This is a genomic window from Pseudomonas sp. TE21394 (assembly GCF_054057835.1).
Genome location: NZ_JBSRZR010000001.1, coordinates 2,620,056 through 2,848,360, shown reverse-complemented (window position 1 = coordinate 2,848,360; position 228,305 = coordinate 2,620,056). Strand labels below are relative to the sequence as shown.

The 228,305-nt window shown below is 62.8% G+C and carries 201 protein-coding genes, 2 tRNA genes, 3 rRNA genes and 1 other RNA gene (2 of these 207 cut by a window edge); 92 read left to right on the top strand and 115 right to left on the bottom strand.

Translation table 11 applies throughout. From position 1 onward, the window contains the following. The 14 genes from ACVWZT_RS13115 to ACVWZT_RS13050 form a co-directional block, all read left to right on the top strand. Positions 1 to 1,119, top strand: the 3' portion of a protein-coding gene (locus ACVWZT_RS13115) for a nucleotide sugar dehydrogenase (protein ID WP_296230571.1). Its footprint begins 198 nt before the window's first position; the window shows 1,119 of its 1,317 coding nt (coding positions 199-1,317); the start codon falls outside the window, past its left edge; the stop codon is at positions 1,117 to 1,119. An 85-nt stretch (positions 1,120 to 1,204) separates the two neighbouring features. Next, entirely contained in the window at positions 1,205 to 2,686 is a 1,482-nt protein-coding gene (locus ACVWZT_RS13110) for a glycosyltransferase family 2 protein (RefSeq protein ID WP_296230570.1), read from the top strand. Positions 2,687 to 2,722: 36 nt separating this feature from the next. After that, complete coding sequence (locus ACVWZT_RS13105) at positions 2,723 to 3,889, top strand: alginate biosynthesis protein Alg44 (RefSeq protein WP_296230569.1); 1,167 nt, start codon at positions 2,723 to 2,725, stop codon at positions 3,887 to 3,889. A gap of 12 nt (positions 3,890 to 3,901) precedes the next feature. After that, entirely contained in the window at positions 3,902 to 5,329 is a 1,428-nt protein-coding gene (gene algK, locus ACVWZT_RS13100) for an alginate biosynthesis TPR repeat lipoprotein AlgK (protein ID WP_457469672.1), read from the top strand. Beyond that, positions 5,326 to 6,804 (top strand): alginate export family protein, encoded by a 1,479-nt coding sequence (locus ACVWZT_RS13095; RefSeq protein ID WP_457469670.1) that lies wholly within the window; start codon positions 5,326 to 5,328, stop codon positions 6,802 to 6,804. Before algK ends, ACVWZT_RS13095 begins: the two co-directional genes overlap by 4 nt. A gap of 22 nt (positions 6,805 to 6,826) precedes the next feature. After that, positions 6,827 to 8,386: a mannuronan 5-epimerase AlgG gene (gene algG / locus ACVWZT_RS13090; protein ID WP_457469668.1), complete on the top strand. Its 1,560-nt coding sequence runs from the start codon at positions 6,827 to 6,829 to the stop codon at positions 8,384 to 8,386. Between the two features lie 13 nt (positions 8,387 to 8,399). Continuing rightward, positions 8,400 to 9,842, top strand: a complete 1,443-nt coding sequence (locus ACVWZT_RS13085; protein ID WP_225779194.1) for an alginate O-acetyltransferase — start codon at positions 8,400 to 8,402, stop codon at positions 9,840 to 9,842. A gap of 7 nt (positions 9,843 to 9,849) precedes the next feature. Further along, a complete protein-coding gene (locus ACVWZT_RS13080) occupies positions 9,850 to 10,953 on the top strand; it encodes a mannuronate-specific alginate lyase (RefSeq protein ID WP_457469666.1) in 1,104 nt (367 codons plus the stop codon). Positions 10,954 to 11,074: 121 nt separating this feature from the next. Continuing rightward, entirely contained in the window at positions 11,075 to 12,532 is a 1,458-nt protein-coding gene (locus tag ACVWZT_RS13075; protein ID WP_457469664.1) for an MBOAT family O-acyltransferase, read from the top strand. 10 nt (positions 12,533 to 12,542) lie between these two features. After that, positions 12,543 to 13,700: an alginate O-acetyltransferase gene (locus ACVWZT_RS13070; RefSeq protein WP_296230559.1), complete on the top strand. Its 1,158-nt coding sequence runs from the start codon at positions 12,543 to 12,545 to the stop codon at positions 13,698 to 13,700. Between the two features lie 17 nt (positions 13,701 to 13,717). Next, entirely contained in the window at positions 13,718 to 14,365 is a 648-nt protein-coding gene (locus ACVWZT_RS13065) for an alginate O-acetyltransferase AlgF (RefSeq protein ID WP_296230558.1), read from the top strand. A gap of 35 nt (positions 14,366 to 14,400) precedes the next feature. Then, positions 14,401 to 15,855: a mannose-1-phosphate guanylyltransferase/mannose-6-phosphate isomerase gene (locus tag ACVWZT_RS13060; RefSeq protein WP_296230599.1), complete on the top strand. Its 1,455-nt coding sequence runs from the start codon at positions 14,401 to 14,403 to the stop codon at positions 15,853 to 15,855. 141 nt (positions 15,856 to 15,996) lie between these two features. Continuing rightward, entirely contained in the window at positions 15,997 to 16,461 is a 465-nt protein-coding gene (locus ACVWZT_RS13055; protein WP_296230557.1) for a multidrug transporter, read from the top strand. Between the two features lie 26 nt (positions 16,462 to 16,487). Next, positions 16,488 to 17,300: an SDR family oxidoreductase gene (locus ACVWZT_RS13050; RefSeq protein ID WP_457469662.1), complete on the top strand. Its 813-nt coding sequence runs from the start codon at positions 16,488 to 16,490 to the stop codon at positions 17,298 to 17,300. A 47-nt stretch (positions 17,301 to 17,347) separates the two neighbouring features. Here the strand turns inward: ACVWZT_RS13050 and ACVWZT_RS13045 are convergent, their stop codons facing one another. The 4 genes from ACVWZT_RS13045 to ACVWZT_RS13030 all read right to left on the bottom strand — a co-directional run bounded on the left by ACVWZT_RS13045 (position 17,348) and on the right by ACVWZT_RS13030 (position 22,495). Continuing rightward, positions 17,348 to 18,799, bottom strand: a complete 1,452-nt coding sequence (locus ACVWZT_RS13045) for an efflux transporter outer membrane subunit (protein ID WP_457469660.1) — start codon at positions 18,797 to 18,799, stop codon at positions 17,348 to 17,350. Next, a complete protein-coding gene (locus ACVWZT_RS13040; RefSeq protein ID WP_296230553.1) occupies positions 18,796 to 19,857 on the bottom strand; it encodes an HlyD family secretion protein in 1,062 nt (353 codons plus the stop codon). The genes ACVWZT_RS13045 and ACVWZT_RS13040 overlap by 4 nt, the downstream gene beginning before the upstream one ends. A 27-nt stretch (positions 19,858 to 19,884) precedes the next feature. Then, entirely contained in the window at positions 19,885 to 21,423 is a 1,539-nt protein-coding gene (locus ACVWZT_RS13035; protein ID WP_457469658.1) for an MFS transporter, read from the bottom strand. Between the two features lie 163 nt (positions 21,424 to 21,586). After that, positions 21,587 to 22,495, bottom strand: coding sequence for a LysR family transcriptional regulator (locus ACVWZT_RS13030; RefSeq protein WP_296230550.1), 909 nt, complete (start codon positions 22,493 to 22,495; stop codon positions 21,587 to 21,589). A gap of 274 nt (positions 22,496 to 22,769) precedes the next feature. Between ACVWZT_RS13030 and ACVWZT_RS13025 the strand changes: the two genes are divergently transcribed. Beyond that, positions 22,770 to 23,222 (top strand): universal stress protein, encoded by a 453-nt coding sequence (locus ACVWZT_RS13025; RefSeq protein ID WP_457469656.1) that lies wholly within the window; start codon positions 22,770 to 22,772, stop codon positions 23,220 to 23,222. Between the two features lie 71 nt (positions 23,223 to 23,293). Here the strand turns inward: ACVWZT_RS13025 and ACVWZT_RS13020 are convergent, their stop codons facing one another. From ACVWZT_RS13020 to ACVWZT_RS13005, 4 genes are read right to left on the bottom strand one after another with little or no spacing between them, the layout of a single operon-like run. Beyond that, a complete protein-coding gene (locus ACVWZT_RS13020) occupies positions 23,294 to 24,154 on the bottom strand; it encodes an efflux RND transporter periplasmic adaptor subunit (protein ID WP_296230548.1) in 861 nt (286 codons plus the stop codon). 10 nt (positions 24,155 to 24,164) lie between these two features. Next, positions 24,165 to 24,365: a DUF1656 domain-containing protein gene (locus ACVWZT_RS13015; RefSeq protein ID WP_008097766.1), complete on the bottom strand. Its 201-nt coding sequence runs from the start codon at positions 24,363 to 24,365 to the stop codon at positions 24,165 to 24,167. A 4-nt stretch (positions 24,366 to 24,369) separates the two neighbouring features. Further along, a complete protein-coding gene (locus ACVWZT_RS13010; protein ID WP_457469655.1) occupies positions 24,370 to 26,547 on the bottom strand; it encodes an FUSC family protein in 2,178 nt (725 codons plus the stop codon). Continuing rightward, on the bottom strand, positions 26,544 to 28,073 hold the full coding sequence (locus ACVWZT_RS13005) for an efflux transporter outer membrane subunit (protein WP_457469654.1): 1,530 nt from the start codon (positions 28,071 to 28,073) through the stop codon (positions 26,544 to 26,546). Before ACVWZT_RS13005 ends, ACVWZT_RS13010 begins: the two co-directional genes overlap by 4 nt. A gap of 191 nt (positions 28,074 to 28,264) precedes the next feature. Here ACVWZT_RS13005 and ACVWZT_RS13000 point away from each other — a divergent pair, with 191 nt between their 5' ends. Both ACVWZT_RS13000 and ACVWZT_RS12995 read left to right on the top strand, forming a co-directional pair. Beyond that, complete coding sequence (locus tag ACVWZT_RS13000) at positions 28,265 to 29,212, top strand: LysR family transcriptional regulator (RefSeq protein WP_457469653.1); 948 nt, start codon at positions 28,265 to 28,267, stop codon at positions 29,210 to 29,212. A 178-nt stretch (positions 29,213 to 29,390) separates the two neighbouring features. Next, positions 29,391 to 30,365 carry a 2-hydroxyacid dehydrogenase gene (locus ACVWZT_RS12995; RefSeq protein ID WP_457469652.1) on the top strand — a complete coding sequence of 325 codons (975 nt, stop codon included), beginning with the start codon at positions 29,391 to 29,393 and terminating at the stop codon, positions 30,363 to 30,365. Between the two features lie 24 nt (positions 30,366 to 30,389). Here the strand turns inward: ACVWZT_RS12995 and ACVWZT_RS12990 are convergent, their stop codons facing one another. Beyond that, positions 30,390 to 31,292 carry a DMT family transporter gene (locus ACVWZT_RS12990; RefSeq protein WP_457469650.1) on the bottom strand — a complete coding sequence of 301 codons (903 nt, stop codon included), beginning with the start codon at positions 31,290 to 31,292 and terminating at the stop codon, positions 30,390 to 30,392. Positions 31,293 to 31,556: 264 nt separating this feature from the next. Between ACVWZT_RS12990 and ACVWZT_RS12985 the strand changes: the two genes are divergently transcribed. Beyond that, positions 31,557 to 32,432: a helix-turn-helix domain-containing protein gene (locus tag ACVWZT_RS12985; RefSeq protein ID WP_296230542.1), complete on the top strand. Its 876-nt coding sequence runs from the start codon at positions 31,557 to 31,559 to the stop codon at positions 32,430 to 32,432. 28 nt (positions 32,433 to 32,460) lie between these two features. Here ACVWZT_RS12985 and ACVWZT_RS12980 read toward each other — a convergent pair whose 3' ends face one another. The 6 genes from ACVWZT_RS12980 to ACVWZT_RS12955 form a co-directional block, all read right to left on the bottom strand. Next, complete coding sequence (locus ACVWZT_RS12980; protein WP_457469649.1) at positions 32,461 to 34,851, bottom strand: TonB-dependent siderophore receptor; 2,391 nt, start codon at positions 34,849 to 34,851, stop codon at positions 32,461 to 32,463. 136 nt (positions 34,852 to 34,987) lie between these two features. After that, positions 34,988 to 35,965 carry a FecR family protein gene (locus ACVWZT_RS12975; protein WP_457469647.1) on the bottom strand — a complete coding sequence of 326 codons (978 nt, stop codon included), beginning with the start codon at positions 35,963 to 35,965 and terminating at the stop codon, positions 34,988 to 34,990. Next, on the bottom strand, positions 35,962 to 36,528 hold the full coding sequence (locus ACVWZT_RS12970) for an RNA polymerase sigma factor (RefSeq protein ID WP_296230539.1): 567 nt from the start codon (positions 36,526 to 36,528) through the stop codon (positions 35,962 to 35,964). The genes ACVWZT_RS12975 and ACVWZT_RS12970 overlap by 4 nt, the downstream gene beginning before the upstream one ends. A 4-nt stretch (positions 36,529 to 36,532) precedes the next feature. Further along, the gene (locus ACVWZT_RS12965; RefSeq protein WP_296230538.1) at positions 36,533 to 36,859 is read right to left on the bottom strand and encodes a DUF3325 domain-containing protein; all 327 of its coding nucleotides are present in this window, start codon (positions 36,857 to 36,859) and stop codon (positions 36,533 to 36,535) included. Beyond that, positions 36,859 to 38,436, bottom strand: coding sequence for a PepSY-associated TM helix domain-containing protein (locus ACVWZT_RS12960; protein ID WP_457469645.1), 1,578 nt, complete (start codon positions 38,434 to 38,436; stop codon positions 36,859 to 36,861). The genes ACVWZT_RS12965 and ACVWZT_RS12960 overlap by 1 nt, the downstream gene beginning before the upstream one ends. Beyond that, positions 38,433 to 38,738, bottom strand: a complete 306-nt coding sequence (locus ACVWZT_RS12955) for a DUF3649 domain-containing protein (protein WP_296230536.1) — start codon at positions 38,736 to 38,738, stop codon at positions 38,433 to 38,435. The genes ACVWZT_RS12960 and ACVWZT_RS12955 overlap by 4 nt, the downstream gene beginning before the upstream one ends. Positions 38,739 to 38,973: 235 nt before the next feature. Between ACVWZT_RS12955 and ACVWZT_RS12950 the strand changes: the two genes are divergently transcribed. Both ACVWZT_RS12950 and ACVWZT_RS12945 read left to right on the top strand, forming a co-directional pair. After that, positions 38,974 to 39,321 carry an HPF/RaiA family ribosome-associated protein gene (locus ACVWZT_RS12950; RefSeq protein ID WP_170032556.1) on the top strand — a complete coding sequence of 116 codons (348 nt, stop codon included), beginning with the start codon at positions 38,974 to 38,976 and terminating at the stop codon, positions 39,319 to 39,321. Positions 39,322 to 39,444: 123 nt separating this feature from the next. After that, on the top strand, positions 39,445 to 39,735 hold the full coding sequence (locus ACVWZT_RS12945; protein ID WP_225779223.1) for a DUF3509 domain-containing protein: 291 nt from the start codon (positions 39,445 to 39,447) through the stop codon (positions 39,733 to 39,735). 3 nt (positions 39,736 to 39,738) lie between these two features. Here ACVWZT_RS12945 and ACVWZT_RS12940 read toward each other — a convergent pair whose 3' ends face one another. Then, the gene (locus ACVWZT_RS12940) at positions 39,739 to 40,209 is read right to left on the bottom strand and encodes a phosphate-starvation-inducible protein PsiE (RefSeq protein ID WP_225779224.1); all 471 of its coding nucleotides are present in this window, start codon (positions 40,207 to 40,209) and stop codon (positions 39,739 to 39,741) included. Between the two features lie 222 nt (positions 40,210 to 40,431). Here ACVWZT_RS12940 and ACVWZT_RS12935 point away from each other — a divergent pair, with 222 nt between their 5' ends. After that, complete coding sequence (locus ACVWZT_RS12935; RefSeq protein ID WP_063913370.1) at positions 40,432 to 40,695, top strand: YebG family protein; 264 nt, start codon at positions 40,432 to 40,434, stop codon at positions 40,693 to 40,695. Between the two features lie 30 nt (positions 40,696 to 40,725). Here ACVWZT_RS12935 and ACVWZT_RS12930 read toward each other — a convergent pair whose 3' ends face one another. Further along, entirely contained in the window at positions 40,726 to 41,745 is a 1,020-nt protein-coding gene (locus ACVWZT_RS12930; RefSeq protein WP_296230531.1) for a Leu/Phe/Val dehydrogenase, read from the bottom strand. Positions 41,746 to 41,869: 124 nt separating this feature from the next. On the opposite strand from ACVWZT_RS12930, the gene ACVWZT_RS12925 reads away from it, so the two are divergent. Next, a complete protein-coding gene (locus tag ACVWZT_RS12925; protein WP_296230529.1) occupies positions 41,870 to 42,676 on the top strand; it encodes a SirB1 family protein in 807 nt (268 codons plus the stop codon). On the opposite strand, the gene maiA is transcribed toward ACVWZT_RS12925, so the two are convergent. Genes maiA through hmgA form a run of 3 tightly spaced genes read right to left on the bottom strand, consistent with a single transcriptional unit; the run spans position 42,670 to position 45,911 of the window. After that, entirely contained in the window at positions 42,670 to 43,302 is a 633-nt protein-coding gene (gene maiA / locus ACVWZT_RS12920; RefSeq protein ID WP_296230528.1) for a maleylacetoacetate isomerase, read from the bottom strand. The two genes, ACVWZT_RS12925 and maiA, sit on opposite strands and share 7 nt — an antisense overlap. A gap of 12 nt (positions 43,303 to 43,314) precedes the next feature. Beyond that, a complete protein-coding gene (gene fahA, locus ACVWZT_RS12915) occupies positions 43,315 to 44,607 on the bottom strand; it encodes a fumarylacetoacetase (RefSeq protein WP_296230526.1) in 1,293 nt (430 codons plus the stop codon). Positions 44,608 to 44,609: 2 nt separating this feature from the next. Beyond that, complete coding sequence (gene hmgA / locus ACVWZT_RS12910) at positions 44,610 to 45,911, bottom strand: homogentisate 1,2-dioxygenase (protein WP_457469640.1); 1,302 nt, start codon at positions 45,909 to 45,911, stop codon at positions 44,610 to 44,612. 174 nt (positions 45,912 to 46,085) lie between these two features. On the opposite strand from hmgA, the gene ACVWZT_RS12905 reads away from it, so the two are divergent. Further along, positions 46,086 to 46,883 (top strand): IclR family transcriptional regulator, encoded by a 798-nt coding sequence (locus ACVWZT_RS12905; protein ID WP_457469638.1) that lies wholly within the window; start codon positions 46,086 to 46,088, stop codon positions 46,881 to 46,883. 217 nt (positions 46,884 to 47,100) lie between these two features. Here the strand turns inward: ACVWZT_RS12905 and ACVWZT_RS12900 are convergent, their stop codons facing one another. From ACVWZT_RS12900 to ACVWZT_RS12885, 4 genes are all read right to left on the bottom strand, one after another. Next, positions 47,101 to 48,015, bottom strand: coding sequence for an SDR family oxidoreductase (locus ACVWZT_RS12900; RefSeq protein WP_457469636.1), 915 nt, complete (start codon positions 48,013 to 48,015; stop codon positions 47,101 to 47,103). Between the two features lie 120 nt (positions 48,016 to 48,135). Further along, positions 48,136 to 49,041, bottom strand: a complete 906-nt coding sequence (locus tag ACVWZT_RS12895) for an alpha/beta fold hydrolase (protein ID WP_296230521.1) — start codon at positions 49,039 to 49,041, stop codon at positions 48,136 to 48,138. A 176-nt stretch (positions 49,042 to 49,217) separates the two neighbouring features. Beyond that, on the bottom strand, positions 49,218 to 49,904 hold the full coding sequence (locus tag ACVWZT_RS12890; RefSeq protein ID WP_296230520.1) for an LrgB family protein: 687 nt from the start codon (positions 49,902 to 49,904) through the stop codon (positions 49,218 to 49,220). Next, positions 49,894 to 50,280, bottom strand: a complete 387-nt coding sequence (locus ACVWZT_RS12885) for a CidA/LrgA family protein (protein ID WP_457469634.1) — start codon at positions 50,278 to 50,280, stop codon at positions 49,894 to 49,896. The genes ACVWZT_RS12890 and ACVWZT_RS12885 overlap by 11 nt, the downstream gene beginning before the upstream one ends. A gap of 96 nt (positions 50,281 to 50,376) precedes the next feature. On the opposite strand from ACVWZT_RS12885, the gene ACVWZT_RS12880 reads away from it, so the two are divergent. Further along, entirely contained in the window at positions 50,377 to 51,273 is an 897-nt protein-coding gene (locus ACVWZT_RS12880) for a LysR family transcriptional regulator (protein WP_457469632.1), read from the top strand. 64 nt (positions 51,274 to 51,337) lie between these two features. Here ACVWZT_RS12880 and ACVWZT_RS12875 read toward each other — a convergent pair whose 3' ends face one another. After that, positions 51,338 to 51,793: a flavodoxin gene (locus ACVWZT_RS12875; RefSeq protein WP_457469630.1), complete on the bottom strand. Its 456-nt coding sequence runs from the start codon at positions 51,791 to 51,793 to the stop codon at positions 51,338 to 51,340. Between the two features lie 116 nt (positions 51,794 to 51,909). On the opposite strand from ACVWZT_RS12875, the gene ACVWZT_RS12870 reads away from it, so the two are divergent. Both ACVWZT_RS12870 and ACVWZT_RS12865 read left to right on the top strand, forming a co-directional pair. Then, positions 51,910 to 52,338: a PAS domain S-box protein gene (locus tag ACVWZT_RS12870; protein WP_296230516.1), complete on the top strand. Its 429-nt coding sequence runs from the start codon at positions 51,910 to 51,912 to the stop codon at positions 52,336 to 52,338. A 59-nt stretch (positions 52,339 to 52,397) separates the two neighbouring features. After that, the gene (locus ACVWZT_RS12865; RefSeq protein ID WP_457469628.1) at positions 52,398 to 53,015 is read left to right on the top strand and encodes a hypothetical protein; all 618 of its coding nucleotides are present in this window, start codon (positions 52,398 to 52,400) and stop codon (positions 53,013 to 53,015) included. Here the strand turns inward: ACVWZT_RS12865 and ACVWZT_RS12860 are convergent. Continuing rightward, positions 53,000 to 53,935 carry a MerR family transcriptional regulator gene (locus tag ACVWZT_RS12860; protein WP_457472068.1) on the bottom strand — a complete coding sequence of 312 codons (936 nt, stop codon included), beginning with the start codon at positions 53,933 to 53,935 and terminating at the stop codon, positions 53,000 to 53,002. The two genes, ACVWZT_RS12865 and ACVWZT_RS12860, sit on opposite strands and share 16 nt — an antisense overlap. Positions 53,936 to 54,149: 214 nt before the next feature. On the opposite strand from ACVWZT_RS12860, the gene ACVWZT_RS12855 reads away from it, so the two are divergent. The 4 genes from ACVWZT_RS12855 to ACVWZT_RS12840 all read left to right on the top strand — a co-directional run bounded on the left by ACVWZT_RS12855 (position 54,150) and on the right by ACVWZT_RS12840 (position 56,119). After that, positions 54,150 to 54,710, top strand: coding sequence for an antibiotic biosynthesis monooxygenase (locus ACVWZT_RS12855; protein ID WP_457469626.1), 561 nt, complete (start codon positions 54,150 to 54,152; stop codon positions 54,708 to 54,710). Between the two features lie 76 nt (positions 54,711 to 54,786). Then, positions 54,787 to 55,479 carry a dihydromonapterin reductase gene (gene folM, locus ACVWZT_RS12850; protein WP_296230513.1) on the top strand — a complete coding sequence of 231 codons (693 nt, stop codon included), beginning with the start codon at positions 54,787 to 54,789 and terminating at the stop codon, positions 55,477 to 55,479. 9 nt (positions 55,480 to 55,488) lie between these two features. Beyond that, positions 55,489 to 55,785 carry a DUF1244 domain-containing protein gene (locus ACVWZT_RS12845; RefSeq protein WP_225779241.1) on the top strand — a complete coding sequence of 99 codons (297 nt, stop codon included), beginning with the start codon at positions 55,489 to 55,491 and terminating at the stop codon, positions 55,783 to 55,785. Beyond that, a complete protein-coding gene (locus ACVWZT_RS12840) occupies positions 55,778 to 56,119 on the top strand; it encodes a HopJ type III effector protein (RefSeq protein ID WP_296230512.1) in 342 nt (113 codons plus the stop codon). Before ACVWZT_RS12845 ends, ACVWZT_RS12840 begins: the two co-directional genes overlap by 8 nt. Positions 56,120 to 56,160: 41 nt before the next feature. On the opposite strand, the gene ACVWZT_RS12835 is transcribed toward ACVWZT_RS12840, so the two are convergent. From ACVWZT_RS12835 to ACVWZT_RS12820, 4 genes are all read right to left on the bottom strand, one after another. Then, the gene (locus tag ACVWZT_RS12835) at positions 56,161 to 57,069 is read right to left on the bottom strand and encodes an alpha/beta hydrolase family protein (RefSeq protein ID WP_296230511.1); all 909 of its coding nucleotides are present in this window, start codon (positions 57,067 to 57,069) and stop codon (positions 56,161 to 56,163) included. Between the two features lie 129 nt (positions 57,070 to 57,198). Beyond that, positions 57,199 to 58,410, bottom strand: coding sequence for an enoyl-ACP reductase FabV (gene fabV / locus ACVWZT_RS12830; RefSeq protein WP_296230509.1), 1,212 nt, complete (start codon positions 58,408 to 58,410; stop codon positions 57,199 to 57,201). Positions 58,411 to 58,655: 245 nt separating this feature from the next. After that, complete coding sequence (locus ACVWZT_RS12825; protein ID WP_457469623.1) at positions 58,656 to 59,189, bottom strand: cytochrome b/b6 domain-containing protein; 534 nt, start codon at positions 59,187 to 59,189, stop codon at positions 58,656 to 58,658. Then, positions 59,189 to 59,458, bottom strand: a complete 270-nt coding sequence (locus ACVWZT_RS12820) for a PepSY domain-containing protein (RefSeq protein ID WP_457469621.1) — start codon at positions 59,456 to 59,458, stop codon at positions 59,189 to 59,191. The genes ACVWZT_RS12825 and ACVWZT_RS12820 overlap by 1 nt, the downstream gene beginning before the upstream one ends. 171 nt (positions 59,459 to 59,629) lie before the next feature. Here ACVWZT_RS12820 and ACVWZT_RS12815 point away from each other — a divergent pair, with 171 nt between their 5' ends. Beyond that, positions 59,630 to 60,808: an acetyl-CoA C-acetyltransferase gene (locus ACVWZT_RS12815; protein WP_457469619.1), complete on the top strand. Its 1,179-nt coding sequence runs from the start codon at positions 59,630 to 59,632 to the stop codon at positions 60,806 to 60,808. 113 nt (positions 60,809 to 60,921) lie between these two features. On the opposite strand, the gene metE is transcribed toward ACVWZT_RS12815, so the two are convergent. Continuing rightward, a complete protein-coding gene (gene metE / locus ACVWZT_RS12810; protein ID WP_457469617.1) occupies positions 60,922 to 63,213 on the bottom strand; it encodes a 5-methyltetrahydropteroyltriglutamate--homocysteine S-methyltransferase in 2,292 nt (763 codons plus the stop codon). A 242-nt stretch (positions 63,214 to 63,455) separates the two neighbouring features. Here metE and ACVWZT_RS12805 point away from each other — a divergent pair, with 242 nt between their 5' ends. Continuing rightward, positions 63,456 to 64,943: a methylenetetrahydrofolate reductase C-terminal domain-containing protein gene (locus tag ACVWZT_RS12805; protein WP_457469615.1), complete on the top strand. Its 1,488-nt coding sequence runs from the start codon at positions 63,456 to 63,458 to the stop codon at positions 64,941 to 64,943. Here the strand turns inward: ACVWZT_RS12805 and yjiA are convergent. The 3 genes from yjiA to ACVWZT_RS12790 all read right to left on the bottom strand — a co-directional run bounded on the left by yjiA (position 64,903) and on the right by ACVWZT_RS12790 (position 68,343). Continuing rightward, positions 64,903 to 65,880, bottom strand: a complete 978-nt coding sequence (gene yjiA / locus ACVWZT_RS12800; RefSeq protein ID WP_296233217.1) for a GTPase — start codon at positions 65,878 to 65,880, stop codon at positions 64,903 to 64,905. The two genes, ACVWZT_RS12805 and yjiA, sit on opposite strands and share 41 nt — an antisense overlap. A gap of 185 nt (positions 65,881 to 66,065) precedes the next feature. After that, entirely contained in the window at positions 66,066 to 66,263 is a 198-nt protein-coding gene (locus ACVWZT_RS12795) for a YbdD/YjiX family protein (RefSeq protein ID WP_029614786.1), read from the bottom strand. Between the two features lie 13 nt (positions 66,264 to 66,276). Next, on the bottom strand, positions 66,277 to 68,343 hold the full coding sequence (locus ACVWZT_RS12790; protein ID WP_457469613.1) for a carbon starvation CstA family protein: 2,067 nt from the start codon (positions 68,341 to 68,343) through the stop codon (positions 66,277 to 66,279). Positions 68,344 to 68,508: 165 nt separating this feature from the next. Here ACVWZT_RS12790 and ACVWZT_RS12785 point away from each other — a divergent pair, with 165 nt between their 5' ends. Both ACVWZT_RS12785 and ACVWZT_RS12780 read left to right on the top strand, forming a co-directional pair. Further along, positions 68,509 to 68,871, top strand: a complete 363-nt coding sequence (locus ACVWZT_RS12785) for a PilZ domain-containing protein (RefSeq protein WP_170032616.1) — start codon at positions 68,509 to 68,511, stop codon at positions 68,869 to 68,871. A 263-nt stretch (positions 68,872 to 69,134) separates the two neighbouring features. Then, the gene (locus ACVWZT_RS12780; RefSeq protein ID WP_457469612.1) at positions 69,135 to 70,652 is read left to right on the top strand and encodes a nucleobase:cation symporter-2 family protein; all 1,518 of its coding nucleotides are present in this window, start codon (positions 69,135 to 69,137) and stop codon (positions 70,650 to 70,652) included. Between the two features lie 94 nt (positions 70,653 to 70,746). Here the strand turns inward: ACVWZT_RS12780 and radA are convergent, their stop codons facing one another. Then, complete coding sequence (radA, locus tag ACVWZT_RS12775) at positions 70,747 to 72,117, bottom strand: DNA repair protein RadA (RefSeq protein WP_186675249.1); 1,371 nt, start codon at positions 72,115 to 72,117, stop codon at positions 70,747 to 70,749. A 176-nt stretch (positions 72,118 to 72,293) separates the two neighbouring features. On the opposite strand from radA, the gene mscL reads away from it, so the two are divergent. Then, on the top strand, positions 72,294 to 72,713 hold the full coding sequence (gene mscL / locus ACVWZT_RS12770) for a large-conductance mechanosensitive channel protein MscL (RefSeq protein WP_296229840.1): 420 nt from the start codon (positions 72,294 to 72,296) through the stop codon (positions 72,711 to 72,713). A gap of 33 nt (positions 72,714 to 72,746) precedes the next feature. Here mscL and ACVWZT_RS12765 read toward each other — a convergent pair whose 3' ends face one another. Then, positions 72,747 to 73,523: a ferredoxin--NADP reductase gene (locus tag ACVWZT_RS12765; RefSeq protein WP_457469609.1), complete on the bottom strand. Its 777-nt coding sequence runs from the start codon at positions 73,521 to 73,523 to the stop codon at positions 72,747 to 72,749. A 213-nt stretch (positions 73,524 to 73,736) separates the two neighbouring features. On the opposite strand from ACVWZT_RS12765, the gene ACVWZT_RS12760 reads away from it, so the two are divergent. Together ACVWZT_RS12760 and ACVWZT_RS12755 are read left to right on the top strand one after the other, a co-directional pair. Further along, the gene (locus ACVWZT_RS12760; RefSeq protein WP_296229843.1) at positions 73,737 to 74,444 is read left to right on the top strand and encodes an autoinducer binding domain-containing protein; all 708 of its coding nucleotides are present in this window, start codon (positions 73,737 to 73,739) and stop codon (positions 74,442 to 74,444) included. 96 nt (positions 74,445 to 74,540) lie between these two features. Continuing rightward, positions 74,541 to 75,665 (top strand): methyltransferase, encoded by a 1,125-nt coding sequence (locus tag ACVWZT_RS12755; RefSeq protein ID WP_457469607.1) that lies wholly within the window; start codon positions 74,541 to 74,543, stop codon positions 75,663 to 75,665. Between the two features lie 127 nt (positions 75,666 to 75,792). Here the strand turns inward: ACVWZT_RS12755 and ACVWZT_RS12750 are convergent, their stop codons facing one another. The 3 genes from ACVWZT_RS12750 to ACVWZT_RS12740 are packed head-to-tail and all read right to left on the bottom strand — an operon-like array spanning position 75,793 to position 78,405. Then, positions 75,793 to 75,948 carry a DUF2474 domain-containing protein gene (locus ACVWZT_RS12750; protein ID WP_016713451.1) on the bottom strand — a complete coding sequence of 52 codons (156 nt, stop codon included), beginning with the start codon at positions 75,946 to 75,948 and terminating at the stop codon, positions 75,793 to 75,795. 9 nt (positions 75,949 to 75,957) lie between these two features. Then, the gene (gene cydB / locus ACVWZT_RS12745; protein WP_225779259.1) at positions 75,958 to 76,965 is read right to left on the bottom strand and encodes a cytochrome d ubiquinol oxidase subunit II; all 1,008 of its coding nucleotides are present in this window, start codon (positions 76,963 to 76,965) and stop codon (positions 75,958 to 75,960) included. Between the two features lie 3 nt (positions 76,966 to 76,968). Next, positions 76,969 to 78,405 carry a cytochrome ubiquinol oxidase subunit I gene (locus tag ACVWZT_RS12740; RefSeq protein WP_296229850.1) on the bottom strand — a complete coding sequence of 479 codons (1,437 nt, stop codon included), beginning with the start codon at positions 78,403 to 78,405 and terminating at the stop codon, positions 76,969 to 76,971. Positions 78,406 to 78,761: 356 nt separating this feature from the next. On the opposite strand from ACVWZT_RS12740, the gene ACVWZT_RS12735 reads away from it, so the two are divergent. The 3 genes from ACVWZT_RS12735 to trmA all read left to right on the top strand — a co-directional run bounded on the left by ACVWZT_RS12735 (position 78,762) and on the right by trmA (position 82,559). Beyond that, entirely contained in the window at positions 78,762 to 79,982 is a 1,221-nt protein-coding gene (locus tag ACVWZT_RS12735; protein ID WP_296229851.1) for an MFS transporter, read from the top strand. A gap of 199 nt (positions 79,983 to 80,181) precedes the next feature. Continuing rightward, a complete protein-coding gene (locus tag ACVWZT_RS12730; RefSeq protein WP_457469604.1) occupies positions 80,182 to 81,477 on the top strand; it encodes an NCS2 family permease in 1,296 nt (431 codons plus the stop codon). Beyond that, complete coding sequence (trmA, locus tag ACVWZT_RS12725; RefSeq protein ID WP_457469603.1) at positions 81,474 to 82,559, top strand: tRNA (uridine(54)-C5)-methyltransferase TrmA; 1,086 nt, start codon at positions 81,474 to 81,476, stop codon at positions 82,557 to 82,559. Before ACVWZT_RS12730 ends, trmA begins: the two co-directional genes overlap by 4 nt. Positions 82,560 to 82,601: 42 nt before the next feature. On the opposite strand, the gene ACVWZT_RS12720 is transcribed toward trmA, so the two are convergent. Genes ACVWZT_RS12720 through pcaH form a run of 3 tightly spaced genes read right to left on the bottom strand, consistent with a single transcriptional unit; the run spans position 82,602 to position 83,938 of the window. Further along, positions 82,602 to 82,736: a hypothetical protein gene (locus ACVWZT_RS12720; RefSeq protein ID WP_457469601.1), complete on the bottom strand. Its 135-nt coding sequence runs from the start codon at positions 82,734 to 82,736 to the stop codon at positions 82,602 to 82,604. Between the two features lie 28 nt (positions 82,737 to 82,764). Further along, the gene (locus ACVWZT_RS12715; RefSeq protein WP_457469599.1) at positions 82,765 to 83,208 is read right to left on the bottom strand and encodes a dioxygenase family protein; all 444 of its coding nucleotides are present in this window, start codon (positions 83,206 to 83,208) and stop codon (positions 82,765 to 82,767) included. A gap of 10 nt (positions 83,209 to 83,218) precedes the next feature. Then, on the bottom strand, positions 83,219 to 83,938 hold the full coding sequence (gene pcaH, locus ACVWZT_RS12710; RefSeq protein WP_186685470.1) for a protocatechuate 3,4-dioxygenase subunit beta: 720 nt from the start codon (positions 83,936 to 83,938) through the stop codon (positions 83,219 to 83,221). A 200-nt stretch (positions 83,939 to 84,138) separates the two neighbouring features. Between pcaH and ypfJ the strand changes: the two genes are divergently transcribed. Beyond that, positions 84,139 to 85,029, top strand: a complete 891-nt coding sequence (gene ypfJ / locus ACVWZT_RS12705) for a KPN_02809 family neutral zinc metallopeptidase (protein ID WP_457469597.1) — start codon at positions 84,139 to 84,141, stop codon at positions 85,027 to 85,029. A 303-nt stretch (positions 85,030 to 85,332) separates the two neighbouring features. Further along, entirely contained in the window at positions 85,333 to 87,252 is a 1,920-nt protein-coding gene (locus ACVWZT_RS12700) for a HAMP domain-containing methyl-accepting chemotaxis protein (RefSeq protein WP_457469596.1), read from the top strand. A 127-nt stretch (positions 87,253 to 87,379) separates the two neighbouring features. Here ACVWZT_RS12700 and ggt read toward each other — a convergent pair whose 3' ends face one another. The 3 genes from ggt to ACVWZT_RS12685 form a co-directional block, all read right to left on the bottom strand. Beyond that, positions 87,380 to 89,047: a gamma-glutamyltransferase gene (gene ggt / locus ACVWZT_RS12695; protein WP_457469595.1), complete on the bottom strand. Its 1,668-nt coding sequence runs from the start codon at positions 89,045 to 89,047 to the stop codon at positions 87,380 to 87,382. Positions 89,048 to 89,164: 117 nt separating this feature from the next. After that, positions 89,165 to 90,061, bottom strand: a complete 897-nt coding sequence (locus ACVWZT_RS12690) for a LysR family transcriptional regulator (RefSeq protein ID WP_296229862.1) — start codon at positions 90,059 to 90,061, stop codon at positions 89,165 to 89,167. 120 nt (positions 90,062 to 90,181) lie between these two features. Beyond that, positions 90,182 to 90,772 (bottom strand): NAD(P)H-dependent oxidoreductase, encoded by a 591-nt coding sequence (locus ACVWZT_RS12685; RefSeq protein ID WP_296229864.1) that lies wholly within the window; start codon positions 90,770 to 90,772, stop codon positions 90,182 to 90,184. Positions 90,773 to 90,926: 154 nt separating this feature from the next. Here ACVWZT_RS12685 and ACVWZT_RS12680 point away from each other — a divergent pair, with 154 nt between their 5' ends. Beyond that, positions 90,927 to 91,241 carry a putative quinol monooxygenase gene (locus ACVWZT_RS12680; protein WP_225779269.1) on the top strand — a complete coding sequence of 105 codons (315 nt, stop codon included), beginning with the start codon at positions 90,927 to 90,929 and terminating at the stop codon, positions 91,239 to 91,241. Here the strand turns inward: ACVWZT_RS12680 and ACVWZT_RS12675 are convergent. Further along, complete coding sequence (locus tag ACVWZT_RS12675) at positions 91,231 to 91,995, bottom strand: sulfite exporter TauE/SafE family protein (RefSeq protein WP_457472067.1); 765 nt, start codon at positions 91,993 to 91,995, stop codon at positions 91,231 to 91,233. The two genes, ACVWZT_RS12680 and ACVWZT_RS12675, sit on opposite strands and share 11 nt — an antisense overlap. A gap of 77 nt (positions 91,996 to 92,072) precedes the next feature. Between ACVWZT_RS12675 and ACVWZT_RS12670 the strand changes: the two genes are divergently transcribed. Then, positions 92,073 to 92,966, top strand: a complete 894-nt coding sequence (locus ACVWZT_RS12670; RefSeq protein ID WP_457469593.1) for a LysR substrate-binding domain-containing protein — start codon at positions 92,073 to 92,075, stop codon at positions 92,964 to 92,966. A 235-nt stretch (positions 92,967 to 93,201) separates the two neighbouring features. Here ACVWZT_RS12670 and ACVWZT_RS12665 read toward each other — a convergent pair whose 3' ends face one another. Together ACVWZT_RS12665 and ACVWZT_RS12660 are read right to left on the bottom strand one after the other, a co-directional pair. Further along, the gene (locus tag ACVWZT_RS12665) at positions 93,202 to 93,603 is read right to left on the bottom strand and encodes a hypothetical protein (RefSeq protein WP_457469591.1); all 402 of its coding nucleotides are present in this window, start codon (positions 93,601 to 93,603) and stop codon (positions 93,202 to 93,204) included. Continuing rightward, complete coding sequence (locus tag ACVWZT_RS12660) at positions 93,590 to 94,996, bottom strand: PAAR domain-containing protein (protein ID WP_457469589.1); 1,407 nt, start codon at positions 94,994 to 94,996, stop codon at positions 93,590 to 93,592. The genes ACVWZT_RS12665 and ACVWZT_RS12660 overlap by 14 nt, the downstream gene beginning before the upstream one ends. A 183-nt stretch (positions 94,997 to 95,179) precedes the next feature. Between ACVWZT_RS12660 and ACVWZT_RS12655 the strand changes: the two genes are divergently transcribed. From ACVWZT_RS12655 to ACVWZT_RS12630, 6 genes are read left to right on the top strand one after another with little or no spacing between them, the layout of a single operon-like run. Further along, positions 95,180 to 95,785, top strand: coding sequence for a CDP-alcohol phosphatidyltransferase family protein (locus ACVWZT_RS12655; protein WP_296229894.1), 606 nt, complete (start codon positions 95,180 to 95,182; stop codon positions 95,783 to 95,785). Positions 95,786 to 95,815: 30 nt separating this feature from the next. Continuing rightward, positions 95,816 to 97,570, top strand: a complete 1,755-nt coding sequence (locus ACVWZT_RS12650) for a bifunctional alpha/beta hydrolase/class I SAM-dependent methyltransferase (protein ID WP_457469587.1) — start codon at positions 95,816 to 95,818, stop codon at positions 97,568 to 97,570. Continuing rightward, positions 97,571 to 98,878, top strand: a complete 1,308-nt coding sequence (locus ACVWZT_RS12645) for a phosphatase PAP2/dual specificity phosphatase family protein (RefSeq protein WP_457469585.1) — start codon at positions 97,571 to 97,573, stop codon at positions 98,876 to 98,878. Next, positions 98,875 to 99,306, top strand: a complete 432-nt coding sequence (locus ACVWZT_RS12640; RefSeq protein WP_457469584.1) for a hypothetical protein — start codon at positions 98,875 to 98,877, stop codon at positions 99,304 to 99,306. Before ACVWZT_RS12645 ends, ACVWZT_RS12640 begins: the two co-directional genes overlap by 4 nt. A gap of 10 nt (positions 99,307 to 99,316) precedes the next feature. Then, complete coding sequence (locus ACVWZT_RS12635; RefSeq protein ID WP_457469582.1) at positions 99,317 to 99,940, top strand: lysophospholipid acyltransferase family protein; 624 nt, start codon at positions 99,317 to 99,319, stop codon at positions 99,938 to 99,940. Position 99,941: 1 nt separating this feature from the next. Further along, the gene (locus tag ACVWZT_RS12630) at positions 99,942 to 100,874 is read left to right on the top strand and encodes a phosphatidate cytidylyltransferase (protein ID WP_457469580.1); all 933 of its coding nucleotides are present in this window, start codon (positions 99,942 to 99,944) and stop codon (positions 100,872 to 100,874) included. A gap of 203 nt (positions 100,875 to 101,077) precedes the next feature. On the opposite strand, the gene ACVWZT_RS12625 is transcribed toward ACVWZT_RS12630, so the two are convergent. Further along, positions 101,078 to 101,353, bottom strand: coding sequence for a metal/formaldehyde-sensitive transcriptional repressor (locus ACVWZT_RS12625; protein WP_225779277.1), 276 nt, complete (start codon positions 101,351 to 101,353; stop codon positions 101,078 to 101,080). 70 nt (positions 101,354 to 101,423) lie between these two features. On the opposite strand from ACVWZT_RS12625, the gene dmeF reads away from it, so the two are divergent. Further along, entirely contained in the window at positions 101,424 to 102,359 is a 936-nt protein-coding gene (gene dmeF, locus ACVWZT_RS12620; protein WP_457469578.1) for a CDF family Co(II)/Ni(II) efflux transporter DmeF, read from the top strand. Positions 102,360 to 102,455: 96 nt separating this feature from the next. Continuing rightward, the gene (locus tag ACVWZT_RS12615; protein ID WP_003258412.1) at positions 102,456 to 102,800 is read left to right on the top strand and encodes a cupin domain-containing protein; all 345 of its coding nucleotides are present in this window, start codon (positions 102,456 to 102,458) and stop codon (positions 102,798 to 102,800) included. Positions 102,801 to 103,013: 213 nt separating this feature from the next. Here ACVWZT_RS12615 and mmsB read toward each other — a convergent pair whose 3' ends face one another. Both mmsB and ACVWZT_RS12605 read right to left on the bottom strand, forming a co-directional pair. Beyond that, on the bottom strand, positions 103,014 to 103,901 hold the full coding sequence (mmsB, locus tag ACVWZT_RS12610; protein ID WP_457469576.1) for a 3-hydroxyisobutyrate dehydrogenase: 888 nt from the start codon (positions 103,899 to 103,901) through the stop codon (positions 103,014 to 103,016). 28 nt (positions 103,902 to 103,929) lie between these two features. After that, on the bottom strand, positions 103,930 to 105,456 hold the full coding sequence (locus ACVWZT_RS12605) for a CoA-acylating methylmalonate-semialdehyde dehydrogenase (RefSeq protein WP_457469574.1): 1,527 nt from the start codon (positions 105,454 to 105,456) through the stop codon (positions 103,930 to 103,932). Positions 105,457 to 105,588: 132 nt separating this feature from the next. On the opposite strand from ACVWZT_RS12605, the gene ACVWZT_RS12600 reads away from it, so the two are divergent. Continuing rightward, complete coding sequence (locus tag ACVWZT_RS12600) at positions 105,589 to 106,539, top strand: LysR family transcriptional regulator (protein WP_457469572.1); 951 nt, start codon at positions 105,589 to 105,591, stop codon at positions 106,537 to 106,539. A gap of 47 nt (positions 106,540 to 106,586) precedes the next feature. Here ACVWZT_RS12600 and ACVWZT_RS12595 read toward each other — a convergent pair whose 3' ends face one another. The 18 genes from ACVWZT_RS12595 to mrcB form a co-directional block, all read right to left on the bottom strand. Then, complete coding sequence (locus tag ACVWZT_RS12595) at positions 106,587 to 107,078, bottom strand: OmpA family protein (protein ID WP_296229883.1); 492 nt, start codon at positions 107,076 to 107,078, stop codon at positions 106,587 to 106,589. Further along, positions 107,075 to 108,340, bottom strand: coding sequence for a diguanylate cyclase domain-containing protein (locus tag ACVWZT_RS12590; RefSeq protein ID WP_457469571.1), 1,266 nt, complete (start codon positions 108,338 to 108,340; stop codon positions 107,075 to 107,077). Before ACVWZT_RS12590 ends, ACVWZT_RS12595 begins: the two co-directional genes overlap by 4 nt. Then, positions 108,337 to 108,903, bottom strand: coding sequence for a YfiR family protein (locus ACVWZT_RS12585; protein WP_296229886.1), 567 nt, complete (start codon positions 108,901 to 108,903; stop codon positions 108,337 to 108,339). Before ACVWZT_RS12585 ends, ACVWZT_RS12590 begins: the two co-directional genes overlap by 4 nt. A gap of 77 nt (positions 108,904 to 108,980) precedes the next feature. After that, positions 108,981 to 111,056: an exodeoxyribonuclease V subunit alpha gene (gene recD / locus ACVWZT_RS12580; RefSeq protein WP_457469568.1), complete on the bottom strand. Its 2,076-nt coding sequence runs from the start codon at positions 111,054 to 111,056 to the stop codon at positions 108,981 to 108,983. Then, positions 111,053 to 114,730 carry an exodeoxyribonuclease V subunit beta gene (recB, locus tag ACVWZT_RS12575; protein WP_457469566.1) on the bottom strand — a complete coding sequence of 1,226 codons (3,678 nt, stop codon included), beginning with the start codon at positions 114,728 to 114,730 and terminating at the stop codon, positions 111,053 to 111,055. The genes recD and recB overlap by 4 nt, the downstream gene beginning before the upstream one ends. Then, on the bottom strand, positions 114,727 to 118,209 hold the full coding sequence (gene recC / locus ACVWZT_RS12570; protein WP_457469564.1) for an exodeoxyribonuclease V subunit gamma: 3,483 nt from the start codon (positions 118,207 to 118,209) through the stop codon (positions 114,727 to 114,729). Before recC ends, recB begins: the two co-directional genes overlap by 4 nt. Positions 118,210 to 118,402: 193 nt before the next feature. Further along, a 5S ribosomal RNA gene (rrf, locus tag ACVWZT_RS12565) occupies positions 118,403 to 118,518 on the bottom strand. A 134-nt stretch (positions 118,519 to 118,652) separates the two neighbouring features. Further along, positions 118,653 to 121,544, bottom strand: a 23S ribosomal RNA gene (locus ACVWZT_RS12560). Between the two features lie 313 nt (positions 121,545 to 121,857). Next, positions 121,858 to 123,394, bottom strand: a 16S ribosomal RNA gene (locus ACVWZT_RS12555). Together the 16S, 23S and 5S rRNA genes form the textbook arrangement of a ribosomal RNA operon. A gap of 499 nt (positions 123,395 to 123,893) precedes the next feature. Then, positions 123,894 to 124,499 (bottom strand): protein-methionine-sulfoxide reductase heme-binding subunit MsrQ, encoded by a 606-nt coding sequence (gene msrQ / locus ACVWZT_RS12550; protein ID WP_457469562.1) that lies wholly within the window; start codon positions 124,497 to 124,499, stop codon positions 123,894 to 123,896. Then, a complete protein-coding gene (msrP, locus tag ACVWZT_RS12545; RefSeq protein WP_457469560.1) occupies positions 124,499 to 125,512 on the bottom strand; it encodes a protein-methionine-sulfoxide reductase catalytic subunit MsrP in 1,014 nt (337 codons plus the stop codon). Before msrP ends, msrQ begins: the two co-directional genes overlap by 1 nt. A gap of 79 nt (positions 125,513 to 125,591) precedes the next feature. Beyond that, positions 125,592 to 126,443: a CDP-diacylglycerol--serine O-phosphatidyltransferase gene (gene pssA / locus ACVWZT_RS12540; RefSeq protein WP_170032690.1), complete on the bottom strand. Its 852-nt coding sequence runs from the start codon at positions 126,441 to 126,443 to the stop codon at positions 125,592 to 125,594. Between the two features lie 149 nt (positions 126,444 to 126,592). Further along, positions 126,593 to 127,609 carry a ketol-acid reductoisomerase gene (gene ilvC / locus ACVWZT_RS12535; RefSeq protein ID WP_013974255.1) on the bottom strand — a complete coding sequence of 339 codons (1,017 nt, stop codon included), beginning with the start codon at positions 127,607 to 127,609 and terminating at the stop codon, positions 126,593 to 126,595. A gap of 56 nt (positions 127,610 to 127,665) precedes the next feature. Further along, positions 127,666 to 128,157: an acetolactate synthase small subunit gene (gene ilvN / locus ACVWZT_RS12530; protein WP_003250040.1), complete on the bottom strand. Its 492-nt coding sequence runs from the start codon at positions 128,155 to 128,157 to the stop codon at positions 127,666 to 127,668. Position 128,158: 1 nt separating this feature from the next. After that, positions 128,159 to 129,883, bottom strand: a complete 1,725-nt coding sequence (locus ACVWZT_RS12525) for an acetolactate synthase 3 large subunit (protein WP_457469558.1) — start codon at positions 129,881 to 129,883, stop codon at positions 128,159 to 128,161. Positions 129,884 to 130,291: 408 nt separating this feature from the next. Further along, positions 130,292 to 130,624, bottom strand: coding sequence for a YqcC family protein (locus ACVWZT_RS12520; RefSeq protein ID WP_457469556.1), 333 nt, complete (start codon positions 130,622 to 130,624; stop codon positions 130,292 to 130,294). Next, on the bottom strand, positions 130,624 to 131,427 hold the full coding sequence (locus ACVWZT_RS12515) for a tetratricopeptide repeat protein (RefSeq protein WP_296231393.1): 804 nt from the start codon (positions 131,425 to 131,427) through the stop codon (positions 130,624 to 130,626). The genes ACVWZT_RS12520 and ACVWZT_RS12515 overlap by 1 nt, the downstream gene beginning before the upstream one ends. Positions 131,428 to 131,442: 15 nt before the next feature. Beyond that, on the bottom strand, positions 131,443 to 133,764 hold the full coding sequence (mrcB, locus tag ACVWZT_RS12510) for a penicillin-binding protein 1B (protein WP_296231391.1): 2,322 nt from the start codon (positions 133,762 to 133,764) through the stop codon (positions 131,443 to 131,445). Between the two features lie 114 nt (positions 133,765 to 133,878). Here mrcB and ACVWZT_RS12505 point away from each other — a divergent pair, with 114 nt between their 5' ends. Continuing rightward, positions 133,879 to 135,441: a bifunctional aminoglycoside phosphotransferase/ATP-binding protein gene (locus ACVWZT_RS12505; RefSeq protein ID WP_457469554.1), complete on the top strand. Its 1,563-nt coding sequence runs from the start codon at positions 133,879 to 133,881 to the stop codon at positions 135,439 to 135,441. A 193-nt stretch (positions 135,442 to 135,634) separates the two neighbouring features. Continuing rightward, positions 135,635 to 135,913 carry a TfoX/Sxy family protein gene (locus ACVWZT_RS12500; RefSeq protein WP_296231388.1) on the top strand — a complete coding sequence of 93 codons (279 nt, stop codon included), beginning with the start codon at positions 135,635 to 135,637 and terminating at the stop codon, positions 135,911 to 135,913. A gap of 178 nt (positions 135,914 to 136,091) precedes the next feature. Here the strand turns inward: ACVWZT_RS12500 and ACVWZT_RS12495 are convergent, their stop codons facing one another. Beyond that, positions 136,092 to 136,976, bottom strand: a complete 885-nt coding sequence (locus ACVWZT_RS12495) for a ChaN family lipoprotein (protein WP_457469552.1) — start codon at positions 136,974 to 136,976, stop codon at positions 136,092 to 136,094. Between the two features lie 176 nt (positions 136,977 to 137,152). Here ACVWZT_RS12495 and ACVWZT_RS12490 point away from each other — a divergent pair, with 176 nt between their 5' ends. Then, positions 137,153 to 137,470, top strand: coding sequence for a Rieske (2Fe-2S) protein (locus ACVWZT_RS12490; RefSeq protein ID WP_296231386.1), 318 nt, complete (start codon positions 137,153 to 137,155; stop codon positions 137,468 to 137,470). Here the strand turns inward: ACVWZT_RS12490 and sfsA are convergent. Both sfsA and ACVWZT_RS12480 read right to left on the bottom strand, forming a co-directional pair. Beyond that, a complete protein-coding gene (gene sfsA, locus ACVWZT_RS12485) occupies positions 137,460 to 138,173 on the bottom strand; it encodes a DNA/RNA nuclease SfsA (RefSeq protein ID WP_296231385.1) in 714 nt (237 codons plus the stop codon). The genes ACVWZT_RS12490 and sfsA overlap by 11 nt on opposite strands. Continuing rightward, the gene (locus ACVWZT_RS12480) at positions 138,173 to 139,345 is read right to left on the bottom strand and encodes a pyridoxal phosphate-dependent aminotransferase (RefSeq protein WP_296231384.1); all 1,173 of its coding nucleotides are present in this window, start codon (positions 139,343 to 139,345) and stop codon (positions 138,173 to 138,175) included. The genes sfsA and ACVWZT_RS12480 overlap by 1 nt, the downstream gene beginning before the upstream one ends. A gap of 210 nt (positions 139,346 to 139,555) precedes the next feature. On the opposite strand from ACVWZT_RS12480, the gene dksA reads away from it, so the two are divergent. From dksA to ACVWZT_RS12415, 13 genes are all read left to right on the top strand, one after another. After that, positions 139,556 to 139,999 carry an RNA polymerase-binding protein DksA gene (dksA, locus tag ACVWZT_RS12475; protein WP_046613112.1) on the top strand — a complete coding sequence of 148 codons (444 nt, stop codon included), beginning with the start codon at positions 139,556 to 139,558 and terminating at the stop codon, positions 139,997 to 139,999. A 63-nt stretch (positions 140,000 to 140,062) separates the two neighbouring features. Further along, positions 140,063 to 140,950 (top strand): tRNA glutamyl-Q(34) synthetase GluQRS, encoded by an 888-nt coding sequence (gluQRS, locus tag ACVWZT_RS12470; protein ID WP_296231405.1) that lies wholly within the window; start codon positions 140,063 to 140,065, stop codon positions 140,948 to 140,950. Positions 140,951 to 141,129: 179 nt separating this feature from the next. Further along, complete coding sequence (locus ACVWZT_RS12465; RefSeq protein ID WP_003250005.1) at positions 141,130 to 141,306, top strand: hypothetical protein; 177 nt, start codon at positions 141,130 to 141,132, stop codon at positions 141,304 to 141,306. Beyond that, positions 141,290 to 144,265, top strand: coding sequence for a sensor histidine kinase (locus tag ACVWZT_RS12460; protein WP_457469549.1), 2,976 nt, complete (start codon positions 141,290 to 141,292; stop codon positions 144,263 to 144,265). Before ACVWZT_RS12465 ends, ACVWZT_RS12460 begins: the two co-directional genes overlap by 17 nt. A 4-nt stretch (positions 144,266 to 144,269) precedes the next feature. Then, complete coding sequence (locus ACVWZT_RS12455; RefSeq protein WP_296231382.1) at positions 144,270 to 145,712, top strand: sigma-54-dependent transcriptional regulator; 1,443 nt, start codon at positions 144,270 to 144,272, stop codon at positions 145,710 to 145,712. A 764-nt stretch (positions 145,713 to 146,476) separates the two neighbouring features. After that, a complete protein-coding gene (locus ACVWZT_RS12450) occupies positions 146,477 to 147,865 on the top strand; it encodes a polynucleotide adenylyltransferase PcnB (RefSeq protein ID WP_296231381.1) in 1,389 nt (462 codons plus the stop codon). Then, on the top strand, positions 147,862 to 148,341 hold the full coding sequence (gene folK, locus ACVWZT_RS12445) for a 2-amino-4-hydroxy-6-hydroxymethyldihydropteridine diphosphokinase (RefSeq protein ID WP_296231380.1): 480 nt from the start codon (positions 147,862 to 147,864) through the stop codon (positions 148,339 to 148,341). Before ACVWZT_RS12450 ends, folK begins: the two co-directional genes overlap by 4 nt. Before the next feature lie 259 nt (positions 148,342 to 148,600). Further along, on the top strand, positions 148,601 to 149,401 hold the full coding sequence (panB, locus tag ACVWZT_RS12440; protein WP_296231379.1) for a 3-methyl-2-oxobutanoate hydroxymethyltransferase: 801 nt from the start codon (positions 148,601 to 148,603) through the stop codon (positions 149,399 to 149,401). Next, on the top strand, positions 149,398 to 150,261 hold the full coding sequence (panC, locus tag ACVWZT_RS12435) for a pantoate--beta-alanine ligase (protein ID WP_457469547.1): 864 nt from the start codon (positions 149,398 to 149,400) through the stop codon (positions 150,259 to 150,261). The genes panB and panC overlap by 4 nt, the downstream gene beginning before the upstream one ends. 186 nt (positions 150,262 to 150,447) lie before the next feature. Further along, positions 150,448 to 152,112 carry a glucose-6-phosphate isomerase gene (gene pgi, locus ACVWZT_RS12430; RefSeq protein WP_296231377.1) on the top strand — a complete coding sequence of 555 codons (1,665 nt, stop codon included), beginning with the start codon at positions 150,448 to 150,450 and terminating at the stop codon, positions 152,110 to 152,112. A 198-nt stretch (positions 152,113 to 152,310) separates the two neighbouring features. After that, the gene (gene acs, locus ACVWZT_RS12425; protein WP_457469545.1) at positions 152,311 to 154,245 is read left to right on the top strand and encodes an acetate--CoA ligase; all 1,935 of its coding nucleotides are present in this window, start codon (positions 152,311 to 152,313) and stop codon (positions 154,243 to 154,245) included. Between the two features lie 41 nt (positions 154,246 to 154,286). Beyond that, the gene (locus ACVWZT_RS12420; protein ID WP_457469543.1) at positions 154,287 to 155,156 is read left to right on the top strand and encodes an oxygenase MpaB family protein; all 870 of its coding nucleotides are present in this window, start codon (positions 154,287 to 154,289) and stop codon (positions 155,154 to 155,156) included. A 78-nt stretch (positions 155,157 to 155,234) separates the two neighbouring features. Continuing rightward, positions 155,235 to 158,171 carry a DUF748 domain-containing protein gene (locus tag ACVWZT_RS12415; protein WP_457469541.1) on the top strand — a complete coding sequence of 979 codons (2,937 nt, stop codon included), beginning with the start codon at positions 155,235 to 155,237 and terminating at the stop codon, positions 158,169 to 158,171. 92 nt (positions 158,172 to 158,263) lie between these two features. Here the strand turns inward: ACVWZT_RS12415 and ACVWZT_RS12410 are convergent, their stop codons facing one another. After that, positions 158,264 to 158,677: a VOC family protein gene (locus ACVWZT_RS12410; RefSeq protein WP_296231372.1), complete on the bottom strand. Its 414-nt coding sequence runs from the start codon at positions 158,675 to 158,677 to the stop codon at positions 158,264 to 158,266. A gap of 60 nt (positions 158,678 to 158,737) precedes the next feature. Here ACVWZT_RS12410 and ACVWZT_RS12405 point away from each other — a divergent pair, with 60 nt between their 5' ends. Continuing rightward, positions 158,738 to 159,040, top strand: a complete 303-nt coding sequence (locus ACVWZT_RS12405) for a putative quinol monooxygenase (protein WP_457469539.1) — start codon at positions 158,738 to 158,740, stop codon at positions 159,038 to 159,040. Between the two features lie 79 nt (positions 159,041 to 159,119). Here ACVWZT_RS12405 and ACVWZT_RS12400 read toward each other — a convergent pair whose 3' ends face one another. From ACVWZT_RS12400 to rlmE, 16 genes are all read right to left on the bottom strand, one after another. After that, positions 159,120 to 159,470 carry a BON domain-containing protein gene (locus ACVWZT_RS12400; RefSeq protein WP_289131214.1) on the bottom strand — a complete coding sequence of 117 codons (351 nt, stop codon included), beginning with the start codon at positions 159,468 to 159,470 and terminating at the stop codon, positions 159,120 to 159,122. Positions 159,471 to 159,731: 261 nt separating this feature from the next. After that, a complete protein-coding gene (pnp, locus tag ACVWZT_RS12395) occupies positions 159,732 to 161,837 on the bottom strand; it encodes a polyribonucleotide nucleotidyltransferase (protein ID WP_296231370.1) in 2,106 nt (701 codons plus the stop codon). Between the two features lie 250 nt (positions 161,838 to 162,087). Then, positions 162,088 to 162,357: a 30S ribosomal protein S15 gene (gene rpsO / locus ACVWZT_RS12390; protein ID WP_003249971.1), complete on the bottom strand. Its 270-nt coding sequence runs from the start codon at positions 162,355 to 162,357 to the stop codon at positions 162,088 to 162,090. Positions 162,358 to 162,504: 147 nt separating this feature from the next. Continuing rightward, positions 162,505 to 163,422, bottom strand: coding sequence for a tRNA pseudouridine(55) synthase TruB (gene truB, locus ACVWZT_RS12385; protein ID WP_170032740.1), 918 nt, complete (start codon positions 163,420 to 163,422; stop codon positions 162,505 to 162,507). A 3-nt stretch (positions 163,423 to 163,425) separates the two neighbouring features. Continuing rightward, positions 163,426 to 163,824 (bottom strand): 30S ribosome-binding factor RbfA, encoded by a 399-nt coding sequence (rbfA, locus tag ACVWZT_RS12380; RefSeq protein ID WP_225779313.1) that lies wholly within the window; start codon positions 163,822 to 163,824, stop codon positions 163,426 to 163,428. A 117-nt stretch (positions 163,825 to 163,941) separates the two neighbouring features. Beyond that, positions 163,942 to 166,476, bottom strand: coding sequence for a translation initiation factor IF-2 (infB, locus tag ACVWZT_RS12375; protein WP_457469536.1), 2,535 nt, complete (start codon positions 166,474 to 166,476; stop codon positions 163,942 to 163,944). 27 nt (positions 166,477 to 166,503) lie between these two features. Then, positions 166,504 to 167,985: a transcription termination factor NusA gene (nusA, locus tag ACVWZT_RS12370; RefSeq protein ID WP_009685349.1), complete on the bottom strand. Its 1,482-nt coding sequence runs from the start codon at positions 167,983 to 167,985 to the stop codon at positions 166,504 to 166,506. Between the two features lie 59 nt (positions 167,986 to 168,044). Further along, positions 168,045 to 168,503 (bottom strand): ribosome maturation factor RimP, encoded by a 459-nt coding sequence (gene rimP / locus ACVWZT_RS12365; protein WP_003249960.1) that lies wholly within the window; start codon positions 168,501 to 168,503, stop codon positions 168,045 to 168,047. A gap of 130 nt (positions 168,504 to 168,633) precedes the next feature. Beyond that, a tRNA-Met gene (locus ACVWZT_RS12360) sits at positions 168,634 to 168,710 on the bottom strand. 100 nt (positions 168,711 to 168,810) lie between these two features. After that, a tRNA-Leu gene (locus ACVWZT_RS12355) sits at positions 168,811 to 168,896 on the bottom strand. A gap of 21 nt (positions 168,897 to 168,917) precedes the next feature. Continuing rightward, positions 168,918 to 169,316, bottom strand: a complete 399-nt coding sequence (gene secG, locus ACVWZT_RS12350; RefSeq protein WP_296231366.1) for a preprotein translocase subunit SecG — start codon at positions 169,314 to 169,316, stop codon at positions 168,918 to 168,920. Positions 169,317 to 169,320: 4 nt separating this feature from the next. Beyond that, positions 169,321 to 170,076, bottom strand: coding sequence for a triose-phosphate isomerase (gene tpiA / locus ACVWZT_RS12345; protein WP_457469533.1), 756 nt, complete (start codon positions 170,074 to 170,076; stop codon positions 169,321 to 169,323). A gap of 65 nt (positions 170,077 to 170,141) precedes the next feature. Beyond that, positions 170,142 to 171,482, bottom strand: coding sequence for a phosphoglucosamine mutase (gene glmM, locus ACVWZT_RS12340; RefSeq protein ID WP_225779316.1), 1,341 nt, complete (start codon positions 171,480 to 171,482; stop codon positions 170,142 to 170,144). 16 nt (positions 171,483 to 171,498) lie between these two features. Continuing rightward, positions 171,499 to 172,350: a dihydropteroate synthase gene (gene folP / locus ACVWZT_RS12335; RefSeq protein ID WP_296231362.1), complete on the bottom strand. Its 852-nt coding sequence runs from the start codon at positions 172,348 to 172,350 to the stop codon at positions 171,499 to 171,501. A gap of 8 nt (positions 172,351 to 172,358) precedes the next feature. Continuing rightward, a complete protein-coding gene (ftsH, locus tag ACVWZT_RS12330) occupies positions 172,359 to 174,263 on the bottom strand; it encodes an ATP-dependent zinc metalloprotease FtsH (protein WP_015271861.1) in 1,905 nt (634 codons plus the stop codon). Positions 174,264 to 174,466: 203 nt separating this feature from the next. Continuing rightward, entirely contained in the window at positions 174,467 to 175,093 is a 627-nt protein-coding gene (gene rlmE / locus ACVWZT_RS12325; RefSeq protein WP_025340705.1) for a 23S rRNA (uridine(2552)-2'-O)-methyltransferase RlmE, read from the bottom strand. A gap of 102 nt (positions 175,094 to 175,195) precedes the next feature. Here rlmE and yhbY point away from each other — a divergent pair, with 102 nt between their 5' ends. Beyond that, positions 175,196 to 175,504, top strand: a complete 309-nt coding sequence (gene yhbY / locus ACVWZT_RS12320; protein WP_003249945.1) for a ribosome assembly RNA-binding protein YhbY — start codon at positions 175,196 to 175,198, stop codon at positions 175,502 to 175,504. 51 nt (positions 175,505 to 175,555) lie between these two features. On the opposite strand, the gene ACVWZT_RS12315 is transcribed toward yhbY, so the two are convergent. The 8 genes from ACVWZT_RS12315 to grpE form a co-directional block, all read right to left on the bottom strand. Then, on the bottom strand, positions 175,556 to 175,996 hold the full coding sequence (locus tag ACVWZT_RS12315) for an MFS transporter (RefSeq protein ID WP_296231354.1): 441 nt from the start codon (positions 175,994 to 175,996) through the stop codon (positions 175,556 to 175,558). Beyond that, positions 175,974 to 176,456 carry a transcription elongation factor GreA gene (greA, locus tag ACVWZT_RS12310; RefSeq protein ID WP_046613135.1) on the bottom strand — a complete coding sequence of 161 codons (483 nt, stop codon included), beginning with the start codon at positions 176,454 to 176,456 and terminating at the stop codon, positions 175,974 to 175,976. The genes ACVWZT_RS12315 and greA overlap by 23 nt, the downstream gene beginning before the upstream one ends. Next, positions 176,453 to 179,674 carry a carbamoyl-phosphate synthase large subunit gene (gene carB / locus ACVWZT_RS12305; protein ID WP_296231353.1) on the bottom strand — a complete coding sequence of 1,074 codons (3,222 nt, stop codon included), beginning with the start codon at positions 179,672 to 179,674 and terminating at the stop codon, positions 176,453 to 176,455. The genes greA and carB overlap by 4 nt, the downstream gene beginning before the upstream one ends. A 105-nt stretch (positions 179,675 to 179,779) precedes the next feature. Continuing rightward, positions 179,780 to 180,916 carry a glutamine-hydrolyzing carbamoyl-phosphate synthase small subunit gene (gene carA, locus ACVWZT_RS12300; RefSeq protein WP_013974294.1) on the bottom strand — a complete coding sequence of 379 codons (1,137 nt, stop codon included), beginning with the start codon at positions 180,914 to 180,916 and terminating at the stop codon, positions 179,780 to 179,782. A 323-nt stretch (positions 180,917 to 181,239) separates the two neighbouring features. After that, complete coding sequence (gene dapB / locus ACVWZT_RS12295; RefSeq protein WP_016712092.1) at positions 181,240 to 182,043, bottom strand: 4-hydroxy-tetrahydrodipicolinate reductase; 804 nt, start codon at positions 182,041 to 182,043, stop codon at positions 181,240 to 181,242. Positions 182,044 to 182,056: 13 nt separating this feature from the next. Continuing rightward, on the bottom strand, positions 182,057 to 183,181 hold the full coding sequence (dnaJ, locus tag ACVWZT_RS12290; RefSeq protein ID WP_170032762.1) for a molecular chaperone DnaJ: 1,125 nt from the start codon (positions 183,179 to 183,181) through the stop codon (positions 182,057 to 182,059). Between the two features lie 197 nt (positions 183,182 to 183,378). Further along, positions 183,379 to 185,304, bottom strand: coding sequence for a molecular chaperone DnaK (dnaK, locus tag ACVWZT_RS12285; RefSeq protein ID WP_170032764.1), 1,926 nt, complete (start codon positions 185,302 to 185,304; stop codon positions 183,379 to 183,381). A gap of 101 nt (positions 185,305 to 185,405) precedes the next feature. Next, entirely contained in the window at positions 185,406 to 185,963 is a 558-nt protein-coding gene (gene grpE, locus ACVWZT_RS12280) for a nucleotide exchange factor GrpE (protein WP_296231349.1), read from the bottom strand. A gap of 193 nt (positions 185,964 to 186,156) precedes the next feature. Here grpE and recN point away from each other — a divergent pair, with 193 nt between their 5' ends. Continuing rightward, positions 186,157 to 187,830 carry a DNA repair protein RecN gene (recN, locus tag ACVWZT_RS12275; protein ID WP_457469530.1) on the top strand — a complete coding sequence of 558 codons (1,674 nt, stop codon included), beginning with the start codon at positions 186,157 to 186,159 and terminating at the stop codon, positions 187,828 to 187,830. A gap of 191 nt (positions 187,831 to 188,021) precedes the next feature. Here the strand turns inward: recN and fur are convergent, their stop codons facing one another. Continuing rightward, positions 188,022 to 188,426, bottom strand: coding sequence for a ferric iron uptake transcriptional regulator (gene fur / locus ACVWZT_RS12270; RefSeq protein WP_012274258.1), 405 nt, complete (start codon positions 188,424 to 188,426; stop codon positions 188,022 to 188,024). 97 nt (positions 188,427 to 188,523) lie between these two features. On the opposite strand from fur, the gene ACVWZT_RS12265 reads away from it, so the two are divergent. Further along, the gene (locus tag ACVWZT_RS12265; protein WP_457469527.1) at positions 188,524 to 189,057 is read left to right on the top strand and encodes an outer membrane protein assembly factor BamE; all 534 of its coding nucleotides are present in this window, start codon (positions 188,524 to 188,526) and stop codon (positions 189,055 to 189,057) included. A gap of 61 nt (positions 189,058 to 189,118) precedes the next feature. On the opposite strand, the gene ACVWZT_RS12260 is transcribed toward ACVWZT_RS12265, so the two are convergent. After that, on the bottom strand, positions 189,119 to 189,553 hold the full coding sequence (locus tag ACVWZT_RS12260) for a type II toxin-antitoxin system RatA family toxin (RefSeq protein WP_186672852.1): 435 nt from the start codon (positions 189,551 to 189,553) through the stop codon (positions 189,119 to 189,121). A 163-nt stretch (positions 189,554 to 189,716) separates the two neighbouring features. Between ACVWZT_RS12260 and smpB the strand changes: the two genes are divergently transcribed. Further along, on the top strand, positions 189,717 to 190,199 hold the full coding sequence (smpB, locus tag ACVWZT_RS12255; RefSeq protein ID WP_289131206.1) for an SsrA-binding protein SmpB: 483 nt from the start codon (positions 189,717 to 189,719) through the stop codon (positions 190,197 to 190,199). A 123-nt stretch (positions 190,200 to 190,322) separates the two neighbouring features. On the opposite strand, the gene ACVWZT_RS12250 is transcribed toward smpB, so the two are convergent. Then, positions 190,323 to 191,090, bottom strand: a complete 768-nt coding sequence (locus tag ACVWZT_RS12250; RefSeq protein ID WP_296231340.1) for an FCD domain-containing protein — start codon at positions 191,088 to 191,090, stop codon at positions 190,323 to 190,325. Between the two features lie 255 nt (positions 191,091 to 191,345). Between ACVWZT_RS12250 and ACVWZT_RS12245 the strand changes: the two genes are divergently transcribed. From ACVWZT_RS12245 to ACVWZT_RS12215, 7 genes are all read left to right on the top strand, one after another. Then, positions 191,346 to 193,016 (top strand): lactate permease LctP family transporter, encoded by a 1,671-nt coding sequence (locus tag ACVWZT_RS12245; RefSeq protein WP_457469525.1) that lies wholly within the window; start codon positions 191,346 to 191,348, stop codon positions 193,014 to 193,016. Between the two features lie 63 nt (positions 193,017 to 193,079). Continuing rightward, a complete protein-coding gene (gene lldD / locus ACVWZT_RS12240; RefSeq protein WP_296231335.1) occupies positions 193,080 to 194,225 on the top strand; it encodes an FMN-dependent L-lactate dehydrogenase LldD in 1,146 nt (381 codons plus the stop codon). A gap of 74 nt (positions 194,226 to 194,299) precedes the next feature. Further along, complete coding sequence (locus ACVWZT_RS12235; protein WP_457469523.1) at positions 194,300 to 197,110, top strand: FAD-binding and (Fe-S)-binding domain-containing protein; 2,811 nt, start codon at positions 194,300 to 194,302, stop codon at positions 197,108 to 197,110. A gap of 255 nt (positions 197,111 to 197,365) precedes the next feature. Next, positions 197,366 to 197,659 (top strand): hypothetical protein, encoded by a 294-nt coding sequence (locus tag ACVWZT_RS12230; protein ID WP_457469521.1) that lies wholly within the window; start codon positions 197,366 to 197,368, stop codon positions 197,657 to 197,659. 99 nt (positions 197,660 to 197,758) lie between these two features. Further along, positions 197,759 to 198,150: a transfer-messenger RNA gene (ssrA, locus tag ACVWZT_RS12225) on the top strand. 387 nt (positions 198,151 to 198,537) lie between these two features. After that, a complete protein-coding gene (locus ACVWZT_RS12220; protein ID WP_457469520.1) occupies positions 198,538 to 198,780 on the top strand; it encodes a hypothetical protein in 243 nt (80 codons plus the stop codon). A gap of 22 nt (positions 198,781 to 198,802) precedes the next feature. After that, positions 198,803 to 199,066, top strand: a complete 264-nt coding sequence (locus ACVWZT_RS12215) for a DUF3077 domain-containing protein (RefSeq protein WP_457469518.1) — start codon at positions 198,803 to 198,805, stop codon at positions 199,064 to 199,066. A gap of 109 nt (positions 199,067 to 199,175) precedes the next feature. On the opposite strand, the gene ACVWZT_RS12210 is transcribed toward ACVWZT_RS12215, so the two are convergent. After that, entirely contained in the window at positions 199,176 to 201,569 is a 2,394-nt protein-coding gene (locus ACVWZT_RS12210) for a TonB-dependent siderophore receptor (RefSeq protein ID WP_457469516.1), read from the bottom strand. A 194-nt stretch (positions 201,570 to 201,763) separates the two neighbouring features. Further along, positions 201,764 to 203,155 carry a GABA permease gene (gene gabP, locus ACVWZT_RS12205; RefSeq protein WP_457469514.1) on the bottom strand — a complete coding sequence of 464 codons (1,392 nt, stop codon included), beginning with the start codon at positions 203,153 to 203,155 and terminating at the stop codon, positions 201,764 to 201,766. A 410-nt stretch (positions 203,156 to 203,565) separates the two neighbouring features. On the opposite strand from gabP, the gene ACVWZT_RS12200 reads away from it, so the two are divergent. After that, positions 203,566 to 206,280 (top strand): hypothetical protein, encoded by a 2,715-nt coding sequence (locus tag ACVWZT_RS12200; RefSeq protein ID WP_457469513.1) that lies wholly within the window; start codon positions 203,566 to 203,568, stop codon positions 206,278 to 206,280. 103 nt (positions 206,281 to 206,383) lie between these two features. On the opposite strand, the gene gudD is transcribed toward ACVWZT_RS12200, so the two are convergent. Further along, positions 206,384 to 207,739 carry a glucarate dehydratase gene (gene gudD / locus ACVWZT_RS12195; RefSeq protein WP_457469511.1) on the bottom strand — a complete coding sequence of 452 codons (1,356 nt, stop codon included), beginning with the start codon at positions 207,737 to 207,739 and terminating at the stop codon, positions 206,384 to 206,386. A 19-nt stretch (positions 207,740 to 207,758) separates the two neighbouring features. Next, positions 207,759 to 209,111 carry an MFS transporter gene (locus ACVWZT_RS12190; RefSeq protein WP_457469509.1) on the bottom strand — a complete coding sequence of 451 codons (1,353 nt, stop codon included), beginning with the start codon at positions 209,109 to 209,111 and terminating at the stop codon, positions 207,759 to 207,761. Positions 209,112 to 209,372: 261 nt separating this feature from the next. Between ACVWZT_RS12190 and ACVWZT_RS12185 the strand changes: the two genes are divergently transcribed. Continuing rightward, complete coding sequence (locus ACVWZT_RS12185) at positions 209,373 to 210,080, top strand: FadR/GntR family transcriptional regulator (protein ID WP_457469507.1); 708 nt, start codon at positions 209,373 to 209,375, stop codon at positions 210,078 to 210,080. Positions 210,081 to 210,220: 140 nt separating this feature from the next. Here ACVWZT_RS12185 and ACVWZT_RS12180 read toward each other — a convergent pair whose 3' ends face one another. From ACVWZT_RS12180 to ACVWZT_RS12165, 4 genes are all read right to left on the bottom strand, one after another. Beyond that, positions 210,221 to 211,231 carry a zinc-dependent alcohol dehydrogenase family protein gene (locus tag ACVWZT_RS12180; RefSeq protein WP_296231320.1) on the bottom strand — a complete coding sequence of 337 codons (1,011 nt, stop codon included), beginning with the start codon at positions 211,229 to 211,231 and terminating at the stop codon, positions 210,221 to 210,223. Between the two features lie 165 nt (positions 211,232 to 211,396). After that, positions 211,397 to 211,987, bottom strand: coding sequence for an HAD family hydrolase (locus tag ACVWZT_RS12175; protein WP_457469505.1), 591 nt, complete (start codon positions 211,985 to 211,987; stop codon positions 211,397 to 211,399). Further along, positions 211,984 to 212,853, bottom strand: coding sequence for an acyl-CoA thioesterase II (gene tesB / locus ACVWZT_RS12170; RefSeq protein WP_225779336.1), 870 nt, complete (start codon positions 212,851 to 212,853; stop codon positions 211,984 to 211,986). Before tesB ends, ACVWZT_RS12175 begins: the two co-directional genes overlap by 4 nt. Positions 212,854 to 212,948: 95 nt before the next feature. Further along, positions 212,949 to 213,518 (bottom strand): GNAT family N-acetyltransferase, encoded by a 570-nt coding sequence (locus ACVWZT_RS12165; protein ID WP_457469503.1) that lies wholly within the window; start codon positions 213,516 to 213,518, stop codon positions 212,949 to 212,951. 443 nt (positions 213,519 to 213,961) lie between these two features. Between ACVWZT_RS12165 and ACVWZT_RS12160 the strand changes: the two genes are divergently transcribed. Together ACVWZT_RS12160 and ACVWZT_RS12155 are read left to right on the top strand one after the other, a co-directional pair. Then, complete coding sequence (locus tag ACVWZT_RS12160; RefSeq protein WP_457469501.1) at positions 213,962 to 214,876, top strand: histone deacetylase family protein; 915 nt, start codon at positions 213,962 to 213,964, stop codon at positions 214,874 to 214,876. 148 nt (positions 214,877 to 215,024) lie between these two features. Continuing rightward, the gene (locus tag ACVWZT_RS12155) at positions 215,025 to 216,266 is read left to right on the top strand and encodes a TIGR03862 family flavoprotein (RefSeq protein WP_457469499.1); all 1,242 of its coding nucleotides are present in this window, start codon (positions 215,025 to 215,027) and stop codon (positions 216,264 to 216,266) included. Between the two features lie 59 nt (positions 216,267 to 216,325). Here ACVWZT_RS12155 and ACVWZT_RS12150 read toward each other — a convergent pair whose 3' ends face one another. Further along, entirely contained in the window at positions 216,326 to 217,657 is a 1,332-nt protein-coding gene (locus tag ACVWZT_RS12150; RefSeq protein WP_457469497.1) for a DEAD/DEAH box helicase, read from the bottom strand. A 55-nt stretch (positions 217,658 to 217,712) separates the two neighbouring features. After that, complete coding sequence (gene yedA / locus ACVWZT_RS12145; RefSeq protein ID WP_296231311.1) at positions 217,713 to 218,633, bottom strand: drug/metabolite exporter YedA; 921 nt, start codon at positions 218,631 to 218,633, stop codon at positions 217,713 to 217,715. A gap of 154 nt (positions 218,634 to 218,787) precedes the next feature. Here yedA and ACVWZT_RS12140 point away from each other — a divergent pair, with 154 nt between their 5' ends. Next, entirely contained in the window at positions 218,788 to 219,237 is a 450-nt protein-coding gene (locus tag ACVWZT_RS12140) for an Lrp/AsnC family transcriptional regulator (RefSeq protein ID WP_085625727.1), read from the top strand. Here the strand turns inward: ACVWZT_RS12140 and ACVWZT_RS12135 are convergent. The 3 genes from ACVWZT_RS12135 to ACVWZT_RS12125 form a co-directional block, all read right to left on the bottom strand. After that, on the bottom strand, positions 219,234 to 219,839 hold the full coding sequence (locus ACVWZT_RS12135) for a 3'-5' exonuclease (RefSeq protein ID WP_296231307.1): 606 nt from the start codon (positions 219,837 to 219,839) through the stop codon (positions 219,234 to 219,236). The two genes, ACVWZT_RS12140 and ACVWZT_RS12135, sit on opposite strands and share 4 nt — an antisense overlap. Before the next feature lie 10 nt (positions 219,840 to 219,849). Then, complete coding sequence (locus ACVWZT_RS12130) at positions 219,850 to 220,329, bottom strand: NYN domain-containing protein (protein ID WP_457469494.1); 480 nt, start codon at positions 220,327 to 220,329, stop codon at positions 219,850 to 219,852. Between the two features lie 76 nt (positions 220,330 to 220,405). Beyond that, a complete protein-coding gene (locus ACVWZT_RS12125) occupies positions 220,406 to 221,161 on the bottom strand; it encodes a DUF2076 domain-containing protein (protein WP_296231303.1) in 756 nt (251 codons plus the stop codon). Between the two features lie 166 nt (positions 221,162 to 221,327). On the opposite strand from ACVWZT_RS12125, the gene ACVWZT_RS12120 reads away from it, so the two are divergent. Both ACVWZT_RS12120 and ACVWZT_RS12115 read left to right on the top strand, forming a co-directional pair. Beyond that, complete coding sequence (locus ACVWZT_RS12120; RefSeq protein ID WP_296231302.1) at positions 221,328 to 221,984, top strand: YciC family protein; 657 nt, start codon at positions 221,328 to 221,330, stop codon at positions 221,982 to 221,984. An 85-nt stretch (positions 221,985 to 222,069) separates the two neighbouring features. Then, complete coding sequence (locus ACVWZT_RS12115) at positions 222,070 to 222,561, top strand: hypothetical protein (RefSeq protein WP_457469492.1); 492 nt, start codon at positions 222,070 to 222,072, stop codon at positions 222,559 to 222,561. A gap of 18 nt (positions 222,562 to 222,579) precedes the next feature. Here the strand turns inward: ACVWZT_RS12115 and hrpB are convergent, their stop codons facing one another. Continuing rightward, positions 222,580 to 225,108, bottom strand: a complete 2,529-nt coding sequence (gene hrpB / locus ACVWZT_RS12110; protein ID WP_457469490.1) for an ATP-dependent helicase HrpB — start codon at positions 225,106 to 225,108, stop codon at positions 222,580 to 222,582. A 116-nt stretch (positions 225,109 to 225,224) separates the two neighbouring features. Between hrpB and ACVWZT_RS12105 the strand changes: the two genes are divergently transcribed. Together ACVWZT_RS12105 and ACVWZT_RS12100 are read left to right on the top strand one after the other, a co-directional pair. Then, positions 225,225 to 225,644, top strand: coding sequence for a polyribonucleotide nucleotidyltransferase (locus ACVWZT_RS12105; protein WP_296231298.1), 420 nt, complete (start codon positions 225,225 to 225,227; stop codon positions 225,642 to 225,644). 22 nt (positions 225,645 to 225,666) lie between these two features. Further along, positions 225,667 to 226,539 (top strand): cation diffusion facilitator family transporter, encoded by an 873-nt coding sequence (locus ACVWZT_RS12100; protein WP_457469488.1) that lies wholly within the window; start codon positions 225,667 to 225,669, stop codon positions 226,537 to 226,539. A gap of 38 nt (positions 226,540 to 226,577) precedes the next feature. Here the strand turns inward: ACVWZT_RS12100 and ACVWZT_RS12095 are convergent, their stop codons facing one another. Then, complete coding sequence (locus tag ACVWZT_RS12095) at positions 226,578 to 227,357, bottom strand: DUF6515 family protein (RefSeq protein ID WP_457469487.1); 780 nt, start codon at positions 227,355 to 227,357, stop codon at positions 226,578 to 226,580. 396 nt (positions 227,358 to 227,753) lie between these two features. Between ACVWZT_RS12095 and ACVWZT_RS12090 the strand changes: the two genes are divergently transcribed. Then, positions 227,754 to 228,230 (top strand): Lrp/AsnC family transcriptional regulator, encoded by a 477-nt coding sequence (locus tag ACVWZT_RS12090; RefSeq protein ID WP_003249795.1) that lies wholly within the window; start codon positions 227,754 to 227,756, stop codon positions 228,228 to 228,230. Positions 228,231 to 228,284: 54 nt separating this feature from the next. Then, positions 228,285 to 228,305, top strand: partial view of a DUF2788 domain-containing protein gene (locus tag ACVWZT_RS12085; RefSeq protein WP_013974331.1) — the 5' portion only. 183 nt of this gene lie beyond the right edge of the window; 21 of the gene's 204 nt are visible here — the first part of the coding sequence; the start codon lies at positions 228,285 to 228,287; its stop codon lies off the right edge, out of view.

Genomic DNA, 228,305 nt, shown 5'->3' with positions numbered 1-228,305 from the left:
ACAACCGACTTCGCCGAAGCCATCCGTGCCAGTGACGTGTCGATGATCTGCGTGGGTACCCCGAGCAAGAAGAATGGCGACCTGGGCCTCGAGTACATCGAGTCGGTCTGCCGCGAAATCGGCTACGTGCTGCGTGACAGCGACCGCCGCCACACCATCGTGGTCCGCAGCACCGTGCTGCCAGGTACCGTGAAGAACGTGGTGATCCCGATCCTCGAAGACTGCTCGGGCAAGAAGGCCGGTGTTGACTTCGGCGTTGCAGTGAACCCGGAGTTCCTCCGCGAAAGCACCGCGATCAAGGACTACGACCACCCGCCAATGACCGTCATCGGTGAACTGGACAGCGCCAGCGGCGACATCCTGCAAGCGCTGTACGAAGAACTCGATGCACCGATCATCCGCAAGCCGATCGAAGTGGCCGAGATGATCAAGTACACCTGCAACGTGTGGCACGCCACCAAGGTCACCTTCGCCAACGAGATCGGCAACATCGCCAAGGCTGTAGGCGTGGATGGCCGTGAAGTGATGGACGTGGTGTGCCAGGACAAGGTGCTCAACCTGTCCCAGTACTACATGCGCCCTGGCTTCGCCTTTGGCGGCTCGTGCCTGCCGAAGGACGTGCGCGCCCTCACCTACCGCGCCGCCAGCCTCGATGTCCGCGCACCGCTGCTCGACTCGCTGATGCGCAGTAACGAATCGCAGGTGCAGAACGCCTTCGAGCTGATCGAAGCACACGACAAGCGCAAGGTTGCCCTGCTTGGCCTGAGCTTCAAGGCCGGCACCGACGACCTGCGCGAAAGCCCGCTGGTGGAGCTGGCCGAGCGCCTGATCGGCAAGGGCTACCAACTGGATATCTACGACGAGAACGTCCAGTACGCCCGTGTCCACGGCGCCAACAAGGACTACATCGAGTCGAAGATCCCGCACGTGTCGTCGCTGCTCAACGCCGACTTCGAGAAGGTCATCGACAACGCCGACATCATCGTCCTGGGCAACCGCGACGAGCAGTTCCGCGCTCTTGCCGAGCAAGCGCCGGCCGGCAAGCACGTGATCGACCTGGTCGGCTTCATGAGCAAGCCAACCTGCGCTACCAGCCGTACCGAAGGCATCTGCTGGTAACAGCTGGACCGGCGGCGCAGCTGCTGGCCACCACGGTGGCAGCTGCGTCGCCCACCCTTTCCCGAATTCTCGACGGATGCTGAACATGCAAAGGCTCCAGACAGTGCTGTTGCAGTGCGCCGGGTGGCTGCTCTACATGAGCCTGCTCATGCTGATCGCCCTGGCCCTGCCAGCCGATATCTTCGACTCGCAGTCGAAGCACTTCATCTTCCTGGTCGGCGCAGTCGGCATCTGGCGCTATTCCATGGGCGCCACCCATTTCATTCGCGGCATGATCTTCCTCTACGGCGTGTACCCGTACCTGCGTCGCAAGGTGCAGAAAATGGGCAGTGCCGCCGACCCGTCGCACGTGTACCTGATGGTGACCAGCTTCCGTATCGAAGCCCTGACCACCGCCCAGGTGTACAGCTCGGTGATCCGCGAGGCGATCAACTGTGGCTTCCCCACTACCGTGGTCTGCTCGCTGGTGGAGATGTCGGACGAACTGCTGGTGAAAAGCCTGTGGGCCAAATACAACCCGCCAGCTCACGTCAAACTGGACATCGTGCGCATCGCCGGCACCGGCAAGCGTGACGGCCTGGCCTATGGCTTCCGTGCCATCTCGCGCATGCTGCCGGATGAAAACGCAGTGGTAGCGGTGATCGACGGTGACACCGTGCTGGGCGACGGCGTGGTCCGCAAGACCGTGCCGTGGTTCAAGCTGTTCCCCAACGTCGGCGGCCTGACCACCAACGAGTTCTGCGAAGTGCGTGGCGGCTACATCATGAGCGAGTGGCACAAGCTGCGCTTCGCCCAGCGTCATATCAACATGTGCTCGATGGCCCTGTCCAAGCGCGTGCTGACCATGACCGGACGCATGTCGATGTTCCGCGCCAGCGTGGTGACCAACCCGGAATTCATCGCCGATGTCGAAAGCGACTCGCTGATGCACTGGCGCCTGGGCCGCTTCAAGTTCCTCACCGGTGACGACAAGTCCAGCTGGTTCAGCCTGATGCGCCTGGGTTACGACACTTTCTACGTGCCGGATGCCGCCATCAACACGGTCGAGCACCCGCCGGAGAAGAGCTTCCTCAAGGCCAGCCGCAAGCTGATGTACCGCTGGTACGGCAACAACCTGCGGCAGAACTCCCGGGCGCTGGGCCTGGGCCTGCAGCGCCTGGGGCTGTTCACCAGCATCGTGCTGTTCGACCAGCGCGTGTCGATGTGGACCAGCCTGCTGGGCCTGACCGTGGCGGTAATCGCCAGCCTCAAGTTCGGCATGGGCTACCTGCTGGTGTACCTGCTGTGGATCGGCATCACCCGCCTGATCCTTACCATCATGCTGCTGTGCTCCGGCCACAATGTCGGCCCGGCCTACCCGCTGATTCTCTATTACAACCAGATCGTCGGCGCGCTGATGAAGATCTACGTGTTCTTCCGCCTCGACAAGCAGTCCTGGACGCGTCAGCCCACTGCCCTCAAGCGTGACCTCGCCAGTTTTCAACAATGGTTCAACACCTGGTCCTCGCGGACCATGACCTTCTCGGCTGCCAGCATCTTCGTTGCTGTGCTGTTCATGGTCGTGTGAGCCCAACCCGGATCGGAACTAACAGGAACAAACCACATGAATACCGCCGTGAACGTCAACGTCGTGCATGAGTCCGAAGCCCAGCGTCAGCATGCCCGGGTTCGCATCCCCGCCAAGCTGCGTTTCCTCGACGCCCAGCGCCAGGCCCACGATGTGAAGGTCGACGACCTCTCCGCTGGTGGCCTGAGCTTCCACACCAAGCAACCACTGTCGGTCGGTGACGTGCTGCGCGGACGGCTGCAGTTCACGGTCGACAACCTCGGTCTGTCGATGGATATCGAATTCCAGGTGCGCTCCTACCACCCGGACAGCGGCCGTACCGGCGCGCAGTTCCAGAACCTCGAACCACGCGACATCGCCACGTTGCGGCACATCATCACCACGCACCTGTCGGGTGAGCTGATCAGCGTCGGCGACGTGCTCAGCACCCTGCAACGCGACAACTTCACCAAGGCCCGCAAACAGAAGGACGGCGGCAGCGGCCTGAGCGCCTTCGGCCGCCTCAAGGCAGTCACCGTCACCCTCGGTGTGTTCGTGGTCGGCGTCGCCGCCTTCGGCTTTATCGCCAAGTCGCTGTATGGCATGTACTTCGTCAGCCACGCCGAAGCCGGCGTGGTGGCGGTGCCTACCACCAACATCACCATGCCACGCGACGGTACCGTGAGCAGTCTGGTCGACAACGGCGGGATGATCGGCAAAGGTGCGCCACTGGCCACCTTCACCACCAGCATGCTGGACATGCTCAAGGGCAACCTGGAAGACGCACAGCTGGAGCCGGCCAAGATCGAGGAACTGTTCGGCAAGCAGCTGTCCGGCACCCTCACCAGCCCCTGTGATTGCGTGGTCGCCCGCCAGCTGGTGGACAACGGCCAGTACGCGGCCAAGGGCCAGCCGATTTTCCAGCTGATCCCGCGCACCACCAACCCAATGGTCGAGGCGCGTTTCAGCTATCGCCAGTTCGACGAGGTCAAGCCAGGTACCCGGGTCAACTTCCAGGTGGCCGGCGAAGACGAAGTGCGCACCGGCCAGATCGTCAGCAGCGCCAGCCTCAACAGCGACGACCTGGCCTCCGACATCCGTGTGCAGATCAAGCCCGACAGCACCCTGCCCGCCGAGCTCGCCGGGCGTCCGGCCTCGGTCAACAGCGACCGCGGTCCTTCGCTGAACTGGCTGATCGACAAAGCCATGGCCCGTGGGCTGTAAGAGGATCGCCGTATGATTCCCCACAAGAAAAGCGCCAGCCTGGGCCTGTGTGCCCTGGCTGCAGCCATCACCCTGGCCGGCTGTGCCGGCCTGCCTGACCAGCGCCTGGCCAACGAAGCCATGAAGCGCGGTGACACGGCATTGGCCGAGCGCAACTACAAGGCATTGGCCGACCTGGGCTACAGCGAAGCGCAAGTGGGCCTGGCTGACATCAAGGTCGCCACCCGCGACCCGGCGAAAATCAAGGAAGCCGAGGCCACTTACCGCGCCGCGGCAGCGACCTCGCCGCGGGCCCAGGCGCGCCTTGGCCGCCTTCTGGTGGCCAAGCCCGACAGCACCCAGGCCGAGCGCGAGGAAGCCGAGACCCTGCTCAAGCAAGCCGCCGCGCAGGGCGAAGGCAACACCCTGATCCCGCTGGCGATGCTCTACCTGAGCTACCCGCAGAGCTTCCCCAGGGTCAATGCGCAGCAGCAGATCGACCAGTGGCGTGCCGCCGGCAACCCGGAAGCGGGGCTGGCCCAGATTCTGCTGTACCGCACCCAGGGCACCTATGACCAGCGCCTGGGCGACGTGGAAAGAATCTGCAAGGCCGCGCTCGCCGCCACCGACATCTGCTACGTCGAACTGGCCACCGTGTACCAGAAGCGTGGCCAGGCCGACCAGCAGGCTGCCCTGCTCGGCCAGCTCAAGGCTGCCTACGCCCGCGGCGCGGTACCGGCCACCCGGGTCGACAGCGTCGCCCGTGTCCTGGCCGACCGCAGCCTGGGCCAGACCGACGAGAAAACCGCCAAGGACCTGCTCGAGCAGGTAGCCCCGGCCAACCCGGCGTCCTGGGTCAGCCTGGCGCAGCTGGTGTACGACTTCCCCGAGCTGGGCGATACCGACCAGCTGATGGCCTACATCGACAAGGGCCGCGAAGCCGAGCAGCCTCGCGCCGAACTGTTGCTTGGCCGCCTCTACTACGAAGGCAAGACCCTGCCTGCAGATGCGCAAAAAGCCGAGCAACACCTGCAGGCCGCCGCCGACGCTGGCGAAGTCAGCGCTCATTACTACCTGGGGCAGCTGTACCGCCGTGGCTACCTCGGCAACGTCGAGCCACAGAAGGCCGTCGACCACCTGCTGGCCGCCGCCCGTGGCGGCCAGAACAGCGCCGACTATGCCTTGGCCCAACTGTTCAGCGAAGGCCACGGTATTCGCCCGCAACCGGGCAATGCCTGGGTATTCGCCCAGTTGGCCCAGGCCAACCCGACGCCGCAGTCCGCTGAACTGTTGCAGCAACTCGACCAGCAACTCACGCCTGACCAGCGCAGCCAGGCGCAGACCCTGCTGGCGCAAGAGAAGCAGGCCCGCGGCAGCATGAACCTGGGCGCCAACAGCACCCTGGCCATCGAAGCCTTGCAAGACGACGAAAAAGAAGTAACCGGTGAGGACTCGCTATGACGCTCAATCCCTTCGTGAAAGCTGGCATCGGCCTGAGCTTCGCCCTGCTGTGGTCCTGCCCGACCCTGGCGGAAATGACCGCTGAAAAGAACTTCGGCCTTGATGTGAAAATCACCGGCCAGTCGGAAGACGACCGCGACCTGGGTACCCGCTCTGGCGGCGACGTCAGTGGCCTGGGCCTCGACCTGCGCCCTTGGGTATACGGCGAGCGCGGCAACTGGAGCGCCTATGCCATGGGCCAGGCCGTCACTGCCACCGACACCATCGAAACCGATACCCTGCGCCAGAACGACGACGGCACCACCACCGACACCGCCGCCGACGGCCGCGAGCAGGACAAGAGCTACCTGGCCATGCGCGAATTCTGGGTCGGCTACAGCGGCCTCACCGCCTACCCCGGCGAGCAGCTGCGCTTTGGTCGCCAGCGTCTGCGCAGCGACGACGGCATGTGGCGTGACACCAATATCGAGGCGCTGAACTGGACCTTCGACACCACCCTGCTCAAGGCCGACCTGGGCGTGGCCCAGCGCTTCAGCGAATACCGTACCGACCTCACCGAGCTGGCTCCGGAAGACAAGGACCGCACGCACGTCTATGGCAACGTCGCCACGCAATGGACCCCTGGCCACTGGGTCGGCGTACGTGCCCACCACACCCATGACGGCGGCAGCCTGAAGAACCCGGGCGAAACCGTCGATGCGCTGGACAAGACCCGCACCGGCGACCTGACCTGGCTGGGCCTGGAAGCCAACAGCGATGCCTACAACTGGCGCAACGACCACACCGTCAACTACTGGGGCAGTGTCACCTGGCTGACCGGTGACCGCGACACCCTCAGCAGCCAGGTGGTGGGCGACCAGAGCGTGGCCACCGGCAAGCAGAGCGGCGACGTCAACGCCTGGGCCACCGACCTCGGCATCCGCGTTCGCCTCGACCCGCAGTGGCAGGTCGGTGCGGCCTACGCCCGCGGCAGCGGCGGCGGCGGCGACGACGGTTCGAGCAACTACGAGCAGACCGGCCTGGAGAGCAACCGCTCCAACTACACCGGTACCCGTTCGCGCGTGCACCGCTTCGGTGAAGCCTTCCGTGGCGAGCTGGGCAACCTGCAGGCGGCCACCCTGTTCGCCTCCTGGCAGCTGCGCGATGACTACGACGCCAGCTTCATCTACCACAAGTTCTGGCGTGTCGATGACAGCCAGAACATCGGCTCCAGCGGCATCAATGCGGTGGTCAACGACAACGGCGTGAATCGCCCGCTGGTCGATGGCGAAAAAGACCTGGGCCAGGAAATGGACGTGGTCGTGACCAAGTACTTCAAGCAAGGCCTGCTGCCGGCTTCGATGAGCCAGGCCATCGACGAACCATCCGCCCTGGTGCGCCTGCGTGCCGGCGTGTTCAAGCCGGGCGACGCCTACGGCAAGGAAGCGGACTCGTACATGCACCGCGCCTTTGTCGACGTGATCTGGCGCTTCTGAGGCCGGTAGGGGACTTACCGTTATGAACCTTCACCCGCACCTACGTCACAGCCTGCTGGCCAGCGCCTTGCTGCTGGCCGCAGGCCTGGCCGTCGCCAGCGAGCCGACGACGACGGCCAAAGGCTTGCAGCAGGCCAAGACCTACACGGTTTCCAGTGCCCCGGTCGAACCACTGCACATGGACCCGCCAAAGCTGCCCGACCTGACCGGCTACACCGCCGAGGCGGTACAGAAGAAGATCGACCGCCGTCACAAGGGCAAGGTCAGCCTGCGCCGCATGTTCCAGGAGGACACCCTCAAGGAGTTCGTCGGTGGCGACAACAAGGCGGCCGAGTGGGTCCAGCGCCAGCATGGCATTCCGCAGGCGATCTTCGTCGATGACGGGCATGTCGACCTGGTCGAGCTGAGCAAGAAGGTACCCAGGCAGTATCTCAGCGAAGTCGAGCCGGGCATTTACCTGGCGCGCCTGCCGATCGTGGTCGGGCAGAAGGGCATCCTCGAGATCGACGGCAAGGTCAAGCAACTGCGCCTGTCCCAGGAGGGCGGTTCGTTCCTGGTCAACGACGGCAAGCTGTTCGTCACCGACACCCAGGTGACTGGCTGGCGCGAAAAGGACAACGGCCCGGCGACCTTCCGCTCGCCCACGGAATTCCGCCCGTTCCTGCTGTCGTGGGGTGGCACCGAGACCTACATCGTCAACAGCAAGATGGCCAGCTTCGGCTATGCCAAGTCCAAGTCGTACGGCGTGAGTATCTCGCAGTACACGCCGAACATGGCCAAGCGCATGGGCCGCCCGGAACCCACCGGCTGGATCATCGGTTCGGAATTCAGCGACATGTGGTACGGCTTCTACTGCTACGAGACCCAGGACTTCGTGATCAAGGACAACACCTACCGCGACAACATCGTCTACGGCATCGACCCGCACGACCGCTCGCACCGCCTGATCATCGCCGGCAACACCGTGTACGGCACCAAGAAGAAGCACGGCATCATCATTTCGCGTGAGGTCAACGACAGCTGGATCATCAACAACAAGAGCTACGACAACAAGCTCTCCGGCGTGGTGATCGACCGTAACAGCGTCAACAACCTGATTGCCTACAACGAGATCTACCGCAACCACACCGACGGCATCACCCTGTACGAAAGCGGCGACAACCTGATCTGGGGCAACAAGCTGGTCAACAACCGCCGCCACGGCATCCGTGTGCGTAACAGCGTGAACATCCGCCTGTACGAGAACATCGCCATGGCCAACGGCCTGGTGGGTGTGTACGGCCACATCAAGGACCTGTCCGACACCGACCGTGACATTGCCCTCGACCCGTTCGACACCAAGGTGTCGCTGATCCTGGTCGGTGGCGAACTGGCTGCCAACGGCTCCGGCCCGCTGTCGATCGACTCGCCGCTGTCGGTCGAGCTGTACAAGGTGTCCATGCTCGCCCCGCGCAAGGCCAGCGGCATCAGCCTCAACGGCGTGCTGGGTGAGCGCCAGGACGAAATCCTCGACCTGCTGGTCCGCCAGAAAAAGGCTGTGCTGATCGACCCGGTCGAACGCCAGACCGAAATGATCGAATAAGGAAGCCCAGACCATGACTCCACACCTGATGAAACTGCTGGGCCTGTCCACTGCCCTCCTGGCCATCAGCCAGGGCGTGAGCGCCGACGAAGTGAAGGCCCCGACTTTCACCGCCGAGCCTTGCTGCCAGCTGTGCCCGGAAGCGCACGACCCCAGCCGCTACACCACCCGCTATCAGCAGAACTTCACCACGCTGGTGCAGGCTCAGGGTGACTGGCTGTTCCGTACCCGCGAAGACCTGCGCACCGAGTTCACCACCACCCCGGCTGGCTACAAGCGCCTGCAGCAAGTGCATGACGCGTTCAAGAAGCGCGGCGTGGAACTGGTGGTGGTGTATCAGCCGACCCGTGGCCTGGTGAACCGCAACATGCTCAACCCGGCGGAAAAAGCCGCCTTCGACTACCAGAAGGCGCTGGGCAACTACCAGGCCATGCTCAAGCGCTTCGCCAGCATGGGCTACAACGTGCCCGACCTGTCGCCGCTGACCAACGAACAGCTGGCCGCCGCCGACCAGGGCAAGGACTTCTACTTCCGTGGCGACCAGCACTGGACGCCGTACGGCGCCGAGCGCGCGGCGAAGATCGTGGCCGAAACCGTGCACAAGATGCCAGCTTTCGAAGGCATCCCGCGCAAGGAATTCGAGACGAAGAAGTCCGGCCGCATGGGCAAGACCGGCACCCTGCATAACGTTGCCGGCCAGCTTTGCGGCACCAGCTATGCAGTGCAGTACATGGACCAGTTCGCCACCGAGCCGAAGGGCTCCGACGGTGGCGGTGACGACCTGTTCGGTGACGCCGGCAACGCCCAGATCACCTTGGTCGGTACCAGCCATAGTGGCAAGAACTACAACTTCGCCGGCTTCCTGCAACAGTACATCGGTGCCGATGTGCTCAACGTCGCCTTCCCCGGCGGTGGCCTGGAAGGGTCGATGATCCAGTACCTGGGCAGCGAAGAGTTCAAGAAGAACCCGCCGAAGATCCTGATCTGGGAATTCTCCCCGTTGTACCGCCTGGACCAGGAGACCATCTGGCGGCAGATCCTCGGCCTGCTCGATGACGGCTGCGATAACCGCCCGGCGCTGATGAGTGCCAGCACCACCCTCAAGCCCGGCAAGAACGAGTTGATGGTGAACGGCAAGGGCGGCGTGATCAAGGATCTGGTCAACCGCAACATCCAGATGGACGTGAAGTTCGAGGACCCGTCGGTGAAAGTCCTGCAGGCCACCCTGTGGTACCTCAACGGCCGCCACGAGGACATCAAGCTGGAAAAACCGGAAACCGCCGAGACCGATGGCCGCTTCGTCTTCCAGATGCGCGAAGACGAGGACTGGGCCAGCCAGAGCCTGCTGGCCTTCGAGGTACAGGGCCCGGAAAGCGGTACTCAGAAGGTCGAGGCCAAGCTCTGCAAACGCAACAACTTCGCCGTGCCCGCGCAGACCGCGCAGGCCGGCCAGTGAGGCGACCATGACTGCATTCAAGCGAATTTTCCGCCCTGCCCTGCTCGGCCTGGCCTTGTGCGGCAGTGCCGCGCACGCCGCACTGGTACCGCCGCAGGGGTACTACGAAGGGATCGAAAAGCTCAAGACCGGCGACGGTAACTTCCGCTGTGAGGCTGTGCCCCAGCCGTACACCGGGGCCCTGCAGTTCCGCAGCAAGTACGAAGGTTCGGACAAGGCGCGGGCCACCCTGAACGCCAGCTCGGAAAAGGCCTTTCGCAAGTCCACCGAAGACATCACCACGCTTGAGAAAGGCGTGAGCAAGATGATCGGCCAGTACATGCGTGACGGTCGCCCGGCGCAGCTCGAGTGCGCCCTGGCCTGGCTGGGCAGCTGGGCACGTGCCGATGCGTTGATGTCTACCGACTACAACCACACCGGCAAGTCGATGCGCAAATGGGCGCTGGGCAGCATGAGCGGTTCGTGGCTGCGCCTGAAGTTCTCCAACTCGCAGCCGCTGGCCGCGCACCAGGCCGAGGCCGAGCTGATCGAGAAATGGTTCGCCCGCCTCGCCGAGCAGACCGTGCGCGACTGGAGCGACCTGCCGCTGGAGAAGATCAACAACCACAGCTACTGGGCAGCCTGGGCAGTGATGGCCACCGCCGTGGCCACCGACCGGCGCGACCTCTTTGACTGGGCCGTGAAGGAATACCGGATTGGCGCCAACCAGGTCGATGCGCAGGGTTTCCTGCCCAACGAGCTGAAGCGCAAGCAACGTGCCCTGGCCTACCACAACTACGCCCTGCCGCCGCTGGCGATGATTGCCAGTTTTGCCCAGGTCAACGGCGTGGATGTGCGCAGCGAGAACGACAACGCCCTGCAGCGCCTGGCGCAGCGGGTGCTGGCCGGCGTCGAGGACCCGAGCACATTCAAGGCGCGCAATGGCGAGAAGCAGGACATGCAAGACCTGAAGATCGACAGCAAGTACTCGTGGATGGAGCCCTATTGCAGCCTGTATGCGTGCAGCGCCGACACCCTGCAACGCAAGCGCGGGATGCAGCCATTCAACAGCTTCCGGCTGGGCGGCGACCTGACCCGGGTCTACGACCCGAGCGCGGAAGCCAGAAAGTAACGCAATTCCTGTAGGCGCGGATTTATCCGCGCCTACAGGGGGACTAGGTATCTCCCACATTGGTGTGGGGGGTTTGGGGGGCGCTTTGCCCCGGATGCTGTGAACAAAAAGGAGAACCGGGATGGTCTTCTCGTCCAACGTGTTCCTGTTCCTGTTCTTGCCGATCTTCCTCGGCTTGTACTACCTGAGCGGGCAACGTTATCGCAACCTGTTGCTGCTGGTCGCCAGCTACATCTTCTACGCCTGGTGGCGAGTGGACTTCCTGGCATTGTTCGCCGGGGTCACCCTGTGGAACTACTGGATCGGCCTGAAAGTCGGCGCCGCCGGTGTCCGCACCAAGCCCGCCCAGCGCTGGCTGCTGCTCGGCGTGGGTGTCGACCTGGCGATCCTCGGCTACTTCAAGTACGCCAACTTCGGCGTCGACAGCCTGAACGCGATCATCACCTCGTTCGGCCTGGAGCCGTTCATCCTCACCCACGTGCTGCTGCCGATCGGTATCTCGTTCTACATCTTCGAGTCGATCAGCTACATCATCGACGTGTACCGCGGCGACACCCCGGCCACGCGCAACCTGATCGACTTCGCCGCGTTCGTGGCGATCTTCCCGCACCTGATCGCCGGCCCCGTGCTGCGCTTCAAGGACCTGGTCGACCAGTTCAACAACCGCACCCACACCCTGGACAAGTTCTCCGAAGGCTGCACCCGCTTCATGCAGGGCTTCATCAAGAAAGTGTTCATCGCCGACACCCTGGCCGTCGTCGCCGACCACTGCTTCGCCCTGGAGAACCCGACTACCGGCGATGCCTGGCTAGGTGCCCTGGCCTACACCGCGCAGCTGTATTTCGACTTCAGCGGTTACAGCGACATGGCCATCGGCCTGGGCCTGATGATGGGCTTCCGCTTCATGGAGAACTTCAAGCAGCCATACATCAGCCAGTCGATCACCGAGTTCTGGCGGCGCTGGCACATCAGCCTGTCGACCTGGCTACGCGACTACCTGTACATCACCCTGGGCGGTAACCGCAAAGGCACCTTCAACACCTACCGCAACCTGTTCCTGACCATGTTGCTGGGCGGCCTGTGGCATGGCGCCAACTTCACCTACATCATCTGGGGTGCATGGCACGGCATGTGGCTGGCCATCGAGCGCGCACTGGGCATCGACACCAACCCGCAGCGCTTCAACCCGGTGAAGTGGGCCTTCACTTTCCTGCTGGTGGTGGTCGGCTGGGTGATCTTCCGCGCCGAAAACCTCGAAGTGGCCGGCCGCATGTACGGCGCCATGTTCAGCTTCGGCGACTGGCAGCTGTCGGAACTCAACCGCGCCCAGCTGACCGGCCTGCAGGTCGCCACCTTGGTGGTCGCCTACATCACCCTGGCGTTCTTCGGCCTGCGTGACTTCTATCGCAATGCCAGGCCGACGCCCAAGGCCACCCCGGTGGCGGTCAACGCCGACGGTTCGATCGGCCTTGACTGGACCCGCGTGATGACCCGCGCCCTGGTGCTGCTGCTGTTCGTGGCCTCGATCCTCAAGCTTTCGGCGCAGAGCTACTCGCCGTTCCTCTACTTCCAGTTCTGAGGTGGATGACATGACCCGCACCTTACGCATCACCTATTCACTGTCGTTCCTCGGCCTGCTGGTAGGCATGGGCGTGTGGTCGACCGGTGGCCTGCAAAGCTTCCAGCGCACCGAGCAGATGACCCTGCTCAACGGCAAGCTGGCCAAGGCCGCCGAGACCCACTACGACGAACACTTCCCGATCAAGCGCCTGGGCACCAACTTGTGGGCGGCGATGGATTTCAAGCTGTTCAATGAAGGCCGCCCCGGTGTGGTACTGGGCCGCGACCAGTGGCTGTTCAGCGACGAAGAATTCAAGCCCACCCCCGGGGCCGAGCAGCTGATGGCGGAAAACCTGGCGCTGATCCGTGGCGTACGCGACACCTTGCAGCAGCACGGCAGCCAGCTGGTGCTGGCGATCGTGCCGGCCAAGGCAAGGGTATACGCCGAATACCTGGGCAAGGAACTGCCGACCAGCCTGCATGGCGACCTGTACAACCAGTTCCACGCCCAGGCCCGCCAGGCCAACGTGTTCGCCCCAGACCTGATGGCCCCGCTTGAACAGGCCAAGGCCCGCGGCCAGGTGTTCCTGCGCACCGACACCCACTGGACGCCGATGGGCGCCGAAGTGGCAGCGCAGGCACTGGCCGAAGCGGTCAGCCGGCAAAGCCTGCTCAACGGCGAGCCACAGACGTTCGTCACCGAAGCCGGCAGCACCACGCCGTACAAGGGCGACCTGACCAACTTCCTGCCACTGGACCCACTGTTCAGCAACCTGTTGCCGGCTCCGGACAACCTGCAGAAGCGCACCACCCGCCCGGTCGAGGCCGAGGGTGAAGCCGGTGACGCGCTGTTCGCCGACAAGCAGATCCCGGTTGCCCTGGTAGGCACCAGCTACAGCGCCAACCCGCACTGGAATTTCCTCGGCGCGCTGCAGCAGGCCCTGCGCAGCGACGTGGCCAACTACGCCGAAGACGGCCACGGCCCGCTGCTGCCAATGCTCAAGTACCTGCAAAGCGATGCCTTCAAGAGCGCTGCACCGCAAGTGGTGGTGTGGGAATTCCCCGAACGTTATCTGCCAATGAAGAACGACCTCAGCAGCTTCGACCCGCAGTGGATCGCGCAGCTGAAGAACTCCCGTAAATCCGAAGAAAACCTGGCCTTGTCGTCCACCCGGACGAACCACTGATAGAGAGGAACACGCCAATGACTACCAAAACTTCCATTGCCAAAGCCCTCACCCTCGCGGCCGGCCTGTCCCTGGCCTCGATGCAGGCATTCGCCGGTGCCGACGCCGCGCTGTACGGCCCGAGTGCACCGAAAGGTTCGACCTTCGTGCGCCTGTACAACGCTACCAGCACCCCGACCGCAGCCTCGGTCGGCAACACCCAGATCAAACAGGTCGGCGCCCAGGCCAGCAGCGATTTCAGCTTCCTGCCAGGCGGTGACTACACCGCCCAGGTCGGCGGCAAGAGCGTGCCGGTCAAGCTGGCCTCGGACAAGTACTACACCCTGGTCAACAGCGCCAATGGCAACCCGAAGCTGATCGAAGAGCCACCGTTCAAGAACAAGCAGAAAGCCCTGGTTCGCGTGCAGAACCTGAGCGACCAGCAACTGACCCTGAAGACTGCCGACGGCAAGACCGAAGTGGTCAAGCCGGTTGCCGCCAATGGTCGTGGCGAGCGTGAGATCAACCCGGTCAAGGTCAACCTGGCACTGTACCAAGGAGACAAGAAAGTGGGTGACCTGAAACCGGTCGCCCTGGAACGCGGCGAAGCCGCAGTGCTGTATGTAACGGGTTCCGGCAACGCCTTGTCGCCGGTGTGGGTAACTCGCCCCGTGGCTAGCAACTGATTCCACTGCCTCTCAACGACTATTGGAGAAACATGATGATCCCGGTAATTCTTTCTGGTGGTAGCGGTTCCCGTCTGTGGCCTCTGTCGCGCAAGCAGTTCCCCAAGCAGTTCCTGGCCCTGACCGGTGAACACACCCTGTTCCAGCAAACCTTGGAACGCCTGGTCTTCGAAGGCATGGACACGCCGATCGTGGTCTGCAACAAGGACCACAAGTTCATCGTCCAGGAACAACTGGCCGCGCTGAAGCTGGAAACCCAGGGCATCCTGATGGAGCCGTTCGGTCGCAATACCGCCCCGGCGGTGGCCATGGCGGCGATGAAACTGGTCAACGAAGGCCGCGACGAGCTGATGCTGGTGCTGCCGGCCGACCATGTGATCGACGACCAGAAGGCCCTGCAACGTGCCCTGGCCCTGGCCACCGTGGCCGCCGAGCGTGGCGAGATGGTGCTGTTCGGCGTACCGGCGACCAAACCGGAAACCGGCTATGGCTACATTCGCTCCAGCCAGGACGCCCTGCTGCCTGAAGGCGTGGCCCGTGTTGCCCAGTTCGTCGAAAAGCCCGACGAGAAACGCGCCGCCGAATTCGTCCAGGCCGGTGGCTACTTCTGGAACAGCGGTATGTTCCTGTTCCGTGCCAGCCGCTTCCTCGAAGAGCTGAAAAAGCACGACGGCGACATCTACGATACCTGCGTGCTGGCCCTGGAGCGTAGCCGTGAAGACGGCGATGTACTGACCATCGACGAAGCCACCTTCGCCTGCTGCCCCGACAACTCCATCGACTACGCGGTGATGGAAAAGACCCAGCGCGCCTGCGTGGTGCCGATGTCGGCCGGCTGGAGCGACGTGGGCTGCTGGTCGTCGCTGTGGGAAGTGCACGAGAAGGACGACAACGGCAACGTCACCAAGGGCGACGTGGTGGTGCAGGACAGCCGCAACTGCATGATCCACGGCAACGGCAAGCTGGTGTCGGTGATCGGCCTGGAAAACATCGTGGTGGTCGAGACCAAGGACGCCATGATGATTGCCCACAAGGACAAGGTCCAGGGCGTCAAGCAGATGGTCAAGACCCTCGACGAGCAGGGCCGCAGCGAAACCCAGAACCACCTGGAAGTGTACCGCCCATGGGGTTCGTACGACTCGGTGGACATGGGCGGCCGCTTCCAGGTCAAGCACATTACCGTCAAGCCGGGCGCCAGCCTGTCGCTGCAGATGCACCACCACCGTGCCGAACACTGGATCGTGGTATCCGGCACCGCCGAGGTGACCTGTGACGAGAACGTGTTCCTGCTGACCGAGAACCAGTCGACCTACATCCCGATCGCCTCGGTGCACCGCCTGCGCAACCCGGGCAAGATCCCGCTGGAGATCATCGAGGTGCAATCCGGCAGCTACCTGGGCGAGGACGACATCGAGCGCTTCGAGGACGTGTATGGCCGTACTTCCACGCCGATCGAGCGTGGTGTTTCGGTGAAGACCATCGCGCAGTAAAACTGCCAGCTGCAGGAAAAAAGCGGGACGGAGGTGAATCTGCAAGCGCGGGTTCACCACCGCCCCGCTTTTTTCTTGTGCCTTGCAGCTTGCCGCATGGCGCTCCAAGATGTCCGAGTCTCTGTTCGGAATCAGCCCATCATGATCATCGGTGCCTTTCTCATTCTTACCTGGCTGGTGCTGCTGTTGCGCTACCCGGCCAAGGCCCTGCCGATCTCGCTGGCGGCCGTGTGCGGCCTGGGCCTGGTGGCCTTGTTCGTCGTCTGGCAGGACGCTCGCGAAACCTCGCGGCTGGCCCGCCTGGACCTGCGCCTGGCCTACGCCCCCGAACACTGCCCGGCCGACCGTCCCCTGCAGGTGCGCATGAAGAACGGCAACGACGTGCCGCTGACCGAACTGCGCTGGCGGGTGGCAGCATATGCACCGGGCGATACCGTGAACCTGGCCGAGAACACCTACAACGCCCCGCGCTATCGCGGGCCGGGCGAGCTGCAACCGGGGACCGAATGGCAAGACTGCCTGCCGCTGCCACCACTGCGTTCCGGGTACCGGCCGCAGACCCTGGAGTTTCGGGCAGAGCGCCTGCAAGGTACATTCGCCAATTGATCGCCTCCGGAATACAGGTCCCAACCATGCCCACCGTACTGATCACCGGTTGTTCCAGCGGCATCGGCCGCGCCTTGGCCGACGCCTTCCGCGATGCCGGTCACCATGTCTGGGCCACCGCGCGCAAGGCGGAAGATGTTGAGCAACTGCACGCAGCCGGTTTTACTGCCCGGCAACTGGACGTGAATGACAGCGCTGCTTTGGCCCGCCTTGCCGAAGAGCTGGAGACCCTCGACATCCTCATCAACAACGCCGGTTACGGGGCCATGGGCCCGTTGCTCGATGGCGGCGTGGACGCCCTGCGCCAGCAGTTCGAAACCAACGTCTTCGCCGTGGTCGGCGTCACCCGCGCGCTGTTCCCGCTGCTGCGCCGTACGCGTGGTCTGGTGGTGAATATCGGCAGCGTTTCCGGCGTGCTGGTCACCCCCTTCGCCGGTGCCTACTGCGCCTCGAAAGCCGCCGTGCATGCGCTGAGCGATGCCTTGCGCCTGGAGCTGGCACCGTTCGGCGTGCGGGTGATGGAAGTGCAGCCGGGGGCGATTGCCTCGCAGTTCGCCAGCAATGCCCAGCGCCAGGCCGAGCAGGTGCTGGCGGCGGATTCAGCGTGGTGGCCGTTGCGTGAGCAGGTGCAGGCTCGGGCACGTGCGTCGCAGGACAAACCGACTTCGGCGGCGGTGTTTGCCCAAGGCGTATTGGCAGCAGTCGGCAAGTCGCCGGTGCCAGCAATGGTGCGCCTGGGCAATGGCAGCACGGCCTTGCCGCTGATGGCCCGGCTGCTGCCGCGGCGGTTGCTGGACTGGGCGCTGCGCAAGCGCTTTGGCCTGTTGCGCCCGCTCTGAGTGTTCGGCCACCTGTGCCGGCGATGGGCCGCACAGCGGCCCGGCTTTCATGCTTTCTTCAGCGGTTGTTCGTCGAATGCCTGCCAGCCACCACCCAAAGCCTTGTACAGCCCCACCAGCGCCTGCGACACCGCCGCCGAGCTGTCGATCCACTGCTCCTCACTGGCCAGCAATGCGCCCTGCACCGTCAGCACATTGAGAAAGTCAACCGCCCCTTCCACATACTGGCGCTGGGCAGTTTCCAGGGCGATGCGGTTCTGCCGCACCGCCTCTGCCAGGTGGTCGCGGCGCAACTGGCTGGCGTTGTACAGGCGTAGCACATCGTCGATTTCATGCCAGGCGCCCAGCACCACCTTGCGATAGTTCAGCGCCGCTTCCTGCTGCTGTGCCTCGCGCAGTTCCAAGGTGCCCTTGAGCCGGCCTCCCTCGAAGATCGGCAACGACAGTTGAGGGCCGAAGGCGAAGCGTCGTGAGTCCCAACCACCCAGGTCGGACAGCTGCAGGGCCTGGAAACCGACGCTGCCCGACAACCGGATACTCGGGTAGAAGTCGGCCTTGGCCACGCCAATGCTGGCAGTCGCAGCATGCAGGCGAGCTTCGGCCTGGCGAATGTCCGGACGGCGCTCGGCCAGTTCGGACGGCAGGCCGATGGCAAACTTCTGCTGCGGCGTAGGCAGTTCGCCACCCTTGAGCAGTTCGGCCTGCAAGCTGCGCGGCGGTTCGGCGGCGAGCAGGCTGAGGGCGTTGACCAAGTCGTCGCGGCGGGCCTCGAGGCTTGGCAGGCGCGACTCGATCGAAGCAACCTGGGCACTGGCCTGGGCCACGTCAAGCCGGGTGGCAACGCCTTCGGCCTGGCGGTCCTCAGACAATTTCAGGCTGTGCCGGGCAACCTTGAGGTTGTCCTGGGTCACATCGATGGTGTGCTGCACGGCGCGCAACTGGATGTAGTTGCCGGCGGTTTCCGCAAGCAGTGCCAGGAGCACGCCACGACGGTCGTTTTCGGCCACTTCGACGGTAGCATCGGCCGCTTCGACCTGGCGCCGCACACGGCCCCACAGGTCCAGTTCCCAGCCGGCCACCAGGTCGCCCTGCCAGAGGTTGAAGGCTGCCTTGCCCGCCTTGCCGGACGGGTCGCTCAGGCCATCGGCACTGTTGCGCGCGCGGCTGTAGCCGGCGTTCACATCCACCGACGGCACCTCATCGGCAGCCACGCTGCTGCGCAGGGCACGGCTTTGCAGCAGACGCGCGCTGGCCATCTGCAGGTCCAGGTTGCGCTCGGCAACGCGCTGGATCAAGGCACTCAGCCGGGCGTCGTGAAAGCTGTCCCACCAGCGCAGTTCCAGCGGTTCGGCCTGTGGCTGGCTGGCCGCCGCCTCGCCTTGCAGCGGCGCCCACTGTTGCGGTGCCTGACTGTCGGGGCGCTGGAAGTCGGGGCCCAACGTGCAGCCGGTCAACCACACCGCCAGCAGTAACGGGCTCAAGCGTAATACCGGTTTCATCGCGCACTCACCTGTTTGCTTTGCAGCGTGTCGCCACGGGTATCGATGGTCGCCTCCACCGACATGCCCACGCGCAGGCGGGCAAGCAGCGGCTGGCCGTCATCGAAGACGATCTTCACTGGAATGCGCTGCACCACCTTGGTGAAGTTGCCGGTGGCGTTGTCCGGCTTGACTGCGGCGAACGTCACCCCGGTGGCCGGGGCGATGCTTGCCACATGGCCGTGCAGCTCTTCGCCAGCAAAGGTGTCGACACTGATGCTCACCGCCTGGCCAGGCTGCACGTGAGTCAGCTGGGTTTCCTGGAAGTTGCCGACCACGTAGGCCTGCTGCAACGGCACTACCGACAGCAGGCGGGCGCCCGGGTTGACGTAGGCGCCGACGCGCAGGGCGCGCTCGCCGACCATGCCGTCCACCGGCGCGGTGATACGGGTGTAGGACAGGTCGAGCTGGGCCTTCTCCAGCCCCGCCTCGGCACGCTTGAGCTGGCCATCGGCACTGGCCACCTGGGCGCTGAGGATATCCACCTGTTTGCGCGCCGCCACCAACGCCGCCTGGGCATTGGCCAGGCGTGCGCGCGCCTGGTCGACCCTGCTGCGCGCCTGCTGGGCATTCTGCACGGTACCGGCGCCCTGCTCGGCCAGGCGGCTGTAGCGGTTCACTTCATGGTCGGCGAATGCGGCTTCGGCCTGGGCCGCTTTCACCTCGGCCTCGGCCTGGGCAATCAGTGCGGCCTGACGCTCCAGAGTGGCCCTGGCGTCGGCGCTCTGCGCCTTGGCCACCAGCAGTTGCGCCTGTGCGGCATCCAGTGCGGCCTGGTAGTCGCGGGCATCGATGGTCGCCAGCAACTGGCCGGCCTTGACCTGCTGGTTGTCTTCCACCAGCACCTCCTTGATGAACCCGGCGACCTTCGGTGCGACCACGGTGTAGTCGGCGACCACATAGGCATCATTGGTGCTCTGGCGGTGGTCGCTGCCGAACAGCCAGGGGCCGACGATGCCGGCCAGGACGGCCACGGCAAGCACCGAGCCGATGAACAGGGTTTTGCGGTTGTTGGTCATTTCAGCGGTTCTCGAATTCATCCGGGGTCAGGCTACTGCGCGTGGCGGGTAGACCCGGGTCGGCACGAAAGGAATCAGGCAGATCAGGACTACGGCAATGCCGGCCATGACCAGGTAGAGGTCGGCCGAGGTCAGCACCAGCGCCTGCTCGTGGATACGCCTGGCCAGGCCCACGGCGTTGTCGTCGACCAGCGGTGCGTTGCCCAGGCTGTCCACCAGGTGGTTGGAGTGAAAGTGCCGGCGCACGGTGCCAAAGGCGTCCAGCAGGCCACCGGCAATCACCGCTGCCAGGCCTTTCACGGTGTTGAACCAGCTGGAAGCGAACGGGCCTTCCTGCGGGGTCATGCCGTTGGTGGACAACATCAGCAGCGGCAGCACGGCCATCGGTTGGCCGAATACCTGCAGCAGGTAGAACGGATAGAAGTCGCCACGGATCCATTCGGCGGTCAGCAGGCTGCTGCCGAGGCAGGACACCGCCAGCAACGCCAGGCCGACGCCCAGCACCCAGCGGCAGTCCACAGCGCGGATGTTGCACAGCGCCGCTGTCAATGGCAGGGCAATCAACTGTGGCATCGCCACCAGCAGCATCAGCGGGCTGGTCTGCGCCGGCCGATAGCCCTGCAGCTGTGCGAGGTAGGCCGAGGGGATGCTGCCCACACCGGAGAGCACGACCAGCACCCCGGCCAGGGTAACCAGGGCAAAGCTAAGGTTGCGCCGCGACAGCATACGCAACTGGAAGAACGGCAGCGGCTCGGACCATTCGTTGTACATGAACAGCACCAGCAACAGCAGGCCACCGCCAAGCAGCCAGCAGATCAGCGGCGAATCGAACCAGCCCCAGCGGTCGCCCAGCGACAGGCCCAGCACGATACAGCTGATGGCAGGCAGGCCGAGCAGCACGCCCCGCCAGTCGAACTGCCTGAAACGCTCCAAGCGTAGCGGGTCCTGCGGCAGGCCCCAGCCGACACAGACCATGGCCAGGGCCGAGGGCAGGATGATCTGCCAGAACGCCCATCGCCAGCCGACGTATTCGGTCCACAGCCCCGCCAGCGGGGTGCCGAGGTTGGGCCCGAAGGTGGCGGTGAGCGCGTAGCAGGCCAGGCCATAGACCTTGATGCCCGGTGGCAGAAAGCGCAGGGCCACGCTCATCAGCATGGGCGGCAGCGCGCCCGAGGCGAAGCCCTGGAGCACGCGCAGCAGCATCAGGCTGTGCAGGTTGGGGGCGAACGGTTGCAGCAGGCCGAACAGCGCGAACAAGCCGATGGCGCACAGGGTGAAGCGCCGCAATGAAAAGGTGGTGGCCAGCCAGGGCGCGAACGCCATGGCCGAGACCGAGGCCGCGCTATATACCGCCAGCAGCCACGCGCCTTCGTCAGCACCGATGCCCATGGCGCCACGGATATCGGCCAGGGAAATCTTGGTCACCGATTCGTTGAGCCCCGCGCATAGTACCGCCAGCAATACACCGAACAGCCCGACCACGACCTGCAGGCCGAACGCCGTCTGCGCAGACGCAGCCGGCGCAGGGGCGGCAAGCGCGGCAGACGGGGCGGACAGGGAACTCATGGGTGGACATCTCCAGCAACAAATTTGCGACCGGAGCAAGTCTAAGAAGGTCGAATACTGACGAAAACTGACTTATCGGTAAGTTTATGTTGCGTCAGACGCAATCCATGTCAAAACCGGGGCTGCCTGCTCGCGGACATGCAGCGGCGTAACCAACCTGGTATCAAGGGTCGACACTGCAGCAAGCCTTCAAGATCTGCCGCAACCAGCGATGCGCCGGATCATTGTGCAAGCGTGGGTGCCATGCCTGCAGAACGGTCACCCGCTCCAGCGGCACCGGGATTTCGAACGAGCGCAGCGGCAGCCCTAGCTTGTGCACGCTGTTGAGAATATTCGCCGGCATCGGCAGGATCAGGTCGGAATCCGGCAGCGAGAACAGCGCCGAATGAAAGCTCGGAGTAATCAGCGCCACCCGCCGCTGTACCTTGCAGTTGGCCAGCTCGACATCGATCGGGCCGTTGGCCCGCCCACGGCGTGACACGCTGATCTGTGGATAACTGGCGAAACTGGCAGGCGTGATCGGCTGTTCGAAGATCGGGTGGTCGCGCCTGGCCAGGCCTACGTAATAAGTCTGGAACAGGCTCTGCACCTTGATCTCCGGGCCCAGCTCCATGGTCGAGCTGATGATCAGGTCCGTACGCCCGTCACGCAGCACGCTGTCATCATCACCGCCAGGGCTTTCCGGCACGAAACGCAGCACCGTGCGTGGCGCCTGCACGTGCATGCGTCTCAACAGCTGGGCGCCGTACAGGGCAATGAACAGGTCGTTGGTGCGGATGTTGAAAGCCCGGTCGAGCTTGGGCAGGTCGACCTCACCGGCACTGCGGAACACCTCACCGGCCTGCTCCACCAGCGCAGCCACCTGCTCACGCAGGGCCAACGCTCGTGGCGTCGGCACCAGGCCGCGGCCGGCGCGCACCAGGATCGGATCGCCCAGGGCATCGCGGATCCGTCCCAGGGTCCGGCTCATCGCCGCCGGGCTCAGGTTCATGCGCTGTGCTGCGCCAACCACACTGCCTTCGTCGAGCAGGACATCGAGGGCGACGAGCAGGTTCATGTCGGGGAGTTGCATGGCCGTTTTCCGTGACAACTGTGGAATCTGGCGATGGTAGCAGGTTGGCGGATTGCACCAGACGCAATGCGCTCGTACGCGGCGGGGCATTTATCCACCGGCCGTGTTCGGCCATAAATGAGGCATTGGCAGGCCCGGCCCTTTCGCGGGGCAAGCCCGCTCCCACAGGAATCCCACAATACTCGAGTAATGTGCAGTACCTGTGGGAGCGGGCTTGCCCCGCGAAAGGGCCGAGCCTGCAAGCACATCAGCCAGCCTCAACTTAGGATTCCGCATGCCCAGCCCCGTCCTGATCGCCATCGATGCCTCCCCCGCTTCCGCCGCCCTGCTCACCCTTGCCCGTCGCTATTGCCACCCCGGCGATCATGAATTGCACGTGCTGCTGGCCATCGACTCGACCTTCGCCGTGCACGACAAACCCGCGCCTTACACCACCGAGGAGCTGGAGGAATACCCCGCCGCCTGCGAGGAACAACGCCTGGGTGACCGCGCCGTGGCCGAAGCGGTGGAGCTATTGCAGCAGGCCGGTTTCGACAGCCAGGGCTGCATGGTTGCCGGTCAGCCGGCCGAGGCAATTGTCAGCAAGGCACAGGAACTGAACTGCGAGCTGATCATCATGGGCCACCGCCACCTGTCGCGGCTGGGGCGGCTGCTGGATCCGTCGATCAGCGCGAAGGTGATTGACCGGGTTGAGGTACCGGTATTGGTCGGGGCTGCGGGTGGATGACTTGAGAGGTTCATCGCTTGTGGGATCGAGCGCCGCGCGGGCGCTGATCGATCCCACAGGCGCCACACCACTCAAGGCGACCCCGGCTTCACCACCACCGTACAGGTCGTCCCCGCCGCCAGCAGAAAACCGTCCGGCACTTCATCGATGTGAATACGCACCGGCACCCGTTGCGCCAGGCGCACCCAGTTGAAAGTCGGGTTCACATCGGCGATCAGTTCGCGGCTTTGCGGGTTGTCGCGGTCGTAGATGCCACGGGCGATGCTCTCCACATGGCCCTTGATACGTTCGCCGCTCATCATCTGCAGTTCGGCCTGGTCACCCACCTTCACATGCGGCAGCTTGGTCTCTTCGAAGAACCCGTATACCCAGAACGAGTGCTCGTCGACCACCGCCATCACCGCTTCACCGGTGCGCGCGTAGTCACCTTTGTGGATATTCAGGTTGGTCACGTAGCCGTCAACCGTGGCCACGATCTGCGTGCGCTTCAGGTTCAGCTCGGCCGCCGCCAGCTCGGCAAGGGCTTGCTGGTAATCGGCCTGGGCCGCATTGGCGATGTTGCTGGCGTCGTCGCGGTTCTCTTTGGAAATTACCAGGTTGTCCATGTCGGCACGGCGCTTGGCGTTGACCTTGCGCATTTCCCAGGTGGCCTTGCGCGAAGCGACCAGGGCCTTGGCCTGGTCGACCGCGAGCTGGTAGTGCTCAGGGTCGATCTGGATCAGCAGGTCGCCCTTCCTCACCCGCTGGTTGTCCTTGACCGGCACGTTCACCACATAGCCGGGAACGTCGGCGGCGACATTGATGATATCGGCGCGCACGCGGCCGTCACGGGTCCATGGCGTGGTCATGTAGTGCAGCCACAACTGGCGACCGATCACCACGGCAGCGGTCAGCACCAGCAGGGTGGCGATCAGGCTGAAGAACTTTTTCATTGAAGGATTCTCACCAGTAGAGCGACAGCGCCAAGGCGCCGAACAGGCAGACGAACAGGCTCAGGCGCAGCAGCGCCGGGTGCCAGAAGAAGCGGTAGCCATCATGGCTGGCGATGAACCGGTCCAGGCCCCAGGCCAGGCCCAGGGCGAACAGGAACATCAAGGTCATGGTCGGCATGTACACGCCATGGAAGGCGATTTCGCGGGGCATGATTTCACGAAGCACGGTGCAGTCCTTTCGCCGGTGCCAATGGCGACTGTGGGTCGAGCAGGGATGAACGGATGAAGTGCAGGTAGCTTTGCGCGCGGCGCAGTACCGAGGTGTCGAAGTGCCGGGCGAACGGCTCGTCGGTGGCCTGTACGCGGGCAATGGCGTGGTCCACCGCTACCAGGGCGCGTTCGTGGTTGCTGGCGCTGGGCTGCAGGAACAGCCGAGCCAGGGCGCGGCCCATGACGCGGATGGCCTGGCGCCAGGGCTGCGACTCGGCGTAGGCCGGGTGCACCGGCGCACGGGCCTGCTCCTTGCGCAGCTCGATGACTGCGTGGCCGATCTCCAGCACCGTGAACATCCAGCCCATCAGTTGGCTCTGTACCTGCGGCTTGCCAGCAGCCAGGCCATAAGCCTGGTGCAGCAGGTCGCGGGTGCGGCTTTCGAAGGCCGAGCCCAGGCCGCGCAGGCGACCGCTGATGGCGAACAGCACCTGCTCGCGCAATTCCTGCTCCAGGCGGCTCCACAGCCAGCGGCTGTTGGGCGGCAGGATGATTGCCCCGGCCGCAGCACAGACGAACATGCCGATGACCATGCCGATGTAGTCGTTGATGAAGCTGTACGGGTCATACACGGTCAGGTTGTTCGGCACCGAGCCGATGGCGAAGAACACCAGCAGGCCGATGCCATAGCCGGCATAGGCCGGGCGTGACGAAAGGAAGGCGCCCAGCACCAATACCGGCGCCAGCACCATGCACAACAGCGGGAATCCGTCGATCCAGGGGAACACGAAGAAGGTTTCGAAGAAGCCGACGAAGGCGCCAATCGCCGTACCACAGGCCATCTGGAACGACATGCGCTTGGGGTTGGGCGAAGCCGCCGACAGGCCGACGGTAACCGTGGCGATCAGGGTCATCATGGCGCCGCTGGGCCAGTCGCTGAGCAGCCAGTAACTGCCCAGCAGCAATAGCACCGCCGAGGCACGCAGGCCGGCGGCCAGCGATACCAGCCAGCTGGTCTGCGCCACATAGGGCTCGTCCCACTGTTCACGTTCGTGCTGGTGCGCAGCCAGCGAGGCGTGCGTCTCGGCGTAGCTGTACATCTCGTCGACGAAGCGGTAGAGCAGCTCGAAGGCCGTGTGGAAATCGAGCAGGTCGGCCTCGCTCGGCTCGGTCGCCAGGTAGTCGGCGCGCAAGCTGCGCACCTGCGCCTGCAGGCCTTCCTTGTAGGCCGCCAGTTCCAGCGTCAGGCGCAACGCGTCGGCATCGGTCAGCGCCCGGCCGACATAGGGTTGCAGCAACTCCACCAAGGTGTTCAGGCCCGGCTCGATGGCGCTGACGATCTGCCGTGGACCCCGCGCACGCAGGCGCTCCAGCAACCGGTGCAGGGCATTGAAGCGGGTGGTGATGGCCATGAACTCGCTGTTCATGCGCACCAGCCGGCCAGAACGTCGGCGCATGTGCGGGTCTTCGAACGCAGTGACGTTGCGCAGGCTCTCAAGGCCCACTGCCTCGGCGACGAAACGCACGTTGCTGCTCTCGAAGCGGTCGCGCTGGCTGTCGCCGCGCAAGGCCTCGACCACTACCCCGGCGAATACGCCAAAACGCTGGTACAGGGCGTTGCGCATGGCGGCACTGGCGGACTGCGGCAGGATCGCCGCGCTGACGAAAGTCGACACCAGGATGCCCAGGGCGATTTCCAACACCCGCCACACTGCTGCCATGAATGCCTGGTCAGGGTGTTGCAGCACCGGCAGGCCGATCATCGCTGCGGTGTAGCCGGCCAGCACGAAGCCATAGGCGCGGAAGGTGCGGTAGCGCATGGCACCAGCCGAGCACAGGCCTACCCACACGGCCAGGCTGGGCAGGAACAGCTCGGTGTTCTGCGGAAAGATGGCGATCAGCGCCACCATCATCGCCGAGCCGGCCAAGGTGCCCAGTACCCGGTAGAAGCTCTTGGCAAACACATGCCCGCTTTGCGGCTGCATCACGATGAACACGGTGATCATCGCCGTGCGCGGTTGTGGCAGTTCCAGACGCATGGCCAGCCACAGGGTGATGAACGCAGCGGTCAGCACCTTGAAGATGTACACCCAGGTCACACCGTCGGTGCGCGCCCAGGCAAAGAAGCCCCGGCGCCATTCCAGGCTCTGCAGCCAGCGCATGGGCAAACTGAAGGTGCTCATTCGGCGCTGTCCGGCTGCTTGTCGAAAATGGCCAGGCTGGCCGGGGTTTTCGGTGCCGCCTGGCGCTGCTCCGGGGGCACGTCATGGCCAGCCTGCAAGCCACCACCCAGGGCGGTGACCAGCCCGGCATGGGCAATCAGGCGCGCGGCCTGCACCTGCTGCTGCACCTGCTGCTGGCGGAACAGCAAGGTTTGCGCGTTGAGCACGTTGAGGTAGTCGGTGAGCCCGCGCTGGAAGGCGACCATGGCAATGTCGTAGGTCTTTTGCGCAGCAGCGACCGACTCGGCGGCAAAGTGCGACTGCTGCTGCATCGACTCGCGGCGGATCAGCTGGTCGGAGATGTCTTTCAGCGCACCGACCACGGTCTGGTTATAGCGCGCCACAGCCACGTCGTAGCCTGCCGAGGCCACACCCAGCTGCGAGCGCAGGCGGCCACCGTCGAAGATCGGCAGGCTGATGGCCGGGCCGACGTTGTAGTTGAATTTGCGCCCGGTGAGGAACTCCAGCGGACCACCGCCTGTGGCCATGAAGCCCAGGCTGCCGACCAAATCGACGTTGGGGAAGAAGCCGGCGTGGGCGACATCGATGCCACGCGCCTGGGCGGCCACCTGCCAGCGGCTGGCGACCACGTCGGGACGCTGGCCGACCAGCTCGGCCGGCAGGTTCGACGGCAGTTTCAGCGGCGCCGCCAAGGCCAGGGTCGGGCGCTGCAATTGCGCACCCTCCCCCGGGCCCTTGCCGGCCAGGGCGGCCAGCTGGTTACGGGTCAGGGCAATCTGTTCATTGAGGCTGTCGAGCTGGCGGTGGGTTTCCGGCAGTGGCGCTTCGGCCTGGCTGACTTCGAAATGGGTGCCGATGCCAGCATCCAGGCGGCGCTTGGCCAGGGCCAGAATCTGCTCCTGCTGGTGCAGTTCGGCCTTGACGATATCGCGCTCGGCGAAGTGCAGGCTCAGCTGGATATAGGCGCGTACCACGTTGCTCTGCAACTCCAGCTGCGCCTGGCGGGCTTCGGCCACGCTCACGTGCGCCTGGTCCACGGCCTGCTCGCTGGCATTGCGTTCGCGGCCCCATAGGTCGAGGGCGTAGCTGAAGCCAATGGCAGCGTTGTTGTCCCAGGTGTTGGCGCCGGACAGCGCGCCAGGGCCATAGAACTGGTCCTCAGGCCAGTTGTGGCGCTTGAGCGTGGCCTGGCCATTGGCCTGGAGCTTCTCGGCCGACTCGACCACGCCGGCCATGGCCTTGGCTTCCCGCACCCGCGCCGCCGCCATGGCCAGGCTCGGGCTGCCGGCCACGGCCAAGTCAATCCAGCGGTCCAATTGAGGGTCGCCATAGGCCTGCCACCATTGCTGGTCGGGCCAGTGGGCGTCGCTCGCGGCTTCGCGTATGGCCGCGTCGGTGGTCAGGGTATTGGCTTGCAGCGTCTTGCTTTGCGGGGCTATGCCCCAGGTTCCGATACAGCCGCTCAAGGTGAGGGCAAGGGCACAGGCACTGAACGCACTGAGCGTTCTGATGATGCGACGCGGCACAGCTGCGAATTCCCGAGGAAGAGGTGATAGGGCCGGGCAATTCTAGGGGGCGGCAGCACTGGCGATAAGCGTGGATTCCTGCGAATCTTTGTTACCGAAACAGCGATAATCCGCCTTTGGTCGAAGGCAACTTTTCATCTTTTTTTCGTTACTTCGTGACACAATTTTGTCCTCTACATCGAGAGTGACCCATGGACACCCTGCAAAACATGCGTGCTTTCAGTTGCGTCGCCCAACTGGGCAGCTTTACCGCTGCCGCCGGGCAGCTGGATACGACCACCGCGAACGTGTCGCGGGCGGTTTCCAACCTGGAAGCCCATCTGCAAACCAGGCTGCTAAACCGTACGACCCGTCGCATTGCGCTGACCGAAGCCGGCAAGCGCTACCTGATGCGTTGCGAACAGATTCTTACCTACGTGGAAGAAGCCGAGGCCGAGGCCAGTGACGCTCATGCGCGCCCCGCCGGGCAACTGAAGGTGCACTCGATGACCGGGGTCGGCCAGCACTTCGTGGTCGATGCCATCGCCCGCTACCGCGAATCGCATCCGGACGTGACCTTCGACCTGACCATGGCCAACCGCGTGCCCGACCTGCTCGACGAGGGCTATGACGTGTCCATCGTGCTGGCCACCGAACTGCCCGACTCAGGGTTCGTGTCGCAGCGCCTGGGCATCACCTACAGCATCGTCTGCGCCTCGCCCACCTACATTGCCCGCCACGGCATACCGCACAAGCCCGCCGACCTGCTCAAGCATGCCTGCCTGCGCATGGTCAGCCCGGTGATCCCGCTGGAAAAGTGGCTGTTCGACGGCCCGGAAGGCCAAGAGATGGTCAACATCACCAGCTCGCCGTTCATGGTCAATACCGCCGATGCCATGAAAACCGCGATTCGCAGCGGCATGGGGGTGGGCGTACTGCCGATCTATTCGGCCATCGACGGCCTGCGTGACGGCAGCCTGGTACGGGTGCTGCCTGAGTACCGCCTACAGGAGTTGAACCTGTATGCGATCTACCCGTCACGGCAGTACCTGGACGCCAAGATCAAGACCTGGGTCGAGTACCTGCGCAATTCGCTGCCAGAAATCCTCGCGGCGCACGAGGCCGACCTGAAAACGCATCAGGTGCTGATCGCCAATTAAAAAGCTGCTGCATTGCAGGGGTGGACAATGGTAGGTTGCTAACCATTCCTGGCCTCTTCGCGGGTAAACCCGCTCCCACAGGTACACCACCGCCTTCCAGGCCTGTGCAATACCTGGTGGGAGCGTCCACCCGCGAAGAAACCACCACCGCCCCACCGCCTTGCAGAGAAGTTGCCCGATGAAAAAGACCGTCCTGGCCTTCAGCCGTATTACCCCGGCCATGGCCGAGCGCCTGCAGCAAGATTTCAACGTGATCCTGCCCAACCCCAAGCTGGGCGACATCAACGCCCAGTTCAACGAGGCCCTGCCCGAGGCCCACGGCCTGATCGGTGTCGGCCGCAAGCTGGGGCGGGCACAGCTTGAAGGCGCGGCCAGGCTGGAAGTGGTGTCCAGCGTTTCGGTCGGCTACGACAACTATGACCTGGACTACCTCAACGAACGCGGCATCGCCCTGACCAACACCCCGGATGTGCTGACCGAAAGCACCGCCGACCTGGGCTTCTCGCTGATCATGGGCTGCGCCCGCCGCACGGCCGAACTGGATGCCTGGACCAAGGCCGGCAACTGGCAGGCCACCGTGGGCCCGGCGCACTTCGGCAGCGACGTGCATGGCAAGACCCTGGGCATCGTCGGCCTGGGCAACATTGGCGCAGCCGTGGCGCGCCGGGGCCACTTCGGTTTCAACATGCCGATCCTGTACAGCGGCAACCGCCGCAAGGCCGCGCTGGAACAAGAGCTGGGCGCACAGTTCCGCAGCCTGGAGCAACTGCTGGCCGAAGCAGACTTCGTGTGCATCGTGGTGCCGCTGTCCGATGCCACGCACAAGCTGATCGGTGCCCGCGAGCTGCAACTGATGAAGCCCAGCGCGTTCCTGATCAACATCGCCCGCGGGCCGGTGGTGGACGAGGCGGCGCTGATCGAGGCGCTGCAGAGCGGCACGATTCGCGGTGCGGGCCTGGACGTGTATGAGAAAGAGCCGCTAAGCGATTCGCCGCTGTTCAAGCTGCCCAATGCACTGACCTTGCCGCACATCGGTTCGGCCACTGCCGAAACCCGCGAGGCCATGGCCAACCGGGCAATCGACAACCTGCGCGCGGCGCTGCTGGGTGAACGGCCACGAGACCTGGTGAACCCGCAGGTGTGGAAAGGCTGATGCCTGCCTGACACGGCGCCGCTCCTACACAGTTCTCGACAGCCCAGTGGCGAACTTGGCCCTGGGCTTGCGAAACACCAGTACATTCCCCGCCATCACCGCCACCAGCCCCAACAAGGCAGGCGCCGTCCACTGATACCCCTCGGCCACCGCCGACACGTTCAACGCCACCAGCGGGAACAGCACCGTGCAGTACGCCGCCCGCTCCGGGCCCATGCGCCCGACCAGGGTCAGGTAGGCGGTGAAGGCGATCACCGAACCGGGTATTACCAGGTACAGCAACGAGCCGATATAGCGCGCATTCCACTCCATGCTGAACGGCACGCCGCTGATCACACAGAACAGCGCCAGCATCGCTGCGCCGTAGACCATGCCCCAGGCATTGGTGGTCAGCGGCTTGAGCCCAGCCTTCTGCTGCATGCTCGAGAGCATGTTGCCCGCCGAGAAACACAAGGTGCCGAGCAAAGCCAGGCCAAGACCATACAGGGTCTCGCGGCTGGCCGTGTGGTGGGACAGCTCCGGCCAGAACAACAGGCCCAGGCCGAACAAGCCCAAGGCGCCGCCGGCAAGCACATTGCTGGCAATCTTCTGGGCAAAGAAGATCCGTGCGTTGAGTGCGTTCCACAACGTGGCGGTGGAAAACACCACGGCAATCAGGCCGCTGGCGATCCACTGGCTGGCACTGAGGAAGCAGATGAAGTTGACGCAAAAAAGGCACAGGCCCTGGGCCAGGCAGATGTGGTGACCACGCCGGTTCATCGGCTGCAGGCGGCGGGTGAGCAAAAGGAAGGCGAACAGGATCAGCCCGGCCAAGGCGAAGCGGTAGACGATCGAAACCGGGATGGCGACCACGCCCAGCTGAAGTTTGAGGGCGATCCAGGTAGTACCCCAGATCAGCACGGTAAGCAGATAGAGCGACAAGTTCATGGCGGCGGTTCCTTGGGCCTTCAAGATCGGTGCCCGGCGCTTCGCGGCTAAAGCCGCTCCCGCAGGGACCGCGCTGCTCTCGAGGCTGGCGCGGTCCCTGTGGGAGCGGGTTCACCCGCGAATCGAGGGCGCAGCCCTCGCCGAGGCATCTCCAGTGTTCTCCTGTCGAACACCCACGCGCTTGCACAAACTTGCGCATTTGTCCCACGGGTAGCTGTAAGCCTGCCCAAGGCGCAGTAGGATGGCTGGCAAGAGGAACAACCCATGACGCCATTCAGCCAACTGCAAGTGTTCAACGCCATGCACGCCTCGCCCAACGCCCGGCTGGAGCTGAGCGCACAGCTGGGCGACGGGCTGGCGGCGGCGTTGTGGAGCAACCGTGACGATGCCCGCGACTACCAGGCACCCAGCCACCACACCCTGTCGTGCTACATCGCCGACGGCACCGGCACCTTCCGCCGCCAGCGCCCGGCCGACAAGGGGGCGCCGAACAAGCTGTGCGTGATGCCGGCCGGGCAGGAATCGAACTGGGTGGTCAATGGCGCTATCCGTTTGGCCCACCTGTACATCAGCGAGACGCAGTTCGCCCTGGGCTGCGTGCGCCTGCTCGACCGCGAACCGCGTGAGCTGCAACTGCAGGAAGCGACCTTTCTCGACGACCCGCAGCAGGCCGCGCGCTTTCGCCAGCTGACCACCCTGGACTGGGACGAACCTGGCGAGCGCTTGCTGGCCAGCAGCCTGGCGCACGAAATCGTCGACCATGCGCTGCTCAACCAGGTCGGGCTGCGCCATGGCCTGCGCATGAAAGGCGGGCTGGCACCGAACCTGCGCCGGCAGATGATCGATTACATCGAAGCACACCTTGACCAGCCCATTACCCTGGGTGAACTGGCCGTGCGCTGCAACCTGTCCGAATACCATTTTGCGCGCATGTTCCGCGCCAGCTTCGGGCTGCCGCCGCACCAGTACCTGCTGGCCCGGCGCCTGCACCGGGCCTGCCAGCTGCTGCGGCTGGGGATGATGCCGCTGGGCGAAATTGCCTTGCTATGCGGGTTTGCCAGTGCCAGCCATTTCAGCAACCGCTTCCGCCAGGCGATCGGTGCGACACCCGGTGAATACCGTTCGGCCATTCGCGGCTAAAGCCACGAAGACGCCGGCACAGGCTGGTCTAGAACTCGAAGGTGCTGGACAGGCTTACCTGCCGCGGATCGCCGATAGCCACGAAATACTGGTTCACTGCCGAGCTGTAGTACACCTTGTCGAACAGGTTCTTCACATTCAATTGCACGAGCACCTTGTGCTCGTCGAGCCGGGTTTCATAGCTGGCAAAGGCATCGGCCACTGTATAGGAAGGCAGATCGAAGGTATTGGTCGAGTCACCCGCCCGCTCGCCCACGTACCGCGCCCCGGCACCCAGGCGCAAGCGGTCGCCGCCAAACAGGCTGCCGTAATCGTACACCGCCGACAGCGAACCACTGTGCCGGGCCACGTTCTGCAGGCGGTTGCCCTTGAGTTCCGGGTCCTTGGTCACTTCAGCATCGGTGAACGCGTAGCTGCCGATCAGGCTCCAGCGCTCGCTGAGCTGGCCGGTCAGGTCCAGTTCGATACCCCGCGAACCCACTTCACCGGCATTGCTGTACACCGTCTCGCCCGTGCCTTGGTCGAGGCTGGAAACCAGCACGTTGCGCTTGGTGATGTCGAACAGCGCGAGGGTGCCGGTGAGGCGCCCCGGCATATCGAGCTTGGCCCCCAATTCCCAGGACTTGCCCTCCTCCGGCGCCACCGAGCCGTCCAGCACCACGTTGCCGACCAGCGGCGCGATAGTCGAGTTGGGCTTGAACGATTCGCTGTAGCTGGCATAGAACGACAGCTGCTCATCGACCTTGTACACCACACCCGCGTGCGGTACCCAGGTCTGGCCGTTGCTGTCGGTGTTGACCTGGAACGGGCGCCCGCGACCGGCGTACTGGTCGTATTGCTGAAAGCGCGCACCGGCCACCAGGATCCAGTGCTCATCCAGGTGCAGCGCGTCCTGTACGAACAGCGCGTCGGTGCGCAGCTTGTCGGTCTGGTCGCTTTCCTTGGCACCGACCGTAGTGCCCTCCACTTCCTGGCCATAGACCGGATTGACATAGCTGAAGGTCGATTGGGCTTTCTGCCGGATCAGGTCACCGCGGAAGATCTTGCGGTCCTCATGGTCGATGCCGAACAGCAGGTCGTTCTGCATGCCGGCCAGTTGCACGTTGCCGGCCAGGCTCAGGGTGGCGAACTGGTCACGGCTCATGGCGTCATGCGTGCCGTCGATGCTGCGCGCCAGCGTGCCGCTTGTTTCATTGACTTTGGTCACCCGCACCTGACTGGCATCGTAGGTCTCGCGGTTGAAGCTGTAGCCGAAATGCAGCTTCCAGTCATCGGCCAGCTGGTGGTCTAGCTCCAGCCGGTACAGGTCGGAACGCCCCTCCATGTCGTTGAATGGCTCATCCAGGCGCCGCGTGGCCGGGATGTCCAGCGGGTGGCCGTTGTTGCCAAATGCAGTGCCCCGATCGAACGGTGAGAGAAACTCGCGGTGCTCGTAGGCCAGTACCACCTGGGTGTCCTCACCCAGCCAAGCCAGCGACGGCGCCACCAGCGATTCGCGGTGCACGCCGTAGTTGCGCCAGTAGTCCTCGTCCTCGTGGTCGACGATCAGGCGGTAGGCAAAGTTGCTGTCGCCCAGCGCGCCGGTACTGTCGAAGCCGCCGCCGCTGCCGTTCTTGCCACTGCCGTAGGTCGAGCCGCGCACGTTGAGGGCGTTGTACTGCTGCAGCTGCGGCCGCTTGCTGACCACGTTGATTACCCCGCCCGGGTCCTGGATGCCGTACAGCAGCGACGCCGGGCCCTTGAGCACTTCGACCCGCTCGGTGCTGGCATTGAGGTTGCGGCCCTGTACCACCGGCATGCCGTCGCGCATGATCGATCCATCACGGTTATCACCGAAACCACGCTTCATCACCGTGTCGGCGGTGCCGCCAAAGTTGTTGCCCTGGGTGATGCCGCTGACGTTGGCCAGGGCGTCGTCGAGGTTGCGCGGGGCCTGGTCGCGAATGACTTGGGCCGGCACCACGTTGATCGCCTGGGGAATGTCCTGGCTCGGACCCTGCCCGCGCATGATCGAGGCGCTGGCCGGAGGCTGGTAGCTGTAGTCGTCCAGTTCCGAGGTGACCGTGGTGGCCTGCAGGCTGAGGGCGCCGGAGGTATCCAGCGTTTCCAGGGTAAAGGTGCGCGCGTCGACGCGACGCCAGGCCAACCCACTGCTGCCCAGCAGTTGCTGCAGGGCCTGCTCGGCGCTGTACCGGCCGTTCAGCGCCGGGGCCTGCCCGCCGGGCAGCTCCAAGGTGTAGACCACGCCCTGGCCAGTGGTGCGACTGAACGCATTGAGCGCTTGTGCCAAGGGTTGCGCGGGCAGGGCGAAGGCGTACGTCTGCTGTAGCTCGGCAGCACAGGCCAGGGGAGCGAAAACGAGGGCCGGCAGCGCGGACAGGCTGAGCCAGAGAGGGACGCAACGCGGGGTGAACTTCATGGACGCTGACCTGTGAGAGGGTTATGACTGCGAATGAATCGCACTTCCACTCATTACACGGATGTCACGACCTGTTACCTCACCTGCTATTTGAAAATATTTTTACCTGTGCCCGCGAAGAGGCCGGCACAGGCGATTATCGGATGACCGTCAACCGTCCCAGCACAGTCTGCCGCGAAAAGCCCATCACCTTGCCCAGCGAATCCAGCGCCGGCAACGGTTCTGCCGCGGGAAAACTGCCACTGACCTTGCGCTGCCCCAGTTCGCCGTCGAGCAGCAGGATGCGCCCCGGGTAATAGCGCCCCAGGTCTTCGACCACCTGCGCCAGCGGGACCTGGTAGTAATTCAGCCAACCCTGGCGCCAGGCCAGGCGGGTGTCGCTATCCACTGTCACAAGGTCACCCAGCCGGCCTGTAGCGTAGGTCACCTGCTGGTTGGCCGTCAGTTCGCGCTTTGCGGCTCCCGGTGCCGGGCTTACTGCCACCCGCCCGCTACGCACCGTGACCTGGACGCCTTCGCCCTGCTCACGCACTTCGAACTGCGTACCGAGTACCCGCACCTCGCCCCCCGCTGCTTCGACCAGGAATGGCTCACCGGTATGCGTGACCTGGAAGAATGCCGCGCCATACAACAAGCGCACGCGGCGCTCACCTCGGACAAAATCGACTGCAATCGCGCTCTGCGCATCCAGCGTCACTTGCGACTGGTCAGCCAGAATTACCTGCCGCACCTGCCCGGCGCTGCTGTAGTCAGCCTGCAGGTCCTGCAACCACAGGCCAGGCTGCCAACCCCCGGCAATGCCCACGGCCAGCACCAGGCAGGCCGCCAGTGCGGCGAGGCGCTGCCGCCATGGCGACCTGGCCACTGGCCGGGCCATTGCATCCAGATAGCGCTGCAGGCCTTGCTGTTCTTCGTCAGCCAGGCGCGCCGCAGCGGTGCCGCTGGCCTGCCACAGCGCCTGCGCCTGGGCGAAGGCTGCACGGTGCGCGGGGTGGCTCAGCAGCCAGCGTTTGAACGCGGCCCCATCGGCGTGGGCGGGCTGCTCGTTGATGCGGCTGAGCCATTGCAGTGCAGCCTTGGACTGCGCCTCGGTAATCGGCGGTAGATGGCTCATCGACGGGCGCTCCCTGGCCGGCGTGGAATGGACGCGGGCTCGGCCACACTCGCCTTGCACGCCTCGAGGGCGCGCATCATATGCTTTTCCACTGCACTCTGGGACAGTTGCATGGCCTTGGCGATCTCGCCGTACTTGCACCCGTGAATGCGATTGAGCAAGAAGATCTGCCGGGTGCGCTCGGGCAAGGCGCGCAAGGCGGCTTCGATGCGCTGCAGGTCATGGTCGACCTGCACGGCCTGCTCCGGCGCCTGGGCTTCATCTACCGGCAACGCAGCTTCGACGACACGTTCGCGGCTGCCCTCACTGCGCAAGTGGTCGATGGCCAGGTTGCCGGCGCAACGCAGCAGATAGGTATCCAGTGCCTCGACCTTGACCACCGGGCGGCGCCAGAAACGCAGAAACAGCTCCTGGACCAGGTCCGATGCCGTGGCCCGGCAACCGACCCGACGACTGACCAATGCCTCCATACGCGCGCGCTGGGCCTGGAACACCTCGACGAAACGCGCACGCCCACCGCCGTTGTCGGTGTCCGGCTCGAACATGTTGCCCTGTTCACTCATCAGGTCACCCGGCGTACACGACAAGCAACGGCCCCAGCACCATGCTGGCGGCGGCCAGGCCCAGCAGCAGCCGGGGCAGGTATGGCAGGCCGAATACCCACACGGTCGCCCCGGCCATCAGCACCGCGACCCATTGCACCAGGCCATGGGCCCAGCCACGCAGGTGCACGCTCAGTACCAGTGCAGCCAGCAACAGCAACCAGCCGGCGCTACGCAACAGGCGCAGCTGGCCTGGGCGCGGCTTGCGCCCGAACAAGTCGGCGAAATGTTTTTGCATGGCCAGGCACAGGGCAACCAAGCCTGCGAATGTGATCAGCGCAATGCCCGCCATCAGCTTGCCCCCGCCGTTTCGGCAGGTGGCGTTCTGGCTGCGTGCCGGGCGCGTCTGGCAGCCACCCCGGGCTTGCGCGACAGCTTGCCGGCAAGCCAGGCGAGGAACAGGCCGGTCGCCAGCGCCGTCAGGTCGAAGCCGGCCATGGCCCAGTCGCCTGCCGGCAGCGAATGGTTCAGGCCTTGGCCGGTGGTCAGGGCGTTGAGCAGCGGCAGCAGGGCAAAAGCCAGCGCGCCCAGTGCCAGTTGCTCGGCCCAGGCCCGGTACCCACTGCGCAGCATGGCATGCACCAGCGTCACCCCCCAGGTGATGAAGAAGGTATCGACCTCCCAGTCGGCCCGGCCTTGCACCCCCAGCGGGATCAGGCGGTTGGCCCAGAAGAAACCGGCAACGGCCAGCAGCAGCCCGCTCATGCTGGCGATGTTGAGTACCTCGACCAGGCGCAGCTCGCCCGGCAGGCGTTCGGTCCCGGCATGCTTTAGCTGACGCTTGCCCAGCCACATCACCAGCCCGGTGCCGATCACCGCGGTACCCGCCAGGCCAAACAAGAAATACAGCCAGCGCAACCAGGGCCCTGCGAAATTGCCCATGTGCAGGCCGGCAAAACTGAACGCGGTCATCATCACCCCACTCTCCGGCTTGCCCTGGCTCAGCAGGGCACCCGTGGAGCCATCGAATGTCCAGTTGGCGCTGCGCCGGTAGGCGACGTGGTCGGCCGAGGATTGAGTGAAAGTTACGCGGGCATTGCGGTCGCCCGGATTCTGCACCTGGATATCGCCGATACGCGCGCCCGGCTGCAGCGCCTGCACCCTGGCGTACAGGCCTGCCAACGGCACCAGCGGTGCGGCGACATGGGCTGGCGCAGGCGCTTCGTTGCGGCCGAACAGATCGTTGAAGTACTTGCCGGTGTCATTGCCGTAGCTGGCCATGATGCCCGCCGGCATGACCATGTACATGAACAGCACCAGGCTGCTGTAGCTGATCATCAGGTGGAACGGCAGCACCAACACGCCGATGGCGTTGTGCCCATCCAGCCAGGAGCGCTGGCCCTTGCCGGGGCGGAAGGTGAAGAACTCCTTGAAGAACTTCTTGTGGGTGATGATGCCGGTCACCAGCCCCAGCAACATGATGAATGCACAGAACGTCGACAGCCAGCGGCCATAGGGGTGCGGCATCTGCAACTGGAAATGGAAGCGGTAGAAGAATTCGCCACCGCGGCTGTCACGGGCCTGCAGCGGCTCACCGGCCTGGGTATCGAGGGTCTGGCTGACAAAGCCACGCGGCCCGCCATTGGTGTCGCGATAGCCCACATTCAGGCCCGCCTCACGTGCATTGGGCATGCGGATGAACCACGTTCCCGAATGACCTGCGTGGTCCAGCAGGTAACGCTGGGCCACCTCCAGGGCATGGGTCGGATCCAGTGTCTGACTACGCACTTCCGGCCTGGACCAGTGGGTGATCTCTTCCTTGAAGTACGACAGCGTGCCGGTGAGGAATATGGCAAACAACAGCCAGCCGAAGATCAGGCCGGTCCAGGTGTGCAGCCAGGCCATGGCCTGACGGAAGCCTTCTTTCATGCGCTTGTCATCCAGTAGGCCAACCCGCTGATCACGCCCAGCAGTACAGTTGGCGCCAGCACACCCAGCCAGGCGCGCAAAGCGCTACGGCAGGCGAAGCACCAGATGAACGCCAGCAGGTAGAAGACGAATGACAGCAACAGGCCTGTGAGTGTGGCATCGACCTGCGGCAACGGCGCCACCAGAGCAATGCAGACGCTGGCCATCGACGCCAGCAGGTAGCCGCCCAGCAGGGCGGCCAGGCTGCGTGAAGTCACGGCCAGGCGATAGCTGATCGGGAGACTGGCGGTTTTACGCGTCATGGCGAACGGTTGGGCGTTATCGGGCGTTCAATAATAATGATTTCAATTCTCATAAGCAAAGCCTAAGCGCTGCGTGGTCAGCTGTGGCCCCATATGCAACAGGAAATTTATTTTCAAAAAAGGCTTGAATTCGTTTCGCCGTTGCCTGACCTTAGAGTCAAGAGACGCAGAAATTCCAAGGGTCTCAAAGGCCTAGGCGCGTCTCCATGCGAGCAAGCTGAATAAGGATTGAATCATGCAAATCCAGGTCAACAGCAGCAACCATTTCGAAGGCAACGCCCGGCTCGACCAGTGGGTCCGCAGTACCCTGCAGAATTCACTGGAACGTTACGAAGACGACCTCACCCGCATCGAGGTGCACCTGCGCGACGAGAACGGCGCCAAGCCCGGACCGCATGACAAACGCTGCCAGATGGAGGCTCGCCCCAAAGGCCATCAACCGATCTCGGTGACCCACACTGCCACTTCGCTGGACCAGGCAGTCGATGGTGCCGCGACCAAGCTGAACCACGCGCTGGAACACTTCTACGGCAAGCTGCGCAGCAAGCGCGGCGCCCTGGAACTGAATGACCCGGACGCCTGATCGGTAACGCAAGCAACGCCCGGCCTCGTGCCGGGCGTTTTCGTTGGTGTCGATCAACGGCGCTGAACCAACTGCCGAAGGCGTCGGTCAACCCCTGCAGTCATTCATTGCAGAAGCACCACCATGAACAACCCATTCGAACGAATCAGTGCTGCATTCGCCCACGAATACCGGGTCAACCTGAGCATCGCCAACCTTGACGGCAGCATCATGCTGACCCTGTCCGACGACAGCGGCGTAGTCGCCAAGCGTCTCATCACCCAGGCCCAGCGCAATGACCCGGTGCGCCTGCAACGGGTGATCGACAGCATCCGCCTGGGCCTGGCCATCGAACACAACCAGAACCCCTTGCAAGTACTGGCCGCACTGACCCGCGACGCTCAGCGCGAGCCACGCCATTTCATGGCCAACTGAGGGCTACTTGCCCTCCTCCACTTCCTTGCCATTGGCATCCAGCACCTTGGTCGAGGGGTAGCGGTACGAGGCGTAGCGCACCACCAGGATCGAGAACGCCAGCAGCAGGATGCCACCGCACAGGTACAGCAGCCCGGCGTCCGGCGCCTTGTGGTGCGAGACATCGCCGATCAGCAGGCGGGTCAGTGCAGTGATGGCGACGTACAGCAGGAAGCGGATCGGCATGTGGTTGGTCTTGAAGTAGATCCCCACCATCGCCCCCAACTCCAGGTAGATGAACAGCAGCAGAATGTCATCGACGCTGACTCCGCCCTTGCCGAGCATGTCCAGGAAGGTCATCACCGCGGCATAGGCGGTAATCGCGCCAATGCCGAACAGCGCCAGGTAATGGAATGCCTCGACACACAGGTTGCCCAGCGAGTCGGCCGAGCCGTGCAGGCCCTTGCGCAGCTTTTCTGCCCATTTGATGTTCACGATGTTCCATTCCCCGATACGTCTTGAAGGATGATGCGCCACCGGTGTGACGCTTGTGCCATGCAGTTAAAGGGCCAGGCCCTTGCCTTGGAAGGCGACCGATTGCCACAAGGCACGCGCCCACGGGCTGAAGAATCGGCTTGCGTGACGGTGGCAAATGCCATTACTGTATATGGATACAGTAGATCGTAACCTAACCAGCAAAAGGCATAGAGGTGATGAATGGCCGTCGAAGTGGTATACCGCAGCAGCCGCGATCCGGAGCGCTTGTTCATGGATAAGGCCGAAGCAGACCGTCACGACAAGATGCTCGAACTGGCCGAGCGCCTGGCCGAAGTGCTGCACAAGGCCGTGCCCTCGCTGACCGAGCAGCAGGTTGAGGAAGCCGGCATCTACATGGCCAGGAACCGCGATGTGTTCGCCCGCGCATTCAAGAGCCAGCCGGATGCGTTGGCCGAGTTGCTCGAGGCGCCAGCAGCCGAGTAATACCTGCGCTGGCCTTTGCAGGAGCAGCCGTCAACCGTAGAGCAGCCGCTCCGCCAGCATCTGTGCCACCCGCGCCGGCGAGCGTTTCTGGGCCTGCGCATGGCCGAACACTTCGGTCAGCCGCGAAGGTATCCGCGCCAGGTGCGCGGTGATGGTACCCAGGTCCTCGCCACGGTGGGTAAGCGCCACGTAGATCAGCCCACCGGCATTGATCACGTAGTCCGGCGCATACAAAATCCCGCGCGATTCCAGCTGGTCGGCCACCTGCAAGGTGGTCAACTGGTTGTTCGCCGCCCCCGCCACCGCCGCGCAACGTAACTGCATCACGCTCTGCCCGTTCAGCACCGGCCCCACGCCACAGGGCGCGAAGATGTCGCAAGGGGTGCTGAGCAATGCATCGTTGGTGACCGGCTTGGCATCGAACTGCTCCACTGCCAGCCGCACCCGCCCGGGGTCCAGGTCGCTCACCAGCAAGTCCGCCCCCGCCGCATGCAGTTGCTCGGCCAGCGCATAACCGACATTGCCCAGCCCTTGCACCGCAACCCGCAGCCCCTGCAGGTCATCACTGCCAAGCCGGAACGAAGTGGTTGCACATATGCCGGCAAAAACCCCCATCGCCGCGTGCGGTGAAGGATCGCCGCAGGCCGTGGTGCTGGTCACATGCGGAGTACTCTGGGCAATGCAATCCATATCCAGGGTAGAGGTGCCGCTGTCCACGGCAATGATGAAGCGCCCCTGCAAGGTATCGATGAAGCGGCCAAAGGCCTCGAACAGCGCGGCACGGTTTTCCACATGCGGGTTGCGCATGATCACTGCCTTGCCGCCACCCAATGGCAGGCCGGCCAGCGCTGCCTTGTAGCTCATGCCCTGGGCCAGGCGAATGGCGTCGGTCATGGCGCTTTCGTCGTCGGCATACGGCAGGTAGCGACAACCGCCCATGGCCGGCCCCAACTGTTCACTGTGAATCGCCACCACGGCCTTGAGGCCGGTGGGCGGGTCGGTGAACAGGTGCAGCGACTGGGTACGGGTGCTTTGCATCAGTGCGAACATCGACAGGCTCCCCTGAGAGGTGCTCATTCCAGTATAGGCTTGGCCCTTGGGCCTAAGCCGCCGCCGGACCACTGGACGAAACCGTGTAGCGAGGCTAATACTCAAGCGTGTGTGGAGAAGCCCCATGAAGCCACGTCAAGCCTGCCTGGCCTGCCTGGAACGCGAGCCCGTCGCCCTGCTGGAAGCCGCATTGTGGATTGCCGCCGAGCATGACCGCAGCATCGAGCCCGCGGCCAGCCTGGCCACGCTGCATGACCTGCAACGCGAGATCAGTGCCAGCCTGCCGCTGCTGCCGCTGTGCGAACTGGCCCAGCCACTGTTGCGCCAGCTCAATGCCCTGGGTTTCCAGCAGGATGAGTATCACCCCCTGCGCCCGCATGCCGCGATGATGGACAAGGTGCTGCAGCGCCGCCGTGGCCAGCCGTTGGCCCTGGCCATCCTCGCCCTGGAGCTGGCCCGACGCCTGTCCATACCCCTGGAGGGCGTGGGCTTTCCTGGCCATTTCCTGCTGCGCGTGCCGGGTGCCGACCACCTCCTCGACCCCTGCGGCGGCCGACGCCTGTACCCCAACGACTGTCGCGAACTGCTGGCGCGCCAGTTCGGCCCGCAGGTCGCGCTGACCGCCGAGCACATGCGCAGTGCCAGCCCCGCGCAGATCCTGCAACGTCTGTCACGCAACCTGCGCCAGTTGCACATCAGCAACGACAACCACCTGGCGGCACTGATCGATGCCGAACGGGTCATGCAACTGGGGCCGGTACAAGTCAGCGACTATGTGACCCGCGCCTCGCTCTACCAGCATCTGGATTGCCCGCAGGCCGAGCGCTTCGACCTGGAGCATGCCTTGCTGCTGACGGAAGACCCGGTCCAGCGCCTGAAGCTGTCCGAGCGTATCGGCAAGCTTCCGGCGGCGAACCGTTCCATTCACTGAGCCGGGCAGTCCGGCTGTTGGGCGGGGTGTGCCTTGGCGAACGCCGGATGCCCGGCCGCCAGGGCGGCAACCCGCTGGATGCGCGGGAAGCCGTCGAGGTCGATGTTGAAACGTTCGGCTGCATACAACTGCGGTATCAGGTAGACGTCCGCCAGGCCTGGCTTGTCGCCAAAACAGAAGCCGTGGTCGCCGATCAGTTGTTCCACCGCCGCCAGCCCCTGACTGATCCAGTGGCCGATCCACTGGTTGACCTGGGTCTCATCATGCCCGGCCTGGCGCAGCCGGTTGAGCACACTGACATTGTGCAAGGGGTGGATATCGCAGCCGATGATCGCAGCCACACCGCGCACCTTGGCACGCGCCTCCGCAGTGGCAGGCAGCAACGCGGGTTGTGGATAAACCTCTTCCAGGTACTCGATGATAGCCGGTGACTGCACCAGCAGCTCAGCGCCGTCAGTGCGCAAGGCCGGCACACGGCCCTGCGGGTTGACGGCGACGTAGCCTGCACTGCGTTGCTCACCCTGCAGCAGGTTGACCGGCAGGGACTGGTAGGCCAGCCCCTTCAGCGCCAAGGCAATGCGCACCCGATAGGACGAGGTGGAACGGTAATAGGTGTACAGCTCCATGCCCCTGCCTCCTCAGTTGGCCGCGATGACCGTACCACGGCATTCGCCGAAGCCGATGCTGGCCACGCCTTCACGCACGCAGCGGCCACGCAGGATGATCTCGTCGCCGTCCTCGAGAAACTTGCGTACCTCGCCACTGGCCAGCTCCACCGGGTGTTTCCCGCCTTCGGTGATCTCGAGCAGACTGCCGAACGAACCAGGCGTGGCACCCGACAGCGTGCCCGAACCGAACAGGTCGCCCGGCTGCAACTGGCAGCCATTGACACTGTGGTGGGTCACCAGCTGCGCCACGGTCCAGTACATGCTGCGGGTGCTGCTCAAGGTCAGGCGGTGCGGGGCCATGCCCTGCTCGCGCATGCGCTCGGTCAGCAGCAGCACCTCGAGTTCGATATCGAACGCACCGGCGGCCTGGTCGCGCTTGTCCAGCAGGTACGACAGTGGCTGCGGATCGCCTTGCGGGCGTGGCGGCTGGGCGCAACGGAACGGCTCCAGCGCTTCGGCAGTGACGACCCATGGCGAGATGGTGGTAACGAAACTCTTCGACAGGAACGGGCCCAGTGGCTGGTATTCCCAGGCCTGGATGTCTCGTGCCGACCAGTCGTTGAGCAGGCACAGGCCGGCCACGTGTTCGGCGGCATCGCCGATCGGGATCGCCTGGCCGATTTCATTACCCTGGCCGATCCAGATACCCAGTTCCAGCTCGTAGTCCAGGCGCGCACAGGGGCCGAAGCTTGGCTCGCTGTGCCCGGCCGGCAGGGTCTGGCCCTTGGGGCGGCGCACGTCGGTGCCGGACGGGCGAATGGTCGAGGCGCGGCCGTGATAACCGATCGGCACGTACTTGTAGTTGGGCAGCAGCGGGTTGTCGGGGCGGAACAGTTTGCCGACGTTCCTGGCGTGTTCGATGCCTACGTAGAAATCGGTGTAGTCACCGATCTGCGCCGGGACATGCAGCTGGCAGGTGCTGGCCGGATACAACGCAGGCTGCAGCGCCGCCTGGTGCTCGCTATGCTCGCCCAGCAACACCAGCAGACGTTCGCGCAAAGCCACGCGGGCGCCGCGACCGAGGGCAAAGAATGCGTTCAGAGCGCCACCGCGGGTGGCTTCCACAGCGGCCTTGGCGGCGCCGTCGAACAGGCCGGCGGCCAGCACTGCCTCGAGATCGAGGATCGCGTCGCCGATGGCCACGCCACAGCGCCTGGCTTCCCCGGGCCGGCTGAAAATGCCCAACGGCAGGTTCTGCAGTGGGAAGTCGCTGTGCCCGTTGGCGTGCTCCACCCAGCTACGGGCAATGGCGGTCTGGTTCATGGTTATCTCCGGTTCGGGTTGAAGGTGCTCGGCAAGGTGGCCCAGCAACTATCGTAGTCGGCCTGCAATTGCGGGCATTCGAGGGCCTGCTGGCTCGGGCGCAGCACCTGGCTGGTCTCGAACATGAAGGCCATGGTGTTGTCGATCTTGTGCGGCGCCAGGTCGGCGGCAATGGCCTTCTCGCAGGTTTCGGCATCGGGACCGTGTGCGCTCATAACGCCGTGCAGCGAGGCACCGCCGGGCAGGAAACCTTCGGCCTTGGCGTCGTAGGCACCGTTGATCAGGCCCATGAACTCGTTCATCAGGTTGCGGTGGAACCATGGTGGACGGAAGGTGTTCTCGGCCACCATCCAGCGTGGCGGGAAGATCACGAAGTCCATGTTGGCCATGCCATGCACGCTGGTCGGCGAAGTCAATACCGTGAAGATCGAAGGGTCCGGGTGGTCGAAGCTGACCGTGCCGATGGTGTTGAAGCGCCGCAGGTCGTACTTGTACGGTACGTTGCTGCCGTGCCAGGCGACCACGTCCAGCGGCGAGTGCTGCAATTCGCAGGCCCAGTGTTCGCCAAGGAACTTCTGCACCAGCTGCACCGGGCCTGCGCCCTCCTCGTAATGCGCCACCGGGGTGAGGAAGTCACGCGGGTTGGCCAGGCCGTTGCTGCCGATCGGGCCCAGGTCGGGGAGACGCAGCGGTGCGCCGTGGTTTTCGGCAATGTAGCCACGCGCCTGGCCGTCGAGCAGCTCGACGCGGAACTTCATGCCGCGCGGGATCACTGCGATTTCCAGCGGCTCAACCTGCATGACCCCCAGTTCGGTGGCGATGCGCAGGCGGCCTTGTTCCGGCACCAGCAGCAGCTCACCGTCGGCGTTGAAGAACACCCGTTCCATCGAACGGTTGGCGCGGTAGATGTAGATGCTGACGCCAGCCGGTTTGTCTGCTGCCGAATTGGCCACCATGGGTAGCCAGCCTTCGACGAAGTCGGTCGGTTCGCTGGGGATCGGCTGGGGGCTCCAGCGCAGGCGGTTTGGGGTAATGGTGCCCAGCGGGGCGGTCAGTGGCTGGCGCGCCAGACGCTCGAAACGTGGGTGCAGCGCGGACGGGCGAATACGATACAGCCAGGTCCGGCGCAGCTCGCTGCGGGCCATGGTGAACGCCGTGCCCGAGAGCAGCTCGGCATACAGCCCGTACGGCGCCTTTTGCGGCGAGTTCTGCCCGACCGGCAGGGCACCCGGCAGGGCTTCGCTGGCAAATTCGTTGCCAAAGCCGCTGAGGTAGTGAAGGTCGGGTGTCGTATCGCGATTCATCGATGCCTCCGGGCTCTGGCCGAGCCGTTGCTGACAGCTGGCTACCGATCCCGATCGGGTTGGCAGCGCATCTGCGTTGTTTTTATCGTAATCAGATTACGAATAACGTAATTTGCTCCGGGCAATGCGTCAAGCTATAAAGGCGCGACGCGAAAATTCCGGAAACAGATGTCCATGACCAAAGCCAGCTCCTCCGCCGACAACGGCAAGCAGAAAGTCCGCTCGGCAGAGGTCGGCACCGATATCCTCAAGGCCCTTGCGGAACTTTCCCCCTCCACCTCGCTGTCGCGCCTGGCTGAGCATGTGCAGATGCCGGCGAGCAAGGTGCACCGTTATTTGCAGGCGTTGATCGCCAGCGGCTTTGCCGAACAGGACGCCGCCACCAACCATTACGGCCTGGGGCGCGAGGCCCTGCGGGTAGGGTTGGCGGCGCTGGGCAGCATCGATGTGCTGAAAATCGCTGCGCTGCCGTTGTCGCAGCTGCGCGATGAACTGAACGAGAGCTGCTTCATTGCCGTCTGGGGTAACCAGGGCGCGACTGTGGTCAGCATCGAGCCGGCAGTCCGCGCAGTCACCGTGGTCACCCAGATCGGCTCGGTACTGCCGCTGCTCAGTTCATCCACCGGGCTGGTGTTCGCCGCCTACCTGCCCGAACGCGAGACCGTGGAGTTGCGTGACCGGGAACTGGCGGCCCTGCAGCACAGTGTTGCCGATTACCAGGCAGTACTGGCCGGCATCCGTGAACGTGGCCTGCACCATGTACACGGGCTGCTGATGCCCGGCGTGGATGCGCTGTCGGCCCCGGTGTTCAATGCCATGGGGCAGATCGCTGCGGTGATGACCGTGGTCGGGCCAACATCGATCTTCCACGCCGACGAGCATGGCCCGGCGGCGCGACGGCTGCTGGCGGCAGCACGGGAAACCAGCTGGCGGATGGGCTATACACCTGCGGCACTATTGCCCGAGGCGTAAAGGTGAATGTCATAAGCCGCTATTTTTCCTATAGGATCAAGCGCTTATTCTTAACTCACTGGCCGGCATGAAGGGCTCCCCCCCGCCTTTCAGGCCTGCGAGGTTCACCGACGTAGATTTTGAAGCTCCTTGATCTGACGTCTCGATTGGCCGCTGCGGTTTGCAGCGGCCTTTTTTATCTGCACTGCAGATAATCTTCGCCTGTGCGGCAAAGGTTTCAGCCCAACGGGTACTTCTGCAGGTTCGCCATCATCTGCTGCAAGGCCTGCAGGCTGTCCTGCGGGTGCACCGCCCCTTCGAAGTCATCGATGCGCGCCCAGTTCTCAGCCACCTGCTCTGGGGTAAAGCCCTCACGCGGATCGAAACCCACGCCCAGGCTACGCTCCCAACGCACCTTGCCCACCCAGCCGCCGCCCACTTCGAACAGCTCCCCGCTGGCCTCGCACTGTTCGCTGCCCAGGTACACCACCAGCGGGCTGACCAGTTCGGGCTTGAGCCGCTCGAACACCTGGGGCGGGATCAGCCCTTCGGTCATGCGTGTCCCGCCGGTCGGGGCGATGGCGTTGACCAGGATGCCATGCTTGCGCCCCTCGATCGCCAGGGTGCGGGTCAAGCCATACAGGCCCAACTTGGCCATGCCGTAGTTGGCCTGGCCAAAGTTACCGTAGATGCCCGACGTGGATGCGGTGAAAATTACCCGCCCCCAGTTCTGCTCGCGCAGGTGCGGCCAGGCGGCGCGGGTGACCTTGTAGGCCCCTTCGACATGTACCCGGTAGACCTGCTCCCAGTCGCTGTCCTCCATCTTGTGGAAGCTCTTGTCACGCAGGATGCCGGCGTTGTTCACCAGCACATCGACCCGGCCGAAGCTGTCCAGGGCCTGTTCGACGATGCGCGCGCCATGGCTGACCGAATCATGGCTGGCGATGGCGTTGCCACCTGCGGCGCGAATCTCCTCGACAACCCGGTCAGCGGCCGAAGCGCTGGCACCCTCGCCATGGGTGGAGCCACCGAGGTCGTTGACCACCACCCGGGCGCCACGCGCAGCGAACAGCAACGCATGGGCACGGCCCAGGCCACCGCCGGCTCCGGTGACGATCACCACGCGATCTTGCAGACGGACAGGCTCGCTCATGTACAGGGCTCCAGGCAGGTTCAGGTCTGCCGAGTGTCTGCCGTCGAAGGCGAATGGACAATCAAGCGCATGCTGGCTGAATGCCTGGCAATAACACAACGCGATGGTCGGCAAGCCTGGTCAGGACCACGCCATCTTCTGTGGCAGATAGCTCAGCGGCCGCTCGCGAAAGGCCAGGTAATGGCGTAATACCTGAACCGGCGCTTCGGTATGCGGATAGTGGCCGATACCTTGCAGTTGTACCGTGTCCGGTGCCGGCACCAGTTGCAGGTAGCGCTCGACCATGTGCGCACCCGACAGCGGGTCGACCATGCCGTTGATCAGGCGCAACGGCACGCCTTCACGCTGCATGGCGCCAACCCAGCGGTCACGGTGCAGCCTGCGCTCCGGCATGTAGCCAACCAGCTTGTGCAACACGCGGGTGCCGTTGTTGGCGGTGATCAGGCTCCAGAGGTCATCCAGTGCGCTTTCACTGGGATGGGTGCAAGGCCCGTAGACCTGGGTCACGTTGCGCACCAGGTCGTCGCGCCCGAACGAGCGCCCTATCAGCCAGCCCACACGGCTGAGCAGCAGTTTCTGGATCAGCAGCAAGCGACAACTTTCCGGAAACAACCCGCTGTTGAGGAACACGCAGCTGCCGATGCTGGCGCGCTGTTCGTGATGCCGCGCCAGCAGTTCCTGGGCCACGCTGCCACCGTAGTCGTGGGCCAGCAGGTGCACCGGCTGCCCGACCTGCAGTTCGGCGAGCAAGGCCTGCTGGAGATCGGCCTGCTCCATCAGACTGTAGGCATGATCGACCGGTTTGGCGGAATCGCCAAAGCCGAGCATGTCGCAGGCGATTACCCGGAAGCGCTGGGCCAAAGGCCCCCACAGGTAGTGCCAATCCCAGCTGGCCGTGGGAAAACCGTGCAACAGCAGCAGGGGCTCTCCTTGCCCTGCAATCCAGTAACGGATGCTCTGGCCCCGGAAGTTGAAATTCTGTCCACGGGTACGCCAGACGCACAATGGAATTTCGGCCAGAGGCATCAGCAGGGTCCCGGTGAAGTGGTATTGGTTGAACAGGGCAAGGCTGCGCTCATTGCATGTCACCTCGGCACTTACATGTGCTCTCTGAGTCGAGGCTGAGTCTAGCCAGCAGCCCGGGGCCTTGAACTTGCGTTGCCAGCCAGCTTGATGACTGAGCGAGTCAGTGGCACGAACGGTCAGAGCAGCATGGTCAGCAGCGGTGCCGCGAACAGGTTCAGCAGCCCGGTCAGGACCATCACCAGGCCCGCCACCGATCCTTCCTCGCGGCCCACCTCCTGTGCCCGGCTGACCCCCGCGCCATGGGCACCGACGCCAAACAGCGCACCGCGTGCCAGCGGCGTACGCAACGGCAGCCAGCGCAGCAGCACGCCGCCGAACATGGCCCCAAGTACCCCGGTGAACATCACGAATACCGCAGTCAGCTCCGGTACACCCCCCAGGTCATGCGCCAGCGGCATGGCAAAGGGGGTAGTGATCGAACGTGGCACCAGCGACAGGCTGGTCGCACTGTCCAATGCGAACAGATGGGCCAGCCCCCAGGAACTGGCAATCGAGGCACTGCTGCCGGCCACCATGCCCACCATCAGCGCCGGCCAATGGCGTGCGAGCATGGCCCGCTGCTGCCAGATCGGCACCGCGAATGCCACGGTCACCGGGCCGAGCACACTCATCAGCCAGTGGGTATTGCGGGCGTACTCGGCATAGGCGGTGTGCAGCGGTACTGCCACCGCCAGCAACAAGACCGGCACCAGGATCAGCGGCGACAGCAGGTAGCGCCCACTGCGTCGGTACAACCAGCGGCTGCCCAGATAGGCCAGCAGCGTCAGGGCGAGCCAGAACAGCGGCATCGGTTCAAGGCTCATGGCGCAAGCTCCAGCGACACACCAGTTCAACGGTCAATGCGGTCACCACCATCACCATCAAGGTGCTCACGGCAATCACCAACAAGATGCGCCAGCCTTCGTCACGGATCAGGGCGCCATAATCGAGCAGGCTCATCAACGCCGGAATGAAGAACAGCAGCATCTCGGCCATCAGCCAGCCTGCCCCCAGTTGCAGCATGGCCGGCTTGAGCACACCTGCAGCGAACAGCAACAGCAGCATGGCCAAGCCCATCACCCCACCCGGAATCGGCCAGCCCAGCCAGGCAGCAAGCTGACCGCCAAGCAGGAACAGGGCACAGAGGGTTGCCAGCTCGGCCAGCAGGCGCAGGGCTTTTTTCAGTAACGCGGGTTTCATGGGGGTTCCTCGAACAGGCCCTCATTTTAAGTTTCGGCTGCCTAGGCCAGAAGCGAATTGTTAGACTGCACACCATTCCAGAATGGAATTGCACTCATGGAATTCAAACAACTGCGCAGCTTTATCGAAGTGGTTCACCGCGGTGGCTTCACCCAGGCGGCGCAAACCCTGCACGTCAGCCAGTCGGCCGTGAGCAAACAGGTCGCCCAGTTGGAGCAAGATGTGGGCCAGCCGCTACTGGAACGCCAGGCTTCACAGCTGCACCTGACTGCGGCCGGGCGCATCGTGCTGGAGCGTGGCGAAGCCCTGCTGCGCCAGCGCCAGGCGCTGCTGAGTGAACTGGACGACCTCAGCCAGATGGGCCGCGGCGAGTTGCGTCTGGGTTTGCCGATGCTGGGCAGCGACGCGCTGTTCGCCGGGTTGTTCGCCGAGTACCGGCGGCGCCACCCGAACATTACCGTGCAATTGCTCGAAGGTGGCAGCCGCAGCGTAGAACAGGCAGTAAGAAGTGGCGAACTGGAGCTGGGCGGCAGCCTGACACCCACTGACGAAGCTTTCGCCTATCAGCCATTCTGCAACGAGCCACTGGATGCCCTGTTACCGGCCGGCCACAGCCTGGCGGGCCAGGACGGGGTGGACCTGCAGCAGCTGGCCGATACCCCGTTTCTGCTTTACCAGCGCAGCTTCGTGCTCAATGACCGGCTACTGAAGGCATGCCTGCAGCAAGGCTTTACCCCGAAGGAAGGCGGGCGCAGTGGCCAGGCCGACTTTCTCGCGGCGCTGGTGGCGGCGGGCCAGGGCGTGGTGTTGCTGCCCCGTGTGGTGGCAAGGGCACTGGAACGCCCCGGGGTAGTGCGTTTGCCGCTGCGCTCGCCGGAGGACCTGCGTTGGGACATCGCCTTCATCTGGCGGCGCGGGGCGTATCTGTCACGAGCCGCGCAGGCCTGGTTGGCGTTGGTGAGCGAGCGGTCAGTGCCCGACAGCAAGGCATGAGTGGCCCTTGCTGGCCTTTTCGCGGGTTTAACCGCGAAAAGGCCGGTGCTGGCGACACAGCTCGTCAGGCTTTCAATGCTGCAGCCAACTCGGCCAGCCAAGGCTCGGCATCTGCTTCCGGGGTTACCGTCTCACTGGCATCCAGGCGCAGCATCGGCTGCACTTCCCGCACGCCCAGTTCGGCAAACAGCTCGCGCAGTTGCTCGCCCCCACCGCAGTAGGTGTCGCCATAGCTGGAATCGCCCAGCCCGATCACCGCGCCCGGCAGGCCACGCCAGGCCGCAGGCAGCGTATCGCGGATACTGCTGTACAGCGGCATGAGGCTGTCCGGCAGCTCGCCCATGCCGGTGGTAGAGGTGACGGCCAGCAGGGCATCAGGGGCAAAACCTTCAAGGTCCTGCAAGGTGGCGCGCGCCGCATGCCAGGCTTCCAGGCCCGCTGCCTTGAGCAGCGTTTCAGCGTGACGGGCGACTTCTTCGGCGGTGCCGTAGACCGATCCGGAAATAATGGCGACTTTCATCAAGTAGAGGATTCCGAAACTGAGTGAAATCGTAGGATACTACCACCCAGCGCTGGCAAAAGGCCCCCTCTATCAAAGTCGCCATCTTCAGCCCTTCTTCGTTCAATGGCCCGAACATGATCAACGCCCAATTGCTGCAATCCATGGTCGACGCATCCAACGACGGGATCGTGGTCGCCGAACAGGAAGGCGACGACACCATCCTGATTTATGTGAATGCCGCCTTCGAACGCCTGACCGGCTATAGCCGTGACGAGATCCTCTATCAGGATTGTCGCTTCCTGCAGGCCAGCGACCGTGACCAGCTTGGCCGTGCGCGCATTCGCAAGGCGCTGGCCGAAGGCCGCCCGTGCCGCGAAGTGCTGCGCAACTATCGCAAGGATGGCAGCGCTTTCTGGAACGAGCTGTCGATCACCCCGGTCAGGCACGATGCCGAACAACGCACCTACTTCATCGGGATCCAGAAAGACGTGAGCCGCCAGGTCGAACTGGAACGCGAGCTGGCGGAGCTGCACGCTCGTCCGAAACCCGACGAACGCACCTGAACCAAGTACACCGGTGACGGTCAATCCCGTTGAAGAAAACGCCACCCTTGAGTTCGATCATGCAAGCAGAAGCGCTCCTCACCCAGGACGAACTGGACTTCATACAGAACATGCAGCATTCGCCGCAACTGAACCTGGCCGACCCCATGTCGAGCCTGCTGGTCAATGGCGACCGTCGAATCCAGAGCTTGCTTACCCGTCTGGTGGCCAATGAGCAAGTCACCTTGCAGGCCCAGTTCAACAACCAGCAGATCAGCTTCCCGCTGCAACTGGTGGAAGACGAATTCCACGCCCTGCACTTGCAACTGGGCTCGCCAGAGATCTACGAAGACGGCCCCATGCTGCGCCCCTGGCGCCTGTCGATGGAGCAGCCGAGCGCGTTGCTCGATGCCGATGGGCAGGACAGCGGCCTGCGGGTTCGTGATATATCGTTCAAGGGTACGCTAGTTGAAGTCCGTGGCCTGCCGGCAGCGCCAGCGCGCTTCGAGCTGCGCTTCGCGCCTGGCGGCATCAGTCCCATCAAACTGCATGGCGTGTTGAGCCGACGCATCGGCCCGGACCTGGCCGCCTACGACCTCAGCCAAAGCTCGGCCGAAGAAACCGAACGCCTGCGCGATTACATTCTTCAGGCCCATCGCCGGGCCCACCCTGAACTGCACACTCAGGTATCGAGCTGACCGGCCAGAAACTGCCGCAAACGCTGACGCATCACACTACCCTGAGCACCCAGGCAGGCAATCGGGCTGCCAGCCAGGCTCTCTTGTGCCAGTTCCGCCGCCTCACCGGCCAGTAGCAACGGGCACTCCAACCCGGCCACCAGGCGTGCCAGGCGCCGGTTGATTTCGACGGTGGGGGACTGGTGGGAGAACAGCACCAAGGCATCCGGTTTCAGGCGCTCGCAAACCAGCGCCAGTTCCGCCAGCGGCTGCCCGTTCGCCAACAGGGTCACGCCCACTTCGTCGCTGCCCAGAGCCAGGCTGGCAACCAGCAATTCCAGCTCATGGCAATGCCCCGGAAGTGGCGCCAGCACTACCGTGCGCCCGCGCGGCGCACGGGCAAGCCGCAAGCGGGCGAACACCCGGCCACGCAGGAACTGGTCCAGGAACAGCCACTCGCTGGCCTGCCCATAACCGCCGTGCCCGACGGCAAGGTCATGCCAAACCGGCATGAACACTTCACTGAATACCTGGTCCACTGCGCTTGCCGCAAACACCTCGTCGAACAGGCGGTCCAGGCTTGCCGCATCAAAACCTTGCACTGCCTGGCGAATCTGCTGCTGCCAACGTGCCCAGGCATCCATCGCCCCGCCTGCCTGCCCGGCCAGGGCATGGTCGCGCGCTAGGATGCTGCCGACCTTGCTGACCGCCACACCGCGCTCCAGCCAGCCAAGGATGCGGCGCACGTCATCGATATCGGCCTGCGAGTAGAGGCGGTGACCACTGTCGGTGCGGGTTGGCTGGATCAGACCATAGCGGCGCTCCCAGGCGCGCAAGGTCACGGCATTGACGCCGGTCAGGCGGGAAACTTCGCGGATCGGAAACAGGTCCTGCTGCATCAGACCGGCGTCGATCACTGGCTTACGCCCCTGTTCGTTCATGTGCACGGGTTACCCTGTGGTAGGTCGAGCAATAGTCTACTACGACCGTAACGGGCACAGGGATTGACCGTTTGCCGGATGCCATTTGCCGAAGAATGCCGATACGCGATAATCCGCGCCCGATTCTTGCATGCACGCCTGCGTCGCCCACCACCCCGGGCGACTCAGCCAGAAGGGCCAGCTACCCGCCAGCCCTGTCGCCAGGAGATACACGATGTCTACCCCACCCGTCACCCTGATGGTGTCGCGCCGCGCCGCCCATGGCCGCTACCAGGACCTGCTGGCCTGGCTGCATGAAGGCGAGCAGTTGGCCACCGATTTCCCCGGCTACCTCGGTTCGGGCATCCTCGCCCCACCCCGCGATGGCGATGAGTTCCAGATCATCTTCCGCTTCAGCGACGAACCCACCTTGCATGCCTGGGAGCACTCCGCTTCGCGTCGGGCCTGGTTGCAACGCGGCAATGGCCTGTTCGAACGCCCCAGGGAGGCGCGCGTAAGCGGCATTGATGACTGGTTCGGCACCCACATGGTGCAAAAACCACCGCGCTGGAAACAGGCCGTGGCCATCTGGCTGGCCTTCTTCCCGGTCTCGCTGGTGTTCAACCTGGTGTTCGGCCATTGGCTGGCGGCGCTGGAACTGTCGCCCAGGGTGCTGCTCAGCACCCTGGCCCTGACGCCCATGATGGTCTACCTATTCATCCCGTTGTCCACCCGCCTGCTGGCCGGCTGGCTGCACACATCACCACCCGCCACGGGTGCCCTGCGCAGCCGCTGAGGCCAGCGGTACACGCATTGAACAGTTCGGGTATGCTGGGCGGCAACCCAAGGACAGACAGTTGACCGCCCCGAACATGAACAGCCCAATTCTCGTTACCGGAGCCAGCCAGCGCGTCGGGCTGGCTCTGGCCCTTGAACTTGCCCAGGCCGGCCATAAGGTGGTCAGTGCCAGCCGCAGCGCCCAGCCACAGGCGGCCCACCCGAACATCGTGCAGTTCCAGGCCGACCTGTGCCAGGCGGCCGACCGCCAGGCCCTGATCGACTACCTGCATGGCCATTACGACGGCCTGCGCGCGATCATCCATAACGCTTCGCTGTGGCTCGACGATGGTCTCGACAACCTCGAGACCATGTTCCGCCTGCACGTCGAAGCGCCCTACCACCTCAACCTGGCGCTGGGCGAGCTGCTGGCGCGGGTGGACAAGGCCGACATCATCCATATTTGCGACGAAACCTCTTCGCGCGGCAGCAAGAGCCATATCGGTTATGCCGCAACCAAGGCCGCGTTGCAGAACATGGTGCTGTCGTTCGCTGAAAAATATGCGCCCAAGGTGCGTGTGAACGGTATCCTGCCCGGGCTGCTGATCCTCAAGGAAGGCGCTGACGAAGCCTATCGGCAGCAGACCCTGAAAAAGGCCTTGCTGGAGTTCGAACCCGGCGCCGGCCCGTTGATCGAGACGGTCAAGTACCTGCTCGCCAGCCAGTACAGCACCGGCAGCCAGGTGGTCATCAACGGTGGCCGCCACCTGAAGAATCGCATGACCTGAGAGAAGCCCATGACCCCACAGCAACAGCTCGAACTCGAGGCCGCCGCGTTCCGGCGCCTGGTCGAACACCTGCAAAAGCGCAGCGACGTGCAGAACATCGACCTGATGAACCTGTCCGGCTTTTGCCGCAACTGCCTGTCCAAGTGGTACAAGGCGGCGGCTGACGAGCGCCAGCTCGACGTAAGCCTGGACGATGCCCGCGAAGCGGTGTACGGCATGCCGTACGCCGAGTGGAAAGCCCAATACCAGAAAGAAGCCAGCGCCGAGCAACAAGCGGCGTTCGAAAAAGGAAAACCTCGTGACTGACCTCGACACCCTGCGCGCCAGCCTCGCCAGCGGCAAACATGTCTTTGCCGACACCCTGGCGTTCGTTGCCGACCATTACAGCTACCAGCCACAGGCCTTCGACAACGGCGGCCTGGCGAATGCGGCCGGGCAGAACGAAGGCTCATGCAAGACCCTGGGCCTGGCGCTGCTGGAAGGTCTGAGCGACCAGGAAGCGCTGCAGGCCTTTGGCGAGCACTACCGGGATGTGCTGGCTACGCCGGACGGCAGCGACCATGGCAACATCCGCGCGCTGATCAAGCATGGCCTGGCCGGTGTGAAGTTTGCCGGGCAGCCACTTTCGCGCAAGGCGTGAGATTGCCGGGGCTGCTTTGCGGCCCCGAAATCTGTATTACTTCAACTGATGATTGTCCCCGGCACACCAGCTGCCAACCCGCCCCGCTGCAACCACTGCACCGCCAACGGCCACAAATTGTCGCGGAACCGATCATGAAAGAACGCGAAATGGCCGATTTCCCCTACCGAGATATCCTCAGGCGCGATGCGCAAATGACAGCGCTCAGCCTTCTGCAGGTAGCCCAGCAGACGCTCTGTCGCCGCCACGGTACCAAAGGGGTCATCGCTCAGGCTGACCGCCAGCGTCGCCGCCTGTACCTGGGCGAACGGTAGCATCGCCAGTGCCCGGCCGCTGGGGCGCTGCTCATAACGCGGCGTACATGTGGCCCAGTCATGCACCACGCCGGATGGCGTGTCCTCCAGCCAGCCCAGGCGCTTGCCGGGGAAATAACCGAACGCCCGCGTGAGCAATGGCATCACCAGGTGCCACTTGCCGAACAGTTGCCAGCGCTGGTTGGCCGCGTAATCGCGCCAGTAGGCGAATTGCGCCCCCACCATTACCAGCCGGCGTACCTGACCCGCAGACGGCGCCAAACCCACCGCACAGCCGCCGAAGCTGTGCCCCACCACATCCACCGGCTGGCCTGGGAAGTGTTCTGCGGCGTATGCAAGCATGGCTTCGAAATCCAGCCGGCCCCAGTCGCTCCAGGTGGCCTGGAAGCCGCGCAGCGATGACGGGCGGGACTCGCCGATACCGCGGTAATCATAGGTCAGCACATCACAGCCTTGGGCAAACAGGTAGTCGGCGAACCTCGAGTAGTAGCGGCAGCGTACCGAAGTGGCAGCATTGATGATCACCAGCGGGCGCTGGGTGTCAGGTTGGGCGTGGCGCCAGCGAAAGCCGCCGAGGCTGTAGCCGTCGGCTGCGGTGTGGCGAAAGGCGGTGGCAGGTTGGTCAAGGCTGCTCATGGCACATTCCCTGTTGTCGTGCGCCAAAGCTAGCAAAGATTCATAGCCTGTACCGGCCTCTTCGCAGGTAAACCCATTCCTGCAGGCGGTGAGGGCCCGCAGAAGCGGGCCGGTACCAGTCAGCAGCGATTACAGCTCGATGCAGTCGAACTTCACATCGGTCGCCACGTCTTCGTCGTAATTGACGTCAGCGCGCTCGAAGCCGAACAGGTTGAGGAACTGTTTCTTGTAACCGGCATAGTCGGTCAGCTCGAACAGGTTCTCGGTGGTTACCTGTGGCCACATGGCCTTGCAGGCGTCCTGCACGTCGTCACGCAGCTCCCAGTCGTCCAGGCGCAGGCGGCCCTTTTCGTCGACCTCGGCCGGCGCGCCGTCGGCGCGGTACATGCGCTCGCGGAACATGCGGTCCAGCTGGTCCTGGGTACCTTCGTGAACACCCTTCTCCTGCATGATCTTGAACACCATCGACAGGTACAGCGGCATCACCGGAATGGCCGAGCTGGCCTGGGTAACCACCGACTTGAGTACCGCCACGTTGGCGCCGCCCTTGATTTCACCAGCCAGTTTCTTGTCCAGGCGCAGGGCGGTTTCGTCGAGATCCTGCTTGGCCTGGCCCAGCGCACCGTGCCAGTAGATCGGCCAGGTGATTTCGGTGCCGATGTAGCTGAAGGCCACGGTGCGGGCGCCTTCGGCCAGCACGTTGGCGCCGGCCAGGGCGTCGATCCACAGCTGCCAGTCCTGGCCACCCATGACGGTGACGGTATCCTTGATTTCCTGCTCGGTGGCCGGCTCGATGCTGGCCTCGATGATGGTGTCCTTGTTGGTGTCGATGGCAGTCGACTTGTAGGGCTGGCCGATCGGTTTCAGCGCCGAACGCACCAGTTCACCGGTCTGCGGCAGCTTGCGCACAGGCGAGGCCAGCGAGTAGATGACCAGATCGACCTTGCCACCCATTTCGTTCCTGATCAGCTCGATGACCTTGGCGCGGGCTTCGTCGGAGAAGGCGTCACCGTTGATCGACTTGCTGTACAGGCCCTCGGCCTTGGCAAACTTGTCGAAGGCAGCAGCGTTGTACCAGCCGGCGGTACCGGCCTTGGTCTCGGTGCCAGGCTTTTCGAAGAACACACCCAGTGTATCGGCCTTGAAGCCGAACGCCGCGGTGATACGGGCCGCCAGGCCGTAGCCGCTGGAAGCGCCGATGACCAGGACCTTCTTCGGGCCATCCTCGCGCACGCCCAGCTTGCGGGTGGCTTCGATCTGGTCACGGACGTTGAGCTCGCAGCCCTTCGGATGAGTCGTGGTGCAGATGAAACCGCGAACCTTAGGATGAATGATGGCCAATGTCTGTACCTCGTCAGGTTTATGCCGGAGGAAGCGCCGTCATGGGCGATTCCGATTGATCAGAGGGTGAGACTACCCTCGCAGGTTATCCGACACATATTACGGGGTGAACATAGGGATGCAAAACGGTGGTTGGCCTGTTCCGGCCAGCTTCGCGGGTGAACCCGCCCCTCAGCGACAGCGCAAATCCTGACGGCTGCGCAATACCTGTGGGAGCGGGCAAGCCCGCGAAGAGACCGGCACAGTCAGTCGCGACGCCGACGGCGGCCGGTGATCATCGACCACGGCAGGTTTTCGCGTAGGCGCACGCTCTCGTAGATGGCGCCCAGCACATGCACGCAAACCAGCACCAGCACCGCGTCGGCCAGCCAGCTGTGCAGGTCTATAGGCCAGTCGACACCAAACAGCGCATCCACTTCCTGCGAGGCCCACCCGGTCAGGCCCAGGCCGGCGATGCCGGTGAGCATCAGTACCATCACCAGGGCACCTATCGGCGAATGCCCCATGTGATGGTCAAGCTCCCCATGCAGCAGTGCCCGGGCATGCTCGACCAGGCTTGCCGGAGTTGGCCAGAAGTCGGCCCAGCGCGCACTGCGTGGCCCGACAAAGCCCCAGACCATACGCACCACGACAACGGCCAGGGCGTAGTAGCCCAGCCACTGGTGCCAGTCGTCACCCTCCTCGTTGAAGAAATAGTTGGCGAAGAACACCACGGCGATCGACAAGTGGCACAGGCGCAGCAGAGGGTCCCACAGCTGTATCGTGCCGTCACTGCCCATTAGTGGTACTCGGTCTTGACTGCCTTGCCCGTCACGGGGTCATGGTAGATCTCGACCTTCTTGCCATCCTTGTCGAAACCGTAGATTTCGTAGCAGTTGCCCTTGGTGACCTTGAACTTGTTGATCTTGTAGCCCTGCTCCTTGAGCTGGGCCTGGAACTTTTCCTGGTCTTGCCAGGTGCTCTTGTCGGCGGTGGTGCATTCGGGGGCAGCGAAGACAGTGCTGCTGGCGAGCAGCAGGGACAAGGCTATCAGTACGCGCGTGCGCATGAGCATTACCTCCATCGAAATTGAAGTACGACTCATCAAGTCTAGATCTGCAGGGTGCTTTGCGCCCATTCATTGGCTTTCCGGATCAATCGCAAAGAAAAACAAACTTAACAAATGAGCCAAAGCCACCGATGCTTGCAGCATTACGTCCACCGCACGGAGAACAACAACATGAACGACGTGGTCATCGTCGCCGCAACCCGCACCGCCATCGGCAGCTTCCAGGGCGCCCTCGCCACCGTACCTGCGGTAGACCTCGGTGCCGCCGTGATCAGGCGCCTGCTGGAGCAGACCGGGCTGGAGCCGGCGCAGGTCGATGAGGTCATCCTCGGCCAGGTGCTGACCGCAGGCGCCGGGCAGAACCCGGCACGCCAGGCGGTGATCAACGCCGGCCTGCCCTACAGCGTACCGGCGCTGACCCTGAACAAAGTCTGCGGCTCGGGCCTCAAGGCCCTGCACCTGGCGGCCCAGGCGATCCGTTGTGGTGACGCCGAAGTGGTCATCGCCGGTGGCCAGGAGAACATGAGCCTCGCCCCCTACGTGATGCCCTCGGCCCGTACCGGCCAGCGCATGGGCCATGGCCAACTGATCGACAGCATGATCAGCGACGGCCTGTGGGATGCGTTCAACGACTATCACATGGGTATCACCGCGGAAAACCTGGTGGACAAATACGGCCTCAGCCGTGAACAGCAGGACGCCTTTGCCGCCGAGTCTCAGCGCAAGGCAGTGGCGGCAATCGAGGCCGGGCGCTTCGCTGACGAGATCACGCCGATCGTGATGCCACAGAAAAAGGGTGAGCCCAAAGTGTTCGCGCAGGACGAACAACCACGCCAGGACACTACCGTCGAGTCCCTGGGCAAACTGCGCCCGGCGTTCAAGAAGGACGGCAGCGTCACTGCCGGCAATGCCTCCAGCCTGAACGATGGCGCCGCCGCCGTGATGTTGATGAGTGCCGCCAAGGCCAAGGCCCTCGGCTTGCCGGTGCTGGCACGGATCGCAGCCTATGCCAGTGCCGGAGTCGACCCGGCGATCATGGGTATCGGTCCGGTTTCCGCGACCCAGCGTTGCCTGGACAAAGCCGGTTGGCAACTGGCCGAACTGGACCTGATCGAAGCCAACGAAGCCTTCGCCGCGCAGGCGCTGGCGGTGGGCAAGGCGCTGGAGTGGGATGCTGCGCGGGTCAACGTGAATGGTGGGGCCATTGCCCTCGGCCACCCGATCGGCGCGTCCGGGTGCCGGGTGCTGGTGACCCTGCTGCACGAAATGATCAAGCGCGATGCCAAAAAAGGCCTGGCTACCCTGTGCATCGGTGGTGGGCAAGGCGTGGCGTTGGCGATCGAGCGCTGATTACGCCGCCGTATCTGCAGTGCCTGTGAGACCGAGCGCCGCGCGGGCGGCGCTCGGTCTCACAGGCACTGCCGTTATCACGGCAAACACCTCGCCCCCCTCAGACCACCCACCTAGGCCAAGGCGCGCAGCTCGCGGGCAGCGGCAACCATATTGATCAACGCCGCCTCGGTCTCCGGCCAGCCACGGGTCTTCAGCCCGCAATCCGGGTTGACCCACAGGCGCTCGGCGGGAATGCGCCGGGCGGCCTTGCGCAACAGCTTGACCATTTCCTCGCGGCTCGGCACCCGTGGCGAGTGAATGTCGTATACCCCCGGTCCGATCTCGTTGGGGTAGGCAAACCGCTCGAACGCCGCCAGCAATTCCATGTCCGAACGCGAAGTCTCGATGGTAATCACGTCGGCATCCATCGCTGCAATCGACTCGATTACATCATTGAACTCGCTGTAGCACATGTGGGTATGAATCTGGGTTTCGTCGCGCACCCCCGAAGCACACAGGCGGAAGGCCTCGGTGGCCCACTCCAGGTAGTGGGCCCAGGCAGCGTGGCGCAGCGGCAGGCCTTCGCGGAAGGCCGCTTCGTCGATCTGCACGATTCTGGTCCCCGCCGCTTCCAGGTCGAGCACCTCGTCGCGGATCGCCAGTGCCAGCTGACGCGCCTGCACTTCACGGCTCACGTCCTCGCGCGGGAACGACCACATCAGCATGGTCACCGGGCCGGTCAGCATGCCCTTCATCACCTTGCCGGTCAGGCTCTGGGCATACTTGATCCATTCCACGGTCATGGCCTTCGGCCGGCTCAGGTCACCGACGATCACTGCCGGCTTCACGCAGCGCGAGCCGTAGCTCTGCACCCAGCCGAAGCGGGTGAACGCATAGCCGTCGAGCTGCTCGGCGAAGTACTCGACCATGTCGTTGCGCTCGGCCTCGCCGTGTACCAGCACATCCAGGCCCAGATCCTCCTGGATCTTCACCGCATGGCGGATCTCGCTGTGCATGGCCTCGACATAATCGGCCTCGGTCAGCTTGCCCTGCTTGTAGGCCTGGCGCGCCAGACGGATGGCCGGAGTCTGCGGAAACGAACCAATGGTGGTGGTCGGGAACGCTGGCAGGCCGAGCTGCGCACGCTGCTTGACGATACGCTGGGCAAACGCCGACTGGCGCTGGCTGTCGGCGGGCTTGATGGCGGCCAGGCGGGCTTGTACGGCGGGCTTGTGGATGCGCGGCGAGGCAGCGCGGCTGGCCTGCACGGCCCGGCTATGCGCCAGGGCTGCAGCGACATCAGCGGCCTGCGGGTCGTCAATGGCCCTGGCCAGCAGCGCCACTTCCTGGCATTTCTGCACGGCAAAGGCCAGCCAGCTTTGCAGCTCGGCATCCAGCTGGTCTTCACGGGCCAGATCCACCGGGCTGTGCAGCAGCGAGCAGGACGGTGCCACCCACAGCCGCTCACCCAGGCGTTCATGGGCATGGCGCAACACCTCCAGCGCCTTCTCCAGGTCGCAGCGCCAGACATTGCGGCCATTGACCAGGCCCAGTGACAGCACCTTGTAGGCCGGCAGGCGGTCGAGGATGGTGGGGTACTGCTCGGGCGCCCGCACCAGGTCTATGTGCAGGCCATCGACCGGCAGGTTGGCGGCCAGGCCAAGGTTGTCTTCCAGGCCGCCGAAATAGGTGGCGATCAGCTTCTTCAGCGGCGCGCGCTGAATGATGTTGTAGACGCGCTCATAGGCGTTCTTCCAGTCCTGGGGCAAGTCCAGGGCCAGGATCGGCTCGTCCAGCTGCACCCACTCCACGCCTTGGGCAGCCAGGCGGTTGAGGATCTGGTCATACAGCGGCAACAGGCGGTCGAGCAGCTCCAGTTTGTCGAAATCGCCGCCCTTGGCCTTGCCCAGCCACAAATAGGTCAGCGGGCCGATCACCACTGGTTTGACCACATGGCCCAGGGCCTGGGCTTCTTCCACTTCTTCGAACAGCTGTTCCCAGCTGAGGACGAATTGCTGGTCAGCGGTGAACTCGGGGACCAGATAGTGGTAGTTGGTATCGAACCACTTGGTCATTTCCTGGGCATGGGCGCCGCCACAGCAGCTGTCCCCGACGGCACCCCGGGCCATGGCGAACAGGGTCTGCAGGGTGGGCCCGGCAGGATCGTTGCTGGCAAAGCGTTGGGGGATCACGCCAAAGGTCAGCGAGTGGGTCAGCACCTGATCGTACCAGGCGAAGTCGCCGACCGGCAGCAATTCGATGCCGGCGTCTTTCTGTACCTGCCAATGCCGGGCACGCAGCTCGCGGCCCACGGCGCGCAGGCCGGCTTCGTCGAGTTCGCCCTTCCAGAAGGCTTCCTGGGCCTTTTTCAGCTCGCGGTCGTGGCCGATACGTGGAAAGCCCAGGTTGTGTGCCAGTGCCATGTTTTGTCCCTCAGCATGCAAAATGAATGAGGGGATTGTCCGGGCGCAGCCTTCTTGAAACAAACTCATTAAATTTGAGATGAACTCAAGATTTCCTCATGATCAGCGCCCTGTGGTGCCGACGACAGGCCGCAGCAGAAACAACCCATGTCTCATTCAGAGCAGCACCCTGCGCATCCGGACATGACCCCAACCGGCATCTGCCGCACAATGCCACCCTGACCACACAGGTGCCCGGCCCCATGAGCCTGCTGAAAACCGCGCTGCGCGAAAACACCTTCGTCTGCGTCATGGAATTCGTCCCCAAACCGTCCGCAGAACGTTTCGCTGCCATGGAGGCAATCCTGACGCGCGCGCACCTGTGCGGCTGGCCAATGACCGTGGCCATCGGCGACCGCGTCGGCAGCCCGCTGGACATGTCACCGCTGGACGCCCTCGCTTCCTTCAGCACTCCGGTACCCGCCCTGCCGCATTTCTCCGGCAAGGATCGCGAACGCCATCACTTGCTCGCCCAACTGCAACGCATGGATGCGGCCGGCCTCGACCAGCTGTTGCTGCTGACTGGCGACCGCCTGCCCGGTCACCAGCCTGGCCAGCGCCCGGTGCGCTACCTGGAGTCGGTCGCTGCCTTGCAGATTGCCCGCCAGGCCTGCCCGCACTGGCTGCTCGGCGCGGCCCTCAACCCGTTCAAGTACTGTGAGGAAGAAGGCGGCGCCCAGTACTTCAAGGCCGAGAAAAAGCTGGCGGCGGGTGCCGACTTTTTCACCCTGCAACTGGGCTTCGATGCCAGCAAACATCAGGAAGCCATGCACTGGATGAGCCGCCAGGCCACGCCCAGGCCGATGCTGGCCTGCCTCATGAGTCTGACCCACGGGCGGGCGGCGATGCTCGACCATGTCGCCGGGGTGACCGTCACGCCGTCCATGCGCGACCTGCTCGAAGCTGAAGCGGCCCAGTCCAAGGCTTTTGCCCTGGCCCGTAGCGTCGACCGCCTGGCGTTGCAGATAATCGGCGTCAAACTGATGGGCTATGCCGGTGTGCATCTGTCAGGGATTCACGATCTCAAGCAACTGCTGGCGCTGGAAGCACGCATCGAGCATTGGCAAGCGCAAATCGAAACGCTGGAACACTGGGCACCGGCCTGGCACGCCAGTTGGCAGATGCCTGGCCTGTCGGCGGTCAGTTTCCACCCGCCACAGGCAGCCTGGCGCCAGGGTGAGTCACGGGTCGCCGCCTCGCTCACGGAGAAAACGCGCTACCACCTGATGCATGGCATGCACGCGCTGCTGTTCAGCCGCCGCAACGGCTTGAGCAAGGCATTCGGCTGGGCCGTGCGTCAGCCGTTGTGGACCACGCGCCTTGGCGCACAGGTACTGCATACGGTGGAACGCGCGGTGAAGCAGCCGCTGGTAGGCTGTGACACCTGCGGCCGTTGCCGCTTGGAAGACACCCTATACATCTGCCCCGAAACCTGCCCCAAGGGCCTGGCCAACGGCCCTTGCGGCGGTACCGCGCTGAACCGTTGCGAGTTTGGCGATCGCGAGTGCATTCACAGCGTCAAGTACCGCACGGCCAAAGCGGTACGGCAGACGGCGCTACTGAGCGAGCGCCTGATCCCGTGCATCGAGGTCGAGACCCGCCACCGCAGCTCCTGGCCGCAATGGTTTCAGGCGCAGACGGCGCGCCAGCTCAGCGCGCAGCCAGCGCCTCGAACCCAGCCCGAATCGTAGCTTCCGGCAGATCGTCGGCGATGAATACCATTACGCTTTCGCGGGTTTCATCCTCGGCCCATTCGGCATCCCAATCGAAGCCGTAGAGCTTGAGCACGCCCTGGAACACCAGCTTGCGCGCCTCACCGGCAATGTTCAGCACCCCCTTGTAGCGCAACAGCTGCTTGCCGTGGGTTTCCAGCAACGCGTTCATGAAGTCGCTGAGGCGGTCGATGTCCAAAGCGGTTTGCGTGCGCAGTACCAAGGTGGAGATGCGGTCCGGGGTAGCGGGTTTGAGCAGCGGGCGTAGCGTTGGCTTCAGGTTTGTGCCCAGATCAGGGTTGAGGTTGAACCCCCGCACATCCAGCAGTTCCGCCAGGTCAATGCGGCCATGCTCGACCACACGGATCTGGGCCCGGCCATTGATGCGAGCCAGGCGCTCGCCCAGCGCCTCGACCGCATCCGGCTCGACCAGGTCGGTCTTGCTCAGCAGCAGGCGATCGGCAAAGCCGACCTGAGCCTGGGCGATGGTCTGGGTCAGGTGCAACCCGGCATGGGCGGCGTCGACCAGGGTGATGATGCCGTCGAGGATATAGCGCTCACGCAGCGCTTCATCGATGAAGAAGGTTTGCGCCACTGGCGCCGGGTCGGCCAGGCCGGTGCATTCGATCACCAGGCGGTCGAAGGTGATTTCGCCTGTATCCAGGCGTTCGAGCAGCAGGTAGAGGGCGCGGGTGAGGTCGCCATGGATGCTGCAGCACACGCAGCCATTGGCCAAGGTCATCACCTGCACCGGCTCGTCGCCGAGCAGTTGGCTGTCGATGCCGGCCTCGCTGAATTCGTTCTCGATCACGGCGATCTTCAGGCCATGCTCGGCCTTGAGCATGTACTTGAGCAGGGTGGTCTTGCCGGCGCCGAGGAAGCCGGTGAGTACGGTTACGGGAATAGGTGTCTGCACGCAGAACATCTCCTGTGCATGGAATGGGCGGGGAGAACGCGATCCCTGTAGGAGCGGCCTTGTGCCGCGATCGGGCCGCAACGCGGCCCCGGATTTTCAGCTTCGCAGCCAAAATTGCCGGGGCCGCGTTGCGCGCCCGATCGCGGCACGAGGCCGCTCCTACACAGTACTGCGCTAGCCTGGACTTAGCAGCACTTGGGCCCGGACTTGCCACCGTAACGAGCTTCCTGGCGTTCACGGAAGAACGCCTCGTAGCTCATCACCGGCTGGTCCGGGTGCGTCTTCTGCATGTGCTCGACATAGTTGTCGTAGTCGGGCATGCCGACCATCAGGCGGGCTGCCTGCCCCAGGTACTTACCCAGTCGACCCAGGTCGTTGAACATCGCAGCAGTCCTCTCAAGCGTCAGGCAGAGCCTGGAACGGGGTTTCCTTGTCGCTACGCTCCTTGCGGCCGAGGGCGGCGAAACCGACCTTGACGGCGAAGAACAGCACACTGAACACCACCACCAGGAACAGCACGGTCAGGCCGGCGTTGGTGTAGGCGTTGAAGATCACGTGCTGCATCTGCCCGATGTCCTTGGCCGGGGCCAGGACCTGGCCGGCGTCCAGCGCAGTACTGTACTTCTTGGCCAAGGCCAGGAAGCCGACTGCCGGGTTCGGATCGAACAGCTTGATCAGGCCCGCGGTGGTGGTGCAGATCAGCAGCCACACGGCCGGCAGCAAGGTGACCCAGACATAGCGCTGGCGCTTCATCTTGATCAGCACCACGGTGCCGAGCATCAGGGCAATGCCGGCCAGCATCTGGTTGGAGATACCGAACAGCGGCCACAGCGTGTTGATGCCACCCAGCGGGTCGATTACGCCCTGGTACAACAGGTAGCCCCACAGTGCCACGCAGCCGGCGGTGCCGATCAGGTTGGCAGTCCACGACTCGGTGCGCTTGAGCGCCGGCACGAAGCTGCCCAGCAGATCCTGCAGCATGAAGCGCCCGGCACGGGTACCGGCGTCTACCGCGGTAAGGATGAACAGCGCTTCGAACAGGATCGCAAAGTGGTACCAGAAGGCCATGGTGTTCTCACCCGGCAGCACCTGGTGCAGGATCTGCGCGATACCCACCGCCAGCGTCGGTGCACCACCGGCACGCGCCAGGATGGTGTGCTCGCCAATGTCGCGGGCTGTGGCCTCGAGCTGTTCAGGGGTGATCAGGAAGCCCCAGCTGCTGACCGTTTGCGCCACCGAAGCCACGTCGGCACCGACCACGGGGGCCGGGCTGTTCATGGCGAAATACACGCCTGGCTCGATCACCGAGGCCGCAACCATGGCCATGATGGCGACGAACGATTCCATCAGCATGCCGCCGTAGCCGATGTAGCGGGCGTTGGTTTCGTTGTCCAGCAGCTTGGGCGTGGTTCCCGAGGAGATCAGCGCGTGGAAGCCGGACACCGCACCACAGGCGATGGTGATGAACAGGAACGGGAACAGGGTGCCCTTCCACACCGGGCCGGTGCCGTCGGTGAACTGCGTCAGCGCCGGCATTTTCAGCTCGGGCGCGATGATCAGGATACCGATGGCCAGGCCAACGATGGTGCCGATCTTGAGGAAGGTCGACAGGTAGTCACGCGGCGCCAGTACCAGCCATACCGGCAGCACGGCGGCGACGAAACCGTAGCCCACCAGCATCCAGGTAATCTGCACGCCAGTGAAGGTGAACGCCGGCCCCCACACCGGATCCGCGGCGATCTGGCCCCCCAGCCAGATCGAGACCAGCAGCAGGACCACGCCCACGACCGAGATCTCGCCGATACGGCCCGGGCGGATATAGCGCATGTAGATGCCCATGAACATCGCGATCGGGATGGTAGCCATCACCGTGAACATGCCCCACGGGCTCTCGGCGAGGGCCTTGACCACGATCAGCGCCAGCACCGCGAGGATGATGATCATGATCAGGAAGCAGCCGAACAGGGCGATGGTCCCAGGGATGCGGCCCATCTCCTCGCGCACCATGTCGCCCAGCGAGCGGCCGTTGCGGCGGGTAGACAGGAACAGGACCATGAAGTCCTGCACCGCACCGGCCAGCACCACGCCGGCGATCAGCCACAGCGTGCCGGGCAGGTAACCCATCTGCGCGGCGAGTACCGGCCCGACCAACGGGCCTGCACCGGCGATAGCAGCGAAGTGGTGACCGAAGAGGATGTGTTTGTTGGTCGGAACGTAGTCCAGGCCGTCGTTGTTGAGCACCGCCGGGGTGGCACGGCGCGGGTCGAGTTGCATCACCTTGGTGGCGATGAACAGGCTGTAGTAACGATAGGCGACCAGGTAGATGGCCACTGCCGCGACCACGATCCACAAGGCATTGATCGCCTCGCCGCGACGCAGGGCGACCACACCCAGCGCGCAGGCTCCTATGACTGCCAGCGCCAGCCACGGAATGTGGCGTAGCAGGCTATTATTGTTGTTCATGGTTTGCTTCCAGCTGGTGGATTGGAAAAGACCGCCCATCGAGTCTAGGGCGTGTCATCGCGCATTGCCACACTTGCTTTGGCCTAGAGCCTCTGCGGCCAGATTGCGGTACCTGATGCACAGATCAAACTAACTATAGTCAGGATGTCATCCGAGGGCCTTCCCATGAGCGATCACGACGAGCGTCGGCGCTTCCGCCGCATCGACTTCGATGCCCCCACCGAACTGCGCCAGGGCGACCGCCGCTGGCCGGTAAAACTGCTGGATGTGTCGCTGAAGGGCCTGCTGGTCAAGCGCCCCGAGCCGTGGGATGCCGACCTTACCCAGGACTTCGATGCAGTCATCCACCTGGACCGCGATGTGCGCGTGCAGATGCAGGTTGAACTGCGCCATGAGGAGCCCACCCGCCTGGGCTTCATCTGCCTGTACATCGACGTCGAGTCGATGTCCCACTTGCACCGTCTTGTGGAACTGAACCTGGCCGACAGCACCGAAATGATGCGCGAACTGCGTGAACTGATCGAATAATGGGATCTCTTAGCTAGCTAAGAAAATCCGCACCTCGTGTTTCCTGTCTACCCAGACAGCTTTAAGCCTGGGTCGCGACGTATTGTACACACCCCTCTAACCCAGCCTTTTCCAACATGGTACGCCTCCTGCATTGGGCTCTGATGCCTAGCGCCAGCGCCCGTGTGCGCGCTCGGATCAAAAAATTGTATACAATTCTTGTGGCATTCATTTGTCGGAAATGTCTACAGTAGCGACACAACAATAAACAGAGAGCCTGCTCCATGACTACGTCCCCTAGCACGTCTCCCGCCAAGCGCCCCGAGGACGAAAACCTCGGCCTTGGGGCCAACCTGGCTTATGGTCTGCAGCATGTGCTGACCATGTATGGGGGGATCGTCGCGGTACCCCTGATCCTGGGGCAGGCCGCGGGCCTGAACGGCGCCGAAATCGGCATGCTGATCGCCGCTTCGCTGTTTGCCGGTGGCCTGGCCACCCTGCTGCAGACACTGGGCCTGCCATTCTTCGGTTGCCAGCTACCGCTGGTGCAGGGCGTGTCGTTCGCTGGCGTGGCGACCATGGGGGCCATTCTCAGCAGCGAGGGTGGCGGTGGCCTGCCGGGCGTACTGGGTGCAGTCATGGCCGCATCGTTGATCGGTTTTCTCATCACCCCGGTGTTCTCGCGCATTACCAAGTTCTTCCCGCCGCTGGTGACCGGTATCGTCATCACCACCATCGGCCTGACCCTGATGCCCGTCGCAGCCCGCTGGGTGATGGGTGGCAACAGTGCCTCGCCGGAGTTCGGCAGCATGGCCAACATCGGCCTGGCAGGCCTGACCTTCGCCATCGTGCTGCTGTTGAGCAAGCTGGGCAGTGCGACCATCTCGCGCCTGTCGATCCTGTTGGCGATGGTGGTCGGCACCCTGATCGCCTGGGCGCTGGGCATGACCGACTTCAGCAAGGTCACCGAAGGCCCGGTGTTCGCCTTCCCAACGCCCTTCCACTTCGGCATGCCGGAATTCCACATCGCCGCGATCCTGTCGATGTGCATCGTGATCATGGTGACCCTGGTAGAAACCTCGGCCGATATCCTCGCCGTGGGTGAGATCATCGATACCAAGGTCGACTCCAAGCGCCTGGGCAACGGCCTGCGCGCCGACATGGCGTCGAGCATCCTGGCGCCGATCTTCGGTTCGTTCACCCAGAGTGCATTCGCCCAGAACGTGGGCCTGGTGGCGGTGACCGGGGTCAAGAGCCGCTACGTGGTGGCCACCGGCGGGGTGATCCTGGTGGTGCTCGGCCTGCTGCCGATCATGGGCCGGGTGATCGCTGCCGTGCCGACGCCGGTACTGGGTGGCGCGGGCATCGTGCTGTTCGGCACCGTAGCCGCCAGCGGTATCCGCACCCTGTCCAAGGTCAACTACAAGAACAACGTCAACCTGATCATTGTCGCCGCGTCGCTGGGCTTCGGCATGATCCCGATTGCCGCTCCGACCTTCTACCATCACTTCCCGAACTGGTTCGAGACCATTTTCCACTCGGGCATCAGCTCGGCGGCAATCATGGCCATCCTGCTGAACCTGATCTTCAACCACTTCACCGCCGGCAACTCGGAAAACCAGTCGGTGTTCGCTGCCGCCTATGAGCGCACCATCCAGTACTCGGACATTTCTGCGCTGCGTGATGGCGACTACTTCAAGGATGGCAAGCTGTTCGATGCCGAGGGTATTGAAGTGCCGATGCTGGAGCTGGACGAGCATGGCAATGAGACGGTCAGACGCACGCCGGTCGCCGAACATTGACCGCTGACTGAGCGGTGAGGTGGGGGGGCCGATGCGCATCGTCGGCCCCTTTTTTGTTGGCCTGTACCGACGATCGGGCCGGTAAGGTCAGGCGCTACTCGAACAGCGCATCCAGCGCCTGCTCCAGCCGGGTAACGGCAATCACCTGCAGCCCTGCCGGGGCCTCTTTCGGCGCGTTGCCCTTGGGCACGATGGCCCGCTTGAAACCATGTTTGGCCGCTTCCTTCAAGCGTTCCTGGCCACTGGGCACCGGTCGTACCTCGCCGGACAGGCCGATTTCGCCAAACACCAGCAAGCCATGGGCCAGTGGCCGGTTGCGTAGGCTCGACATCACCGCCGCCAGCAGCGCCAGGTCCGACGCAGTTTCCAGCACCTTCACCCCGCCTACCACGTTGAGGAACACGTCCTGGTCATGGGTTGGAATGCCACCATGCCGGTGCAGTACCGCCAGCAACATGGCCAGGCGGTTCTGGTCCAGGCCCAGGGTCACCCGACGCGGGTTGGCCAGGTGGCTGTCGTCGACCAGCGCCTGCACCTCCACCAGCATCGGCCGGGTGCCCTCCCAGGTCGCCATCACCACGCTACCTGGCACTTCCTCCTGGGCGCGGTTGAGAAAAATCGCCGACGGGTTGGACACTTCTTTCAGGCCGCGGTCGGTCATGCCGAACACGCCCAGTTCGTTGACGGCACCGAAGCGGTTCTTCACCGCCCGCAGCAGGCGCAAGCGACCATCGGACTCGCCTTCGAAATACAGCACGGTGTCGACCATGTGCTCGAGAACCCGTGGGCCAGCCAGCGAACCTTCCTTGGTCACATGGCCCACCAGGAAGATCGCCGTGCCACTCTGCTTGGCGTAGCGCACCAGCAAAGCCGTGCTCTCGCGCACCTGGGCCACGCCGCCTGGTGCCGATTGCAGCTGCTCGGTGAAAATGGTCTGGATCGAGTCGATCACCATCACCCGCGGCTTCTCCTGACGGGCCGTGGCGATGATGGTTTCGATGCAGGTTTCGGTCATGACCTTGAGCTGGTCCTGCGGCAGACCCAGGCGCCGCGAGCGCATCGCCACCTGCTGCTGCGATTCCTCGCCGGTCACGTACAGTGCCGGCATGCCGACAGCGATGTTGCACAGCGTCTGCAGCAGGATGGTCGACTTGCCGATACCGGGGTCGCCACCGATCAGCACCACCGAGCCATCCACCAGGCCGCCGCCCAGCACGCGGTCCAGTTCCGTGCTGCTGGTGGTGAATCGTGGGATTTCCTCGACGCTGACTTCGGCCAGGGTCTTGATCTGCGCCTGCTGCCCGGCCCAGCCGGTGCGGCCGTTGCCGGGCGCGGCGGCAGCGCCGCTTTCGATCATGGTTTCGACCAGGGTGTTCCACGCCCCGCATTCGCCACACTGGCCGGCCCATTTGGGAAAAGTCGCACCACACTCGGTGCAGCCGTACAAGCGCTTGGCCTTGGCCATGGCTGGGGTCTCCTGGGAAAAATCGCCATGATAGCCGAGCTGGACGTGTCCCGAACGCCTCCAGGTGCGACAAAACTATTCGTTCTAACCGCAGTCGGAAGCGCTGGACATAACGCATGAAGCGTTTAAGTGGCTTACACTGCGTAAACCTTACCTTTTGTTACAAGGAACCAAACATGGGCATGATCAGTGAGTTCAAGGCCTTCGCGGTCAAAGGCAATGTCGTCGACATGGCAGTCGGTATCATCATCGGCGCAGCCTTCGGCAAGATCGTCTCGTCCTTCGTTGGTGACGTGGTCATGCCTCCGCTGGGCCTGTTGATCGGTGGTGTCGACTTCAGCGATCTGGCCATCACCCTGAAGGCGGCCGAAGGTGATGCACCGGCGGTGGTACTGGCCTATGGCAAGTTCATCCAGACCGTGATCGATTTCCTGATCGTGGCGTTTGCCATCTTCATGGGGGTAAAAGCCATCAACCGGCTCAAGCGCGAGGAGGCCGTGGCGCCGACTGCACCACCAGTGCCGAGCGCTGAAGAAACCTTGCTGACCGAGATTCGCGACCTGCTCAGGGCACAAAACCAGAACCGCCTGCCTTGATATCGCCGGGGCTGCCTTGCAGCCCCAATCACCTTACCAGTAGGCTTCCACTGCCACCTGCCCCGGACGCTTGCTCAGGCTCAGCTGCAAGTCCCGCGCCTTCAGCACCTTGCGCGTCTCGTCGACCATCTCCGGGTTACCACACAGCATCACCCGCGAATGTTCCGCCGACAGCTCCAGCCCCGCTGCCTTTTCCAACTCGCCATTCTCGATCAGGCTGGTAATCCGTGCATTCAGGGCCCCCAGATGCTGCTCGCGAGTGACCACTGGAATGAACTGCAACTTGCCGGCAAATTCGGCCAGGTAGTCGCGCTGCTCCAGCCCGGCGATTTCATCCACATAAGCCAGCTCTTTCGCTTCACGCACCGAGTACACCAGCTTGATGTTGTCGAAACGCTCCCAGGCTTCGAAGTCCTGCAGAATCGACATGAACGGCGCAATGCCGGTACCGGTTGCCAGCAGCCAAAGGTCGCGACCACCGACGAAGCGGTCGAGGGTGAGGAAGCCGAAGGCCTGGCGGTCGATCAGCAAGGTATCGCCCGCTTCCAGCCGACTCAGCTCGCCGGTGAATTCGCCACCTGGCACCACGATGGAGAAAAAATCCAGGTACTCGTCATGGGGGGCGCTGACCATCGAATAGGCGCGCCAGACCACGCTGCCATCAGCCTTGGTCACGCCCAGGCGGGCGAACTGGCCCGAACGGAAGCGGAACCCCGCATCGCGCGTAACCCGCAGGCTGAAGAGGTTCGCCGTCAGCGGCTGAACATCGAGCAGGGTCTGGCGGGTGAACTTTTCGGCGCTAGCGGTCATGTCGGGCTCCAGGTTTGGCGTGTGCACAGTGTCGCGCAAAGTGGCGCGGATAAAAACCACTGCTTTGTAAGGCCTCGTCAAAGCTGAAGGTGCCAGAATCGTAGAAAACTGTCCCGCTATAACAAAAAATTCCCAACGCTTTGGCAGGTCTTTTCCTACAATGAATCGGGTGCCCAAACGGATTGAGTACGGCACCAACAGGGAGTATTTCAGATGCACCACTGGAAACCCGAACATCTTCAAGCATTTGTCAGTGAGCGCAGCCCCAAGAAACTATTCGATATCGCTGTGCACCTGGCTCAGAACCTGGGCATGGAATACCTCGGGTTGAACATTCGCATCCAGGTCGCCACACAAACGCCGCGGCTGTACCTTTACAGCAACTATCCGAACAAGTGGATCGAGCGGTACCAGCGCGACGAGCTCTACATGCAGGACCCGGTTGCCAACGCATGCCACAACTCGACAATGCCCGTGCTCTGGACCGACGACCTGTACCGCGAGGCCCCGCAGTTTCGTGAAATGGCCTGCCAGTGCGGCTTGCGCCATGGCTGGACCCAGTCACTGCACGATTTGCAGCACAACGAAAGCCAGATCAGCGTGGCCAGGCCCACCGGGCGCATCGACGAAGAGGAATTTTATCTCAAGGCCGGCAGTGTCCAGTGGCTGTGCCACATCCTGCATGCAGTGCTTGGCGAACACCACCTGAATGCACTGTGCCCGCATCAGCCGAGGATGAGCGAGCGGGAACTGGAAGTACTGAAATGGTCAGCCGCCGGCAAGACCGCTGCCGACGTGGCCTCCATCCTGTCACTGTCGCAAAGCACGGTGAATTTCCATATCCGCAGCGTGATCACCAAGACCAATGCCGCCAACAAGACCGGCGCCATTGCCATTGCCGCCCTGCGCGGCTGGATCTGAGCGGCAAATCTGCGACCTTGGGCAAAGCCCTGTAGAATCGCCCGGCAAAGCCCGCGGCGAACCGCAACGGGCAGATTCGTTGCCGAGCCTGACGCCATGCCCCTGTTGACCACCCCGTACGCCGAACTCGACCTGATCCGCCAGCCAGAACAGGCCAACGACCCCTTGCAGGCTTTCGATGCAGCCGACGAGTACCTGCTTGCGCAGTTGCACGAACAGGCCCCGGCGACCGATTGCCGGGTACTGGTGCTCAATGACAGCTTCGGCGCCCTGGCGGCCAGCCTGGCGGGCAAGCTGCAGGTCGTGAGTAGTGGCGACTCGCACCTGGCGCATCTGGCCCTGGAAAAAAACCTGACACGCAATGGCCTGCCGTTCGACAGCGTGCCTTTCGTACCGGCCAGCGAAACCTGGCAAGGCCCGTTCGACCGCGTGCTGGTGCGCGTACCCAAGACCCTGGCCCTGCTCGAAGAGCAACTGATCCGCCTGCAAGGCCACCTGGCGCCCGATGCCCAGGTGATTGCCGCGGCGATGATCAAGCACCTGCCTCGGGCCGCCGGTGACCTGTTGGAGAAATACATCGGCCCGGTGCAGGCCTCGCTGGCGCAGAAAAAAGCCCGCTTGCTCACCGCGACAGTGGCCACACGGCCTGCCGCGCGTTCGCCCTACCCCAGCCGCTATCGCCTGGACACGCCAGCGCTGGAGCTGGTCAACCACGCCAACGTGTTCTGCCGTGAAGGCCTGGACATCGGCACCCGCGCCTTCCTGCCGCACCTGCCACGCGAACTCGGCCGAGCCCGGGTGGCGGACCTGGGCTGCGGCAACGGTGTGCTGGCCATTGCCAGCGCCATGGCCAACCCGGATGCGCAATACACCTTGGTCGATGAGTCGTACATGGCTGTGCAATCGGCGCGGGAAAACTGGCAGGCCGCACTGGGCGAACGCCCGGCGGTGTTCGAGGCAGCCGATGGGTTGGCCGGGGTAGAAAAACAGTCGCTGGAGGTGGTGCTGTGCAACCCGCCGTTCCACCAGCAACAGGTCGTGGGCGACTTCCTCGCCTGGCGCATGTTCCAGCAGGCGCGCGAGGCGCTGGTGGTGGGTGGGGCGCTGTATATCGTGGGTAACCGGCACCTGGGTTATCACAGCAAGCTGGCGCGGTTGTTCCGTGGCGTCGAGCAGGTGGCGGCTACGCCCAAGTTCGTCATTCTGAAAGCCCGCAAGTAGGCTTTCGGGCTGCTTTGTAACCTGTCGCGACACAAGGCCGCCCCTACGGGGAGACGCGACTATCCGAATGATCGCGATCCCTCCAGGAACGGCCTCGTGTCGCGAAAGGGGCGCAAGGCGCCCCAGTTCAATGGGTGGTCAACCCCGCCGCCCCCATGAACAGGCGCATCACCCAGGCCGCCACGCCCAGCGCTGCCACGCTCATGGCCCAGATCAGCAGCAGCCAGCCCAGCCGCTGCCACAGGGGCTTTTTCTCTTCCAAACCATGCTTGCCGGTCATCATGCGGCCCTCCTAGTGATAGCCGTCTTCGTGGGTAACCTTGCCGCGGAACACGTAGTAGCTCCAGAAGGTGTACATGAGAATGAACGGCAGGATGAACAGCGTGCCGACCAGCATGAAGCCCTGACTCTGCGGTGGCGCCGCGGCATCCCAGATCGAGATCGACGGTGGGATGATGTTCGGCCACAGGCTGATACCGAGGCCGCTGTAGCCGAGGAAGATCAGCACCAGGGTGAGCAGGAACGGGGTGTAGTGGGCATTGCGCGCCACCGCCTTGAGCAAGCCGTAGAAGGTCACCAGCACCAGGATCGGTACCGGCATGAACCACACCAGGTTAGGCATGCTGAACCAGCGGTCGGCGATCTGCGGGTAGGCGATCGGCGTCCACAGGCTGACAATACCGATCACCACCAGCAACACCAGCGCCAGCGGGCGGGCAATGTCGTGCATTTTCTGCTGCAGCGCCCCTTCGGTCTTCATGATCAGCCAGGTGCAGCCCAACAGGGTGTAGGCAACGATCAGCCCCAGGCCGCAGAACAGGCTGAACGGGGTGAGCCAGTCGAGCGTGCCACCGGCGAAATGCCGGTCGACGACCTTGAAACCCTCCAGGAACGCGCCCAGGGCCACGCCCTGGAAAAAGGTGGCCACCAGCGAACCGCCGATGAACGCCTTGTCCCAGATATGGCGCTTGTCGTCCTTGGCCTTGAAACGGAACTCGAAGGCCACGCCGCGGAAGATCAGCCCGATCAGCATCAGGATCAACGGCAGGTACAGCGCCTCGAGGACAACCGAGTAGGCCATCGGGAACGCGCCGAACAGCCCGGCACCACCCAGTACCAGCCAGGTTTCGTTACCGTCCCACACGGGGGCGACGGTGTTCATCATCACATCGCGGTCACGCTCGCCCTTGACGAACGGGAAGAGCATGCCGATTCCCAGGTCGAAACCATCCATCACCACGTACATCATCACGCCGAAGATGATGATCACGGCCCAGATCAGCGAAAGGTCGATACCCATGGCTCAGTTTTCCTTGCTCAGGCTGGCGGAGTTGGCCTCACGGCCATCATCGGCGGCGGACAGCGGCCGCGCCGGGGTGCGTTTGGTGCCTGGGCCACCACTGCTGTGCTGGTCTCCTTCGCCGGTCTGCGGGCCCTTGCGCACCAGGCGCATCATGTAGCCAAGGCCGGTACCGAACAGGGCGAAGTACACCACCACGAAGGCCACCAGGGTGAAGCCGAGCTGGGCGTAGCTGTGGTTGGACACACCGTCTGCCGTGCGCATCAGGCCGTACACCACCCACGGCTGGCGGCCGATTTCGGTAGTAAACCAACCAGCCAGCAAGGCGATCAGCCCCGACGGGCCCATCCACAAGGCCAGATGCAGGAACGGGCGCGAGGTATAGAGCGTGCCGCGCTTGCGCAGCCAGAGGCTCCACAGGCCAACGAAAATCATCAGCAACCCCAGCCCGACCATGATCCGGAACGACCAGAACACGATGGTCGAGTTGGGCCGGTCTTGCGCCGGGAATTCCTTCATCGCCGGCACCTGCTTGTCCAGGCTGTGGGTCAGGATCAGGCTGCCGAGCGCCGGGATTTCCAGCTTGAAGCGGGTGGTCTCGGCCTGCATGTCAGGAATGCCGAACAGGATCAGCGGGGTCGGCTCACCGGGCACGTTCTCCCAGTGGCCTTCGATCGCGGCGATCTTCACCGGCTGGTGCTTGAGTGTGTTGAGGCCGTGGAAATCACCGATCACCGCCTGGATCGGCGCCACGATCAGGGCCATCCACATGGCCATCGACAGCATCTTGCGCACCGCCGGATTGTCACGCCCGCGCAGCAGGTGCCAGGCCGCCGATGCACCGACGAAGAACGCCGTGGCAACGAACGCGGCGGTGGCCATATGCATCAGGCGGTAGGGGAACGAAGGGTTGAACACCACTGCCAGCCAGTCCACCGGCACCACCCGGCCATCGATGATTTCGTGGCCTTGCGGGGTTTGCATCCAGCTGTTGGAGGCGAGGATCCAGAACGTCGAGACCAGCGTGCCGAGCGCTACCATCACCGTGGAGAAGAAATGCAGGCCGCGGCCGACACGGTTCCAGCCGAACAGCATGACGCCGAGGAAGCCCGCCTCGAGGAAGAACGCGGTCAGCACCTCGTAGGTAAGCAAGGGGCCGGTGATGGCACCGGCAAAGTCGGAGAAGCGGCTCCAGTTGGTGCCGAACTGGTAGGCCATGACCAGGCCGGAGACCACGCCCATGCCGAAGTTGACGGCAAAGATCTTCGACCAGAAATGATACAGGTCACGGTAGACCTGTTTGTCGGTCCGCAACCAGAGGCCTTCGAGAACTGCCAGGTAGCTGGCCAGGCCGATGGTGATGGCCGGGAACAGGATGTGGAACGAAACGGTAAAGGCAAACTGCATTCGGGCGAGCTCTAGGGCCTCTATTCCGAACATGGTGCTTCCTCTTCAGATAATCCGGCGTCCGGGCCGCTGGCCCCGTCGCCCACTGCCCCCACGGTTATCGAGTGTGGCGTGTTGGAATTGTTCTGTTCGATCGCAGGGATTCCGGCCCGGAGGGCCACGTCGTTGGCCAGCCGTTGCAAAAGCAACGATTGATCCAGATCAACGAATGCTAGGAAGCATAGTCCTGAATGGCGCGCCGGGCCGTGCGGTTGATTGCCGCGTGACCGGTTGCCCCACCCTCTTCAAAAAGGCCTGGAAAAGTGCCGACCCAGGCAAACAGCAACCATTTGTTACAAACAGGTGATACGCTGCGAACCCCTCTACCGTGCCGAGGCCCCAGGTTTCCGATGTCCGATTCCGCTCCACAGTTGCTGCGTCACCAGCGACCTTTCCTGGCCTTCTGGCTGGCCCGCGTGTTCACTGCCAGTGGCTTCCAGATGCTCACCGTGGCCATTGGCTGGCACCTCTACCAGTTGACCGGCAATGTGCTCGACCTGGGCCTGGTCGGCCTGGTCGAGTTCGCCCCGCGTGTGCTGTTCATGCTGCACACCGGGCATGTCGCCGACCGCTATGACCGGCGCAAGGTCGCCGCCCTGTGCCAGAGCCTGCAGGGCCTGATCGCCCTGGCACTGGCAGTGGGCAGCGCCACCGACAACGTCACCCGCGAACTGATCTTCGCCCTTGCCTTCCTGCTTGGCGCCACGCGCGCCTTCGAGATGCCGGCGACCCAGGCGTTGCTGCCCAACGTGGTGCCAGCCGGGCTGTTCCCACGAGCGGTGGCGGCATCGGCATCGGCGACCCAGTCGGCAACCATCGTGGCGCCCGCCTTGGGCGGCTTCCTGTATGCCTTCGGCAGCATCTGGGTGTACGGCCCCACTGTGGCCCTTTACGCCATCGCCTGCATATTGACCTTGAGCCTGGAGGCACGCGGCCAGGTAGCCCAGCGAGGGCGTGCCAGCATCGAATCGCTGCTGGCCGGCATCCGCTTCATCCGCAGCCGGCCGGACATTCTTGGCGCCATCTCGCTCGACCTGTTTGCCGTGCTGCTCGGTGGCGCCACCGCGCTGTTGCCGGTGTTCGCCAAGGACATCCTGCTGACCGGGCCACTGGGCCTGGGCCTGCTGCGCTCGGCACCGGCGGTGGGAGCGTTGCTGATGTCGCTGTGGCTGGCGCGCTTCCCGTTCGAGCGCAACGTGGGGCGAACGATGTTCACGGCAGTGGGTGTATTCGGCGTGGCGACCATTGCCTTCGGCCTGTCGACCTCGTTCTGGTTCTCGCTCGCGGTACTGGTGGTGCTGGGCGCAGCGGACATGATCAGCATGGTCATCCGCGGCGCCTTCGTGCAGCTGGAAACGCCGGATGAGATGCGCGGGCGGGTGAGTGCGGTGAACGGCCTGTTCATTGGTGCCTCGAATCAGCTCGGCGAGTTCGAATCGGGGGTTACGGCGCACTGGTTTGGCACAGTGCCAGCGGTGGTGATGGGCGGCGTCGGCACCCTGCTGGTGACCGGGGTGTGGATAAAACTGTTCCCGACACTGGCCAGACGGGACCGGTTGCATAACGGTTGAAATACAGCCTGTGCCGGCGAAGAGGCCGGTACGGGCTATACAGAACCCATTCCCCAACGGCCATAGGCCCCTGCCAAGCATGCTGGTATGATGCGCGGCTTTTTTCCGCCCCACACAAAACCACGGCAACCGGTACGGTCTGTGCTTTGCTGTTGGGGTCGATAGATTGATGGCGCCTGGGGCGCCTCGGGGAGCGGGCATGCTGGAAAGGCTGTTTCAACTGAGAGCACACAACACCAATGTGCGCACCGAGATTCTAGCGGGCGTCACGACCTTCCTGGCCATGGCCTACATCCTGTTCGTCAACCCGAGCATCCTCGGCGAGACCGGCATGGACAAGGGCGCGATCTTTGTCGCCACCTGCCTGGCCGCGGCCATCGGTTCGGTGACCATGGGCCTGATCGCCAACTACCCGATCGCCCTGGCACCGGGCATGGGCCTGAACGCTTTCTTCACCTATACCGTGGTGTTGCACATGGGCCACACCTGGCAGGTGGCACTGGGCGCAGTGTTCCTGTCGGCGGTGATGTTCTTCCTGTTGTCGATCTTCCGTATCCGCGAGTGGATCGTGAACAGCATCCCGCTGCCGCTGCGATCGGCCATCGCCGCCGGTATCGGCTTGTTCCTGGCGCTGATCGCCCTGCATAACGCCGGCATCGTCGTCGATAACCCGGCTACCTTGGTGGGCCTGGGCGACCTCAAGCAGCCAGCACCGATCCTCGCTACCCTGGGCTTCTTCCTGATCGTCGGCCTGGAATCGCTGAAAGTGCGCGGCGCGGTGCTGATCGGCATTCTTGCCGTGACCATCGCCTCGATCGTGATGGGCGTGACGCCGTTCGGCGGCATCGTCTCCATGCCTCCGTCGCTGGCCCCGACTTTCCTGCAGCTGGACATCGCCGGTGCGCTGGACGTGGGCCTGGTCAGCGTGATCTTCGCCTTCCTCTTCGTCGACCTGTTCGACAACTCCGGTACCCTGATCGGCGTGGCCAAGCGCGCCGGGCTGATGGGCAAGGACGGGCACATGCCGAAGATGGGCCGTGCGCTCATCGCCGACAGCACCGCGGCCATGGCCGGTTCGTTGCTGGGTACCTCGACCACCACCAGCTACATCGAATCCGCCGCCGGCGTGAGCGCCGGTGGCCGCACCGGCCTGACTGCCATCGTGGTCGCCGTGCTGTTCCTGCTGGCGCTGTTCTTCGCTCCGCTGGCCGGTAGCGTGCCAGCCTTCGCCACCGCCCCGGCGCTGCTGTTCGTCGCGGTGCTGATGGCCTCGGGCCTGGCGGAAATAAACTGGGGCGACGTCACCGAAGCCGCACCGGTGGTGGTGACCGCCCTGGCCATGCCGCTGACCTACTCGATTGCCAACGGCATCGCCTTCGGCTTCATCTCCTGGACCGCCGTCAAGCTGATCTCCGGTCGCCACCGCGACCTGAACCCGGCCTTGGTGATCCTTTCCATCCTGTTCGTCATCAAGCTGGGCTGGTTCAACGCATGAGTGCTGCTTTCGACCCCTCTTCCTACGCCACCCAGCTGGACGCCAAGGTGGCCCGGCTGCGCGAGCTGCTGGCGCCGTTCGCTGCGCCAGAGCCGGCTGTCTTCGACTCGCCGCGCGAGCACTACCGCCTGCGCGCCGAATTCCGCCTGTGGCGCGAAGACGGCCAGCGTCATTACGCCATGTTCGCCCCGGGCGAGAAGCACAAGGCGATCCTGATCGACGACTTCCCCATCGCCAGCCAGCGAATCAACGAGTTGATGCCGCGCCTCAAGGCGGCCTGGCAGGCCAGCGAAGAACTCGGCAACCGGCTGTTCCAGGTAGAGTTCCTCACTACCCTGGCCGGCGATGCCATGGTCACCCTGTGCTATCACCGCCCGCTGGACGAGGCTTGGGAGGTGGCTGCACAGCAACTGGCGGCCGAATTGGGCATAAGCGTGATCGGCCGTTCCAAGGGTAAACGCCTGGTGATCGGCCGCGACTACGCTGTGGAAAAACTCGACGTGGCTGGCCGCGTGTTCAGCTACCGCCAGCCGGAAGGTGCGTTCACCCAACCGAACGGCGCGGTGAACCAGAAAATGCTGAGCTGGGCCTACGAGGCCATGGGCGGACGCGAAGATGACTTGCTGGAGCTGTATTGCGGCAACGGCAACTTCACCCTGCCGCTGGCCACCCGCGTGCGCCAGGTGCTGGCCACCGAGATCAGCAAGACTTCGGTCAATGCCGCGCTGAGCAATCTCGACGAGAACGCTGTGGACAATGTGCGGCTGGTGCGCCTGTCGGCGGAAGAACTGACCCAGGCACTGAATGAGGTGCGGCCGTTCCGCCGGCTGGAAGGCATCGACCTGAAGCGCTATGACTTCGGCACGGTATTCGTCGACCCGCCACGCGCGGGGATGGACCCGGACACCTGCGAACTGACCCGGCGTTTCGAGCGGATCCTGTACATCTCCTGCAACCCGGAGACGCTGGCGGCGAACATTGCCCAGTTGCACGACACCCACCGCATCGAGCGCTGTGCGTTGTTTGATCAGTTCCCGTATACCCACCACATGGAGAGTGGGGTTTTGCTGGTTCGGCGCTGACCTGCAGATAGCCTGGGGCTGCTTTGCAACCCCAGGCTTCACTCAAAAGTCGAAGAACACCGTCTCCCCCTCCCCCTGAATGCGGATATCGAAGCGATACGCCGTCTTCCCGTCCACCTCGCAACGCTTGGCCACCAGGGTCTCGCGCCGCTGCGGCTGCTCGATCAGGTTAAGCACCGGGCACTTGGCATTGGCCTGCGCTTCATCATCGAAATACAGGCGCGTGTGCAGGTGAATGTTGATACCCCGGGCAAACAGGCTGATGTTGATGTGTGGTGCCATTGGCACGCCGGCAGCGTTTTTCCACCACGCCTGGCTTCACCGTATGTGCAGTCCACTCGCCAGCATCGAAGGTGGTAGCCGTGCGGCCAAAACTGTTGAAGGCGTTTTCCAGGTTGTAGTCGTCCTGGTATTCACCATTGGCATCGGCTTGCCAGAGTTCCAGGAACGAGTCGCGCACCAGGTGGCCATTGCCGTCGTACACATGGCCGAGCAGGAGGATATGCTCGCCCGGCGCGTCCGGCTTGGCCAGGCGATTCCAGATTTCCTGGTCGCGGGTCGGGTTGCCGGCCGCTTCCAGGGCGAGGCCGATGTGCACGTAGGGGCCGGCAGTCTGCGAAGGGGTTTCCGGTAGCAGTTCGATTGGCATGGCGGGGTCCTCAGCAGTTTTCGAAGTGGGTCTTGCGCTGGCCACGCAGCACGATGTCGAAGCGGTAGGCCAGGCAATCCATCGGGTTGGCGTTGCTCATGTCGAGCTTGGCGATCAGTTGCTGCACGGCTTGCGGGTTGGCTATCGACTTGACGATCGGGCACATCGGGATGAGCGGGTCACCCTCGAAATACAGCTGGGTGATCAGTTTGGTGGCGATCGAAGGGCCGCTGATGGCGAAGTGGATGTGCGCCGGACGCCAGTCGTTCGGCCCGTTGCGCCAGGGGTACGGGCCCGGCTTGATGGTGCGGAAGCTGTAGTAGCCGTCACGGTCAGTCAGGCAGCGGCCGACACCACCGAAGTTCGGGTCCAGCGGTGCCAGGTAACGGTCATTCTTGTGCCGGTAGCGGCCACCGGCATTGGCCTGCCACATTTCCACCAGGGTATTTGGCACAGGCTTGCCGTACTGGTCGACGACGCGCCCGGCGACGATGATGCGCTCACCAATCGGCAGGCCACCGTTGTTGAAGTTCAGCAGCAGATCATGGTCGTGGGCACCGAAGCCCAGGTGGGAAAAGTCCGGGCCGGTGGTTTCGCTGATCGACTGCGGAATGCTGACCAGCGCCTGGCGCGGCGAACGGGCAATGGATGTCTTGTAGTCAGGCGTAAGGGCTTTAGGGTGCCAGTTGCGATCACGGATCACGAAGCGGCTGGTGTCCTGGGCGGGCATGCCGGTTTCCTCTCTTGGAATTATGTGAACGCCTGGGCGTGGCAGGCGGACTTGCAGTTTCGGGCAAGCTGAGCGCTGTGAATATTGAAATCAGCCGCTTTAAACATAACCAGAAGGTTATGGGTGAACACGTTTGTCTGACACCGCCTGCGGTGGTGGACTAATCTTTGTCTTCTTGTTTCACGCTCCGGAGAGCATTCATGGAATGGCGAAAAGGCCGGCGCAGCGACAATGTGGTCGATGCCCGAGGCGAAGGTGGCGGTGGCGGTGGCATGCGTTTCGGCGGCGGCAAGGGGCTGGGGCTTGGCGCGGTACTGCTGATCGTCGGTATCGGCTGGCTCACCGGGCAGGACCCGCTGCAGATTCTTGGCCAGCTCACGGGCCAGATGGAGCAACAGCAACGACAGGCGCCCGGCAGCGTGGGCGGCAAGGCCCCACCAGCCAACGACCAGCAGGCCGAGTTCGTCGCCTCGATCCTGGGTGACACCGAAGATACCTGGAAAGCCCTGTTTGCCGAGGCTGGCAAGCAATACCGCGATCCCAAGCTGGTGCTGTTCAGCGGCCAGGTCAATTCGGCCTGTGGCTTTGCTTCAGCGGCAGTGGGGCCGTTCTACTGCCCCGCCGACCAGCGGGTATACCTGGACATGTCGTTCTTCCGCGAGATGGAAACCCGTTTCGCGGCCGCCGGCGACTTTGCCCAGGCCTACGTGATCGCCCACGAAATCGGCCATCACGTGCAGACCTTGCTGGGCGTGTCGGCCAAGGTCGACGCCGCGCGCCGCAGTGGCCAACGCCTGGAGGGCGACAATGGCCTGCTGGTACGCCAGGAGCTGCAGGCCGACTGCCTGGCAGGGGTGTGGGCCTACCAGGCGCAAAAGCGCCTGAACTGGCTGGAGCCGGGCGACGTCGAGGAGGCCCTGAACGCCGCCAATGCCATTGGCGATGACCGCTTGCAGCAGCAGGGCCGCGGGCGCGTAGTGCCGGACTCGTTCACCCACGGTACCTCGGCACAGCGGGTTCGCTGGTTCAAGGCAGGGTTCGCCGAGGGTGAGGTGAACAGTTGCGATACCTTCAGCGCCCGTACCCTTTGATCCCCCCCGCCAAGCTGGCGCGGACGTCGTAGGTGCGACTCTAGCCGCGACACCGGCAAAGCCGGTGCCCTCCTCCGCGTCGCTTGCTTCGCGGGCAAAGCCGCTTCCACGACGGCAGGCGCAGGCTTGCCCGCCAACGGCCGCAAAGCCGTCCTCAGTAGTTCTCTTGTTACAACCCTGCTGAAAAAGCGTTTCAGCTTCGCCCATCACTGCCGATAACCCCTGCACGAATCAGCGGGCATCCAGAACAACAACGCCTGGCGATCGAACAAATCGAGCGAAATCAACTTCTGGAGAGCGTGCATGAATAGCTGGTTCGCCAACATCAGCGTCAACCTCAAACTGGGCCTGGGCTTCGGTCTGGTACTGATCCTCACCGGCCTGCTGGCCCTGACCGGCTGGACCAGCCTGGGCAGCCTGATCGACCGCAGCAACTGGATGGGTGATATCGGCCAGCTCAACAAGGACCTGACCGACCTGCGTATTGCCCGCCTGCAGTACATGATCGCCAACGGTGACGATGCCGCCGCCGCCAACACCCAGGCCAAGCTGGATGCCTTCAGCAAGCAGCAAGCGTATCTGGCAACCACGTTCAAGAGCCCGGAGAACGTCAAGCTGCTGGGTGAGCTGGGCGAAACCATCAGTGCCTACAAGGTATCGCTGAACAAGATGCGCCAAGGCTACGACGCCACCCGCACCGCGCGTGCGGCCATGGAAAGCTCGGCCAGCAAGGCCGACCAGGCGATGGACGCGCTGAGCCAGGAAGTCACGGCACGCGCCGAAGCCGACAGCGTGCGCCTGGCCCAGTACCAACTGATCAGCAAGGCTCGCCAGCAACTGCTGCAGGTGCGCATCGACGTGCGCGGCTATATCGCCGACAACAGCGCCGCCAATGAACAGGCCGCCCTGCGCCAGCTGGATGCCGCCCTGGCCGGCATCGACAGCCTCAAGCGCCAGCTGCCCGGCGAAGACACGCGCCTGCAACAGTTCGAAGGCTCGGTACTGGCCTACCGTGATGCAGTGCGCCAGTTCCGCGATGCGGTCGCCAACATCACCACCGCGCGTGCCGAAATGACCGTGCAGGGTGCCGACATCGTCAAGCGCAGCGACGCGCTGTACCAGATCCAGCTGGAACGCCGCGACATCGAGAGCACCCAGGCCCGCACCCTGCAGGCTATCGCCACCTTGCTGGCGCTGCTGGTCGGCGTGCTGGCGGCCGTACTCATCACCAGGCAGATCACCCGGCCTCTGCGCGACACGCTGGTGGCGGTGGAAAAGATCGCCAGCGGCGACCTCACCCAGCAGCTGCGGGTTACCCGCCGCGATGAACTGGGCGTGCTGCAGCAAGGCATCGCGCGCATGGGCACCACCCTGCGCGAGCTGATCAGCGGTATCCGCGACGGCGTTACCCAGATCGCCAGCGCCGCCGAGGAGCTGTCAGCAGTGACCGAGCAGACCAGCGCCGGTGCCAACAGCCAGAAGGTCGAGACCGACCAGGTGGCCACCGCCATGCACGAAATGGCCGCTACCGTTCAGGAAGTGGCGCGCAACGCCGAACAGGCATCACATGCGGCCACCGGTGCCGATGACGAAGCCCGCGCTGGCGACCGCGTGGTGGGCGAGGCGATTGGCCAGATCGAGCGCCTGGCCGAGGACATGCACCGCTCCACCGAGGCCATGAACCTGCTGCAGCAGGAAAGCCAGAAGATCGGCAGCGTGATGGACGTTATCAAGTCGGTGGCGGAACAGACCAACCTGCTGGCGCTGAACGCTGCGATCGAAGCGGCGCGCGCCGGTGAGGCCGGGCGTGGCTTTGCCGTGGTCGCCGATGAAGTGCGCGGCCTTGCCCAGCGCACGCAGAAATCCACCGAAGAGATCGAGGAACTGATCGCCAGCCTGCAGCACGGAACCCAGCAAGTGGCGGCGGCCATGCACGGTAGCCGGACCCTGACCGACAGCAGCGTCGAGCTGGCGCGCAAGGCTGGGGCCTCGCTGGAAAACATCACCAGCACGGTGTCGAGCATCCAGTCGATGAACCAGCAGATTGCTGCGGCAGCGGAGCAACAGAGTGCGGTGGCGGAGGAGATCAGCCGCAGCATCCTCAATGTACGCGATGTGTCGGAGCAGACGGCGGCGGCCAGCGACGAGACGGCCGCCTCCAGCGTGGAGCTGGCGCGCCTTGGTGGGCAGTTGCAGACGCTGGTCAGCCAGTTCCGCGTCTGACTTGAAGCCCATGGCGCCGCATTGCGGCCCATCTCGACACAAGGCCGCTCCTGCAAGGATTTGATTTCCTGTGGGAGTGGCTTGTGTCGCCATGGAGGGCAAAGCCCTCCCGGCGATGGAGCAGGTATTACTTGACGATCATCCCGACCCCACGCCCACGTGGATCCGAAGCTGTCTCCAGCTTCGCACCGTTCACCCGGATCGCCTGGATGTCGCCCATCTCCCAGCCCTGGTCCTCCAGCACATAGCCCATTTTCTTCAGCTCGTCAGCCACCGGCCCGGTCAACGGCGCGTAGCTGTCAAAGTAGATGGTGTCCTTGGGCAGCAACTGATGGTGCACACGCTGCGCCGCTACCGCCTTGTCCAGTGGCATGCCGTAGTCGTACAGGTTGTTCATGACCTGGAAGATCGAGGTGAAGATCCGCGAGCCGCCCGGCGTGCCGATGACCAACTCGACCTTGCCATCGCGGGTCATCAGGCTGGGGCTCATCGACGACAGCATGCGCTTGCCCGGTGCGATGGCATTGGCATCTCCGCCTACCACACCGAACGCATTGGCCGCCCCCGGCTTGGCGCTGAAGTCATCCATTTCGTCGTTCAACAGGAAGCCGGCACCTTTCACCACCACGCCACTGCCGTAATCAAGGTTCAGGGTGTAGGTATTGCTGACCGCGTTGCCCTGCTTGTCGACGATCGAGAAGTGCGTGGTCTGGTGCGGTTCCAGGCCCGGCCTGACCTTGTCGGTCGCGGAAATGGCCTTCGGATTGACCTGCGCGGCACGCTTGGCCAGGTAGTCCTTGGCCACCAGCTGCGCCACCGGCACCTGGGTGAAGGCCGGGTCGCCGAGGTAGTCGGCACGGTCGGCGAACACCCGTTTTTCAATTTCGGCCAGCAGGTGGATGTACTGCGCCGAGTTGTGCGCCACGCCCTTGAAGTCCGCGGCGCGGTCTTCCTTGATGCCCAGCAACTGGGCCAGGGCGACGCCGCCGGAGCTTGGCGGAGGCGCGGTATAGACCACATTGCCACGCCAGCTGACAGCCATCGGTTCACGCCATACCGCCTTGTAGTCGCGCAGGTCCTGCTTGGTGATCAGGCCCTTGTCGGCCTGCATCTGCGCCACCAGCAGGTCGGCGGTCTTGCCCTGGTAGAACTCACTCACGCCCTTGTCGGCGATGCGCTCCAGGGTCTGCGCCATCTCTGGCTGCTTGAACAGCTGGCCGACTTTCATGTTGCCGAAGTAGTCGTTGAAATTGGTCGCGGTCTTGAACATGCCCTGGGCATCGTTGCGGTACTGGTACTGCTTTTCAGCCACCTTGAAACCGTTTTTCGCATAGCCGATCGCCGGGGTCAGCAGCTCGCTCCAGGGCAGCTTGCCGAATTTCTGGTGCGCCTCCCACAACCCCATTACCGTGCCGGGTACGCCAGCTGCGCGGGCCCCGACCAGGCTGAGGTTCTCGATGACCTCGCCCTTGTCGTCCAGGTACATGTTGCGCGTGGCAGCCTTGGGCGCCACCTCGCGGTAGTCGAGGAAATAGGGTTTGCCGTCGACGAACAGGGTCATGAACCCGCCGCCGCCGATGTTGCCGGCCTCGGGGTAAGTCACCGCCAGGGTGAACGCGGTGGCCACTGCCGCATCCACCGCGTTGCCGCCCTTCCTGAGGATATCAGCGGCCACCTGTGCACCATATTGATCGGGCGCGGCCACTGCACCGCCCTCCAGGGTGGCGGCATGAACCGAGGAACAGCTCAGGATCGCGGCTGCGAGAGCCAGGTACTGGAACGGAACCATACGCATGACACTTCCTTGGTGTTGTTTTTGTTGAGCAGTCAGTAAGGCCGAAGCGTGTCCACTGCGCAATCAATAGCAGGAAGTTTCGCCGCCTGTGGGCAGGCTTTGTCGCGTTCAGGCAACTCAGCAGGCGTACATCGCCAACTTGCGCTGGATGAAATCGAGGAAGCACTGGATGCGCAGTGCCAACTGGGTATTGCGGTAGTACACCGCATGGATCGGCTGGCGATAGCCGTTGTTGGCTTCGCTGAGCAACACCCGCAATCGCCCGCTGCGGATGTCTTCGTGGGTCATGAAGTGCGACAGGCTGACGATGCCCTCGCCCGCCAGGGCCAACTGGCGCAAGGTCTCGCCGCTGGAAGCGATCAGTGCCGGGCGGATGCTCCAGCGGTCGCCCTGGGCATGGCGCAATGGCCAGTGGTTGAGCGATTCGGGCTGGCTGAAGCCGAGCAGGCAATGGTTGGCCAGGTCCTCGACCCGCTGCGGCGTACCATGCTGTTCGAGATACGCCGGGCTGGCCAGCACCTGCACCGGGCTGCACCCCAGACTGCGCGCATGCAGGCTGGAGTCGGCCAGTTCGCCGATGCGGATGGCCACATCGGTACTCTGCTCCAGCAGGTCGATGATCAGGTCATCGGTGTTGAGCTCCAGTTCGATGCCGGGGTACTGGCGGCGAAACTCGCCGATCCAGGGCAGGATGGCGTGCAGCATGAACGGCGCGGCAGCGTTGATGCGCAGACGCCCGGTAGGGGTCTGGCGGTTCATCGACAGGCGCTCTTCCATCTCATCCATCTGTTCCAGGATCAGGCGCGAACGCTCGAGGAAAAAGCGGCCCTCTTCGGTCAGGTCCATGCGCCGGGTGGTGCGGTTGACCAAGGTGGTGCCCAGCTTGCCCTCCAGGCGTGACAGGGTACGGCTGACGGCGGACGGAGTCTGGCCCAGCTGCTCGGCAGCAGCGGAAATCGAGCCGCAGTCGATGACGGTGACGAATACCTGGAGTTCTTCGGATCGGGTTTTCACATCGGCGCCTGTGGTTGGTCTCTGCAGGGACTAGATAGCCGCTTGTCGAGGCCAAGTCCAGCGCTGCCTGTACCGCCCTTTTCGTAGGCCGGACCGTGAAAAGGGCGGTACAGGCGAAACTCACTGTGCCTTGCCGAATACCTTGTCCAGGTGCTCCGCATAGGCCGCCAGCGCCGCCGGCACATCCGGGCGCTTCATCACATCCACCGCCAGGAAGGTCGGCAAGCCAGTCATGCCAAGAAATTGGTTGGCCTTGTGGAAGGGGAAATACACCGCATCCACACCCTTGCCCTCGAAGAAATCGCTGGGGTCATCGAATGCCTGCTGCGGCGCATTCCAGGTCAGCGACAGCATGTACCGCTTGCCGTGCACCAGGCCGCCGCTGCCGTACTTCTGCGAGTGGTCCGAACGGGTACGACCATCGTTGGCATACAGGCTGCCATGGCCTGCGGTAAACACCTCGTCGATGTATTTCTTCACGGTCCATGGCGCGCCCATCCACCAGCCTGGCATCTGGTAGATCACTACATCGGCCCAGAGGAATTTCTGCACTTCTTCCTGAATGTCATAACCACCATCGATGAAGGTCTGGCGCACATCGAAACCGGCGTGATCCAGGTGAGCCAAGGCCGCTTCATGCAAGGTGGCGTTGAGACGGCCATCGGAGTGAGCGAACTGTTTACCGCCGTTGAGCAGAAGGATCTTTTTCATATGAGCCTCGCGAAAAATTCAGGTCGGCAGATTAGGGGCTCGCGGGCAGGGGATACAGTGGCGCAGGGGCAAAAAACAATTGATCAAAAGTCACGAATGTCTGGCACATTATTGCCGTAGACTCGCCCTACCTTCCGTCAACGAGTAGCGACCCATGACTGAGCAGTACGCCTTCATCCTCAAAGCCAAGACCCGTCCGGAAATGGCCGAGGCATTCGAAACCCTGTTCCGCGCGTATGTCGAGCCAAGCCGCCAGGAACCGGGCTGCATCGAATACCACATGCTGCGCGACAAACAGGACCCGAGCCTGTTCGTGTTTTTCGAGGTCTGGGCCGACAAGGCCGCGCTGGATGTGCACTCCGCCCTGCCACACATGACCGCGTTCTTCGAAAAGCGCATGGACTACCTGGAGCGCGATTTCGACATCCAGATGATCGACATGCTCAGCGCCTCGTCCGCTAGCCGCTGATAAGCAAGTGGCCACCAAGTGCGGCCATGCCGATGAAGAAGCAACGCTTGAACAATTGTGCACTGATGCGCTGACGCAGCCATTGCCCGGCCAGCATGCCGAGCAGGGCCGGCGCCAGCATCAGCAGCGAGGCTCCCAGGGCCTGGCCACCCAGGGCATCCTGCCTGGCCAGGCCAACGGCCAGGGCCAGGGTCGACACCGTGAACGACAGGCCCAGGGCCTGGACCATCTGCTCACGGTTCAAGGCCAGGCTTTGCAGGTAGGGCACGGCCGGTATCACGAATACCCCCGTTGCTGCCGTGACCACGCCAGTCACCAGGCCGCAGGCCGGCCCCAGCCAACGCTCGCGCCTCGGCGCCAGGCACAGGCCCGCCCCGACCAACCCGTACAGCGCATAGGCCAGCAGGGCCACGCCCAGGGCATGTTTGGCCCACGGGCCGCTGTTTATCCCCAACCAGGCGCTGCCCAGCAAGGTGCCGATGAAGATCATTGCCAACATCGGCCCCAAACGTACCAGCAACGTCCGCAGGTGCCCGCCACTGGCCAGTTGCCAAAGGTTGGTGAGGGTCGAAGGTACGATCAGCAACGCAGCAGCCTGCGCCGGAGGCATAGCCAGGCCCAACAGGCCCATGGCGATGGTCGGCAAGCCGAGGCCAATCACACCTTTCACCGTACCGGCCAGCAGAAAGGTCATTACCACCAGCGATGCGAGAGCTGGGCCGAGGTCCTGATAGAAAGCGAGCAAGGTATTCATCAGCCGATGATGGCGCGCACCGGCCTGGCTGAACATCTGTCATATACTCAGGCAGACTCTTGCCAGGACAGAGCCAGATGCATTTCGACCTGATCGACCTCAGGCTGTTCCAGCACACCCTGGAGTGCGGCAACATCACTGCCGGCGCCAGTCGCAGCCACCTGTCGCTGCCAGCAGCCAGTGCGCGCATCCGGGCCATGGAAGCTTCGTTGGGTATCCCCCTGCTGGAACGCAATCGCCGTGGCGTACAGCCGACGCCGGCCGGCCAGGCCCTGCTGCAGCATGCCCGGCTGATAGCGCAGCAGGTCGAACGCCTGCAGTTCGACCTCGGCCAGTATGCGCAAGGGCAGCACGGCCAGGTGCGCCTGCTGTGCAACACGGCGGCGCTCACCGAATACCTGCCGGAACTGCTGGCCAGCTACCTGGCTGAGAACCCAGGCATCAGCATCGATGTGCAGGAACTGCCGAGCTTGCGCATCGTGCAGGCGATTACCCAGGGCATGGCCGACCTGGGCATCGTTTCGACCGCAGCCCCTTGCGAGCACCTGCAAACTCGCCCCTTTCGTGACGACCCGCTGGTGCTGGTGATGCCGCCGGGTCATCCGCTGGCCAGTGCGCTCGCGCCCAGCTTCAGCGATAGCCTGGCGCACGGCTATGTCGGCCTCGGCGCAAGCAGTGCGTTGGCGTTGTACCTTGAAGAGCAAGCCCTGCGCGAGGGGCGGCGGATGCAGGTACGCGTGCGGGCCGAGGGGTTTGATGGGGTGATTCGCATGGTCGCCGGCGGTGCCGGCGTGGGGGTGGTGCCGCTGGCAGCGGTGCGGCGCTGGCAGGGTATGTTGCCCTTGCACTGGGTGGCGCTAGCGGAGCCATGGGCCAACCGGAGGTTGCTGGTGTGCGCGCGGGATTTTGCGGCACTGCCGGGGTATGCGGCGGGTTTGGTAGCTGCGTGTGAAAATCCCGTGTTAGCGTGATGTGAAGGCTAATCAGGGCCCTAGAAAAGCCATAGCAAATGGGACGATTAGAAATGACAGCTTAAGAATCACAGGCCAGGTTTCAAAATCCATCATTGGAAATTTCATTTATAAATTCCCGACAGCTCCACCTAAAACTTCTCCTACCCCTACAAAGTTACCTATTCTCACAATAACACGACTACAGGTGCTGATAATAAGACGATCCATTGCAGTCTCGCCCGGTTTCTAACCATTATCGCACCTCCGAAAGCAGAATAACGGCATATGCAACTACCGTCCAAACACAACCGACCAGTGTCAACCACGCTGCAACAGCCATTTTTATTTTTAGCCTCGAAGGAAAACGCTTCAACTCATCAGGGTCTAGCATACCTCGCCGTAATGCGAATTTAGGAAACGTTACCAAACCGGCAAGCATACAAATTAATATCCAGCGCCACTTGAAACTTTTCTCGCGCCGAACTTGCTTCATGGATTCAATAAAAGGGTTACTCCGGATGCCCGACCGTGCGACATCGTAATCGCTTCCTAAGACAAGAAAAGCAAGTATCAACGGCCCTGGCAACCCGAAGATAAATGGACCCATCACCAATATCAGTCTCGCCATAATCGGCCAATCATTAAGGTCGATCATTTGTAGCCTCATAGACAAGTTCGCCAGCCGACTCGCCGATCTTTGCGCCTACCAGGCTGCCAACTGCGCCTCCAGCCCCGACCAGCGCGATACCACATACAGGCGTGCCGATGCCTAAAGTACCAATAGCGAATCCAACGCATAGCGTGCCAGCCGCCAAGCCAGCACCGGCAGCAACAGCACTTCCCAGACCAACGCCACCAGCAAAACTTGCTGTTTCTGTCATTCGAATCTTTTTACAAGCCTCAGTCTCCCCCGCCCGACACACTTCCTGCACCTTTAAATAAGAAGATATCCCACCCAACCCAAATGCAGCATACCCTCCATACTCAAGGTACTTGCTGAGCCGCGCCACCTTGTCCAGATGCGTCGCATACCCCGGTATCTGCCCCGGCCCGCCCGCCTTCGACCAATGATGCACGAGGCTTTTGGTCGAAATATTCAAGCGCTTCTTCAGCCGTTCGTAGTTGCCCAGGTCCAGTTGCTTGTTAAGAAACGCCACTTTCAACTGGCCATCCAGCTGCTGCAGCAACCGTCGCCGTTCGGCGAAAAAGTTCGGGCTGTTCAGATGGCCATGGCGCATGAACTCCCGCTGGTGCAGTTGCTCGATACTGGTCAAGGTACCGCTGACCTGCTTCAGCCCCTGTTCCAGCATGTCCTTGCCCACGCCCATGGACAGGCTGGCATTACTGAGCAAGCCGGCGATTTCGGCCTGGTGCTCCATCATGAAGTCCGCTTCGGCGAAATCGAGCACTGCCAGCGCACGGCGTGAATGCTCGGCCGCCGCCATCAGCTGGCCTTCCTCGCGGGTGCAGGCATCACCGTTGTCAGGGTCACCGAGGACGAAGATTTCCCCTGCCTTGAAGCCCTGTTCAAACGTCGGGTTGAGCCGCTGCAGGCGGGAGATGGGTAGGGTGGCATCGTGCTCGGCCAATTGCAGCAGCACCTGCGCGAACGACATGCGCCGTGGCACTACATAGAACCCGGGCTCCAGCGTACCGGGCAACGCCCCCACTACCGGTTGGGAGAAGTGTCCGGGGTACAAGGCGTTTGACGGCTCGGCAAAGTGGGTATTGGCCCGGCCCATAACAGGCTGCGTAGACGGTGGCGCCTCATGCAACGGTGCAACGACCCGATTACTACCTGGCGGGCAGCCACAGAGCACCAGCGCACCGTCCATGGCCACCCGCTGGCCGCCGGAAATAAAATGGTCCACGCCTTCGGCGACAGTGCCCACCTGCCCGCAGAGTGGGCATGGCGTGGTGCGGTCACCTTCGCGAAGCACCATTCGACCCTCGGCGAGATAGCCTGCGTTCGTCGCAATACAGACAGCCCCCGTAGTGGTGACATCACCATCGACTGCCTGCCCTCTTCCCTCCAGATTGACGCGCATCCAGAAGCTCCTTGCCCAGATGATTCAGGACTGAAACCTAACACCCAAGGGAAAGCTTTCGATGCCGAAGGCCCTAAATCAGAGCTTTCCTACATTGTCACCAGACCAATACCGGGCCGGCTTTACCCGCAACGCACACTCACACAAAATAGCGCCCCAATGCCCAACGAAAAGGACGTCACGGTGGCCTCGATCTACCAGCTCAAACCGCGCTTCCAGGCCCTGCTCCGCCCTACGGTGCAGCGCCTTCACGAGCGGGGTGTCACCGCCAACCAGGTCACGGTCGCAGCTGCCCTGGTGTCAGTGCTGCTGGGCCTGTTGCTGGCCACCCGGCACCATCCCGCCTGGCTGTTCATCCTCCTACCGGTATGGATGCTGCTGCGCATGGCCCTGAACGCCATGGACGGCATGCTCGCCCGGGAATTCGGCCAGCAATCCACCCTCGGCGCCTACCTCAACGAACTCTGCGACGTGATCGCCGACGCCGCCCTGTACCTGCCCTTCGCCCTGCTGCCGGGGGTATCACCAGTCCTGGTCGTGCTCGTGGTGCTCAGCGCCACCTTCAGCGAGTACGCCGGGGTCATGGGCCCGCTGGCCGGTGCCTCACGGCGCTACGACGGCCCAATGGGCAAGAGCGACCGGGCCTTTGCCTTCGGCGTACTGGGCACCGGCGTGGCCTTCGGCCTGTTGAACGGAGCCTGGATCAACGGCTTGTTGCTGGTGATCCTCGTACTCTCGCTCTATACCCTCTACAACCGGGTTCGCCAGGGGCTGGCGGAAACCCGTTGAGCCTACTGCCGTCGTAAAAGGATGTTGACCATGCGCCAAGCGCAAGCACTGCATTTCACTACCCATGACGGCGTCGAGCTGCATTACCGTCACTGGCCCGCCACCCGCAACGAACACCAGCCGCGCCGGGCCATGGTGATGTTCCACCGCGGCCATGAACATGGCGGGCGCATGGCCCATCTGGCCGATGAGCTGGACATGCCTGGCTATGACTTCTTCGCCTGGGATGCCCGTGGCCACGGCCAGTCGCCGGGGGCACGCGGCGACAGCCCGGGGTTCGCCACCAGCGTTCGCGATGTACAGACCTTCATCGAGCATATCCAGGCCCGCCACGGTATCGCCGAGCAGGACCTGGTGGTGCTGGCGCAGAGTGTCGGTGCCGTGCTGGTCGCCACCTGGGCCCACGACTATGCACCCAAGGTGCGCTGCCTGGTACTGGCCTCGCCGGCGTTCAAGGTCAAGCTGTATGTACCGTTCGCCCGCCCCGGGCTGAAGCTGCTGAAGGCCTTGCGCGGCAACTTCTTCGTCAACAGCTACGTCAAGCCACGCCTGCTTACCCACGACCCCGAGCGGGTCATGTCGTACGTGGCCGACCCGCTGATCAGCCGGCCGATTTCGGTGACCATGCTGCTAGGCCTGTACGAAGCCGCCGACCGCGTGGTGGCGGACGCCCAGGCCATCCAGGTGCCGACCCAGCTGCTGGTGTCCGGCGCCGACTTCGTGGTCGAGCGCCAGCCGCAACAACGCTTCTTCGAGCGCCTGGGCAGTGCGCGCAAGGAAATGCACATCCTGCCGGGGTTCTTCCACGACACCCTGGGTGAACGTGATCGGGCGCATGCCCTGCGGCGCATCGAGCGGTTCGTCGAGCACTGCTTCGCCAGCCCTGCTGCACTGCCGTCGCTGCTCGATGCCGACAAGGTCGGCGCCAGTTGCGCCGAGGCGGAAAGCCTGGCTGCGCCATTGCCGCACTACTCGCCCCGCGACCTCTACTGGCGCGCCACCCGCGCCGGGCTGCGCCTGGGCAAGGGGCTTTCGGAAGGCGTCAAGCTAGGGTTCGACACCGGTTTCGACTCGGGCAGTACCCTTGACTACGTGTACCGCAACCAGCCAACCGGCAAGGGCAAGCTGGGCCGCCTGGTCGATCGCAACTATCTCGATGCCATCGGCTGGCGTGGCATCCGCCAGCGCAAGCTGCACGTCGAAGAGCTGCTGCGCCTGGCCATCGCCCGCCTGCGCGAACAGCAACGGCCGGTGCACATCGTCGATATCGCAGCCGGCCATGGCCGCTACATTCTCGAAGCCCTGCAGGAGCTGGAGCAACTGCCGGATTCGATCCTGCTGCGCGACTACAGCGAGCTGAACGTGCAGCAAGGCAGCGCGCTGATCGCGGAAAAAGGCCTGGCTGACATCGCCCGCTTCGTCCAGGGCGATGCCTTCGACCGCCAGAGCCTGGCTACGCTGGAACAACCGCCGACCTTGGCCGTGGTGTCCGGCCTGTACGAACTGTTCGCCAGCAACCAGCTGGTGGGCAACTCGCTGGCCGGCCTGGCCGACGCGCTGGAGGATGGCGGCTATCTGGTCTACACCGGCCAACCGTGGCATCCGCAACTGGAGATGATCGCCCGCGCCCTTACCAGCCACCGCGGCGGCGAGCCCTGGGTGATGCGCCGGCGCAGCCAGGCCGAGATGGACCAGTTGGTCGAAGCAGCGGGCTTCCGCAAGCTGGCCCAGCGCATCGATGAGTGGGGCATTTTCAGTGTCAGCCTGGCCCAACGGGTGCGCTGAATGAACCCATCGCGCGAGCCCGGGCTGCTCCGCCGGGGCGTATTCTGGCTATTGCTGCTGGGGCCACTGTTTTTCCTCAGCTACGGGTTGGCCAACAGCCACACGATGGGGCGCAATGATGTCGGCAGCCTGGTGTTCGCCTGGGAAAGCCGCATGCCGTTGTGGCCGTGGACGATCATCCCGTACTGGTCGATCGACCTGCTCTACGGGCTGTCCTTCCTGCTGCCGCGCACGCGCCAGGAAATGGACCGGCATGCCCTGGCCCTTCTGACAGCACAGGTGATCAGCGTCAGCTGCTTCCTGCTCTGGCCGCTGCGCTTCACCTTCGAGCGGCCGGAACTGGGAGGCGTGTACGGCTGGATGTTCGATGTGCTGATGGGGTTCGACAAGCCGTTCAACCAGGCGCCATCGCTGCATATCGCCCTGCTGGTGATCATCTGGACCATGTTTGCCCGGCATGTCCAACGCCAGCCCTGGCGCTGGCTGATGCATGGCTGGATGGCGCTGATCGGGGTGTCGGTGCTGACCACCTGGCAGCACCATTTCATCGACGTGCCAACCGGGGCGTTGGCCGGGTTCGTCTGTATCTGGCTGTGGCCGCACCAGGGTCGGCTGCCCTGGCAGCAGGCCCGCCTTGCGCAGGATACCAAGCGTTGGCGAATGGCCTTGAGCTACGCCGCGGGCGCGCTGTTGTGCGTTGTGCTTGCCATGGGCCTGGGTGGTGCCTGGCTGTGGCTGGCCTGGCCGACCGTGTCGCTGGCGCTGGTGGCGTTGAGTTACGGCGTGTTCGGCGCTGGCGGCTTTCAGAAAGGTGCCGATGGGCGCTTGTCGAATGCCGCCCGCTGGCTGCTGGCGCCTTATCTGTTGGGGGCATGGGCCAATTCGCGGTTGTGGACCTGGCGGCATCCGCAGGCGAATGAAGTGTGTGATGGCGTCTATCTGGGGCGGATTCCAGGGAGCAGGGCGTCATTTTCCGGGATCGTCGACCTGTGCGCGGAGCTGCCGTGTAGTGTTCGCGGCGCTGTTGACTATAGGTGTTTCCCTGCGCTCGACCTGATAGCCCCGGACAGCGCCCTGTTACATCAAGCCGCCGACGCCATCGAGCGCTTGCGCAGCAGCGGCCCGGTGTTGGTTTGCTGTGCCTTGGGTTACTCGCGCAGCGCCAGCGCCGTGGCTGCCTGGCTGGTGCTCAGCGGCCGCTGCAACGACGCCCGGCAGGCCGAAGCGCTGATCGGTAAAGCTCGCCCGGGGGTGGTTCTGCGTCACGCACACCACCAAGCGCTGCAGCAACTGGGAGCACAACCATGAACCTGCTGGTGGTAGCCAGCCTGCTGGGCCGTGGCAAACAGCTGGAGCGACTGTCCGACGGCCTCACCCTGCTGGCGCTCGCCTACGGCTTGGCGCCATTGCTGAATGCGCCGTTGCAACCACTGGCCAGCCTGCTGTGTGGCGTACTGTTGATACTGGGCGTACTACACAAGTACTGGGCCATCCGCGTGGCGGTAGATGCCGACCTGTTTGCCCACCTGTTCAAAAGCTCCGACCTGTCGGCAGACACCCGCGCCCTGGACCGCGCCCTGTTCGAATTGAAACTCAAACCACAAGCCGCCGATTCCCGCGCCTGGCCTGCCCGCAGCCAGGCTGCACTGGCCCTGCTGCGCCGCCAGGCCGTATGCCTGGGCCTGCAGTTGTCGCTGGCCTTGGCTACCCTGCTGACACTGCCTTTGAAGGGATAATGACCGCCCCATGCTCGCCAGCCTGACCGCTTACCTCATCACTTCCGCTGCCCGCCTGATCACAGGCGCGCGCGCCCTGTGGCTGGGCTGCACGCCGCTGCCGGTGCAGCGCCTGTATTTCGCCAATCACAGCAGCCACGGCGATTTCGTGTTGCTGTGGGCGTCATTGCCAGCAACGCTACGCAAGCGCACCCGCCCGGTGGCCGGCGCGGACTACTGGGCCCGGCCAGGTATTCGCGACTTCCTCATTCGCAAGGTGTTCAATGGCGTGCTGATCAACCGGCAACGCAGTGAAGGCCAGGGCAACCCGCTGCAGCCGATTCTCGAAGCCGTGGCCCAGGGCGACTCGCTGATCTTCTTCCCGGAGGGCACGCGCAACCTGGGCGACGAGCCACTGATGCCATTCAGAAGTGGGTTGTACCACTTGGCTGCGGCCAACCCCGACGTCGAACTGGTGCCGGTATGGATTGCCAACCTCAACCGGGTGATGCCCAAGGGCCGCGCCTTGCCTTTGCCCTTGCTGTGCACGCTGAGCTTTGGCGAACCGCTGCACCTGGAGGCTGATGAAAGCAAGCAGGTATTTCTCGAGCGGGCCAGCAAGGCCCTGCTGAACCTGGCCCCCAAGGATGCCTGACATGGATGACAACACCCTTTCACTGTTCGCCGGCATCGGCGCCCTGCTGCTCCTTGCAAGTGTCATCGGCCGCCTGCTGAAATGGCGCGCCGGCCCGTCACCGCATGCCGTGATCGACAACCTCAACGCCCGCATCAACGCCTGGTGGGTCATGGTGCTGGTAATCGGCATCGCCTTCCTGTTCGGCAAGTACGGCGTGATCGTACTGTTCTATGGTGTGTCGTTCTATGCCCTGCGTGAGTTCATGACCCTCACCCCGACCCGGCGCAGCGACTACCCGGCGCTGGTGGCGGCATTCTATGTGGCGCTGCCGGTGCAGTACGTGCTTATCGCCATGGACTGGTACGGGCTGTTCAGTATCTTCATCCCGGTATACCTGTTTCTGTTGTTGCCGATCCTGGCCAGCTTCGGTGGCGACACCACACGCTTTCTCGAACGTGCCTCGAAGGTGCAGTGGGGGCTGATGATCGCGGTGTACTGCGTGTCGTCGGTGCCGGCACTGATGACCCTCGATATCCCCGGTTACGAGGGCCGTAACCTGCTGCTGATCGCCTGGCTGATCCTGGTGGTGCAGATCAGCGACGTGCTGCAGTACGTGTGCGGCAAGCTGTTCGGCAAGCACAAGGTGGCGCCCAACCTGTCACCGTCGAAAACTGTCGAGGGCCTCGCCGGTGGCGTGGCGCTGGCTACCCTGATCGGTGCCCTGTTGTGCTGGATCACTCCGTTCACTTTCTGGCAGGCCGCGCTGATGGCGCTGGCGGTGAACGCCATGGGCTTCTTCGGCGGGCTGGTGATGTCGGCGATCAAGCGCGACCGCGGAGTGAAAGACTGGGGGCACATGATCGAAGGCCATGGTGGCATGCTCGACCGCATGGACTCGGTGTGCTTTGCCGCGCCGGTGTTCTTCCACTTTGTGCGGTATTGGTGGGCTTAGTAGGTGTTCACCTTCAGTTTTCTGGTGCCTGCAAGAGCGAGCGCCGCCCGCGCGGCGCATCGCGAGCGGCGCTCGATTTACGCATCCCCTCAAAACTCAAGACCAACACCTGGTAGCCTAGAGCCTATCTTCCGACGAGCAAATGCCGGTTGCTAATTCCCACCCTTCCGTGAACCCCTGGGATGCCCGATCGCTCCAACAGGCTACTTGAGGTACGACCGCAACAACGCCGCCACCTTGTCCGCCTCGTCCTGCCGCTCCTCGGTGCTCAGCCCGTCCGCCACCAGGTGTTCGCGGATATGCCCTTCCATCACCTCGGCCATCAGCCCGTTCACCGCGCCGCGCACGGCGGCGATCTGCTGCAGGATCGCCAGGCAATCCTTGTCCTGCTCCAGCGCCGTCTCCAGGGCGGCGGCCTGGCCTTTGATCTTGCGCACCCGGGTCAGCAGTTGCTTCTTGCTCTTCAGGGTATGTGCCATTGGGTTTCGCACCATGCTAGGTATACTGGGGTATAGTATATTTCTCGACATTCCGGAAGCATGATAAACCATGGCGACACAAACCTCAGACCGTTGGCAGCACAGCCACCAGTTCCATACCGGTAGCCTGGGTGCCGAGCGCAAGACCCGCCTGGCGGTGTGGCTGACTGCCGTGATGATGGTGGCGGAAATTGCCGGCGGCTGGTTCTTCAATTCCATGGCATTGCTGGCCGACGGCTGGCACATGAGTTCCCATGCGCTGGCCTTGGGCCTGTCGTTGCTGGCCTACGCCGCTGCCCGGCGCTATGCCGGCGATCGGCGCTTTGCTTTCGGCACCTGGAAAATCGAGATTCTCGGCGGTTATTCCAGTGCCCTGCTGCTGCTCGGGGTGGCGGGGCTGATGGCCTTCCAGTCGGTGGAGCGCCTGCTGGCACCGGGGCCGATCCACTATGACCAGGCGATCTTGATCGCCGCCGTGGGCCTGGCGGTCAACCTGGCCTGTGCCTGGCTGCTGCGGGACGATCACGATCACCATCATCACCACGGCCTCGATCATCGGCGCGACCACGGTCATCATCACCACGACCTGAACCTGCGCTCGGCCTACCTGCATGTGGTCGCTGATGCCGCCACCTCGGTGCTGGCCATCGCCGCCCTGCTGGCTGGCAAGTTCTGGGGTGCCGGCTGGCTCGACCCGATCATGGGCCTGGTGGGTGCGCTGCTGGTGGCGCTGTGGGCCCGGGGGTTGCTGCGCGACACCAGCCGGGTACTGCTGGACGCGGAGATGGATGCACCGGTGGTGGCGGAAATACGCGAAGTGGTGGCACAGCTGCCGGTACCGGCCAGCATTACCGACCTGCACGTGTGGCGGGTCGGCAAGGACCAGTACGCCTGCATCCTCGGCCTCGCCGCCGCTGGCGAACTCAGCGCCGACAGCGTGCGCCAGGCCTTGGGCGTGCACGAGGAACTGGCGCATGTCACCGTCGAGGTCAACCGCCTGGCATAGCGCGACCAGACAGCTGGACGTCGAGCCCAGGCAACTGCCGCCCGGCCGATGGTCCTATGGTGACGAGTCATTCAGCCAGTCACCAGGAGTTGTGCCATGTCCGATTTCATCACCGTCCTGCGCGAAACCTGCCCGACACCGGTCGTGGACGCCACCAAGTGGAAGCGCATCGGCGGCGATCCGCACACCGTCAATCTCAACGCCTACCTGTCGGCCGACGGCAGCAAGATCATGGGTACCTGGATCTGCACTCCGGGCAAGTTCGAGGTCAACTACGAGAAGTGGGAGTTCTGCCATTTCCTCGATGGCTACTGCATCATCACCCCGGAAGGCGAAGAGCCGAAACACCTGAAAGCGGGCGACGTGTTCGTGATCGAGCCGGGGATGAAAGGTACCTGGGAAGTGGTCGAAACTGTGCGCAAGTATTTCGTCTTCGCCTGATTTCAAAGACTGACATCGCCCCCTGTGGGAGCGGGTTTACCCGCGAATGCTGCAGTAGCTTTACCGCCGCATTCGCGGGTAAACCCGCTCCCACAGGGTCATATGCTGCCCGCTGAATCGGAAGCAAAAAAATCGCGGATCAGGCGCCCTTCCCTCTGGTGCGCAGTTACAGAGGGAAGGCCACCTGGCCCGCGATGAAGTCCACCTCGCGCGTCAATCCTTCTTGCGGTAACTCTCGACGATGGCCGAGAAATCCTTGCCCCCTTCCCCGCGCAGACTCATGGCCTGATACAGCTGCTGGGCCACTGCCCCGAGGATCACGGGTTGGTGCGCCTGGCGTGCCGCCTCGGTGGCCAGGCCCAGGTCCTTGAGCATCAGCTCGGCGCCAAAACCACCGGTATAGCCCCGCGATGCCGGCGCGGTCTCGATGATGCCGGGCCAAGGATTATAGGTATCCGAGCTCCAGCAACGTCCGGTCGAACTGTTGATGATGCCTGCCAGCACCTTGGTGTCGATGCCCAGAGCATTGCCCAGGGCCATGGCTTCGGACACACCGACCATCGAGATACCCAACAGCAGGTTGTTGCAGATCTTGGCGATCTGCCCGGTACCGACATCACCGCAATGCACGATGTTGCGGCCCATCTGCTCCAGTACCGGCTTGAGGGTGGCGAACAGCTCGGTACTGGCACCGACCATGAAGGTCAGGGTGCCTGCCGCCGCGCCACCGGTGCCGCCAGACACCGGCGCATCGCCCATGTCCACGCCCTTGGCTGCAGCCGCCTTGGAGACATCGCGTGCGGTTTGCGGGTCGATGGTGCTGCAATCCACGGTTGGCGTGCCAGGACGAATACCCGCCAGCACGCCGTCTTCGTTCAGGTAAACACTACGCACATGGGCAGCGGCCGGCAGCATGGTGATCACCAGCTCGCTGTTGGCCGCCGCGTCCTTGGGCGAAGGGCTGATCTGCCCGCCCAGTTCGGCAAGCTCGGCGAGCACGGCCTTGTTCAGGTCGAACAGGTTCAGTTGGTGCCCGGCCTTGATCAGGTTGCGGGCCATGGGTGCGCCCATGTTGCCGAGGCCGATGAATGCGATACGCATGACTCTCTCCTTAACGCAGGCTGATGGCTTAGCGCAGGCTGATGGTGGTGTTCACACCGTCGTTGACGCTGTCGTCATCGAACCAGCGGGCGGTGACGGTCTTGGTCTGGGTGTAGAACTGCACCACTTGCTTGCCGTACGGGCCGAGGTCGCCGAGCTTGGAGCCACGCGAGCCGGTGAAGCTGAAGAACGGCACCGGTACCGGGATCGGGATGTTGATACCTACCTGGCCAATGTCGATTTCGCTCTGGAACTTGCGCGCGGCCGCGCCGCTCTGGGTGAACAGGCCGGTGCCGTTGCCGAACGGGTTGGCGTTGACCAGGGCGATGGCCTCGTCAAGTGTGTCGACCTCCAGGGTCACCAGCACCGGGCCGAAGATTTCCTGGGTATAGATCTGCATGTCGGTCTTCACGCCCGAGAACAGGGTCGGGCCGACGAAGTTGCCTTGCTCGTAACCCGGTACCTTGACGTCACGGCCGTCGAGTTCCAGCTTGGCACCTTCCTTGATACCGCTTTCGATCAGGCCCAGCACCCGCTCCTTGGCACGCTTGGAAACCACCGGGCCGACATCGGTGCCAGGCTCGCAACCGGCATTGACCGTGAGCTTGCTGGCCGCCTCCTTGATGTCCGGCAGCCATTCGCGCGCCTTGCCGACCAGTACCGCTACCGAAGTGGCCATGCAGCGCTGGCCCGCCGCGCCGAAAGCGGCACCGACCAGGGCGTTGATGGTCTGGGTGCGGTTGGCATCGGGCAGCACCACCGCGTGGTTCTTGGCGCCCATCATCGACTGCACGCGCTTGCCGTGCTGGCTGCCCAGGTTGTACACGTGGGTGCCCACTTCGGTGGAACCGACGAAGGAAATTGCCTTGATGTCCGGGTGGGTGCAGATAGCGTCCACCACTTGCTTGCCTCCGTGCACCACGTTGAGCACACCAGCCGGTACGCCGGCTTCCAGCGCCAGCTCGACCAGCAGCATGGTCGACAGCGGGTCCTGCTCGGACGGCTTGAGCACAAAAGTGTTGCCGCAGACGATGGCCATCGGGAACATCCACAGCGGGATCATGGCCGGGAAGTTGAACGGGGTGATACCGGCACATACACCGATGGGCTGGCGCAAGGTATAGGTATCGACGCCACCGGCGACATTCTCGGCGAATTCGCCCATCTGCAGGGTACCGATCGAGGCGGCATGCTCGACCACCTCCAGGCCGCGGAAGATATCGCCTTCGGCATCGGCCAGGGTCTTGCCTTGTTCGGCACTGAGCACCTGGGCGATACGCTTGGTGTGTTCGCGAATCAGCGCCTGCAGCTTGAGCATGATGCGCATGCGGGCGCCAATCGGGGTGTCGCGCCAGGTCTTGAAGGCGCGCTGTGCAGCGGCGACGGCTGCGTCCACTTCCTCGGCGGTGGCGAACGGTACGCGCGCCAGCACTTCCTGGGTAGCCGGGTTGACGATATCGCGCCATTCAGAGGTCCTGGACTCGACCCACTGGCCGTCGATCAGCAGCTTGACCTGGTCGATCCTGGTCTGGTTAGGGGATTGCGGTGCGTTCATCTGCGTTCTCCTTGGAATTATTGTCGGGACGAGATCGCCAGCGCCGGGCAAACGCGAGGTGGCGTCCTGAGGCTTGTTTCGAGTATAGATGTGCAAACATCCAACAAGAACGCACAAAAAAACCGGATCATCATGCAAAAAGACCTCACATCCCTGAGCGCGCTGAACTGGGACGACCTGAAGTTCTTCCTCGAAGTGGCCCGCACCCGCAAGGCCAGTAGCGCCGCCAAGCGCCTGAGCGTCGACTACACCACGGTGTCGCGGCGCATCAGCTCGCTGGAAGGGGCACTCGGCACCCTGCTGTTCGAAAAGTCGCGGACCAACGGCTTTGTCCTCACCGCCGAGGGGCAGCGCCTGCTGGGCTATGCCGAGTCGATCGAGAGCACCCTGCACATGGCCTGCGAACAGGTTTCCGGGTCGGGCGTGGCGTTGTCCGGGCACGTGCGCATGGGCTGCACCGAAGGTTTCGGCAGTTTCTTCGTCACCCCGCAACTGAGCCACTTCGTCGACGCCTACCCGGCAATCTCGGTGGACATACTGCCGCTGCCGCACTTCATCAGCCTGTCCAAGCGCGAGGCGGACATCGTCATCGCCCTGGAGCGACCCGAGCATGGGCCATATGTGTGCTGCAAGCTGTGCGACTACCGCTTGCGCCTGTACGCCACCCGGGAATACCTCGATAACCACGCCCCCATCCGCCAGATCGCGGACCTGGCCAGACACCCGTTCATCAGCTACGTGGACGACCTGGCGTTCAGTTCGGAGCTGCTGTACCTGGCCAACCTGATTCCCAGCGCCAGTGCGCATTTGCGCAGTACCAGCGTGATTGCCCAGTACACGGCGGCGTTGCAAGGACGAGGCCTGGCGATCTTGCCCTGCTTCCTGGCCGCTCAGGACCGGCGGCTGGTGACAGTGCTGCCAGAGGAGGTCGAGGTGACGCGGCAGTTCTGGATGTACTGCCGGGAAGATCTGCGCAAATTGAAGCGAATTACCCTGCTATGGGATTACATCCGTCAGGTGACCGAGGCGAACGCGCCGTTGTTGATGGGCGAGACGCGGGAGATGCGCTTTGCCCAGAAGTGATCATGCTTGGCCGCAAACATGGACAGTGTGTACCCGTAGGGCTGGAGTCAGTAAGAGGCCACCACGATTGACACCCGCCGGTTCTCGGTACGCCCGGCGCTGGTGCGGTTGTCCGCCACCGGCTGGCTGCTGCCCAGGCCACGGCTGTGGATATTCTGTGCCGGCATGCCAACCGCGACCAACGTCTTGGCCACGCTTTGCGCACGCCGTTCGGACAGCTGTTGGTTGTACACCGCCTTGCCCGATGCGTCGGCATGCCCGTCCACCCGCACGCCCTGGATGCCAACGCCGAGCAATGCCTTGCCGATACGTTGGACAATCGCCTGGCTCTGGCTATTGAGGCTATCCAGGTCGCTGCCGAACAGCACCTTACCGGACAAGTCATAGGCCCAACCTTCGTCGGTCGGGGTAAAGCCTTCGCGCTTGAGCATCGCGATCTGTTCGGCGCTCAGGCCTTTGGGTGGCGTGCTCTGGCAACCAGCCAAGGCCAGCAGTGCCAGCAGCAAGGCCCATAGGGGGAAACGTACAGCCTGCTTCACGGGTTCAACTCCTGTTTGTTGATTTGCATCTGCGCGACGTGCCAGTGCCCGCGGCGATTGCGCTTGGCCTGGTACATCGCAGCGTCGGCAGCATTCAGAAGACTGGCAGGATCGGTGCCGTCATCCGGGTAACAGGCGATACCGACACTCACCGAGGTGGCGATAGTGCGGCCACTGTCCAGTTGCATCGGCAGCTTCATGCTGGCAACGATCTTCTCGGCAACGCGCTCGGCATCCTGACGCGAATGCACTGGTGTCAGCAGCACGGCGAATTCGTCGCCACCCAGGCGCGCCACCAGGTCGTGCTCACGCAGCTGGGCGCGCACACGGTCGGCCACGCTGATCAGCACTTCGTCGCCCACGGCATGGCCGAGGGTATCGTTGATCTGCTTGAAGTGGTCACTGTCGAGAAACAGCAGCGCCAGGTGCTCCTGCTGCCGCTCGGCATTGCGCAGGCTGCGGGTCAGGCGCCCCTCGAAAAAGGCGCGGTTGGGCAGGCCGGTCAAACTGTCGTGGCTGGCCTGGTGGGCCAGCGTCTGGTTTTCGTTCTGCAGGTGGCTGTGCCACACCTCCAGTTCGTCCAGCAACGCATTGAAGTCGTTGCCCAGCTCGTTGAGCTCGGCAATCGCTGCTTCCGGTACGCGCCGGTCGAAGCTGCGCTCCCGGCGGGCGGCATGGGCGACACTGGCCAGGCCGCGCAGCGGGCGGACGATATCACCGAGCAAACGACGCGACAGGTATTGCGCAGCCAAAGCGCTGAGCAACGTGCAGAACAGGATGCCGGCCAAGCCACTGAGCAGGAACAGCAACAGGCTACGCCCCTGGCCGACCAGTTCGATGCGCCCGACCTGCCGCTGCTGATGGATGATCGGCAGGTTGACCGGCTCATCGAGCAAGGCGCTGGCAACCTGCCCTTCCAGCTGCGCGAGCAGGCCGCTATCGCTGCGCCGCCAATACGCCAGTTGCTGGCCTTCGTTGTCGAATACCCTGGCCTCGGCCACTTCCTCGGCCCTGGCAATCAGTGCCAGCGCTTCGTTGGCCGCAGCGCCGTCGTCGAACACCACGGCTGCTTCCACGGTGTAACTGATCGAGCGGGCGATCAGGTGCAGGTTTTGGTTGGCGTAAACGCGCAGGGCGAGCACGCCCAGCAGGGTCAGGGCAACACCCGCCAGACCGACGGCGAGCAAAGCGACGCTCAGGTGGCCACGGCCGAGCACCGAGCGCAGGGTCGGGCGGGCGCCGCGCTTGTGCACCGGCTTCATGGCTGCACCGCCCGGCGCTGCGACAACTGCAGCACGCTGGGGTGAATGCGCACACCGGAGCGTGCCACCGAGTCGAGGTTGACCTCGAAGGCGACCTGCCGGTCGCTGACCCGCAGGCAGAACAGGCTGCCGACCGTACAGGGGTCGTCCGCTTCGCTGATGCTCAGTACCGGGTGGCCGCTGATGCGCTCGAACAGCCGGTCACGCTGGCCCTGGTCGAGCCTGCCGATATACAGGGCATCGCAGGCCTGGGCAACCTGGCTTTCCGTCGCCAGCAGACGCCGCACCTGCAGCGGCTGGCCGGACTCCTGGAGGTGGCCTTTGATCAGGTCATCGGCGTACTCGGTCGGGCCGACCAGGCACAGCCGCAGGGGTGAGGGTTCGACGGGCCAGCGGGCATAGCTGAAGATGCCAAGTACTACCTGGGTGACGGCCTTGGCGCGTTGCTGCGCCTGGGCGACAGTTGCTGCGGTGTCCGCCCGGGCAAGACCTGCTGCAAGGAACAGGGCGGCCAGCAATAGCGAAAGGGCACAGTTTGTCACTCGCCTTGCGGCCAGCTTCATGCGGGAAATCTCTCAGGATCCTATCGGATTACGGCGCAACGATAGCATATGGCCGCCCTCCAGGACCGCGTGCGGACTCAGACCTGCTCGAGCATCAACCCGGAAATACGCCGAACCTTGCGTGCCACCGCTTCTTCGAAAATGCCCTGGCGCGGTTCGACCAGGCTGAAGCAGTGCTTGGCGCGGGTAATCCCGGTGTATATCAGCTCCTTGGTCAGCACCGGGTTCAGCGCTTCGGGCAGCACCAGAGCGGTGTGGCCGAACTCCGAGCCCTGCGACTTGTGCACGGTCATGGCGAATACCGTTTCCACCTCGTTCAACCGGCTGGGCAGGACGAAGCGTACACCGCCGCTGCCGTCGTTGCGCGGGAAGGCCACGCGCAGCAGGGGCTCACCGTGCTCGTCCGGCAGGCGCAAGGCGATGCCGATGTCACCGTTCATCAGGCCCAGGCCGTAATCGTTGCGCGTCACCAGCACCGGACGTCCTTCGTACCAGGGCTGTTGGTTGTCGATCAACCCGGCATTGTGCAGCACCTGTGCCACCCGCTCGTTGAGGCCTTCGACGCCCCAGGCCCCGCGGCGTACCGCACACAGTAGCTGGAAGTCCTCGAAGCTTTGCAGCACTTTGCCTGCCCATTGCTCCCATGCAGGGTCATCAACGGCGGTATCGAGCGCCGGACGGTAGCGTCCGAGGGTACGCAGATAACCGCGGTAGCCCTGCGGGCCATCGCTGCCCCGGTCAAGGCCGTCGAGCAGCAGGCGGTCGAAGGCGCGGTCGTGCTCGTGCTTCAGGGCCAGGCTGTGCACGTCGGCAGGCGGCATGGCCAGCAGTTTACGCGCCGCATGCGCTTCCTGGCGGTTGACCAGCCGGGCCAGCTGGCCAATGCCGCTGCCCTCGCCGAAACGCCGTGAGAAGCGCAACATCACCACCTGCTGGGCTAGCGGGTGGCGCTGCTCGTCACCGGTCTTGAGGCCGCTGCCGGCCAGCGACTCGCCACCGACCTGTTCCAACCATGCCTGGGTCGCCGGTGAGTAACAGCCGTCTTCGGCGTCACGGCACAGGTCGCCCAGTACCGCGCCGGCTTCGACCGAGGCCAGTTGGTCCTTGTCACCCAGCAGCACCAGGCGCGCCCGTGGCGGCAGGGCATCGAGCAGGTTGGCCATCATTTCCAGGTCGATCATCGAGGCTTCGTCGACCACCAGCACGTCCAGGGGCAACGGGTTGCCGGCATGGTGGCGGAAGTGTCGCGAGCCTGGTCGGCTACCGAGCAGGCGGTGCACGGTGCTGACCTCGGTAGGGATCTGCCCGCGTACCTCGGCGCTGACCTGAAGGCGTTCGACTTGCTGGCCGATGGATTCGGTCAGGCGCGCCGCCGCCTTGCCGGTCGGCGCGGCCAGGCGAATGCGCAGCGGCCTGCCCTGCTCCACCGCCGGCGCCTGCAGCAAGGCCAACAGGCGTACCACGGTGGTCGTCTTGCCGGTACCGGGGCCGCCAGTAATGATGCTGAAGCCGGCGCGGGTGGCCAGGGCGCAGGCGAGCTTCTGCCAGTCGACCTGGCCCACTGGCACTCCCCCGTCGAACAGCTGCGCCAGACGAGCCGGCAAGTCGGCCGTTGCAGCGTCGGCCTTGGTCAGACGCTGACGCAGGATATGGTCGATGCGCCGCTCGTAATTCCAGTAGCGGCGCAGGTACAGGCGCTCGCCGCTGAGCACCAGCGGCCGCGCTTGCTGCCCTGGGGTATTGCCGGCAGCCACCAGGGCGCTGGCGGCAATCCGTTGGCGCCAGGCGTGCAGGTCGAGGTTGGCCAGCAATTGCGAGGGGAGCAGCAAGGGGCCAGTCAGAGCATCGCCTTCGGGCGGCAACGACAGCGCGAAGTCGGGCTCTGCCAGGGTTTGCTGCAAATCAAGGCAGACATGGCCATGGCCCAGCTGATGGCTCGCCAGGGCAGCGGCCAGCAACAGCAAGGGATCGCTACCGGGAGCGCGCTCTTCCAGGAACAGCACGAACGCGCGGTCCAGGGCTCGCAACCAGCCGCGCTCCACCCAACGGTCGAGCAGTTGCAGCAGGTCAGCGCTGTCGTGTCGTGGCTTCAGGGCCAGCAAATGCTCGGCCTGCAGCGGGGTTGGCAACAGGTCGACTAGGCTGCGGCTCATATCATGGCTCCGGCAAACAGGTCCTGCTGCATGGGCGGGTGCTCGCCGCGGAACAGCGCATCGAGGCTATCGATCAGCTCACGCGGCGGCTTGGTGTGATACACACCGTGGCCGCTGCTGCTGGCACCGCGCAGGAAGATGAACAGAGCGCCGCCGACATGGCGGTCGTAGTCATAATCGGGCAGACGCGCGCGCAGCTGGCGATGCAGGGCCAGCACGTACAGCACGTACTGCAGGTCGTAACGGTGTTCGAGAATGGCTTTCTCCATGGCCAGGCCATCGTAGGCCTGGATGTCCGGGCCCAGCCAGTTGGACTTGTAATCGGCCACGTAGTAGCGCCCGTCCAGCTCGAACGCCAGGTCAATGAAGCCTTTGAACATGCCGTTGAGCAAGGTTGGTTGCGCCGCCGGGCGCGCCAGGCCGGGGTGGGTATGGCGAGCCACCAGGCGGTCGAGCTGTTCGGCATCGACCTGACGGCTGGCGAACCAGAACTCCATTTCCACCTGATAGTGGCGCAATTGCCCAAGGGTCACGCTCAGGCCTTTGCCTGCCAACGGTAACGCCTCACCCAGCAGGCGTTGCAGCCATTGGCTGAGGGTGGTGATCCAGCCGGTCCAGTCACGCCGGTTGCAGCGCTGGCCAACGGTTTCCTGGATCAGCTGCGGGTTGCCACTCACCTGGCTGAAGCCCTCACGGCCCGCCCACTCCAGCAAGCCGTGGAGAAAGGTGCCGGGGTTGGGCCCACGCGGGAAGCGGTGGATATCGCCACTGTCGGCCGGGACCTCACGCAACATCTGCGCGTCGGCCCTTTCGTCGTCGAACAACTGCTGCGCCTGCGAGCTGTCGGCGCCGAGCGCCTGTTCGCCGATGCGCAGGGCGCTGTACGAGGCGATCCACCAATGCTCGGCCGCCGCACGGCGTGGCTTGCGTGCCGGCAGCAACTCCCGCGTGGCATGCGGCATGCGATACAGCTGCTGATCCGCTTGCGGCAGGCCTGGGCAGCTGATGTGCGGGCTGGTTGCCGCCAGGGCCTGCAACCAGCTCCCCAGTTGCTCCGAGCCCGGCAAGGCGAGGCCGCCACCGAGCAGGTAGCCGAACGCCGAACGGTGCAACTGCGAGCTTTTCTGATTGCCGCGCTTGAGGTCGGCAACGCCCAGCCAGCAGGCATGCTGGGCACGGGTCAGGGCCACGTAAAGCAGGCGCAGGTCCTCGGCCAGGCGCTCGTCATCGGCGCGCTCGATCTGTTCCGGGTCAGGCGTGAGGGTGAGATGAGCGTTACCCAGGCTGTCATGCCAGGCCAGTGGCAGACGGCTGCCATCGACCGGTTTGCTGGTGCAGATGAACGGCAGATAGACCAAGGGGTATTCCAGGCCCTTGGACTTGTGAATGGTCACCACCTTGACCAGTTGCTCGTCGCTCTCCAGGCGCAGGATCTGCTCCTCGCCGGCCTGGGCGGAACTGGCCAGGTGCTCGGCCAGATGCCGAATCAGCGCCTGTTCGCCATCCAGTTCGCCAGCGGCCTGCTGCAGCAGCTCGGCCAGGTGCAGCAGGTTGGTCAGCACCCGCTCGCCATCACTGCGACGGATCAACGTGCGCGGCAACTGGAAGTCATGCAGCAGGTGCCGCAGCATTGGCAGCACGCCCTGGCGCTGCCAGATATCGCGGTAGCAGCGAAAACGCATGACCCAGGCTTCCCAGACGCGCTCGTCCTGGTTCAGCCGGTCCAGTGCCGCCAGCGACAGATTGAGAGTCAGGCTGGCCAGGGCCGCCTTGAGCAGGCGTTCCGAATCGGGTTCGGCGCAGGCCTTCAGCCAGGCCAGCAGGTCATGCGCTTCCTGAGCGGCGAACACCGAGTCCTTGTCGGACAGGTAGACGCTGCGCACCTCGCGCGCGGCCAGCTCGGCACGGATCATTTGCGCCTCGTGCCCATCACGGACCAGGATGGCAATGTCGGAGGGCAGGCACGGGCGCAATTCGCCCTCGGCATCACGGAAACCTGCGCTGCCCTGCTGGCCGCCGTTGAGCAAGGCGACAATGTGGCTGGCGCAACTGGCGGCAAGCTGCTGGCGGTAGACGCTGCCGGAAACCGGTTCCTCGCTTTCCAATTGCCAACATTGCAGGGCTGCACAGGGCTCACCATCAATCAGGAATTGCTCGCCCCGGCCTTTGGCACGAACCTCGATGAACGGCAGCGGGTTGTCGTCAGCCTCGCGGAACAGGAACGCACCCCGCCCGGTTTCACGCGCCTCGGCCTGCAGGAACAGCTGATTGACCGCTGCGACCATGGCCTTGCTGGAGCGGTAGTTGGTATCCAGGCTGTGCAGGCGACCACTGGTGGCGCGGCGCGCAGCAAGGTAGGTGTAGATGTCGGCGCCACGGAAGGCATAGATCGCCTGCTTGGGGTCGCCGATCATGAACAGGCCGGTCTGATTGCGGTTTTCGCTGATCTGGTAGATGCGCTCGAAGATGCCGTACTGGACCGGGTCGGTGTCCTGGAACTCGTCGATCAGGGCGACCGGGAACTGTTCGCGGATCAACCCGGCCAGGCGCTCGCCAGCCTCGCTGGCCAAGGCCTGCTGCAGGCGCATGAGCATGTCGTCGAAGCCCATTTCCGCACGCCGACGCTTTTCGACTTCGAAACGTGCCGATACCCAGCTGGCCGCATGCTCGAGCAAGGGTGCCTCCGGGCTCTCCAAAGCCTGCAACTGTTGTTGCAGGGCTTGCATGGCATCGAGTGCCGGGTGGACAGGTGGCTCACCGGACTTCCACGCGTCAAGCATGCCCGCCGGCGTCAGGCGGCTGAAGCCGCTGCCCAGCTCCAGCTCGACCAACTGCTCGTCAGCAGCCCAGGCGCAGAGCTTGTCGCACCAGGAATCAAAATACTGCGCACGCATCTTGCGGCCGTCGACCTGCTTGGCGGCCACCGCAGCATGGCAGATCTGCCGCAGCTCCTCGGCCCATTGCGTCCACGGTGCCTTGAGCCGGGCCAACTGCTCGCCACGCTGCTGCAGCGACGCCTCGATCAGCGCCGCCGGCTCCAGCCCTTCCTGCTGGGCGCGCACCCGGCCGAACAGCGGGCGGATGCGCGACAGCAAGGCGTCAGGGCTACCCCAGTGGTTGCGCACCCAGGCCAGCGCATCGCCTTGCATGCCATAGCAGAAGCGCCGCCAGTAATCGCGCACCACTTGCGCCAACAAGTCGCTGTGGTCAGTTTCCAGGGTTTGGGTGAACAGGCTGCCGCTGTCGAAGGCGTGCTCGCGGAGCATGCGCTGACACCAGCCGTGGATGGTCGACACGGCAGCCTCGTCCATCCACTGCACAGCGATTTCCAGGCGGCCGGCACAGCGCGGCCAGGCCTCTTCCGGGTAGTCATCACGCAACTGATGCAACAGCGGATCAGCAGCTTGCAGTTCACCGCGGAAGAACCGCGCAGCTTCGCCCAGGCGGGCCCGGATGCGCTCGCGCAGCTCTTTGGTCGCGGCGTCGGTGAAGGTTACCACCAGGATCTGCGGGGGCAGCAGCTCGCGATCGAAGCCCTGCTCGCCGCCGTGGCCGAGGATCAGGCGCAGGTAAAGCGCCGAAATGGTGAACGTCTTGCCCGTGCCGGCGCTGGCCTCGATCAGCTGGCTGCCATGCAGGGGGAATCTCAGTGCCAGGGGACGGTCCTGGGTCATGCGCCTTTCTCCGGGTTGCCCAGGGTCTGCCAAGCGGCGTCGAACAAGGGGCGGTACAACGTTTCGCACCAGCCTTCGAAGGTTTCGTCAGCAGTGAGCGCGGCAAAGTCGCGGAACTGGCGGGCCTGGGCGACGCTTTCACTGCGCTCGCCGAAGCTGGTGCGCCCGTCGCCTTCGTAGGCGCGGGTTGCGGCGGCCAGGGCTTTGTCACTGTCGTCCTGGGCCAGCCAGGCGAATGCGGTCTTGGCCGCGACCGGCAATGGTGCGTTCATCCCCGCCTGACGGGCCACCAGCAAATCGCCCAGCAATTGCGCCGCCTGCGCCTGCGGCAATGGCGCAAGTAGCAGGGTCAGGTCGCTGGCCACCAGTGCGCTGTGATAGGAATAGCCCGCCGCGCACGCGGCCAGGTGGTTGACCCAGGGCATGATCAGGCGGTGCCACTTGAGGGCATTGCGCCCCGCGCTGATGGTGTTGGGCACGGTCGAGATGCTCAGCAGGCTCTGGTCAGCCGCCTGGAATACCCGCCCCAGCCAGCCTTCGAGGCGGTGCTGGCCATGCTCGAAATGCACCGGTAACGCGCCCTCGACCAGGTGCGGCCAACGCTGCAACAACTGGCGGTGGCGTTGCAGCAGGTCTGGCAGCGGCTCGATCAGCTCGCGCTGCAGCAACTCGCCGAAGCCTGCCAATGGCAGCAGGCCACAGGCCTGCAGGCGCCGGGCCTGCGCCTGCAGGGCCTGTTCGGGATTGTCCGGCTCGGCCAGCGCTGCGCCGAGCAGGCTTTCGCTCGCACCGTAGCGTTGCAGGGCATCGAGAACGAAGGGCTCTTCGTCCGGGGGCGGTGCCTCCAACGCTTCGAAGTACACTTTCAGGCGCTGGCTGAAGAAGTGCCGCACCGGGTGGCGCAGGAAGTCACCCAGCATGGGCAGGCTCAGGGCTTCATCGTTCTGATAGGGCGGCAGGCCGGGGTGGTCCAGCTCGTCTTCCTGCCCCTGCTGGTGCAGCACCTGCCATTCATGTGCAAAGCTGAACAGCGGGCTGCCTTTTTCGAAGTAGCGCGGGCTGAACGGTTGCAACGGGTGCTCCTGGGTCAGGGCATGCAGCAGTTGCTCGCCTGGCTCAGCTGGCTGCCCCTGCAGTTCATTGGCCAGATGCCAGCCGGCCGCGAGGTGGTCGCGTAGCTGGCCGATCAGTACCGAGGCCGGGCGCTCGCTGTTGTCACGGATGCTACGCCCGACCCAACTGACATAGAGCTGGTCGCGTGCCGAGAGCAGCGCTTCCAGCAGCAGGTAACGGTCATCCTCGCGACGCGAGCGGTCGCCCGGGCGGTAGTCACTGGCCATCAGGTCAAAGTCCAGCGGTTGCTGGGTACGCGGGTAGTCGCCATCGTTCATGCCCAGCAGGCAGACCACCCGGAACGGGATGGCGCGCATCGGCATCAGGGTGCAGAAGTTCACCGAACCGGCGAGGAAGCGCTGGGACAACTTGCCCTGGTCAAGGCCCGACAGCCAGGCTTCGCGTACGACAGTCAACGGCAGCGGGTCTTGCAGGCCAACGGCCTGGCATACCTCAAGCCAGCTATCGCGCAGATCCTGCAATTGCATCAGCAGAAACTCGTCACGCTCGCCCTCGGCCAGGAAGAATACCTGCAACAGGGCATGCAGGCGCTCTCCCCACTGACTGACCGTGGCAGGTTCGGACAAGGCCTGGCAGGCCACATCGAGGGCCTCGAGCAAGGCGGCCAGCGGGCCTATCAGTGCTGCATCCAGCCCACCGATTTCATCGTAGGGTTCGATGTCGTCGCAGGCTTCCCCCACGCCTACTGCGTAACCCAGCAGCATCCGCCGCAGGCCGAACCGCCAACTGTTCTGTTCCAGCCCGGCGGGTAACCCGAGGCTGGCCCGCTGCTCGGCATCGAGGCCCCAGCGGATGCCGGCGCCTTCGATCCAGCGGTGCAGCGTGGGCAGGTCGCTTTCGCGGATACCGAAACGGGCGCGGACGGCCGGCACGTCCAACAGGTCCAGCACTTCGCTGACCGCGAAACGGCTGTCGGGCAGCTTGAGCAGGTGTTCGAGCGCAATCAGCAACGGCTCGCGGCCTCGTTGCCCCTGGTCGGTCAGGGTGAACGGGATATACCGCGGGTCGTTGCGCTGCAACTGGCCGAAAACGGCGCGTATGTGCGGCGCGTAGGTATCGATGGCCGGCAACATGACGATGACGTCACGAGGGCGCAGGGTAGGATCGGCACTGAAGCGGGCCAGCAACTGATCATGGAGTATCTCCACTTCCCGTTGCGGGCTGTGGGCAATGTGGAAGCGGATCGAGCGATCCTGTACTGGGTCGACTGCCGGCCACAAGTCTCGGGTTTCGGTGAGCGGGCGCAGTTCGAGGATGTCATCCTGCAACTGGTTGAGCAGCGTTGCAGGCGAGCCGTCGCTGAACAGGTCGATGCGGCCATCGCTGAACACACCCTGGTAACTGGCAGGGTCATCGTAACTGTCGAGCAAGTTGATATAGTCGCGGCCCTGTTTGCCCCAGGCAGCCAGCAGAGGGTGGGCATGTTGATGCAGCGACTGGTCGTCCAGTTGCAGGGGCATGCCTTGCTTGCGCTGCTGACGCTTGTACTGATGCCGCAACAGGTCCTTGTCGGCAACAATATCGGCCCAGTGGTGGCGACATGGGTTGTGCACGCACAGCAACACTTGGCTGAAGCGTGCCAGGCCGGCCAGTGCCTCCAGGGCCTGGGCTGGCAACGAGGAGATGCCGAACACGATCACCCGGGGCGGTAACCCTGGCGGTGCCTGCTCCAGGCCGTTGATGCGTTCGAGGAAGCGCTGATGGACGCCGGCTCGGCTCTGCGCCATGCCCTGCTCGCCGACATCTTCCAGCAATGCCCGCCATAACTCGGCTTGCCAGCGGTTCCCCGGGGGCAACGGTTTGCGCTCGCCACGGGCGGTGTTGAGGATGTGCTCACCGGCAGCCCAGTCCTTGAGCCAGTCAGCGCGGTAGACCTGGTACTGGTCGAACAGGTCGGCCAGGCGTTCGGCAAGTTGGTAGCGCTTGCGCAGGTCGCTGTCGTCGACAAGGAAGCGCCGCAGCGGCTCGAAGTGCGGACGTTCGATCAAGGCCGGCAGCAGGCGCATCAGGCGCCAAGTCAGCGGTGCCTTGTCGAGCAGCGAAACCTGGGGAATCTCGTCGCGCCCCAGCACGCTCCGGTACAGCTGCCACATGAAACTGCCTGGTAGTTGTACGTCGATTGCGGCAGCGATGCCGCAGCCGCCAAGGTCGTCTTCCAATGGGTCTTCAGCCAAGGCCAGTTTGAGCCATTGGGCGATGCCATTGCTTTGTACCAGGGCGATTTCATTTTCCAGCGGCGCCAGGGGATAGCGACGCATCCAGCTCACCACCAGGCTACGCAGGTCGTCGAGGCGGTTGCCATGGACGATCATGAAGCCGGGATGGAGGTGCTTGGTGCTGGACATCGACAGGTCTCTGCAAGGCGCTGGTGGCTGAGGGGGAACGATATCACGCGAACAGAAAAGTGGCCTGGTGTCGCGACCGGTATGGGAGCATCCGCGCCCGCTCCCACAGGAACAGCGCATACCGCGGAAGTTTTTTGCGCAACAAAGACAAAACCCCTACCTGCATGCGCAGATAGGGGTTTTGCGAAATGAATCTTGACGATGACCTACTCTCACATGGGGAAGCCCCACACTACCATCGGCGATGCATCGTTTCACTACTGAGTTCGGGATGGGATCAGGTGGTTCCAATGCTCTATGGTCGTCAAGAAATTCTGTTGCCAGAAGGTCCTGGTAGACACTCCAGCGAATCCGGATATGTGATGTTCGTGGTTCGTTGCGAACTTTCGGTTCGTTTCATCTTCACCACCGCAATCTGCGTCAGCAAATTGCTTGGGTGTTATATGGTCAAGCCTCACGGGCAATTAGTATTGGTTAGCTCAACGCCTCACAGCGCTTACACACCCAACCTATCAACGTCGTAGTCTTCGACGGCCCTTCAGGGAACTCAAGGTTCCAGTGAGATCTCATCTTGAGGCAAGTTTCCCGCTTAGATGCTTTCAGCGGTTATCTCTTCCGAACATAGCTACCCGGCAATGCCACTGGCGTGACAACCGGAACACCAGAGGTTCGTCCACTCCGGTCCTCTCGTACTAGGAGCAGCCCCTCTCAAATCTCAAACGTCCACGGCAGATAGGGACCGAACTGTCTCACGACGTTCTAAACCCAGCTCGCGTACCACTTTAAATGGCGAACAGCCATACCCTTGGGACCGGCTTCAGCCCCAGGATGTGATGAGCCGACATCGAGGTGCCAAACACCGCCGTCGATATGAACTCTTGGGCGGTATCAGCCTGTTATCCCCGGAGTACCTTTTATCCGTTGAGCGATGGCCCTTCCATACAGAACCACCGGATCACTAAGACCTACTTTCGTACCTGCTCGACGTGTTTGTCTCGCAGTCAAGCGCGCTTTTGCCTTTATACTCTACGACCGATTTCCGACCGGTCTGAGCGCACCTTCGTACTCCTCCGTTACTCTTTGGGAGGAGACCGCCCCAGTCAAACTACCCACCATACACTGTCCTCGATCCGGATAACGGACCTGAGTTAGAACCTCAAAGTTGCCAGGGTGGTATTTCAAGGATGGCTCCATGAGAACTGGCGTCCCCACTTCAAAGCCTCCCACCTATCCTACACAAGCAAATTCAAAGTCCAGTGCAAAGCTATAGTAAAGGTTCACGGGGTCTTTCCGTCTAGCCGCGGATACACTGCATCTTCACAGCGATTTCAATTTCACTGAGTCTCGGGTGGAGACAGCGCCGCCATCGTTACGCCATTCGTGCAGGTCGGAACTTACCCGACAAGGAATTTCGCTACCTTAGGACCGTTATAGTTACGGCCGCCGTTTACCGGGGCTTCGATCAAGAGCTTCGCTTGCGCTAACCCCATCAATTAACCTTCCGGCACCGGGCAGGCGTCACACCCTATACGTCCACTTTCGTGTTTGCAGAGTGCTGTGTTTTTAATAAACAGTCGCAGCGGCCTGGTATCTTCGACCGGCATGGGCTTACGGAGCAAGTCCTTCACCCTCGCCGGCGCACCTTCTCCCGAAGTTACGGTGCCATTTTGCCTAGTTCCTTCACCCGAGTTCTCTCAAGCGCCTTGGTATTCTCTACCTAACCACCTGTGTCGGTTTGGGGTACGGTTCCCAGTTATCTGAAGCTTAGGAGCTTTTCTTGGAAGCATGGTATCAACCACTTCGTCGCCTGAAGGCAACTCGTCATCAGCTCTCGGCCTTGAAATCCCGGATTTGCCTAAGATTCCAGCCTACCACCTTAAACCTGGACAACCAACGCCAGGCTGGCCTAACCTTCTCCGTCCCTCCATCGCAATAACTGGAAGTACAGGAATATTAACCTGTTTTCCATCGACTACGCTTTTCAGCCTCGCCTTAGGGACCGACTAACCCTGCGTCGATTAACGTTGCGCAGGAAACCTTGGTCTTTCGGCGTGCGAGTTTTTCACTCGCATTGTCGTTACTCATGTCAGCATTCGCACTTCTGATACCTCCAGCAAGCTTCTCAACTCACCTTCACAGGCTTACAGAACGCTCCTCTACCGCGTCATCAAAGATGACACCCGTAGCTTCGGTGCATGGTTTGAGCCCCGTTACATCTTCCGCGCAGGCCGACTCGACTAGTGAGCTATTACGCTTTCTTTAAAGGGTGGCTGCTTCTAAGCCAACCTCCTAGCTGTCTAAGCCTTCCCACATCGTTTCCCACTTAACCATGACTTTGGGACCTTAGCTGACGGTCTGGGTTGTTTCCCTTTTCACGACGGACGTTAGCACCCGCCGTGTGTCTCCCATGCTCGGCACTTCCAGGTATTCGGAGTTTGCATCGGTTTGGTAAGTCGGGATGACCCCCTAGCCGAAACAGTGCTCTACCCCCTGGAGTGATACATGAGGCGCTACCTAAATAGCTTTCGAGGAGAACCAGCTATCTCCGAGCTTGATTAGCCTTTCACTCCGATCCACAGGTCATCCGCTAACTTTTCAACGGTAGTCGGTTCGGTCCTCCAGTCAGTGTTACCTAACCTTCAACCTGCCCATGGATAGATCGCCCGGTTTCGGGTCTATACCCAGCGACTAAACGCCCTATTAAGACTCGCTTTCGCTACGCCTCCCCTATTCGGTTAAGCTCGCCACTGAATATAAGTCGCTGACCCATTATACAAAAGGTACGCAGTCACCTAACAAAGTAGGCTCCCACTGCTTGTACGCATACGGTTTCAGGTTCTATTTCACTCCCCTCTCCGGGGTTCTTTTCGCCTTTCCCTCACGGTACTGGTTCACTATCGGTCAGTCAGTAGTATTTAGCCTTGGAGGATGGTCCCCCCATGTTCAGACAAAGTTTCTCGTGCTCCGTCCTACTCGATTTCATTGACAAGAGATTTTCGTGTACGGGGCTATCACCCACTATGGCCGCACTTTCCAGAGCGTTCCACTAATCTCAAATCAACTTAAGGGCTGGTCCCCGTTCGCTCGCCACTACTAAGGGAATCTCGGTTGATTTCTTTTCCTCAGGGTACTTAGATGTTTCAGTTCCCCTGGTTCGCCTCTTGCACCTATGTATTCAGTACAAGATACTCAGCTTGTGCTGAGTGGGTTCCCCCATTCAGAGATCTCTGGATCACAGTCTGTTTGCCGACTCCCCAAAGCTTATCGCAGGCTACCACGTCTTTCATCGCCTCTGACTGCCAAGGCATCCACCGTATGCGCTTCTTCACTTGACCATATAACCCCAAGCAATCTGGTTATACTGTGAAGACGACATTCGCCGAAAATTCGCATGTTGCTCTTTCGAGCAGAACTCACAAATTTTACCTTAGCCTGATAACCAGCAGTGAAACTGACCATCAGTCTATATCTATCACATATCCGAATTTTTAAAGAACGATCTGACAAAAGCCAGAAATCAACATTCGATGCGAATGTTCATTTCTGAGTTTGATCAGGTACAACGCGCCCCAGGCAGGGCGTTGGTCGCCTTCAACCATGAATCAAGCAATTCGTGTGGGAGCTCATCAGCAGGCTGATGTCGTCGATTAAGGAGGTGATCCAGCCGCAGGTTCCCCTACGGCTACCTTGTTACGACTTCACCCCAGTCATGAATCACACCGTGGTAACCGTCCCCCCGAAGGTTAGACTAGCTACTTCTGGTGCAACCCACTCCCATGGTGTGACGGGCGGTGTGTACAAGGCCCGGGAACGTATTCACCGCGACATTCTGATTCGCGATTACTAGCGATTCCGACTTCACGCAGTCGAGTTGCAGACTGCGATCCGGACTACGATCGGTTTTGTGAGATTAGCTCCACCTCGCGGCTTGGCAACCCTCTGTACCGACCATTGTAGCACGTGTGTAGCCCAGGCCGTAAGGGCCATGATGACTTGACGTCATCCCCACCTTCCTCCGGTTTGTCACCGGCAGTCTCCTTAGAGTGCCCACCATAACGTGCTGGTAACTAAGGACAAGGGTTGCGCTCGTTACGGGACTTAACCCAACATCTCACGACACGAGCTGACGACAGCCATGCAGCACCTGTGTCAGAGTTCCCGAAGGCACCAATCCATCTCTGGAAAGTTCTCTGCATGTCAAGGCCTGGTAAGGTTCTTCGCGTTGCTTCGAATTAAACCACATGCTCCACCGCTTGTGCGGGCCCCCGTCAATTCATTTGAGTTTTAACCTTGCGGCCGTACTCCCCAGGCGGTCAACTTAATGCGTTAGCTGCGCCACTAAAATCTCAAGGATTCCAACGGCTAGTTGACATCGTTTACGGCGTGGACTACCAGGGTATCTAATCCTGTTTGCTCCCCACGCTTTCGCACCTCAGTGTCAGTATCAGTCCAGGTGGTCGCCTTCGCCACTGGTGTTCCTTCCTATATCTACGCATTTCACCGCTACACAGGAAATTCCACCACCCTCTACCGTACTCTAGCTCGCCAGTTTTGGATGCAGTTCCCAGGTTGAGCCCGGGGCTTTCACATCCAACTTAACGAACCACCTACGCGCGCTTTACGCCCAGTAATTCCGATTAACGCTTGCACCCTCTGTATTACCGCGGCTGCTGGCACAGAGTTAGCCGGTGCTTATTCTGTCGGTAACGTCAAAACAGCAAGGTATTAACTTACTGCCCTTCCTCCCAACTTAAAGTGCTTTACAATCCGAAGACCTTCTTCACACACGCGGCATGGCTGGATCAGGCTTTCGCCCATTGTCCAATATTCCCCACTGCTGCCTCCCGTAGGAGTCTGGACCGTGTCTCAGTTCCAGTGTGACTGATCATCCTCTCAGACCAGTTACGGATCGTCGCCTTGGTGAGCCATTACCTCACCAACTAGCTAATCCGACCTAGGCTCATCTGATAGCGCAAGGCCCGAAGGTCCCCTGCTTTCTCCCGTAGGACGTATGCGGTATTAGCGTTCCTTTCGAAACGTTGTCCCCCACTACCAGGCAGATTCCTAGGCATTACTCACCCGTCCGCCGCTGAATCAAGGAGCAAGCTCCCGTCATCCGCTCGACTTGCATGTGTTAGGCCTGCCGCCAGCGTTCAATCTGAGCCATGATCAAACTCTTCAGTTCAATACTGCTTGGGTTTTTAAGAAACCCTAAACTTGGCTCAGCAATCTCAAATGACTATGTGATTTCTCGCATGGCCACTTGTGATGCTGATAATCTTTGTGACTATCAGTCCGTACTCACAAGCACCCACACGAATTGCTTGATTCGATTTGTTAAAGAGCGTTTGGCCAAGAGCGTTTCGTCTCAACCGAGGCGCGCATTCTACGCTTTCCTCATTGCCTGTCAAGCGTTTATTTTGAAGTTTTTCGCGAGAAACTCGTTTAGCTTCAAACACTTGACTCGCTGCGATCGCTCGTAGCGGGAGGCGAATCATACAGCGTTCAAAACCGCTGTCAAGCTTCGTCTCGACCACTGCGATCATTCGACCGTAGCCCCTCCAGCTTTCCCGCCACTACTTAACCCTTTGATGAACAAGGAGTTTTTCGTTCCGATGTCGCTGGAGGTGGGGCGCATTATAAGGGCATTCGAAACCGCGTCAACCTTTAATTTCAAAAATGTTTCAACCCGCTCTTCCTCGGGCCAACCTGGGCAAAGCGCGCGCCATGGCAGGAACTCGCAGCAGCATCAGTACAGCTCCGATGAACGCATAGATCGCCCACTCCCGCAGATCAGAGCGCACGATCCACAGGAAATGCAGCAATCCCAACCCAAGCACTCCATACACCAACCTGTGCAGCTTCTTCCACCGCGCCCCCATGCGCCGCTGACTATACCTGTTCGAGGTAACCGCCAAGGCCAGCAACCCGAGGAACCCCAACGCGCCCACAATAATGTAGGGCCGCTTGCGTAACTCCACTGTCAGTTGCCCCCAGTCCAGCCCGAGGATAAAGAACAGATACGCCAGGATGTGCAGCACGATATAGGCAAATACCCACAACCCCAGCTGTCGGCGCACAACGATCCATCCCGGCCAGCCCGTCAGTTTCTGCAGCGGCGTCATGCTCAAGGTAACCAGCAGGAAGGTCAGCGCCCCAAGCCCGAGGCGATCCATCAGGATCTTGCCGGGGTCCGGCCCCAGCAGATTCAGCGCGGCCTCATACAACCACCACGCCGGGAACAGGCACCCCACGATGAAGATGGCTAGACGAAACCAGGGGTAGCGCATCAATAGTTCTTCCGCAGGTCGAGGCCGGCATACAGCGACGCCACTTCATCGGCATAGCCATTGAACATCTGGGTTTCCCGCACGTTGGGACTGAATAGCCCGCTTGGCAGCCGCCGCTCACGCGCCTGGCTCCAGCGTGGATGATCGACCGTCGGGTTCACATTGGCGTAAAAGCCGTACTCGTCCGGCGCCAGGCCTTGCCAGGTAGTACCAGGCTGCTCGGCCACCAGGCTGATACGCACGATCGACTTGATGCTCTTGAAACCGTACTTCCACGGTACGACCAGGCGCAACGGCGCGCCATTCTGGTTGGGCAGTTCGCGGCCATACATGCCCACCGCCAGGATCGCCAACGGGTGCATCGCCTCATCCAGGCGCAAGCCTTCCCTGTAAGGCCAGTCGATCAAGGCAAAACCCGAACGCTGCCCGGGCATGCGCTCCGGGTCCTTCAAGGTTTCGAAGCGCACATAACGTGCCCTGGAAGTCGGCTCGACCTGTTTGAGTATCTGCGCCAACGGAAAGCCCAGCCATGGAATGACCATCGACCACGCCTCAACGCAACGCAGCCGGTAAATGCGCTCCTCAAGCTGATACGGTTTGACGAAGTCTTCCAGCGCATAGCGCCCGGGCTTACCCACTTCGCCATCGACTACAACGCTCCACGGCTCGGTTTTCAGGCTCTCGCCATTGGCCGCCGGGTCACCCTTGTCCGGCCCGAACTCATAGAAGTTGTTGTAGTGGGTCGCATCCTTGAACGGCGTAATCGCCTCGTCCTTGACCGTTACCGCCTGCCAGTGCGCGGCAGCAAGCTTGTCGGCAAACCAGGCCGGCGCATGCCCGGCCTGCACATCGGCGTAACGCGAGACCTCGGCCGCGCCTACCCTGCCCGGCAACGCCCCCAGAGCCAGAGCCGCCAGGGAACCGCCCATCAGGGCACGCCGGGAAAGATAGATGCTTTCGGGGGTGATCTCCGATGCCTTGCATTCGAAAGACCTGGATAGCTTGATGAGCATGGGCGGCTCCATGGCACTGGATAGCGGATGTACCAGTAAGACTATGGAGCCGGAGGGTTATTCCAACATTAACGGGCTATCAGGCTTTACGCCGACGCCCCTTCAGCAGGAACTGGATCGGCCCCGAAGCCGCATAGGCGAGGAAGATCAACAGCAGGATGCGCGGCGGGTCGCTGAACACCACGGCAAATACCAGCACCACCGCCAGGATCGCCACAAACGGCACCCGGCCCTTGAGGTCTAGCTCCTTGAAGCTGTTGTACTTGATGTTGCTGACCATCAGCATGCCGGCAGCAGCTACCAGCAGCGCCACCAGGAACGACAGCTTGGAACCCTGGATACCGTAGTCGCTGAACGCCCATACGGTGCCCGCCACCACGCCCGCTGCGGCCGGACTGGCCAGGCCGATGAAATAACGCTTGTCGGCAGTACCGACCTGGGTATTGAAACGTGCCAGACGCAACGCCGCACCGGCCACATAGATGAAGGCGACCATCCAGCCAACCTTGCCCATGTCGCCCAGCGCCCAGCCGAAGGCCAGCAAGGCCGGGGCCACACCAAAGGCGACCATGTCCGACAGCGAGTCGTACTCGGCACCGAAAGCGCTCTGGGTATTGGTCATGCGCGCGACCCGGCCATCCAGGCCGTCAAGCACCATGGCCACGAAGATGGCAATGGCAGCGAAGGCAAAGTACTTGCTCGCCTCGCGCGGGTCACCGGCACTCAGGGCGCTCTGCGCGCTCATCGAGCTGATGATGGAATAGAAACCGGCAAACAGGTTGGCGGTGGTAAACAGGTTGGGCAGCAGATAGATGCCACGATGGCGCACCTTGCGCCCTTCGGCATCATGCCCTTCTTCAACGTGCTCATCGACAGGTAGCAGGCTTTCGGCGTCGGAGGGCTTGTTCGGCTCTTCGGGACGTTCGCTCATGGAGGGTACCTTGCAACAGGATGGAAAATGTTCGACACGGGCCCACAAGACAGGTTCTAACAGCGGGCCACTGGTCTGCTTTATACCAGAAGCCGGCTGCCAGAACGAAAAAACGCGGCCGAAGCCGCGTTTTTCATCTTCCGACAGACTTAGTTCTTGGTCTTGTCGACGATCTTGTTGGCCGAGATCCATGGCATCATCGAACGCAGCTGCTCGCCGATGATCTCGATGCCGTGAGCGGCGTTGTTGCGGCGCTTGGCGGTCATCGATGGGTAGTTGGTAGCACCTTCGGAGATGAACATCTTCGCGTACTCGCCGTCCTGGATGCGCTTCAGGGCGTTGCGCATGGCCTTGCGGGATTCCTCGTTGATGACTTCCGGACCGGTAACGTACTCACCGTACTCGGCGTTGTTGGAAATCGAGTAGTTCATGTTGGCGATGCCGCCTTCGTACATGAGGTCAACGATCAACTTCAGCTCGTGCAGGCACTCGAAGTAGGCCATTTCCGGCGCGTAGCCAGCTTCGACCAGGGTCTCGAAACCGGCTTTGACCAGCTCGACGGTACCACCGCACAGAACAGCCTGCTCGCCGAACAGGTCGGTTTCGGTCTCGTCCTTGAAGGTGGTTTCGATGATGCCGGTACGGCCGCCACCCACGCCCGAGGCGTAGGACAGGGCGACGTTCTTGGCGTTGCCCGAAGCGTCCTGATAGATAGCGATCAGATCAGGGATGCCGCCGCCTTTGACGAACTCGGAGCGAACGGTGTGGCCCGGGGCCTTCGGCGCGATCATGATCACGTCGAGGTCGGCACGCGGAACCACCTGGTTGTAGTGGATCGAGAAGCCGTGGGAGAAGGCCAGGGTAGCGCCCTTCTTGATGTTCGGCTCGATTTCCTGCTTGTACAGCTGGCCCTGGAATTCGTCCGGGGTCAGGATCATGACCAGGTCGGCAGCAGCGACGGCGGAGGCAACATCGGTCACTTTCAGGCCATGGGCTTCTGCCTTGGCGACGGTGGCCGAACCTTTACGCAGACCGATGGTGACATCCACACCGGAGTCCTTCAGGTTGCACGCCTGAGCATGCCCCTGGGAACCGTAACCGATGATGGCGACTTTCTTACCCTGGATGATGGAAAGGTCGCAGTCTTTATCGTAGAAAACTTTCATGAAAATACCCCTGGTTATATCTCGGCCCCTGCGGAGCCATCGCTAATTTGTGGAATTCAGATGCTGAGCACTTTGTCGCCACGGGCAATGCCGGTAACGCCGCTGCGCACGGTTTCGAGAATCGATGCAGTGCCTATCGCCTGGATGAAGCTGTCCAGTTTGTCGCTGGTGCCGCTCAGCTGCACGGTGTACACGCTGGCGGTCACGTCGACGATCTGGCCACGGAAGATATCCGTGGTGCGCTTGATCTCGGCGCGCTGGGCACCAGTGGCCTTGACCTTGACCAGCATCAGTTCACGCTCGATGTGAGCGCTTTCCGACAGGTCGACAAGCTTGACCACTTCGACCAGCTTGTTCAGGTTCTTGGTGATCTGCTCGATCACTTCGTCATGGCCAACGGTGGTCAGCGTCAGACGCGACAGGGTCGGGTCTTCGGTCGGCGCCACGGTCAGGCTTTCAATGTTGTAGTTACGCTGGGAGAACAGGCCGACCACGCGGGACAACGCACCAGGTTCGTTTTCCAGCAGCAGGGAAATGATGTGCCGCATATCAGGTACGCTCCGTCTTGCTCAGCCACATGTCACGCATCGAGCCATCCTTGATCTGCATCGGATAGACGTGCTCGCTGCGGTCAACCGCGATGTCGATGAACACCAGGCGGTCCTTCATCGCAAACGCTTCTTCCAGCTTCGGCTTGAGGTCCTTCAGGCTGGTGATGCGGATACCCACATGGCCATAGGCCTCGGCCAGCTTGATGAAGTCAGGCAGCGACTCGACATACGAGTGCGAGTGACGACCGTTGTAGGACATGTCCTGCCACTGGCGGACCATGCCCAGCACACCGTTGTTCAGGTTGACGATCTTCACCGGCAGGCCGTACTGCATGCAGGTGGACAGCTCCTGGATGTTCATCTGGATGCTGCCTTCGCCAGTCACGCAGGCCACGTCCTGATCCGGGAAGTTGAGCTTGACGCCCATCGCCGCCGGGAAGCCGAAGCCCATCGTGCCCAGGCCACCGGAGTTGATCCAGCGGTTCGGCTTGTTGAAACGGTAGTACTGCGCCGCAAACATCTGGTGCTGGCCGACGTCGGAAGTGACAAAGGCATCGCCATGGGTCACTTCGCACAGGGTCTCGATGACCTTCTGCGGCTTGATGACATTGCCGTCGCCCTTGTCGTAAGGGAACAGCTCGCCATTGCCACGCCATTCATCGATCTGCTTCCACCAGGCATCCAGCGCCGCCTTGTCAGAGTGCTCGCCGATTTCCTTGAGGATGCCGAGCATCTCGCTGAGGACGCTGTCGACCGGGCCGACGATCGGCACGTCGGCCTTGATCATCTTGGAGATCGACGCCGGGTCGATATCGATGTGGATGATCTTGGCGTTCGGGCAGAACTTGGCCGGGCCGTTCACCACTCGGTCGTCGAAGCGGGCACCAACAGCAAAGATGACATCGGCATGGTGCATGGCCATGTTGGCAGTGAAGCTGCCGTGCATGCCGAGCATACCGAGGAACTGGCGATCAGTACCCGGGAAACCACCGAGGCCCATCAGGGTATTGGTGACCGGCAGGTTCAGCGACTTGGCAATTTCGGTCAGGGCTTCGGAACCGCCGCCGAGAATCACGCCACCGCCGGAGTACACCACCGGGCGCTTGGCCGCCAGCAGCATCTCCGCAGCCTTGCGGATCTGCCCGGAATGGCCACGAACGGCCGGGCTGTAGGAACGCAGCTTGACCTTTTTCGGGTAGACGTATTCGAACTTCTCGGCCGGGTTGGTCATATCTTTTGGAATATCGACCACGACCGGACCTGGGCGACCGGATTGCGCCAGGTAGAATGCTTTTTTCAGTACTTCCGGGATTTCGCTGGCGTGTTTGATCATGAAGCTGTGCTTCACGATCGGCCGCGAAATGCCGATCATGTCGGTTTCCTGGAAGGCATCGGTGCCGACCATGGTGCTGGGCACCTGGCCGGACAGGATGACCATCGGAATCGAGTCCATGTAGGCAGTGGCAATACCAGTAATGGCATTGGTCGCACCAGGCCCGGAAGTCACCAGCACCACGCCGGCCTTGCCGGTGGCACGGGCGTAACCGTCCGCCATATGGGTAGCCGCCTGCTCATGACGAACCAGGATGTGCTCGACTTCCGGTTCCTTGAACAGCGCGTCGTAAACATGCAGGAGAGCACCACCAGGGTACCCGTAGATGTGCTTAACGCCTTCGTCACGCAAGAAGCGGACGACCATCTCAGCGCCAGATAAAAGCTCCACGTTGTTCACCTCTAAAACGCCAGAATACCGCCCTCACTGGACGGGTCTTAATAGGTTTACTGCCAAGCAGAGCATGAGCGAACGTCAGCACTGACTGAGCAAGTATTGGGAGCGCCCCAGAGTGTTGCGGGGTTTTCCCACCCAGCGCGAGGTAACGCGTTGCGGGGTGTAACAGGTCGGCGCGGGTGTGCGCCTCATGATCTGCTTAGCGGGTCTGCTTCTGGCAGTCCCTCTACAGCGGAGATTGGATTCTTCTGATTCGGCGCCAACAAGTCAAGAAAAATTATTGCCAATTTTTCGCCAAGATGAATTCCTGCCACCACTAAAAATCGCTTCAGCAGCAGAATTAATAAGATTTCCACAAAAAAGGGCCACAATCTGCGGCCCTTGAAGGAAAAACTGAAGAAATCAGGCGGAAGGAGCAATCAATTGATCGAAAGCTGCCAACAGGCGCCGAAGCTCGCGGCTTTGTTCCGGGCGGTCGGTAAATACGGTTTCGGCCATCACCAGGATGCCGGAGGCATTGGGTAGCGGGTGGCCCAGCTCGATGACGATCTTCATGCGCGGCAGGAAGATCCATTGCAGCCATTGTTCGAAACTGAGGGTATCGACGGCGAACGGCACAGTGCTGGCCAGCGCCTCGTCGCTTGGCGCCTCGGCATCCCACCACCCCTGCACCTGCAGCTCGCGCTCGATCAGCATCAGATGGTCGGCAATATCGAGAATGCGTTGCTCGATCATCACAAGTTGACCCGAGCCTTTTGCCGGGCCAGCGCAGCACCAGCATTGTCACCCTGTTTTTCGCGAGCCTGGGCGATGGTATTCCACAGCTCGGCCTGCAGGCTCGGGCGGCCGTTGGCGTAAGTCAGGGCGCGACGCGCCAATTGCTCGGCCTGTGGCGCATCACCCTGCGACAAGCGCACCTGGGCCAGGCGGTACAGTACCTGCGGCTCGCGCGGGGCAATGCGCTGGGCACGCTCCAGGCTGGAAGCAGCACCGTTGAAGTCACCGCTGCCCTGCTGCGACTGGGCAGTGGTCAGCAGTGCCAGTACCGGACCATCCAGCTGCTCATCGGCCGATAGCCCGCCTGCAGCGGCACCGCTACGTGGAATACCGGTCGGGGCGCTGGTGCTTTGCGGGGCGCTGTTCATCGCGGCGATGTCGAACGGTTCGTCGGCGATCGGGTTAGGGTTGGTTGCCATCGGCACCGAACTGACCGGACCGGTTGAGATCGGACCCGGCGTGATCGGCGAGGTGCTGATCGGTGCCGGCCCGTTGGCCGCCGGGAATGTCTGGATGCCGGAGGCACCGGCACCCTGCGGGATCATCACGGTGACGCCGGAGTCCTCAGGCAGCGTTTGGGCTTGCGCGGTACCCGCGTTATAGCCACCCGCCGAGCGGTTGGCTGTGACGCGTTCGCTATTGGACACGCGGGTGCTCGAGTCGACCACCGGAATATTGCCGCGCGGGACACTGGCGCACCCCTGGAGCACAGCCAGCGCCGTCACGGCAGGAAACAGCCACTTGTTCACGTCACACCTCATCAATGCAGCCTGTGCTTAATTCATCCAGCCTTTTACCCAGTCCATGACCGACTCAACCGGATCCTGCTCGCCGCCACAGGTCGCACCGGCGGGCGGTTCACTCCCGCGAATATACGGCATCTGCACTGCTCCCGGACAGCTGCCATCAGAACCATGGCCACTGTATGGGTCAATCCACGCCTGCACCACGTTGTCCGGTTGCGGCATGTCCAACGGCAACGGGTCGGCCTTCTTCATGAAGCTGGTCCACACCTGCAGGGCACCGGTAGCGCCGGTAAATGGCGTCTTGCCGTTGTCGTCACGACCCATCCACACCACGGCCAGCAGGTCCTGGCTGAAACCGGAGAACCAGCTGTCACGCGAGTCGTTGCTGGTACCGGTCTTGCCAGCCAGGGTCAGCGTGCGCGGCAAGGTGTTGTATACCGAGCGGCCAGTACCTTCGCGCATTACCCGCTGCATGGCGTTCTGCACCAGGTAGATGGCGCCCGGGTCAAAGGTTTGCTGGATCTGGAACGGGTAACGCTTGAGCGGCTCGCCCTCGGCGGTGAGCACGCTGCGGATACCGCGCATCGGCGTATTGAAACCGCCGTTGGCGATGGTCTGGTACATGGTCGCCACCTGCATCGGCGACATGCCGCCGGCGCCCAGCAGCATGGCCGGGAATGCTGGCCAGTCAACGTTCACGCCCAACCGGCCGATGGTCTTGATCACGTTGGGCACGCCCACTTCCAGGCCGATCTTGGCGGTCGACAGGTTGTAAGAGTTGGCCAGCCCCTGGTACAGGTAGATGGTGCCATGCGGACGGCGGTCATAGTTCTGCGGGCGCCAGACCTGGCCGTCGGCGCCTTTGACCGAGAAGGGCTCGTCCTGCACCCAGCTGGTCAGCGTGTACTTGGTCGGTTGCTCCAGCGCGGTCAGGTAAACCGCCGGCTTGACCAGCGAGCCGATCGGGCGCACAGCATCGATGGCGCGGTTGAAGCCAGCGAAACCGGCCTGGCGGCTACCAATCAGTGCCTGCACTTCACCGGTTTCCGGGTTGGTCACGACCATGGCCGACTCGACCTCGTCAGCCCCCTTGCGACCTGCCAGGCGCTTGAAGGTCTCGCTCATCGAGGCTTCGGCCTTCATCTGCAGGATCGGGTCGAAACTGGTGAAGATGCGCAGGCCCTCTTCGGTCAGGTCTTCGTCGCGGTAGTCCTGGCGCAGCTGACGCTTGACCAGGTCGAGGAATGCCGGGAACGAGCTGTCAGCCAGGCTGCCGCGCTTGGTCACGCCCAGCGGCATCTTTTTCGCCGCATCCACTTCCGCCTGGCTCGCCACGCCCTGTTCGGCCACCAGGTCGAGCACCAGGTTGCGGCGCGCGAGGGCACGGTCGGGGTAGCGTCGCGGGTTGTAATAGGACGGGCCTTTGACCATGCCCACCAGCAAGGCGATCTGGTGCAGTTTCAGCTCCGACAGCGGCTGGCTGAAGAAGAACTGGCTGGCCAGGCCGAAGCCGTGCACCGCACGCTGACCATCCTGGCCGACGAACACCTCGTTGAGGTAGGCCTCGAGGATTTCGCGTTTGTCGTAGTGCAGTTCCAGCAGCACGGCCATCATGGCCTCGGTCAGTTTGCGGCTGAGGCTGCGTTCGCTGGTGAGGTAGAAGTTCTTCACCAACTGCTGCGTCAGGGTACTACCGCCCTGACGCATCGAGCCGGCTGACGTGTTGACCCACATGGCGCGGGCGATCGACTTGGGCGACACCCCGAAGTGGCTATAGAAATCGCGGTCTTCGGTGGCCACCAGGGTTTCGAGCAGGTATTTGGGCACCTGGTCGATCTTGATCAGGATGCGGTCTTCGAGATTTTTCGGGTAGATGCCGCCGATCATCAGCGGTTCCAGGCGCACTACATCGAGCGCCTTGCCGTTGGCCCCGGACAGGCCTGCCACGTAGTCGCCGGAGAAGCGCACCCGCACGAACTGTGCCGGCTCCATGCCCTCGTAGAACTGGAAGCCACGGGTGTTGAGGTCGACCGTATTGCCGTTGACCGACGCCGCACCGGGGCCATTGGCAGCGGTTTCACGGCGATAGCCGAGCGCATCCAGCTCGGTGAGGAAGTCGTCCTTGCTCAGCTTCTGCCCGGTGAACAGCTCCAGCGGCCGGGCGTACACCTTGGCCGGGATGGTCCAGCGCTTGCCGGAGAACTTTTCCTGGACGACGGCATCGAGGTATACCGCGAAGCCGGCAACGATCACCAGGCCGACCAGGCTGAGCTTCAAGGCCCAGCCCAGCCAGGCGCGGGAGCGGCCGGTCGGGCGTTTCTGAGGGGTGCGGGGGGTTCGGGTTCGAGTCATGGCGGCGGATTATACGCACTTTATAAAGGCTGGGCAGACGGCCCGGCGGTAGGCAGGGGCGGCACCATTGACCATAATGGCGCATTCGAATTCCCTGCCCCGGAAGGATTTCCCGTGAGCCAAGCCCTTATCAACGCGCTGCAGAACCCTGCCCTGTACCCTCACCCCGTGGAGGGGTTCCAGCTGATCGAGACGCATATCTCCTGGGTTCTGCTCACCGGCGAGTATGCCTACAAGATCAAGAAGCCGATGAACTTCGGCTTCCTCGACTTCACCAGCCTGGATCAGCGCCAGCATTTCTGTAATGAAGAATTGCGCCTGAACCAGCGCCTGACCGACGGCCTGTACCTGGAAGTGCTGCCGATTACCGGTAGCGTCGAGGCGCCGCAGATCGGTGGCGTAGGCGAGGCTATCGAATATGTGCTGAAAATGCGCCAGTTTCCCCAGGGGCAGATGCTCAGCACCCTGCAGGCCAATGGCGAACTGAATGCCGCGCACATCGACCAGATGGCCCGGCAGATCGCCGAGTTCCACCTGCAGGCGCCCCGTGTGCCGGTGGAGCACCCCCTGGGCACGCCGGAAAGCGTGATGGCGCCCGTGGAGCAGAACTTCGAGCAGATTCGCCCGTTCCTCAGCGACAAGGCCGACCTGCAGCAGCTTGATGCCCTGCAGGCCTGGGCGCGCAGCAGCTTCGAGCGCTTGCATGGCCTACTGGAAAAGCGCAAGGCCAACGGTTTCATCCGCGAATGCCACGGTGACATCCACCTCGGCAACGCGACGCTGATCGATGGCAAGGTGGTGATCTTCGACTGTATCGAGTTCAACGAACCGTTCCGCCTGACCGACGTCTATGCCGACACCGCTTTCCTGGCCATGGACCTGGAAGACCGCGGCCTGAAATGCCTGGCCCGGCGCTTCATCACCCAGTACCTGGAACTGACCGGCGATTACGAAGGCCTGGAACTGCTCAACTTCTACAAAGCCTACCGCGCGCTGGTACGGGCCAAGGTGGCGCTGTTCAGCATGCCGTCCAATGCCGATGGGGTGCAGCGTGCGACCACCCTGCGCACCTACCGCAACTACGCCAACCTGGCGGAAAGCTACAGTGCCATCCCGTCGCGCCTGCTGGCCATTACCCATGGGGTTTCGGCGGTAGGCAAAAGCCACGTGGCCATGCGCATGGTCGAGGCCTTGGGCGCGGTCCGCGTGCGCTCGGACGTTGAGCGCAAGCGCCTGTTCGGTGAGCAGCAGCAGGCCGAAGCAGGCCAACTGGGTTCAGGCATCTATGCCCAGGACGCCAGCGCCGCGACCTACCGGCGCCTGCACGAGGTGGCGGCAACCATTCTGCGTGCCGGTTACCCGGTAGTGCTGGATGCCACCTACCTCAAGCGCGAGCAGCGCCAGGCTGCAGCCGATATCGCCAGCCAGACCGGTGTGCCGTTCCTGATCCTCGATTGCCATGCGCCCGAAGCAGTCATTGCCAGCTGGCTGGAGCAGCGCCAGGCAGAACAGAACGACCCATCGGATGCCACCTTGGACGTGATCAAGGCCCAGCAGGCGAGCCGCGAGCCACTGGATGCGCAAGAGCTGGCACAGAGCAAACGCGTCGACACCCAGGATGCCGCCAGCATGGACCAGGTCATCGACCAGGTTCGCCAGCGCTTGCCCGGGCTGTAAGTTCAGCGCTTTTCCATCCCGGCCTTTTCGCGCCTTTACCCGCGAAGAGGCCGGGCTAGGCGACGCATGCCTCCAGCGCATCTCGTCGCCCCCAATGGCAAAAGGCCGCGCATTTTCCAACCCCCGCTACACTCCTCTCTGACCTGCTCGCGATTTATCCCCATGACCCGTTCAGCCATCGCAAGGAGGCTCGATGAACGATGAATTGCAGCACCTGAAGAACCTTGGCAAGACCTCTGCGCAGTGGCTGCATGCAGCAGGCATCCACAGTGCATCGGATCTGCGACGCCTGGGCGCGGTGGGTGCGTACCAAGCCGTGAAGACGCGAGGGTTCCGTGCATCGAAGGTGCTGCTGTATGCCATTGAAGGCGCGCTCCTGGACATGCACTGGAACGACTTGCCGGTGGAGCGCAAAGAAGCGCTCATCCAGCAACTGGACGCAAAATGTCCGGCACAAAAAAATTCGAAATAATCGAGAGAAAGGGATTGACCTCGAAATGAGAATCGTTATGATTATCACAACTGGTCGCGAGACTGGTTGGATAAACTAAGAGACCTTGGTTCGGACTCTCAGATTATCTCCTCATCAGGCTAATCACGGTTATTGACCCGGCAGTTTGCCGGGTCTTTTTTTTGCCGGGCGTGTGGCATCAGCGTTGTAATTGTGCACAGTAATCCTGCGCCGGCAGTGCCGCCGTATACCACACGTAATCAGCTTGCCCCGCCTCGACCTGCGCACCTGCCTCAGCCAACAGTAAAACCCTGCTGCTACCCTGCGCGCCCAAGTCAGCCAGATGCAACGGCACGCCCAGGTCCTTGCGCACATGATAGGCACCGGCAAACAACAAGGCTGGCTGCGGTGCCGCTAACAGGCGCTCGGCCATACGCCGGTCGCGCTGCTGCTGCACGGCTAGCATCGCAGGCAACTGGCTGTCCGGAAGCATCCCGCAGTGTCCGGCGCGCACCTGTTGCAACAACGCGGCCTTGACCGCTGGCGCATTGGACCTCTCGCCGACCAGCGATGCTGGTTGCCGATACGCCTGGCGCATCTGGCCGGGGGAAAGGTTGGCAGCCAGCAGCGGGATACGTTGCTGCAAAGCCTCGGTGACGATTGGCCCGTACATCTGCCAGTCCCAACCGTCCTGCCAGGCCAGGGCCTGTGGCAGATCGGCCGGCACGGGTTGCCCCACCAGCTTGTCCAGCAGCGGTTGCTGCTCGGGCTGCAGCATTTCCAGCAGCAGGCTGCCCTGCGCACGCTGGGCCTGCAGCGCCCGCAACAGCCAAAGCTGAAGGGCATGGTGGTCGGGGTTGTCGTGTTTCTCGCCGACCAATACCCGCGGCGCAACAGCCAGGCGTTGTACCAGTTGCTCTGGGTCGAGCAGTTGCCCACTGGCAAGCTCGACGATATGCCCCAGGTCGGGATGGGTACGCCCTTCGCTGCTTTGCCAGGCCGGCAGCGCTGGCAGGCTGGCCTGGCAAGCGCCCAAGGCCAGTGCAAGGCATAACGAGAAACCTGACAACAGCGGATGGCGCATGTGCAATACCTCTCTGTCACTCACGATGTATCGGGCCGGTGCCGGTAAACCGGGCGCCTTGCAGCCGGCGACGGAACTGCGCACCACAGGCAGCCAGGCACAGCGAATGCAGGTAACCTGATGGACATCCGCACTGGCGGGTCAAGCCATCATTTGTTTCACGAGTCGTCGTTGCCATGCACTTCCTTTGTACTTCCCAGGGCCTTGTCGAAGGCCAGAGTCGCGCCTTCAGTGTAGAAGGCGTCGAGTTGTTCGGCGTGCGCCGCCTGGGCCAGGTGTACCTCTACCGCAACCGCTGCCCGCACCGCGGCATACCACTGAACTGGGCGCAAGATGCCTTTCTCGAGGACAGCGCCAGCCTGATCCACTGCGCGCACCACGGCGCCCTGTTCCTCATCGAAAGTGGTGAGTGCGTGGCCGGGCCTTGCGAGGGCGAGTCACTGGAGGCTCTTGGCTGCCACGAAGACAGCCAAGGTATCTGGTTCAAGGCGTAAGCAGCACCGGCAGGCGGCGATCGATGACGATGCCTTCCGGGTTCAGGCGGGTGCCGTAAGCCAGCACCTCCACGCCATCGGCCACTGCAGCACGCAATGCCTGGGCATAGGCCGCATCGATTTCCTCGGCCGGGCGCACTGCATCGACGCCGGTCAGGTTGACGCAATACAACTGCACCGCCCGCACGCCCTGCCGGGCCAGCTTGGCCAGTTCACGCAGGTGTTTGGCGCCGCGCTGGGTCACCGCATCGGGAAAAGCCGCGACCGAGCTGTCGGGATAGCCAAGGGTTACGCTCTTGACCTCGACATAAGCCGGAGCGCCATTGAACTCCAGGCGAAAATCGATGCGGCTGCCTTCCTCACCGTAGGCCACTTCCCGCCTGAGGGCTGTAAAGCCTGCCAATTCGGCGATGATGCCGGCATGCAAGGCTTCTTCGACCAACGCATTGGCCCGCCCGGTGTTCACGCAGGCCAGCCTCCCTTGTGGGGTTTCGCTGATTTCCCAGGTACCTGGCAGCTTGCGCTTGGGGTCGTTGGAGCGGCTGAACCACACCTCCCCGCCTTCACGCATGCAGTTGAGCATCGAGCCGGTGTTAGGGCAGTGAATGGTCATCTGCTCGCCGCCCACCATTTCGATATCGGCGAGAAAACGTTTGTAGCGGCGCAGCAGCCGACCTTTTTCGAGTGACGGCGAAAATTGCATCAGCCTTGCCAGCTCCGCAAGCCGCGGGCAATACGCTGCACCGCTTGTTCCAGGCGCGGCAGGCTCTGGGTGTAGGCAAAGCGCACATGGTGCCCGGCCAGATGACGACCGAAGTCCAGACCCGGCGTGAAGGCGATGTGCTCGGTCTCCAGGAAGTGCCGGCAGAATGCGAACGCGTCACCGCCAAAGGCACTGATATCGGCGTAAAGGTAGAACGCCCCCTGCGGCTCAACGGCAATACGGAAACCCAGTTCGCGCAGGGCGGGCAACAAGTAGTCGCGACGGCGGGCGAACTCGGCACGGCGCTCTTCGAAAATGGCCAGAGTCTCGGGCTGGAAGCACGCCAGCGCAGCATGCTGGGCCATGCTCGGTGCGCTGATGTACAGGTTTTGTGCCAGCTTTTCCAGGTCTGCCACGGCGCCCGGCGGCGCTACCAGCCAGCCGAGGCGCCAGCCGGTCATGCCGAAATACTTGGAAAAACTATTCAGCACGAAGGCCGAATCATCCACTTCCAGTACGCTGGGTGCGTCCATGCCATAGGTCAGGCCATGATAGATCTCGTCCACCACCAGGTGCCCGTGGCGTTCACGGGTGGCTCGGGACAGGCTGGCCAGTTCGTCGCGGCCCAGCACGGTGCCGGTCGGGTTGGCTGGCGAGGCAACCAGGGCGCCGACAGTGTCCTTGTCCCAATAACGCTGCACCAAGTCGGCGGTCAGCTGGTAGTTGACCTCCGGGCCCACCGGCACCAGTTGTGCCCCGCCTTCGACCAGGCGCAGGAAGTGGCGATTGCACGGGTAACCCGGGTCGGCCAGCAGCCAGTGCTTGCCCGGGTCGACCAGCAAGCTGCTGGCCAGCAGCAGTGCACCGGAGCCGCCCGGGGTGATGAGGATGCGTTCAGGGTCGACACTCAGGCCATAGCGCTGGCGATAGAAACCGGCAATCGCCTCACGTAACGCCGGCAGGCCGCGGGCGGCGGTATAACGGGTGTGCCCGGCGGCGAGTGCCGCCTGTCCAGCGGCGACGATCGGTGCGGCGGTGGTGAAGTCCGGCTCGCCGATTTCCAGGTGGATCACGTCGTGCCCGGCCGCTTGCAGCTCGTTGGCCCGGGCCAGCAACGCCATGACATGGAAGGGTTCGATGGCGCGGCTGCGCGCGCTGTAAGGGTGGGCCATGACCTTCTCTCAATAGGGTCTAAACTGGAGATTCTACCTCTGCAAGCGATCGAACGTACCGCTCAGGCCGGTGTCAATCAGCAAGATCGGGCGGGGTAGCGCACCCCCGATCTATCTGGTAAGTTCGGCGGCTCGCAGTCGCAGGGCCGGCGGGTGCCGGAGATGGAGCAGCCTGCGCATTGGATCAGATGAGTGAGAGGCGGTCTATTCATGTCCACCGTAGAAAAGCAAAAAGCCCAGACCATGTACGGTGTCGAGCCCTACGTAGAAACCAAGGGTGAAGAGTACATGGGCGAGCCCATGAAACAGCACTTCACCAAGCTTCTCGGCGCCTGGAAGCGAGACTTGATGGAAAGTGTCGACCGCACTGTGGACCACATGAAGGACGAGGCAGCCAACTTCCCCGACCCGGCCGACCGCGCCAGCCAGGAAGAAGAATTCGCCTTGGAGCTGCGCAACCGCGATCGCGAGCGCAAGCTGATCAAGAAGATCGACAAGACCCTCGAAAAGATCAAGGCCGACGAATACGGCTGGTGCGAATCGTGCGGCATCGAGATTGGCCTGCGTCGCCTGGAAGCCCGTCCTACCGCGGACCTGTGCTTCGACTGCAAGGAAATCGCGGAGAAAAAGGAAAAGACGGTCGGCAAAGGCTGATCCTTCTTCCATCCGGACGGGGCGCATCAAGCGCCCCGTTTCATTTTCATGCCCAGCCTGACCATGACCGATACCCGTTACATCGGGCGTTTCGCCCCCACCCCCAGCGGCTTCCTGCACTTCGGCTCGCTGGTCGCCGCTCTCGCTTCCTGGCTCGATGCCCGCGCTGTAAATGGCCGCTGGCTGCTTCGCATGGAAGATACCGACCCGCCCCGGGAAATGCCCGGCGCCCGCGATGCCATCCTGCAGACGCTGGAGCGCTATGGCCTGGAGTGGGATGGCGAAGTGGTGTTCCAGAGCCAGCGCCACGACGCCTACGCCGCAGTGGTCGATCGCCTGTTCAACATGGGCCTGGCTTATGCCTGCACCTGCTCACGCAAACAGCTGGAGGGCTACAACGGCATTTACCCCGGTTTTTGTCGCAACGCCGGGCATGCGCGTGAAGGCGCGGCGATCCGCTTGCGAGTGCCGGAGCTGATCTATCGCTTTACCGACCGGGTGCAGGGCGAGTTCCAGCAGCACCTGGGGCGTGAGGTAGGGGATTTCGTCATCCAGCGCCGCGACGGGCTGTATGCCTACCAGCTGGCGGTGGTTCTGGATGACGCCTGGCAAGGTGTCACCGACATCGTGCGCGGCGCCGACCTGCTGGACAACACCCCGCGCCAGCTATACCTGCAAGAGTTGCTGGGCTTTTCGCAACCGCGCTACCTGCATATACCGCTGATCGTGCAGCCGGACGGGCACAAGCTGGGCAAATCGTACCGTTCGCCGCCACTGCAGGCGGAGCAGGCCACGCCGCTGTTGCTGCGGGCGTTGCGGGCGCTCGGGCAGGAGACCGCCCCTGAGCTGTCGCTGGCGACGCCGGCCGAAGTGCTGGCGGTGGCCCGTAAACAGTGGCAGCCCGAGGCGATTGCGCGCAGAACCACAGTGCCGGAGGTTGATTTGCTCTGAGGCAGGCCCGGCCCTGTCGCGGGTAAACTCGCGAAGAGGCCGGCACAGGCACCCCATCAAAAACAAAAGGCCAATAAATTCAACCCCTTGGCGAACCCCCTGGATTCCCGCTAGCATCCCCCCCGCCATTTGCGCCAATAATAAGTCCAAGCCCGCAGCGCCCAACCATCGAGGCCAGCATGTACATCTATCGTTTGGTCCTGCTTCTGGTCGTGGGGATCTACCTGTTCTCCCCGGCCATCATGGACTGGTGGATCGAGCCGACCGGAGCCTGGTACCGCCCTTACCTGCTCTGGCTGATCCTGATCGTCGTCACCTTCATCCTGCAGAGCCAACGAGATGCCGATGAGCTTTAGCCTGACCCAGATGATCCTGATCAGCGCCGCGTACCTGATGGTGCTGTTCGGCGTGGCCTGGATCAGCGAGCGGGGCCTGATCCCACGTTCCATCATTCGCCATCCGCTTACCTACACCCTGTCGCTGGGCGTGTATGCCAGTGCCTGGGCTTTCTATGGCTCGGTCGGCCTGGCCTACCAGTACGGCTACGGCTTCCTCGCCTGTTACCTGGGCGTGTCCGGCGCGTTCCTGCTGGCACCGGTGCTGCTCTACCCGATTCTCAAGATCACCCGCACCTACCAGCTGTCATCGCTGGCCGACCTGCTGGCGTTCCGCTTCCGCAGTACCTGGGCCGGCGCGCTGACCACGATCTTCATGCTGATCGGCGTGCTGCCCTTGCTGGCCCTGCAGATCCAGGCGGTGGCCGACTCGATCAGCATCCTCACCGGCGAACCGGTCAAGGCCCGGGTAGCCTTTGCCTTCTGTACCTTGATCATCCTGTTCACCATCTTCTTCGGTTCGCGGCATATCGCCACGCGCGAGAAGCACGAAGGGCTGGTTTTCGCCATCGCCTTCGAGTCGGTGATCAAGCTGTTGGCGCTGGGCGGCATCGGCATGTATGCGCTGTATGGCGTGTTCGGCGGCCCGCACCAACTTGAGGTGTGGCTGCTGCAGAACCAGACCGCTCTGGCGGCCTTGCATACCCCGCTGCAGGAGGGGCCATGGCGCACCTTGCTGCTGGTGTTCTTCGCCTCGGCCATCGTCATGCCGCACATGTACCACATGGCCTTCACCGAAAACCTCAATCCGCGTTCGCTGGTCAGTGCCAGCTGGGGCCTGCCGCTGTTCCTGCTGCTGATGAGCCTGGCCGTGCCGCTGGTGCTGTGGGCCGGCCTGCGCCTGGGCGCCAGCACCAACCCCGAGTATTTCACCCTGGGCCTGGGAATTGCCGCCAACAACCAGGCACTGGCGCTGCTGGCCTACATCGGCGGGCTGTCGGCTGCCAGCGGGCTGATCATCGTCACCACCTTGGCGCTGTCTGGCATGGCGCTAAACCACCTGGTGCTGCCGCTGTACCAGCCGCCGGCCGAAGGCAACATCTACCGCTGGCTGAAATGGACCCGCCGCGCGCTGATCGTCGCCATCATCACCGCCGGCTTCATGTTCTACCTGACCCAGAACAACCACCAGAGCCTGGCCAACCTGGGCATCGTCGCCTTCGTCGCCACCTTGCAGTTCCTGCCGGGCGTGCTGTCGGTGCTGTACTGGCCCACCGCCAACCGCCGCGGTTTCATCGCCGGCCTGCTGGCCGGCACCCTGGTGTGGATGGTGACCATGCTGCTGCCGCTGTTGGGCAACCTGCAAGGCTTCTACATTCCGCTGCTGGACATGATCTACGTGCTGGACGACACCAGCTGGCACATGGCAGCGATCGCCTCGCTGGCGGCCAACGTGCTGCTGTTCACCCTGATCTCGCTGTTCACCAACGCCAGTGCCGAAGAAGTCAGCGCAGCCGAGGCCTGCGCGGTGGATAACGTGCGCCGCCCGCAACGTCGCGAGCTGCACGCTGCCTCGCCGCAAGAGTTCGCCACCCAGCTGGCCAAGCCACTGGGCGCCAAGGCCGCACAGAAGGAAGTGGAACAGGCCCTGCGCGACCTCTATCTGCCGTTCGACGAACGCCGCCCCTATGCCTTGCGCCGCCTGCGTGACCGCATCGAAGCCAACCTGTCCGGCCTGATGGGCCCAAGTGTGGCGCAGGACATGGTCGAGACCTTCCTGCCGTACAAGTCTGGTAACGAAAGCTACGTGACCGAGGACATCCACTTCATCGAAAGCCGCCTGGAAGACTACCATTCGCGCCTGACCGGCCTGGCTGCCGAGCTCGATGCCCTGCGCCGCTACCACCGCCAGACCCTGCAAGAGCTGCCAATGGGCGTCTGCTCACTGGCCAAGGACCAGGAAATCCTGATGTGGAACAAGGCCATGGAGGAGCTTACCGGCATTGCCGCCAAGCACGTGGTCGGTTCACGCCTGGTTACCATCGACGAACCCTGGCGCGGCCTGCTGCAAGGGTTCATCAACCTGCCGGACGAACACCTGCACAAGCAGCGCCTGGCACTGGATGGCCAGCCGCGCTGGCTGAACCTGCACAAGGCCGCCATCGACGAACCATTGGCGCCGGGCAACAGCGGCCTGGTGCTACTGGTTGAGGACCTCACCGAAACCCAGGCGCTGGAAGACAAGCTGGTGCATTCCGAACGCCTGGCCAGCATCGGCCGCCTGGCTGCCGGCGTGGCCCACGAGATCGGCAACCCGATCACCGGCATTGCCTGCCTGGCGCAGAACCTGCGCGAGGAGCGCGAGGGCGACGGCGAGATCATCGAACTGTCCAGCCAGATCCTGGAACAGACCAAGCGGGTCTCGCGCATCGTGCAGTCGCTGATGAGCTTCGCCCATGCCGGCGGCAGCCAGCAGAACAGCGAAGAGCCGGTATGCCTGGCCGAAGTGGCGCAGGATGCCATTGGTCTGCTGGCGTTGAACCGGCGCAATTTCGAAGTACAGTTCTTCAACCTCTGCGACCCTGAGCACTGGGTCGAGGGGGACCCGCAGCGCCTGGCCCAGGTGCTGATCAACCTGCTCTCCAACGCCCGTGACGCCTCGCCGCCTGGCAGCGCCGTGCGCGTGCGCAGCGAGGTCAACGAACACACCGTCGACCTGATCGTCGAGGACGAGGGCAGCGGGATTCCGAAGAACATCATGGACCGCCTGTTCGAACCCTTCTTCACCACCAAGGACCCGGGCGAAGGTACCGGACTGGGGCTCGCTCTGGTCTATTCCATCGTGGAAGAGCATTATGGGCAAATCACCATCGACAGCCCGGCCGATATCGAACGGCAACGTGGCACCCGGATCCGCGTGACCCTGCCCCGGCATGTCGTAGCGACGTCCCCTGAAATTCGAGACCGTCGAGAGAATTGAATCAATGCCGCACATTCTGATCGTCGAAGACGAAACCATCATCCGCTCGGCCTTGCGTCGCCTGCTCGAGCGGAACCAGTACCAGGTCAGCGAAGCCGGCTCGGTGCAGGAAGCCCAGGAACGCTTCAGCATTGCCACCTTCGACCTGATCGTCAGCGACCTGCGCCTGCCAGGCGCACCCGGCACCGAACTGATCAAGCTCGGCCAAGGTACCCCGGTACTGATCATGACCAGCTATGCCAGCCTGCGCTCGGCGGTGGACTCGATGAAAATGGGCGCGGTGGACTATATCGCCAAGCCCTTCGACCATGACGAGATGCTTCAGGCCGTGGCGCGTATCCTGCGCGACCGGCAGAACGCCCCGGCCCCCGCACCGGTTGCCGAGCCGCGCGCCAGCAATGGCAAGGCGGCCGCTGCCGACAAGGGCAGCGCCCCGGCCAATGGCGAAATCGGCATCATCGGTTCCTGCCCACCGATGCAGGATATGTACAGCAAGATCCGCAAGGTCGCCCCCACCGACTCCAACGTGCTGATCCAGGGCGAGTCGGGTACCGGCAAGGAGCTGGTGGCCCGCGCCCTGCACAACCTGTCGCGGCGGGCCAAGGCACCGATGATCTCGGTGAACTGCGCGGCCATTCCCGAGACGCTGATCGAGTCCGAGCTGTTCGGCCACGAAAAAGGCGCGTTCACCGGCGCCAGTGCCGGGCGGGCGGGCCTGGTAGAAGCGGCCGACGGTGGAACCCTGTTCCTCGACGAAATCGGCGAACTCCCGCTGGAAGCACAGGCCCGCCTGCTGCGCGTATTGCAGGAAGGCGAGATCCGTCGGGTCGGCTCGGTGCAGTCGCAAAAGGTCGACGTGCGCCTGATTGCCGCAACCCACCGCGACCTCAAAAACCTGGCCAAGGCCGGCCAGTTCCGTGAAGACCTGTATTACCGCCTGCACGTGATCGCTCTGAAATTGCCTGCCCTGCGCGAGCGCGGCAGTGACGTCAACGAGATTGCCAGCGCCTTCCTGGCCCGCCAGAGCGCGCGTATCGGTCGTGACGACCTGCATTTTTCGGCCGAAGCCGAGCAGGCGATCCGTCATTACAGCTGGCCGGGCAACGTGCGGGAGCTGGAAAACGCCGTTGAACGCGCGGTCATCCTCAGCGAGAGTGCAGAAATTTCCGCTGACCTGCTGGGCATCGATATCGAACTGAGCGACCTGGAGGAGGACGATATCCTCGACAACGCCCTGGCCGTGGCCAGTGCGTCCAACGCCAGCCATGAGCCGACCGAAGACCTGTCGCTGGAAGACTACTTCCAGCACTTCGTGCTCGAACACCAGGACCACATGACCGAAACCGAGCTGGCCCGCAAGCTCGGGGTCAGCCGCAAATGCCTGTGGGAACGCCGCCAGCGCCTGGGCATCCCGCGGCGCAAGAGCAACGCTACCAGCGATAACTGACTTCGGCGCGAGCTGTTTGTCGCCTGTGAGACCGAGCGCCGCGCGGGCGGCGCTCGATCTCACAGGCGCCGCACGTGTCACGGCGTACACCGGGTAACACCTCAGTTCCCGCACAAATCTGTTACCCAACCTTTTCTGCGTAACAATTCCCGAGGTGTACGGTAACGAAAAACCCACGTTTTCGACCTGCCAAAATCTGTCGAATCGCCCCAAGCCATTGATTTTACTGAATTTCAAAAAGTTGGCACGGCATCTGCTTTATGTCTGGTACAAGAACAATAACAAGCACTGCAACCTAGAATAAGAACAAGACGAAACGGCTCACGCACAATAAAAACAAGACGGCGGAGGCGCAGCTAACTGATTCTTTTGGAGAGGATGCGTGTTTGGGGCTAGCCCCACAACCAGGCAGAGAACAACAAAAACTGCACTGAAAAGCAGCGCCTGAACTGGTTGGATCGACAGATCAACGTGACATCAGCGACCAAAGCAATCCGTTTGCTCTTAACCCCTGGATTGGGGGTCGTCCACAAGCTTCGCGATTTGTGGGCAGGGCACTCAACAAAAACAAGAAGCCCAGCAGAAAAACAATAAGAGCACGCAACGACTTCTTGGGGAGCTTAGGCTCCCCTTGTCGTTTCTACCCTTCTGGCAGGCATCCTGCTACCCGCCTACACCATTCCTTGAGTAAATGCTAGAATCCCCGCCCATCATGCGGCCATTCTCCTATTCTTGGCCGAACATTCCTTCAAACAGTGCATCCCATGCTGAAGAAGCTGTTCCAGTCGTTCCGCCCGCCCGTACCGGGCCCGCATCACAGGCGTACCACTCCTGAGGTGATCAACAAGAGCCAGCATTCGCTGCAGCGCCACCAGTTCAGCCGCCACGCGGTGAATATCGTGGAACGCCTGCAGAGCGCCGGCTACCAGGCTTATCTGGTCGGTGGCTGTGTCCGCGACCTGATGCTTGGCATCACCCCCAAAGACTTCGACGTCGCCACCAGTGCCACCCCCGAGCAGGTCCGCGCCGAGTTCCGCAATGCACGCATCATCGGCCGCCGCTTCAAGCTGGTGCACGTGCATTTCGGCCGTGAAATCATCGAAGTCGCCACCTTCCGCGCCCACCATTCGGAAGATGACCAGGGCGACAGCCACCGCTCGTCGCACAATGCCAGCGGCCGCATCCTGCGGGACAATGTGTACGGCACACTGGAAGAAGACGCGCAACGCCGCGACTTCACCATCAACGCCCTGTACTACGACCCGGTCAGCGAGCGCATTCTTGACTACGCCAATGGCGTGCACGATATCCGTAACCGCCTGCTGCGCCTGATCGGTGACCCGACCCACCGCTACCAGGAAGACCCGGTGCGCATGCTGCGCGCGGTGCGCTTTGCCGCCAAGCTCGACTTCGGTATCGAAAAGCACACGGTCCAGCCGGTACGTGAACTGGCCCCACTGCTGCGCGAAATTCCGCCGGCGCGCCTGTTCGAGGAAAGCCTCAAGCTGTTCCTGTCGGGCCAGGGTGCCATCGCCTTCGAGATGCTGGTTGACCTGCAGTTGTTCGAACCGCTATTCCCGGCCAGTGCGCATGCGCTGGACGAACGCCCGACCTATACCCATACCTTGATCAGCCAGGCGCTGCACAATACCGACCTGCGCGTTAAGCAAGGCAAACCGGTGACCCCGGCGTTCCTTTTCGCCGCACTGCTGTGGCCAGCCCTGCCGGCCCGCGTACTGCACCTGCAAGCACAGGGCGTGCCGCCCATCCCGGCCATGAACGGTGCGGCCCACGACCTGATCGCCGAGCAGTGCGCCCGCATCGCCATCCCCAAGCGTTTCACTCTGCCGATCCGCGAGATCTGGGACATGCAGGAGCGTCTGCCCCGACGCAGCGGCAAGCGCGCCGATATGTTGCTGGACAACCCACGTTTCCGCGCCGGTTACGACTTCCTGCTGCTGCGCGAGAGCGCCGGGGAAGAAACCGACGAGCTTGGCCAGTGGTGGACCGAGTACCAGGATGCCAACGACAGCGAGCGCCGCGAGATGATCCGCGAGCTGGGCAGCCGTGACGAAGGCAGCGGTGCCGGCCCGCGGAAACGCAAACGCAGTGGCGGCAAGCGCAAGCGCGGCGGCGACGAGGCATTCGAGTGAGCACCCGTGCCTATATCGGCCTGGGCAGCAACCTCGACGCACCTGCCGAGCAGTTGCGCAATGCCCTGCAGGCGCTCGACCAGGTAGAAGACACGCGCCTGGTGGCAGCTTCGGCCCTGTATACCAGTGACTCACTGCTGCCAGGGCAGCCACGCTACACCAATGCCGTCGCCGCCCTCGACACCGCCCTGCCGCCCTTGGCCCTGCTCGATGCATTGCAGGCCATCGAAAATGACCAGGGCCGCGTCCGCAAGGAACGCTGGGGCCCACGCACGCTGGACCTGGACATCCTGCTGTTCGGCGACCAGGTGCTTGATGAGCCACGCCTGAAAGTGCCGCATTACCATATGCATGCCCGGCCTTTCGTGTTGTACCCGCTGGCCGAACTGGTACCGGGCGATTTCCGTCTGGCCGATGGCCGCGCCCTCGCGCAGCTGCTCGAAGCGTGCCCGTTCGTCGGTCTCGAACGCCTGTAAACCGGGCGTTTCAGCCGTGCACAGCGGCGCGGTAACGCCAGTAACACCCTGAACGTAACAATGCGGTAACAGGGTCATTGACTTCCCCCACCTCGCTCACGACTATAGGCGTCCCGTGTGGCACCGAAGTGCCGCTACCCGTATTTAGGCCCGGACGGACCTGTGCCCGAACATCACACGCGATGATGTGCCGCTCCGGAAGATGACTACGCGTTGAATGCAGTCGTTTCTTACAGCGCCTGAACGAGGAATTTCCTACATGCCTGAAGTAACCCTGACCACCCTCAATGGCCTCAAGGCCAAGGGTGAAAAAATCACCATGCTGACCTGCTATGACGCGACCTTCGCCAAGGCCGCCAGCCAGGCCGGTGTCGAAGTGTTGCTGGTAGGCGACTCGCTGGGAATGGTGCTGCAAGGCCACGACAGCACGCTGCCGGTAACGACCGCGGACATGGCCTATCACACCGCCAGCGTCAAACGCGGCAACGACGGCGCGCTGATCCTCGCCGACCTGCCGTTCATGGCGCATGCCACCCCGGAACAGGCCTTCGCCAACAGCGCCACGCTGATGCAGGCCGGTGCCCACATGGTCAAGATCGAAGGGGCTGCCTGGCTGGCCGAGACCATCCGCTTGCTGGCCGAGCGTGGCGTGCCGGTATGTGCACACATGGGCCTGACCCCGCAAACCGTCAACGTGCTGGGCGGCTACAAGGTCCAGGGCCGCCAGGAAGCCCAGGCCCGGCAAATGCGTGCCGACGCCATCGCCCTGGAGCAGGCTGGCGCGGCCATGCTGCTGCTCGAATGCGTGCCCAGCGAACTGGCGGCGGAAATTACCAGTGCCGTCGGTATTCCGGTGATCGGCATTGGTGCCGGCAGCGGCACCGATGGCCAGGTACTGGTCCTGCACGATATGCTCGGCCTGTCGCTGAGCGGTCGCGTGCCGAAGTTCGTGAAGAACTTCATGCAAGGCCAGCCGGATATTCACAGCGCCCTCGTCGCTTACGTCGAGGCAGTCAAGCAAGTCAGCTTCCCAGGCAGCGAACACGGGTTCAGTGCATGAATACAGTCAAGACCGTCCGCGAATTGCGTGCCGCCGTTGCTCGCGCCCGTAGTGAAGGCAAGCGCATCGGCTTCGTGCCGACCATGGGCAACCTGCACAGCGGCCACGCGGCCCTGGTAACCAAGGCCGCGCAGCGCGCCGATTTCGTGGTCGCCAGCATCTTCGTCAACCCGCTGCAGTTCGGCGCCAACGAAGACCTCGACAAATACCCGCGCACCCTGACCGCCGATCAGGAGCGCCTGTTGCAGGCCGGTTGCAACCTGTTGTTCGCTCCCACCGTCGACGAGATGTACCCCGACGGCATGAGCGTGCAAACCCGTGTCAGCGTTCCCCAGCTTTCCGAGGGCCTGTGCGGCGCCAGCCGGCCCGGGCATTTCGAAGGTGTGGCCACCGTGGTTACCAAGCTGTTCAACATGGTCCAGCCTGACCTTGCCGTGTTCGGCGAAAAGGACTTCCAGCAGCTGGCGGTAATACGCGCCATGGTGCGCGACCTGAACATGCCGATCCAGGTCATCGGCGAACCCACCGTGCGTGCCGAAGACGGCCTGGCGCTGTCGTCGCGCAACGGTTACCTGACACCTGAGCAGCGGGCTACGGCACCGGCGTTGTATCGCACCTTGCAGCACATCGCTGCGGCCATCGGCCGGGGCCAGCGTGATTTCGCTGCGCTGGTAGCCGAAGGTCAGGCGCAACTGACTGCCGCGGGATTCCGCCCGGATTATCTGGAAGTCCGGCATGCCGTGAGCCTGCGTCCGGCGATGTTCGATGATCGCGACCTGGTGGTGATTGCGGCGGCTTACCTGGGTAACACGCGGCTGATCGACAACCTTTACCTGCATGTGGAAGAGAAGACCGCGTAATCGCCTGGGGCTGCTTTGCAGCCCGTTCGCAGCAGAGCCAGCTCGCGCAGGGGCGCAAAAGCGCCCCAAATTCCCTCTGCCATACCCATTCCCTGCCAGTGGCCTTTTCCTATAATGTTGCCAGCCTGAACCCGGCAATGACTGCCGTGTCCAAGGCATCACCACGCACCAAGGGAACCCCGCGCAATGGCGTATTACCGTACACCCCACGATGTGACGGCCCTGCCCGCCTGGCAGGCGCTCCAGCAACACCGCGACGCCATGCAAGGCTTCAGCATGCGCGAAGCCTTCGCTGCCGACGCCAAACGCTTCGACCAGTTCTCCCTGAGTTCATGTGGCCTGTTCCTCGACTACTCGAAGAACCTGATCACCGAACAGACCCGTGACCTGCTGGTGAACCTGGCCGAGCAGGTCGGCCTGCAAGACGCCATCAAGTCGATGTTCAGCGGCGAAATCATCAACGCCTCCGAAGGCCGTCCGGTGCTGCACACTGCCCTGCGCCGACCGGTGGGCGACAAGCTCAGCGTCAACGGCGTGAACGTCATGCCGGAAGTGCACAAGGTGCTCAACCAGATTACCGAACTGGTCGGCCGCATCCATGACGGACTGTGGCGCGGCTACAGCGAGAAGCCGATCACCGACGTGGTCAACATCGGCATCGGTGGTTCCTTCCTCGGCCCCGAACTGGTCTCCGAAGCGCTACTGCCGTATGCCCAACGCGGCGTGCGCTGCCATTACCTGGCGAACATCGACGGCAGTGAATTCCACGAGCTGTCGGCCAACCTGCGTGCTGAAACCACCCTGTTCATCGTCTCGTCGAAGTCGTTCAACACCCTCGAGACCCTGAAGAACGCCATGGCCGCACGCACCTGGTACCTGGCCCAGGGCGGTTCGGAAGCCGAGCTGTACCGCCACTTCATTGCTGTTTCCAGCAACAAGGCGGCCGCCGTGGCCTTTGGTATCCGCGAAGAGAACATCTTCCCGATGTGGGACTGGGTGGGCGGACGCTACTCGCTGTGGTCGGCCATCGGCCTGCCGATTGCCCTGGCCATCGGCATGGCCAACTTCAAGGAACTGCTGTCTGGTGCCTACACCATGGACCAGCACTTCCAGACCGCGCCGTTCGAAAAGAACATGCCGGTACTGCTGGCCTTGCTGGGCGTCTGGTACGGCAACTTCTGGGGCGCGAACAGCCACGCGATCCTGCCGTACGACCATTACCTGCGCAACATCACCAAGCACCTGCAGCAACTGGACATGGAGTCCAACGGCAAGAGCGTGCTGCAGGATGGCACACCGGTGAAGACCGATACCGGCCCGGTGATCTGGGGCGGCGTCGGCTGCAACGGCCAGCATGCCTACCACCAGTTGCTACACCAGGGCACCCAGCTGATTCCGGCCGACTTCATCGTGCCGGTAGTGAGCTTCAATCCGGTGGCTGACCACCATCAGTGGCTGTACGCCAACTGCCTGTCGCAGAGCCAGGCGCTGATGCTGGGCAAGACCCGCGAGGAAGCCGAAGCCGAGCTGCGCGCCAGGGGCCTGAATGAAGCTGACATCGAGAAGCTGGCCCCGCACAAGGTGATCCCGGGTAACCGCCCGAGCAACACCCTGGTGGTTGAACGCATCAGCCCACGCCGCCTGGGCGCCCTGGTGGCGATGTACGAACACAAGGTGTTCGTGCAGAGCGTGATCTGGGGTATCAACGCCTTCGACCAGTGGGGCGTGGAATTGGGCAAAGAGCTGGGCAAGGGCGTTTACCAGCGCTTGGTCGGCAGCCTGGAAGACAGCGCCGAGGATGGCTCCACCCAGGGCCTGATCAATTACTTCCGCGGCCGTCACCGCGGCTGATCTGGAACCTGCACCGGCCTCTTGGCGGGCTCGCCCACTGCCACAGGTACTGCACAGGCCTCGAAAGCTGTGCCGTCCCTGTGGCAGCGGGCACGCCCGCGAAGAGGGTCGCACAGGCGGAACACCTCTTCCAGCTACACTGTCCTATCGAATAGCCGTTGCAGTCCATCGCCCCTCACAAGAGCAGGACCACCCGCCATGTTCGATATCCGCAACTACCCGCAGGCCCTGGCTGTCAGCCAGTCCGCCGCACTCACCCCCGACGAGTACCGCCGCCTCTACCGTCAGTCGGTGGATGACCCCGACACCTTCTGGGCCGAACAGGCCAAGCGCCTGGACTGGATCAAGCCTTGGTCGAGCGTGCAGCAATGCGACCTGAAGACCGGCAACGCCCGCTGGTTCGACGGCGCCCAGCTCAACGTCAGCTACAACTGCATCGACCGCCACCTGGCACGCCGTGGGGAACAGACCGCCCTGCTGTGGGAAGGCGATGATCCCAAGGATTCCAAGGCCGTCACCTACCGCGAACTGCACCGCCAAGTCTGCCGCCTGGCCAATGCTCTGAAAGCACGCGGGGTGAAGAAAGGCGACCGGGTGTGCATCTACATGCCGATGATCCCCGAGGCCGCCTTCGCCATGCTTGCCTGCACCCGCATCGGTGCCATCCATTCGGTGGTGTTCGGCGGCTTCTCGCCCGATGCCCTGCGCGACCGCATTCTCGATGCCGACTGCCGCACCGTGATCACGGCTGATGAAGGCGTGCGCGGCGGCAAGCGCATCCCGCTGAAACAGAACGTCGACAAAGCGCTGGCCAGCTGCCCCGCGGTCAGCAGCGTGTTCGTGGTACGCCGCACTGGCACTGATGTCGCCTGGGCCGAAGGCCGCGATCTCTGGTACCACGAGGTAACGGAAAAGGCCGGCGACGATTGCCCTGTCGAACCGATGGCGGCCGAAGACCCCCTGTTCATCCTGTATACCTCCGGCAGCACCGGCAAACCCAAGGGCGTACTGCATACCACCGGCGGTTACCTGCTGCAGGCCACCCTTACCTTCAAGGTGGTGTTCGACTACCGTGACGGCGAGGTGTTCTGGTGCACCGCCGACGTCGGCTGGGTCACCGGCCACAGCTACATCGTCTATGGGCCGCTGGCCAACGGCGCGATCTCGCTGATGTTCGAAGGGGTGCCCAACTACCCCGATACCTCGCGCTTCTGGCAGGTGGTGGACAAGCACAAGGTGAACATCTTCTACACCGCCCCAACCGCCTTGCGCGCCTTGATGCGCGAAGGCGACGGGCCGCTGCAGGGCACCTCCCGCCAGAGCCTGCGCCTGCTCGGCAGCGTCGGTGAGCCGATCAACCCGGAAGCCTGGGAATGGTATTTCGAGGCCGTCGGACAGAAGCGCTGCCCCATCGTCGATACCTGGTGGCAAACCGAAACCGGCGGCATCATGATCACCCCCCTGCCCGGCTCGCAGGTGCTCAAGCCCGGCTGCGCCAGCCAGCCCATGTTCGGCGTGCAACCGGTGCTGCTGGACGACAAGGGCAAGCTGATCGAAGGCCCGGGGGCCGGCCTGCTAGCCATCAAGGCCAGCTGGCCTGGGCAGATCCGTAGCGTCTATGGCGACCATCAGCGCATGGTCGACACCTACTTCAAACCCATGCCCGGCTATTACTTTACCGGCGACGGCGCCCGCCGCGACGCCGATGGCGACTACTGGATCACCGGGCGCATCGATGACGTGATCAATGTTTCCGGGCACCGCATCGGTACTGCCGAAGTGGAGAGCGCACTGGTGCTGCATGACAGCGTCGCTGAAGCAGCCGTAGTCGGTTATCCCCACGACCTCAAGGGCCAGGGGGTTTACGCCTTTGTCACGACGATGAACGGGGTAACGCCGGACGATGCGCTCAAGGCCGAACTCCTGGCCCTGGTCAGCAAGGAAATCGGCAGTTTCGCCAAACCCGAGCTTATCCAGTGGGCCCCGGCACTACCCAAGACACGCTCAGGCAAGATCATGCGGCGTATACTGCGCAAGATCGCCTGCAACGAGCTGGACAACCTGGGCGATACCTCGACCCTGGCCGACCCCAGCGTGGTACAGGGCCTGATCGACAAACGCCTCAACCAGTAACCGGTGGCCGCTCTCGTGGCCACCCTGCATGACAGGTCGCCATGGAAGCCCTTCGCCGCCGCATCGAAACCCAGGTCATGAGCCTTACCGGGCTGGCCCTCGGTCAGCTCGACCTGGAATCACCCAAGGGGGACCCCGGCCTGTTCGGCCCACACAGCATCAGTTGGCGAGTGCATGGCGACTTCCCGAGCATGCTGGTCGGCGGCATCAGCGCCCTCATGTTGCAGCTCCTGCACCCGCTGGCCCTGGCCGGGGTGTGGGATCATTCCAATTTTCGTGAAGACCTGCTCGGGCGCCTACGGCGTACCAGCCAGTTCATCTCCGGCACTACCTTCGGCGCCACCCGCGATGCCGAATGGCTGATCGAAAAGGTCCGCACCATCCACCTGCAGGTAACCGGTACCGCACCGGACGGCCGTTCTTATGCAGCCAGCGACCCAGACTTGCTCACCTGGGTACACGTGGCAGAGGTCAGCAGCTTCCTGAATGCCCACCTGCGTTATTGCAATCCGCAGCTTGCGGCCGCCGAACAGGACGCCTATTACGCAGAGATCGCGCTGATCGCCGAGCGCCTGGGTGCACGCGACGTGCCGCGTTCGCGCCAGCAGGTCGAGAATTACCTGCAACACATGCGCCCACAGTTGCGCTGCGACGCCCGCAGCCGTCAGGTGCTCGAGATCCTGCTCGATGCTCCCGCCCCCAGCCGCCTGGCACAGCCGGTGGGTAAGCTGATGCTGCACGCTGGCCTCGACCTCTTACCAGGCTGGGCCCAGGCCATGCTCGGCGTGCAGCGCGGCACGCTGCAGCAGCGCCTGATCCGCCTGGGCCTGCAACGCACCGCACCCGTGCTGCGCTGGGCAATGCGCAACGGCTCGGCGCAGCGGGCCAAACGGCGCATGGGCATCGAATGAGGGCAAATGGTCGCCGCTGCGGAACTGATTTAACGTGCCATACTCCAAGCTCTCCTGCTTAGACAGACGAAGCGACACATGTACAAAGGATTGACTCGCGCCGCCGGCGCACTGCTGGCCCTGGTAGCCCTCTACAGCCTTCTTGGTTTTCTCGTCCTTCCCGGTGTCGCGTTGCGCATCGCCAACCAGCAGTTGGCTCAGTACGTGACCGTGCCTGCCCACCTTGAACGGATCGAACTCAACCCCTTCAGCCTCGAACTGACGCTCTGGGGCCTGCAGATCGGCGAGCCTGGCAAGGAACAGGTCGGCTTTGAACGGCTGTATGCCAATCTCTCGCTCGACAGCCTGTGGAGCGGTGCACTGCATCTGGACGCGGTGGAATTGCTCAAGCCGCGCAACGAAGTGCTGTTTGCCAAGGAAGGCACGCTCAACCTGACTCGCCTGTTCAAGCTACCCGCCAGCCAGGCCAAGCCCGACGAGCCGCCCAGCGACCCGTTCCCGCTGCGCATCGGCAGCATCAAGCTGAGCGACGGCTACTTGCACTTCGAGGACCTGCGCCCGAGCGAGCCGATCGAGTTCCTCTACGACAACATGAACCTGGAGCTGAAGAACCTCAGCACCTTGCCCAACGACAATGCCGACATGACCTTGGTGGCGAATGGCCCCAATGGCGGGCGCATCGACTGGAAAGGCACGCTGAGCCTGGCGCCGATCGCTTCCGAGGGCACGCTGAAAGTCACCGAAGGCAAGATGAAGGCGTTCTGGCCATATGTACGCGATGCCGTGCCACTGGTGCTGGAAGAGGGTGTGGTCAGCCTCGACACCCATTACAGGCTCAACCTCGCCAAGCAGACCGAACTGCTGCTGGACAACGCCTCGCTGCGCATCGCACCGTTCGCCATCAAGGCGCCGGATGGCCGCCCGCTGGCCCGCCTGGCCAGCCTGGAGGTGAGCGAGACCTCAGTCGACCTGGTCAAGCAACTGGTCACCGTGGGCAAGATCCGCAGCGAAAAACTGGAAACCTGGGCTGCGCTGGAAAAGGACGGTCAGCTCGACTGGCAGAAGCTGTTCGCCAGCCAGCCGGCCAAGGCCACGCCGAAAGAAAAGGCCGAACCGGCTGCCGCCGAGCCCACGGCCAAAGAGCAAGCGGCAAAAGAGCCGAGCAAACCCTGGCAGGTACTGCTCAAGGACGTGCAACTGCGTAACTACCTGGTGCACCTGGCAGACCGTACGCAGAAGGAGCCGGTGGCCCTCGACGTAGGCCCGCTCAACGCCGACCTGCAGGGGTTCGACAGCCTCAACCAGTCACCCTTTACCCTCAAGCTCGATACCGGCGTGGGTAGACAAGGCAAGCTGCAGGCAACCGGCCAGGTCAACCTGGCGCCGGTCTGGGCCAGGCTGGATGTCAGCACTCGCGACATCGACCTGCGCGTGGCCCAGGCCTATATCAGCCCGTTCATCCTCCTGGAACTGCGCAGTGGCATGCTTTCCAGCGACCTCAATGTCGACCTGAAGAACACCGCACCACTGGCCTTCAACATTACCGGCAAGGCACAGGTAAGCCAGCTGCATACCCTCGACACCATCAAGAGCCGCGATTTCGTCAAATGGCAGCAGGTGAATGTCGATGGCCTGTCCTACGTGCATGGCGATACGCTGTCGATCGACAAGGTAACCCTGCAGCAGCCCTATGCACGCTTCATCATCAACGAAGACCGCACCACCAACATCAACGACCTGCTGATCCCGCAGCCGGCCGGCGCCCCGGCACCAGCCCAGGCCAAGCCGGCGCCGGCCAGCAGCGGCAAGCCGCTGGGCATCCACATCGGCCAGATCGACATCAACGACGGCTCGGCCAACTTCGCCGACTTGTCCCTGACGCCTAACTTCGCCACCGCCATCCAGCAGCTCAACGGCCAGGTCGGCACCATCGACAATCGTAAGCCGGTACCGGCCAAGGTCGACGTCAAGGGCAAGGTCGACCGCTACGCGCCGGTTACCATCAAGGGCGCACTCAACCCGTTCAATCCGTTGGCCAGCCTGGACATTGCCACCAGCTTCAAGCGCGTCGAGCTGACCACGCTGACCCCTTATTCCGGCAAGTTCGCCGGTTTCCGCATTCGCAAGGGCCGGCTCAACCTCGACCTGCATTACCTCATCACCAATGGCCAGCTAAAGGCCGAGAACAAGGTGGTGGTGGAGCAACTGCAACTGGGCGAGAAGGTCGACAGCCCGGACGCAGTGGACCTGCCGATCCGCCTGGCAGTGGCGTTGCTGAAGGATACCGAGGGCAGGATCTCGATCGAGCTGCCGGTGTCTGGCGACCTCAACAACCCGCAGTTCAGCGTAATGCCGATCGTTTGGCAGACCCTGCGCAACCTGGTACTGCGCGCAGCACAGGCGCCGTTCAAGTTCATTGGCGGGCTGGTTAGTGGCGGCGGCTCGCAAGACCTGGGCAGCGTGGCCTTCGCCCCGGGCTCCAGCGAGCTAGGCCCGGACGCCCAGGCCTCGCTGGACAAGCTGGCCTCGGCCCTGAAAGAACGTCCGGAACTGCGCCTGGAAATCGAAGGCACCAGCGCGCAGGCCAGTGACGGCCCGCTGATCGCCCAGCAGCGGCTGGAGCGCGAATACCAGGCTACCTGGTACAAGATCCTGCAGCGCCGGGGCGACAAGGTACCGGCCAATGCATCCATGCTGGTGGTCGACGACGCTGACAAACCGGCGATGCTGGAAGGCATCTACCGCAACCGCCTGAAGCAGCAACCACCTGCGGACTGGGAGCAGCTGGGCCGCGAAGAGCGCACGGCCAAGTTGCGCGAGGCGGTGATCAAATCCTGGGCCGAGAGTACTGCGCTGCTGCGTACACTGGGCCAGGAGCGGGCCAGCAGCATCAAGGATTACCTGGTGGACAAGGGCCAGCTGGAAGATGACCGGGTGTATTTCATCGACACCAACCTGGGGCAGCCTGAGAGCGACGGGCGGGTGGTTACCCCGATGCACCTGGATGCTGAATAAACGGTGCCAACAGGGCTAGCCCTTCGCGGCTAACGCCGCTACAGGCAATCGCACAGGCCTGTAGCGGCGTTTGCCGAAGGGTCGGCACAGGCTTACACCAGCTGCTGCCCCGACACTGCCGGGTGATACAGCGGTTGAACCTTGTTCCCGGCCGGGTCCAACAGGTGGAAGCTGCGCGCGCCGTCGCCGTGGTTGAACGGCTTGTCGAGCAAGGTCACGCCATGCGCCTTGAAGTACTGATACCAAGCCTCAAGTTCCTCCACGCTGTCGACGATGAACCCATAATGGTCGAGGGTCTGCAAGCCATTGGCCGCCCCTGCCCCGCGCCCCAGCGATAGATTGTCGTTACCACAGGTGAGATACACCAGGTCTTCGTTGGCGCGGTTCAGCACCTCCATCCCCAGCACATCGACGTAGAAGCGTTCGCACTCCTCAAGGTTGGGCACCAGCAAGGCAATATGACGCAGGCCGTTCAGGCGACCAGGGCGGGCAGGCAATTCGGACATTGGCGAGGCTCCATTTTTGTATACAATTCATATCTGAATTTAAAACAAAAGGACAATCTTGTGTATAGCCTGTTCATCAAGATCCGAGTGAAGCCCGGCTGCGCCGAGGATTTTCTGAATGCGATAAAGGTCAACGCTGCCGCTTCCGTCGCCAGCGAACCTGGATGCCTGGTGTTCGATGTGTCGCAAGATCGCGTCGACCCGGACCTGATATACCTGTACGAGCTCTACCGCGATGATGCGGCGTATGAAGCGCATACTCAAACCGCGCACTATCGCGATAGCCGGCCATTGGTCGAGCCGCTGATAGTCGAACAGGAATGCTTCGAAAGTGATGTGGTTGCGCGTAATCCGGTGTACTAGGCGCACAATGAAAAGCCCCGGCAAGACGCCGGGGCCTGGAGCATAGGTGGCCAAATCCGTTTGGCCGACGGGACATCCCTTACTCGGCTTTCAGACCGTCAGCCATGACGCTCTTGACGCCTTTGATGTTCTTGGTAATGCGAATGGCTTCTTCTTTCTGGGACTGAGTCACTGCCACGTCAGACGACAGCGAGACAACGCCATGGCTGGTCTCGACTTTGATGTCGCTGCCTGGAATACCTTTTTCAGTCAGCAAGTCCGCTTTCACCTTGGTGGTGATCCAGGTGTCAGAACCTTCCTGCTTGGCGTTGTCCACGGTATTGGCGGCCAACATGACTGGAGCCTGGGTTGGCTCTGCAGCGAATGCGCCGTTAGCCATGGTCAGGGTCAGGGCGGTAGCAGTAGCGGCAGCAATGGCGAACTTCTTCATGTGAGTCACTCCTGTTTATCGAAAGGTCTGCGCCGTACGTCCTGGCGTCAGGTATGAAGGTAGTTGCATGCGCTGTGCCAGCTTTGCCGTTTCGCTTGTTTCCTTTTAAATCAATAAGTTAGGAACCTATCGCTACAACCGCCGTCGTGCATTCTGCAATCCGCACGATAAACCTGCATGCAAGATGCAAGTCCGCAAAAGGTTCCGTGCAACCATAAAAAAAGGCCCCTCACGGGGCCTTCTTTCTACTGCAAGCAATCATCAGACGCCCGAAGCCTTGGCTGCGGCAACGTCCTTGATCGACAGCTTGATACGGCCGCGGTTGTCCACGTCCAGTACCAGTACTTCAACTTCCTGGCCTTCTTTCAGGATGTCGGTGACTTTCTCGACGCGAGCATCGCTCAGCATGGAGATGTGCACCAGGCCGTCCTTGCCAGGCAGGATGTTGACGAAGGCGCCGAAATCGACGATGCGCTCGACCTTGCCGACGTAGATCTTGCCGATCTCGGCCTCGGCGGTGATGCCCAGAATGCGCTGCTTGGCAGCATCTGCGGCTTCCTTGGTTTCGCCGAAGATCTTGATCGAGCCGTCGTCTTCGATATCGATCGAAGCCTTGGTTTCTTCGCAGATGGCGCGAATGGTGGCGCCGCCCTTGCCGATGACGTCACGGATCTTGTCGGTGTCGATCTTCATCGCGATCATGGTCGGGGCGTTGGCCGACAGCTCGCTGCGCGACTGGGCGATGATCTGGTTCATCTGGCCAAGGATGTTCAGGCGCGCTTCCAGGGCCTGGCCCAGGGCGATTTCCATGATCTCTTCGGTGATGCCGTTGATCTTGATGTCCATCTGCAGCGCGGTGACGCCTTTGGCGGTACCGGCTACCTTGAAGTCCATGTCGCCCAGGTGGTCTTCGTCACCCAGGATGTCGGTCAGGACGGCGAACTTGTCACCTTCCTTGACCAGGCCCATGGCGATACCGGCAACCGGCGCCTTCATCGGCACGCCAGCGTCCATCAGCGCCAGGGAAGCACCACACACCGAAGCCATGGAGCTGGAACCGTTGGATTCGGTGATTTCCGAAACCACGCGGATGGTGTACGGGAACTCGCTGTCGCTCGGCAGCATGGCTTGCACGCCACGACGGGCCAGGCGGCCGTGGCCGATTTCACGACGGCCAGCGCCGCCCATGCGGCCGCACTCACCCACCGAGAACGGTGGGAAGTTGTAGTGCAGCATGAAGGCGTCTTTCTTCTCGCCTTCCAGGGTGTCCAGCAGTTGGGCGTCACGGGCAGTACCCAGGGTCGCGACGACCAGGGCCTGGGTCTCGCCACGAGTGAACAGTGCCGAACCGTGGGTTTTCGGCAAGACGCCGACTTCGATGTTCAGTGGGCGCACAGTGCGGGTGTCACGGCCGTCGATACGCGGCTTGCCGTTGACGATGTTCTCGCGGACGGTGCGGTATTCCAGCTCGCCGAAAATCTCTTTGATGGCAGCGGCAGACGGCCCGGTCTCTTCGTTGCTCAGACGGGCAACAGCCTCGTCGCGCAGCTGGCCCAGGCGGTTGTAGCGGTCGGCCTTCTGGGTGATGGTATACGCCTGCGAAACGGCTTCGCCGAACTCGGCACGCACCAGGTTCATCAGCTCGGTGTTGGCCGGGGCTGGCTGCCAGTCCCAGGTTGGCTTGCCGGCTTCGGCCGCCAGTTCCTTGACAGCCTGGATCACGGCCTGGAATTCGTCGTGGGCGAACAGTACGGCGCCCAGCATCTGGTCTTCGGTCAGCTCCTTGGCTTCCGATTCAACCATCAGTACAGCCGATTCGGTACCGGCAACGACCATGTCCAGGCTCGAGGCAGCCAGTTGCTCGTAGGTCGGGTTCAGCAGGTAGCCGGTGCTTTCGTGGAAGGCAACGCGTGCGGCGCCGATCGGGCCTTCGAACGGAATGCCGGAGATGGCCAGGGCAGCCGAGGTACCGATCATCGCGGCGATGTCCGGGTCGGTCTTCTTGCTGGTGGAGACCACGGTGCAGACGACCTGCACTTCGTTCATGAAGCCTTCCGGGAACAGCGGGCGGATCGGACGGTCGATCAGGCGCGAGGTCAGCGTCTCTTTCTCGGAAGGACGGCCTTCACGCTTGAAGAAGCCACCCGGGATCTTGCCGGCGGCGTAGGTCTTTTCCTGGTAGTGGACCGACAGCGGGAAGAAGCCCTTGCCTGGATCGGCCTGCTTGGCACCGACCACGGTCACCAGCACGGTGACATCGTTGTCGACGGTAACCAGCACGGCGCCGGTTGCCTGACGGGCAATACGGCCCGTTTCGAGAGTAACGGTCGATTGACCGAACTGGAATTTCTTGATTACCGGGTTCACGGTTTCCTACCTTTTTTCAGTGGCTCTGGGGGAACTGGTTTCTTGCGAATTCTTGGGCAGAACGGGGAATCGGCCCCATTGACCGTCCAGATACAACACGAGGCTGGGAGCCTGGCACCAAGCGGAAGATCCGCTCAGCATTGCCAGGCTGCCAACCTCGGAGATACGCGTAGCGTGTCCAACGGCAACACTGCAAAACAGCCCTGCCGAAGCCTGCGACACGCCATGCACACCACTGGCCAAGCCGCTATTAGCGACGCAGGCCCAGGCGACCGATCAGGGCGCTGTAACGAGTGGTGTCTTTGCCCTTCAGGTAATCCAGCAGCTTACGACGCTGGTTGACCATACGGATCAGACCACGACGGGAGTGGTGGTCTTTGTCGTTGGCCTTGAAGTGGCCTTGCAGCTTGTTGATGTTGGCGGTCAGCAGAGCAACCTGCACTTCCGGGCTACCGGTATCGCCGGCGGCTTGCTGGTATTCGGCAACGATCTGAGCTTTTTCTTCAACGCTGAGGGCCATGTGGCTTCTCCTGATAACGGATCCCGCACGCGGGGTCCAATAGGCCAGGGACAAATCCCTGTATTAATAAAAAAGGTGTGACCGTGCCTACTGACAGCCACCCTTGTTGCCGTGGGGTTTGGCGATTGCCTGGCCCTACGGTTTCGGTCATTCCGACCGAATCAGCCGACGCGGCGCTATGCGCCCGTCTTCGCTCACTTCACCGATACCGATGAAGCGCGCATTGTGATCCTGTACCCGGACCATGCCAAATTGGGGGGCGTCCGGCGCGCGTACCGCCTGGCCATGCAGCCAGTAGAACGCACTATGCTCGGACAGGCACACCAGTGGCCAGTCCTGCAGGCCGCTGTCCGAAGGCATCAGGAAGCGGTCGAGCGCTTCGTTACCACCTTCGGCGTGGGCCTGTTCGAGTTCCTCGAGGGTGACCGTCTGTGCCAGCACGAAGGGCCCGGCCTGGGTCCTGCGCAGCTCGGCGACATAGGCGCCGCAGCCAAGTGCTTCGCCGATATCCTCCACCAGGGTGCGGATATAGGTGCCTTTGCTGCATCCTACGCTCAACCGTGCACGGGTGCCTTCGCACTCGAGCAATTCCAAGCGGCCAATAGTAACAGAACGCGCCTCGCGCTCCACTACCTCTCCTGCACGTGCCAGCTTGTACAGTGGCTGGCCGTCACGCTTGAGCGCCGAGTACATCGGCGGTATCTGGCTGATCTGGCCACGAAAACGGGGCAACAGTGCTTCGATGTCGGCACGACCAACGGTCACTTCGCGGGTCTGCAGCACCTCACCTTCGGCATCGCCGGTGTTGGTCGTCTGCCCCATCTGCATGACCGTTTCGTAGCCCTTGTCCGAATCGAGCAGGTACTGCGAAAACTTGGTCGCTTCGCCAAAGCACAGCGGCAGCACGCCGGTGGCCAAAGGGTCGAGGCTGCCGGTGTGGCCGGCCTTTTCCGCGTTGAGCAGCCAACGCACCTTTTGCAGCGCAGCGTTGGAAGTGAAGCCCAGCGGCTTGTCGAGCAGGATGATGCCGCTGACGTTGCGGCGGATACGTTTGACCTGGGCCACCGCTTACTCCTCGGTGTCCGGCTTGTCGGCATCCTTGTGCTGACGGTCTTCGGCGACCGCGCGCTCGATCAGTGCCGACAGGTGGGCACCACGGCTGACGCTTTCGTCGAAGTGGAAATGCAGTTGCGGCACGCTGCGCAGTTGCATTACCCGGCCCAGGTGCAGGCGCAGGAAGCTTGCGGCGCTGGTCAGGGCCTTGAGGGTCTGCGGTACGGCATCGGTGCCATCTGCACCCATCACGGTGATGAACACCTTGGCGTGGCCAAGGTCGCGGCTGACGTCGACGGCCGTGATGGTCACCAGGCCGACGCGCGGGTCTTTGACTTCACGGCGGATCAGCTCCGACAGCTCGCGCTGCATCTGGTCGCCGATGCGTTGGGTACGGCTATATTCTTTTGCCATTCTTGCTACCTGTAACTTAAAGCGGCAAACGCCCGGTCAGGCTGAAGCCTGACCGGGCGCTACCTTCAGAGGTGCTGCCAGCCGCCCTGGGGCGGGGCCTGCACCACGCTTGCCCCCTTACAGGGTACGAGCTACCTGGACTTTCTCGAAGACTTCGATCTTGTCGCCGACCTTGACGTCGTTGTAGCTCTTCACGCCAATACCGCACTCCATGCCCGAACGGACTTCGGAGGCGTCGTCCTTGAAGCGACGCAGCGATTCCAGCTCGCCTTCGAAGATCACAACGTCTTCGCGCAGAACGCGGATCGGACGGTTGCGGTACACGGTACCTTCGATGACCATGCAGCCAGCGATGGCGCCGAACTTCGGCGAACGGAACACGTCACGCACTTCGGCAACACCCAGGATGTTCTCGCGAACATCGCTGCCGAGCATGCCGGTCAGGGCCTTCTTGACGTCTTCGATGATGTCGTAGATCACGTTGTAGTAACGCATATCCAGACCTTCCTGCTCGACGATCTTGCGCGCGCCGGCATCGGCACGCACGTTGAAGCCGAACAGTACTGCATTCGAAGCCAGCGCCAGGTTGGCGTCGCTTTCGGTGATACCACCGACACCGCCACCGATCACGCGCACCTGAACTTCGTCGTTGCCCAGGCCCGACAGCGAGCCCTGCAGTGCCTCCAGGGAACCACGCACGTCAGTCTTGAGGACGATGTTGAGGGTCTTCTTCTCTTCCTGACCCATGGTCTCGAAGATGTTTTCCAGCTTGCCGGCGTGAGCACGGGCCAGCTTGACCTCGCGGTACTTGCCTTGACGGAACAGGGCCACTTCACGGGCCTTCTTCTCGTCGGCCACCACGGACAGCTCGTCACCGGCTTCCGGGGTACCGTCCAGGCCGAGAATCTCGACCGGGATCGACGGGCCGGCTTCCTTCACAGGCTTGCCGTTCTCGTCGAGCATGGCGCGCACACGACCATAGTTGGAGCCGCACAGGACCATGTCGCCCTGGCGCAAGGTACCGTCCTGAACCAGGATGGTGGCCACCGGGCCACGGCCCTTGTCCAGACGCGATTCGACGACCACGCCACGACCTGGAGCAGTCGGGGTGGCAGTCAGTTCGAGGATTTCGGCCTGCAGCAGGACGGCCTCGAGCAGCTCGTCGACGCCGGTACCCATCTTCGCCGAAACCTTGACGAACGGAGTGTCACCACCCCAGTCCTCGGAGGTCACGCCTTCGACGGCCAGCTCGTTGCGGATGCGGTCGAGGTCGGCACCCGGCTTGTCGATCTTGTTTACCGCGACCACCAGCGGAACGCCAGCTGCCTTGGCATGCTGAACGGCTTCGCGAGTCTGCGGCATCACGCCGTCGTCCGCCGCCACCACCAGGATGACGATGTCGGTGGCCTTGGCACCACGGGCGCGCATTGCGGTGAACGCTGCGTGGCCCGGGGTGTCGAGGAAGGTGACCATGCCGCGGTCGGTTTCCACGTGGTAGGCACCGATGTGCTGGGTAATACCACCGGCTTCGCCTGCGGCAACCTTGGCACGACGGATGTAGTCGAGCAGCGAGGTCTTGCCGTGGTCGACGTGACCCATGACGGTAACGACCGGCGCACGCGATTCGACTTCGCCTTCGAATTTCAGCGATTCGGCCAGGGAGTCTTCCAGGGCGGTATCACTGACCAGGGTCACCTTGTGGCCCAGTTCTTCAGCGACCAGCTGCGCGGTTTCCTGGTCGAGCACCTGGTTGATGGTGACCGGGGTGCCCAGCTTGAACATGAACTTGACCACTTCAGCAGCCTTGACCGACATCTGCTGGGCCAGTTCCGAGACGGTGATGGTCTCACCGATGGTCACATCACGAATGACCGGACCGGTCGGGTTCTGGAAGCCGTGCTGGTTGCGTTTCTTCAGCTTGCTCTTGCCACCGCGGCCACGGCGTACGCCATCGCTTTCTTCATCGGTGGTGCGCGGCGCGGCACGCGGCGTCGGAGCTTTTTCCTTCTCCTTGACCTTGACCTTGATCGACACGCGCGGGGCTTCGCCACGACGCTCGCCACCGCGACGATCTTCGTCACGGGTGCGGCCTTCGTTGCGACGGGCTTCGTCCTTCTTGCGCTCGGCAGCACGGGCTGCAGCGTCTTCGGAGGCCGGGGCGTCGGCAACTACCGGGGCCGGGGCAGCGGCAGGTGCCGGCTCTGGCCTGGCGGCAGGCGCCGGGGCAGAGGTTTCGGCGGCCTGACGGCGAGCCTGCTCTTCGTTGCGCTGGCGAACTTCGGCCTCGACCTTCTCGCGAGCGGCGTTTTCGGCCGCGCGGCGCTCTTCCAGCTCACGCTTCTGCTCAGCCTGGATCTCTTCCGGGCTGCGCTGCACGAATACTTTCTTCTTGCGTACTTCTACGCTGATGCTCTTGCTACCGGCGACACGCAGGGTGCTGGTGGTTTTGCGCTGCAAGGTAATCTTGCGCGGTTCTTCCGCCTTGCTCTTGTGGCTGCTCTTCAAATGAGTGAGCAGGGTCTGCTTCTCATTGTCGGTCACTACCTGACCGGCGTCGGTGTGCGGCAGACCTGCCTCACGCATCTGCTGCAGCAGGCGCTCTACCGGTGCCTCGACCTCTTGGGCCAGTTCTTTCACCGTGACTTGCGTCATGCACTTCTCTCCTCAGGCCGCGCCTAATTACTCGAACCAGTGGGCTCGGGCGGCCATGATCAACTTGCCGGCACGCTCTTCGTCGATGCCGTCGATGTCGAGCAGATCGTCGATCGACTGCTCGGCCAGGTCTTCGCGGTTAACCACGCCGCGCACCGCCAGTTCCGCCGCCAGGTCCTTGTCCATGCCCTCGAGGGAGAGCAGGTCTTCGGCCGGATGGGCGTCTGCCAGTTTTTCTTCGGTAGCGATGGCCTTGGTCAACAAACGGTCCTTGGCTCGAGCGCGGAGCTCATTGACGATATCTTCGTCAAAGCCATCGATGTTGAGCATTTCTTCCAACGGTACGTAGGCAATTTCTTCGAGGCTGGTGAAGCCTTCGTCGACCAGCACTTGGGCCAGCTCCTCGTCGACTTCCAGTTCATCGATGAAATTGCGCAGGATGTCACCGGTTTCGGCCTGCTGCTTGGCCTGGATGTCCTTCTCGGTCATCACGTTCAGGGTCCAGCCGGTCAGCTGGCTGGCCAGGCGAACGTTCTGACCGCCACGGCCAATGGCCTGGGCCAGGTTGTCCTCGGCGACGGCGATGTCCATGGCATGGGCATCTTCATCAACGATGATCGCCGCGACTTCAGCCGGCGACATGGCGTTGATGACGAACTGCGCCGGGTTATCGTCCCACAGGACGATATCCACACGCTCGCCACCCAGCTCCCCGGATACGGCCTGGACGCGCGAACCACGCATGCCGATACAGGCACCTTGCGGGTCGATGCGCTTGTCCTTGGAGCGGACGGCGATCTTGGCTCGCGAACCCGGATCACGGGAGGCAGCCATGACTTCGATGAGGCCCTCGGCAATTTCCGGCACTTCAATGCGGAAAAGCTCGATCAGCATCTGTGGCGCGGTGCGCGACAGGATCAGCTGTGGGCCACGGTTTTCAGTGCGAATTTCCTTCAGCAGCGCACGCAGGCGCACGCCAACACGGAAGGTTTCGCGCGGGATGATGTCTTCGCGGGCCAGCAGGGCCTCGGCGTTGTTGCCCAGGTCAACGATGACGTTGTCGCGGGTAACCTTCTTGACGGTGCCGGAAATGATCTCGCCAACGCGCTCGCGGTAGGCATCGACCACCTGGGCACGCTCGGCCTCACGGACCTTCTGCACGATGACCTGCTTGGCGGTCTGGGCGGCGATACGGCCGAACTCGATCGACTCGATCTTCTCTTCGATCACGTCACCGACCTTGGCTTCAGGGTGGGTGTCCTTGATCTTGTCCAGCCAGGTCTCGATCGCCGGATCATCAAGATCGGCTTCGTCGACCACGGTCCAGCGACGGAAGGTCTCGTAGCTACCGGTGTGGCGGTTGATTTCCACACGCAGATCGACTTCGTCTTCAAAACGTTTTTTGGTTGCAGTGGCCAGGGCCACTTCCAGCGCTTCGAAAATGACGCCGGGCGGTACACCTTTTTCGTTGGATACCGATTCAACAACCAGCAGTACTTCTTTGCTCATCGTACGCCTCGCCTTGCGCAAGCCATTGGGCCCGGATAGTCCGCCGGGCCCGGCACGTCTCAGTCAAAACTGGGAATAATATTGGCCTTGTCGATCGAGTCGATCGGCAACAGGAATTCTTGATTGTCCACCTGGACCACCACGTCCTGCTCCTCCACACCGCGGAGAAGGCCCTGGAAGTTACGACGACCCTCGAAGGGTGAGCGCAGCTTGATCTTCACTTGTTCGCCGGCATGCGAGGCAAACTGTTCCAGAGTGAACAGTGGGCGATCCATGCCTGGAGAAGACACCTCGAGGGTGTACTCACTGCTGATCGGATCTTCTACGTCGAGGATTGCGCTGGCCTGACGGCTGACCGCTTCGCAGTCGTCCACCAGGATGCCGCCTTCCTTGTCGATGTAGATGCGCAGTACCGAATGCTTACCCTGGGAAACGTATTCGATCCCCCAGCATTGATAGCCCAGACCCTCGACAACCGGGGCCAACAAGGCCTGCAACTGTTCTAGCTTGCTCGACACCTGAACCCCCTCGTGCATGCTGTGCAAATAAAAAATGGGCAAAGCGCCCATCCCTGAAAGCGCCGTTGGACAACGACGCCGAAAACTGTTCGGTTAGCAAAAAGCCCCTGAAAAGGGGCTCCGCTGAAGCTGGTTGCGGGGGCTGGATTTGAACCAACGACCTTCGGGTTATGAGCCCGACGAGCTACCAAGCTGCTCCACCCCGCGACAAAGCTGGGGCAAAAGTATAAGACCGAACCCTCTCAAGGGTCAAATCCAAACCTTCACCTGCAAGAAAGCCCGCTAAAGCGGGCTCTCAAGCTTTAATTGGTACCGAGAAGGGGACTCGAACCCCTACACCCTATGGGCACAACCACCTCAAGGTTGCGTGTCTACCAATTCCACCACCTCGGCAATACTACTACTTGAAACCCGTTACTTCTGCTCTTGTGCCGGAGGAGGTACATCACCAGTGTTAGTGGTGGTGTCGCTCTTCTGCTGCTGGAGCACCGGTACATCATCATTAACTGCCGGTTTCTGCGGCTCTTTCACTTCTAGCACTGCTGGATCTGGAAGACCTGCTTGGCTAAGCTGGTGAGCTTGTTGCTTCGCGAAGTATCCTAACCCAAGTGCTGTCAAAAAGAAAGTGGCAGCGAGTACAGCAGTTAATTTACTCAGGAAGGTTGCAGAACCCTGGCTCCCGAACACGGTATTTGAAGCACCCGCGCCGAAAGATGCACCTGCTTCCGCACCCTTACCCTGTTGTAACAGAACCAGCACTACAAGCGACAGCGCTGCCAACAGATGAAAAACAACGATGACTGTTTCCAGCATTTGTTCAGTTTCCTGCGGCGCGACAAATTGCACCGAATTCGTCTGCGTTCAGGGAAGCTCCACCAATGAGCCCCCCATCGATATCCGGCATGCCGAACAGTTCGGCCGCATTGGCCGCCTTCACGCTGCCGCCGTAGAGCAGCTGCACCTTCGCAGCTACTTCAGCATCTTCTGCCGCCAGCTGACCGCGGATGGCGGCGTGCACATCCTGGGCCTGCTGTGGCGTGGCCGTAAGGCCTGTACCGATGGCCCATACAGGCTCATAGGCAATTACTGCATTGGCAAAAGCTTTAACACCGAAGGCCTCGATGATACTGCTTAGTTGACGCCCGACAACTTCGAGCGTTTTGCCGGCCTCGCGCTCTTCAAGGGTTTCCCCGATGCAAAGCACTGGCTTCAAACCTTTGGCCTGAGCGGCTGCAAACTTGCGATTGAGCACTTGGTCAGTTTCACCAATAATCTGGCGACGCTCCGAATGGCCAATCAGAACCAACTTGCAACCTGCTTCAACCAGCTGTTCCGGAGCAACTTCTCCGGTCAGCGCACCCTGTTCGGGTTGTACTGCAGAATTCTGTGCGCCGACGATGATTCCCTTATCTGCCAGCCCATCGATCACTTGATTGATGAACAAGACAGGTGGGAACACCGCGACTTCCACTCCGCTCGGCAAGGCCAGATTTCTCAAGCCTTCGGTCAGCTCAGCGACGCTAGCGCGGGTACCGTGCATCTTCCAGTTACCAGCTACCATGGGGCGACGCATGCTTTACCTCGTCGGTCAAAGTGGGCGCAGATAGTACCCAACCCTACCTGCGCTGGCAAGCGCCTTCAGACACAAACTTCGCCAACCAGCTTGGCCAGTGCTTCGGCATGGGCACGCACCTGACTTTCGTCCTCACCCTCGACCATGACCCGCACCAGAGGCTCGGTACCGGACTTGCGCAGCAGCACGCGACCACGGCCAGCCAACGCCTCGGTCACCTTGGCACTGGCTTCCTTGACCGACGGGTGCTGCAGCGGGTCGACCTTGCTGGCGCCATAACGCACGTTGATCAGTACCTGTGGGCACTTGCGCAGGGCCTGACGGGCCTGGGCCAACGTTTCGCCACGGCGCTTGAGCGCCATCAGCACCTGCAGTGCGGCAATGATTGCATCACCCGTAGTGGTGTGGTTGCAGCAAACGACGTGACCAGAGTTTTCACCCCCGACCAGCCACTCACGCTCCAGCAGTTCGGCCATGACGTAACGGTCGCCGACCTTGGCCCGCACGAACGGAATTTCCAGGTCCTTCAGCGCAAGCTCCAGGCCCAGGTTGCTCATCAGCGTACCCACCACGCCGCCTTGCAACTTGCCACGGTCCTGCAAGTCGCGGGCAATGATGAACAGCAATTCGTCACCGTCGACGATGGCACCGGTGTGATCGACCATCAGTACCCGGTCGCCGTCACCGTCGAAAGCGATACCCAGGTCGGCATGCCCTACCAGCACAGCGGCCTGCAGCGACTCGATATGGGTCGAACCGCAGTTTTCATTGATGTTCAGCCCGTCCGGCTGCGCATGCAGCACGGTCACCTCGGCACCCAACTCGCGGAACACGCTTGGCGCAACCTTGTAGGTGGCGCCATGGGCGCAATCGACCACCAGCTTGAGTCCATCGAAGCTGGTGCTGCTGGGCACGCTGCTCTTGCAGAACTCGATGTAGCGGCCTGCCGCATCATTGATGCGCGACACCTTGCCCAGCTTGCTCGACTCGACCACGGTCATCGGCTGGTCAAGCAGCTCTTCGATCATCAACTCGACTTCATCAGGCAACTTGGTCCCCTGGCCCGAGAAGAACTTGATGCCGTTGTCATCGTGCGGGTTGTGCGAGGCACTGATGACGATACCGGCTTCGGCGTGGAAGGTACGTGTCAGGTAGGCAATGGCCGGCGTCGGCATCGGCCCGAGCAGCATCACGTCGGCACCCGCCGCAGACAGGCCGGCTTCGAGTGCGGATTCGAACATGTAGCCGGAGATACGCGTGTCCTTGCCCACCAGCACCCGGCAATGGCCCTGCTTGCGGAACGCCATGCCGGCGGCCCAGCCAAGCTTCAGCATGAAGTCAGGGGTGATCGGGTATTCGCCGACACGGCCACGAATGCCATCGGTACCAAAATATTTTCTGCTCATAGGGACTCCAATGTTCTTATTCGGCGTTTTGCACCGCAGCGATCATGCGCACCACATCAACGGTTTCGGCCACGTCATGGACACGCAGGATGCTCGCCCCCTTGGTCATGGCCAACGCCGCCAGCGCCAGGCTGCCGTACAACCGCTCGCCGACCGGACGTTCCAGCGTCTGGCCGATCATGCTCTTGCGTGACACACCCACAAGAAGCGGGCGCCCCAGGCGATAGAGCGCTTCCATATGCTTGAACAAGCTGAGGTTGTGCGCCAGCGTCTTGGCAAAACCAAAGCCCGGGTCAAGGATGATTCTGTTTGCGTCGATGCCCGCCGCAGCGCAGGCGACCATCCGCTGCTCAAGGTACCGCGTGACGTCGGCGGTCACATCTTCGTACTGCGGGTCGTCCTGCATGTTCCCCGGCTCGCCGCGCATGTGCATGAGACACACCGGCAGCCCGGTGTCCGCCGCAGCATCCAGCGCGCCGTCACGCTCCAGGGCCCGTACGTCATTGATCAGCCCGGCACCGAGACGCGCGGCTTCACGCATGACCGCTGGGGTGGAGGTATCGACCGAGATGACCACGTCAAGACGGCTGTTGATGGCCTCGACCATGGGGGCCACCCGCTCCAGCTCCTCGGTTACCGACACTGCGCGCGCACCTGGCCGCGTGGACTCACCGCCGATGTCGACCAGCGTGGCGCCGGCTGCCACCATTGCTTCGGCATGACGCAACGCTTCGTCGCGCTGATTGAAACGCCCGCCGTCAGAGAAGGAATCGGGGGTGACGTTGAGGATACCCATGACATGGGTACGCGACAAATCAAGAACCCGGTTACCGCAAGGCAACCGGGTGGGGTACTGCACTGAGCTCATAGGTGCCCTTAGTGTTGGGCCGCTGGACCGCCGATCGGCGATTCTGGGCGATCACCCTGGGCGGCAGGCTTGCCCGAAGCCGAGTCATCATCCCAATCGCGCGGTTCGCGAGGGGTACGGCCGGCCATGATATCGTCAATCTGCTCGGCGTCGATGGTCTCGTATTTCATCAAGGCTTCGGCCATGGCATCGAGCTTGTCACGGTTGTCGGTGAGCAGCTGCTTGGCCGTGGCATAGCACTGGTCGATGATACTGCGCACTTCCGAGTCGATCAGCTTGGCGGTTTCACCGGAAACGCTGGCGTGTTGGCTGGCGGCACTGCGGCCCAGGAACACCTCGCCTTCTTCCTCGGCGTACATCAGCGGGCCGAGTTTTTCCGACAGACCCCACTTGGTCACCATGTTGCGGGCGATCTGGCTGGCACGCATGATGTCGTTGGAGGCGCCGGTGGTGACGCCGTCGAAGCCCAGGGTCATTTCCTCGGCGATACGGCCGCCGTACAACGAGCAGATCTGGCTGATCAGCGCGCGCTTGGACAGGCTGTAGCGGTCCTCTTCCGGCAGGAACATGGTCACGCCCAAAGCACGGCCACGCGGAATGATCGAAACCTTGTAGACCGGATCGTGTTCAGGCACCAGGCGTCCGACGATGGCGTGGCCAGCCTCGTGATAGGCGGTGTTCTGCTTTTCTTTCTCGGACATGACCATGGTCTTGCGCTCGGCGCCCATCATGATCTTGTCCTTGGCCAGCTCGAACTCTTTCATTTCGACCAGGCGCTTGTTGGCACGCGCGGCAAACAGCGAGGCCTCGTTGACCAGGTTGGCCAGGTCGGCGCCGGAGAAACCAGGGGTCCCACGGGCAATGACTGCCGGGTTGACGTTCTCGCCGACCGGCACCTTGCGCATGTGCACCTTGAGGATCTGCTCGCGTCCACGGATGTCCGGCAGGCCGACCACCACCTGGCGGTCGAAGCGCCCCGGGCGCAGCAGCGCCGGGTCGAGCACGTCCGGACGGTTGGTGGCGGCGATGACGATGATGCCATCGTTCATTTCGAAGCCGTCCATCTCCACCAGCAACTGGTTGAGGGTTTGCTCACGTTCGTCGTGACCGCCGCCCATGCCGGCGCCACGGTGGCGACCAACGGCGTCGATCTCGTCGATGAAGATGATGCACGGGGCGTGCTTCTTGGCCTGCTCGAACATGTCGCGCACACGGCTGGCACCGACACCCACGAACATTTCCACGAAGTCAGAACCGGAAATGGTGAAGAATGGCACCTTTGCCTCGCCAGCGATGGCCTTGGCCAGCAGCGTCTTGCCGGTACCGGGTGGGCCGACCATCAGCACGCCACGAGGGATACGGCCACCCAGGCGCTGGAACTTGCCCGGATCGCGCAGGAACTCGACCAGCTCACCAACCTCTTCCTTGGCTTCGTCACACCCTGCAACGTCAGCCAGCGTGGTCTTGACCTGGTCTTCGGACAGCAGGCGCGCCTTGCTCTTGCCGAAGCTCATCGGCCCGCCCTTGCCGCCCGCACCGCCTTGCATCTGGCGCATGAAGAACATGAACACGGCGATGATCACCAGGATCGGGAAGCTGGCTACCAGCAACTGGGTCCAGATGCTCTGCTGCTCGGGCTGCTTGCCTTCGATGATGACGTGGTTGTCGACCAGGTCGCCGATCAGGCCATTGTCGGTAATGGCCGGGCGCACGGTCTTGAAGTTGTCACCGTCAGCGCGCTTGCCGGTAATGATGTAGCCGTCGACGGTCACGCGCTCGACCTTGCCATCCTTGACCTGCTGGATGAAGTCGGAATAGTTGAGGGTCTGCGGTTCGTTAGGGCTGGAGAAGTTGTTCATCACTGTCACCAGGACAGCTGCGATGATCAACCACAGGATCAGATTCTTTGCCATGTCGTTCAATTCGCTACCCTCTGAGGTCGGCGCACGACGCAGCCGTTCCTCGCATGATATTCATCGCCCTAACTTACTACATTACCTACGCAGACGCAGGCACCGTCTGTAACCCTTTGTGAAAGCTAGACTACACGAAGTTCGGGCGATCCTGACGCGACGGCCGATTGGAAATAACTATCGGCCACCCCGCTTGAGACCTTTCATGCCCCTTTGAAACCCCTGCCCAGCAGGTATTGTTCACGGGAACGGTCCCGCGACGACGATGGCTTGCGCATCTGTACCTTGTCGAATTTGCTGCGCACGTCCTTGAGGTATACGTCAAAGCCCTCGCCCTGGAAGATCTTGATCAGGAAGTCGCCGCCGGGCTTTAGCACGCGGGTTGCCAGATCGAGGGCCAGCTCGCAGAGGAACATCGCCCGCGGCATGTCCACCGCGGGGGTACCACTCATATTGGGGGCCATGTCGGAAATCACAAGGTCCACGTGCGAATCGCCAACCGCCTCGAGGATGCGCTGCAGCACTTCGTCATGGGTGAAATCGCCCTGGATGAAGGTCACGTCGGGGATCGAGTCCATCTCCAGGATGTCGGATGCGATCAGCCGCCCCTGCCCACCAATCAGACGACTGGTCACCTGCGACCAGCCGCCAGGGGCCGCGCCGAGGTCGATCACGCTCATGCCTGGGCGGATCAGCCGGTCCTTTTCCTGGATCTCCAGCAGTTTGTAGCTCGCACGCGAGCGGTAGCCGTCCTTTTGCGCCTGCTTCACAAAAGGATCGTTGAAATGTTCACGCAGCCAGTTGGCGCTGCTTTTGGAACGTTGTACCACGGGGCACCTCGATGATATGCGTCGTGATTGACTGGGCGGAGCCGGTGGCCCTCGGGTAAAATGCCGGTCAATTTTACAGAATCAGACGGAAAGGGTCAGATTATGCCGCTCAATAACGAGCAGAAGAAGCAATACAAGTCCATTGGTCATGACCTGAAGCCGGTCCTGATCGTTGCTGGTAACGGTTTGAATGAAGGCGTCATTGCCGAGCTGGAGCGCGCCCTGGTCGACCACGAGCTGATCAAGGTCGAGATTCGTTCGGAAGACCGCGAAGAGCGCGCAGAAACCATTGCCGAACTGTGCAAGGCCGGCCGTGCCGAACTGGTGCAGACCATCGGCAAGAAAGCCCTGATCTACCGCAAGAACCCGCAGCCGAACAAGCAGCTGTCCAACATCCACCGCTACAAGTAACGGCACAGGGGCCGCCATGCGGCCCCAGCGACTCTCGGCAGTTTGCTCGTGTTAGCCGCGCGTCCTGACCGGAACCGGCTGGGCCACCAGCACGATGCCGGAAAAACCCAGCACCAGGAAGCAGAACATCTGCCAGCGCTCGCCTACGGAAATACCGTAGCGCAAGGTGTAATACCCCACGCAAGCGCCAAGGCCGAGCAATAACATCTGGCCCCGGAACTGCCGCCACCAGGCTGCCAGGCCGTCCACTCTGGCCAGTACGGCCAACTGGACCAGCAGGCCAAGCATCGCCACACCGATCAACCAGCGGTCGATCTGCCCGGCGATGTCCTGCACCAATAGCGGCGCCAGGCCACTGACCTTGAGCGCAGGCACCAACCCGACGTGAAACACCCACAGGCCACCGACCCAGAAAACCTGGGCCAGTTGCCAGAGGATCCCCTCGAGGGATGGCGCCCGCTGGCGCCGGTCAGATGTGCTTGACTTCGACAATCTCGTACTCGACCGTACCGTTTGGCGTCTTCACGACAACGGTATCCCCTTCTTCCTTGCCAATGATGGCACGGGCGATCGGGGCACTGTTCGACAGCTTGCCTTTCTTCACGTCAGCTTCATCTTCGCCAACGATCTGGTAGGTCACCTCATCATCGGTTTCGGTGTTGGCCAGCACTACGGTAGTGCCGAAAATCACCTTACCGGTGTGAGCAATGGTGGTCACGTCGATCACCACCGAGTTCTGCAGGCGCCCTTCGATATCGCGGATACGCGCTTCGACCATGCCCTGCTCTTCACGAGCTGCGTGGTATTCGGCGTTTTCCTTCAGGTCACCCAGCTCGCGCGCCTCACCAATGGCCTGGCTCAGGCGCGGGCGCTCGGTCTTGCTCAGGAACAGCAGTTCCTCTTCCAGGGCGCGAGCGCCCTGGACGGTCATCGGGTACTTGGTAATGCTCATGCTTTCAATCCTGCGTGCAGATCCTGCAGGCGGCGAACGGTCTTTTCCGGACCGAATTTCAGCGCCTCGCAGATGGCTTCCCCGGCCGCAATGGTGGTGGTGCAGTAAATCTTGTGCTGCAGCGCATTGCGACGAATCGAGTAGGAATCGGCGATCGACTGGCGGCCTTCGGTGGTGTTGATGATCAGCGACACCTCGTCGTTCTTGATCATGTCGACCACGTGCGGACGACCTTCGGTCACCTTGTTCACACGGCGCACTTTCAGGCCAGCCGCCTCGATGACCTTGGCGGTGCCGGCAGTAGCGACCACTTCGAAGCCAAGGGCAATCAGGTCGCGGGCAACGCCAGCCACTTGCGGCTTGTCGTCGTCACGTACGCTGATGAATGCGGTACCGCCGGTCGGCAGCACTTCACTGGCACCCATCTGGGCCTTGGCAAAGGCTTCGCCGAAGCTGTCACCGACACCCATGACTTCACCGGTCGATTTCATCTCAGGGCCGAGGATCGGGTCAACCCCCGGGAACTTGGCGAACGGGAAGACGGCTTCCTTGACGCTGTAGAAGTTCGGGATGATTTCCTGGGTGAAGCCCAGCTCTTTCAGGGTTTTGCCGGCCATGACGCGGGCTGCGATCATCGCCAGGGAGGTGCCGATGCACTTGGAGACGAACGGCACGGTACGCGAGGCGCGCGGGTTGACTTCGATCACGTAGATCTTGTCGCCCTGCAGGGCCAGCTGCACGTTCATCAGGCCGACCACGCCCAGCTCCAGGGCCATTTTCCTGACCTGTACGCGGACTTCGTCCTGCACTTCCTTGCTCAGCGAGTAAGGTGGCAGCGAGCATGCCGAGTCGCCGGAGTGAACGCCGGCCTGCTCGATGTGCTGCATGATGGCGCCGATCACCACGTCGGTACCGTCGCAGACCGCATCCACGTCCATCTCGATGGCGCAGTTGAGGAAGTGGTCGAGCAGTACCGGGCTGTCGTTCGACACCTGTACGGCTTCACGCAGGTAGCGCTTGAGCTCGTCCAGTTCGTAGACGATTTCCATGGCCCGGCCACCCAGCACGTAGGACGGGCGCACCACCAGCGGGTAGCCAATGCCGCCAGCAGCGCTGATGGCTTCTTCTTCGCTGCGCACGGTAGCGTTTGGCGGCTGCAGCAGGTTCAGGCGCTGCACCATCTGCTGGAAGCGCTCACGGTCTTCGGCACGGTCGATGGCATCCGGGCTGGTGCCGATGATCGGTACGCCGGCTTCTTCCAGGGCGCGGGCCAGTTTCAGCGGGGTCTGGCCGCCGTAGTGGACGATAACGCCTTTCGGCTTCTCGACGCGGCACACCTCCAGCACGTCTTCCAGGGTCAACGGCTCGAAGTACAGGCGGTCGGAGGTGTCGTAGTCGGTAGAGACGGTTTCCGGGTTGCAGTTGACCATGATGGTCTCGTAACCGTCTTCACGCAGCGCCAACGCGGCGTGTACGCAGCAATAGTCGAACTCGATACCCTGGCCGATACGGTTGGGGCCGCCACCCAGGATCATGATCTTGTCGCGGGTCGACGGGTTGGCCTCGCACTCTTCCTCGTAGGTGGAGTACAGATAGGCGGTGTCGGTGGCGAACTCGGCGGCGCAGGTGTCGACGCGCTTGTACACCGGGAACACTTCCAGCTTGTGGCGGTGACGGCGCAGGTTCTTGTCGGTGATACCCAGCAGCTTGGCCAGGCGCTGGTCGGAGAAGCCCTTGCGCTTGAGGCGCAGCATGTAGTCTCTGTCGATCGACGACAGGGCCAGAGTCTTGACCTTCTCTTCTTCCTTGATCAGGTCTTCCATCTGCACCAGGAACCACATGTCGATGCCGGTCAGGTCGAAGATCTGCTCGCAGGTCATGCCGGCGCGCATGGCATCGGCCACGTACCAGATGCGCTCCGCGCCCGGTACGGTCAGCTCGCGCTTGAGGATGCTGGAAGCTTCCGGGTTGGCCAGGTCGACTTTCGGGTCGAGGCCGCAGGCGCCCACTTCCAGGCCGCGCAGGGCTTTCTGCAGGGATTCCTGGAAGGTACGACCGATGGCCATGACTTCACCGACGGATTTCATCTGGGTGGTCAGGCGGGCGTCGGCTTTCGGGAACTTCTCGAAGGCGAAACGCGGCAGCTTGGTGACGACATAGTCGATCGACGGCTCGAAGGACGCCGGGGTGCGGCCGCCGGTGATGTCGTTCTGCAACTCGTCGAGGGTGTAGCCGACCGCCAGCTTGGCAGCGATCTTGGCGATCGGGAAGCCGGTGGCCTTGGAGGCCAGCGCCGAGGAACGCGACACACGCGGGTTCATCTCGATCACGACCATGCGGCCGGTGTTCGGGCAGATACCGAACTGCACGTTGGAGCCGCCGGTTTCCACACCAATCTCACGCAGCACCGCCAGCGAGGCGTTGCGCATGATCTGGTATTCCTTGTCGGTCAGGGTCTGCGCCGGGGCAACGGTAATCGAGTCGCCGGTGTGCACGCCCATCGGGTCGAAGTTCTCGATGGAGCAGACGATGATGCAGTTGTCCTTCTTGTCGCGGACCACCTCCATCTCGTATTCCTTCCAGCCGATCAGCGATTCGTCGATCAGCAGCTCCTTGGTCGGCGACAGGTCCAGACCACGGGCGCAGATTTCTTCGAACTCTTCACGGTTGTAGGCGATGCCACCACCGGTGCCGCCCATGGTGAACGACGGACGGATGATGCACGGGAAGCCCAGGCGCTCGAGCACCGCGTTGGCTTCCTCCATGCTGTGGGCGATACCGGAACGCGGGCACTCCAGGCCGATATCCTTCATCGCCTTGTCGAAACGCGAGCGGTCTTCGGCCTTGTCGATGGTGTCGGCGTTGGCACCGATCATTTCCACGCCGAACTTTTCCAGAACGCCGTGGCGCTCCAGGTCCAGGGCGCAGTTAAGTGCGGTCTGGCCACCCATGGTCGGCAGCAGCGCGTCAGGGCGCTCTTTCTCGATGATCTTGGCCACCGACTGCCACTTGATCGGCTCGATGTAGGTGGCGTCGGCCATGGCCGGGTCGGTCATGATGGTGGCCGGGTTGGAGTTCACCAGGATGACGCGGAAACCTTCCTCGCGCAGGGCCTTGCAGGCCTGGGCGCCGGAGTAGTCGAACTCGCAGGCCTGGCCGATCACGATCGGGCCGGCGCCGAGAATCAGGATGCTTTTGATATCTGTACGTTTTGGCATGGTTGTCACTCAAATCCGGGGTCAGTCGGCAAGCCGCCTTGAACAATCTGGGTCAGGCGCTTCCGGGCGCGGCGCGAACCGGCCCGGGGCCTTGAAGCAGGATGCTCAGCGGCGCTTGGCCATGGCATCGATGAAACGATCGAACAGAGGCGCGACATCGGTCGGGCCGGGGCTCGCTTCAGGGTGACCCTGGAAGCTGAACGCGCTCTTGTCGGTGCGCTCGATACCCTGCAGGGTGCCGTCGAACAACGACTTGTGGATGGCGCGGACGTTGCCCGGCAGGGTAGCCTCGTCAACGGCAAAGCCGTGGTTCTGGCTGGTGATCATGACCACGCCGGTATCCAGGTCCTGGACCGGGTGGTTGGCGCCGTGGTGGCCGTGGCCCATTTTCACGGTCTTGGCGCCGGAGGCCAGGGCCAGCAGCTGGTGGCCGAGGCAGATGCCGAACACCGGGATCTCGGTCTCGAGGATTTCCTTGATCGCCTGGATGGCGTAGTCGCACGGCTCGGGGTCGCCAGGACCGTTGGACAGGAACACGCCGTCCGGGTTGAGTGCCAGCACTTCGCTGGCCGGGGTCTGGGCCGGCACCACGGTCACGCGGCAGCCACGGGCGACCAGCATGCGCAGGATGTTCAGCTTGACGCCGTAGTCGAAGGCGACCACGTGGTAAGGCAAGTCGGCAGCTTCGATGGTCGGGTGGCTGTCGGTCTTCAGCTCCCACACGCTGGAGCGCCACTCATAGCGCTCCTTGGTGGAAACGACCTTGGCCAGGTCCATGCCCTTCAGGCCAGGGAAGGCACGGGCAGCGGCGATGGCGGCTTCTTCGCTGATGTTGTCACCGGCAAGGATGCAACCGTTCTGGGCGCCCTTTTCACGCAGGATCCGGGTCAGGCGACGGGTGTCGATGCCGGCGATGGCGACGACGTTGTTGGCCTTGAGGTACTCCGGCAGCGACTGGGTGTTACGCCAGTTGCTGGCCAGCAGCGGCAGGTCACGAATGACCAGGCCAGCGGACCAGACACGGTTCGACTCGGCGTCTTCCGGGGTAGTGCCGGTATTGCCGATGTGCGGGTAGGTCAGGGTAACGATTTGCTGCGCATAGGAAGGGTCTGTAAGGATTTCCTGGTAGCCGGTCATAGCGGTGTTGAACACCACCTCACCAACGGTCTGACCGTCGGCACCGATGGCTTCACCGCGAAAAATACTGCCGTCGGCAAGGGCGAGTATGGCTGGCTTTGTCAAGAAGACCTCCCGTTAATCAAGCATGAAAGGGCGATCGCAGGTTGCAAAAAAGCGGAGTGACGTATGGACACGTCACCCCGCTTTCATGTGCTGAATTCAATTCGCTGCGCGCTTTTAGTGGACACACTAAAGCTGTAGCTTACAGAAAAGTGCGTTTTCGGTCTACCGCAGATGTGCCTCTAAAACATATCAATGCGACAAGCTGGCATTTGTCGGCGCTTCGCGGGTAAACCCGCTCCTACAAGGACTGCGCAAAGCCTGAAACCTGCATGAACCCTGTGGGAGCGGGTTTACCCGCGAAGAAGCCGACACCAATCTGCAGGTCAGTGCAGCTCGAGCACGTCCTGCATGTCATACAGCCCAGGCTCACGCCCATCCAGCCACAGCGCCGCACGCACGGCGCCCTTGGCGAAGGTCATGCGGCTGGAGGCCTTGTGGGTGATTTCCAGGCGCTCGCCTTCTGCTGCGAACAGAACGGTGTGATCACCTACCACATCGCCGGCGCGTACAGTGGCGAAGCCGATCGTCTTGCGGTCACGCGCGCCAGTCTGCCCTTCGCGGCCATACACGGCCACTTCCTGCAGATCCCGGCCCAGCGCATTGGCAACCACTTCACCCATGCGCAACGCAGTACCCGATGGGGCATCGACCTTGTGCCGGTGATGTGCCTCGATGATCTCGATATCGACATCATCGCCCAACACCCGGGCAGCCAGGTCAAGCAGCTTGAGGCTGAGGTTCACACCCACGCTGAAGTTGGCAGCGAACACAATGGGGATGTCCTTGCCAGCCTCAGCCAGCAGCTGCTTCTCTTCAACCGTAAAACCGGTGGTGCCGATGATCATCGCCTTACCGTGCTTGCGGCAGAATGCGAGGTTTTTCAGGGTTACCGAAGGGTGAGTGAAGTCGATCAGCACGTCGAATTCGTCGGCGACCTTGGCCAGATCGTCGGACAACAACACGCCAATCCGACCAAGAGCTGCCAGCTCACCGGCATCAGCCCCAACCAGCGAGCTGTCAGGGCGATCGATCGCCGCCGTCAATCCCGCACCCGGCGTTTGTTGCACGGCTTCGATAAGGGTCTTGCCCATTCGCCCTGCCGCACCCATCACTGCAATACGTCGCATAGCCTTATCCTTGTCAGAGGTCGCCGAAGAAGCGCTTCACGCCATCGAACCAGCCACTGGCCTTTGGCGAGTGGGAGCTGTCGCCTTCCAGCGAGTCACGCAGCTCTTCGAGCAGCTCGCGCTGGCGGCGGCTGAGATTGACCGGGGTTTCCACCGCCACGCGGCACAACAGGTCACCAGCACCACCACCGCGCACCGGGGCAACGCCCTTGCCGCGCAGGCGGAACTGCTTGCCGGTCTGGGTGCCTTCGGGGATCTTCAGCTTCACGCGACCATCGAGCGTGGGCACTTCCAGCTCGCCGCCCAGGGCGGCATCAGTGAAGCTGATCGGCACTTCGCAGTACAGGTGCTTGCCATCACGCTGAAAGATCTCGTGCTCACGCACATTGATCACCACGTACAGATCGCCGGTCGGGCCGCCATGGGTACCGGCCTCGCCCTCGCCCGACAGGCGGATACGGTCGCCGGTATCGACACCCGCCGGCACCTTGACCGACAGCGTCTTGTATTCTTCGACACGACCTTCGCCGTGGCACGAGGTGCATGGGTCGGTGATGATCTTGCCCTGGCCATGGCAGCGCGGGCAGGTTTGCTGCACCGAGAAGAAGCCCTGCTGCATGCGCACCTGGCCGATACCGCCACAGGTCGGGCAGGTCGACGGCGTGGAACCTTTCTTGGCCCCCGAGCCGTCGCAAGGCTGGCAGTTGACCAGGGTAGGCACGCGGATACTGACCGTGGTGCCACGCACCGCTTCTTCCAGGTTCAGCTCCAGGGTGTAGCGCAGGTCGCTGCCACGCTGGGCGCCGCCACGTCCACCGCCGCGGCCACCACCGAAGAAGTCGCTGAACACATCGCCAAAGATGTCGGAGAAGTTGGCACCGCCGAAACCGGCACCACCGCCACCCATGCTCGGGTCCACGCCAGCATGACCATACTGGTCGAACGCCGCGCGCTTGCTCGCGTCAGACAGCACTTCGTAGGCCTCGTTGGCCTCCTTGAACTTGTCTTCGGACTCTTTGTCGCCGGGGTTGCGGTCAGGGTGGTACTTCATCGCCAGACGGCGATAGGCCTTCTTGAGGTCAGCTTCGCTGGCGCCGCGCTCGACACCCAGGACCTCATAATAATCACGCTTGGACATAGGTCATTTGCACCTTGTTGGGCGTCTGGCATCTGCGCCACGCCATCAGCACCTGCCGTTGGCCCACCTGGGCCGCTGACAGATGCTGTAAAGATTCTCGAATTCCAGATACGCCAACGCGGGAGCAAGCCCCCGCGCGGCGACATCCTACCAGCTCGCCGGCAAACGACGGTGAACTGGCCGACAACATGCAGGGATTACTGCTTGTTGTTGTCTTTCACTTCTTCGAACTCGGCGTCAACCACGTCGTCGTGCTTGGCTTCCGGCTCGGCGTGCTGCGCGCCACCCTGAGGCTGTTCTGCCGACTGCTCGGCGTACATCTTCTGGGCAACCGGTGCCGAAACCTTGGACAGCTCTTCGACCTTGGCGTCGATGGCAGCCTTGTCGTCGCCTTTGACAGCGGCTTCCAGGGCAACCACGGCAGCCTCGATGGCAGTTTTCTCTTCGGCGGTAACCTTGTCACCGGCGTCAGCGACCATCTTGCGGGTCGAGTGAACCAGCGCGTCACCCTGGTTACGGGCAGCGGCCAGCTCTTCGAACTTGCGGTCTTCCTCGGCGTTGGCCTCGGCGTCGCGCACCATGCGCTCGATTTCTTCGTCCGACAGGCCGGAGTTGGCCTTGATCACGATCGACTGCGACTTGCCGGTGGCCTTGTCTTTCGCGCTGACGTGCAGGATGCCGTTGGCGTCGATGTCAAAGGTCACTTCGATCTGCGGCACGCCACGCGGAGCCGGCGGGATGTCAGCCAGGTCGAACTTGCCCAACGACTTGTTCTGGGCAGCCTGCTTGCGCTCACCCTGCAGCACGTGAATGGTCACGGCAGCCTGGTTGTCGTCGGCAGTCGAGAACACCTGCGACTTCTTGGTCGGAATGGTGGTGTTCTTCTCGATCAGCGAAGTCATCACGCCACCCATGGTTTCGATACCCAGGGTCAGCGGGCTGACGTCCAGCAGCAGTACGTCCTTCACGTCACCGGCCAGTACGGCGCCCTGGATGGCAGCACCCATGGCCACGGCTTCGTCAGGGTTGACGTCCTTACGGGCTTCCTTGCCGAAGAAGTCGGCAACGGCTTTCTGTACCATCGGCATACGGGTCTGGCCGCCGACCAGGATCACGTCGTCGATCTTGGCGACGTCGATGCCAGCGTCCTTCAGGGCGATACGGCACGGCTCGATGGTGCGCTGAACCAGGTCTTCGACCAGCGACTCCAGCTTGGCGCGGGAGATCTTCACGTTCAGGTGCTTCGGACCGGTCGCGTCTGCAGTGATGTACGGCAGGTTGACATCGGTCGACTGCGAGGACGACAGTTCGATCTTGGCCTTCTCGGCAGCTTCCTTCAGGCGCTGCAGAGCCAGCGGATCGTTCTTCAGGTCCATGCCGGACTCTTTCTTGAACTCGTCGACAAGGTAGTCGATCAGGCGCATGTCGAAGTCTTCACCACCCAGGAAGGTGTCACCGTTGGTGGCCAGCACTTCGAACTGATGCTCACCGTCGACTTCGGCGATTTCGATGACCGATACGTCGAAGGTACCACCACCCAGGTCGTAGACGATGACGGTGTGGTCGCCCTTGGCCTTGTCCATGCCGTAGGCCAGCGCAGCGGCGGTCGGTTCGTTGATGATGCGCTTCACGTCCAGGCCGGCGATGCGACCGGCGTCCTTGGTGGCCTGGCGCTGGCTGTCGTTGAAGTAGGCCGGAACGGTGATGACCGCTTCGGTGACGGGCTCGCCGAGGTAGTCTTCGGCGGTCTTCTTCATCTTCTTCAGGACTTCGGCGCTGATCTGCGGTGGCGCCATGTCCTTGCCGCTGGCCTGTACCCAGGCGTCGCCATTGCTGGCCTTGACGATCTTGTATGGCACCAGCTTGATGTCTTTCTGCACGACGTCTTCTTCGAAGCGGCGGCCGATCAGGCGCTTCACTGCGAACAGGGTGTTGTGCGGGTTGGTCACAGCCTGGCGCTTGGCCGACTGACCAACCAGGATTTCGCCGTCATTGGCGTAGGCCACGATCGAAGGGGTGGTACGCGCGCCTTCGGCGTTTTCAATGACCTTGACGTTACCGTTTTCCAGAACGGAGACGCACGAGTTGGTGGTCCCCAGGTCGATACCGATGATTTTGCCCATGTTAACTCTCCCGAGACTTGAATTTGGTAGCAGCGGCTACTGTGGCCAACTGCGGTAATACTTGAAGGCTTGACACCTAGATGGGGATGCCCGGAAGGATTTCAAGCCTTTTCATCGATAGAGGGTTGCGGCGCGCTTGGCGCCTTGCTGACCACCACCATGGCGGGGCGCAGCAGACGGCCATTGAGCAGGTAGCCTTTCTGGAACACGTTGAGCACGCTGTTCGGCTCCACCTCGGCGTTTTCCTGCATGGCCATGGCCTGGTGATGCTCAGGGTTGAACGGCTGGCCGTGCGGGTCGATGGCTTCGAGGTTGTAGCGCTTGAGGGTGTCCTGGAACATCTTCAGGGTCAGCTCCACACCTTCGCGGATCTGCTTGACGTTCTCGTCTTCGGCACTGGAGTGGGCCAGGGCCAGTTCCAGGCTGTCGATCACCGGCAGCAAGTCGCCGGCGAACTTCTCCAAGGCGAACTTGTGGGCCTTCTCGACATCCTGCTCGGCACGGCGACGCGCATTCTGTACGTCGGCAACGGCGCGCAGCGCCTGGTCCTTGGCTGCGGCCAGCTGCTCCTCGAGTTCCAGAACACGGGCGTCAGCAGCATTGCCTGCACCGGCTTCTTCCACGTTAAGGTCTTTCTCGTTCAGCTGTTCATCAGCCATGGGGTCTCTCCTGCGCAAATTTGTGGACTGCGAGCCACGCTCGCCTTGGATGTCGGCTATATGGGGCCGGAAAAACCAGCTTCAAGGGGGCAAGGTGGTTTTCCGCCCGGCAACACAATCCGGCAAAGGGCATTGGCAGGCCTGAAAAAAGTACTGTATAAATAACCAGACCTGACTTTCGGGAGCTGCCCTCATGCTGGTGCACCTGTCCATTCACAACTACGCCATCGTCGAACACCTCGACCTCGAGATCGCCCGCGGCATGTCCGTCATCACCGGCGAAACCGGCGCCGGCAAATCGATCATGCTCGATGCCCTCGGCCTGGCCCTGGGCGACCGGGCCGACAGCGGCGTGGTACGCCCCGGCACGGACAAGGCAGACATCCTTGCCACCTTCGACCTGGTGGACATTCCCGAGGCCCATGCCTGGCTGGCCGAGCGCGACCTGGACAACGACGGCCTGTGCATCCTGCGCCGGGTGATCACCGCCGAAGGCCGCAGCCGCGGCTACATCAACGGCACGCCCTGCCCGCTCGGCGACCTCAAGGCGCTGGGCGAACTGCTGATCGACATTCACAGCCAGCATGAGCACCAGTCGCTGCTGAAGACCGACACCCATCGCCGCCTGCTCGACGAGTACGCCGGCGCCGTCGACCTGGCCCGCCAGGTGCAACTGGCTGCCAAACGCTGGAACCAGACCCGCCTGGAACTCGAGCGCCTGTCCAATTCCGGCGACGAGCAACGCGCCCGCCACCAGTTGCTCAGCTACCAGCTGGAAGAGCTGGACAACCTCGGGCTGGGCGAGCACGAACTGGAACAACTGGAGCAGGAACACAAGCAACTGACCAGCGCCGAAGCGCTGTTCGGCATATGCCGCCAGGTTATCGACCAATGCAGCGAAAGCGACTCGGGCAACGTACTCAGCGCCCTCACCGCCAGCCTCAATCGCCTGGGAGCCGCCACTCATTCGCCCAAGGCACTGAACGAAGCGGCCAACCTGCTTGCCAGTGCGCAGATCCAGGTCGAGGAAGCCATCGGCGAGCTCAACCGCTTCCTCGACAACTTCGACGCCGACCCCATGCGGCTACAGGCCCTGGAAGAACGCCTCGACACCATCTATACGCTGGCGCGCAAACACCGCGTGCACCCCACCGAGCTGCCTCACCTGCAGCAGCAACTGATGGAGGAGCTGGAGGGCCTGAATGCCAGTGACGAATCGATCGAGCGCCTGGGCGAAGAGCTGACTGCCTTCGCCCACCACTATCAAGAGAAGGCTCGCGAGCTCAGCGCCCTGCGCCAGCAGGCGGCGCAACAGCTGGCAGTGGCGGTAGAGCAGGAGATCCAACGCCTGGGCATGCCCGGTGGGCGCTTCTGCATCGCCCTGACGCCAAACGAGGGCGACGACCTGTCACCGCATGGCCTGGAACAGATCGAACTGCTGGTCAGCGCCAACCCCGGCCAGCCGCTCAAGGGCCTGGCCAAGGTTGCTTCGGGCGGTGAGCTGTCGCGCATCAGCCTGGCGATCCAGGTCATTACCGCGCAGACGTCGCGCATTCCCACCCTGGTGTTCGACGAAGTCGACGTTGGTATTGGCGGGCCAACTGCGGAAATCGTCGGTCAGCTGTTGCGTCGCCTGGGCGAACGCGGCCAGGTGCTGACCGTGACTCACCTGCCGCAGGTTGCCGCACAAGGGCACCATCACTTGTTCGTGCACAAGGTGCGTAACAGCGATACCACCCACACTGCCGTGACCAGCCTGGGCAAGCGCGAGCGGGTCGAGGAAGTAGCGCGGATGCTCGGTGGCATCGACCTGACCAAGGAATCCCTGGCGCATGCGCGCAAGATGGTTGTGAGCGGCAAAGCCTGAGCCCTGATTTTCAGGCCTCTTCGCGGGTAAACCCGCCCCCACAGGATATTCACCGAGCCTGAGGCATGTGCAATACCTGTGGGAGCGGGTTTACCCGCGAAAAGGCCGGAACAAACGACATACCTCTCAGCCCCCAAAAGCACAAAGGCGACCCGAAGGTCGCCTTTGCCATTCATAACGATAGAAAATCGTTACTTCTTCTTACGCACGTACAGAACCAGATTGTGGTCCACCAGCTCATAGCCATGCTCGGCCACGATTTCGCGCTGACGCTTCTCGATCTCGGCATCCATGAACTCGATGACCTCACTGGTATCCACGTTGACCATATGATCGTGGTGGCCACCGTCAGCCAGTTCAAATACTGCGTGACCGCCGTCGAAGTTGTGGCGAACCACCAGACCCGCCGCTTCGAACTGGGTCAGTACGCGATAGACGGTGGCCAGGCCCACGTCTTCGCCAGCCTCCATCAGCGCCTTGTAGACATCCTCGGCGCTCATGTGACGCTGCTCGGTCGAGTCGAGCATCTGAAGGATCTTGACTCGAGGCAGGGTCACCTTGAGACCGGCTTTGCGCAATTCGCTATTTTCAACCATGGTCAGCTTTCTCGCCGATGCTGCTTCGCAGCTTCTCTTAATACGGGTATGATCGGGGTTTACGTTGTCCAGCCAAGATAGTGGAAGTCGCCCACCGATGCAAAACACCAAGCTCTTGCTAACCAGCCTCACCCTAGTGGGACTGCTCGCACTCGCCGGTTGCTCGTTTCCCGGGGTTTACAAAATCGACATCCAGCAGGGCAATGTCGTTACGCAAGACATGATAGACCAATTGCGCCCCGGAATGACCCGTCGGCAAGTAAGGTTTATCATGGGTAACCCGCTGATCCAGGATACCTTCAACACCAATCGCTGGGATTACCTGTACAGCATTCAACCAGGTGGCGGTAAACGTCAGCAGGAACGCATGAGTGTGTTCTTCAATGACAGCGACCAACTGGTCAGCCTGTCCGGTGACTTCATGCCAGGCGTCAGCCGTGACCAGGAAATCCTTGGTGGCAGCGGCGACACCACCGTCAGCCCGGCCAACCAGCCAGCGCAACCAGCCGGGCAGCCTGAAGAAAAACCGGCCAAGCCGGGTTCGGTGGAAGAATCCATCCAGCGCGAGATCGACACCATCGAGACCACCCCGGTGCCAACCCCCGCGCCGCTGGAAACCTCGCCCCAGTAAGCGGCGAGCAGGTACAAAAAAGCCCGGACCAGATCCGGGCTTTTTATTGCCGTTGTTTCAATCAGCTATTCAGCTGCTTGGCACGCTGGCAGAACGCATCGACCAAGGTGTTGGCCGCCTGGTTGAACAGCGGGCCCAGCGTGGCGCGCACGATCGGCCCGGCGTAATCAAAGGACAGGTCCAGGCTGATCTTGCAGGCCTTTTCACCCAACGGCTTGAATACCCATAGGCCATGCAACTGGGTGAATGGCCCTTCTTCAAGGTTCATCTCGATGGACTGCCCCGGCACCAGTACATTACGCGTGACGAACTGCTGGCTCATGCCGCCCTTGGCCACTTCCAGCTTGGCGCGCATCTGCGTGTCGCTGGCTTCAAGTACCGTGGAGTCAGAGCACCAGGGCAGGAAATCCGGGTAGCTGGCGACATCGTTGACCAAGTCGTACAGCGCCTTGGCGGGGTATGGCAGCAGGGCGGAGCGTTGAATATGGGTAGTCATCCAGGCGTCACTTCCAAGGCTGGGTGGCGGTGCTTCGCAGCGTGCCGAAAACAGTTTGTGTAGCTATGACAGCGTTCGTATTGTCCGGTATTCATTCCGGTGGCTCAAGCACACCGAAATCCCATAGCGGACGACGCGTCGACTTGCCTATAATGCCGCCCCTATGGCTAAGCAAAAAAAACATCCGACCGGGACCATCGCGCAAAACAAGAAGGCGCGACACGATTACTTCATCGAACACAAGTTCGAGGCCGGGCTGGTCCTGTCCGGCTGGGAAGTAAAAAGCCTGCGAGCCGGCAAGGCGCACCTGACTGACAGCTACGTGCTGCTGAAGGACGGTGAAGCCTGGCTGTTCGGCAGCCACATCACCCCGCTGACCACGGCCAGCACCCACGTCATCGCCGACCCTATCCGCACGCGCAAGCTGCTGCTGAACAAGCGCGAGCTCGAGCGACTGGAAGCGGCCGTGGCGCAAAAAGGCTACACCTGTGTGGCCCTGGCGCTGTACTGGAGCAAGCACCTGATCAAGTGTGAAATCGCACTGGGCAAGGGCAAGAAGGAATTCGACAAGCGCGACACCATGCGCGAACGCGATTCCAACCGCGAGCTGCAGCGGGCCGTGCGCAACAAGGGCAAGGTAGACTAAGTCTTAGGTTGCTCATGCGGGCCTCTTTGCAGGGCAAGCCCGCTCCCACAATGACAGCGTCGAGCTCGAAAATTGTGGGAGCGGGCTTGCCCCGCGAAGAGGCCCGCAGTGCCACAGCCAATCTCAGCGCCCGCTACGCCGCTCCGCACGCGCCACCCGTTGCGCTTCCTCCTGCGCCTCTTCCAGCACCTCCTGCACATACAGAATGTGCCGGCTGGACACCTCTCGCGCGTCGTCCGCCCTGCCCTCGACAATCGCCAGGTACAGCTCCCGGTGCTGGCTGATCAGCATGTCACGGGTCTCGGCCCGTTGCTGGTACATGCCGCCGATGTTGGTCACCACGTTGCGCTTGAGCAGGTCGAACAAACCACGAATGGTGTGCAGCAGCACGGCGTTATGGCTGGCCTCGGCAATCGCCAGGTGGAAGCGCGCATCGGCTGCGCCTTCTTCTGCCCGGGTCACTTCATCGACCCGGGCATAACAGTCCTGCAACGCATCGAAGGCCGCCTTCAGCCGCGCCCGGTCCGGCTCCGTGGCGCGCTGGGCGGCGTAATAGGCGCAGGACGCCTCCAGGGTATGGCGAAACTCGAGCAGGTCGCGCTGCGCCTCGGCACTGTGCTCGAGCAATTGCAGCAACGGATCGCTGAAGGTCGACCCCAGCGACTCGGCAACATAATTGCCCCCGCCCTGGCGACTGACCAGCAGCCCCTTGGCCACCAGCTTCTGGATCGCCTCACGCAGTGACGGGCGGGACACACCGAACTGTTCGGCAAGGACGCGCTCGGCCGGCAGCCGCTGCCCGGAGGTCAGCGTGCCTTCCAGAATCATCCCCTCCAACCGATCGACGATGTCGTCGGACAGGCGCCGCTGGCGGACCTGATCAAAAACCATCACATGCTCTCCACAAACCCCCGGCAGATTTCCGGGGCCTCTATTCTCGCCGATCCAGGGCTGCGCAAACACCATCGGCTAGCGATTTTCCCGGCTCATCAGATGCCCGCTCATCGGCACTCGACCAAAGTTTTGCACAGGACAAATTGACACACCCCCGACAGCGCTTTTAACCTAGCGACCAGTCATTGTAAATTGGTCTTACCAATTATCCAATGCCAGTGCCTGACCAACAACAATTAGGGGCCACCCCATATGCAAACCTGGCAACAATTCTATAGCCCGCTTGGTAGTCTCGGCCTGTCCGCGCTGGCGGCGGTCATTCCCATCGTCTTCTTCTTCCTTGCCCTGGCCGTGTTCCGCCTCAAAGGCCACGTGGCAGGCAGCATCACCCTCGCATTGTCGATCCTGGTGGCAATCTTCGCCTTCCAGATGCCTGTCGACATGGCATTCGCCGCCGCGGGGTATGGCTTCCTCTATGGCCTCTGGCCAATCGCCTGGATCATCGTTGCCGCGGTGTTCCTGTACAAACTCACGGTCAAGAGCGGCCAGTTCGAAGTGATCCGCAGCTCGGTGCTGTCGATTACCGACGACCAGCGTCTGCAAGTGCTGCTGATCGGTTTCTGCTTCGGCGCCTTCCTGGAAGGCGCAGCGGGCTTTGGCGCACCGGTGGCAATCACTGCCGCGCTGCTGGTAGGCCTGGGCTTCAACCCGCTGTACGCCGCCGGCCTGTGCCTGATCGCCAACACCGCGCCAGTGGCCTTCGGCGCCCTGGGCATCCCGATCATCGTGGCCGGCCAGGTCACCGGCATCGACGCTTTCCACATCGGCGCCATGACCGGTCGCCAGCTGCCCCTGCTGTCGCTGTTCGTACCGTTCTGGCTGGTGTTCATGATGGATGGCGTGCGTGGCGTCAAGGAAACCTGGCCTGCCGCCCTGGTTGCCGGCCTGAGCTTCGCCGTCACCCAGTACTTCACCTCGAACTTCATTGGCCCGGAGCTGCCGGACATCACCTCGGCCCTGGCCAGCCTGGTCGCCCTGACCCTGTTCCTGAAAGTCTGGCAGCCCAAGCGCGCGTTCGCCGAAGCCAAAGGCAGCGTGGGCGCCGCCGTGGTACAGCCAAGTGGCGGCCAGCCAAGCCCCTACAGCCTTGGCGAAATCTTCAAGGCCTGGTCGCCGTTCCTGATCCTCACCGTACTGGTCACCATCTGGACCCTGAAACCGTTCAAGGCGGCCTTCGCGGCGGGCGGCTCGATGTACGACTTCGTGTTCAACTTCGCCATCCCGCACCTCGACAAGCTGGTGGTCAAGGCTGCGCCGATCGTGGCTGCGCCAACCGCCATGCCTGCGGTGTTCAAGCTTGACCCGATCTCCGCCACCGGCACCGCGATCTTCCTCTCGGCGCTGATTTCCATGGCGGTGCTGAAGATCAACTTCAAAACTGGTCTGACCACTTTCAAGGAAACCTTCTGGGAACTGCGCTGGCCGATCCTGTCGATCGGCATGGTGCTGGCCTTCGCCTTTGTCACCAACTACTCGGGCATGTCTTCGACCATGGCCCTGGTGCTGGCCGGTACCGGCGCGGCGTTCCCGTTCTTCTCGCCGTTCCTCGGCTGGCTGGGCGTGTTCCTGACCGGCTCGGACACGTCGTCCAACGCCCTGTTCGGCTCGCTGCAAGCCACCACCGCGCACCAGATCGGGGTCAACGACACCTTGCTGGTTGCTGCCAACACCAGCGGCGGGGTAACCGGCAAAATGATTTCGCCGCAATCGATCGCCGTGGCTTGTGCCGCCACCGGCCTGGTCGGCAAGGAATCCGACCTGTTCCGCTTCACCGTCAAGCACAGCCTGTTCTTCGCTACCATCGTCGGCCTGATCACCCTGATCCAGGCCTACTGGCTGACCGGCATGCTGGTCCATCACTAAAGTGAAAGGGGCCGGGCGCCCTGGCGCGCCCGGCAATCCCCACAAGCAACGCTGCGAGAATCCATGATCATTTCCGCCTCTACCGACTATCGCGCCGCGGCCCAACGCAAGCTGCCTCCTTTCCTGTTCCACTATGCCGACGGCGGCGCCTACGCCGAGCATACCCTGCGCCACAACGTCTCCGACCTGGCCGGCATCGCCCTGCGCCAGCGCGTGCTGAAGAACATGTCAGAACTCAGCCTCGAGACCCGCCTGTTCGACGAAACCCTGAGCATGCCGGTGGTCCTGGCCCCGGTCGGCCTCACCGGCATGTACGCCCGCCGTGGTGAAGTGCAGGCGGCACGCGCGGCGGCGGCGCATGGCATTCCGTTCACCATGTCCACCGTGTCGGTGTGCCCGATCGAGGAAGTGGCGCCAGCCATCGACCGGCCGATGTGGTTCCAGCTGTACGTGCTCAAAGACCGCGGTTTCATGCGCAATGCCCTGGAGCGGGCCAAGGCCGCCGGGGTCAAGACCCTGGTGTTCACCGTCGACATGCCCACCCCCGGCGCCCGCTACCGCGACGCCCACTCCGGCATGAGCGGCAAGCACGGCCCGCTGCGCCGCGTGCTGCAGGCCATGACCCACCCCGAGTGGGCGTGGGATGTCGGCGTGATGGGCCGCCCACACGACCTGGGCAATATTTCCGCCTACCGTGGCAACCCTACCGGCCTGGCCGATTACATCGGCTGGCTGGCCAACAACTTCGATCCGTCGATTTCGTGGAAAGACCTGGAGTGGATCCGCGACTTCTGGGACGGCCCGATGATCATCAAAGGCATCCTCGATGCCGATGATGCCCGCGATGCGGTCAGGTTCGGTGCCGACGGCATTGTCGTGTCCAACCACGGCGGCCGTCAGCTCGACGGCGTGCTGTCCAGCGCCCGCGCCCTGCCGGCGATCGCCGACGCGGTCAAAGGTGAGCTGAAGATCCTGGCTGACTCGGGCATCCGCAGCGGCCTCGACGTGGTGCGCATGATCGCCCTGGGTGCCGACACCGTGCTGATCGGCCGTGCCTTCCTCTACGCCTTGGCCGTACACGGCCAGGCCGGGGTGAAGAACCTGCTGGAGCTGTTCGAGAAGGAAATGCGCGTGGCCATGGTACTGACCGGTGCCAAGTCGATCAGCGAAATCACTCGCGACTCGCTGGTACGCGAACTGGGCGCCTGACGCCTGCAAGAACGACCGCCTGATTGACCCGGGGTATGTGGTGCACAGACGCCACAGCCCCGCGAGGAGACTGCATGAGCCTGCCTGCCGCGTTCCTGCGTGATGCCGAGCGCCTGATCCCCGCCGAACGCCGCTTCGACGACCCTACCGCCACCCTGGCCTTCGGCACCGACGCCAGCTTCTACCGCTTGATCCCCAAGCTGGTGGTACGCGTCGAGACCGAGGACGAGGTGGTCGGCCTGATCAAACTGGCCCAGCGCGAGCGGGTGCCGGTCACCTTCCGCGCCGCCGGCACCAGCCTGTCCGGCCAGGCCATCAGCGACTCGGTGCTGATCGTGCTCGGTGACAACTGGAACGGCCGTGAAATCCGCGGCCAGGGTGAGCAGATCCGCCTGCAGCCCGGGGTCATCGGCGCCCAGGCCAACGCCTGGCTGGCCCCGTTCGGGCGCAAGATCGGCCCCGACCCCGCCTCGATCAACGCCTGCAAGATCGGCGGCATCGTCGCCAACAATGCCAGCGGCATGTGCTGTGGCACCGCGCAGAACACCTACCACACCCTGGCCGGCCTGCGCCTGGTGCTGGCCGACGGTACGCGCCTGGACAGCGAAGACCCGGCCAGTGTCGCCGCCTTCGAAGCCAGCCACGCCGAGCTGCTGGCAGCGTTGGCCCAGTTGGGCCGCGAGACCCGGGCCAATACCGCACTGGCCGAGCGCATCCGGCACAAGTACCGGCTGAAAAACACCACCGGCCTGTCGCTGAATGCACTGGTCGACTACGACCAACCGCTGGACATCCTGCAGCACCTGCTGGTCGGCTCCGAAGGCACCCTCGGTTTCATCAGCGCCGTCACCTACAACACCGTGCCCGACCACCCGCACAAGGCCAGCGCCTTGCTGGTATTCCCCAGCGTCGAAAGCTGCTGTCGCGCGGTGACCGTGCTCAAGCAGCAACCGGTTTCGGCGGTAGAGTTGCTCGACCGCCGCAGCCTGCGTTCGGTGCAGAACATGCCCGGCATGCCGCTGTGGGTAAAAGGCCTGTCGGACAACGCCTGCGCCCTGCTGATCGAGTCCCGCGCCGCCAGCCAGAGCCTGCTGCACGAACAGCTGCAACAGGTAATGGCCTCGATCGCCGACTTCCCGCTGGAACAGCAGGTCGACTTCAGTACAGACCCGGCCGTGTACAACCAGTTGTGGAAAATCCGCAAGGACACCTTCCCCGCCGTCGGCGCCGTGCGCCAGACCGGCACCACGGTAATCATCGAAGACGTCACCTTCCCGGTCGAGCAGTTGGCCGAAGGCGTCAACCGCCTGATCCAGCTGTTCGACAAGCACCGCTATGATGAAGCGATCATTTTCGGCCATGCGCTGGAAGGCAACCTGCACTTCGTCTTCACCCAAGGCTTCAACAGCGCTGCGGAAGTCGCCCGTTACCAGGCGTTCATGGACGACGTGGCACAGCTGGTGGCGGTGGAGTTCGGCGGCTCGCTCAAGGCCGAGCACGGCACCGGGCGCAACATGGCGCCGTTCGTCGAGCTGGAATGGGGCAGTGACGCCTACCAGCTGATGTGGAAACTCAAGCGCCTGCTCGACCCCAACGGCATCCTCAACCCCGACGTGGTGCTGAGCGAAGACCCGGACATCCACCTGAAAAACCTCAAGCCGCTGCCCGCCGCCGACGAAATCGTCGACAAGTGCATCGAGTGCGGTTTCTGCGAACCGGTGTGCCCGTCCAAGGGCCTGACCCTCAGCCCGCGCCAGCGCATCGTCATGTGGCGTGACATCCAGGCCAAGCAACGCGCCGGCATCGACACCCGGGAACTGCGCCGGGCCTACCAATACCAAGGCATCGACACCTGCGCCGCCACCGGCCTGTGCGCCCAGCGCTGCCCGGTCGGTATCAACACCGGCGACCTGGTGAAGAAGCTGCGCAGCCAGGCCGCTGACCACGCCAAGACCGCCGACTGGCTGGCCGACAACTTCCACACCGCCCTTGGCGGCGCGCGCCTGACCCTGACCGCCGCCAACACCGCGCGCAAGCTGCTTGGCGCCCCGCGCCTGGGCCGCCTGAGCGCCACCTTGAGCAAGGCCAGCAACGGCCGCTTGCCGCAGTGGACCCCGGCCATGCCGCAACCCCTGCGCCCGCTGCCCGTCGGCGCGGCCAGCCACGACGCGCGCTCGCGCGTGGTGTACCTGGCGGCGTGCGTTTCACGGGTGATGGGCCCGGCCTATGCCGACCGCGAGCAAAGTTCGCTGCTCGACAAGACCCGCGCCCTGCTGGAAAAGGCCGGCTACCAGGTGGTGTTTCCCGACAATGCCGACAGCCTGTGCTGCGGCCAGCCGTTCGCCTCCAAGGGCTACCCCGAGCAGGCCGAACACAAGCGCCAAGAGCTGATCAATGCCCTGCTGCATGCCAGCCGCGGTGGCCTCGACCCGATCTACTGCGACACCAGCCCATGCACCCTGCGCCTGGTTCAGGACGTGGGCGAAAGCCGGCTGGACCTGTACGACCCGGTGCGCTTCATCCGCACCCATCTGCTCGACCGCCTGGAGTTCACCCCTCAGGACGAGCCCGTGGCCGTGCACGTGACCTGCAGCACCCAGCACCTGGGTGAAAGCCAGGCGCTGATCGATCTGGCACGGCGTTGCAGCAAGCAGGTGGTGATCCCGGAAGGCATTCATTGCTGCGGCTTTGCCGGTGACAAAGGCTTCACCACCCCCGAGCTCAACGCCCACTCGCTGCGCAGCCTCAAGGACTCGGTGCAGTATTGCAACGAAGGCATCTCCACCAGCCGTACCTGCGAGATCGGGCTGTCCAGCCACAGCGGCATCGACTACCACGGCCTGGTCTACCTGGTAGACCGCGTCACCCGCCCACGCGCCACCTGAGGTCAACACAGTCCCTTGTGGGAGCGGCCTTGCGCCGCGAAGGGGCCGCAAAGCGGCCCCGTGATTTCAGCTCCACCGCATGAACCTGGGGCCGCTGTGCGGCCCTTTCGCGGCGCAAGGCCGCTCCCACAAGACCCGCGCCTGGCGCCAGAGCCCCACCGTCATTTCACCCAGCCATCATCCGATTGAACCCCCGCCATTCCCCCGCAGTCCACCTTACAGGCCCACCTTCCAGAGGCCCCAGAGGAGACTCCCATGAAAGGTACCGCGCTTTCGGCCCTGTTCGCGGCCGCCACCCTGCTGGCTTCACCGGTGTTTGCCGCCGAAGACCTCTGCGCCACCAACCTGCAGAAGATCGACGACAGCATGGCCACCGCCGGCGCTACTTCCGAGGGCCTGGACAAGGCCATCACCGAGCAGGTCGACAAGGCCAAGGCGGCCCAGGCCTCAGGTGACACCAAGGAATGCATCGCCATCACCAGCAAGGTGCTGGAGCGCCTGGAAAAAACCGAGAAAGGCAGCGGCAGCAGCAGCGGCAGCGGCTCGTGACGCCGAGCGCGGGCGACGGGCCCTACTGTCGACGTCGCCCGCGCAATGGCGTATACTCCACCTCACGTGCCGTAAGGTGCGTTAGCTTAGAGCTAGTGTGGGGCCGATTAGGATTCGACGCCGGTAGCGAAACTCTAGGTGCATGCCGAGTTGGTAACAGAACTCGTAAATCCACTGTTGCAACTTTCTATAGTTGCCAATGACGAAAACTACGAGGGCTACGCTCTCGCTGCGTAAGCAGCTGAGCCCGCTCTCCTGGTAGCTTCGGCTCCAGCAATCATCAGGGGATGCCTGTAAACCCGAAATGATTGTCATACAGAACAGGATCGTCGTGTAGCACGTTGGGGGCAAAGCGACTAAAACTTACCCAACTCGTCCAAAGCACCCTGCCCGTCGGGCGGCTGCGGATTAACTCAGTAGACACGGCTAAGCATGTAGTACCGACAGCGGAGTACTGGCGGACGGGGGTTCAAATCCCCCCGGCTCCACCAAATTGCAAAGAAAAAGACGCCCCAGGGCGTCTTTTTTTTGTGTCTGGATTTTGTGGGCGAGCCCCACAAAAATCAGATTTATCCCCTTCCTTGTAGGCCGTTTCCCAAAGATACTTCCGGCGCCTGTTTTCCATTGCACGTGCTACATGCGGGCTCTAGTCTCGGCGTGTCGTTGTCCCTTAACGACCGGGTTTAGCCGCCCGACATCGTCAGACACCACAGCCGTGCAATCCCGAGCAATCGGTATTGGCGCCTTATGGCGGCTGTGCGTGGGGCACCTTCGGGTGCGCCGGGTGCCTGACGTCCCGGTCGGCTAACCCGCGTACAGCTGCCACCCTACTGTTTAGCCGCGGTGGGTGGCTGCTTCACTACGACAGGAGCCACACCATGCTGAAGATAGTCCCCGACCCACCCCATCACCTCCACTCCCTGGAAGACACCCTCATGCTGGCCTCGGACTACGCGCTCTGTGCAGAAGCGGTAGCCCAGCAGGCAGTTCTGATGCAGCCGCGATCACCCGTATCGCTATTGATCATGGCATCGATGCACGAACTTGAAGCCCTGCGCAAATTGCTTGAATCAGCACTGGCACAAATACAAAAACCAGCGGATTCGCAAGCAGTGCACTGACGCAAACCAGGGAGATTGATCAATGGCTACCGAAGACAACAATTGCACCGTCGGTAAAACCATCTTCTACCAAGGTGAAAACCAGACTCACCCACTGTTCCGCATCGAACCCGACATCCCCTGCCAGAACGCCCGCGAGCAAGCCTCGGAACTGATGGGCTATGCGCGTGACCTGACCATCGACGGCCTGATGGAAGACAAACCGAAACTGATCTGGGCTGCGCATTACCTGTGTGCCTTGGGCAAGGCGCTGCTGGATGATGCCGAATTGGGCATGATGCGCTGAACATGTCACGGCCCTGCTTCGTGCAGGACCATTGGCAAAGTCACATCCAGAATTTCACTTGCACACGCCCGGCAATTCGGTGCCGGGCCAGCATGCGGCGCCCTCAGCCTTACCAGCTATAACTCAGCTTGGCCGTCACCTCCCGCCCCGGGTTGTAGTAGTTCGCTGTCCCTGAGCCCACCACATGCTGCTCGTCAAACAGGTTGCTGACGTTCAGCGCCAGGTCGGTACCCTTGGCGATCTGGTAATTGAGCGCAGCGTCGAACAACGTAGTGCCATCGCTCTTCTTGGTGTTGGCCGCATCCATGTAGTAGGCCCCCACATAGCGCGCCCCGAGGCCAACGCTCACGTCGGTGCCTGGAATGCTGTAGTAGCCCCACAAGGAACCCGAGTGCTTCGGCGCCGTGGCGAATTCGTTGCCCTTGAGAGACGAGCCGTCATACAACGCCCCGCGCAGCACCTCGGACTGCATGTACGAGTAGGCGCCAATCACGCTGAAGTCCTGGGTGACCTGTGCCTTGGCTTCCAGGTCCAGGCCGCGCACGCGTGATTCGCCCACCGTTTGTTGCTCGATGATGCCGCTGGGCAGCACCACGGCGATGGTGACGTTCTCCTGGGTCAGGTCATACACCGCAGCCGAGAACAACGCGTCCATGCCCATCGGCGAATACTTCACGCCCACTTCGTACTGCTTACCCGTTTGCGGTGTGACGCCAACCTGTGGCGGCGATACGGATTCCACCATGCTCACATAGGTGGAAACCTCGTCGTTGACGATATAGGTCAGCGCAGCGCGGTAGGAGGTTTCCGAGAAGTTGTCCTTCTCTTCCTGGACACCGCCGACGTATTCCTTGCTCGACAGGTCCATCGAGTCATTGCGCACGCCGGCAGTGGCGATCACACGGTCGTAGAACGACAGGTTCTGCTGGAGGAAAACCGCCTTGGTAGTGGCATCGTTCTTCTGCCGGGTATAAGGCGTAAGGCCGCCCGGTACGCCGGTGAATACCGGGTTGGCAATGTCGATGGAGGGCGCCAGGCCATAGATCGAGCTTTGTTTGGTAGTCGAATCGAGATACTCGACACCGACCAACGTGCTGCTGTCGACATGCTCGAACTGCGCATCGTATTGCAGCATCAGGTTGCCGTTGAGCTGGTCGGCATCGCTGTCGGTGCCGAACACGTAGCGCGGGATGACGGTGCCGACCCGCGAAGGGCTGTCGCTCAGGTAGGCGTAGCCGAAGTCATCGGTCAACTCGCTGTAACGCAGGTTGCTGCGCAGCACAAAGCCATTGTCGAAGTCGTGGGTAATGTTGCCGCTGAGGCTGGTGCGCTCCACGTCATGGAAGTTGTAGCCTGGCTCACCATAGAAATCGCTGCGGTCGTATTCCTTGTCCAGCGGATAGCCACCGCTGTTCGGCGAACTGTTGGTTTTCAGGTAGTCCACGATCATCGTGGCCGACGTATAGTCCGTGGGCGCCCAGGTCAGCCCGCCCATCACGAAGCGGTTGTCATCCTGGGAGTGGTCATACTCACGGTCGCTGTTCTGCATCTTGGCGGTGAAGCGGCCGGCCAAGGTCTTTTCCTCGTTCAGCGCATCGCCGACATCGATGCCGGTTTCGGCATGGTCGAAAGAGCCGTACGTCACGTAGCCTTGGCCAAACTGCTCGAAACGCGGCTGCTTGCTCACGAAGTTGACCGAGCCTCCCGGATCTGCCGGGCCAAACAGCGTTGAGTTGGCGCCGCGCAATACCTCGATGCGCTCGTAAGCGTAAGGGTCTTCACGCACACCCCGCATCGAGCTCAGGGTCAGGCCGTCACGGTAGGTAGTGGCCTGGAAGCCACGGATCAGAAAGTAGTCGTTGCGGTCGTCCGAACCGTAGTAATCGCTGACGACCCCCGGCGTATATTGCAGCGCTTCTTCCGTGGTGCTGACACTGCGTTGCTGCATTTCCTTGCTGGTGACCACAGACACGGAAGCCGGCGTATTGAGAATGCTGGTGGCCACCTTGCCGCCCACCCACAGCTCCTTGGCGACCACCGAGTTGCTGTCATCGTCGGCGCTGGCCTTTACCTTGGCGTTGATGATGACCGGTGCCAGGCGGTAGTCCTCGCTGGCGCCAAGTTCCAGCGGGCCGGCAGGCGCGGGTTGTGGCGCCACGAAGTAGGAGCCCGGCCCTTGTTGCACCGCCTGAAGCTGGGTGCCCTGCAGCAATGACGAAAGTGCAGCCGAGGTGCCCAGCGTTCCCTGCACCCCGGCAGTGCTGCGGTTGGCCACGGTCTGTGCATCGAAGGACAGGCTGACACCTGCCTGGCGGGCAAAGCGGTCAAGCGCTGGTGCCAGCGGGCCAGCAGGAATACTCCACTGCTGTAGCTGGCTGTCGGGCTCAGAGGTTGCAGGTTGCGCTAGCGCAGGTAGCGCACAACTGCTGACAACCAGGCCCAGGAAAACACCGTGCAAAGCACGGCTCAAGGGATGGCGCTGTGGAACCGGGGTCGAACTCATTTTCTCGCTCCGTAGAGGGATCGGCAGACTGGCCTGTATTCCGGCCTTCACTACCTGCCGAACGAGAATGAGAAATCACCTCATTTATTTTCAAGATTGTCTCGCTCGCGGTGAGACTTTTTGATTGCGGTAACCTGAAAAAACAAAGGGCACCCTCCATCGGTGCCCTTTGCCTTACCGCCAGGTGAACCCAATCACCCCATCGAACGCACCCCTACGGGTTGCGCGTGGCCCCGCGAAGTCACGATTCCCAGGAAGGAAATAATGATCGCCAGGCCCAGCGTCGAGCTGACTTCCGCCCGGTGTTCAGGCGTAAACATCATCACCGCCAGTGCCCCGCCAATGAACAGGATGACCCCCCAAGTCAGGTACGGGAACAACCACATGCGGAACTTCAGTTCAGTGCTCTCGCGCTCCAGGCGGCGGCGCATGCGCAGCTGGGAAATGGCGATGACCAGGTACACCAGCAAGGCGATGGCACCGGAGCTAGCCAACAGGAACTCGAACACCCCCTTCGGCGCGAAGTAGTTGAGGACGGCGATGGCCGCGCCGATCAGGGTGCTGCCGAACACTGCGGCACGTGGGACGCCGACCTTGGAGGTCTTGTTGAGCATGGCCGGCGCGTCACCACGCCTGGCCAGCGAATACATCATCCGCGAGGCAATGTAGATCGACGAGTTCATGCAGCTGGTCACGGCCACCAGCACCACCAGGTCAACCATGAAGGCCGCGTTGGGGATGTTCATGATCTCCAGCGCACGCTGGTACGAGCCCACCACGGCCAGTTGCGGGTCGTTCCACGGCACCACCGAAATGATTACGAAGATCGACAGGATGTAGAAAGTGCTGATGCGCCAGATCACCGAGCGGGTGGCCTTGGCGATGTTGCGCGACGGGTCGCTGGACTCAGAGGCGGCGATGGTCACCGCCTCGGTACCGATGAAGCTGAACATCACGGTGATGAACGCGCCGACCACCGCCGACCAGCCTTTCGGTGCGAAGCCACCATGCTCGGCCATCAGGCTGCTCAGGCCGCTGACTTCGCGGTTGGGCAACCAGCCCATCAGCGCAGCGAAGCCCAGGCCGATGAAACCGAGAATGGCAGTGACCTTGAGGATCGCGAACCAGAACTCGAACTCGCCGTACTTGGCCACGCTGAACAGGTTGGTTCCGGCCAGCAGCAGCACCGAGGCCAGGGCGAAGATCCAGCTGTCCACCTGTGGGAACCAGGCGTTCAGTACATGGCCGGCGGCCAGCGCTTCGATGGGGATCACCAGCACCCAGAACCACCAGTACAGCCAACCGATGGTATAGCCGGCCCAGCGGCCGATGGCCTGGTCGGCATAGGTCGAAAACGAACCCGTGTCCGGGTGTGCGACGGCCATTTCGCCGAGCATGCGCATGACCAGCACCACCAGGGCCCCGGCCACGAAATAGGAAAGTATGGTAGCTGGCCCGGCTGCCGCGATGGCGTGGCCAGAGCCGACGAAAAGTCCGGCGCCGATGATGCCGGCAATAGACAGCATCGTTACATGACGAGGCTTGAAACCTTGGGCAAGGTTGCCATCAGATCCCACGGTGTTCATTGATGTTGTTCTCTTTTTGCTGACACAAGGAAGGACGGGCAGGCGTAGGCGAAAATATCTCCTTTGAAATCAATAAGTCGACACATTACTCGCGCACTGTTGTTGATATTTGGCACGCGTCACAGAGCAAGTGTCCCGCATAGGTCGGGGTTCATTTAAGCCGCGCAGGGCTGTAGGAAATTACACGAGAACGCCTCAGAACTGTTCGATCACGACAGCTCGTTCGCTCCGCTCTGAGCGCGCCGGACGGCGATTGACGTAATGACTGCCAAAAGCACCGCTGCCAGCAGCCCTTTCACGTCAGGTGGAAAAGTGTCGTGCTGTGTTCGGCTCCGCCTCGCCGGGCAGACTCCGGCCTTCCCGAAGTGGCCAGTTTCTCCGGCCACGCTATCAGGCCAGGAGCCGAAACCATGTTGACGAACATCCCCGACCAATCTGCCGAGTATCTGTTTTCAACCCGACATGAACGCTTGGACCTGTGGTGCGACCTGCTGCAAGGATGCCGGGATTGGGTAGCGGCAAACTGCTGCGAGGCAAAAGAGCAGAAACGTAGGGAGGTGGTGCGCATCGGCCAGCACCTGCAAACTCTCGAACGTTACCATGCCTACCCTGGCCACCGGCTGATGGCCATTTTCGAGCAACGAATCGGTGAGCATGACGATGTCGGTACACTGCGTCTGGCACGGCGCATCTGCAGCTCTTTGCTCGATTCGAGCTATCGCCATGATGCCAACGACTGGGAACCGGCTGACGACCTGCCCGACGCTTCCGCCGCGCGCTACAGCATCAATCAACCGGCTGCCCAGTTTCGTCCGTATTTCGAGCTGCTGATCGTCAGCTCCGACGCCTCGGGCACCTGGGCGCAGAAGCAGCAAGATATCCGCAACCTGCGGCGACATGACGATGCGTTCATCTACCAACCGATCATCGTCGGCACGTATGAAGACGCCTTGATGGCGGTGATGCTCAACCCCGATGTGCAGGTAGTGGCCATCCATGACGGTTTTCAGCGTGATGCCAACCTGTCGACCCGGCTGCGCGGAATGCTCGAACAATATCAGTCGCTGGTCGGCTCGGAAACGCACGAAGACCCCACGCTGGAACTGTCGGTAGCGCTTAAACAGTTACGCCCGGAGCTGGACATAATCCTGCTCAGAGACCGCAACATCGAACGGACTGCCGGCAACCCGCAGATGACGTTCATCAACCGCGTTTTCTATGAGTTCGAAGAGCCCATGGAAGTGCACCTGTGTGTGATCGAAGGTGTTGCCAACCGCTACCGCACGCCATTTTTCGACAACCTCAAGCGTTATGCGCAACGCCCGATTGGCACCTTCCACGCCCTGCCGATCGCCCGCGGAAAGTCCATTTTCAAGTCCAACTGGATTCGCGACATGGGGGCGTTCTACGGCGCCAACCTTTTCCTGGCGGAAAGCTCCGCGACCACCGGCGGTCTCGATAGCCTGCTCGAACCTACAGGCAATATAAGGCAGGCCCAGCTGATGGCCGCCAGTACGTTTGGCGCGCAACAGGCGTTCTTCGTAACCAACGGGACCTCGACAGCGAACAAAATTGTCGAACAGGCACTCCTGGCACCGGGTGACATCGTCCTGATCGACCGCAACTGTCATAAATCGCATCACTACGCCGCCGTACTGACCGGTGCCTACCCGCTGTATATCGATGCCTATCCTTTGAGTGAGTACTCAATGTACGGAGGCGTAACGCTCGCCTCATTGAAGCAGGCGCTATTGAACCTGAAACGGGACGGAAAACTTGAACGTGCAAAAATGATGGTGCTGACCAACTGCACGTTCGATGGGCATGTCTACAACCCGCTGCGGGTGATGGAAGAATGCCTGGCCATCAAACCCGACCTCATCTTTCTTTGGGATGAGGCATGGTTCGGTTTCGCCCGCTTTTCACCGCTGCTGCGCCAGCGCACCGCCATGCATGCAGCGGCCGAGTTACGCAAACGCCTGAGAAGTCCCGGTTATCGTCGGCAATACGCCGAGCAATGCGCCGCCCAAGCTGCATTCACGGATGAACAGATGCAGCACAACCGTCTTCTGATGAACCCTGAAGGCACCCAGGTGCGCGTATACCAGACCTCTTCCGTACACAAGTCGATGTCAGCCCTGCGGCAAGGCTCGATGATACTGGTTAGCGACGATGCCTTCCCCCAGACCGAAGGCGCCTTCCGCGAAGCGGTATTCACCCATACTTCTACCTCACCCAACCAGCAGATCATCGCCTCGCTGGACCTTGCGCGTCGGCAGATGAATCTCGAAGGCTATGACTTGGTGATGCGCGCCACGCAGTTGGCCTTCGTCATACGCAAGCAGGTCAATAATCACCCTTTGATCTCTCGCTATTTCAAGATCCTGGATGTTGCGGAGCTTATTCCCGAACCGTTGCGCCAATCGAAGATCGCCAGTTACGTGGATGACCGAGCCCACTGGAGTACGCTGAGCCAGGCGATCATCAATGATGAATTCTTCCTTGACCCCACACGCCTGACATTATCGTGCGGACACGCCGGGTTCGACGGCACCCAATTCAAGCAATTGCTAGCCGGGCGATACAACATCCAACTGAACAAGACGTCCCGCAACAGTGTGCTGTTGCAGACCAACATCAACAACACTCGCAGCGATGTGGCACACCTGTTACAAGTGCTGGTGCAAATATGCCGGGACATCAATGCAAGCATCGCAGACGATGAAAACCAGGCCCAGCAACTACGAAGCAGGGTCACCAGCCTTGTCGAAGACCTACCTGCATTGCCAGACTTCAGCTGCTTCCACCCGGAGTTCCGCAGCGATGCACTGGAGGGCACGACCGAAGGCGACATCCGCAAGGCCTTCTACAAGGCTTACGACCATGAGGCCTGCGAGTATCTGCAACTGGCCGACAGCAAGATCGACCAGCGCCTGGAAAACGGCCCGCCCCTGGTTTCGGCAAATTTCGTGATTCCGTACCCGCCTGGCTTCCCGATCATGGTGCCAGGCCAAGTGGTCACCGCCCCGATCATTGATTTCATGCGAAACCTGGATGTACAGGAGATCCATGGCTACACCAGCGCACAGGGTTTGAAACTGCTGAAGCCCGAACACGTTGGGTAAACTTATCGGCAACGGCCGTTCCCCACGGGTACGGCCTGCTGCGGCTTTCGAAAACAGCCCTGGTTGCAGGGCTGTTTTCTCAACACCAGGCCTGCACCTGCTTTTAACGCACCAGGCAGGGCCGCTTGTTATCAAAGCGCCAGCCGGGAATCAGGAACTGCATCGCCACGCTGTCATCGCGCGCGCCCAGGCCCATGTTGCGGTAGCACTCATGAGCCTTGGCCAATTGCGCTTCGTCCAGCTCCACCCCCAGCCCCGGCCGCGCCGGCACACGTACATGGCCATCGACGATGCGCAGCGGCTCGCGAGTCAGTCGCTGGCCGTCCTGCCAGATCCAGTGGGTATCGATTGCGGTGATCTCGCCCGGCGCTGCCGCAGCCACCTGGGTGAACATCGCCAGCGAAATATCGAAGTGGTTGTTGGAGTGCGAACCCCAGGTCAGGCCCCAGTCGTTGCACATCTGCGCCACCCGCACCGAGCCCTGCAAGGTCCAGAAATGCGGGTCGGCCAATGGAATGTCGACCGCCTGCGACTGGATCGCGTGGCCCATCTGCCGCCAATCGGTGGCGATCATGTTGGTGGCTGTCGGCAAGCCGGTAGCGCGGCGGAATTCGGCCATCACTTCGCGGCCCGAATAACCGTCCTCGGCACCACACGGGTCCTCGGCGTAAGCCAGCACAGCGTGCTTGTCGCGGCACAGGGCAATGGCCTGCTGCAACGACCAGGCGCCGTTCGGGTCGAGGGTGATGCGCGCTTGCGGGAAGCGTTCGGCCAGGGCCGTCACCGCTTCCATTTCTTCCTCGCCACGCAGCACTCCGCCCTTGAGCTTGAAATCGCTGAAGCCGTAACGCGCCTCGGCGGCCTCGGCCAGGCGTACCACCGCGTCGGCGGTCAGCGCTGTTTCGTGGCGCAGGCGAAACCAATCATCCTCGCTGTCGGCTTCGTTGCGGTAGGCCAGGTTGGTCTGCCGACGGTCACCAATGTAGAACAGATATCCGAGCATCTTCACCGCGTCGCGTTGCTGCCCTTCGCCCAGTAGTGCCGCCATCGGCACGTTCAGGTGCTGGCCGAGCAGGTCGAGCAGCGCCGACTCCATGGCGGTTACCGCATGCACGGTAATGCGCAGGTCGAAGGTTTGCAGGCCACGCCCGGCCGAGTCGCGGCCAGCGAAGGTCTGGCGCATGGCATTGAGCACGCGCTGGTAATGGCCGATTGGCTGGCCGAGCACCAGGCTGCGGGCGTCTTCCAGGGTCTGGCGAATCTTCTCGCCACCGGGCACTTCGCCCAGGCCGGTATTGCCAGCACTGTCGCGCAATACCACCACGTTGCGGGTGAAGAACGGGCCATGCGCACCACTGAGGTTGAGCAGCATGCTGTCATGGCCGGCGACAGGGACGACGCGCAGGTCGGTGACCACCGGGGTGTCAGTGTGGGTGGCGGGGGTTGTCTGCAGGTTCATGGTTGTTGTCTCGCAGTCATCAGTGGCTCTGGCCCAAGGCCGAAGGTGCCTTGAGGTCGTCGGAAGGGGCGCCCTTCGGGCGCGTGCGTACGAAGAACACGGCAATGGCGGCCAGCACCGAGGTCACCGCCAGGCCGTACAAGCCGCCCTGGATCGACCCGGTCTGCTGTTCCAGCAGGCCGAAGGTGGTGGGGGCGACGAAGCCGCCGAGGTTGCCGACCGAGTTGACCAGGGCGATCACCGCTGCGGCGATGCGTGCATCCAGGTAACCCTGCGGGATCGGCCAGAACAGCGAAGAAGCCGACTTGAAACCGATCGCCGCAAAGCACACCGCAACAAAGGCGAACACCGGCCCACCGGTGGTGGACATGAACATGCCGATGGCGGCGACCACCAGCGCCCCCGCCACCCAGGCCTGCTGGAATTTCCAGCGCGCGGAGCCGGCGGCGAAGGCATACATGGCCAGGATCGAGATCAGCCAGGGGATCGAGTTGAAGAAGCCGACCTGCAGGTCGCTGAGGTCGCCCATGCGCTTGATGATGCTTGGCAGCCAGAAGGTGGCGGCGTAGATGGTCAGCTGGATGCAGAAGTAGATCAGGCAGAACAGCAGGATCTGGCGGTCCTTGAGCAGGCTCCAGGCCGATGGCCTGACCACCGCGACGGCTTCGCGCTCACGCTGCTCCTGGTCGATGGCGGCCACCAACGCGTCCTGCTCGGCCTGGCTCAGCCACTTGGCATCCTGTGGCCTGGAGTCGAGCCAGAAGAACACGAAGAAACACAGCGCCACCGAGGCCATGCCTTCGATGAACAGCATCCATTGCCAGCCATGCATGCCCAGGCCCTGAAGCTGCATCAGCGCCCCGGCCAGCGGCCCGGAAAGCAACGAGGCCAGCGCCGAACCACTGAGGAAGATGGCAATGGCCTTGCCGCGCTCGGCGGCAGGCAGCCAGCGGGTGAAGTAGTAGATCACCCCGGGGAAGAAGCCCGCTTCGGCTACGCCGAGCAGAAAGCGCAGCACGTAGAACTGGGTTTCGTTCTGCACGAAGGCCATGGCCGTAGCCACCAGCCCCCAGGTGAACATGATGCGGGTCAGCCATAGGCGCGCGCCGACCTTCTGCAGCAGCATGTTCGATGGCACCTCGAACAACGCGTAACCGATGAAGAACAACCCGGCACCCAGGCCATAGGCTGCGGCACTGATGCCCAGGTCGCTCTCCAGATGGGGGCGGACGAAGCCAATGTTGACGCGGTCAAGGTAGTTGACGATGAACATGATGACGAACAGCGGCAGGACGTGGCGCTTGACCTTGGCCACGGCGCTGGCCAGGGCGTCGCCTTCATTCCGGGTCGACGGAGCGAGGGTATCGTTCACTTGCGGATCTCCCACTAATTGTTTTTGTGCGGGGCGGAGTTGTCTGACATGACAGTGGGCTGGAGCATATGCGCAGCGCAGTTGTACGACAAGATCAGAAACGTCGTCAAAATGGCAACATACAAGCTGGCAAAATACAATATTGTCGAAAACGTGCGGTAATTGTCACGCTATGGAGCGCCTTGAGCAGTGCAAAAATCAGCAAAAAATTTTTCTATCCATTAACTTGTCATACAAGTACAGACCGCAACGGATGAAATCATGGAACCCGAACGCCTGCGCAAGCATGGCCACAGCCGTGCCCACGACCTGGTCTCCAGCCTGACCCAGCAGATTTTGCTGGGTACCTTCAGGCCAGGCGACAAACTGCCCTCGGAGAACACCCTGGTACGCGAGCACGGGGTCAGCCGCACCGTGGTCCGCGAAGCCTTGTCGAAACTGCAGGCGTCGGGGCTGGTGGAACCACGCCACGGTATCGGTACCTTCGTGATGGAGCGCCAGGCCCAGGCTGGCCTGCGCATCGCTGCGGAAAGCGCGGCAAATGTGCGCGACCTGCTGGAACTGCGCATTGGCCTGGAAGGCCAGGCTGCCGCCCTGGCCGCGCTGCGCCGTGATGATGGGCACCTGGCACGTATGCGCCAGGCGCTGGATGACTACCAGGACCTGGCCGCCGCCGGCGACAGCTGCATCGAGGCCGACCGGCGCTTTCACCTGTTGATTGCCGAGGCCACCGGCAACCTGTATTTCACCGAGATGCTGCTGCAGCTGGGCAGTGGCCTGATTCCACGCAACCGTATGGCTTTAGCTGAGCGCAGCGGGGCGAAGCTGGCGCGCCAGGCGTACCTGGCCAACCTCGAACATGAGGCGATCCTCAATGCCATTCGCCGGCGAGACCCGGACGCGGCGCGGGCAGCCATCTGTCTGCATCTGTCCAATAGCCGCGATCGCCTGCTGGCCGAACAGGCATGACACCTTCCCCGGTGGAGCGGCCTCGCGTCGCGAGAGGGCCGCAAAGCGGCCTCCGGTTTTCAGCTTCCGTGCGGAAACCGAGGGGCTGCTAGGCAGCCCATCGCGACGCAAGGCCGCTCCTGCACAAAAGCCTTGCATAGCTACCAGGTCAGGCAGATCTTGCCGAAATGCCGGTTGCTTTCCTGGTAGCGGAACGCCTCGACGATCTGTTCCAGCTCGAAATGTTTGTCCACCACCGGCCGCAAGCCATTGGCATCGATCGCCCGCACCATGGCCTGCTGCTGGGCGCGGCTGCCTACCAGCACGCCTTGCAGGCGAATCTGCCGCACCAGCGCCTGTACCAGCGGCAACTGCCCGGCAACACCCGTGAGGATACCGATCAACGAAACATGCCCACCAATACGCGCGGCAATCATCGACTGTTCCAGTGTCGCCGGGCCGCCCACTTCGATCACATGATCGACGCCGCGGTTGCCGGTCAGCTCGCGCGCTTTCTCACCCCAGGCCGGAGTGCTTTTGTAATTGATCAGATGGTCCGCTCCCAGGGCCTTCAGGCGCTCGAGCTTGACGTCGCTGGACGAGGTGGCAATCACCGTGGCGCCGGCGAGCTTGGCGAACTGCAGGGCGAAGATCGACACGCCACCGGTACCTTGCACCAGCACCGTATCGCCGGGCTTGAGGTGGTCGTCGCTCATCAGCGCACGCCAGGCGGTGAGGCCGGCGGTGGTCAGGGTGGCGGCTTCGGCGTGGCTGAAGCCCTTCGGCGCCTGGGTGAAGGCGCTGGCGCGGGCAGTGACCTGTTCACGGGCATAACCATCGATACCATCGCCCGGCACCCTGGCGAAGCCTTCGACATTGGCCTGGCCATCGAGCCAGTCGGGGAAGAAGGTGCTGACCACATTGTCGCCGACCTGGAACTCGCTGACACCGCTACCCACTGCGACTACCTCACCCGCGCCATCGGCCATCGGAATGCGCCGCTCGCTCGGCCCCCACATGCCGCTGACCACGGCAAAGTCGTGGTAGTTGAGGGAGCTGGCGTGCAGGCGAACGGTGATCTCGCCTGCCTGGGGTGCAGGGGCCTCGTAGCTGCCTACTTCGACCTTGTCGTAGCCGCCGCCAGGTTGTACGTAAATGGCCTTGCTGGTCATGGGTAGGGTCTCCGTTCAGGGAATAGATTGGGGTTCAGCATAGACAGGTCCGGCCTCTACGCGGGTTAACCCGCTCCCACAGGTTGAGTGCTGGGCTTGAGCTCGGCGCGGGCCCTGTGGGAGCGGGTTTACCCGCGAAGAAGCCCGCACAGGCGACACGAAAACTCAGCCCAGCATCACCTTCAATGCCCGGCAGTCGGCCGCATGCCAGTCCACCAGTTCCGGCCATGGGTTGTCCGGCAAGTTCACCAGCACCGTGCGCGCCCCTGCTGCACGCCCACAATCCAGGTCGAACCGATAATCCCCCACCATCACCAGCTCATGGGCTGCCACACCCCAGGCACTGGCGATTTTCAACAACCCGTCCGGGCTCGGCTTGGGCTCTGCTTCGTCGCGCCCGAGGATGTGCTCGACCGGGAAGCAGTCAGCCAGGCCGATGGCCTCCAGCGTCACATGCGCAAGCTCGCGGGCATTGCGGGTCAGAATGCCCAGTCGACAACCCCGCTCGGCCAGTTCGCGCACCAGCTCCACCGCCCCGGTGGCAGCCGTGGAAGCGACCGCCAGGTCGCGCTCGTGCTCCAGCAGCCAGGCATGCTTGGCCGCCGCTTCGTCCGCCGGCAGGGCCGCCAGGTGAGTGAGGATGTCGTGCTCGGCCGGGATGTCCAGCGCCACGCGGATGGCAGCGAAATCATGCACGGCCACGGTCAGGGTGCCGTCCATGTCGAACACCCAGTTGCGGACCTCACCCAGGCTCATGCCCAATCCTTGCGATGGCGAATCAGGCCTTCCTGGCACGACGATGCCACCAGTTGCCCGGCCTGGTTGAAGATGTTGCCGCGGCAGAAGCCTCGGGCATTGCCCGCCCAGGGGCTATCGGTGGCATACAGCAGCCACTCATCGGCGCGCAGGTTGCCGTGGAACCACAGCGAATGGTCGAGGCTGGCGATCTGCATGTCGCGCTGCCACACCGATTTGCCATGCGGCAGCAGTGCGGTGGTCAGCAGGCCGAAGTCCGAGGCGTAGGCCAGCAGGTATTTGTGCAGGGCCGGAATGTCGGGCAGGTTGCCGTCGGCGCGGAACCAGGCGTACTTCACCGGGTCGCCAGGCTTGGGGTTGAACGGGTCGCGCTCGGTGACCGGGCGAATCTCGATCGGCTTGGCGCACAGCACCTTGTCACGAATGCGCTCGGGTAACTGGTCGGCCATGGCCCGGGCCAGCTCGACCTCACTGGGCAGGTTTTCCGGGCCGACCACCTCAGGCATTGGTGCCTGGTGCTGGAAACCCTCCTCGTCGTACTGGAACGAGGCACTGCAGGTGAAGATGGTCTGGCCTTTCTGGATCGCCGTCACCCGTCGCGTGCTGAAGCTGCCACCATCACGCACGCGATCCACCGAATACACCACCGGCAGGCTGGCATCGCCAGGACGCAGGAAATAACCGTGCAACGAATGTACGTGGCGTGCGTCTTCAACCGTCTGGCTGGCTGCCGACAACGACTGGCCGAGCACTTGGCCGCCATACAACTGGCGGAAGCCCAGGTCCTGGCTGCGTCCACGGAACAGGTTCTCCTCGATGGACTCGAGGCTCAACAGGTCGACCAGGTCGTCCAACACATGACTCATCGGGGGTTCTCCTAGCAAGGCAACACGTCTCAACAGCACTGTTATGAGGGCAAATGATACAGGGTTTGTCATTGGTGCCGGGCATGGCCATGCATTCAGGCGCGCAGGGTCTGCTCCCAGTGAGCGCGGTCGATGCGGTACAGCACATGCGGACGCAGCGGGTGGCCCACAGGCAGGCGGGGGTGCTGGAAACTGCCGTCCGGGTCCTGTTGCATGCCGATGGCCTGCATGACCTTCTGTGACGGCAGGTTGCTCTCGCTAGTGAACGACACCACCTCCTCCAGGCGCAACTGGGCGAAAGCACAACGCAGGCAGGTCCACGCTGCCTCACTGGCAAAGCCCAGGCCCCAGTGGCGGCGTGCCAGGCGCCAGCTGATTTCCACTGCCGGTGTGAAATCAGCATCGAAGCCGACATGCAACAGCCCAGTCATACCAATGAACGCACCGCTGTCCTTGCGCTCCAGCGCCCACAAGCCGAAGCCGTATTCGTTGAAATGACCGCGCACGCGGCCGATCAGCGCAGCTGCCTCCAGGCGTGTCAGCGGCGCCGGGAAGTAGCGCATCACCTGCGGGTCGGCGCACATCGCGGCGAACTCTCGCAGGTCTTCGTCGTGCCATTGGCGCAGCACCAGCCGTGCGCTTTCCAGTTGCAGGATCGGGGTCATGGGGCGGGCTCCGTTTGCGCTGTTGCATTTTACAGCGTAGGCGCGGGCGCAGCTTTCACCCAGCCTGTACGCGCCCCAACGCAATTTTCACAGCGCCTTCACCGCCGCCCGGCAGGCTGCCGCCATCCACCCCCGCGCCATATGCGGCCATGCCAATGGAGCACTACCTGCTATCGAGCAAACCCTGGGGCACACTGCCATTCACGCCCAGCGCAAGGCCGCCTGACCCGCAACCGCCTCGGTGCCGCGCTTGGCCTGTGCATGGTCGTGGCGGCATTGACCGCCTGACTGGCGACAAGAGACGCATATCGTGACCCTGACAGAGGCCTGCTGCGGGACTGGGCCGACGGTGCGACAGCGCCCACGGGCCATGTGCGCGCTCGCGATGGAAGCACAACCCCGGAACTGGCAAGATCAGCACTGGCCCCGATTGCGAAACCGCCATGCCGCTGCCGCTGATCTACCACGACGACTACAGCCCGGAGTTTCCTGCCGAGCACCGCTTTCCGATGGACAAGTTCCGCCTGTTGCGTGATCACCTGGTCGACAGCGGGCTGACCACCGACCAGGCCCTGCTGCGCCCGGGCATCTGCCCCAACGACATTCTCGCCCTGGCTCACGACCGCAGCTACATCGAGCGCTACCTGAACGGTGACCTGTCACGCGAGGACCAACGTCGCCTCGGCCTGCCCTGGAGCGAAGCCTTGGCCCGACGTACCGTACGCGCGGTAGGTGGCTCGTTGCTGAGTGCCGAGATGGCACTGCAGCACGGCATCGCCTGCCACCTTGCCGGTGGCACTCACCATGCCCATTACGATCATCCTGCCGGCTTCTGCATCTTCAACGACCTGGCGGTGATCAGCCGCTACCTGCTGGAAGCCGGTCGGGTGCACCGGGTGCTGATCTTCGATTGCGACGTGCACCAGGGCGACGGCACCGCGCGCATCCTGCACGACACGCCAGATGCCATCACCGTATCACTGCACTGCGAACAGAACTTCCCGGCCCGCAAGGCACAAAGCGACTGGGACATTCCCTTGCCACGCGGCATGGATGACGCGGCCTACCTGAAGGTGGTCGACGATGCCCTGAACTACCTGCTGCCGCTCTATCGTCCCGACCTGGTGCTGTATGACGCCGGGGTCGATGTGCACAAGGACGACGCCCTGGGCTACCTGCACCTGACCGATGCAGGCGTGGCCGCCCGTGACGAAGCGGTGCTGCGCCACTGCCTGGGCCGCGACATCCCGGTGGTGGGCGTGATCGGCGGCGGTTACAGCAAGGACCGGGTAGCGCTGGCCAGGCGTCATGGCATCCTCCACCACAGTGCGGCCCGTGTCATCGGTTGTTCACAATGATTGTGGAGCCGCTTGTGGATAACCTGCGGGAAAGGCGCCACAGCCCTTGATGGCCGAGGCCTGCAACCGAATGATCATTTTTTGATCAGTGCTTCCATAGGCCCCGCTGCGCTAGAATGCGCGTCTTTTCCACAGCCTGCTGCCCACCATGCCCGAACTGAAACCCGCCGCCCCTTCCCTTGCTGTCGTCATCGGCGCTGGCCCCGCCGGCCTGATGGCCGCAGAAGCACTGGCCCAGGCGGGCCTGACGGTGGAAGTGTTCGATGCCATGCCTTCGGTCGGCCGCAAGTTCCTGTTGGCAGGTGTCGGCGGCATGAACATCACCCATTCCGAGCCATACCCGGCCTTCGTCGCCCGGTATGCCGAGCGTCAGGGCGAGATCGACGCCCTGCTGCGCGACTTCGATGCCGATGCCTTGCGCCAGTGGATCCACGGGCTGGGCATCGAAACCTTCATCGGCACCTCGGGCCGGGTGTTCCCTGCTGACATGAAGGCCGCGCCATTGCTGCGCGCCTGGCTCAAGCGCCTGCGCGACAGCGGGGTGGTTATCCACACCCGTCACCGATGGCTGGGCTGGAATGCCGAAGGGGCATTGCGAATGGCTTATCCACAGGGAGAACGGCTGCTTACACCTGCGGTGGTGGTATTGGCACTGGGCGGCGGCAGTTGGGCGCGGCTGGGTTCCGATGGCAGCTGGCAAGCACTGCTGGCCGAACGGGGTGTGGATATCTCACCGCTGCAGCCGAGCAACTGCGGTTTCGAAGTGGCAGGCTGGAGCACGCTGCTGAAGGAAAAGTTTGCCGGTGCACCGCTGAAGAACATTGCCTTGAGCGTGCCCGGCGGCGCGCCGCGCAAAGGCGAGTTCATTCTCACTGCCCAGGGTGTTGAAGGCAGCCTGGTGTATGCCTGGTCAGCGTCGGTGCGCGAGGCGATCAACCGTACCGGTCAAGGGCGGTTGTTGCTTGACCTGTTGCCGGACAAACCGCTGGAAAAAGTCGCCCAGGCGCTCGCCAGGCCCCGGGGGTCGCGCTCCATGGCCAAGCATCTGCATAGCCAGCTGGGCATCGATGGGGTCAAGGCAGCGCTGTTGCGCGAACTGACCGATCAGGCGACCTTTACCGACCCTGACGCGCTGGCGAGGGCGATCAAGGCATTGCCGATCACGCTGGTAAGCACGCGGCCGCTGGATGAAGCGATCAGCAGCGCGGGTGGGGTGCGTTTCGAGGCCCTGGATGAAGGCCTGATGCTGCAGCGCATGCCGGGAGTCTTCTGCGCTGGCGAGATGCTGGACTGGGAAGCACCGACCGGGGGCTATCTGCTGACGACGTGCTTTGCCAGCGGATTGCGCGCCGGACGGGCGGCGGCGGATTGGGCGATTCGGCTTTCCTGAAAGATTGCCGAGGGCTTGCGCTGTACCTTGTGGAGGGCCGCTAAGCGGCCCCAAAAATATCAAGGCTTACGCTTGCGCGGCCCACCATTGAAGCTCGGCACCTTGCGCACTGCCTTTACTGCCGGCGCCGCACTGCCCGCCTCGGCACTGTCCATCCAGCGCCCCAAGCCGCGCTTGGCGCTGTTTTCTTTCGGCTTCTTGGGCTTCTTCGGCTTCTTGATCACCTGGCCGCTGGCATCGGTCAGCGGTACCCGGTGGTCGGGAATGAAATCCGGCTCCTCATGGCGCGGCAGGGTCTGCCGGGTCAGCACTTCGATTGCCCCCAGCAACTGCACTTCATCGGCACACACCAGGGAAATCGCCTCGCCCTTGTTGCCCGCACGCCCGGTACGCCCGATGCGGTGCACGTAGTCCTCGGCAACGATCGGCAGGTCGAGGTTGACCACCAGGGGCAAATCATCGATATCCAGGCCGCGAGCCGCCACGTCGGTAGCCACCAGCACCTGGATTTCGCGGGCCTTGAAGCTGTCCAGGGCGCGCTGGCGGGTGGCTTGCGGGCGGTCACCGTGGATGCCGTCGGCATTCACACCCTCGGCCAGCAAGCGTTCCACCAACTGGTCGACGCCATTGCGGGTCTTGGCGAACACCAGCACCTGCTTCCAGCGCTGCTTGCGCAGCAGGTAGCAGAACAGGTCGACCTTGCGCTTCTTGTCCACAGGAACCAGCCACTGCTTGACGCTACTGGCCGTGGCATTGCGCGGGCTGACTTCGATGCTCAGCGGGTCATTCAGGGCCAGCCCCGCGAGCATGCGGATCTGCTCGGAGAAGGTGGCCGAGAACAGCAGCGTCTGGCGCTTGCGTGGCAGTGCGGCGTACACCGACTGCAGCTCTTCGGCAAAACCCAGGTCGAGCATGCGGTCGGCTTCGTCGAGGACCAGGGTCTGTACCTGGTTGAACTTCACCGCGTTCTGGCGGAACAGGTCGAGCAGACGCCCCGGGGTAGCCACAAGCAGGTCGACACCGCGACGCAGGCGCATCATCTGCGGGTTGATGCTGACCCCACCGTACACCGCGTAGGTGCTCAGCGGCAGGTTCTCGGCGTATTCGCGCACATTGTTGTGCACCTGCTCGGCCAGTTCACGGGTGGGCACCAGCACCAGCGCACGGATCGAGTTGCTGGCCACCTTCTCCCCTTTCAGTGCCAGGCGCTGCAGCACCGGCAAGGCAAAGCCGGCAGTCTTTCCGGTGCCGGTCTGGGCTGCGGCCATCAGGTCACGGCCAGCCAGCACGGCGGGGATGGCCTTGGCCTGCACCGGGGTCGGGGTGGTGTAGTCCAGCTGCTGCAGGGTGCGCAGCAGCGGTTCGATCAGGCCGAGTTTGGCGAAATTCATGGCAATACCGTCAGGGGGTTCAGCGAAGGCGGCAAGTTTACCGCATCGCCCCTGTCTACTTGCAGATTTCACCTTTCAGCGGTTGCGCCGGTTCGGGCGCCCTGCGCCACTGCGGCAGGCCGATCAACACCACCGCGCCGATGATCACCGCCATGGCCACGCACTCTTCGGCACCGATCTGCTCGCCGGCGAAGACGATGCCCAGCAGCACCGCTACCGCCGGGTTGACGTAGGCATAGCTGGTGGCAGCCGCCGGGCGCACATGCTTGAGCAGGTACATGTAGGCACTGAAGGCCAGGATCGAGCCGAACAATACCAGGTAGGCCAACGCTCCCCAGCCGGCGGCGCTAGGCATCTGCGTCATGCGCTCGCCAGACAGCACGCTGCCCAGCAACAGCACGGCACCACCAACCAGCATTTCCGCGGCACTGGCCATCGGCCCCTGGGGTAACGGCAGGGTCTTGCTCCACACCGAGCCGAATGCCCAGGACGCTGCGGCAAAAATGATCAGCGCCGCGCCAATCGGGCTGGCCTGCAGGTTGGAGCCCAGGTTCAGCAGGCCGATACCTACCAGCCCGAGGGCGATGCCCGCCCACTCCAGCCTCGAGTTGCGGTGCCCGAACAGCAGGCCGAACAGCAAGGTAAACAGCGGCACCGTCGCCACCGCCAGCGCCGCCACGCCCGAGGCCACCCCGGCATGCTCGGCCACGGTCACGCCGCCGTTGCCGCAGCTGAGCAGCAGGAAACCGATCGCCCCCGCCGCCCGCCACTGTGGCCAGGTCGGTGCCGGCACGCCACGCCAGCGCAGGAAGCCATACAGCAAGCCGCCGGCAATCAGGAAGCGCACCCCGGCCATGAGCATCGGCGGCCAGCTTTCGACGCCGATACGGATGAACAGGTAGGTAGAGCCCCAGACCAGGTACAAGGCCAGGAAAGCGCCGACGAGCAACAAGGGGAAGCGACGGGAGACAGGCATGGGGCACACTCGAAATCCGTTTACGGGTGGCTTAGTTTAGAAAGCATGCCGAGTAAACTTAAGTTACAAAACTGCTTTAAATCGCCAGAACACTTTGCATTTGATGGTTATTCGGGCATTTTTCCAACGAATCGAAACCAGGCAGGAACACCCCATGGACAAATACGACCGCATGCTGCTCGCCGCCCTGCTCGACAACGGCCGCGCCACCTTCGCGCAACTGGCGCGCCAGGTGAACCTGTCGGCGCCAGCGGTGGCCGAGCGAGTGGCCAAGCTGGAGGCCAGCGGGGTCATTACCGGCTACCAGGCCAAGGTCGACATGAGCAAGATCGGCCTGCCGATCCAGTGTGTAATCGAACTGCGCCTGGCCAGCCACGGGAACCAGCAAGCCTATGAAGCATTGACGCAGATCCCCCAGCTGACCGAATGCCACCGGGTCACCGGTGACCCCTGCGTGATCATGCAGGCCGCGGTGGGCTCGATGCCCGAACTGGAAGAGCTGATCAACCGGGTAGCGCAGTTCGGCTTCAGCAAAACCTCGATCATTCTTTCCAGTGCCGTGGAACGACGAGTGCCGCTGGCACAACTGGAAAGGAAGCCCTAACAGAACCTGGCCAGGGTGTCGCGCACCTTCGCCGCAGGGGTTTTCTGCAGGCGGCAGAGCAGTTCGTGGGACAGTTGCTGCACACCATGCTCCTGGCGCAGCACGCCTGCCAAGTGCTGCAACAGGTTGGCAGCCATTTGCGCATCGGCCATGGCCCGGTGTGCAGTCCCGGTGTCCGGCAGCCCAGCCCAGCGGGTCAAGGTGCCCAGCTTATGGTTCGGTGCCGCCGGCAGCAGGCGCCGGGAAAGCAGCAGGGAACAGGCGAAGGCCTGGTTACGACTACGCCCGATGCGGCTCAGCTCAGAATCCCAGAACTTCTGGTCGAACGCGGCGTTGTGCGCCAGCAACGGGGTGCTTCCGACAAAATCGGCCACTTCGTTCATCACCTGGTCGACCGGCGGCGCACTGCGCAACATGGCGGTGGTGATACCAGTCAGCCCGGCGACGAAAGCCGGCACTGCAACCCCCGCGTTCATCAGGCTCTGGTAGCGCTCGACGATGCGTCCGCGCTCCAGCATCACTACCGCCACCTCGGTGGCGCGGCAGCCGGCGCCGGGGCTGATGCCGGTGGTTTCAAAGTCGATGACAGCGATACGTTCCATGCAAGGGGCCTCAGTGTTTGAGCAACAACGCACCCTCGATGGGCACATAGCGGGTGGCGGCACGGATCAGCGACAGTGCCGTGAGGCCGGGCACACCATACACCACCGCCTCGGTGCCATGACGCTGAATCACCCGCTCCAGCAGGAGGTCGAAATCACCGTCGCCAGACGCCAGTACCACTTGGTCGACGCGGCTGGCGGCATCCATCACGTCCAGGGTGATGCCCACGTCCCAGTCACCTTTGGCCGAGCCGTCGCTGCGCTGGATGAAGGGTTTGAGCCGAACATCGAAACCGAGGTTGCGCAAGATCTGCTGGAACTGTTGCTGCTTGCTGTCGCCACGGTCGATGGCATAGGCCACGGCCTCGACGATCTGGCCTTCGCGGCTGACAGCGCTCCACAATGCGGTGTAGTTGAAATGGCAGCCGTGGGCCTGACGCACGGTGTAGTAGAGGTTCTGCACATCGGCGAACAGCGCGATCTTTTTCACCCTGGTGCCTCATATCAGGTCTGGGGATCCGGGGGCGCTTGGCGCCCCCGGAAATGCCCGCAGTATGCCAGACCTGTCAGACGTAAGAATCGTCGTCCGAGAAGAACCCGCCATCATCGCTACCATAATCGCTGTCGGCATAACCACCCTGGTCACTGCCCCAACCACCATTGTCGGCTACGTGCTGCTGTGCGCCCGAGTCGTTCCAGCCACTGCTGTCACTGGCGGGTGCCGGCTCTTCCTTGATCACTTCGACCACCTCCTGCGGCTGCGCATCATGATGGAACAGGCTGCTGATACCCTGCGCCAGCAAGACACCGCCGGCGACACCGGCCGCGGTCTGCATCGCCCCACCAAGGAAACTGCTGCCACCACTGCGCGCCGGCGCGGCAGCAAAACCGGGCTGCTGCATTTGCGGTTGGAAATAGCCGGCGGCCGCCGGTTCGCGCCAGCCGCCAGTCGATGCCGCCGGGGCGGCTACGGCTGGTTGCGGTTGCACGGGCGGAGCTGCATTGCGTCCACCCGAACCAAAAATGCTGGAAAGGAAACCACCGCCACCGCTGCCTGGCGCACTGCTGGTGCGGGCGGCCTCAGCCTGGGCACGCGCCTGCTTCAGTTCGGCTTCAAGCTGCTTGTTCTGCTCGTCGAGTCGCTTGATCGCAGCCTCCTGGACCAGGATCGCCTGAGCCATGTAGTAAGGTGCCGCCGGCTGCTGGCGCACGTGCTCCTCGATACGGGCCTGAGCCTGAGCATCACGAGGCTGGCTCGGGTCCTCGGCTTGCCTGATACGGCTGAACAGGCCGTCGATAAGGGTTTGTTCTTCAGTATTCATGGGGCGACCTCGTGGGTGGCGGGAGAACGGATAGCGTCAAAGATGGGGCGTACAGGCGTGGGATTCAATCACCGACGTCGTGAAACTTTTTTCAGCAAATGGCGGCCCCCGCCCTGCTTTGGGCTAAAGTTAGGCCCCTGTTTTTCCTGCCATGCGATGTTGACTGATGAATCCGCTGAGCGTCCTGCGCGACTCCCTGTACTTCTTCCGCCGCCACCTGCCGAGCATCCTCCAGTTGTGCCTGCCCTTTGTAGTGCTGGAGGCCCTGCTCACCCAACTGCTGTACCGGCAGCTGGGTGACCAGGCGTCACCGGCCTACGGCATGCTGGTCAGCCTGCTGTTCTACCCGCTGTACAGCGCCGCGCTGATCCTGTTCCTCGACACCCGCAGCAACGGCCAGACCACCGGCAACCGCGAACTGTTCGCCCGCGCCGTGCAACTGTGGCCGCAGCTGGCCCTGCTGATCCTGATCAGTTCGCTACTGATCATGGCCGGCCTGGCGTTGTTCATCTTCCCGGGCGTGTGGATCATGATCAACCTGGTGTTCGCCGAGTACCTGCTGGTGCTGCGTGGCCTGCCAGTGGTGCAATCGATGCGCGAAAGCGCACGCATGACCACGGGCCACTTCCTGCGCATCATGATCTGCGTACTGGCGGTGCTGGCACCGATATGGCTGATCGACGGGCTGCTGTTGATGGCATTCCCCGAGCCATCGCCCGGCATGGAGCTGGCCATGGACAGCCTCAGCGGCTTCTTGCAGCTGTTCAGCACCGTGGTGCTGTACCGTCTGTTCATGTTGCTGGAAGGCGAAGAGCGAACCTGAAGGCATGGAGGAAAACCTTCGGCCTGCGTGGCTGCCCAGCCCGGGCATAAGGTGGAGACCCTCAATGCCTATCTAGGAGCACACCATGGACGATGACACACTCGCGGGCTACGCCAGGTCGTTTCGCGGCAAGCTGTACCTGCGTGCCGCCGACCGGGACATCCCACTGCGCCTGAGCCGCAGCGACGACAAATTCACCTGGGGCATCACCCCGGAGGATGACTGGCTGCAGGCAGGCGGCCGGCAGGACTCGCCGCTGATGAGCTTTCACTACGATTCGCACAGCGATGACCGCTTGCACTATCACATCAGCATTCCAGGCAGCCCGACGACGAAGAGACTCGGGGTCAGCCGCAACGGTTACCTGGGTTTCTACTGGTATGCCGAAGTCACCAACTTCTGGAAGATCGAACCACTGCAACTGACCGATGAAGGCCTGGTGTGTCACCTGCGCGACCACCGCGGCTACCGGGTTGGCATCCTCGAGGACGACCCTCACAAGAGCGGTGACTGGGTGGCCTTGCTCAATGTCGAGGAAGGCGAAGTATCTACCTTCCTGCTCCGGCAAACCGGCTGAGAGGATGCCACGCTGTCGTCAGGTACCCCGAGGCTTGGCCCTCGCCGTCGCCTCGGCTACCAAGGGGTTATCCGGCCAGTAATGCTTCGGATAACGTCCTTTGAGGTCCTTCTTCACTTCGGCATAGGTCGTACGCCAGAAGTTGGCCAGGTCCTGGGTCACCTGCACCGGCCTGCGTGCCGGTGACAACAGGTGCAGCTTGACCTGCAGGTGGCCGTTAGCGATGCGTGGCGTGTCGGCCAGGCCGAACAGCTCCTGCAGGCGCACCGCGAGGATCGGCGGATTTTCGCTGTAATCCAGGCGGATGTTCGAGCCGGAAGGCACTGCCAGGTGCGCAGGGGCCTGTTCTTCCAGGCGCTGTGGCAACGGCCAGGGTAACAGGTTGCGTAGCATTGAAGGCAGATCCAGCGCGGCGAAATGGCTCAGGCGCGACACTTTGCCCAGGTACGGCTGCAGCCAGCTTTCCAGGCTGGCGAGCAAGGCTTCGTCGCTCAGGTCTGGCCATTCGCTGTGGCCTTGCCTGGCCAGGTCGAGTTGGCGCAACAGCGCTACACGTGCCTGCCATTGGCGCAGCTCTGGTGTCCAGCTCAAGAGATTCAGCCCCTTGCGCCGGACCAGACCAAGCAGCGCCCGGGCGCGCGCCTCATCGTCCAGGCCGGGCAGCGGTTCGCGGCTGAGGATCAGCTCGCCAACCTTGACCTGACGCTCGGCACGCAGCACCTGCTCGCGCTCATCCCAATCCAGCACATCAATCCGCTCCACCTGCTCGGCCAGCACGCCATCGAGCAGTGTCGAGTCGAACTCCGCCGCCAGGTAGATACGCTCTTCACGCTGGCCCTGGCGGCTGCCCAGGTCGGCAATCACCAACCAGGGGCATTTCATCAAGGCATCGACCTCGGCAAACAGCGCCGCACGGCCATTGGCCAGCCGATACTCCGCACCACCCTCGCGGCGCTGCTGGGCAACGCGGTCAGGGTAGGCCAGCGCCAGTAAAGCACCCAGCCACCTCGGGTGATCGGGGTCGGCGACCGGCGCCTGCGGCGTGCCGCGCAGCAAACCACGGTATTGGCGCGCCAGCTGGCGGGCCCGCTGCACACCACCCTGGCTGCCCCGGGCAGCCTTGCTCTGGCCACTGACCAGGGCCAAGCGGCTATGCAGGTCGGCACCGCCACCCCGTTGAATATCCCGCTCGCCCAATAGTGCAGCGACATCACAGGCCATTCGTGCCAAGCCCAGGTCCTGCCCCCGCAACAGCAAATGGGCGATACGGGGGTGTGCCGGCAGTTCGGCCATGGCCTGGCCATGTTCGCTGAGACTGTCGCGGCTGCCCGGTTTGAAGGCATTGAGCCGCGCCAGCAGGTCCTGGGCCTGGGCGAACGCGGCGAGGGGTGGCTGGTCGAGCCAACGCAACTGCTCGGGTGTCACGCCCCAGCGTGCCAGTTGCAAAGCCAGGCCGGCCAGGTCGGCCTGCAGGATCTCGGCACTGCCATGGGCGGCCAGTTGTTCATGCTGGGCCTCGGACCACAACCGATAGCACACGCCGGGCTCCAACCGCCCGGCACGACCGGCGCGCTGGGTGGCGCTGGCGCGCGAGATGCGCTGGGTGTCCAGGCGGGTCATGCCGCTGCCGGGGTCGAAGCGCGGAACCCGGGCCAGGCCGGCATCGATCACCACCCGCACACCGTCGATGGTCAGGCTGGTCTCGGCAATATTGGTAGCCAGCACCACCTTGCGCAGGCCCTTGGGCGCCGGGTTGATGGCGGCGCGCTGGGTATCGAGGTCGAGTTCGCCGTGCAGCGGGCACAGCAGGATCTCAGGCCGTTCACCCAGCGCTTCCTGCAGGCTCTGGTGCACCCGCCGTATCTCGGCCTGGCCAGGCAGGAACACCAGCACACTGCCAGCCTGCTCGGCCAACGCCTGCAACACGCTGTCCACCACGCGTGGCTCGATGAACTCGCCCGGCTGGTAAGGGCGCCCCCAGCGGATATCCACAGGGTGCATGCGGCCTTGGCTGCAGACCACCGGTGCATCGTTCAGCAACCGGGACAGGCGCTCCCCCTCCAACGTCGCAGACATCAGCAAAATCTTCAGGGGCGGGTCGTCTCGCAGCAACTCGCGGCCGTTCAGGCTCAGCGCCAGGGCCAGGTCGGCATCAAGGCTGCGCTCGTGGAACTCGTCGAAGATCAGCAGCCCCACCCCTTCCAGCGCCGGGTCGGCCTGCAGGCGGCGGGTGAGGATACCTTCGGTCACCACCTCGATACGGGTTTTCGGCCCGACCTTGCTGTCCAGCCGAATGCGGTAGCCAACCGTTTCGCCAACCTCTTCGCCCAGCTCGCTGGCCAGGCGCTCGGCCGCGGCCCGGGCCGCCAGGCGCCGGGGCTCGAGCATGAGGATGCTCTGCCCGGCCAGCCAGGGCTCGCTGAGCAGCGCCAGCGGTACGCGGGTAGTCTTGCCGGCACCGGGCGGCGCTTCGAGTACCGCTTCGTCACGGTTTTCCAAGGCCTGGCGCAAGGCGGGCAAGACAACATCGATCGGTAATGAAATCATGGTGGTCCTCGAACAATCCCGCGAGTATAACGGCGAACCCAGCCTGCTCTATCATGGTCTTAGCTTCAGGTGCAGACGTTTCGCTTGCCCTGCTGAACACCTTTTCGGAGATTCACATGCGCATCCCAACCCGCGTCATCGGTGGCGCCCTCATCGTCACCTTGCTGACCCAACTGACCGCCTGCGGCACCATTCTCTACCCGGAACGTCGCGGCCAGATCGGCGGCAAGATCGACCCTGTGGTTGCCGCGATGGATGCCATCGGCATCCTGTTCTATGTAATTCCGGGGCTGATCGCCTTCGGCATCGACTTCGCCACAGGCGCCATCTACTATTCGGGCGGGCGCAGCGCCCAGGTTGACCCGGTCAAACTGCGCGACGCCGTCAGCCCCGATGGCAAGGTCGACAACCTGAAGCTGCAAGCCATTCTCGAGAGCGAACTGGGCCAGCGCCTGCCGTTGAACGACCCACGGCTGATCCAGCATCGCGGCAGCATCGAGCAACTTGCCAGCCTGGGCCTGGTACCGGCGGCCTGAACCGCAAGGACACCGATCACGGATGACGACCACCCCGGCTGAACACCAGCGCCTGCTGCGCCTGGCGACGCGCGCGTCGCTGGCGGTGGCCAGCATCCTGGTCTTGAGCAAGGCCGTGGGCTGGTGGCTGAGCGGCTCGGTGAGCCTGCTGGCCGGGCTGACCGACTCGGCACTGGACGCCGTCGCCTCGTTCCTCAACCTGCTCGCCGTGCACTATGCCCTGCGCCCGGCCGATGATGACCACCGCTATGGTCATGGCAAGGCCGAAGCCCTGGCCGGCATGGCACAGGCGCTGTTCATCGCGGTCAGTGCAATGCTCATCGGGGTGCAGGCGGCCGAGCGCCTGCATACCCCGAAACCGTTGGGCGATACCGACATCGGTATCGCGGTGATGCTGCTGTCGCTGGTGCTGACGCTCGCCCTGCTGGCCTTGCAATCCAAGGTCATCCGCGTGACCGGCTCCACGGCAGTGCGCGCCGACTCCCTGCACTACCGTTCGGACCTGTTGCTCAATGGCAGCATTCTCCTGGCTTTGCTGCTGGCACACTTTGGCTGGCCGCAACTGGATGCACTGTTCGGCCTGGGCATTGCCGCCTATATCCTGTGGAGCGCGCTGCAGATTGCCAGAGAGAGCACGGCCATCCTGATGGACAAGGAACTGCCCGCTGATGTGGGCGAGGAGATGACCATGCTGGTGCTGGCCATCCCGGGCGTGAAAGGCGTGCACGACCTGCGTACGCGGGTGTCAGGCAACCAGTGGTTCGTGCAGTTGCATCTGGAACTGCCGGGGATGTTGCCGCTGGATGAAGCGCATGGCTTGTGCGTCAAGGCGTCGGAAGTCATCCGTCAGCGCTACCCGCAGGCGGATGTAATGGTGCACGCCGACCCGGTGTGAGCCTGCAGGCGATGGGTCGGGTCAGCAGCATGCCGGGTTTAGTTGATGCTGTAGCCTCGCCCACTGAAGCAGGCTCCCAGCGCTCGCCGATAGTTATCGGCCACAGTGGTCGGCGGCGCATATGCCGCTGTCGCCGGGTCGAACCCCGACTGGCTGACTGCCCAGCGATGGCACTGGTAACGGTCCTGTTCCTGCTGCTCCTGCCCTTGCCCGTGCATCGGGTAAGCCACCACATCATAACCACCACCCACAGGCGGCGACGCGGCAACAGGGTTGACCACCACGTACTCGCGGCGGTCGGCCAGGTACTGGTAATAGGTGTCGGCCACCACGAAGAACAACGCCCCGCCCAGCCAGACTTCACGCGCATAGGGCGGCAGGTAATCGACCCGCATGCCGTCAGGCGGGGTCACCACGACATACCGGCCCCCCTGCGGGCGGAACCAGTAGCCACCGGAATAGAAATAGTCATCGCCACGGTAGGGCACTTTCCAGTAACGGTCGGGGAAATGATCGAGGGTATGCCCGGGACGGTATTGCGGCCCAGGCCCCCAGCCATTGCCATGGCCATCCGGGCGTCCCTGCCAGTCGCCGCCAGGACGTTGCCCCGGGCCACCGGCTTCCCAGTAGCGGTTATCGCCATGACGACGCGGAATGTCCTGGTAATAGCCCTGGCGTGGCGGTTGCGTCTGTTGCACTTGGTCGCGCGAGTTGAGCGCACGAGCGGGTGCTTCGCCCGGCCCTTCGGCCATGGCCGCGAAGCTGATGCCCATCGCAAACACACCTACACCTGCCGACTGCCAGATGCGCGACTTCATGGTAATCCTCTCGGTAAAAAAACGGCGCCGGCAACCAGTCTACCGCGCCCGACACGCGGGCCAATGAAATTTCACGGGCATGAAAAAAGGGAGGCCGCAGGGCCTCCCTTCAGAAATTGTCGTCCGTGCTCGGCACTTGTGGCGCCGGCTCACCTCACACCGTCTTCTGGAAGGCGTGTAGCCCGGGGGCCTGGCCGATCCTGTTGGATGGCTGGCCGCGACCGCCCGCCTGGGGCGCGTCGCCGTGGACTGATGTCCGGGCAGTGATTCTGTGGGTAAAGATACCGGACAGGGTGGGACAGCGGATTGCGAAGATTGCTCGGATAAATAGCACTTGCGCAATTTTTCGCCCCGGATCGATAATTCGCCGCAATCGGAACAGAAAAGGCAGAAATCATGAGCAAGCTTGACCGCTACGACCTGAGCATCCTCGCCGAATTGCAGCGCGATGCGCGCATTTCCAACCAGGAACTGGCCGAACGCATCGGCCTGTCGCCATCGCCATGTTCGCGTCGGGTCAAGCAGCTGGAGGACGATGGCTACATCTCGCGCCAGGTGGCCCTGCTCGACCGCAAGAAGCTCGGCCTGAGCCTGACCGCCTACGTGCTGATCGGCATGGACCGCCACACCCCGGAGCGCTTCGAAACCTTCGAGGCAGCCATCCGCAACCTGCCACAGGTCCTCGAATGCAGCCTGGTGACCGGGATGGATGCCGACTACCAGCTAAAGGTGGTGGTGCCGGACATGGACCACTATCAGAAGCTACTGTTGGGCAGCCTGACCCGTATCGAAGGCGTCACCAGCGTGCGCTCGAGCTTCGTGCTCAACCAGGTGCTGGCCAGCACCGAGCTGCCATTGACCCACCTGCGTTAAACGCTCACGCCAGCCGGCGTATACTCGGCTGCTCAGCCTGCCTGGAGAACACTGATGGATCCCGCCGTATTCGAA

Bases quoted from the DNA above. Each gene is read 5' to 3' on its own strand.
- ACVWZT_RS13110 (WP_296230570.1), top strand. From the start codon at position 1,205: ATGCAAAGGCTCCAGACAGTGCTGTTGCAGTGCGCCGGGTGGCTGCTC.
- ACVWZT_RS13105 (WP_296230569.1), top strand. From the start codon at position 2,723: ATGAATACCGCCGTGAACGTCAACGTCGTGCATGAGTCCGAAGCCCAG.
- algK (WP_457469672.1), top strand. From the start codon at position 3,902: ATGATTCCCCACAAGAAAAGCGCCAGCCTGGGCCTGTGTGCCCTGGCT.
- ACVWZT_RS13095 (WP_457469670.1), top strand. From the start codon at position 5,326: ATGACGCTCAATCCCTTCGTGAAAGCTGGCATCGGCCTGAGCTTCGCC.
- algG (WP_457469668.1), top strand. From the start codon at position 6,827: ATGAACCTTCACCCGCACCTACGTCACAGCCTGCTGGCCAGCGCCTTG.
- ACVWZT_RS13085 (WP_225779194.1), top strand. From the start codon at position 8,400: ATGACTCCACACCTGATGAAACTGCTGGGCCTGTCCACTGCCCTCCTG.
- ACVWZT_RS13080 (WP_457469666.1), top strand. From the start codon at position 9,850: ATGACTGCATTCAAGCGAATTTTCCGCCCTGCCCTGCTCGGCCTGGCC.
- ACVWZT_RS13075 (WP_457469664.1), top strand. From the start codon at position 11,075: ATGGTCTTCTCGTCCAACGTGTTCCTGTTCCTGTTCTTGCCGATCTTC.
- ACVWZT_RS13070 (WP_296230559.1), top strand. From the start codon at position 12,543: ATGACCCGCACCTTACGCATCACCTATTCACTGTCGTTCCTCGGCCTG.
- ACVWZT_RS13065 (WP_296230558.1), top strand. From the start codon at position 13,718: ATGACTACCAAAACTTCCATTGCCAAAGCCCTCACCCTCGCGGCCGGC.
- ACVWZT_RS13060 (WP_296230599.1), top strand. From the start codon at position 14,401: ATGATCCCGGTAATTCTTTCTGGTGGTAGCGGTTCCCGTCTGTGGCCT.
- ACVWZT_RS13055 (WP_296230557.1), top strand. From the start codon at position 15,997: ATGATCATCGGTGCCTTTCTCATTCTTACCTGGCTGGTGCTGCTGTTG.
- ACVWZT_RS13050 (WP_457469662.1), top strand. From the start codon at position 16,488: ATGCCCACCGTACTGATCACCGGTTGTTCCAGCGGCATCGGCCGCGCC.
- ACVWZT_RS13045 (WP_457469660.1), bottom strand. From the start codon at position 18,799: ATGAAACCGGTATTACGCTTGAGCCCGTTACTGCTGGCGGTGTGGTTG.
- ACVWZT_RS13040 (WP_296230553.1), bottom strand. From the start codon at position 19,857: ATGACCAACAACCGCAAAACCCTGTTCATCGGCTCGGTGCTTGCCGTG.
- ACVWZT_RS13035 (WP_457469658.1), bottom strand. From the start codon at position 21,423: ATGAGTTCCCTGTCCGCCCCGTCTGCCGCGCTTGCCGCCCCTGCGCCG.
- ACVWZT_RS13030 (WP_296230550.1), bottom strand. From the start codon at position 22,495: ATGCAACTCCCCGACATGAACCTGCTCGTCGCCCTCGATGTCCTGCTC.
- ACVWZT_RS13025 (WP_457469656.1), top strand. From the start codon at position 22,770: ATGCCCAGCCCCGTCCTGATCGCCATCGATGCCTCCCCCGCTTCCGCC.
- ACVWZT_RS13020 (WP_296230548.1), bottom strand. From the start codon at position 24,154: ATGAAAAAGTTCTTCAGCCTGATCGCCACCCTGCTGGTGCTGACCGCT.
- ACVWZT_RS13015 (WP_008097766.1), bottom strand. From the start codon at position 24,365: ATGCCCCGCGAAATCGCCTTCCATGGCGTGTACATGCCGACCATGACC.
- ACVWZT_RS13010 (WP_457469655.1), bottom strand. From the start codon at position 26,547: ATGAGCACCTTCAGTTTGCCCATGCGCTGGCTGCAGAGCCTGGAATGG.
- ACVWZT_RS13000 (WP_457469653.1), top strand. From the start codon at position 28,265: ATGGACACCCTGCAAAACATGCGTGCTTTCAGTTGCGTCGCCCAACTG.
- ACVWZT_RS12995 (WP_457469652.1), top strand. From the start codon at position 29,391: ATGAAAAAGACCGTCCTGGCCTTCAGCCGTATTACCCCGGCCATGGCC.
- ACVWZT_RS12990 (WP_457469650.1), bottom strand. From the start codon at position 31,292: ATGAACTTGTCGCTCTATCTGCTTACCGTGCTGATCTGGGGTACTACC.
- ACVWZT_RS12985 (WP_296230542.1), top strand. From the start codon at position 31,557: ATGACGCCATTCAGCCAACTGCAAGTGTTCAACGCCATGCACGCCTCG.
- ACVWZT_RS12980 (WP_457469649.1), bottom strand. From the start codon at position 34,851: ATGAAGTTCACCCCGCGTTGCGTCCCTCTCTGGCTCAGCCTGTCCGCG.
- ACVWZT_RS12975 (WP_457469647.1), bottom strand. From the start codon at position 35,965: ATGAGCCATCTACCGCCGATTACCGAGGCGCAGTCCAAGGCTGCACTG.
- ACVWZT_RS12970 (WP_296230539.1), bottom strand. From the start codon at position 36,528: ATGAGTGAACAGGGCAACATGTTCGAGCCGGACACCGACAACGGCGGT.
- ACVWZT_RS12965 (WP_296230538.1), bottom strand. From the start codon at position 36,859: ATGGCGGGCATTGCGCTGATCACATTCGCAGGCTTGGTTGCCCTGTGC.
- ACVWZT_RS12960 (WP_457469645.1), bottom strand. From the start codon at position 38,436: ATGAAAGAAGGCTTCCGTCAGGCCATGGCCTGGCTGCACACCTGGACC.
- ACVWZT_RS12955 (WP_296230536.1), bottom strand. From the start codon at position 38,738: ATGACGCGTAAAACCGCCAGTCTCCCGATCAGCTATCGCCTGGCCGTG.
- ACVWZT_RS12950 (WP_170032556.1), top strand. From the start codon at position 38,974: ATGCAAATCCAGGTCAACAGCAGCAACCATTTCGAAGGCAACGCCCGG.
- ACVWZT_RS12945 (WP_225779223.1), top strand. From the start codon at position 39,445: ATGAACAACCCATTCGAACGAATCAGTGCTGCATTCGCCCACGAATAC.
- ACVWZT_RS12935 (WP_063913370.1), top strand. From the start codon at position 40,432: ATGGCCGTCGAAGTGGTATACCGCAGCAGCCGCGATCCGGAGCGCTTG.
- ACVWZT_RS12930 (WP_296230531.1), bottom strand. From the start codon at position 41,745: ATGTTCGCACTGATGCAAAGCACCCGTACCCAGTCGCTGCACCTGTTC.
- ACVWZT_RS12925 (WP_296230529.1), top strand. From the start codon at position 41,870: ATGAAGCCACGTCAAGCCTGCCTGGCCTGCCTGGAACGCGAGCCCGTC.
- maiA (WP_296230528.1), bottom strand. From the start codon at position 43,302: ATGGAGCTGTACACCTATTACCGTTCCACCTCGTCCTATCGGGTGCGC.
- fahA (WP_296230526.1), bottom strand. From the start codon at position 44,607: ATGAACCAGACCGCCATTGCCCGTAGCTGGGTGGAGCACGCCAACGGG.
- hmgA (WP_457469640.1), bottom strand. From the start codon at position 45,911: ATGAATCGCGATACGACACCCGACCTTCACTACCTCAGCGGCTTTGGC.
- ACVWZT_RS12905 (WP_457469638.1), top strand. From the start codon at position 46,086: ATGACCAAAGCCAGCTCCTCCGCCGACAACGGCAAGCAGAAAGTCCGC.
- ACVWZT_RS12900 (WP_457469636.1), bottom strand. From the start codon at position 48,015: ATGAGCGAGCCTGTCCGTCTGCAAGATCGCGTGGTGATCGTCACCGGA.
- ACVWZT_RS12895 (WP_296230521.1), bottom strand. From the start codon at position 49,041: ATGCCTCTGGCCGAAATTCCATTGTGCGTCTGGCGTACCCGTGGACAG.
- ACVWZT_RS12890 (WP_296230520.1), bottom strand. From the start codon at position 49,904: ATGAGCCTTGAACCGATGCCGCTGTTCTGGCTCGCCCTGACGCTGCTG.
- ACVWZT_RS12885 (WP_457469634.1), bottom strand. From the start codon at position 50,280: ATGAAACCCGCGTTACTGAAAAAAGCCCTGCGCCTGCTGGCCGAGCTG.
- ACVWZT_RS12880 (WP_457469632.1), top strand. From the start codon at position 50,377: ATGGAATTCAAACAACTGCGCAGCTTTATCGAAGTGGTTCACCGCGGT.
- ACVWZT_RS12875 (WP_457469630.1), bottom strand. From the start codon at position 51,793: ATGAAAGTCGCCATTATTTCCGGATCGGTCTACGGCACCGCCGAAGAA.
- ACVWZT_RS12870 (WP_296230516.1), top strand. From the start codon at position 51,910: ATGATCAACGCCCAATTGCTGCAATCCATGGTCGACGCATCCAACGAC.
- ACVWZT_RS12865 (WP_457469628.1), top strand. From the start codon at position 52,398: ATGCAAGCAGAAGCGCTCCTCACCCAGGACGAACTGGACTTCATACAG.
- ACVWZT_RS12860 (WP_457472068.1), bottom strand. From the start codon at position 53,935: ATGAACGAACAGGGGCGTAAGCCAGTGATCGACGCCGGTCTGATGCAG.
- ACVWZT_RS12855 (WP_457469626.1), top strand. From the start codon at position 54,150: ATGTCTACCCCACCCGTCACCCTGATGGTGTCGCGCCGCGCCGCCCAT.
- folM (WP_296230513.1), top strand. From the start codon at position 54,787: ATGAACAGCCCAATTCTCGTTACCGGAGCCAGCCAGCGCGTCGGGCTG.
- ACVWZT_RS12845 (WP_225779241.1), top strand. From the start codon at position 55,489: ATGACCCCACAGCAACAGCTCGAACTCGAGGCCGCCGCGTTCCGGCGC.
- ACVWZT_RS12835 (WP_296230511.1), bottom strand. From the start codon at position 57,069: ATGAGCAGCCTTGACCAACCTGCCACCGCCTTTCGCCACACCGCAGCC.
- ACVWZT_RS12825 (WP_457469623.1), bottom strand. From the start codon at position 59,189: ATGGGCAGTGACGGCACGATACAGCTGTGGGACCCTCTGCTGCGCCTG.
- ACVWZT_RS12820 (WP_457469621.1), bottom strand. From the start codon at position 59,458: ATGCGCACGCGCGTACTGATAGCCTTGTCCCTGCTGCTCGCCAGCAGC.
- ACVWZT_RS12815 (WP_457469619.1), top strand. From the start codon at position 59,630: ATGAACGACGTGGTCATCGTCGCCGCAACCCGCACCGCCATCGGCAGC.
- metE (WP_457469617.1), bottom strand. From the start codon at position 63,213: ATGGCACTGGCACACAACCTGGGCTTTCCACGTATCGGCCACGACCGC.
- ACVWZT_RS12805 (WP_457469615.1), top strand. From the start codon at position 63,456: ATGAGCCTGCTGAAAACCGCGCTGCGCGAAAACACCTTCGTCTGCGTC.
- ACVWZT_RS12795 (WP_029614786.1), bottom strand. From the start codon at position 66,263: ATGTTCAACGACCTGGGTCGACTGGGTAAGTACCTGGGGCAGGCAGCC.
- ACVWZT_RS12790 (WP_457469613.1), bottom strand. From the start codon at position 68,343: ATGAACAACAATAATAGCCTGCTACGCCACATTCCGTGGCTGGCGCTG.
- ACVWZT_RS12785 (WP_170032616.1), top strand. From the start codon at position 68,509: ATGAGCGATCACGACGAGCGTCGGCGCTTCCGCCGCATCGACTTCGAT.
- ACVWZT_RS12780 (WP_457469612.1), top strand. From the start codon at position 69,135: ATGACTACGTCCCCTAGCACGTCTCCCGCCAAGCGCCCCGAGGACGAA.
- radA (WP_186675249.1), bottom strand. From the start codon at position 72,117: ATGGCCAAGGCCAAGCGCTTGTACGGCTGCACCGAGTGTGGTGCGACT.
- mscL (WP_296229840.1), top strand. From the start codon at position 72,294: ATGGGCATGATCAGTGAGTTCAAGGCCTTCGCGGTCAAAGGCAATGTC.
- ACVWZT_RS12765 (WP_457469609.1), bottom strand. From the start codon at position 73,523: ATGACCGCTAGCGCCGAAAAGTTCACCCGCCAGACCCTGCTCGATGTT.
- ACVWZT_RS12760 (WP_296229843.1), top strand. From the start codon at position 73,737: ATGCACCACTGGAAACCCGAACATCTTCAAGCATTTGTCAGTGAGCGC.
- ACVWZT_RS12755 (WP_457469607.1), top strand. From the start codon at position 74,541: ATGCCCCTGTTGACCACCCCGTACGCCGAACTCGACCTGATCCGCCAG.
- ACVWZT_RS12750 (WP_016713451.1), bottom strand. From the start codon at position 75,948: ATGATGACCGGCAAGCATGGTTTGGAAGAGAAAAAGCCCCTGTGGCAG.
- cydB (WP_225779259.1), bottom strand. From the start codon at position 76,965: ATGGGTATCGACCTTTCGCTGATCTGGGCCGTGATCATCATCTTCGGC.
- ACVWZT_RS12740 (WP_296229850.1), bottom strand. From the start codon at position 78,405: ATGTTCGGAATAGAGGCCCTAGAGCTCGCCCGAATGCAGTTTGCCTTT.
- ACVWZT_RS12735 (WP_296229851.1), top strand. From the start codon at position 78,762: ATGTCCGATTCCGCTCCACAGTTGCTGCGTCACCAGCGACCTTTCCTG.
- ACVWZT_RS12730 (WP_457469604.1), top strand. From the start codon at position 80,182: ATGCTGGAAAGGCTGTTTCAACTGAGAGCACACAACACCAATGTGCGC.
- trmA (WP_457469603.1), top strand. From the start codon at position 81,474: ATGAGTGCTGCTTTCGACCCCTCTTCCTACGCCACCCAGCTGGACGCC.
- ACVWZT_RS12715 (WP_457469599.1), bottom strand. From the start codon at position 83,208: ATGCCAATCGAACTGCTACCGGAAACCCCTTCGCAGACTGCCGGCCCC.
- pcaH (WP_186685470.1), bottom strand. From the start codon at position 83,938: ATGCCCGCCCAGGACACCAGCCGCTTCGTGATCCGTGATCGCAACTGG.
- ypfJ (WP_457469597.1), top strand. From the start codon at position 84,139: ATGGAATGGCGAAAAGGCCGGCGCAGCGACAATGTGGTCGATGCCCGA.
- ACVWZT_RS12700 (WP_457469596.1), top strand. From the start codon at position 85,333: ATGAATAGCTGGTTCGCCAACATCAGCGTCAACCTCAAACTGGGCCTG.
- ggt (WP_457469595.1), bottom strand. From the start codon at position 89,047: ATGCGTATGGTTCCGTTCCAGTACCTGGCTCTCGCAGCCGCGATCCTG.
- ACVWZT_RS12685 (WP_296229864.1), bottom strand. From the start codon at position 90,772: ATGAAAAAGATCCTTCTGCTCAACGGCGGTAAACAGTTCGCTCACTCC.
- ACVWZT_RS12680 (WP_225779269.1), top strand. From the start codon at position 90,927: ATGACTGAGCAGTACGCCTTCATCCTCAAAGCCAAGACCCGTCCGGAA.
- ACVWZT_RS12675 (WP_457472067.1), bottom strand. From the start codon at position 91,995: ATGAATACCTTGCTCGCTTTCTATCAGGACCTCGGCCCAGCTCTCGCA.
- ACVWZT_RS12670 (WP_457469593.1), top strand. From the start codon at position 92,073: ATGCATTTCGACCTGATCGACCTCAGGCTGTTCCAGCACACCCTGGAG.
- ACVWZT_RS12665 (WP_457469591.1), bottom strand. From the start codon at position 93,603: ATGATCGACCTTAATGATTGGCCGATTATGGCGAGACTGATATTGGTG.
- ACVWZT_RS12660 (WP_457469589.1), bottom strand. From the start codon at position 94,996: ATGCGCGTCAATCTGGAGGGAAGAGGGCAGGCAGTCGATGGTGATGTC.
- ACVWZT_RS12650 (WP_457469587.1), top strand. From the start codon at position 95,816: ATGCGCCAAGCGCAAGCACTGCATTTCACTACCCATGACGGCGTCGAG.
- ACVWZT_RS12645 (WP_457469585.1), top strand. From the start codon at position 97,571: ATGAACCCATCGCGCGAGCCCGGGCTGCTCCGCCGGGGCGTATTCTGG.
- ACVWZT_RS12640 (WP_457469584.1), top strand. From the start codon at position 98,875: ATGAACCTGCTGGTGGTAGCCAGCCTGCTGGGCCGTGGCAAACAGCTG.
- ACVWZT_RS12635 (WP_457469582.1), top strand. From the start codon at position 99,317: ATGCTCGCCAGCCTGACCGCTTACCTCATCACTTCCGCTGCCCGCCTG.
- ACVWZT_RS12630 (WP_457469580.1), top strand. From the start codon at position 99,942: ATGGATGACAACACCCTTTCACTGTTCGCCGGCATCGGCGCCCTGCTG.
- ACVWZT_RS12625 (WP_225779277.1), bottom strand. From the start codon at position 101,353: ATGGCACATACCCTGAAGAGCAAGAAGCAACTGCTGACCCGGGTGCGC.
- dmeF (WP_457469578.1), top strand. From the start codon at position 101,424: ATGGCGACACAAACCTCAGACCGTTGGCAGCACAGCCACCAGTTCCAT.
- ACVWZT_RS12615 (WP_003258412.1), top strand. From the start codon at position 102,456: ATGTCCGATTTCATCACCGTCCTGCGCGAAACCTGCCCGACACCGGTC.
- mmsB (WP_457469576.1), bottom strand. From the start codon at position 103,901: ATGCGTATCGCATTCATCGGCCTCGGCAACATGGGCGCACCCATGGCC.
- ACVWZT_RS12605 (WP_457469574.1), bottom strand. From the start codon at position 105,456: ATGAACGCACCGCAATCCCCTAACCAGACCAGGATCGACCAGGTCAAG.
- ACVWZT_RS12600 (WP_457469572.1), top strand. From the start codon at position 105,589: ATGCAAAAAGACCTCACATCCCTGAGCGCGCTGAACTGGGACGACCTG.
- ACVWZT_RS12590 (WP_457469571.1), bottom strand. From the start codon at position 108,340: ATGAAGCCGGTGCACAAGCGCGGCGCCCGCCCGACCCTGCGCTCGGTG.
- ACVWZT_RS12585 (WP_296229886.1), bottom strand. From the start codon at position 108,903: ATGAAGCTGGCCGCAAGGCGAGTGACAAACTGTGCCCTTTCGCTATTG.
- recD (WP_457469568.1), bottom strand. From the start codon at position 111,056: ATGAGCCGCAGCCTAGTCGACCTGTTGCCAACCCCGCTGCAGGCCGAG.
- recB (WP_457469566.1), bottom strand. From the start codon at position 114,730: ATGACCCAGGACCGTCCCCTGGCACTGAGATTCCCCCTGCATGGCAGC.
- recC (WP_457469564.1), bottom strand. From the start codon at position 118,209: ATGTCCAGCACCAAGCACCTCCATCCCGGCTTCATGATCGTCCATGGC.
- msrQ (WP_457469562.1), bottom strand. From the start codon at position 124,499: ATGCGCTACCCCTGGTTTCGTCTAGCCATCTTCATCGTGGGGTGCCTG.
- msrP (WP_457469560.1), bottom strand. From the start codon at position 125,512: ATGCTCATCAAGCTATCCAGGTCTTTCGAATGCAAGGCATCGGAGATC.
- pssA (WP_170032690.1), bottom strand. From the start codon at position 126,443: ATGAGCGAACGTCCCGAAGAGCCGAACAAGCCCTCCGACGCCGAAAGC.
- ilvC (WP_013974255.1), bottom strand. From the start codon at position 127,609: ATGAAAGTTTTCTACGATAAAGACTGCGACCTTTCCATCATCCAGGGT.
- ilvN (WP_003250040.1), bottom strand. From the start codon at position 128,157: ATGCGGCACATCATTTCCCTGCTGCTGGAAAACGAACCTGGTGCGTTG.
- ACVWZT_RS12520 (WP_457469556.1), bottom strand. From the start codon at position 130,624: ATGATCGAGCAACGCATTCTCGATATTGCCGACCATCTGATGCTGATC.
- ACVWZT_RS12515 (WP_296231393.1), bottom strand. From the start codon at position 131,427: ATGAGGTGTGACGTGAACAAGTGGCTGTTTCCTGCCGTGACGGCGCTG.
- mrcB (WP_296231391.1), bottom strand. From the start codon at position 133,764: ATGACTCGAACCCGAACCCCCCGCACCCCTCAGAAACGCCCGACCGGC.
- ACVWZT_RS12500 (WP_296231388.1), top strand. From the start codon at position 135,635: ATGAACGATGAATTGCAGCACCTGAAGAACCTTGGCAAGACCTCTGCG.
- ACVWZT_RS12495 (WP_457469552.1), bottom strand. From the start codon at position 136,976: ATGCGCCATCCGCTGTTGTCAGGTTTCTCGTTATGCCTTGCACTGGCC.
- ACVWZT_RS12490 (WP_296231386.1), top strand. From the start codon at position 137,153: ATGCACTTCCTTTGTACTTCCCAGGGCCTTGTCGAAGGCCAGAGTCGC.
- sfsA (WP_296231385.1), bottom strand. From the start codon at position 138,173: ATGCAATTTTCGCCGTCACTCGAAAAAGGTCGGCTGCTGCGCCGCTAC.
- ACVWZT_RS12480 (WP_296231384.1), bottom strand. From the start codon at position 139,345: ATGGCCCACCCTTACAGCGCGCGCAGCCGCGCCATCGAACCCTTCCAT.
- dksA (WP_046613112.1), top strand. From the start codon at position 139,556: ATGTCCACCGTAGAAAAGCAAAAAGCCCAGACCATGTACGGTGTCGAG.
- gluQRS (WP_296231405.1), top strand. From the start codon at position 140,063: ATGACCGATACCCGTTACATCGGGCGTTTCGCCCCCACCCCCAGCGGC.
- ACVWZT_RS12465 (WP_003250005.1), top strand. From the start codon at position 141,130: ATGTACATCTATCGTTTGGTCCTGCTTCTGGTCGTGGGGATCTACCTG.
- ACVWZT_RS12460 (WP_457469549.1), top strand. From the start codon at position 141,290: ATGCCGATGAGCTTTAGCCTGACCCAGATGATCCTGATCAGCGCCGCG.
- ACVWZT_RS12455 (WP_296231382.1), top strand. From the start codon at position 144,270: ATGCCGCACATTCTGATCGTCGAAGACGAAACCATCATCCGCTCGGCC.
- ACVWZT_RS12450 (WP_296231381.1), top strand. From the start codon at position 146,477: ATGCTGAAGAAGCTGTTCCAGTCGTTCCGCCCGCCCGTACCGGGCCCG.
- panB (WP_296231379.1), top strand. From the start codon at position 148,601: ATGCCTGAAGTAACCCTGACCACCCTCAATGGCCTCAAGGCCAAGGGT.
- panC (WP_457469547.1), top strand. From the start codon at position 149,398: ATGAATACAGTCAAGACCGTCCGCGAATTGCGTGCCGCCGTTGCTCGC.
- pgi (WP_296231377.1), top strand. From the start codon at position 150,448: ATGGCGTATTACCGTACACCCCACGATGTGACGGCCCTGCCCGCCTGG.
- acs (WP_457469545.1), top strand. From the start codon at position 152,311: ATGTTCGATATCCGCAACTACCCGCAGGCCCTGGCTGTCAGCCAGTCC.
- ACVWZT_RS12420 (WP_457469543.1), top strand. From the start codon at position 154,287: ATGGAAGCCCTTCGCCGCCGCATCGAAACCCAGGTCATGAGCCTTACC.
- ACVWZT_RS12415 (WP_457469541.1), top strand. From the start codon at position 155,235: ATGTACAAAGGATTGACTCGCGCCGCCGGCGCACTGCTGGCCCTGGTA.
- ACVWZT_RS12410 (WP_296231372.1), bottom strand. From the start codon at position 158,677: ATGTCCGAATTGCCTGCCCGCCCTGGTCGCCTGAACGGCCTGCGTCAT.
- ACVWZT_RS12400 (WP_289131214.1), bottom strand. From the start codon at position 159,470: ATGAAGAAGTTCGCCATTGCTGCCGCTACTGCTACCGCCCTGACCCTG.
- rpsO (WP_003249971.1), bottom strand. From the start codon at position 162,357: ATGGCCCTCAGCGTTGAAGAAAAAGCTCAGATCGTTGCCGAATACCAG.
- rbfA (WP_225779313.1), bottom strand. From the start codon at position 163,824: ATGGCAAAAGAATATAGCCGTACCCAACGCATCGGCGACCAGATGCAG.
- infB (WP_457469536.1), bottom strand. From the start codon at position 166,476: ATGACGCAAGTCACGGTGAAAGAACTGGCCCAAGAGGTCGAGGCACCG.
- nusA (WP_009685349.1), bottom strand. From the start codon at position 167,985: ATGAGCAAAGAAGTACTGCTGGTTGTTGAATCGGTATCCAACGAAAAA.
- secG (WP_296231366.1), bottom strand. From the start codon at position 169,316: ATGCTGGAAACAGTCATCGTTGTTTTTCATCTGTTGGCAGCGCTGTCG.
- tpiA (WP_457469533.1), bottom strand. From the start codon at position 170,076: ATGCGTCGCCCCATGGTAGCTGGTAACTGGAAGATGCACGGTACCCGC.
- glmM (WP_225779316.1), bottom strand. From the start codon at position 171,482: ATGAGCAGAAAATATTTTGGTACCGATGGCATTCGTGGCCGTGTCGGC.
- folP (WP_296231362.1), bottom strand. From the start codon at position 172,350: ATGAGCTCAGTGCAGTACCCCACCCGGTTGCCTTGCGGTAACCGGGTT.
- ftsH (WP_015271861.1), bottom strand. From the start codon at position 174,263: ATGGCAAAGAATCTGATCCTGTGGTTGATCATCGCAGCTGTCCTGGTG.
- yhbY (WP_003249945.1), top strand. From the start codon at position 175,196: ATGCCGCTCAATAACGAGCAGAAGAAGCAATACAAGTCCATTGGTCAT.
- greA (WP_046613135.1), bottom strand. From the start codon at position 176,456: ATGAGCATTACCAAGTACCCGATGACCGTCCAGGGCGCTCGCGCCCTG.
- carB (WP_296231353.1), bottom strand. From the start codon at position 179,674: ATGCCAAAACGTACAGATATCAAAAGCATCCTGATTCTCGGCGCCGGC.
- dapB (WP_016712092.1), bottom strand. From the start codon at position 182,043: ATGCGACGTATTGCAGTGATGGGTGCGGCAGGGCGAATGGGCAAGACC.
- dnaJ (WP_170032762.1), bottom strand. From the start codon at position 183,181: ATGTCCAAGCGTGATTATTATGAGGTCCTGGGTGTCGAGCGCGGCGCC.
- dnaK (WP_170032764.1), bottom strand. From the start codon at position 185,304: ATGGGCAAAATCATCGGTATCGACCTGGGGACCACCAACTCGTGCGTC.
- grpE (WP_296231349.1), bottom strand. From the start codon at position 185,963: ATGGCTGATGAACAGCTGAACGAGAAAGACCTTAACGTGGAAGAAGCC.
- recN (WP_457469530.1), top strand. From the start codon at position 186,157: ATGCTGGTGCACCTGTCCATTCACAACTACGCCATCGTCGAACACCTC.
- fur (WP_012274258.1), bottom strand. From the start codon at position 188,426: ATGGTTGAAAATAGCGAATTGCGCAAAGCCGGTCTCAAGGTGACCCTG.
- ACVWZT_RS12265 (WP_457469527.1), top strand. From the start codon at position 188,524: ATGCAAAACACCAAGCTCTTGCTAACCAGCCTCACCCTAGTGGGACTG.
- ACVWZT_RS12260 (WP_186672852.1), bottom strand. From the start codon at position 189,553: ATGACTACCCATATTCAACGCTCCGCCCTGCTGCCATACCCCGCCAAG.
- smpB (WP_289131206.1), top strand. From the start codon at position 189,717: ATGGCTAAGCAAAAAAAACATCCGACCGGGACCATCGCGCAAAACAAG.
- ACVWZT_RS12250 (WP_296231340.1), bottom strand. From the start codon at position 191,090: ATGGTTTTTGATCAGGTCCGCCAGCGGCGCCTGTCCGACGACATCGTC.
- ACVWZT_RS12245 (WP_457469525.1), top strand. From the start codon at position 191,346: ATGCAAACCTGGCAACAATTCTATAGCCCGCTTGGTAGTCTCGGCCTG.
- lldD (WP_296231335.1), top strand. From the start codon at position 193,080: ATGATCATTTCCGCCTCTACCGACTATCGCGCCGCGGCCCAACGCAAG.
- ACVWZT_RS12235 (WP_457469523.1), top strand. From the start codon at position 194,300: ATGAGCCTGCCTGCCGCGTTCCTGCGTGATGCCGAGCGCCTGATCCCC.
- ACVWZT_RS12230 (WP_457469521.1), top strand. From the start codon at position 197,366: ATGAAAGGTACCGCGCTTTCGGCCCTGTTCGCGGCCGCCACCCTGCTG.
- ACVWZT_RS12220 (WP_457469520.1), top strand. From the start codon at position 198,538: ATGCTGAAGATAGTCCCCGACCCACCCCATCACCTCCACTCCCTGGAA.
- ACVWZT_RS12215 (WP_457469518.1), top strand. From the start codon at position 198,803: ATGGCTACCGAAGACAACAATTGCACCGTCGGTAAAACCATCTTCTAC.
- ACVWZT_RS12210 (WP_457469516.1), bottom strand. From the start codon at position 201,569: ATGAGTTCGACCCCGGTTCCACAGCGCCATCCCTTGAGCCGTGCTTTG.
- gabP (WP_457469514.1), bottom strand. From the start codon at position 203,155: ATGAACACCGTGGGATCTGATGGCAACCTTGCCCAAGGTTTCAAGCCT.
- ACVWZT_RS12200 (WP_457469513.1), top strand. From the start codon at position 203,566: ATGTTGACGAACATCCCCGACCAATCTGCCGAGTATCTGTTTTCAACC.
- gudD (WP_457469511.1), bottom strand. From the start codon at position 207,739: ATGAACCTGCAGACAACCCCCGCCACCCACACTGACACCCCGGTGGTC.
- ACVWZT_RS12185 (WP_457469507.1), top strand. From the start codon at position 209,373: ATGGAACCCGAACGCCTGCGCAAGCATGGCCACAGCCGTGCCCACGAC.
- ACVWZT_RS12180 (WP_296231320.1), bottom strand. From the start codon at position 211,231: ATGACCAGCAAGGCCATTTACGTACAACCTGGCGGCGGCTACGACAAG.
- ACVWZT_RS12175 (WP_457469505.1), bottom strand. From the start codon at position 211,987: ATGAGCCTGGGTGAGGTCCGCAACTGGGTGTTCGACATGGACGGCACC.
- tesB (WP_225779336.1), bottom strand. From the start codon at position 212,853: ATGAGTCATGTGTTGGACGACCTGGTCGACCTGTTGAGCCTCGAGTCC.
- ACVWZT_RS12165 (WP_457469503.1), bottom strand. From the start codon at position 213,518: ATGACCCCGATCCTGCAACTGGAAAGCGCACGGCTGGTGCTGCGCCAA.
- ACVWZT_RS12160 (WP_457469501.1), top strand. From the start codon at position 213,962: ATGCCGCTGCCGCTGATCTACCACGACGACTACAGCCCGGAGTTTCCT.
- ACVWZT_RS12155 (WP_457469499.1), top strand. From the start codon at position 215,025: ATGCCCGAACTGAAACCCGCCGCCCCTTCCCTTGCTGTCGTCATCGGC.
- ACVWZT_RS12150 (WP_457469497.1), bottom strand. From the start codon at position 217,657: ATGAATTTCGCCAAACTCGGCCTGATCGAACCGCTGCTGCGCACCCTG.
- yedA (WP_296231311.1), bottom strand. From the start codon at position 218,633: ATGCCTGTCTCCCGTCGCTTCCCCTTGTTGCTCGTCGGCGCTTTCCTG.
- ACVWZT_RS12140 (WP_085625727.1), top strand. From the start codon at position 218,788: ATGGACAAATACGACCGCATGCTGCTCGCCGCCCTGCTCGACAACGGC.
- ACVWZT_RS12135 (WP_296231307.1), bottom strand. From the start codon at position 219,839: ATGGAACGTATCGCTGTCATCGACTTTGAAACCACCGGCATCAGCCCC.
- ACVWZT_RS12125 (WP_296231303.1), bottom strand. From the start codon at position 221,161: ATGAATACTGAAGAACAAACCCTTATCGACGGCCTGTTCAGCCGTATC.
- ACVWZT_RS12120 (WP_296231302.1), top strand. From the start codon at position 221,328: ATGAATCCGCTGAGCGTCCTGCGCGACTCCCTGTACTTCTTCCGCCGC.
- ACVWZT_RS12115 (WP_457469492.1), top strand. From the start codon at position 222,070: ATGGACGATGACACACTCGCGGGCTACGCCAGGTCGTTTCGCGGCAAG.
- hrpB (WP_457469490.1), bottom strand. From the start codon at position 225,108: ATGATTTCATTACCGATCGATGTTGTCTTGCCCGCCTTGCGCCAGGCC.
- ACVWZT_RS12105 (WP_296231298.1), top strand. From the start codon at position 225,225: ATGCGCATCCCAACCCGCGTCATCGGTGGCGCCCTCATCGTCACCTTG.
- ACVWZT_RS12100 (WP_457469488.1), top strand. From the start codon at position 225,667: ATGACGACCACCCCGGCTGAACACCAGCGCCTGCTGCGCCTGGCGACG.
- ACVWZT_RS12095 (WP_457469487.1), bottom strand. From the start codon at position 227,357: ATGAAGTCGCGCATCTGGCAGTCGGCAGGTGTAGGTGTGTTTGCGATG.
- ACVWZT_RS12090 (WP_003249795.1), top strand. From the start codon at position 227,754: ATGAGCAAGCTTGACCGCTACGACCTGAGCATCCTCGCCGAATTGCAG.